General features: G+C 66.6%; 190 protein-coding genes, 3 tRNA genes, 1 pseudogene and 1 CRISPR repeat array (2 of these 195 only partly in view). Of the genes and pseudogenes, 94 read left to right on the top strand and 100 right to left on the bottom strand.

Translation table 11 applies throughout. The annotated features are described in order from the left end of the window. From DFW101_RS07445 to DFW101_RS07425, 5 genes are all read right to left on the bottom strand, one after another. Positions 1-154, bottom strand: the 5' portion of a protein-coding gene (locus DFW101_RS07445) for an RlpA-like double-psi beta-barrel domain-containing protein (protein ID WP_009180900.1). Its footprint begins 344 nt before the window's first position; only the first 154 of its 498 coding nucleotides appear in the window; its start codon is at positions 152-154; the stop codon falls past the left edge of the window. Between the two features lie 532 nt (positions 155-686). Beyond that, positions 687-1,532, bottom strand: a complete 846-nt coding sequence (gene tatC, locus DFW101_RS07440; RefSeq protein ID WP_419187161.1) for a twin-arginine translocase subunit TatC — start codon at positions 1,530-1,532, stop codon at positions 687-689. A gap of 449 nt (positions 1,533-1,981) precedes the next feature. Next, on the bottom strand, positions 1,982-3,877 hold the full coding sequence (locus DFW101_RS07435) for a potassium transporter Kup (RefSeq protein WP_009180898.1): 1,896 nt from the start codon (positions 3,875-3,877) through the stop codon (positions 1,982-1,984). Between the two features lie 231 nt (positions 3,878-4,108). Continuing rightward, entirely contained in the window at positions 4,109-4,843 is a 735-nt protein-coding gene (locus DFW101_RS07430) for an EI24 domain-containing protein (protein WP_009180897.1), read from the bottom strand. Between the two features lie 67 nt (positions 4,844-4,910). Continuing rightward, entirely contained in the window at positions 4,911-5,204 is a 294-nt protein-coding gene (locus DFW101_RS07425; RefSeq protein ID WP_009180896.1) for a hypothetical protein, read from the bottom strand. Positions 5,205-5,444: 240 nt separating this feature from the next. On the opposite strand from DFW101_RS07425, the gene DFW101_RS07420 reads away from it, so the two are divergent. Together DFW101_RS07420 and DFW101_RS07415 are read left to right on the top strand one after the other, a co-directional pair. Then, positions 5,445-5,990, top strand: coding sequence for a hypothetical protein (locus DFW101_RS07420; protein WP_009180895.1), 546 nt, complete (start codon positions 5,445-5,447; stop codon positions 5,988-5,990). Then, positions 5,987-7,357 (top strand): tetratricopeptide repeat-containing serine protease family protein, encoded by a 1,371-nt coding sequence (locus DFW101_RS07415; protein ID WP_009180894.1) that lies wholly within the window; start codon positions 5,987-5,989, stop codon positions 7,355-7,357. The genes DFW101_RS07420 and DFW101_RS07415 overlap by 4 nt, the downstream gene beginning before the upstream one ends. 319 nt (positions 7,358-7,676) lie before the next feature. On the opposite strand, the gene DFW101_RS07410 is transcribed toward DFW101_RS07415, so the two are convergent. From DFW101_RS07410 to DFW101_RS07365, 10 genes are all read right to left on the bottom strand, one after another. Next, positions 7,677-9,158, bottom strand: coding sequence for an outer membrane homotrimeric porin (locus DFW101_RS07410; RefSeq protein WP_009180893.1), 1,482 nt, complete (start codon positions 9,156-9,158; stop codon positions 7,677-7,679). A gap of 258 nt (positions 9,159-9,416) precedes the next feature. Then, positions 9,417-10,895 (bottom strand): outer membrane homotrimeric porin, encoded by a 1,479-nt coding sequence (locus DFW101_RS07405; RefSeq protein ID WP_009180892.1) that lies wholly within the window; start codon positions 10,893-10,895, stop codon positions 9,417-9,419. Between the two features lie 815 nt (positions 10,896-11,710). Continuing rightward, positions 11,711-13,408: a single-stranded-DNA-specific exonuclease RecJ gene (gene recJ, locus DFW101_RS07400; protein WP_009180891.1), complete on the bottom strand. Its 1,698-nt coding sequence runs from the start codon at positions 13,406-13,408 to the stop codon at positions 11,711-11,713. A 165-nt stretch (positions 13,409-13,573) separates the two neighbouring features. Then, a complete protein-coding gene (locus DFW101_RS07395; RefSeq protein ID WP_009180890.1) occupies positions 13,574-14,434 on the bottom strand; it encodes an HDOD domain-containing protein in 861 nt (286 codons plus the stop codon). Beyond that, entirely contained in the window at positions 14,431-15,348 is a 918-nt protein-coding gene (locus DFW101_RS07390) for a tetratricopeptide repeat protein (protein WP_009180889.1), read from the bottom strand. The genes DFW101_RS07395 and DFW101_RS07390 overlap by 4 nt, the downstream gene beginning before the upstream one ends. An 84-nt stretch (positions 15,349-15,432) precedes the next feature. Continuing rightward, positions 15,433-16,062, bottom strand: a complete 630-nt coding sequence (gene gmk / locus DFW101_RS07385; RefSeq protein WP_009180888.1) for a guanylate kinase — start codon at positions 16,060-16,062, stop codon at positions 15,433-15,435. Beyond that, positions 16,052-16,312, bottom strand: a complete 261-nt coding sequence (locus DFW101_RS07380; RefSeq protein ID WP_009180887.1) for a DUF370 domain-containing protein — start codon at positions 16,310-16,312, stop codon at positions 16,052-16,054. Before DFW101_RS07380 ends, gmk begins: the two co-directional genes overlap by 11 nt. Positions 16,313-16,426: 114 nt before the next feature. Further along, entirely contained in the window at positions 16,427-17,308 is an 882-nt protein-coding gene (locus DFW101_RS07375; RefSeq protein ID WP_009180886.1) for a YicC/YloC family endoribonuclease, read from the bottom strand. Continuing rightward, a complete protein-coding gene (locus DFW101_RS07370; RefSeq protein WP_009180885.1) occupies positions 17,293-17,880 on the bottom strand; it encodes a DUF4416 family protein in 588 nt (195 codons plus the stop codon). The genes DFW101_RS07375 and DFW101_RS07370 overlap by 16 nt, the downstream gene beginning before the upstream one ends. Beyond that, positions 17,877-19,223, bottom strand: coding sequence for a MiaB/RimO family radical SAM methylthiotransferase (locus DFW101_RS07365; RefSeq protein WP_009180884.1), 1,347 nt, complete (start codon positions 19,221-19,223; stop codon positions 17,877-17,879). The genes DFW101_RS07370 and DFW101_RS07365 overlap by 4 nt, the downstream gene beginning before the upstream one ends. A 77-nt stretch (positions 19,224-19,300) precedes the next feature. Here DFW101_RS07365 and DFW101_RS19765 point away from each other — a divergent pair, with 77 nt between their 5' ends. The 3 genes from DFW101_RS19765 (at position 19,301) to DFW101_RS07355 (ending at position 21,165) form a co-directional block, all read left to right on the top strand. Further along, positions 19,301-19,459, top strand: coding sequence for a hypothetical protein (locus DFW101_RS19765; protein ID WP_009180883.1), 159 nt, complete (start codon positions 19,301-19,303; stop codon positions 19,457-19,459). A gap of 162 nt (positions 19,460-19,621) precedes the next feature. After that, entirely contained in the window at positions 19,622-20,335 is a 714-nt protein-coding gene (locus DFW101_RS07360) for an EAL domain-containing protein (protein ID WP_009180882.1), read from the top strand. 425 nt (positions 20,336-20,760) lie between these two features. Next, complete coding sequence (locus tag DFW101_RS07355) at positions 20,761-21,165, top strand: Ros/MucR family transcriptional regulator (RefSeq protein WP_009180881.1); 405 nt, start codon at positions 20,761-20,763, stop codon at positions 21,163-21,165. Positions 21,166-21,387: 222 nt separating this feature from the next. Here the strand turns inward: DFW101_RS07355 and acs (DFW101_RS07350) are convergent, their stop codons facing one another. From acs (DFW101_RS07350) to DFW101_RS07290, 13 genes are all read right to left on the bottom strand, one after another. Continuing rightward, the gene (gene acs, locus DFW101_RS07350; RefSeq protein ID WP_009180880.1) at positions 21,388-23,370 is read right to left on the bottom strand and encodes an acetate--CoA ligase; all 1,983 of its coding nucleotides are present in this window, start codon (positions 23,368-23,370) and stop codon (positions 21,388-21,390) included. Between the two features lie 223 nt (positions 23,371-23,593). Continuing rightward, the gene (locus DFW101_RS07345) at positions 23,594-24,454 is read right to left on the bottom strand and encodes an NAD(P)-dependent oxidoreductase (RefSeq protein WP_009180879.1); all 861 of its coding nucleotides are present in this window, start codon (positions 24,452-24,454) and stop codon (positions 23,594-23,596) included. A 27-nt stretch (positions 24,455-24,481) separates the two neighbouring features. Then, on the bottom strand, positions 24,482-25,648 hold the full coding sequence (locus DFW101_RS07340; RefSeq protein WP_009180878.1) for an SGNH/GDSL hydrolase family protein: 1,167 nt from the start codon (positions 25,646-25,648) through the stop codon (positions 24,482-24,484). 161 nt (positions 25,649-25,809) lie between these two features. Further along, positions 25,810-26,466 (bottom strand): CBS and ACT domain-containing protein, encoded by a 657-nt coding sequence (locus tag DFW101_RS07335; protein ID WP_009180877.1) that lies wholly within the window; start codon positions 26,464-26,466, stop codon positions 25,810-25,812. 43 nt (positions 26,467-26,509) lie between these two features. After that, complete coding sequence (locus DFW101_RS07330; RefSeq protein ID WP_009180876.1) at positions 26,510-28,288, bottom strand: aldehyde ferredoxin oxidoreductase family protein; 1,779 nt, start codon at positions 28,286-28,288, stop codon at positions 26,510-26,512. Between the two features lie 69 nt (positions 28,289-28,357). Beyond that, a complete protein-coding gene (locus tag DFW101_RS07325) occupies positions 28,358-29,068 on the bottom strand; it encodes an ABC transporter ATP-binding protein (RefSeq protein ID WP_009180875.1) in 711 nt (236 codons plus the stop codon). After that, a complete protein-coding gene (locus DFW101_RS07320) occupies positions 29,055-29,783 on the bottom strand; it encodes an ABC transporter ATP-binding protein (protein ID WP_009180874.1) in 729 nt (242 codons plus the stop codon). The genes DFW101_RS07325 and DFW101_RS07320 overlap by 14 nt, the downstream gene beginning before the upstream one ends. Beyond that, positions 29,780-30,820 (bottom strand): branched-chain amino acid ABC transporter permease, encoded by a 1,041-nt coding sequence (locus DFW101_RS07315; RefSeq protein ID WP_009180873.1) that lies wholly within the window; start codon positions 30,818-30,820, stop codon positions 29,780-29,782. Before DFW101_RS07315 ends, DFW101_RS07320 begins: the two co-directional genes overlap by 4 nt. Positions 30,821-30,830: 10 nt before the next feature. Beyond that, entirely contained in the window at positions 30,831-31,715 is an 885-nt protein-coding gene (locus DFW101_RS07310) for a branched-chain amino acid ABC transporter permease (protein ID WP_009180872.1), read from the bottom strand. A gap of 65 nt (positions 31,716-31,780) precedes the next feature. Beyond that, positions 31,781-33,037, bottom strand: coding sequence for an ABC transporter substrate-binding protein (locus DFW101_RS07305; RefSeq protein WP_009180871.1), 1,257 nt, complete (start codon positions 33,035-33,037; stop codon positions 31,781-31,783). 42 nt (positions 33,038-33,079) lie between these two features. Further along, positions 33,080-34,405: a 4-aminobutyrate--2-oxoglutarate transaminase gene (gene gabT, locus DFW101_RS07300; protein WP_009180870.1), complete on the bottom strand. Its 1,326-nt coding sequence runs from the start codon at positions 34,403-34,405 to the stop codon at positions 33,080-33,082. Between the two features lie 430 nt (positions 34,406-34,835). Further along, positions 34,836-36,536, bottom strand: coding sequence for a sigma-54 interaction domain-containing protein (locus tag DFW101_RS07295; RefSeq protein ID WP_009180869.1), 1,701 nt, complete (start codon positions 36,534-36,536; stop codon positions 34,836-34,838). A 228-nt stretch (positions 36,537-36,764) separates the two neighbouring features. Further along, positions 36,765-37,505, bottom strand: a complete 741-nt coding sequence (locus tag DFW101_RS07290; protein ID WP_009180868.1) for a hypothetical protein — start codon at positions 37,503-37,505, stop codon at positions 36,765-36,767. A gap of 219 nt (positions 37,506-37,724) precedes the next feature. Between DFW101_RS07290 and DFW101_RS07285 the strand changes: the two genes are divergently transcribed. Beyond that, a complete protein-coding gene (locus tag DFW101_RS07285; RefSeq protein WP_009180867.1) occupies positions 37,725-38,723 on the top strand; it encodes a methyltransferase in 999 nt (332 codons plus the stop codon). A 100-nt stretch (positions 38,724-38,823) separates the two neighbouring features. On the opposite strand, the gene DFW101_RS07280 is transcribed toward DFW101_RS07285, so the two are convergent. Both DFW101_RS07280 and DFW101_RS07275 read right to left on the bottom strand, forming a co-directional pair. Beyond that, positions 38,824-40,116, bottom strand: coding sequence for a diguanylate cyclase (locus DFW101_RS07280; RefSeq protein ID WP_009180866.1), 1,293 nt, complete (start codon positions 40,114-40,116; stop codon positions 38,824-38,826). Between the two features lie 32 nt (positions 40,117-40,148). Continuing rightward, positions 40,149-43,433, bottom strand: a complete 3,285-nt coding sequence (locus DFW101_RS07275) for a PAS domain S-box protein (RefSeq protein ID WP_009180865.1) — start codon at positions 43,431-43,433, stop codon at positions 40,149-40,151. Positions 43,434-43,754: 321 nt separating this feature from the next. Between DFW101_RS07275 and DFW101_RS07270 the strand changes: the two genes are divergently transcribed. Then, positions 43,755-44,642 carry a tetratricopeptide repeat protein gene (locus DFW101_RS07270; RefSeq protein WP_009180864.1) on the top strand — a complete coding sequence of 296 codons (888 nt, stop codon included), beginning with the start codon at positions 43,755-43,757 and terminating at the stop codon, positions 44,640-44,642. A 91-nt stretch (positions 44,643-44,733) separates the two neighbouring features. On the opposite strand, the gene murI is transcribed toward DFW101_RS07270, so the two are convergent. Together murI and DFW101_RS18650 are read right to left on the bottom strand one after the other, a co-directional pair. Further along, on the bottom strand, positions 44,734-45,540 hold the full coding sequence (gene murI, locus DFW101_RS07265; RefSeq protein WP_009180863.1) for a glutamate racemase: 807 nt from the start codon (positions 45,538-45,540) through the stop codon (positions 44,734-44,736). 88 nt (positions 45,541-45,628) lie between these two features. Beyond that, on the bottom strand, positions 45,629-51,094 hold the full coding sequence (locus tag DFW101_RS18650) for a CheR family methyltransferase (protein WP_009180862.1): 5,466 nt from the start codon (positions 51,092-51,094) through the stop codon (positions 45,629-45,631). A 308-nt stretch (positions 51,095-51,402) separates the two neighbouring features. Between DFW101_RS18650 and DFW101_RS07255 the strand changes: the two genes are divergently transcribed. Continuing rightward, complete coding sequence (locus tag DFW101_RS07255) at positions 51,403-53,133, top strand: thiamine pyrophosphate-binding protein (RefSeq protein ID WP_009180861.1); 1,731 nt, start codon at positions 51,403-51,405, stop codon at positions 53,131-53,133. A 77-nt stretch (positions 53,134-53,210) separates the two neighbouring features. Here DFW101_RS07255 and acs (DFW101_RS07250) read toward each other — a convergent pair whose 3' ends face one another. The 5 genes from acs (DFW101_RS07250) to DFW101_RS07230 form a co-directional block, all read right to left on the bottom strand. Continuing rightward, entirely contained in the window at positions 53,211-55,139 is a 1,929-nt protein-coding gene (gene acs / locus DFW101_RS07250; RefSeq protein WP_009180860.1) for an acetate--CoA ligase, read from the bottom strand. Positions 55,140-55,436: 297 nt separating this feature from the next. Next, the gene (locus DFW101_RS07245) at positions 55,437-56,327 is read right to left on the bottom strand and encodes a LytR/AlgR family response regulator transcription factor (protein ID WP_009180859.1); all 891 of its coding nucleotides are present in this window, start codon (positions 56,325-56,327) and stop codon (positions 55,437-55,439) included. 8 nt (positions 56,328-56,335) lie between these two features. Continuing rightward, positions 56,336-57,076, bottom strand: coding sequence for a hypothetical protein (locus DFW101_RS07240; RefSeq protein ID WP_009180858.1), 741 nt, complete (start codon positions 57,074-57,076; stop codon positions 56,336-56,338). Then, positions 57,073-58,281, bottom strand: a complete 1,209-nt coding sequence (locus tag DFW101_RS07235) for a type IV pilus twitching motility protein PilT (RefSeq protein WP_009180857.1) — start codon at positions 58,279-58,281, stop codon at positions 57,073-57,075. The genes DFW101_RS07240 and DFW101_RS07235 overlap by 4 nt, the downstream gene beginning before the upstream one ends. A gap of 4 nt (positions 58,282-58,285) precedes the next feature. Next, a complete protein-coding gene (locus DFW101_RS07230) occupies positions 58,286-59,362 on the bottom strand; it encodes a type IV pilus twitching motility protein PilT (protein ID WP_009180856.1) in 1,077 nt (358 codons plus the stop codon). Positions 59,363-59,699: 337 nt separating this feature from the next. On the opposite strand from DFW101_RS07230, the gene DFW101_RS07225 reads away from it, so the two are divergent. From DFW101_RS07225 to DFW101_RS07120, 23 genes are all read left to right on the top strand, one after another. After that, entirely contained in the window at positions 59,700-59,885 is a 186-nt protein-coding gene (locus DFW101_RS07225; protein WP_009109720.1) for a helix-turn-helix domain-containing protein, read from the top strand. A 93-nt stretch (positions 59,886-59,978) separates the two neighbouring features. Next, positions 59,979-62,042 (top strand): type IV pilus biogenesis protein PilM, encoded by a 2,064-nt coding sequence (locus DFW101_RS07220; protein WP_009180855.1) that lies wholly within the window; start codon positions 59,979-59,981, stop codon positions 62,040-62,042. A 3-nt stretch (positions 62,043-62,045) separates the two neighbouring features. Further along, positions 62,046-62,579 carry an amidohydrolase family protein gene (locus tag DFW101_RS07215; protein ID WP_009180854.1) on the top strand — a complete coding sequence of 178 codons (534 nt, stop codon included), beginning with the start codon at positions 62,046-62,048 and terminating at the stop codon, positions 62,577-62,579. A 27-nt stretch (positions 62,580-62,606) separates the two neighbouring features. Further along, the gene (locus DFW101_RS07210; protein WP_009180853.1) at positions 62,607-63,080 is read left to right on the top strand and encodes a hypothetical protein; all 474 of its coding nucleotides are present in this window, start codon (positions 62,607-62,609) and stop codon (positions 63,078-63,080) included. A gap of 56 nt (positions 63,081-63,136) precedes the next feature. Next, positions 63,137-65,026: a secretin N-terminal domain-containing protein gene (locus DFW101_RS07205; protein WP_009180852.1), complete on the top strand. Its 1,890-nt coding sequence runs from the start codon at positions 63,137-63,139 to the stop codon at positions 65,024-65,026. An 18-nt stretch (positions 65,027-65,044) separates the two neighbouring features. Continuing rightward, positions 65,045-67,132 carry an ExeA family protein gene (locus tag DFW101_RS07200; protein WP_009180851.1) on the top strand — a complete coding sequence of 696 codons (2,088 nt, stop codon included), beginning with the start codon at positions 65,045-65,047 and terminating at the stop codon, positions 67,130-67,132. A 57-nt stretch (positions 67,133-67,189) separates the two neighbouring features. Continuing rightward, positions 67,190-68,899: a GspE/PulE family protein gene (locus tag DFW101_RS07195; protein WP_009180850.1), complete on the top strand. Its 1,710-nt coding sequence runs from the start codon at positions 67,190-67,192 to the stop codon at positions 68,897-68,899. A 31-nt stretch (positions 68,900-68,930) separates the two neighbouring features. After that, positions 68,931-70,157 carry a type II secretion system F family protein gene (locus DFW101_RS07190; protein ID WP_009180849.1) on the top strand — a complete coding sequence of 409 codons (1,227 nt, stop codon included), beginning with the start codon at positions 68,931-68,933 and terminating at the stop codon, positions 70,155-70,157. Positions 70,158-70,174: 17 nt separating this feature from the next. Beyond that, entirely contained in the window at positions 70,175-71,476 is a 1,302-nt protein-coding gene (locus DFW101_RS07185; RefSeq protein ID WP_009180848.1) for a sigma-54 interaction domain-containing protein, read from the top strand. A gap of 199 nt (positions 71,477-71,675) precedes the next feature. Then, a complete protein-coding gene (locus tag DFW101_RS07180) occupies positions 71,676-72,128 on the top strand; it encodes a prepilin-type N-terminal cleavage/methylation domain-containing protein (RefSeq protein WP_009180847.1) in 453 nt (150 codons plus the stop codon). Positions 72,129-72,248: 120 nt separating this feature from the next. Next, entirely contained in the window at positions 72,249-72,677 is a 429-nt protein-coding gene (locus DFW101_RS07175) for a type II secretion system protein (RefSeq protein WP_009180846.1), read from the top strand. Between the two features lie 100 nt (positions 72,678-72,777). Next, positions 72,778-74,892 (top strand): tetratricopeptide repeat protein, encoded by a 2,115-nt coding sequence (locus tag DFW101_RS07170; protein WP_009180845.1) that lies wholly within the window; start codon positions 72,778-72,780, stop codon positions 74,890-74,892. Between the two features lie 85 nt (positions 74,893-74,977). Then, positions 74,978-75,496, top strand: coding sequence for a GspH/FimT family pseudopilin (locus DFW101_RS07165; protein WP_009180844.1), 519 nt, complete (start codon positions 74,978-74,980; stop codon positions 75,494-75,496). Then, complete coding sequence (locus DFW101_RS07160) at positions 75,493-75,951, top strand: PulJ/GspJ family protein (RefSeq protein ID WP_009180843.1); 459 nt, start codon at positions 75,493-75,495, stop codon at positions 75,949-75,951. Before DFW101_RS07165 ends, DFW101_RS07160 begins: the two co-directional genes overlap by 4 nt. Further along, positions 75,929-76,492 carry a PulJ/GspJ family protein gene (locus DFW101_RS07155; protein ID WP_232286180.1) on the top strand — a complete coding sequence of 188 codons (564 nt, stop codon included), beginning with the start codon at positions 75,929-75,931 and terminating at the stop codon, positions 76,490-76,492. Before DFW101_RS07160 ends, DFW101_RS07155 begins: the two co-directional genes overlap by 23 nt. Before the next feature lie 9 nt (positions 76,493-76,501). After that, a complete protein-coding gene (locus DFW101_RS19465; protein ID WP_009180841.1) occupies positions 76,502-78,376 on the top strand; it encodes a protein of unknown function DUF583 in 1,875 nt (624 codons plus the stop codon). Between the two features lie 310 nt (positions 78,377-78,686). Then, positions 78,687-79,919, top strand: a complete 1,233-nt coding sequence (locus tag DFW101_RS07150) for an L-type lectin family protein (RefSeq protein WP_232286178.1) — start codon at positions 78,687-78,689, stop codon at positions 79,917-79,919. A 41-nt stretch (positions 79,920-79,960) separates the two neighbouring features. Further along, positions 79,961-80,518, top strand: a complete 558-nt coding sequence (locus DFW101_RS07145) for a lytic transglycosylase domain-containing protein (protein WP_009180839.1) — start codon at positions 79,961-79,963, stop codon at positions 80,516-80,518. A 110-nt stretch (positions 80,519-80,628) separates the two neighbouring features. Continuing rightward, positions 80,629-80,970 carry a carboxymuconolactone decarboxylase family protein gene (locus DFW101_RS07140; RefSeq protein WP_009180838.1) on the top strand — a complete coding sequence of 114 codons (342 nt, stop codon included), beginning with the start codon at positions 80,629-80,631 and terminating at the stop codon, positions 80,968-80,970. Positions 80,971-81,094: 124 nt separating this feature from the next. Continuing rightward, a complete protein-coding gene (locus tag DFW101_RS07135) occupies positions 81,095-81,571 on the top strand; it encodes a hypothetical protein (protein ID WP_009180837.1) in 477 nt (158 codons plus the stop codon). A gap of 20 nt (positions 81,572-81,591) precedes the next feature. Further along, positions 81,592-82,563 carry a hypothetical protein gene (locus tag DFW101_RS07130; protein WP_009180836.1) on the top strand — a complete coding sequence of 324 codons (972 nt, stop codon included), beginning with the start codon at positions 81,592-81,594 and terminating at the stop codon, positions 82,561-82,563. Positions 82,564-82,613: 50 nt separating this feature from the next. Next, positions 82,614-83,729: a lytic murein transglycosylase gene (locus tag DFW101_RS07125; RefSeq protein WP_232286176.1), complete on the top strand. Its 1,116-nt coding sequence runs from the start codon at positions 82,614-82,616 to the stop codon at positions 83,727-83,729. 75 nt (positions 83,730-83,804) lie between these two features. Beyond that, on the top strand, positions 83,805-84,635 hold the full coding sequence (locus DFW101_RS07120) for a polysaccharide deacetylase family protein (protein WP_009180834.1): 831 nt from the start codon (positions 83,805-83,807) through the stop codon (positions 84,633-84,635). Between the two features lie 290 nt (positions 84,636-84,925). Here DFW101_RS07120 and DFW101_RS07115 read toward each other — a convergent pair whose 3' ends face one another. After that, entirely contained in the window at positions 84,926-86,119 is a 1,194-nt protein-coding gene (locus tag DFW101_RS07115; protein WP_009180833.1) for a ParA family protein, read from the bottom strand. 21 nt (positions 86,120-86,140) lie between these two features. Continuing rightward, positions 86,141-86,689: a hypothetical protein gene (locus tag DFW101_RS07110; RefSeq protein WP_009180832.1), complete on the bottom strand. Its 549-nt coding sequence runs from the start codon at positions 86,687-86,689 to the stop codon at positions 86,141-86,143. A 151-nt stretch (positions 86,690-86,840) separates the two neighbouring features. On the opposite strand from DFW101_RS07110, the gene DFW101_RS07105 reads away from it, so the two are divergent. The 6 genes from DFW101_RS07105 (at position 86,841) to DFW101_RS07080 (ending at position 93,087) form a co-directional block, all read left to right on the top strand. Next, on the top strand, positions 86,841-88,223 hold the full coding sequence (locus DFW101_RS07105; RefSeq protein WP_009180831.1) for an MATE family efflux transporter: 1,383 nt from the start codon (positions 86,841-86,843) through the stop codon (positions 88,221-88,223). 13 nt (positions 88,224-88,236) lie between these two features. After that, positions 88,237-88,926, top strand: coding sequence for a ubiquinone/menaquinone biosynthesis methyltransferase (locus DFW101_RS07100; protein ID WP_009180830.1), 690 nt, complete (start codon positions 88,237-88,239; stop codon positions 88,924-88,926). A gap of 85 nt (positions 88,927-89,011) precedes the next feature. After that, entirely contained in the window at positions 89,012-89,617 is a 606-nt protein-coding gene (locus tag DFW101_RS07095) for a class I SAM-dependent methyltransferase (protein ID WP_009180829.1), read from the top strand. Between the two features lie 17 nt (positions 89,618-89,634). Further along, positions 89,635-91,023 carry a cytochrome ubiquinol oxidase subunit I gene (locus DFW101_RS07090; protein ID WP_009180828.1) on the top strand — a complete coding sequence of 463 codons (1,389 nt, stop codon included), beginning with the start codon at positions 89,635-89,637 and terminating at the stop codon, positions 91,021-91,023. 98 nt (positions 91,024-91,121) lie between these two features. After that, entirely contained in the window at positions 91,122-92,135 is a 1,014-nt protein-coding gene (locus tag DFW101_RS07085; protein ID WP_009180827.1) for a cytochrome d ubiquinol oxidase subunit II, read from the top strand. After that, the gene (locus DFW101_RS07080; protein WP_009180826.1) at positions 92,122-93,087 is read left to right on the top strand and encodes a UbiA family prenyltransferase; all 966 of its coding nucleotides are present in this window, start codon (positions 92,122-92,124) and stop codon (positions 93,085-93,087) included. Before DFW101_RS07085 ends, DFW101_RS07080 begins: the two co-directional genes overlap by 14 nt. Positions 93,088-93,663: 576 nt before the next feature. On the opposite strand, the gene DFW101_RS07075 is transcribed toward DFW101_RS07080, so the two are convergent. From DFW101_RS07075 to DFW101_RS07050, 7 genes are all read right to left on the bottom strand, one after another. Then, positions 93,664-94,401, bottom strand: coding sequence for a DUF2231 domain-containing protein (locus tag DFW101_RS07075; RefSeq protein ID WP_009180825.1), 738 nt, complete (start codon positions 94,399-94,401; stop codon positions 93,664-93,666). Further along, positions 94,398-94,832, bottom strand: coding sequence for a response regulator (locus DFW101_RS07070; protein WP_009180824.1), 435 nt, complete (start codon positions 94,830-94,832; stop codon positions 94,398-94,400). Before DFW101_RS07070 ends, DFW101_RS07075 begins: the two co-directional genes overlap by 4 nt. A 180-nt stretch (positions 94,833-95,012) precedes the next feature. Beyond that, a complete protein-coding gene (locus DFW101_RS19760) occupies positions 95,013-95,183 on the bottom strand; it encodes a hypothetical protein (RefSeq protein ID WP_009180823.1) in 171 nt (56 codons plus the stop codon). Next, positions 95,170-97,419, bottom strand: a complete 2,250-nt coding sequence (locus DFW101_RS07065) for a SpoIIE family protein phosphatase (protein WP_009180822.1) — start codon at positions 97,417-97,419, stop codon at positions 95,170-95,172. Before DFW101_RS07065 ends, DFW101_RS19760 begins: the two co-directional genes overlap by 14 nt. Before the next feature lie 41 nt (positions 97,420-97,460). Next, a complete protein-coding gene (locus tag DFW101_RS07060; RefSeq protein WP_009180821.1) occupies positions 97,461-98,777 on the bottom strand; it encodes a metallophosphoesterase in 1,317 nt (438 codons plus the stop codon). 141 nt (positions 98,778-98,918) lie between these two features. Then, a complete protein-coding gene (locus tag DFW101_RS07055) occupies positions 98,919-101,120 on the bottom strand; it encodes an ATP-dependent helicase (protein WP_009180820.1) in 2,202 nt (733 codons plus the stop codon). Further along, a complete protein-coding gene (locus tag DFW101_RS07050) occupies positions 101,099-102,424 on the bottom strand; it encodes an alkaline phosphatase family protein (RefSeq protein ID WP_009180819.1) in 1,326 nt (441 codons plus the stop codon). Before DFW101_RS07050 ends, DFW101_RS07055 begins: the two co-directional genes overlap by 22 nt. Before the next feature lie 87 nt (positions 102,425-102,511). On the opposite strand from DFW101_RS07050, the gene DFW101_RS07045 reads away from it, so the two are divergent. Beyond that, positions 102,512-102,598: transfer RNA gene (locus DFW101_RS07045), tRNA-Leu, on the top strand. Between the two features lie 581 nt (positions 102,599-103,179). Here DFW101_RS07045 and DFW101_RS07040 read toward each other — a convergent pair. The 6 genes from DFW101_RS07040 to DFW101_RS07020 form a co-directional block, all read right to left on the bottom strand. Next, positions 103,180-103,605 (bottom strand): hypothetical protein, encoded by a 426-nt coding sequence (locus DFW101_RS07040; RefSeq protein WP_009180818.1) that lies wholly within the window; start codon positions 103,603-103,605, stop codon positions 103,180-103,182. Between the two features lie 37 nt (positions 103,606-103,642). After that, on the bottom strand, positions 103,643-104,437 hold the full coding sequence (locus DFW101_RS18645; RefSeq protein WP_232286174.1) for a DNA cytosine methyltransferase: 795 nt from the start codon (positions 104,435-104,437) through the stop codon (positions 103,643-103,645). Continuing rightward, complete coding sequence (locus DFW101_RS18970; RefSeq protein WP_009180816.1) at positions 104,382-104,558, bottom strand: Com family DNA-binding transcriptional regulator; 177 nt, start codon at positions 104,556-104,558, stop codon at positions 104,382-104,384. The genes DFW101_RS18645 and DFW101_RS18970 overlap by 56 nt, the downstream gene beginning before the upstream one ends. Before the next feature lie 151 nt (positions 104,559-104,709). Continuing rightward, on the bottom strand, positions 104,710-105,645 hold the full coding sequence (locus DFW101_RS07030) for a CBASS cGAMP-activated phospholipase (RefSeq protein ID WP_009180815.1): 936 nt from the start codon (positions 105,643-105,645) through the stop codon (positions 104,710-104,712). Further along, entirely contained in the window at positions 105,642-106,205 is a 564-nt protein-coding gene (locus DFW101_RS07025) for a hypothetical protein (protein WP_009180814.1), read from the bottom strand. Before DFW101_RS07025 ends, DFW101_RS07030 begins: the two co-directional genes overlap by 4 nt. A gap of 10 nt (positions 106,206-106,215) precedes the next feature. After that, positions 106,216-106,506, bottom strand: coding sequence for a hypothetical protein (locus tag DFW101_RS07020; RefSeq protein WP_009180813.1), 291 nt, complete (start codon positions 106,504-106,506; stop codon positions 106,216-106,218). 474 nt (positions 106,507-106,980) lie between these two features. Between DFW101_RS07020 and DFW101_RS07015 the strand changes: the two genes are divergently transcribed. Next, entirely contained in the window at positions 106,981-108,216 is a 1,236-nt protein-coding gene (locus tag DFW101_RS07015) for an ISL3 family transposase (RefSeq protein ID WP_009179504.1), read from the top strand. Between the two features lie 33 nt (positions 108,217-108,249). On the opposite strand, the gene DFW101_RS07010 is transcribed toward DFW101_RS07015, so the two are convergent. Further along, on the bottom strand, positions 108,250-109,077 hold the full coding sequence (locus tag DFW101_RS07010) for an AraC family transcriptional regulator (protein ID WP_009180812.1): 828 nt from the start codon (positions 109,075-109,077) through the stop codon (positions 108,250-108,252). Between the two features lie 85 nt (positions 109,078-109,162). On the opposite strand from DFW101_RS07010, the gene DFW101_RS07005 reads away from it, so the two are divergent. Genes DFW101_RS07005 through DFW101_RS06995 form a run of 3 tightly spaced genes read left to right on the top strand, consistent with a single transcriptional unit; the run spans position 109,163 to position 112,451 of the window. After that, positions 109,163-111,280 (top strand): FUSC family protein, encoded by a 2,118-nt coding sequence (locus tag DFW101_RS07005; protein ID WP_043643246.1) that lies wholly within the window; start codon positions 109,163-109,165, stop codon positions 111,278-111,280. Continuing rightward, on the top strand, positions 111,277-111,492 hold the full coding sequence (locus DFW101_RS07000; protein ID WP_009180810.1) for a DUF1656 domain-containing protein: 216 nt from the start codon (positions 111,277-111,279) through the stop codon (positions 111,490-111,492). Before DFW101_RS07005 ends, DFW101_RS07000 begins: the two co-directional genes overlap by 4 nt. Then, entirely contained in the window at positions 111,492-112,451 is a 960-nt protein-coding gene (locus tag DFW101_RS06995) for an HlyD family secretion protein (protein WP_009180809.1), read from the top strand. Before DFW101_RS07000 ends, DFW101_RS06995 begins: the two co-directional genes overlap by 1 nt. A gap of 113 nt (positions 112,452-112,564) precedes the next feature. Here DFW101_RS06995 and DFW101_RS06990 read toward each other — a convergent pair whose 3' ends face one another. Beyond that, positions 112,565-112,987: a type II toxin-antitoxin system MqsA family antitoxin gene (locus DFW101_RS06990; RefSeq protein ID WP_009180808.1), complete on the bottom strand. Its 423-nt coding sequence runs from the start codon at positions 112,985-112,987 to the stop codon at positions 112,565-112,567. Position 112,988: 1 nt separating this feature from the next. Further along, a complete protein-coding gene (locus DFW101_RS18965; protein ID WP_232286172.1) occupies positions 112,989-113,120 on the bottom strand; it encodes a type II toxin-antitoxin system MqsR family toxin in 132 nt (43 codons plus the stop codon). A gap of 69 nt (positions 113,121-113,189) precedes the next feature. Between DFW101_RS18965 and DFW101_RS06985 the strand changes: the two genes are divergently transcribed. Beyond that, entirely contained in the window at positions 113,190-114,425 is a 1,236-nt protein-coding gene (locus DFW101_RS06985) for an ISL3 family transposase (protein ID WP_009179504.1), read from the top strand. Between the two features lie 548 nt (positions 114,426-114,973). Next, positions 114,974-116,431, top strand: coding sequence for a hypothetical protein (locus DFW101_RS19460; RefSeq protein WP_009180806.1), 1,458 nt, complete (start codon positions 114,974-114,976; stop codon positions 116,429-116,431). Here DFW101_RS19460 and DFW101_RS06980 read toward each other — a convergent pair. Next, positions 116,418-117,653, bottom strand: coding sequence for an ISL3 family transposase (locus DFW101_RS06980; protein ID WP_009179504.1), 1,236 nt, complete (start codon positions 117,651-117,653; stop codon positions 116,418-116,420). The two genes, DFW101_RS19460 and DFW101_RS06980, sit on opposite strands and share 14 nt — an antisense overlap. Before the next feature lie 618 nt (positions 117,654-118,271). Here DFW101_RS06980 and DFW101_RS06975 point away from each other — a divergent pair. Further along, the gene (locus tag DFW101_RS06975) at positions 118,272-119,018 is read left to right on the top strand and encodes a methyltransferase domain-containing protein (RefSeq protein ID WP_009180805.1); all 747 of its coding nucleotides are present in this window, start codon (positions 118,272-118,274) and stop codon (positions 119,016-119,018) included. A 111-nt stretch (positions 119,019-119,129) separates the two neighbouring features. Here the strand turns inward: DFW101_RS06975 and DFW101_RS06970 are convergent, their stop codons facing one another. The 5 genes from DFW101_RS06970 to DFW101_RS06950 all read right to left on the bottom strand — a co-directional run bounded on the left by DFW101_RS06970 (position 119,130) and on the right by DFW101_RS06950 (position 124,464). Continuing rightward, positions 119,130-119,441 carry a hypothetical protein gene (locus tag DFW101_RS06970; protein WP_009180804.1) on the bottom strand — a complete coding sequence of 104 codons (312 nt, stop codon included), beginning with the start codon at positions 119,439-119,441 and terminating at the stop codon, positions 119,130-119,132. A 1,782-nt stretch (positions 119,442-121,223) separates the two neighbouring features. Then, entirely contained in the window at positions 121,224-122,531 is a 1,308-nt protein-coding gene (locus tag DFW101_RS06965; RefSeq protein WP_009180802.1) for a membrane protein, read from the bottom strand. Between the two features lie 3 nt (positions 122,532-122,534). Continuing rightward, positions 122,535-123,467 (bottom strand): hydroxymethylbilane synthase, encoded by a 933-nt coding sequence (gene hemC / locus DFW101_RS06960; protein WP_009180801.1) that lies wholly within the window; start codon positions 123,465-123,467, stop codon positions 122,535-122,537. Positions 123,468-123,564: 97 nt separating this feature from the next. Further along, on the bottom strand, positions 123,565-123,801 hold the full coding sequence (locus DFW101_RS18955; RefSeq protein ID WP_009180800.1) for an FmdB family zinc ribbon protein: 237 nt from the start codon (positions 123,799-123,801) through the stop codon (positions 123,565-123,567). 48 nt (positions 123,802-123,849) lie between these two features. Then, entirely contained in the window at positions 123,850-124,464 is a 615-nt protein-coding gene (locus tag DFW101_RS06950) for a D-sedoheptulose 7-phosphate isomerase (protein WP_009180799.1), read from the bottom strand. 160 nt (positions 124,465-124,624) lie between these two features. On the opposite strand from DFW101_RS06950, the gene thrB reads away from it, so the two are divergent. The 7 genes from thrB (at position 124,625) to DFW101_RS06915 (ending at position 130,832) form a co-directional block, all read left to right on the top strand. Then, a complete protein-coding gene (gene thrB, locus DFW101_RS06945; protein WP_009180798.1) occupies positions 124,625-125,155 on the top strand; it encodes a homoserine kinase in 531 nt (176 codons plus the stop codon). Further along, positions 125,152-125,748 (top strand): hypothetical protein, encoded by a 597-nt coding sequence (locus DFW101_RS06940; protein ID WP_009180797.1) that lies wholly within the window; start codon positions 125,152-125,154, stop codon positions 125,746-125,748. The genes thrB and DFW101_RS06940 overlap by 4 nt, the downstream gene beginning before the upstream one ends. A gap of 28 nt (positions 125,749-125,776) precedes the next feature. Then, positions 125,777-126,313 carry a hypothetical protein gene (locus DFW101_RS06935; RefSeq protein ID WP_009180796.1) on the top strand — a complete coding sequence of 179 codons (537 nt, stop codon included), beginning with the start codon at positions 125,777-125,779 and terminating at the stop codon, positions 126,311-126,313. A 134-nt stretch (positions 126,314-126,447) separates the two neighbouring features. After that, entirely contained in the window at positions 126,448-127,737 is a 1,290-nt protein-coding gene (locus tag DFW101_RS06930; RefSeq protein ID WP_009180795.1) for an SGNH/GDSL hydrolase family protein, read from the top strand. 129 nt (positions 127,738-127,866) lie between these two features. Beyond that, entirely contained in the window at positions 127,867-128,997 is a 1,131-nt protein-coding gene (locus tag DFW101_RS06925) for an FtsX-like permease family protein (protein WP_009180794.1), read from the top strand. A gap of 3 nt (positions 128,998-129,000) precedes the next feature. Beyond that, positions 129,001-129,720, top strand: a complete 720-nt coding sequence (locus DFW101_RS06920; protein ID WP_009180793.1) for an ABC transporter ATP-binding protein — start codon at positions 129,001-129,003, stop codon at positions 129,718-129,720. Further along, entirely contained in the window at positions 129,717-130,832 is a 1,116-nt protein-coding gene (locus DFW101_RS06915) for an HlyD family secretion protein (RefSeq protein ID WP_009180792.1), read from the top strand. Before DFW101_RS06920 ends, DFW101_RS06915 begins: the two co-directional genes overlap by 4 nt. A 49-nt stretch (positions 130,833-130,881) precedes the next feature. On the opposite strand, the gene DFW101_RS06910 is transcribed toward DFW101_RS06915, so the two are convergent. The 4 genes from DFW101_RS06910 to DFW101_RS06895 all read right to left on the bottom strand — a co-directional run bounded on the left by DFW101_RS06910 (position 130,882) and on the right by DFW101_RS06895 (position 136,999). Continuing rightward, positions 130,882-132,033 (bottom strand): acylneuraminate cytidylyltransferase family protein, encoded by a 1,152-nt coding sequence (locus tag DFW101_RS06910; RefSeq protein WP_009180791.1) that lies wholly within the window; start codon positions 132,031-132,033, stop codon positions 130,882-130,884. After that, positions 132,030-134,657, bottom strand: coding sequence for a glycosyltransferase (locus DFW101_RS06905; protein WP_009180790.1), 2,628 nt, complete (start codon positions 134,655-134,657; stop codon positions 132,030-132,032). The genes DFW101_RS06910 and DFW101_RS06905 overlap by 4 nt, the downstream gene beginning before the upstream one ends. A 158-nt stretch (positions 134,658-134,815) precedes the next feature. Beyond that, the gene (locus DFW101_RS06900) at positions 134,816-136,486 is read right to left on the bottom strand and encodes a glycosyltransferase family protein (protein WP_009180789.1); all 1,671 of its coding nucleotides are present in this window, start codon (positions 136,484-136,486) and stop codon (positions 134,816-134,818) included. A gap of 204 nt (positions 136,487-136,690) precedes the next feature. Beyond that, entirely contained in the window at positions 136,691-136,999 is a 309-nt protein-coding gene (locus DFW101_RS06895; protein WP_009180788.1) for an isoamylase early set domain-containing protein, read from the bottom strand. Positions 137,000-137,505: 506 nt separating this feature from the next. Between DFW101_RS06895 and DFW101_RS06890 the strand changes: the two genes are divergently transcribed. From DFW101_RS06890 to uppS, 8 genes are all read left to right on the top strand, one after another. Then, complete coding sequence (locus DFW101_RS06890; protein ID WP_198285081.1) at positions 137,506-138,222, top strand: lysophospholipid acyltransferase family protein; 717 nt, start codon at positions 137,506-137,508, stop codon at positions 138,220-138,222. Then, positions 138,219-139,874: a ribonuclease J gene (locus DFW101_RS06885; RefSeq protein WP_009180786.1), complete on the top strand. Its 1,656-nt coding sequence runs from the start codon at positions 138,219-138,221 to the stop codon at positions 139,872-139,874. The genes DFW101_RS06890 and DFW101_RS06885 overlap by 4 nt, the downstream gene beginning before the upstream one ends. A gap of 144 nt (positions 139,875-140,018) precedes the next feature. Continuing rightward, entirely contained in the window at positions 140,019-140,792 is a 774-nt protein-coding gene (locus DFW101_RS06880) for a fumarylacetoacetate hydrolase family protein (protein ID WP_009180785.1), read from the top strand. 218 nt (positions 140,793-141,010) lie between these two features. Beyond that, positions 141,011-141,832, top strand: a complete 822-nt coding sequence (gene rpsB / locus DFW101_RS06875; protein ID WP_009180784.1) for a 30S ribosomal protein S2 — start codon at positions 141,011-141,013, stop codon at positions 141,830-141,832. Between the two features lie 12 nt (positions 141,833-141,844). Continuing rightward, entirely contained in the window at positions 141,845-142,447 is a 603-nt protein-coding gene (gene tsf, locus DFW101_RS06870; protein ID WP_009180783.1) for a translation elongation factor Ts, read from the top strand. A 113-nt stretch (positions 142,448-142,560) separates the two neighbouring features. Then, on the top strand, positions 142,561-143,283 hold the full coding sequence (pyrH, locus tag DFW101_RS06865; protein ID WP_009109628.1) for a UMP kinase: 723 nt from the start codon (positions 142,561-142,563) through the stop codon (positions 143,281-143,283). Position 143,284: 1 nt separating this feature from the next. Next, positions 143,285-143,839 (top strand): ribosome recycling factor, encoded by a 555-nt coding sequence (frr, locus tag DFW101_RS06860; RefSeq protein ID WP_009180782.1) that lies wholly within the window; start codon positions 143,285-143,287, stop codon positions 143,837-143,839. Positions 143,840-143,880: 41 nt separating this feature from the next. Continuing rightward, entirely contained in the window at positions 143,881-144,561 is a 681-nt protein-coding gene (uppS, locus tag DFW101_RS06855; RefSeq protein ID WP_232286229.1) for a polyprenyl diphosphate synthase, read from the top strand. 186 nt (positions 144,562-144,747) lie between these two features. On the opposite strand, the gene msrB is transcribed toward uppS, so the two are convergent. Together msrB and DFW101_RS20135 are read right to left on the bottom strand one after the other, a co-directional pair. Then, the gene (gene msrB / locus DFW101_RS06850) at positions 144,748-145,896 is read right to left on the bottom strand and encodes a peptide-methionine (R)-S-oxide reductase MsrB (protein ID WP_009180780.1); all 1,149 of its coding nucleotides are present in this window, start codon (positions 145,894-145,896) and stop codon (positions 144,748-144,750) included. A 276-nt stretch (positions 145,897-146,172) separates the two neighbouring features. Continuing rightward, a complete protein-coding gene (locus DFW101_RS20135; protein ID WP_009180779.1) occupies positions 146,173-146,619 on the bottom strand; it encodes a hypothetical protein in 447 nt (148 codons plus the stop codon). 315 nt (positions 146,620-146,934) lie between these two features. On the opposite strand from DFW101_RS20135, the gene DFW101_RS06840 reads away from it, so the two are divergent. Continuing rightward, positions 146,935-147,837: an N-acyl amino acid synthase FeeM domain-containing protein gene (locus DFW101_RS06840; RefSeq protein ID WP_043642743.1), complete on the top strand. Its 903-nt coding sequence runs from the start codon at positions 146,935-146,937 to the stop codon at positions 147,835-147,837. Here DFW101_RS06840 and DFW101_RS06835 read toward each other — a convergent pair. From DFW101_RS06835 to DFW101_RS06825, 3 genes are all read right to left on the bottom strand, one after another. Further along, entirely contained in the window at positions 147,777-149,384 is a 1,608-nt protein-coding gene (locus DFW101_RS06835) for an FAD-binding oxidoreductase (protein ID WP_009180777.1), read from the bottom strand. The two genes, DFW101_RS06840 and DFW101_RS06835, sit on opposite strands and share 61 nt — an antisense overlap. 108 nt (positions 149,385-149,492) lie before the next feature. Further along, on the bottom strand, positions 149,493-150,314 hold the full coding sequence (locus tag DFW101_RS06830) for a PEP-CTERM sorting domain-containing protein (protein WP_009180776.1): 822 nt from the start codon (positions 150,312-150,314) through the stop codon (positions 149,493-149,495). Positions 150,315-150,602: 288 nt separating this feature from the next. Further along, complete coding sequence (locus DFW101_RS06825) at positions 150,603-151,985, bottom strand: hypothetical protein (protein ID WP_009180775.1); 1,383 nt, start codon at positions 151,983-151,985, stop codon at positions 150,603-150,605. Between the two features lie 617 nt (positions 151,986-152,602). Between DFW101_RS06825 and DFW101_RS06820 the strand changes: the two genes are divergently transcribed. Then, entirely contained in the window at positions 152,603-153,823 is a 1,221-nt protein-coding gene (locus DFW101_RS06820) for a radical SAM protein (RefSeq protein WP_009180774.1), read from the top strand. Between the two features lie 891 nt (positions 153,824-154,714). Here the strand turns inward: DFW101_RS06820 and DFW101_RS06815 are convergent. Genes DFW101_RS06815 through DFW101_RS06805 form a run of 3 tightly spaced genes read right to left on the bottom strand, consistent with a single transcriptional unit; the run spans position 154,715 to position 158,936 of the window. After that, positions 154,715-156,088: a sensor histidine kinase gene (locus tag DFW101_RS06815; protein WP_009180773.1), complete on the bottom strand. Its 1,374-nt coding sequence runs from the start codon at positions 156,086-156,088 to the stop codon at positions 154,715-154,717. Further along, complete coding sequence (locus DFW101_RS06810) at positions 156,075-156,752, bottom strand: response regulator transcription factor (protein WP_009180772.1); 678 nt, start codon at positions 156,750-156,752, stop codon at positions 156,075-156,077. The genes DFW101_RS06815 and DFW101_RS06810 overlap by 14 nt, the downstream gene beginning before the upstream one ends. 51 nt (positions 156,753-156,803) lie before the next feature. Continuing rightward, complete coding sequence (locus DFW101_RS06805) at positions 156,804-158,936, bottom strand: hybrid sensor histidine kinase/response regulator (protein ID WP_009180771.1); 2,133 nt, start codon at positions 158,934-158,936, stop codon at positions 156,804-156,806. 205 nt (positions 158,937-159,141) lie between these two features. Here DFW101_RS06805 and DFW101_RS06800 point away from each other — a divergent pair, with 205 nt between their 5' ends. Continuing rightward, the gene (locus tag DFW101_RS06800) at positions 159,142-160,425 is read left to right on the top strand and encodes an ABC transporter substrate-binding protein (protein ID WP_009180770.1); all 1,284 of its coding nucleotides are present in this window, start codon (positions 159,142-159,144) and stop codon (positions 160,423-160,425) included. Positions 160,426-160,489: 64 nt separating this feature from the next. On the opposite strand, the gene DFW101_RS06795 is transcribed toward DFW101_RS06800, so the two are convergent. The 4 genes from DFW101_RS06795 to rnr are packed head-to-tail and all read right to left on the bottom strand — an operon-like array spanning position 160,490 to position 166,228. Then, the gene (locus DFW101_RS06795) at positions 160,490-162,700 is read right to left on the bottom strand and encodes an ATP-binding protein (RefSeq protein ID WP_009180769.1); all 2,211 of its coding nucleotides are present in this window, start codon (positions 162,698-162,700) and stop codon (positions 160,490-160,492) included. A gap of 4 nt (positions 162,701-162,704) precedes the next feature. Next, entirely contained in the window at positions 162,705-163,571 is an 867-nt protein-coding gene (locus tag DFW101_RS06790; RefSeq protein ID WP_009180768.1) for a substrate-binding domain-containing protein, read from the bottom strand. A gap of 27 nt (positions 163,572-163,598) precedes the next feature. After that, positions 163,599-164,012: a hypothetical protein gene (locus tag DFW101_RS06785; protein ID WP_009180767.1), complete on the bottom strand. Its 414-nt coding sequence runs from the start codon at positions 164,010-164,012 to the stop codon at positions 163,599-163,601. Then, positions 164,009-166,228 (bottom strand): ribonuclease R, encoded by a 2,220-nt coding sequence (gene rnr, locus DFW101_RS06780; RefSeq protein WP_009180766.1) that lies wholly within the window; start codon positions 166,226-166,228, stop codon positions 164,009-164,011. Before rnr ends, DFW101_RS06785 begins: the two co-directional genes overlap by 4 nt. A 126-nt stretch (positions 166,229-166,354) precedes the next feature. On the opposite strand from rnr, the gene DFW101_RS06775 reads away from it, so the two are divergent. After that, positions 166,355-166,705 carry a hypothetical protein gene (locus DFW101_RS06775; RefSeq protein WP_009180765.1) on the top strand — a complete coding sequence of 117 codons (351 nt, stop codon included), beginning with the start codon at positions 166,355-166,357 and terminating at the stop codon, positions 166,703-166,705. Here DFW101_RS06775 and DFW101_RS06770 read toward each other — a convergent pair. Continuing rightward, on the bottom strand, positions 166,686-167,483 hold the full coding sequence (locus DFW101_RS06770) for a M48 family metallopeptidase (protein WP_009180764.1): 798 nt from the start codon (positions 167,481-167,483) through the stop codon (positions 166,686-166,688). The genes DFW101_RS06775 and DFW101_RS06770 overlap by 20 nt on opposite strands. 130 nt (positions 167,484-167,613) lie before the next feature. Here DFW101_RS06770 and DFW101_RS06765 point away from each other — a divergent pair, with 130 nt between their 5' ends. The 7 genes from DFW101_RS06765 (at position 167,614) to DFW101_RS06735 (ending at position 174,132) form a co-directional block, all read left to right on the top strand. Then, positions 167,614-168,987, top strand: coding sequence for a C40 family peptidase (locus tag DFW101_RS06765; RefSeq protein WP_009180763.1), 1,374 nt, complete (start codon positions 167,614-167,616; stop codon positions 168,985-168,987). Between the two features lie 39 nt (positions 168,988-169,026). Continuing rightward, on the top strand, positions 169,027-169,464 hold the full coding sequence (locus DFW101_RS06760) for a hypothetical protein (protein WP_009180762.1): 438 nt from the start codon (positions 169,027-169,029) through the stop codon (positions 169,462-169,464). 23 nt (positions 169,465-169,487) lie between these two features. Further along, positions 169,488-169,685 (top strand): hypothetical protein, encoded by a 198-nt coding sequence (locus tag DFW101_RS06755; RefSeq protein WP_009180761.1) that lies wholly within the window; start codon positions 169,488-169,490, stop codon positions 169,683-169,685. Positions 169,686-169,709: 24 nt separating this feature from the next. Continuing rightward, a complete protein-coding gene (locus tag DFW101_RS06750) occupies positions 169,710-170,549 on the top strand; it encodes a prolipoprotein diacylglyceryl transferase (protein ID WP_009180760.1) in 840 nt (279 codons plus the stop codon). Positions 170,550-170,639: 90 nt separating this feature from the next. Beyond that, the gene (locus DFW101_RS06745) at positions 170,640-171,638 is read left to right on the top strand and encodes an ABC transporter substrate-binding protein (protein WP_009180759.1); all 999 of its coding nucleotides are present in this window, start codon (positions 170,640-170,642) and stop codon (positions 171,636-171,638) included. Beyond that, positions 171,622-173,574 carry a SpoIIE family protein phosphatase gene (locus DFW101_RS06740; protein ID WP_009180758.1) on the top strand — a complete coding sequence of 651 codons (1,953 nt, stop codon included), beginning with the start codon at positions 171,622-171,624 and terminating at the stop codon, positions 173,572-173,574. The genes DFW101_RS06745 and DFW101_RS06740 overlap by 17 nt, the downstream gene beginning before the upstream one ends. A gap of 144 nt (positions 173,575-173,718) precedes the next feature. Then, positions 173,719-174,132 carry a Ros/MucR family transcriptional regulator gene (locus DFW101_RS06735; protein ID WP_009180757.1) on the top strand — a complete coding sequence of 138 codons (414 nt, stop codon included), beginning with the start codon at positions 173,719-173,721 and terminating at the stop codon, positions 174,130-174,132. A gap of 204 nt (positions 174,133-174,336) precedes the next feature. Here DFW101_RS06735 and DFW101_RS06730 read toward each other — a convergent pair whose 3' ends face one another. After that, entirely contained in the window at positions 174,337-175,497 is a 1,161-nt protein-coding gene (locus DFW101_RS06730) for an HD domain-containing phosphohydrolase (RefSeq protein ID WP_232286170.1), read from the bottom strand. Between the two features lie 262 nt (positions 175,498-175,759). Between DFW101_RS06730 and DFW101_RS06725 the strand changes: the two genes are divergently transcribed. Beyond that, a complete protein-coding gene (locus DFW101_RS06725; RefSeq protein ID WP_009180755.1) occupies positions 175,760-177,169 on the top strand; it encodes an NAD(P)/FAD-dependent oxidoreductase in 1,410 nt (469 codons plus the stop codon). Between the two features lie 86 nt (positions 177,170-177,255). Here DFW101_RS06725 and DFW101_RS06720 read toward each other — a convergent pair whose 3' ends face one another. From DFW101_RS06720 to DFW101_RS06705, 3 genes are all read right to left on the bottom strand, one after another. Further along, on the bottom strand, positions 177,256-179,634 hold the full coding sequence (locus DFW101_RS06720; RefSeq protein ID WP_009180754.1) for a glycosyltransferase: 2,379 nt from the start codon (positions 179,632-179,634) through the stop codon (positions 177,256-177,258). 6 nt (positions 179,635-179,640) lie between these two features. Then, a complete protein-coding gene (locus DFW101_RS19455) occupies positions 179,641-181,857 on the bottom strand; it encodes an FkbM family methyltransferase (RefSeq protein WP_198285080.1) in 2,217 nt (738 codons plus the stop codon). 134 nt (positions 181,858-181,991) lie between these two features. Next, on the bottom strand, positions 181,992-182,558 hold the full coding sequence (locus tag DFW101_RS06705) for a hypothetical protein (RefSeq protein WP_009180752.1): 567 nt from the start codon (positions 182,556-182,558) through the stop codon (positions 181,992-181,994). 105 nt (positions 182,559-182,663) lie between these two features. On the opposite strand from DFW101_RS06705, the gene DFW101_RS06700 reads away from it, so the two are divergent. Continuing rightward, positions 182,664-183,767 (top strand): radical SAM protein, encoded by a 1,104-nt coding sequence (locus tag DFW101_RS06700; RefSeq protein ID WP_009180751.1) that lies wholly within the window; start codon positions 182,664-182,666, stop codon positions 183,765-183,767. Positions 183,768-183,923: 156 nt separating this feature from the next. On the opposite strand, the gene DFW101_RS06695 is transcribed toward DFW101_RS06700, so the two are convergent. The 3 genes from DFW101_RS06695 to DFW101_RS06685 form a co-directional block, all read right to left on the bottom strand. After that, positions 183,924-184,580 (bottom strand): FkbM family methyltransferase, encoded by a 657-nt coding sequence (locus tag DFW101_RS06695; protein ID WP_009180750.1) that lies wholly within the window; start codon positions 184,578-184,580, stop codon positions 183,924-183,926. Positions 184,581-185,244: 664 nt separating this feature from the next. Next, positions 185,245-185,739: a GNAT family N-acetyltransferase gene (locus DFW101_RS06690; RefSeq protein WP_009180749.1), complete on the bottom strand. Its 495-nt coding sequence runs from the start codon at positions 185,737-185,739 to the stop codon at positions 185,245-185,247. Beyond that, positions 185,736-187,262 (bottom strand): SDR family oxidoreductase, encoded by a 1,527-nt coding sequence (locus tag DFW101_RS06685; RefSeq protein WP_009180748.1) that lies wholly within the window; start codon positions 187,260-187,262, stop codon positions 185,736-185,738. The genes DFW101_RS06690 and DFW101_RS06685 overlap by 4 nt, the downstream gene beginning before the upstream one ends. Before the next feature lie 147 nt (positions 187,263-187,409). Here DFW101_RS06685 and DFW101_RS06680 point away from each other — a divergent pair. Beyond that, positions 187,410-187,486, top strand: a tRNA-Pro gene (locus tag DFW101_RS06680). Between the two features lie 152 nt (positions 187,487-187,638). Here the strand turns inward: DFW101_RS06680 and DFW101_RS06675 are convergent. Then, positions 187,639-188,121: a hypothetical protein gene (locus DFW101_RS06675; protein WP_009180747.1), complete on the bottom strand. Its 483-nt coding sequence runs from the start codon at positions 188,119-188,121 to the stop codon at positions 187,639-187,641. Between the two features lie 130 nt (positions 188,122-188,251). On the opposite strand from DFW101_RS06675, the gene DFW101_RS06670 reads away from it, so the two are divergent. The 4 genes from DFW101_RS06670 to DFW101_RS06655 all read left to right on the top strand — a co-directional run bounded on the left by DFW101_RS06670 (position 188,252) and on the right by DFW101_RS06655 (position 191,009). Beyond that, positions 188,252-188,509, top strand: coding sequence for an AbrB/MazE/SpoVT family DNA-binding domain-containing protein (locus DFW101_RS06670; protein WP_009180746.1), 258 nt, complete (start codon positions 188,252-188,254; stop codon positions 188,507-188,509). Further along, a complete protein-coding gene (locus tag DFW101_RS06665) occupies positions 188,509-188,841 on the top strand; it encodes a type II toxin-antitoxin system PemK/MazF family toxin (RefSeq protein WP_009180745.1) in 333 nt (110 codons plus the stop codon). Before DFW101_RS06670 ends, DFW101_RS06665 begins: the two co-directional genes overlap by 1 nt. A 152-nt stretch (positions 188,842-188,993) precedes the next feature. Beyond that, on the top strand, positions 188,994-190,007 hold the full coding sequence (locus DFW101_RS06660; protein ID WP_009180744.1) for a Fic family protein: 1,014 nt from the start codon (positions 188,994-188,996) through the stop codon (positions 190,005-190,007). A gap of 24 nt (positions 190,008-190,031) precedes the next feature. Continuing rightward, positions 190,032-191,009 carry an SH3 domain-containing protein gene (locus DFW101_RS06655; protein WP_009180743.1) on the top strand — a complete coding sequence of 326 codons (978 nt, stop codon included), beginning with the start codon at positions 190,032-190,034 and terminating at the stop codon, positions 191,007-191,009. Positions 191,010-191,056: 47 nt separating this feature from the next. Here DFW101_RS06655 and DFW101_RS06650 read toward each other — a convergent pair whose 3' ends face one another. Beyond that, complete coding sequence (locus tag DFW101_RS06650) at positions 191,057-193,675, bottom strand: cation-translocating P-type ATPase (protein ID WP_009180742.1); 2,619 nt, start codon at positions 193,673-193,675, stop codon at positions 191,057-191,059. A gap of 33 nt (positions 193,676-193,708) precedes the next feature. Further along, a complete protein-coding gene (locus tag DFW101_RS06645; protein ID WP_009180741.1) occupies positions 193,709-193,930 on the bottom strand; it encodes an alkylphosphonate utilization protein in 222 nt (73 codons plus the stop codon). Positions 193,931-194,412: 482 nt separating this feature from the next. Between DFW101_RS06645 and DFW101_RS06640 the strand changes: the two genes are divergently transcribed. After that, positions 194,413-194,832: a PaaI family thioesterase gene (locus tag DFW101_RS06640; RefSeq protein WP_009180740.1), complete on the top strand. Its 420-nt coding sequence runs from the start codon at positions 194,413-194,415 to the stop codon at positions 194,830-194,832. 17 nt (positions 194,833-194,849) lie between these two features. On the opposite strand, the gene DFW101_RS06635 is transcribed toward DFW101_RS06640, so the two are convergent. Beyond that, positions 194,850-195,533 carry a hypothetical protein gene (locus DFW101_RS06635; RefSeq protein WP_009180739.1) on the bottom strand — a complete coding sequence of 228 codons (684 nt, stop codon included), beginning with the start codon at positions 195,531-195,533 and terminating at the stop codon, positions 194,850-194,852. A 159-nt stretch (positions 195,534-195,692) separates the two neighbouring features. Here DFW101_RS06635 and DFW101_RS06630 point away from each other — a divergent pair, with 159 nt between their 5' ends. Then, positions 195,693-196,109: a PPC domain-containing protein gene (locus DFW101_RS06630; RefSeq protein WP_009180738.1), complete on the top strand. Its 417-nt coding sequence runs from the start codon at positions 195,693-195,695 to the stop codon at positions 196,107-196,109. 212 nt (positions 196,110-196,321) lie between these two features. On the opposite strand, the gene purT is transcribed toward DFW101_RS06630, so the two are convergent. Next, positions 196,322-197,503, bottom strand: a complete 1,182-nt coding sequence (purT, locus tag DFW101_RS06625; RefSeq protein ID WP_009180737.1) for a formate-dependent phosphoribosylglycinamide formyltransferase — start codon at positions 197,501-197,503, stop codon at positions 196,322-196,324. Positions 197,504-197,730: 227 nt separating this feature from the next. Between purT and DFW101_RS06620 the strand changes: the two genes are divergently transcribed. The 8 genes from DFW101_RS06620 (at position 197,731) to cas2 (ending at position 206,282) form a co-directional block, all read left to right on the top strand. Continuing rightward, positions 197,731-198,348, top strand: a complete 618-nt coding sequence (locus DFW101_RS06620) for a DUF2238 domain-containing protein (RefSeq protein WP_009180736.1) — start codon at positions 197,731-197,733, stop codon at positions 198,346-198,348. Positions 198,349-198,536: 188 nt separating this feature from the next. Continuing rightward, entirely contained in the window at positions 198,537-200,771 is a 2,235-nt protein-coding gene (locus DFW101_RS06615) for a CRISPR-associated endonuclease Cas3'' (RefSeq protein ID WP_009180735.1), read from the top strand. A 309-nt stretch (positions 200,772-201,080) separates the two neighbouring features. Beyond that, positions 201,081-201,737 carry a type I-C CRISPR-associated protein Cas5c gene (gene cas5c, locus DFW101_RS06610; RefSeq protein WP_009180734.1) on the top strand — a complete coding sequence of 219 codons (657 nt, stop codon included), beginning with the start codon at positions 201,081-201,083 and terminating at the stop codon, positions 201,735-201,737. Beyond that, positions 201,734-203,443 (top strand): type I-C CRISPR-associated protein Cas8c/Csd1, encoded by a 1,710-nt coding sequence (gene cas8c / locus DFW101_RS06605; protein WP_009180733.1) that lies wholly within the window; start codon positions 201,734-201,736, stop codon positions 203,441-203,443. Before cas5c ends, cas8c begins: the two co-directional genes overlap by 4 nt. Before the next feature lie 3 nt (positions 203,444-203,446). Beyond that, positions 203,447-204,316, top strand: coding sequence for a type I-C CRISPR-associated protein Cas7/Csd2 (gene cas7c, locus DFW101_RS06600; protein WP_009180732.1), 870 nt, complete (start codon positions 203,447-203,449; stop codon positions 204,314-204,316). An 11-nt stretch (positions 204,317-204,327) separates the two neighbouring features. Further along, the gene (cas4, locus tag DFW101_RS06595) at positions 204,328-204,960 is read left to right on the top strand and encodes a CRISPR-associated protein Cas4 (protein ID WP_009180731.1); all 633 of its coding nucleotides are present in this window, start codon (positions 204,328-204,330) and stop codon (positions 204,958-204,960) included. Further along, entirely contained in the window at positions 204,957-205,988 is a 1,032-nt protein-coding gene (gene cas1c / locus DFW101_RS06590) for a type I-C CRISPR-associated endonuclease Cas1c (RefSeq protein WP_009180730.1), read from the top strand. Before cas4 ends, cas1c begins: the two co-directional genes overlap by 4 nt. A gap of 3 nt (positions 205,989-205,991) precedes the next feature. Next, positions 205,992-206,282, top strand: coding sequence for a CRISPR-associated endonuclease Cas2 (gene cas2, locus DFW101_RS06585; protein WP_009109515.1), 291 nt, complete (start codon positions 205,992-205,994; stop codon positions 206,280-206,282). A gap of 4,940 nt (positions 206,283-211,222) precedes the next feature. Then, a CRISPR array of direct repeats spans positions 211,223-214,792; the repeat unit is 29 nt; unit sequence CGGATCATCCCCGCGCCTGCGGGGAACAC. A gap of 91 nt (positions 214,793-214,883) precedes the next feature. On the opposite strand, the gene cas2e is transcribed toward cas2, so the two are convergent. The 9 genes from cas2e to DFW101_RS06540 all read right to left on the bottom strand — a co-directional run bounded on the left by cas2e (position 214,884) and on the right by DFW101_RS06540 (position 224,510). Beyond that, on the bottom strand, positions 214,884-215,183 hold the full coding sequence (gene cas2e / locus DFW101_RS06580; protein WP_009180729.1) for a type I-E CRISPR-associated endoribonuclease Cas2e: 300 nt from the start codon (positions 215,181-215,183) through the stop codon (positions 214,884-214,886). After that, entirely contained in the window at positions 215,164-216,075 is a 912-nt protein-coding gene (cas1e, locus tag DFW101_RS06575; RefSeq protein ID WP_009180728.1) for a type I-E CRISPR-associated endonuclease Cas1e, read from the bottom strand. The genes cas2e and cas1e overlap by 20 nt, the downstream gene beginning before the upstream one ends. A 2-nt stretch (positions 216,076-216,077) precedes the next feature. Beyond that, a complete protein-coding gene (gene cas6e / locus DFW101_RS06570; protein WP_009180727.1) occupies positions 216,078-216,713 on the bottom strand; it encodes a type I-E CRISPR-associated protein Cas6/Cse3/CasE in 636 nt (211 codons plus the stop codon). After that, positions 216,700-217,500 (bottom strand): type I-E CRISPR-associated protein Cas5/CasD, encoded by an 801-nt coding sequence (gene cas5e / locus DFW101_RS06565; RefSeq protein WP_009180726.1) that lies wholly within the window; start codon positions 217,498-217,500, stop codon positions 216,700-216,702. Before cas5e ends, cas6e begins: the two co-directional genes overlap by 14 nt. A gap of 3 nt (positions 217,501-217,503) precedes the next feature. Further along, entirely contained in the window at positions 217,504-218,661 is a 1,158-nt protein-coding gene (gene cas7e / locus DFW101_RS06560) for a type I-E CRISPR-associated protein Cas7/Cse4/CasC (protein WP_009180725.1), read from the bottom strand. A 13-nt stretch (positions 218,662-218,674) separates the two neighbouring features. After that, a complete protein-coding gene (gene casB, locus DFW101_RS06555; RefSeq protein WP_009180724.1) occupies positions 218,675-219,196 on the bottom strand; it encodes a type I-E CRISPR-associated protein Cse2/CasB in 522 nt (173 codons plus the stop codon). Next, positions 219,196-220,860 (bottom strand): type I-E CRISPR-associated protein Cse1/CasA, encoded by a 1,665-nt coding sequence (casA, locus tag DFW101_RS06550; protein ID WP_009180723.1) that lies wholly within the window; start codon positions 220,858-220,860, stop codon positions 219,196-219,198. The genes casB and casA overlap by 1 nt, the downstream gene beginning before the upstream one ends. A 600-nt stretch (positions 220,861-221,460) precedes the next feature. Continuing rightward, entirely contained in the window at positions 221,461-224,139 is a 2,679-nt protein-coding gene (locus tag DFW101_RS06545) for a CRISPR-associated helicase/endonuclease Cas3 (protein WP_009180722.1), read from the bottom strand. Positions 224,140-224,433: 294 nt separating this feature from the next. Further along, positions 224,434-224,510, bottom strand: a tRNA-Met gene (locus tag DFW101_RS06540). Between the two features lie 445 nt (positions 224,511-224,955). Between DFW101_RS06540 and rpmH the strand changes: the two genes are divergently transcribed. The 6 genes and pseudogenes from rpmH to DFW101_RS06520 all read left to right on the top strand — a co-directional run bounded on the left by rpmH (position 224,956) and on the right by DFW101_RS06520 (position 229,641). Then, on the top strand, positions 224,956-225,093 hold the full coding sequence (gene rpmH, locus DFW101_RS19755) for a 50S ribosomal protein L34 (RefSeq protein WP_009107569.1): 138 nt from the start codon (positions 224,956-224,958) through the stop codon (positions 225,091-225,093). A gap of 14 nt (positions 225,094-225,107) precedes the next feature. Further along, positions 225,108-225,500: pseudogene (gene rnpA, locus DFW101_RS19750) on the top strand (ribonuclease P protein component); the annotation flags it as partial. Next, on the top strand, positions 225,473-225,859 hold the full coding sequence (gene yidD, locus DFW101_RS20250; RefSeq protein ID WP_009180721.1) for a membrane protein insertion efficiency factor YidD: 387 nt from the start codon (positions 225,473-225,475) through the stop codon (positions 225,857-225,859). The pseudogene rnpA and the gene yidD, both read left to right, overlap by 28 nt. Then, positions 225,765-227,357 carry a membrane protein insertase YidC gene (gene yidC, locus DFW101_RS06530; protein ID WP_009180720.1) on the top strand — a complete coding sequence of 531 codons (1,593 nt, stop codon included), beginning with the start codon at positions 225,765-225,767 and terminating at the stop codon, positions 227,355-227,357. Before yidD ends, yidC begins: the two co-directional genes overlap by 95 nt. Positions 227,358-227,421: 64 nt before the next feature. After that, positions 227,422-228,552, top strand: a complete 1,131-nt coding sequence (gene jag / locus DFW101_RS06525; protein WP_009180719.1) for an RNA-binding cell elongation regulator Jag/EloR — start codon at positions 227,422-227,424, stop codon at positions 228,550-228,552. 189 nt (positions 228,553-228,741) lie between these two features. After that, the gene (locus DFW101_RS06520) at positions 228,742-229,641 is read left to right on the top strand and encodes a DMT family transporter (protein WP_009180718.1); all 900 of its coding nucleotides are present in this window, start codon (positions 228,742-228,744) and stop codon (positions 229,639-229,641) included. A gap of 195 nt (positions 229,642-229,836) precedes the next feature. On the opposite strand, the gene DFW101_RS06515 is transcribed toward DFW101_RS06520, so the two are convergent. Beyond that, positions 229,837-230,686, bottom strand: partial view of a LysM peptidoglycan-binding domain-containing protein gene (locus tag DFW101_RS06515; protein WP_009180717.1) — the 3' portion only. The gene runs 494 nt beyond the window's last position; the window shows 850 of its 1,344 coding nt (coding positions 495-1,344); its start codon lies beyond the right edge, outside the window; the stop codon is at positions 229,837-229,839.

Genomic DNA, 230,686 nt, shown 5'->3' with positions numbered 1-230,686 from the left:
TGTCCGGATCGTCCAGGTGGCCGATGGCGGCCTGTTGCGGGTTTGAAGCGGAGCCGTCGGTCGTCTTGGCAGCCTTGGTCGCGGCGCAACCGGGGAGGGCGAGGGCCGTGACGAGCAGCGTCACGGTGGTGAAGAGGATACTGGCGTTTCGCATCGTCGCTCCATGGCGTGGCAACGCCGAGAAGGCCGGGTACGCCGGCGTCCCCCGGGCGGGGACGCATGGTTGCGGCGGTGGGGCCATAGCCCAAGGAGTCGGGCCGTTCTCGGTCGTCCGCAGGGTGGAGTGGCTCGCGTGGCGAGAGGATACCATCCCCGGTCGCCGACAGCCGGCGGCGGGGGGACGCGTCAGGGCGTCGGAAGATCGTCCGAATCTCCGGCGCGCACCCGGGCAGGGCGGCCGGACAGGACGCCGCAGTGCGTCAGTGGTCGTCAGGGTCAAGCGGTCGCGGACGGCGGGAACGCGGTCGTCCCGGGAAGCCGGCCTGTTTGCGGAAGGTTTCCAGGCGGCCCGGGCGATCCGGTCATGAAGCCTGCCGTGTGGCGGCGACCGTTGCCTGTATCCTACGTATGTCGTGAAAAGAGGGTCTTGTCAAGGTCGGGGCCGGACGGGCGTCCGGCCCCGGTGGACGGCGACGACGGCCGGGCCTCGCCGGAGGCCCGGAAGATTCCGCCATGTGCCGGCCGGCCTAGCCCGCCCGGGACTCCGTATCGGTCGGGCCGGCTTCGGCCCCGGGCGTTTCCTGCCCGGGCGCGGGCCCCGCGGCGGCGGTCGCGGCGGCTTCGGCCTCGGCCCGTTCCTTGGCCGCCTTTTCCTCCTTGCGCGACTTGTCCACGAACCAGGACACCCAGATGCCGAGTTCGTAGAGGGCGCACATGGGCCCGGCCATGAGGAGCTGGTTGATGGCGTCCGGGGTCGGGGTCAGCATGGCGGAGACGATGAAGCTCAGAAGGATGGCCCAGCGGCGGAACTTGCGCAGGGCCTTGGTGGTGACAAGCCCGAGGCTCGTCAGGAAAAAGATGAAGACCGGCAGCTCGAAGATGAGGCCGAAGGCGAAAAGGAGCGTCACCGCCAGCGAGAAATAGGCGCTGATGGTGGGCATGACGGTGATGTAGTCCGAGGCGTAGTCCACGAAGAACTTGAACCCGAAGGGGAAGACGACGAAATAGCCGAACAGCGCCCCGCCCACAAAGAAGACCGCCGTGGCGATGGCGATGGGCACGATGAGCTTGCGCTCTTCCTTGTAGAGGCCCGGGGCCACGAACCGCCAGAGCTGGTAGAAGATGTACGGGCTGACCACGAAGGCCCCGGCCACGAGCGCGAGCTTCATGACCGTGAAAAACGTCTCGGGCAGGCCGGTGGCGATGAGCTTGCTGCCGCTCGGCATGACGTCGATCAGGGGCTTCAGAAGTACGCCAAGGAGCCGCTCGGCAAAGGCGTAGCAGGCGCCGAAGCCCACGGCCACGGCGATCAGGCACCGCACCAGGCGCGTGCGCAGTTCGAGCAGATGCTCGAGGAGCGGCGCTTCCTTCATGTCCCCGGCCGAGCCGCCGGGCGGGGGCGGCGTCGGGGGCGCGGGGGGCAAGGCGTCGGCCGGCACGGACGGCACGGACGGCGCATCGGCCGGCGGGGCCTCCGGCGACGCGGCAAGGGCCGGCGTCCCGGCCGCGGCGTCGTCCGGGCCGGCGGCGGAGGGGGGCGGAAGGCCGGCGTCCCCGGAAGGAAGAACCGGCGGCAGGGCTTCTTTTTCAGGCGTATCGGTCATGCGCTCCTCGTTTTCGGACGGCGGTCATGGGGCGCGTCCGTAAAGCTTGGCAAAAGGGAGTGGGCGCAGCGGCGCCGGCGCGGCCAGCGGTCGCCCGCCGGCGCGCCGGCCCTTTCGCCGGCCGGGGAAACCAGGCCGGGAGCCGGCCGCGCCTTGCGGTTACGGCAGCGGGGGCGTCGGGTCAAGGGGCCGGCACGGTTTTGCCCGGCCGGGCCCGGTCACAGTTCGACCTGCACCCCAAGCTCCACCACCCGTCCCGGGGGCAGGCCGAAGTAGGCCGTGGCCGGACGGGCGTTTCGGGACATGAGGGCGAAAAGCGATTTGCGAAACCCGGCCATCTTGGCCTTGCCCGTGGTGAGCAGGCTTTCGCGGCCGAGGAAATAGGTGGTGTCGGCCGGCGGATCGATGGGGATGCCCGTGGCCCGGGCCCGTTTCATGACCTCGGGCACGTTCGGCGTTTCCATGAACCCGTAGCGGGCGATGATCCGGAAAAAGCCCCGGCCGAGATCCTGGACGTCGAGTTGGTCGGGCTCGGGCACGTAGGGCATGTCCGCCGAGGTGACGGTCAGGATGACCACGTTTTCGTGGAAGATCTTGTTGTGCTTGTAGTGGTGGAGAAGCGTCACCGGCGTGCCCTGGGGCGAGAGCGACATGAAGACCGCCGTGCCCGGCACCCGCAACGGGTTTTTCACGGCCACCTCGGCCAGGAAGGTGCGTAGCGGCACCGTGGAGGACAGGTAGATCTGGCGCAATGCCTTGCGGCCGTCCTCCCAGGTGGCCATGGCCATGACCACCAGGGCGGCGATTAAAAGCGTGAACCAGCCGCCGTCCGCGACCTTGAGCAGGTTGGCCGCGAAAAAGGACAGGTCAAAGGCCAGAAAGACCACCACCGGGGCCAGGGACCGCAAGAGCGAGTGCTTCCAGGTCCAGCGGGCCACGAAGAAATAGAGCAGCGAGGTGATGCCCATGGTGGCCGTGACCGCGATGCCGTAGGCCGCGGCCAGCCGGCTCGATTCCTTGAAGGCCAGGGTCAGGCCGATGCAGGCCCACATGAGGGCGAAGTTGACTTCCGGGATGTAGATCTGCCCTTCCATGGCGCTCGAGGTGTGCACGATCCGCAGCCGCGGGCAGCAGCCGAGCTGGATGGCCTGGCGGGTCAGGGAAAAGACGCCCGAAATGAGGGCCTGGGAGGCGATGACCGTGGCCGCCGTGGACAGGGCGGCCATGGGATAGATGAGCGCGCCCGGCACCAGGCTGTAAAAGGGGTTGGACGCGATGGCCGGGTCGAGGAGCAGGCCCGCGCCCTGGCCGAAATAGTTGAGCAAAAGGCACGGGAAGACGATCAGGAGCCAGGAATACTGGATGGGCTTGCGGCCGAAATGGCCCAGATCGGCATACAGGGCTTCGCCGCCGGTGATGCACAGGACCACCGCGCCAAGGACCACGATGCCGTGCACGTGGTTTCGGGCGAAAAAATCCACGGCATGGATTGGGTTGATGGCCCACAACACCTGTGGGGCGCTGAGTATTTCCTTGAGGCCAAGGGTGGCCAGCACCAGGAACCAGAGCATCATGATCGGCCCGAACACCTTGCCGATGCCGGCCGTGCCCCGGCGCTGGACCATGAAGAGCCCAAAGAGGATGACGCAGGTGATGGGCACGACCAAAGGCTCGGCCGCGTTGGTGGCCACGTTCAAGCCCTCCACGGCCGACAGCACGGAGATGGCCGGCGTGATGACCCCGTCGCCGTAGAGAAGGGCCGCGCCGCAAAGGGCCAGGAAGGCGAGTCCGGCCCGCAAATGGCGGTGGCCGGCGTCCCGGGGCAGAAGCTCGATCAGGGCGAAGATGCCGCCCTCGCCCCGGTTGTCGGCCGCGGTGATGAAAAGCACGTACTTGACCGTGATGACCATGGTCAGGGACCAGAAGATCAGGGACAGGACGCCGAGCACGTTTTCCGGGGTCACGGCAATGGCGTGCATGCCGTGGAAGCATTCCTTGATGGCGTAGAGCGGACTGGTGCCGATGTCGCCGTAGACCACGCCGAGGGCGCCCAGGGACAGGGCGGCGGTACGGGCCAGGGAAGGGGCTTTGGCGTCGGGAGCGTGGGAACTCATACGGCCGGACTCCGGCGAGTCCGCCGGCGGGAGGCGGGAAAGGTGTGTCGCATGAAGTCGGGAATCCTTCCGCCACATCGGCCGGGGCCGGTGGCGCGTGTTGCGAAACGGACCCCCTCCCTGTAGCGCCAAGTGCCCTTTGCGGCAAGGGGCGCTTGGCCCCATCCGGTGGGCCGATCCTGTCTTGGGCGTGAAATCAGGCCTGGCGGCCCGCCCGATCTTGCGAAAATGTCATTTGCGGGGCGCGGGGGACGGGAGCTGTCCGGCGGTGTCGCAGTAGAGCAGGGTGGCGCCGAAGATGGCGAAGGGAAAAAGGACGATGTTGACCACCGGAATGAGGAGCGGCAGCCCGAAGCCCAGAAGGAGCAGGGGCCGCCTGGCCAGGGCCCGCAGCCGGACGCCGAACCGCGGTTCGTCCCGGCAGAAGGCGAAATCCAGGAAATCGAAGGCGAGCAGGCAGGCCGCGGCCACCGGGGCGAGCAGCTGTCCGACGACGGGCACGAAAAAGAGCAGGACCGGCAGCACGGCCACGAACACGGCTTTCTTGATTTCCTCGGCCATGACCCGCCACCAGGGCAGGTCCCGGGCCGCCGCCTGGGCCTCGCCCCGCAGGCGGCGGACCATGCGGCCGGCGATGCCGTCGTAAAGCGGCGAGGCCACGATGTTGGCCGTGACCATGAAAAGGAAATACATGAGCACCACGGCCAGCAGATAGAGGAGGTAGCGGACCACGTGCAGGTACAGCCAGGCGAGGACCCCGGCGAGGCCGGTGGCGGCCGGGTCCGGGACCCAGAGGCGGCCGGTCAGCCAGTCGCCGCCCGGGCCCACAAGGCCGAGGCCCAGGGCGAAAAGGGCCAGGGTCAGGACAAAGGGCACCACGGCCACGGCCAGATAGCCCTTGTGGGCCAGGGCGAAGCGGATGCCCTTGGCGTGGGCGAAAAGGCCTTTGGGAAAGGCGGTCAGCACGGTTTGGCCTCCATGGATCGCAATGGTGGCGTTCCGAGGCTCCCGGGCGGTTCCGGGAGCCGGCTCATCAGGCCTGGGGCTCGTCCGGGACGGCCGCCGGTTCCTCGGCCGGGGACAGCCGTCGGGCCAGGGTGCCGTGGCAGCCTTCGGCCTCGTCGTCGGCCGCGCTCGTGATGCGCGTGACCTGAAAGGGCATGCCAAGGGCGTCCAGATCGACGTGCTTTTTGGCTTCCTTGACGGCGTGGGCCTCGTTATGGGCTGAGACAACAACGTATTCGGTTTCCGATACATCTTTTTTGCGGCGAAACCAGCTCGTTGTCACGTTGACCTTGGTGGCGAAATAGACACGGAATTTTTTCATGATGCGCGGCTCTCCAAAAAGCTCCCCCGGCGCGGCAGGCGTTCGCTTGCCTGGTTCAGGCGGCAGGGGTAAGGATAGTACGTCAAGGCCGGGGAGCCGGCAAGTCTTTACGACCGGCCCCGGGTTGTCGCGGCCGAAGCCGGCGGCAGGGCTCCTCGACCGCACGGTCGTCCCCGCCGCCGGTCCGGTCACAGGAAAAGATCGCAACGGCCGGGGACCCGAGCCGAGACGGAGGACGACATGAACCGTGTGCGCTGGTGGGCGGCCGGCCTGGCCGCCGCCGTGGCCCTGGCCGCCGCCCCATCCCTGGCCGCCGCAAAGTCCCCGCCCGCCCGGGAAGGCCATCCGGCGCAGGAACTCCAGGCGGCCAAACGGCTGGCCTGCGCCTACGTGCAGGGCATAAACGCCGGATTCACCCCGCAGGGGCGCGTCAACCTAAAGCCCCCCCTCGACCCCAACACGCCCGGACTCTCCATCAGCCTGGTCGATCCGGACCGGAAACGGGCCGTCCTCGAGGAAGACGCCCTGGAAACGCCGGGTGTCTACATGCTCTCGACAGAAGGGCTGACCGTTTTCGTCCGGTATCCGGGGGGCGGCGTGACCGTGGTCACGGTCTATCCCATGTATTCGGGCGCGTCGGACAGTTTCCTCATGGTCTCCTCGCACCACGGCGCCGCGACCATGCCGGCCATGTCCCAGCGGTACGGACTGTGCCGGCTGGCGTCGGAAACTCCCGCCGCGCCGGCTCCGGCCCCGCCGGCCGCTCCGGGGCAGAGGCACCCATGAGGCCGGCCTTTCTGGCTTTGGGTCGGGCGGTCCTGGTGACCGCCCTGGCCCTTGGCCCGTCCCTGGCCCGGGCGGACCTGGACGACGCCGAGCGGGCCTATGACCGGGGCGACGACGCGGCGGCCCTTCGGGAATTGCGGCCGCTGGTGGCCAAAGGCAGCCCGTCGGCCGCGTATCTTCTTGGCATCATGCGCGAACGCGGACGCGGCGGTCCGAGGGACCCGGCCGAGGCGGCCAAGTGGTTTCGCAAGGCGGCCGACGGCGGCAACGCCGGGGCCATGGTGGCCCTGGCGGTGCTCCACCTGCGCGGGGATGGCGTGGCCCAAAGCGACGCCTTGGCCGGGGACTGGCTCAAAAAGGCGGCGGCCAAAGGGTATGACAAGGGCATCTTCCTGCTCGGCATGATGCGGCTGGAGGGCCGGGGCGGTCCGGCCTCGGACGCGCCCGCCTATCTGCGGCGGGCGGTTCTGGCCGGCTCCGGCGACGCGGCCTTCGTCCTTGGCGACATGCTGCTCAACGGCCGGGGGGTGGGCCGCGACCCGGCGGCCGCCTACCGGCTGGCCCTGTCCGGGCTGGCCAATCCCAAGATCGAGGCGTTGACCCGCAACCGTCTGGCCACCCTGGCCGAGGCCGCCAAAAAGGAGCTCGATCCCACGGTGGCCCGGGCCATCGCCGGCAAGGAGGCGGCCCGGCTGCAGGCCGGCCCGGGGCAGGCGGCGCGCCGGCCGAGAACCGGCTCCGGCTTCATGGTCAGCCGGGTCGGCCATGTCTTGACCAACGCCCACGTGGCCGACGGGTGCGGCCGGATCATGGCCACGGTGGACGGGCATCAGGTCGCGGCCGCGCTCCTGCGGGTCGACCGGGCAAACGATCTGGCCCTCCTGAAGCTGGCCGTGGTCCCGAACCGGGCCTTGGCCTTTCGGGAAGGCGGCGACCTGCCGGCCGGTGCGGTGGTGTCCGCGGCCGGGTATCCCGGGGAATCGGCCGTCTTCGACCGCCTGCGCGTCACCACCGGCCGGACCCGGGAACTGGCCGCCGGAGCCGGTCCCCGGGGGGAGCAGGCGATGACCGCCGAAGTGCTGCCCGGCAACAGCGGCGGGCCCCTGCTCGACGCCGCCGGCCATGTGGCCGGCGTGGTCAAGGCCAAGCGCGACACCCGGGCCATCCAGGCCCAGGCCGGGGACGCGCCGGCGGAAATGGGATTCGCGGTGCCCCTGTCCGTCGTGAAAGGCTTCCTGGCCCAGGCCCAGGTGCCTGTGACCACGGCCCCGGCCGGCCGGGTGCTCGACGCTCCGGCCCTGGCCGCGGCGGCCTCCGGCACGGTCCTCCCGCTTTTCTGCCTGCCTGCCGGCCCGGCCGGCCGTTAGTGTGGCGCTCGCTGAAAAATATGCCACTATTTTTTAGAAAAACAAGTATTTAAGTATCTTATACTCGAAATGCGCATGCACGAATTTCGAGAACGCCGCACCTGACCACCCCTGCGACCATCCGACTCTCCCGCCTTCCCGTCCTGTGTGACGGCCAAACCTCCGGCGTCCTGCCGGACTCCTCCGGCCCTCCCTGCCCGGCCGGGATGGGCCGGAATTCCGGCCACGTCCATGGCCGGTTCTCCCGGTGGCGCGGGCGCAAAAAAGGCCGGAACCCGAAGGTCCCGGCCGGTGCGCCCTTGATTTCCGGACAGCCGCTTTAGAACTTGTAGGTCAGGCCGAAAGCGACCTTCCACGAGTCGCCGCTACGGGCCTTCTCAGCCAGGCGGTGTCCCCAGACGCTGGTCTGGAACTCGCCGTGGGCCCAGCCGGTCTCGAGGACGGCGGCCAGGTTCTCATAGATCATGTACTTGCTGTCGAAGTTCACGCCCATGGCGTACTCGTTCACGGTCAGGTCGCGACCCATCACGAAGTAGGGGTTGCTGCCCATCAGCGCGTTGATGTCGCGGATAGCCCGGGCCGAGTTGTTGCCACGGAGGTAGGTGTAGGTCAGGCGGTGGGTCAGCTTCTCGATGAAGGAGATGTTGTCCAGAGAAGCGCCGAGGCCCCAGGCGCCGACCGGGTTCATGCCCATGTTGGAGTTCTTGGCCAGTTCCTGCGAATCGTCGAACAGGAAGCTGTTGCCCGGACCCCAGTTGGGGCGGACCTGCGGCATACGCTCGGAACCGTTGCGGGTGGAGCCGTCTTCACCGGTGGACCACCAGCCGAAGACCTTGGGGGTCAGGACGTCCCAACCGGTGTACTCCACGCCGAGGTCGATGAACCAACCGCCGCGCTGGCTCTTCTTGCGATCGGCCTGGGCGCCGGCGCCGTAGATCACGTCGCCGTAGAACTTGATCGGATCCAGAACGGTCAGCTCCAGGGAAGTACCAGCCCACCAGTAGGCGTTCTGCGAGTTCTTCCACAGGGCCGGGGTGGCGAAGGTGCCGGCGGAGACCAGGTTTTCAGCGAAGTTCTGCGAGCTGAAGGTAGAACCGCTGGTGGTGAAGTACGTGGCGTTCTTGCCGGCAACGCCGATCATGCCCCAGGGGGTGGCCTTGAAGCCGTCCAGGGTGATGGGCAGGGCCAGGAAGTACACGTCGAACTCGTCGGCCACCTGGGTGGTGGTGGTGTCGAAGGTCCGGTTGGCGTCAACCAGACGGCCGAAACCAGCCAGCAGGCCCAGGGTGTTGTCGATCAGCGGGGCGTTGATGACCAGGGAGGCGATGCGGTCGCCACCGAAGACCGGGTTGCCGTAGAACATCTTGCTGATGGGCAGGTCGATGTCCTGGAGACCGGCGGTCACTTCGATGTCACAACCGGGCCACTTGAACTGCAGGAAGGCCTGGTAGACGGCGATGGCGACTTCCGGGTTGGCGGCGGTCAGCGTGCCGTGGCCCCAGGTGTCTTCCACCTTGATGCCCAGACGGAACTTCACGGCCTCGTTGGCCACGAAGTCGGAGCGCAGGCGAAACCGTTCCCAGATCTCGAAGCGGTCTTCGGTCTTGGTGCCGGCGCGGTTGTACGTCGGGGTGTTGGACGTCCAGGAGGCGTTGTTCCAACCGGTGAAGTTGTGCTCGGCGAAGAAGACGCCGTAGATGCGGGCGTCGCCGACCATCTTCACCTCGGTGGCCGCCTGGGCGCTGGCGAAGGCGCCCAGGGCGAACACCGCGACAAGGGCGATGGTGAGAATGCGTTTCATAATTCCTTCCTCCAAAAATGCGGTTGCAAACCGGAAACCGTAGGCGCTTGCGGGGCTGGAAGAGGGCGAATCCTCCAACCTTCACGGTTTCCTCTCTACCTCGGGATTGTGACCATTGCAAGGCAAAAGCGGTTCTTTTTTATACAGTGGTAAAAAAATTTTTACCTATTACAAAAAAGTAATGTTCAAGCCGCGGGCACAAAGAAAAAGGCCGGGGCGGCGAGCCCCGGCCTTTGCCATCGGAAGCCGTGCAGGAATCTAGAACTTGTAGGTCAGGCCGAAAGCGACCTTCCAGGCGTCGGCGCTGCGAGCCGCCGAAGCCAGGCGGTGGCCCCAGACGCTGCTCTGGAACTCGCCGTGGGCCCAGCCGGTCTCGACGACGGCGGCCAGATTCTCGTAGATCTGGTAGGTGCTGTCCAGGTTGACGCCCAGCACGTGTTCGTTGGTGGTCAGGTCACGCCCCATGGTGAAGTAGGGGTTGCTGCCCATGTAGGTGTTCAGGAAGCGGATGGCCTTGGGCGAGTTGTTGCCCTGGACGTAGACGAAGGTCAGGCGGCTGGTCAGCTTCTCGATAAACGAGATGTTGTTGAGCGAAGCGCCGATACCCATGGAACCGATGGGGTTCACGCCCATGTTGCCCTGCTTCAGGAGATCCTGGGAGCAGTCGAACAGGAAGCTGTTGCCCGGGCCCCAGTTGGACAGGACGGAGGGCATGCGCTCGGAACCGTTGCGGGCGGAGCTGTCTTCGCCCGTGGACCACCAGGCAAAGGCCTGCGGAGTCAGGACTTCCCAGCCGGTGTACTCGGCGCCGAGGTCGATGAACCAGCCCTGGCGCTTGTCCTTCTTGCGGTCGGCGGCGTTGCCCGATCCGTAGATCACGTCGGCGTAGAACTTGACGGGATCAAGGGCGGTCACCTCGAAGGTGCTGCCGGCCCACCAGTAGGCGTTCTGCGAATTGCGGAAGCCCGTGGGGGTCAGGAAGGTGCCGGCGGACAGCAGGCTGTCGGCGAAGGTGGAGTTGGGGCCGTAGGAACCGGCGGTGAAGTAGTTGGCACTGCTGCCGGCAACGCCGATGGCGCCCCAGGGCGTGGCCTTGAAGCCTTCGAGCGTGATGGGCAGGGCCAGGAAGTAGACGTCGAACTCGTCGGACACCTGGGTGGTGGTGGTGTCGTAGGTCCGGTTGGCATCCAGCATGCGGGCGAAACCGGCCGTGACGGACAGGGTGTTGTCGATCAGCGGCGAGGTCACGACCAGGGCGGCGGCGCGGTCGCCGCCGAAGACCACGGAGTCGGTGAAAAACGCGGTGGCCGGCAGGGACAGGTCCTGCAGACCGGCCGTCACTTCGATGTCGCAGTTCGGCAGCTTGAACTGCAGGAAGGCCTGGTAGACGGCGATCTGCACGGCCGGGTTGGCGGCGGTGAAGGTGCCATGGCCCCAGGTGTCTTCCACCTTGATGCCCAGACGGAACTTCACGGCCTCGTTGGCCACGAAGTCGGAACGCAGGCGGAACCGTTCCCAGATCTGGAAGCGGTCTTCGGTCTGGGTGCCGGCGCCGGTGTAGGCGCCGGAATTGTTGTCCCAGGAACCCGTGCTCCAGCCGGTGAAGTTCTGGTTGGCGTTAAACGAGCCGTACACGAAGGCGTCACCGACCATTTTCACTTCGGTGGCAGCCTGGGCGATCCCGGCCAGACCCAGCACCAGGGTGGCCAAGAGAGCCAATTTGGCGAAACGTTTCATAAAATCCTTCCTCCTTGGAATCGTAACAGTAGCAACCGGCTTCCGATCCGGCCGGCGGGTGGCGTCCCGCCGCGGTAGCTTTCAATAATGTTATCGATCACCAAATGGCAATACGAAAACGGGGTTTTTTTTGACGCCGGTCAAATTTTTTTTACGGGCAAGGTCGGCCGGCAGGCATGCCTGCGGCGCGGGCGCGCAAAAAAAGGCCGGGCTTGCCGCCCCGGCCTTGGGTCGTCCTTTGCAACGACGCGGATTCCCTGGGACGTATAGGGGGGGCCCCAGGCGATCTTGAGCGGATCGCCGTCGCGGGACTTCTCGGTCCGGGGGTGGCTCCAGAGGGTGGTCTGGAACGGGCCGTGGGCCCAACCGGTCTCCAGGAGGGCCGACAGGCTCTGGGAGATCTGGCCGGTGGCGTCCCGGCCGACGCGGATGATGCTCTCGTTCCCGGTCGGGTCGCGCCCATGGTGAAGGAGGGGTGCTGCCCGGGGAGGTGTGCAGGAAGCGGAGGGCCTTGGCCGGGGTGTTGCCGCCCAGGCAGACGGCGGCCGGGCGGCCGGTCAGCTTCTCCAGGCACGCGGTTGTGTTGCGCGACGCGCCACGGCGGCGGGAAGGGTGCCATGGCCCCAGGCGTCTTGCGCCGTGTCGCCCCGGCGGGGGACGCCACGGCCTCGTTGGCAGGAAGCCGGAGCGCGGTCGGGACCGTTCCCAGCTCCTGACGCGGTCTTCGGTTTGTTTGCCGGCGCCGGTGTAATTGCCGGAATTGTCATTCCAGGCGCCGATGTCCCAGCCCGTGCAATTGTGGTTGGCGAAGTCGTTTATTCCCCGATGTCGCGAAGTCGCAACTCGATTTCCGGCACCCCGGAGAAATAGGTGATCTTCGGGGTGAAGGCGACCCGGACCGTGGCCCCGGCCAGGCTTTCACGGATGTCGGACGCCATGCGCCAGGCCTTGCCGCGCAGGGTGACCCCGGCGGCCGGGTCGCGCAGGGACAGGGCCACGTGGTTGTCGCCAAAGCCGCGACGGGACAGGACCTTGACCGGCGGCGAGGCAAAGACCGGTTCCGGGTTGCCGCAGCCAAAGGGCTCCATGAGGCCTATTTCCCGCACCAGGGCGGCCGTGACCGCCCCAAAGGACAACTCGGCGTCGAGTTTGAGGGAAGGCAGCGGGGCCACCGGGCCGAGGGCTTTGGCCGCGGCCGCGTCGAAGCGCTCGGCCAGCAGGGACAGGTTGTCCGGCACGATGGAAAGGCCGGCCGCCATCTTATGGCCGCCAAAGGTGTTGAGGACCTCCCCGATCTCGGTCAACAGGCCATGGAGGTCGCATTCGGGGATGGACCGGCCGGAGCCCTTGAGGAGCCCCTTGGCCTCGTCGGCGGTCAGGATGAGCGTCGGCCGGTAGCGGCGCTCAGCCACCCGCGAGGCCACGATGCCGATGACGCCCTGGTGCCAGTGGGGCGCGAAAAGGGTCAGGCCGAAGCGGCCAGGCCTCTCGGCCGCCTGGTCCATGGCCTCGGCCAGGATGGCGTCCTCCTCGGCCCGGCGGCGGGTGTTTTCGGCGTCGAGCTCGGCGGCCAGGGGGCGGGCCGTGTCCAGGTCCGGGGCCAGGAGCAGGGCCAGGGCGGCGTCGGGGCGGCCCATCCGGCCGGCGGCGTTGATGCGCGGGGCCAGGCCGAAGGTGACCTGGGAGGCGCCAAGGGCCGCCTTGGGGTTGTGGCCGCTGGCTTCCTTGAGGGCATGGATGCCGGGCCGGCGGGCCTCGGCCAGGAGCAGCAGCCCGTTTTTGGCCAGGATGCGGTTGGGACCGCACAGGGGGACCACGTCGGCCAGGGTGCCGAGGGCCACGAGATCGAGCAGGCGGCGGACGTCGGTCGGCTCGCCGGGGAGCAGGCGGTTGACGGCCGCGGCCAGGAAAAAGGCCACCCCGACCCCGGCCAGGTCCGTTCCCGGCCCGGGGCCGAGCTTGGGATTGGCCACGGCGTTGGCCGGCGGCAGCTCGGGGCCCGGCAGATGGTGGTCCGTGACGATGACGTCAAGGCCGAGCTCCCGGGCCCGGGCCACCTCGGCGATGCCGCCGATGCCGCAGTCCACGGTGACCAGGAGGCTCGCTCCGTCCCGGGCCAGTTCCTCGATGCCGGCGATATTGAGGCCGTAGCCCTCGGCCGCCCGCTCGGGCAGGCGCCACAGCGGGGAAAAGCCGCGCTCGCGCAGGAAATCGACGAGCAGGGCCGTGCCGGTGATGCCGTCCACGTCGTAGTCGCCCCAGACGGCCACGGTCCGGCCGGCAACGAGGGCCTCGGCGAGCAGGGCGGCGGCCGCCTCCATGCCGGGGATCTCGTCTGGCCGCATGAGAAGGCGCAGTCCCGGGCACAGGTAGGCGTCCATGGCTTCGGCCGTGGTCAGGCCCCGGTGGTAGAGCAGGGCGGCAATGGCCGGGGAGAGGCCCAGGGCCTCGGCCAGGGCGTCGGCCGTGGCGGCGGACACCCCTTGGGACGGGAAAATCCATTTCTTGGACAACGGTCGCTCCAGGGAAAAAAGGGCACCTTGCCCCGGCCGGGCCGGCAACGCAAGGGTGGCCCGATGGTGCGCCCCTGAAAGAATGGTGGCCTGTCTTTTCAGGGAAACGTAATTATTCAGGCATGTTGATTTAGAACTCGCGGGCCGGGCGCCGGAACCCCGGCCCTAGGCCAGGGCGGCGGCCAAAAGGGCGGGATTGCGTGCGGCCAGGGCGGCGCCGGTCAGGTCCAGGGCGGCGGCCAGGGACAGGCCGATGCCGAGCGCCATGGCCTTGGTCGGCAGGGTGCCGGGCTCGGTCGTGCCCGAGAGCTCCCTGGCGCAGGCGTCGGCCAGGCAGAGGAGCCGGGCCGGTTCCGGACGGCCCGGGGCCGCCTGCGGGGCGTGGTGCCAGTTGACGGGCTCGGTCAGCGGCTCGGGCAGGTTCCAGGACCGCAGGGCCATGGCCCCGATCAGGCCGTGGTCAAGGCCCATGTGGAGGTCCTCGGCCTCGTGCCAGGGGAGGTTCTGGGCGGCGACCAGGGCCTGTTCGGCCAGCCAGTCGTCCGGCCGGTACAGGGCGGTCAGCAGCTTGCCGAGGTCGTGGAGCACGCCGGCGGTGAAGGCGTCGTCCGGGTCCATGGCCCCGGTTTCCCGGGCCAGGGCCATGGCCGCCACGGCCACGGCCAGCTGGTGTTCGAGGTGGACCGACAGGTCGAAGCCCGGGGGCAGGGCGCGCCTGGCAGCCAGTCCCCGGATGCCGAGGGCCAGGACCAGGGTCCGGACCTCGCGCAGGCCGAGCACGGCCACGGCCCGGCCCACGGACCGGATCTCGGACTGCAGGCCGTAGAAGGCGGAGTTGGCCAGGGCCAGAAGCCGGATGGACAGGCCCTGGTCCTCGGCGATGGCCGCGCCGATGGCCGTAAGCGGCGAGTCGGCCTGGTCGTCGGTCAGGCGGAAGAGGCGGGTCAGGAGGTCCGGCGAAAAGGGCAGATCGCTTTGGATGGCCGGGAGGTCTAGGAGGAAGCGCTGGCCGCGTTCCTGGCTCATGGGGCGGCCGGGTCCCCGCCGTCCGGAGCATCGGAGCCGCCCGGGAGGCTGGGGGCGGCCGGATCTTCCGGCGCGGCGGCCGGTTGGGGCGCTTTGGCCGGGGCCTGCGCCTTGGCCAGGCCTTTTTCCTCGAGAAAGGCGGCGAACCGGCGGGATTCCGCGTGCTCGGGATTGAGGACCAGGGCTTTTTGCAGGTATTCCATCGCCTTTCTATAATCCTTCTTGTCGAAGAAGGCCCGGGCGATGTTGAACATGAGGTTGTCGTCGCGAAGGGCCAGGTTCTCGGCCCGCTGGTAGTAGTCGAGGGCCTGGTCGAGCATCTTGTTTTTGCGCAGGTTCATGCCGAATTCGTTGAAAAGGTGCTTGTGCTCCTTGTCAAAGGCCGCATCCAGGCGGACCAGGCGCTGGAAGATGTCGTCGGCCTTGTTGGACTCGCCCCGGTCGAGGTAGGTGAGCCCCAGGCCGAAGTTGGCCCGGATGTTCTCCTCATCCACGGCCAGGGCCTGGCCGAACTCCAGCTCGGCGCTGAAGATCTCGCCTTTTTCCCGGTGCCGCTCGCCCTTCTGGATGACCATGTTGAGTTCGCGCAGCCTCGGATAGACGGTGGTGACGTAGAATTCCGGTTCCGGGGAGAACTTGTCGAGCAGCTCTTCGAGGCCCACGTGGCGCTTGGGGCCGGAAGGAACGTAATTTTTGTTGAGCGGCTGGAGTTCCAGCGTGCCGGACGGGTCTTCCTCCACGAACCAGTACATCTTCTGGATGGTGCGCCGGGTGGTGGTGCCCGTGCCCACCTTCTGGATGGCCTGGGTCGAGAAAATGCCCTTGATGCGGTCCCGGGGTTTGCCGGAACCGCCCGCGTGGTCCCCGGAGGCCGGCTTGGCCGGCGGGGCGGTGGGGTCTTGTTTCTGGGTCATTTTCTCTCGGAAAACCCTGTCGCTATTTCTCTGCGAATAACCGGAAAGCGGGAACAGGGTCAACGCCCAAGACGGGCCGGGACCTCAGATGGCCGCCTCCCACTGGACGAGCAGCTCGCGCAGGAGGTCCGGATGGTAGCGGGGGCGGCGGCGTTCGGCCATGTAGACGGCCCGAAGGTCCTCGTAGGCGGCTTCCAGGCCGTCGTTTTCCACCCAGTAGTCGAACAGCGGGGCCGCCTCGATCTCTCTGGGCGCGGCCGCCAGGCGCCTGGCCACCACCTCGGGCGAATCCGTGCCCCGGCCGGACAGCCGGCGGGACAGTTCGGACCGGGACGGGGGCAGGATGAAGACGTAGGCCCCGCTGCCAAGGCTCTGGCGCAGCTGGGCCGCGCCCTGGATGTCGATGTCGAAAAGCATGTCCCGGCCGGCGGCGAGCGCCTGCCGCACCGGCTCGAGGGGCGTGCCGTAGAAGTTGCCGTGGACCTCGGCCCATTCGGCCAGCCTGCCCGCCTCGCGCCAGTCGAGAAAGGTCTCGCGGGTGAGGAAATGGTAGTCCACGTCCGGGGTTTCGCCCGGGCGCGGGGCCCGGGTGGTGGCGGAAACGGAAAAGGACAGGGCGGGAAATTCGGCGCACAGGCGTTTTATGAGCGTGGACTTGCCCGTCCCGGACGGCGCGCAGACCACGAGGAGCAGGCCGAGGCGTCTAGCCGGCATGGTCGTCCTCCTCCACGGTGAACCGGGCGCCCAGGGTTTCGGCCTGGATGCCGGACAGGATCACGTGGTTGGAATCGGTTATGATGATGGAGCGGGTCTTTCTGCCCTGGGTCGCGTCGATCAGCCGCTTCTCGGCCCGGGCGTCCTCGCGCAGGCGGCGCATGGGCGAGGAGGCGGGGTTGACGATGGCCGTCACCCGGGCCGCGGCCACGTAGTTGCCGAAACCGATGTTGAGCAGTGCTTGGCGCATGGCGTCACCTTGGACGAAGCGGAAAAAGGGATCGGACAATACGGACAGGCGGCCGCGTCCGTTTTGTCGGACACGGCCAGCATACCGGAAACCGGAACAATGAAAAGAGGCGGCCTATTCGAGATTCTGGACCTGTTCGCGGCACTTTTCCAGTTCCGCCTTGAAGTCCACCACCAGCCGGCTGATATCCAGGTTCTGGGCCTTGTTGCCGCAGGTGTTGATCTCGCGGAAGGCCTCCTGGATGAGGAAATCCAGGCGTTTGCCGATCTCGCCTCCGCCCTTTATCAGGGACTCCAGACGGCCGAGGTGGCCGACCAAGCGGGTCATCTCCTCGGACACGTCGAGCTTGTCGGACAGGATGGCCGTTTCCTGGAGCAGGCGGTCCTGGGTCGGCTCGACCCCGACTTTCTCCAGGATGGCCGTGACCCGGGTCACGAGCTGCTCCATTTTTTCGGCCTTGACCGCCGGGGCGGCCGCCTCGATGGAAGCCTGCCAGTCCTTGAGGCGGGCCAGGCGGGTCAGGAGGTCGGAGGCCAGTCCCTGGCCTTCCCGGGCCCGGGCCTCGTTGAAATCGGAAAGCGCCAGGCGAAGGCCGCCGGCCAGGGTGTCAAAGAGGGTGGGATCCGGGTCCACGGCGTCCTCCTGCCACAGGTGGGACAGGGAGAAGAGGCGGTTTAAGTCCGGGGCGAAGGGCAGGTCGCGGGCGGCGGCCAGGGCGGCCACTTCGTCGATCATGGCCCCGGCCAGGCCCGCGTTCAGAGTGGCCTTCCACATGTCCGTGCGCTTGGGCGTGAATTCCAGGTGGACTTCGAGCCGGCCCCGGGCCACGGCCTCGCGCACCACCCGCTCAAGGGCGGCCTCGCTTGGCCGCAGAAACAGCGGCAGCCGCCATTTGAGGTCGAGAAAACGGCTGTTGACGCCGCGCACTTCCCAGACCTGGGTGAAGGCGTCGGACTCGAGGCGGCTTTTGCCATATCCGGTCATGCTCTTGGGCATGGCTGCTCCTTATGGGCTGTCTTGGGGGATGGGGGGGCCGCCTGCTCCCGGAGATCCCGGCGGTAGCGGCGGCGGATGTCGGTAAGCATGGCCGTCATGTCGGCGGCGGCGTAGTCGGGAAACGTCCAGGGCAGGGTTTGCCAGGAGCCGGCCTGAAAAACAAGGGTCAGGTCCCCGAAAATCCCGTCCCCGAGGTAGATGCGGTGGGTGAAATTCTTGCCCGTGGCCAGGACGAACCGTTCCTGGGTCAAAAGGCCCGGGTCGAGGTTGACGCGCCGGGAACCGTCCGGCCGGGCCAGCGCCTCTTCGAGGCCGTTGGTGAAAAGCTTGACCGAGCGGAGCCGGCCCTGGGAGAGGAGGCAGGAAAAGGCCAGGACCCGGCGGAAAAGCGGCCGGCCGAGTTCCTTTTCGTAATAGGCCGTATGCACGAAAGGCACGGCCGGGTAGGCGATCTCCACCGGGCCGAAACGGTCTTCCAGACCGGCGATCACGTCCGGCCAGACCGCGGGGAGGCCGGCGGCCAGGACCGAACAGACGAGTTTGGCGGTCAGCGGTTCGTGGGGGTTGCTCATGGCCGGTCTCCCGGGCCGAGAGGGGCGACGCGAAGGACCGGGCCGTCGACGCCAAGGGGGCGGGCCGCGACAAGGGACCCGAGAGGCGCGTCCGGTCCGGCCTCGAACCGGCAGTCCACATACTGGGCGCAGGTGCCGCTCGTCGGCCCGGTCCGCTCGACCGCCACCAGAAGCGACGCCTCCCGGCCCAGCCTTGCGGCAAAGGCCGCGCTCTTGGCCTCGGCCGCCTCGCGAAGGAGCCTGGCCCGCCCGGCCTTGACCGGACCGGGAAGCTGGCCGGGCAGGGCCGCCGCCCGGGTGCCCGGACGCCGGGAATAGGGGAAGACGTGGGCATAGGTGGCGGGCAGCCCGTCCAGGAAGGCGGCCGTGGCCGCGAAGGCGGCTTCGGATTCGCCGGGAAAGCCGGTCAGGAGATCGAGGCCGAGGCCCATGGCCGGCCATTCCCTACTGATGCTGTCCACAAAAAAGGACACGGCCTCGGCGTCGCCCGGCCGGCGGCCCATGGCGGTGAGGACCGCCGGGTCGGCGCTTTGGAGCGAGATGTGCAGGTGCGGGCAGACCAGCCGGCTGCCGGCCAGGACGGCAAGGCCGCGCCCGGTCAGCATGGCCGGGTCGAGGGACCCCAGGCGCAGCCGGGCCGTGCCGGCGTGCTCCGGGGCCAGGGCGGCGTCGAGGTCGGCCACGAGATCCCAGAAATCCATGGCCGGGGCCAGATCGCGGCCGTAGTGGCCGAGGTTGATGCCGGTAAGGCCGATCTCCCGGTGCCCGGCGGCCAGGAGCCGGCGGACCTCGGCCAGGACATCGGCCAAGGGCCGGGAGACCGAGGGCCCCCGGGCGGCCGGCACGATGCAGTAGGAGCAGCCGTGGGAGCAGCCGTCCTGGACCTTGACCAGGGCCCGGGCCCGGTCGTAGCCGGTGACGGCCAGGTCCGGGAACTCGCCCGGGGCCCGGGGAGCTGCCGTGTGGGGCCCGAAGGGGTCCCGGGCGAGCCGGGCCTTGTCCGGCACGGCCAGGGCCCCGAGGCCGGCAAACGCGTCCGGGCTGACCGTGGCGGCGCAGCCCGTCACCACCACCCGGGCCGCGTCCCGGGCGGCCCGCACCAGGTTTCGGGCCAGGCGGCGGCCTTCGGCCTCGGCCCGGGCCGTGACCGCGCACGAGCACAGGACGACCAGGTCGGCTGCGGCCGGATCGTCGGTCCGGACAAGCCCGGAGCCCAGCCAGGCCTCGGCCAGGGCCCGGCTCTCGTACTGGTTCACCTTGCAGCCAAGGGTCACAAGGCAAAAGCGTTTGGGGGATGCGTGCGGCATGGGTGGCGCATAGCAGAGGCCGGGGCCGAGGTCCATGCGGCCGAAGGGGTCGGGGGCGGAACGGGTGTTGCTAGAGCCCTCCCGAGGGAAAAAAATTCCCCGGGGAGGCGGATATGCGCAAATGGCTCGTGGTTTCCTTCGACCTCGCGGTGCTGGCCGGTTTCGGCGTCTACATGGCCATGACCGTGTGGCGGTTGCCGGAAGACCTGCGGCACCGGCTGTTGACGGCCTCCCTGGGGGCCCTGGCCCGGTTGACGGGCATGGCGGGGTAGGCGGTTTCGCTGGCGTCCTCAATAAAGGACAAAATCCCGGGCATCACAGGGCGTGTCCTGGAAAAAGGATGGACTTGGATCGGTATCTCACTAAAATAATAGATTTTACCAATTGGTTCGCTTCTTGAAGAAGGGTACGGGTGAAAGGATGGATGGACACCTATGGCTCGTACCTTTGCTGATCCCTTGGCCACTGCCCCCGATCCGGCCCGGCGGTGCGACGGTGTTGCCGGCACACGCGGATGCGGCGTTTTTTTCCGGGCCCTGGTGGACCTGGACACCGGCGGCGTGGCCGGCATCGAGGCCGCGCCCGGCCGGGCCGGCCGCCCGGCCCCCGGCCCCGGACCGGGTCCGGGCGGCCGACCCCAGACGGCCGCGTCGCTTGGCGCCTGGGGCCGGGAAGTCCGGGAGCCCGCCGCCTATCTGGTGCGCGGCGGCCTGGACACGAAGCCCGAAGCCATCGGGGCCTCCCATGGCGTCGCGGCCGGGCGCATCATCCTCATGTTCGACGTGGCCGTCCTTTTCGCGGCCCCGGTCCGTTCCCTGGACCTGCTGCTCGCCTGCAAGCGGGCCAAGGCGCGCATTCTCCTCGACAACTTCCCCCTTGACGATCCGCCGGCGCGATTTATGGAGATGCTGCCGGCCGACATCCTGCGCGTGGCGCCCTGGAACATGCCCTGGCACTGGGACGCCTCCCGGCGGGATGCGGCCCTGGCGTCGGTCCTGGCCTTTGCCGGCAACCTCCTCATGGATGTGGCCGTGGAAGGCGTGGACGGCGAGGAGCGCCGCAAGTTAAGGCGGCTTGGCGTGCGCTATGCCCAGGGCGGCTGGCGCCGGGACGACCTCGGCCTCGTTCCCGGTCCCGTCCGGCGGTAGGGGGCGTTCGCTCGAAAATATGCGGATATTTTAGGAAAATATAATTATTCCAGTGTATTGTTCTCGAAATTCGCATGAACCAATTTCGAGAACGCGATACGAGCCGGCCGCGCCGCGGTCCTGCCGCCTGGCAGGGGCCCGGCCAGGGCGGCAGGACCGCAGGCGCCCTGCGGCCCGGACCGTGACGGAGGCCAACGCCGGCCGGGCCGGACTGCGAAACCGTGGGCCTGTGCCGCACTCGCCTTGTGACCGGGCACTTTCCGGGCCGGCAGTGTCCGTGAGCGGCAACGCTCAGGCTTGGACGCGGCGTGCGGGGCCGCTCTCTTCTGGATTTTTTGCTTGCCGCAGGCAACGGCCTATTGTAACAACCGAAGACAATAGCGCGCTGCCGCTATTTTTTTGTATTGTGCAAGGAAGGAGTACCCATGGATGACTTTTTGAAAGAAGCGTTGGAGATCGTCAAGGCGCAGGCCAGTGTCCGCAATATGACCGAGGAGGAGATCACTTCCATGGTGCGGCGGCTGTCGGACGACATTCGCGGCCTGGTTGCGGCCGGCGCCGCGGCCGGCGCGCCCGAGGCGGAAGTCCAGACCCCGGCCGTGGACCCCAAGAAGGCGGTGCGCGAACGCAGCATCATCTGCCTGGAATCGGGGAAATCCTTCAAGATCCTCACCAAAAAGCACCTGAGCAAGTTCGGGCTGACGCCGGACACCTACCGCGAGAAGTGGGGATACCCCAAGAATATGCCGCTGGTCTGCAAGGAACTGCAGCGCGAGCGCCGCAAGAAGATGAAAGAAATGAAGCTCTGGGAAAAACGCATCAAGAAATAGCCTTTCCCGGGATTCCCTGCCTGAAAAGGCCGGGCCGGCATACGGCCCGCGGCCAGGGCAAACCCCCTTTTGCGACTGCACAAGGGGGTTTCTTTTTGGGCGTCCGCGTTTTTGCGCGCCGCGCTCCGGCCGGGGGAAAGAGGTTTGGCCGCCAAAAAGCCGGCCCGGAACGCGCGTTCCGGACCGGCTTTCCTGTCTGCTCGGGCGTGACGTCCGTGTCGGCTAGGCGAAAAGCTTCTTCTTGCCGTCGATCAGTTCCGTCACCACGCTCGGATCGGCCAGGGTCGAGGTGTCGCCGAGGCTGTCCACCTCGTTGGAGGCGATCTTGCGCAGGATGCGCCGCATGATCTTGCCGCTTCGGGTCTTGGGCAGCCCGGGCGCGAACTGGATGACTTCCGGGGCCGCGATGGGGCCGATTTCCTTGCGCACGTGCATCTTGAGGGCTTTCAGGAGGTCGTCGCTCTCCTCGTAGCCGGCCTTGAGCGTCACGTAGGCGTAGATGCTCTGGCCCTTGATGTCATGCGGCATGCCGACGACCGCCGCCTCGGCCACGGTCGGATGGGAGACCAGGGCGGATTCGATCTCGGCCGTGCCCATGCGGTGGCCGGAGACGTTGATCACGTCGTCCACCCGGCCCATGATCCAGAAATAGCCTTCCTCGTCGCGCCGGGCCCCGTCGCCGGACTCGTAGGCGCCCTTGAAGCCGGTGAAATACTGCTGCTTGAACCGCTCCGGCGCGTTCCAGATGCCGCGCAGCATGCCGGGCCAGGGCTTTTTGATGACCAGGAAGCCGCCCTGGTTGGGGCCGACTTCCTTGTTCTCGTTGTCCACGATGGCGGCGTCGATGCCGGGCAGCGGCAGGGAGGCCGACCCGGGCTTGAGCGGCGTGGCGTAGGGCAGGGGCGAAATCATGAGCCCGCCGGTCTCGGTCTGCCACCAGGTGTCGACGATGGGCAGTTTCCCGTGGCCGACATGCTCGTGGTACCACATCCAGGCCTCGGGGTTGATGGGCTCGCCGACCGAGCCGAGGATGCGCAGCGACGACAGGTCGTGCTTCTGGGTCCAGGCCGGGCCCGAGCGCATGAGCGACCGGATGACCGTCGGCGCGGTGTAGAAGATATTGACCTTGAACTTCTCGCAGATCTGCCAGAACCGGTCCGGCTCGGGGTAGGTCGGCACGCTCTCGAACATGAGCGAGGTGGCGCCAAGGGCCAGCGGGCCGTAGACGATGTAGGAATGGCCCGTGATCCAGCCGATGTCGGCCGTGCACCAGTGGATGTCGTCGTCGTGGAGGTCGAAGACGAGCTGGCTGGTGTGGGCGGCGTAGGTCAGATAGCCGCCGGTGGTGTGGTAGACGCCCTTGGGCTTGCCCGTGGAACCGGAGGTGTAGAGGATGAAAAGCACGTCCTCGGCATCCATGGGCTCGGGCTCGCAGGCGCCCTGCACGCCGTGGTCGCACATGACGTCGTGCCACCAGAGGTCGCGGCCGGCCTGCATGGCCACCTCGTTGCCGGCGTGGCGCACCACCACGCACTTCTCGACCGACGGGCACTCGGTGAGGGCCTGGTCGGCATTGGGCTTGAGCGGTATGGTCTTGCCCGAGCGGATGACCGCGTCGCTGCAGACGAGGATCTTCGATTCGCAGTCGTTGACCCGGTCGCGCAGGCTGTTGGCGGAAAAGCCGGCGAAAACGATGCTGTGGGGCGCGCCGATGCGGGCGCAGGCCAGCATGGCGATGGCCAGTTCCGGCACCATGGGCAGATAGAGGCTGACCCGGTCGCCCTTTTTGACGCCAAGCTTCTTGAGCACATTGGCGAACCGGCAGACCTCGTCGTGGAGCATCTGGTAGGTGTAGGTGCGAACGGCCCCGTCCGCCTCGCCCTGCCAGATGAGCGCCGCCTTGTTGCGCCGGCCGTCGGTCAGGTGCCGGTCCAGGCAGTTGTAGGCGGCGTTGAGCTGTCCGCCGGCGAACCATTTGATCTCGGGCTTGTCGAAATCGTATTCGAGCACCGTGTCCCAGGGTTTGGACCAGGTGAGGAGCTCCGTGGCCCGGTCGGCCCAGTAGCCGTCCGGGTCCTCGATGGAGCGCTTGTAGATGGCCTGGTACGCGTCGAGGCTTTTGACGTGGGCCGTGTCGCGGCCCGTGGCCGGCGGTTCGTAGCGGCGCTGTTCGTGCATGAGGCTTTCGATGTTGTCAGCTGTCATGAGCTCCCCCCGGGTTGGGATGATTGTGCGTCGATCACGGGCGGACCATGCCGCATATCGGGCCGGCCCGGCCAGGAATTTTCGATAAAAGGCGGCCCAAATCCCATAAACCGATCGGCTTCGATGGCAAAGGCCGTTTACCGACGGATAGGCGCCGTTCGCCGATTGGCCCATAAAGAGGCCGGCTCCGTGGTGGCGGGGCCGGCCTGGAAACGAAGCGGGCCTAGAGGGCCTTGATGACGGCCGCGAAATCCGCCTCGCCAAGGCCCCTGTCGAGGAGCCTGGCGTAGAGCGTATTGAGGACGGCCAGGGTCGGGGCGTTGGCCCCGGCCTGGGACGCGGCCTCGGCGGCGAAGCGCAGGTCCTTGGCCATGTGTTTGGCCGGGAACTGGGGCGGGTAGTCGTCGGCCCGGAACATCGGGTCTTTCAGGCGAAAGAGGTCGTTGGCCATGGGGCCGGCCATGATGACGTCCAAAAGCGCCTTGCGGTCGAGGCCGAGCGATTCGCCAAGGAGCACGGTCTCGGCCAGGCCCTCGGCCATGGCGCCCAAAAGCACGTTGACCGTGATCTTCATGGTCGAACCCATGCCGGCCTCGCCGCACCGGGCCACCTTTTTGCCCATGGCGAGCAGGACCGGTTCCACGGCGGCGATGGTCGCCTCGCGCCCGCCGGCCAGGATGACCAGCGTGCCGTCCTCGGCCGGCTTTTTGGAGCCCGAGACCGGGGCGTCCACATAGTCCGCGCCGGTGGCCCGGACCTTTTGGGCGGCCTCCCTGGCAAAGGCCGGAGGGATGGTGCTCATGTTGACCACGGTCTGGCCCGGGCCAAGGCTTCCTGCCGCGCCGTCCGGGCCGAAAAGGACCGCTTCGCAGGCCTCGGGCCCGGTCAGCATGACCACGACCACCTGGCCGAAAGCGGCGGCCTCGGCCGGCGTGGCCGCGACCCTGGCCCCTTCCCCGGCCAGGGCTTGGGCCGCTTTGGGCGAACGGTTCCAGACCATGACGTCGTGGCCGGCCTTGCGGCAGTTGCGGGCCATGGCCGTGCCCATGATGCCAAGCCCGAGAAATCCGATTCGAACGCTCATGACGCACCTCCAGGAGCAGGGTTTCGGCTATTTGGCGGGCGGCAGGCTCCCGGTGGCGGATAGCTTGTCAAGGACCTGCCGGCACAGGAGATCGTAGCCGGTCATGGTCATATGCACCCCGTCCTTGCCGCGCAGGGTGACGGTCTTGCCACCGATGTCCTTGGCCTGGACGTAGTTGCCCGAGCCGTCGGTAAAGAGATCCGAAGCCTCCATGTAGGCGCAGCCCGGGACTGCGGCGCAGGCGGCCTGGGCCGCGGCGTTCACGGCCATGACCTGCCGGTTGTAGGCCGGGTCGCGCATGGCCGGCAGCCCCACCCACAGGACCCTGACATGGGCGGCTTCGGCGATGCGAAGGAACCGCTCGGCCTTTTGGCGATAGGCCGCGTCCCACTCGGGCGTGCCCGCCGCCTTGCCGGCGATGGAGTTGGTGGCGTCGTTGCCGCCGAGCATCACCACCACGGCCGCGAGCTTCTCCCTGGCCACAAGCTCGGCCAGCCGCTTCTCCCAGTCGAAAAACTTCTTGGAAATAAGGCCGGTGGACACCTTGGCCAGGGGATGGCAGCCCACGCCCCCGTACTGGTCCATGCGCTCGGCCATGGTCATGCCGATGCCGACGGCGAGCGAGTCGCCGACCACGGCGATGTCTCCCCCCGGAGCCTTGGTCTCGGCGACCTTGCCGGAAACGGCCTTGTCCTGGACAGCTTGGCCGGGAAAGGCCTGGGCCGGTTCGGATGCGGTCGGTTCGGACGACGGTTTCGCCGCCGGCGCTGCGGCCGGTTTCGGTGAGGGGCCGGAACCGGGGGATGCCGCCGGGGCGGCCGCCGGGCCGGACATGGGTTCAGGCGACGGGTGCGCCGGCGTGGCCGGAGCGGCCGGTTCGCTGCGCGGCTGGGGCAGGGAGGCGGACGGAACGGGTTTGGGGTCCAGGGTCGCCTTGGTCTGCTCCTCGGGTGCGGCGGGCCGGGCCGGACCCACGGCTTCCGGCGCGGCCAGGGGCGGCATGGCCGGCGGGGCGGCGGCCGGGGGTTCCTTCTCCGGGACCGGCTTGACTTCGGCTTCGCCCTCGGTTGCGGCCGTGGCCGCCTTGCGGGGCGGATTGTCGGTCGTGTTGCCGGAATTCTGGGTGCAGCCGTGAAGGGATGGAAAGAGGGCCAGGAGCAGGGCCAGGGCCAGGGGGGCATAAGCGCGCATCATGGCCAAGGGTATGACCCAAGCCGGGGTTTCCGGTCAAATGGAGATGCGGGCCGGCAAGGCCCGGCCGGGGCCGGGGAAACGGCCGGGCCTTGCGGGAAGGAGACGGGCGTAGCGGGACGCGGGCCGCAAGGGGGCCGCCGCGTCCCGCTGCCCGATACGCCTCAGTCGCGGGTCCAATAGAGGATGTCGGCCGTATCGCCGAGCACGGCCCGCAGTTCGCGCTCCCGGAGTTCGGGCAGGCCCTGGATGCGGATGGACACGTCGCGCAGGGACGGGTCGGCCTGGTCGTAGGACGACAGGATGCTGATGATGCGGGCCTTGTGGTGGCGCAGGGCGTCGAGCACGGGTTTGAGGCTTCCCTCGTTGGTGCCAAGCCGCACGCCGATCTGGATGCCGCCCTGGTCGATGCCGGTGATGGAGACGAACAGGCGGAAGATGTCGGTGTCCGTGATGATGCCGACCACTTTCCCGGCCTCGTCGATGACGGGCAGGCTGCCGAACTTGCGGTCGCGCATGATCAGCGCCGCCCGCTCCACCGTGTCCGAACGGCGGATGGAGACCGGGTTTCTGGTCATGAGGCCTTTGATCTTCAGCTCCGACAGCAGGTAGGTCATCTCGTACATGTCAAGGGTCGTGGCCGAGGACGGGGAAGCGGCCTTGAGGTCGCGCTCGGAGACGATGCCCACGAGCCGGCCGTCCCTGTCCACCACGGGCAGGCGGCGGATCTTTTTCTCGCGCATGATCCGGCCGGCCTTGATCATGGAGACGTCCTCGGTCACCGTGGCGACGTCCGTTGACATCCAATCGCCGACAAGCATGGTCTGGGCTCCTTGGGATGAGGGTGAAGGGGCGCGGCCCGGCCTACGGCCCGGGGTTCCGGTTGGGGACGCCGGCGGCCGACCAGTCGCGCAGCCGGTAGTAGTCGTTAAGCATCACGTCCAGGTCCTCTTCCGGCAGGACGCGGCCGTCGGGCAGGGCCTCCCGGTGGAGGCGGGCCGGCAGGCGGTCGTCGGCCAGGGTCAGGCCTTCGCGCAGATTGAACGTCCGGGTCATGTCCGTGATGGCCGAAGCCCGGCGGCGCAGGGCCCCGGGCGAGGCGTCGAGGCCCGTGGCCAGGGAGACGACGGCGGCCAGTTCCTCCCAGGTGTAGAGGTCGCGGAAAAACCGGCACAGAATGAGCGTGTCGAAGATGGTCAGCCGGTCCTCGAAGTCGATCAGCAGGGCCGCCTTGCCCGCCACGGCGTCGGGCGCGATCATGCCGGAGAGCTCGGGCTTGTAAAACGTGGTGCGCAGGTGGCAGGCCCCCCGGTCCGAGGTGGCGTAGGCCAGGCCCATGCCCTTGAGGGCCCGGGGATCGTAGCCCGGCGGCTCCATGCCCTTGACGTGGATGGCCAGGTCCTCGAGGTCCCACGCCCTGGCCGCGGCCTTGATGCCCTGGCCAAGGAGCGCCCCGATGCCCCGGCCGGCGGCGATGTCCTCGATGAGCCGGGCCGCGCCGTCGGGATCGTTGTAGGCGATGGGATAGGCGACCCGGCCGCGCTTTACGGCCTCGACCGTGAAGGCGCACAGGTTGCCGGCGGTGATGGTGTCGAGGCCGAGCCGGTCGCACAGGTCGTTTAGGTAGACGATCTCGGCCATGTCCTCGATCATGCACAGGCCGCCGAAGGCGTAGATGGTCTCGTATTCCGGGCCCTCGAGGGTCAGCCCCCGGTGGCGGCCGGAGGACAGGGTGGCCATGCGGCCGCAGGACATGAAGCACTTGGCGCAGGCGTGGGCCTTGACCGCGTGCTCCGCATGGAAGGTCTCGCCGGAGATCTTTTTCCAGTGGTCGCAGGAGCCTTGACTCCAGTACTTGGCCGGAAAGGCTCCGGCCGTGTTCATGAGGGCCACCATCATGGTGGTGCCCATGGCCTTGTAGGCCTTGACGCCCTTGTTCTCCACCCCGCGCTTGGCAAAGGCGGCGGCGTAGGCGGCGAGCCCGGCCGGATCGGCGGCCACCCGCTGCCGGTCGCCCTGGAAGACGATGGCCTTGAGCCTCTTGCTGCCCATGACCGCGCCGACCCCGGCCCGGCCGGCGCACCGCCACCGTTCGTTGGCGATCATGGCTAGGCGCGACAGGTTTTCCCCGGCCGGGCCGATGACCACGGCCCCGACCCGCCTGGCGTCGGCCCGGGGCAGGGTGAAGGCGCTTCTGGCCATTTCGTCGGACTCGTAGACGTCCTTGCCCCAAAGCGGGGCGGCGTCGTGGAAGTCGCAGCCGTCGGGGTGGATGGTCAGGCCGACCGGGGTGTTGGCCGCGCCGGTGATGACGATGGCGTCGAACCCGGCGGCGTCCACGGCCTGGGGGGTGCGGCCGCCGGCATAGGACTCGGCGTAGAAGCCGGTCTGGGGGGACTTGGTGAAGACGCCGAACCGGCTGGCTCCCCAGGTGACGCCGCCGCAAAGGGGCCCGGTGGCGAAGATGAGCCGGTTGTCCGGGCCGAGCGGATCGACGCCGGCCGGGTTGCGGTCAAGGAGCAGCCGGGTGGCCAGGCCCTTGCCGCCGAGGTAGGCGGCCAGGAGGGCGTCGCCCACCGGTTCGATCACGGCCTCGCGCCGGCCGAGGTCGATGGAGAGGATGCGTCCGTAAAATCCGTGCATGATTGGTTCCTGAGGAAGATGCCTCCGGCGGCCGGGGGGATTTTCCAGCCCCCCGGACCCCTGGACTGTTTAGATGCCGAGATAGGCCGATTTGATGTGGGGATTTTCGAGCAGTTGCCCGGCCTGGCCGGAAAGGGCCACCCGGCCGTGTTCCAGCACGTAGCCACGGTCCGAGAGTTTGAGGGAATGGTTGACGTCCTGCTCGACGAGCAGGACCGTGGTGCCGGTGTCCGCGATTTTCCGCAGGGTGTCGAAGATGGACTTGACCAGGATCGGGGCCAGGCCAAGCGACGGCTCGTCGAGCATGAGGAGCCCCGGCAGGGCCATGAGGCCCCGGCCGATGGCCACCATCTGCTGCTCGCCGCCGGAAAGGGTCATGGCCGTCTGGGCCTGGCGTTCGAGGAGCCGCGGCAGAAGTTCGTAGACCTGGCGCAGGGTCTTGGCCCGCACCTTGTGGGCCCGGGGGGTGTAGGCCCCGATCTCCAGGTTCTCGGCCACGGTCATGAGCGAGAAAAGCCGCCGCCCCTCGGGCACGTGCACGATGCCCCGCTCCACGATCCGCTCCGGCGGCAGGGCCTGGATGGGCTCGCCCCGGAACCGGATGACGCCCGAGGTCGGGGGCAAAAGGCCGGAAATGGCTTTTAAAAGGCTCGATTTGCCGGCGCCGTTGCCGCCGATGATGCTGACGACCTCCCCTTCCTCCACGGTCAGGGACAGGTCGTTTATGACCTGGACGTCGCCGTAGGCCACGTCGATATGCTCCACGCTAAGCAGCGTCATAGTCCCCTCCCAGATAGGCCTTGATGACGTTCTCGTCATGGGTCACGTCCTCGGGCGTGCCCTCGGCGATCTTCTGGCCGAAGTGGATGACCGCCACCCGGTCGGACAGGGCCATGACGGCCCGCATGATGTGTTCGATGACGAAGACCGTGACCCCCCGGTCGCGAAGGCCCTTGATGATGCCGATCATGTCGTCGACCTCGGTCGGGCGCAGGCCGGCCATGACTTCGTCGAGGAGCAAGAGTTCCGGGTCGGTGGCCAGGGCCTTGCCGATCTCCAGGCGCTTTCGGTCGGCGATGGTCAGGTTGCCGGCCAGGCGGTCGCGCAGGTGGTCGAGGGCCAGGGTGGCCATGACCTCCTCGGCCTTCTCCCGGGCCTTGGCCGTGGAGTTGGTGTGGAGAAAGGCTCCGACCATGATGTTGTAGAGCACGGTCTTCCCGGCAAAGGGCTTGACGATCTGGAAGGTGCGGGCCAGCCCCAGCCGGCAGAGATCCCAGGGCTTTTGGCCGTGGATCGCCTTGCCCTTGAAGTGGATCACGCCTTCGGACGGGGCGTAGACGCCGGCCACGAGGTTGAAGACCGTGGACTTGCCCGCGCCGTTTGGGCCGATCAGGGCCAGGATCTCCCCCTGGGCGATATGGAGGTCCAGGGCGCTGACGGCGGTCAGGCCTCCGAAGTGCTTGGTCAGGCCGGTTATTTCAAGGATATTGCTCATTGCGCGGCTCCCTTGACGGCTTCCGTGGCGACTCCCGCGGCCTCGGGCTCCCGGGTGATCTTGCGGGCCAGGCGGTCGTAGACGGCGGCGAGCGGCGCGGTCAGGCCCTGGGGCTTGTAGAGCATGACCAGGATCAGGATCAGCCCGAAGATGACCAGGTGCAGGCCCGGCAGCATGTCGCTTAAGTAGATGCGGGTGAACTCGTTGACCGGCCGCAGGACCAGGGCCCCGATGACCGGGCCGGCAATGGTGCCGCGTCCGCCGATCAGCGCGATAAACGCGATCTCGAAGGACAGGTCGAGGCCCATCAGTCCCTTGGGATAGAAGTAGAGCATGAGCTGGGCGTAGAACGTGCCGGCCAGGGCCGTCAGGAAGCAGGACAGGGCCATGGAGAGAAGCTTGCAGTTGGCCACGTTGATGCCGAGGGCGGCGGCCGCCTCGGGCTCCTCGCCGCCGGCGGCCAGGTAGTAGCCGATCTTGGAGCGGGAGATGCACCAGGTAAGGGCCAGGACCAGGACGAGGAGCGTCAGGATGATGTAATAGTAGGGCTCCTTGGACATGAACTGGTAGTTCCAGAAGGAGGCGTCCTTGAGCGGTATGAGCAGTCCCCGGGGGCCGTTTATGTGCAGGGGCCCGAGATTGTCGATGTTTTCGACCATGACCCGGATGCCTTCGGCAAAGGCGATGGTGCACAGGCAAAAATAGGCCCCGCGCATCCGGAAGGTGGGCAGGCCGATGATGACGCCGAAAAGCGCGGCGAGCAGGCCCCCGGCCAGCATGCCGATCCAGGGCGAGATGCCGTACTGGAGGGTCAGGATGGTCGAGGTGTAGGCGCCGATGCCGACGAAAAGCGAATGGCCGAGCGGCAGGACGCCGGCAAAGCCGCCGACCAGATTCCAGGCCGTGGTCAGGTAGGCGTAAAAAAAGAGCAGGATGAGGATTTGGAGATAGGTTGGGCTTTTGACCACCAGGGGCAGGGCAAAGGCCGCCAGCCCCGCCAAGACGAGCAGTGTCCGGTCGAGTTGTTTTCGGCTCACGATGCGCCTCCTACCAGTCCTGTTTGTGGCCGAAAAAGCCCGAAGGTTTGACGAAAAGAATGACCAGGAAAATGGCGTAGATGATGGCTTCGGTCCAGGTCGAGGCCATGAACTGCGAGAAGACGGACTCGATGACCCCGATGACGAGTCCTCCGAGGAGGGCCCCGGGGATGCTGCCGAGGCCGCCCAGGACCACGATGATGAAGGCCCGGATGTCGAAGACCACGCCGAACGACGGGTAGACGTAGTAGAAGGGAATGAGCACGCAGCCGGCGATGCCGGCGATGGCCGTGCCGAGGCCGAAGGCGATGTTGTAGACCTTGTACTGGTCGATGCCCATGAGATTGGCGGCCTCGCGGTCGAGGCTCGTGGCCCGAAGGGCCATGCCGATCTTGGTCTTTCGCATGAAAAGGGCCAGGCCGACGGCTGTCAGCACGGCCACCACGAAGCCGGAAAATTTGGGTACGGAAATGATGTACTGTCCGAGGGCGAAGGATTTGTTGGAAATGGCGGTGCGCACGGTGCGGTACTCGGCGCCGAAAAGCATCAGCGCCAGGTTGTCGAGCACGTACCAGACGCCGGTGGTGACGATGATGACGGTGAGCGGCTCGCGGACCTGCCGCTCGGCCTTGAACACGGGTTTGATGACCACGTCCTGCAGGTAGTAGCCGAAGACGAAAAGGACGGGGGGAACGATGACAAGGGCCAGATACGGGTGGATGCCCGTGAGCTTGATCAACCAGTAGGCGCTGAACATGCCGACCATGAGCAGGGAACCGTGGGCGAAGTTGACGACCTTCATCACCCCGAAGATCAGGGTGAGTCCGAGGGCCGTCAGCCCGTACATGGCTCCCATCATGATGCCGCCAAGCGTCGCCTGAATCACCGCGGTCATGAGGCCTCTCCGGACGTTTGGTCCCGGACCGCCAGGGGCGGTCCGGGGCGTTTGGGGAACGTTCGCTATTTGTTGGCCGGGAAGACGGGGGTGTAGCCGGCGCGGCGGGCGGACTTGGGCCACACGGTGACGCGCTCGGGCTGGCCGTTCACGTCCGCCACCTGGACGATGACGATGCCGGCGTTCTTGTTCTGGCCGGTTTCGTCGAACTGCACGCCGTCGTAGGAGACGATCATGCCCGGTCCGGTGGTCAGGTTGGTGGTGGCCAGGGCGTCGCGGATCTTGGCCGGATCGGTGGAGGCGGCCCGCTCCAGGGCGTCGGCGATGACGTAGACGGCGGCGTAGGCGTCGACCGACTCGCCGGTCAGGTCGTAGCCGTACTTTTTCTTGAACTTGGCGTTGGTTTCCTTGGCGCCGGGCTTGTTGACGTCGGTGTTCCACTCGACTTCGTCAAAGAGGCCAAGGGCGTTGGTGCCGGTGTTTTCCAGGAACTTGGGATCGGCATGGCCGCCGCCGCTGGCCAGGACGACCTTGGGCCTCACCTGCATCTCGGTCATGTTGTTGGTCAAAAGGATGGCGTCGGCGGCGTTCGAGACCAAGAGGACGATGTCCGGGTTGGCGGACTTGAGCTTGGTCACGACCGGGGTGAGGTCCGTGGCCGTGCTCGGGTAGGGCTCGTCCAGGACGATCTGGTAGCCGTCCTTTTTGGCCAGCTCGCGCCACTTCTCGGCAAAGCCCGTGCCCCAGTCGCCGTTTTCGAAGACAAAGGCGATGGTTTTGAGCTTGACCCCGGTCTCTTCCTGCATGTCTTTCAGGAACCGGAACTGGTCGCGGACCCACCAGGAGTCCTTGGCCGCGATGCGAAAGACGTTTTTGAAGCCGCGCTCGGTGATGGTGTCGCGCACGGCCACAGGCACCACAAAGGGGATGCCGTAGCGCTCGGCCACCTGGGTCGCCGGGTAGGTGACGGCCGAGTTCCAACAGCCGGTCATGAGGTTGACCTTTTCGGTGTTGATCAACCGTTCGGTCTCGGTGACGCCGACGGTCGGGTCGGACTTGCTGTCGGCGTAGACCAGTTCGAGCTTGGCGCCGCCAAGCGATTTGATGCCGCCGGCGGCGTTGATCTCTTCCACGGCCATTTCCCGGGCCTGCTTGCCCTGGACGCCGACCGAGGCCGACGGGCCGGACAGCGGCTCGACGTTGCCGATCTTGATCGTCTTGTCCGCGGCCACGGCCGGCGAGACGGCCAGGACGGCCCCGAAAGTCCAGACGGCCGCGCCGACGAAGCCGGCCAGCAGCAATCCCTTGTACCCCGTTTTCATGCCATACCCCTTTGTTGACGGTTGGTGCCTGTCGGGCCTTGCCTATTTGCCGAGGTTCTTGGTCACCTCGCGAATGCCGTCTTCCATGATGTCCAGGCCGCGTTTCAGCTGGTCCGCCGTAATGACCAGCGGCATGAGGACGCGGATGCAGTTGCCGAAGTTGCCGCAGGACAGGACGAGCAGGCCGTTGTCCTGGCAGTATTTGGCCACGCCCTTGGCGGCTTCCGGGCAGGGGGTCTTCTCGGCCCGGTCGGAGACGAATTCGATGGCCCGCATGGCGCCGAGGCCCCGCTCGTCGCCGACGAGCGCGTAGGTTTTCTTGAAGGCGGCAAAGCGGCGCTTGACGGCGTTGCCCAGCCGCTCGGCCTTGACCAGCAGGTTGTCCTGGTCAAAGGCGTCAAAGACGGCCAGCCCGGCCCGGCAGGCGAGCGGGTTGCCGCCGTAGGTGCCGCCGATGCCGCCCGGGGCCACGGAATCCATGATCTCGGCCTTGCCGACCACGCCGGCCAGCGGCAGGCCGCCGCCCATGCTCTTGGCCACGGTCATGAGGTCCGGGGCGACGCCGTAATGCTCCATGGCGAACATCTTGGCCGTGCGGCCGAAGCCGGACTGGATCTCGTCGGCCACGAAAACGATGCCGAACTCGTCGCAGAGGGCGCGCAGCCTGGTGAAAAATTCCACCGGCGGGACCACGAAGCCGCCTTCGCCCTGGACCGGCTCGGCCACGATGCAGGCGATCTGCTCGGCCGCGGCCGTGCCGATGAAAAATTCCCGCAACTTCTCGGCGCAGGCCGCGCCGCACTTGGGATAGGTGAGGCCAAGGGGGCAGCGGTAGCAGTAGGGATAGTAGGGGAACTGGTAGACTTCCGAGGCCATGGGGCCGAAGCCGAACTTGTAGGGCTTGACCTTGCTGGTCATGGACATGGTCAAAAGCGTGCGGCCGTGGAAGGCGTTTTTCATGGCCACGACGCCGGCCCGGCCGGTGTGGCAGCGGGCGATCTTGACGGCGTTTTCCACGGCTTCGGAGCCGCTGTTGACGAAGAGGGCCTTTTTCTCGAAATCGCCCGGCGCGGCCTCGCTGACCCGCTTGGCCAGCTGGAGGTAGGGCTCGTACAGGGTGACCATGGAGCAGGTGTGGAGGTAGCGGCCGGCCTGGTCCTTGACCGCGGCCACGACCTTGGGATTGCAGTGGCCGACGTTCAGGACGCCGATGCCGCCGACGAAATCGATGAACTCGCGGCCGGTGACGTCGCGAAGCAAAGCGCCCTTGGCGGATTCGACGAAAAAGGGCGTGGCGTTGGGATGTCCCTTGGGGACATAACGGTCGCGCAGGGCTTGCAGTTCTTGCGCCTTTTCGGTGGTGTTCACGGATCATCCTCGGGGTTGTCGATTGGGGGGCGAGAGCGCCTCATACCATAATGAACGGGAACGGTAAAAATGGATTTGAGCAAGAAGCAGGCCAGGATTGTTTTTGTAAAATAGCTCTGATATTTTGTGCCGTTATAAGAATGACTCCGGATGACGGCCTGTGTTGTCGATTCGGCAATGAATCGGCAATTTTGTAAATATTCCATATAATCAATGCCTTTGATCTGATTCATTTTTAAATCAGGTTTTCGCGCTAGCCCAAGCCGGGCCCCCGGTCCGGTCCCGGACCGGGGACAAGACACGGACACCAGAAAGTGTCTGCACAAAGAATGAAATATTTGATATGGTTGTCGCGTAAGCCCGTTCGGGCGAACCGGCGCGAACGGCCGGTGGCGACGGCTACGGCCGTCCAGTCTGATTCATTCCTGAATCAATCGCGGTGGAGCGCATACCGCTTGAGCTTGCGCACCACCGTCGCCTGGCTGATGCCGAGGTAGGCCGCCATCTGCCGGGTGGTGCGGCAGGCGGCCATGGCCTCGCGCAGCCGGCGCAGGCTGGCCTGGTCCGTGGACTCGACCAGCCGGCGCGGACCCGGCCGGGCCGTGTCCGGCCCGCCGTCGCCGGAAAGCGCCTCGTCCAGGGCCTCGGTCAGGTCGTCGTCGTCGCTCATGACAAAGGCCTTCTGGATCAGGTTGACCAGTTCGCGCACGTTGCCCGGAAAATCGTAGGCCTCAAGGAGACGCATGGCCCGGGGCGAAAGCCGTTTGGCCTTGCCGTGGCGGGCGTTTTGCTGGGAGAGGTAGAATTCGGCCAGGCCGAAGATGTCGTCGCGGCGCTCCCGCAGGGGGGCGATGCGCACGATGAAGGTGTTCAACCGGTAATAGAGGTCCTTGCGGAACTGCCGCCGCTCGACCAGCCCCTCCATGTCGCAGTTGGTGGCCGCCACCACCCGGCATTCGACGATGCGCGACTCGCCGCCGCCAAGCCGGCGCAGTTCGTGGTCGTCCAGGTATTTGAGCAGCTTGGCCTGGGCGGACAGGGGGATGTCGCCCACCTCGTCGAGGAACAGCGTCCCCCCCTTGGCCAGCTCGATGAGCCCCGCCTTGCCGCCTTCCCTGGCCCCGGTGAAGGCTCCCCGTTCGTAGCCGAACAGTTCGGCCTCGAACAGGTTTTCCGGCACGGCCGGGCAGTTGATCTGAATAAACGGCTTCTCGGCCCGGGGGCTGACCTGATGCAGGAACTTGGCGAGCAGGCCCTTGCCCGTGCCGGACTCGCCAAGGAGCAGGATCCGGGTGGCGTCCATCTGGGCCAGCTTTAAAAGCGTGCGCAGCGTCCGCTGCATCTGCGGGCTCTGGGCCACGATGTCCTTCTGGGACAGCTCGAAAAGGGACAGTTCGGCCAGCTCGCTCTTGTAGCGCTCCTCCACGGTCCGGGCGTTTTGCAGACTCTGGCGCAGGTTTAGGAGTTCCGTCACGTCCCGCTCGTTGACCACCACCAGGGCGACGGCCCCGGCCGCGTCGAGGACCGGCGTGCCCGTGACCAGGAGCTGCTTGCCGGTGCGGGTGATGTGCTGGATCATGCTGGCCTGCCGGCCGGTGGCGATGACATCCAGGGTGGCCGACCGGTCGACCATGCGTTCGGCCACGATGCACTGGACGTTTTTCCCGACATAGTCCGCGGCCCGGATGGAATTGAGGCGCTGGGAGGCGGCGTTGATCTCCAGGATCGTGCCGTCGCCATCGCAGATCCAGATGCCGTCGGACACGGAATCGAGGATGGAGCGCAGGCGGCTGTCGAGGGCCGGCGTCTGGCCCGGGACCGGGGCGTCGGCCACCAGGGTCGCGCCGACCGTGCGGCCGTCGCGCACGATGGGCAGGACGCAAAGGCCAAGGGGGCCGGCGGCGGTCTCGATGCGGGCCCCGGCCGGGGCCGCTTCGGCCAGGCACCGGGCCACCGGCTGCCACAGGTCCGGCCGGGCCAGCGGCAGGGCCGCGCCGGGGCCGGCCGCCTCCGGGCCGAACAGGGCCAGGGCCGCCGGATTGGACGTGGCTACCCGGCCGTCGGCGTCCACGGCCACAAGCGGTCCGGAGAGCGACCGCAGGATGTCGGCATCGGTAAAAGGGGCTGCCATGGGGCCAGGCTCCGTCGCGAGAGGGTGGGCGGCCCGGGGCACCGGGCCGCAGCCCGAAAATGGCATGGATCAAAGGCCCGGGGCAACGGGAAAAGCGGCGCTTGCCGGACCTGGAAGGCGGCTTGCCGGAAAAGCGGGCGCAAAGGGCGGGAACCGGGATGGAGGCGTTGGCCTGGAAGGCGACGGGGGCCCGGGCGGCCCTGGAGCCGGCCGGACCCCCGTCACGCATCAGTGGCAGTTGTTCCGGATGACTTCGCAATTATTGAGGCACTGGGGCTTGGTGTGGGCCTGGCTGCGGGAAATGCCCTCGCAGGCGGCCCGGCACTGCTGGTACTGGCTGGCGCAGGATTGGCTCGGGGACGCCGGCGATAGGGACATGGGATAGGCGCCCGCCGGCACGGCTTCCCGGGAACCGGGCTGGGTGTAGTAGAGGCCGGGGCCGCTGCGCGGATCGACGCCGGTCGCGGCGGCCTGGGGATAGGCCTGCGGATACGGCGGGGCATACCCTTGGGGGTAGGCCTGGGGATAGGCCGCCTGCGGGTAGGCCTGCGGATAGACCACCACCGGGCCGGACGGCTGGATGGGCATCACGTCCTCGATGTAATAGGCGCCGCCGGCCGGGTCGCGGTAGTAGAGGCGCTGGCTGGCGTCCATGAAATAGGGACGGGTGTCGTTTTCAAGGTAGTAGACCGTGCCGCCGCCCACGGGCTGGGTCACTTCGCGCACGATGTGGTGCATCCGGCCCAGGCTGTCCACGTAAAACCGCTGCTGGGTCTCGGTGACCACGAAGCGCTGGGCCTCGGCCGGCTGTGTCGCGTAGCCCCGGGCCGAGGCCCGGGCCACGTCGGGCGCGGGCGTCGCGTAGGCCTCCGGCGCCGGCTGGCGGCGGGCACAGCCGGTCACGGCCAAAACGAGAAGCGAACCGATAAAAATTCTCTGCGCAAGCATTCCAAAACGTGTGGTGGCCATGGTGGTCCTCCTGGTCGAATGAAGAGCTCTCCTCTATTCTTGCAGCATTTGGCCTTGCGGCGTCAAGCATGGAACGCTGCCAAAGACCGCTGCAACGGCCCGGCGTGTTGCCGGGCAGGCCGTGTTGGCATAGGGAGGGAAGCCAGGGTCCCATGGAATACCGGGGCCGTCTTTCCGGCGGCCAGCCCCCAAAAAGAACCCCAAAACGCGAGGTTTGCCATGACGAGCCAGGCCACGCCCGCCGCACTGCTTGAAATCGCCGGCGGCTATTGGAAGACCTGCGCCCTGCACGCGGGTGTCGTGCTCGATGTGTTCACGCCCCTGGGCGACGGGCCCCTGACGGCCGGGGAACTGGCCGTTCGCCTGGGCTGCGACGCCCGGGCCCTCGGCATGCTCCTTAGGGCCCTGGCCGCCATGGAGCTTCTCGCGCGTTCGGGCGAGGGTTACGCCCTCGCCGGAGAGGCCCGGGAGTTTCTCGATGCCCGCTCCCCGCGCTACATCGGCTACGCCGTCCGCCACCACCACCGGCTCATGCCCGTCTGGACCCGGCTGCCGGAAGCCATCCGGTCCGGCCGGTCCCTGCGCGAACACATGGGTGGGGACGCGGACCCGGGAGACCGCGAGGATTTCCTCATGGGCATGTATAACATCGCCCTGTCCATCGCGCCAAGGCTGGCCCAATCCCTCGACCTGTCCGGCCGCCGGCGGCTTCTGGACCTCGGCGGCGGGCCCGGCACCTACGCCGTCCACTTCTGCCTGGCCCATCCGGAGATGACGGCCACGGTCTTCGACCTGGCCGGGTCCCGGGAGTTCGCGGCCTCGGTGAGCGAACGTTTCGGCGTGGCCGACCGCGTGGAATTCGTGGCCGGCGACTATCTCAAGGACCCGGTGCCGGGCGGGCACGACGTGGCCTGGCTGTCCCAGATCCTCCACGCCGAGGACCCGGCCGGCTGCCGGACCATCCTTGGCAAGGCGGCGGGGGCCCTTTCGCCGGGCGGGCTTCTTTTCGTCCACGAGTTCATGCTCGACGACGACGCGGCCGGGCCGGAATTCGCCGCGCTTTTCTCCCTCAACATGCTGCTCGGCACGGACCACGGCCAGTCCTACCCGGAAGGGCAGATCCGGGAGATGATGGAAGCGGCGGGCCTGCGGGATATCCGGCGCCTGGACTTCACCGGGCCAAACGGGTCGCGGGTGCTGTGCGGCACGGTGGGCTGACGGGCGATCCCGGATCAGGCGGCCCAGGCCGGGACGCCCGGGCCGCGAACGTCCTTCCGGCGGGGGGATGGCCGGCGGCCGGACAGGACCCGGGCCGGCCTCAGCCCAGGGCCACGCGGTTGCGCCCGGTCTGCTTGGCCTTGTAAAGGGCCTCGTCGGCCCGGGCCACCAGGGCCCGGGCGTTGGCGCCCGGGTGTCCCGTGGCCACGCCGAAGCTGCACGTCACCCGGCCGGCCGCCGGGAAGACGGTCTTCTCCACCGCGGCCCGGAGCCGTTCGGCCAGCTGCCGGCCCGCTTCGGGATCGGTCTGGGGGGCCACGATCAGAAACTCCTCTCCGCCGTAGCGCCCAAGCGTGTCGTGGTCGCGCACGTGGTCGGCCACGAGCCGGGCCAGGGCGACGAGGACCGCGTCCCCGGCCGGATGGCCGTAGGTGTCGTTGACGGCCTTGAAGTGGTCGATGTCGAACATGATGATGGTCAGGGGATCGGCGTGGCGGCCGGTGCGGTGGAGTTCGCGGCTTAAGAGTTCGTCGATGCCGGCCCGGTTGGCGATGCCGGTCAGGGCGTCGGTGGCGGCCCGGATGATGAGCTGGCGGCGCTCCTCGGCCAGGGGCGTGATGTCGGTGAAGGTCAGGATGCGCCGGTCGAGTTCCGGGAATTCGGCCGAGGAGACGAGAAAGGTCCGGTCCTGGCCGGTCTCGCCGGCCAAGCGGGAGAAGACGGCCTGGTGGGTGGCGTCGGGCCGGGGGGTGACCTGGGCGGTCCAGGAGAAGTCGGCCGCGTCGTGGCGGCGGCCGTCGATCTCGAGCGACCGGCCGGCATGGTGTCCGGCTTGCAGGGCGTCCAGGCTCGGGGCCCCGAGAAAATCGAGGAAGGTGCGGTTGACGTAGTCCACCGTGCCGCCGTCCAGGGTCAGGATGAAGTTGGGGTTGATGTCGAGGGTGAACTGGAACAGCCGGCCCCTGGCCTCGGCGGCCCGGGAGTCGAGGAGGCGCGAGGCCTGTCTGGCCAGAAGCGTCAGCAGGGACTCCGCCTCCACGGGCTTGACCACATAGCCGTCCACGCCGATCTCGATGGAGCGCAGGAAAAATTCCGTGTCGCTGTGGGCCGTGACCAGGATCACCGGCGTGCCCGGGTCCATGGCCTTGATGGCCGAGGCCATGTCCAGGCCGTTGACCCTTGGCATGTGGATGTCCGTGACCACGATGTCCGGACGCTCGAACTTGAAGGCCTCCAGGCCCTCGGCCCCGTCGGCGGCCGTGGTCAGCTTGCCGGCGAACCGGGAGAGGAGCAGGCCCAGCTGTTCCCTGGCGAAACGGTCGTCCTCGACCACCAGGATGTGCAGGCGGGCAAGGGAGCGGTATTTTTCCTTGGCGGCCTTGGATAGGGGCACGGGCTTCCTCCGGTGGTTGCGGGGCGGGCCGGTCAGGCCGGGCCGTTTAAGGGAATGCGGATGGTCAGGCGCGATCCGTCCCGGGTGTTGGTTGCGAGAAGCCGGCCGCCCAGGTGGTCTTCGATGATGGTCTTGGACATGTAAAGGCCGAGTCCGGTGCCGCCGTGGGCGGATTTGGTGGTGAAGTAGGGATCGAAGATCCGGTCGCGGATGTCGGGCCGGATGCCGCCGCCGTTGTCTGTTATGTGGATCACGGCCTGGCCGAGGCGGGCCATGACCCGGATGGTGATGCTGCCGCCACCCGGCCGGTTGGCCAGGATGGCGTCCTTGGCGTTGCTCAAAAGGTTGAGCACGACCTGGGAAAACTCCCCGCGAAAGCCCCGGACCCGGGGGTTGTGCCGGGCGATGAAGCGCACGGCCACGTCGTGCTGGGCCAGGCTCGCCTCGATCAGGAGCAGGGCGTCGCTTATGGCCTCGACCACCGTGAAGGGCTCGCGCTGCTTGTCGGGCCGGAAGAAGTTGCGGAAGTCGTCGATGGTCGTCGACATCTTGCGCAGGATCTCTCCGGCCTGGCGGTGGGAAGCCAGGAGCAGGTGGGTCTCGTCCCCGCACACGGATTCGTATTCGAAACGCAGGTTGGCCAGGAGAATCGACAGGGCGTTTAAGGGCTGCCGCCACTGGTGGGCGATGTTGCCGATCATCTCGCCCATGGCCGCAAGCCGGGTCTGGTTCAGAAGCAGGATGTCCTTTTGCCGGTTTTTTTCGGTCTCCTCGCGGACCCGTCGGGACAGGTCGCGGTTAAGCGCCGAGATCTCCTCCTGCCGGGCGGCCAGGGCGGCCAGGACGCGCTTGCGTTCGGTCACGTCGCGCACGTTGGCTAAAATCACCGGCCGGCCGGCCAGGACGATGCGGCGCAGGTAGACCTCGACGTAAAAAAGGCTGCCGTCGTGGGGACGGCGGGCCTTCCATTCGAAGAACCGGTCCTCGCCGTTCATGACGTCCCGCCAGTATTCGGAAAGCTTGCCGGGCGGATTGTCCGGGGCGGAATAGTCGCGTTCGATGGAAAACGATTCCGCCTCGTCCCGGCGCACGCCGTAGAGTTCGAGCATCTTGTCGTTGAGGTCGAGGATGCGGCCCGTGGTATCGTGGAGAAAGATGGCGTCGTAGGTGCTGTTGAAGACCCGGCGGAAACGGTCCTCCGAGGCCTTGACCGCCTCGTCGGCGGCGCGGCGCTCGGAAATGTCCCGGTAGAAGCCGAGGATGGCCGGCCGGCCGCCGTAGGTGATGGGCTGGGCCGAGATGTCGGCGTAGAAATGCCCGCCGCCCTTGCGCCGGCAGGGGATGTCCTCCAGCAGCCGCAGCCGGCCGGCCGCGATTTCCTGGAAAAGGGTGAGCGACCGCTCGCGCTCCTCGGTCGGGTGGAGGTCCCACGGGGACAGGGCGGTCAGCTGCCGGGGGGCGTAGCCGAACATGCGGCAGGCGGCGGCGTTGACCCGGACGATGGAGCGGTTGCCGACATCGGCGATAATGAGCCCGTCGGAGGTCTCGTTGTAGATGGCCTCCAGCTCCTCGTTGGTCTCCCGGAGCCGGGCCAGGGCCTCGCGGTAGGCGGTGATGTCGCGCGAGAGGATGACCAGGCCCTTGGGCTGGCCGCCCTCGTGGAAAAGCGGGGCCTTTATGACGTCGAAATGCCGGTCCTGGCCGGCCGGCGTGGTCAGGGTCATGCCGAAGACACTGACCTCCCGGGTGGCCCAGGTCCGTTCGTCCGTGGCCGCGGCCGCGGCAAAGGCCCCAGCGTCGCCGGCGGTATGGGCGGCCAGGGCCGCGTCGGTCTGGCCCTGCCAGTGGACGCCGGCGAGGCCGAAGGCCTCGATCTGGGCCTGGTTGGCGACGATCCACCGGCCCTTGGCGTCCTTGAAGCAGACGGGGTCGGGCATGGCGTCCAGCAGCGAGCGCAGGCGCTGCTCGCTTTCGGCCAGTTCCCGGGCGGCCCGGCGGCGTTCGGACGTCTCCAGGGCCAGGGAGAGCATGTCGGCCATGGACCCGGCAAAGGCCAGTTCGTCGTCGGACCACCGGCGCGGCGCCCCGGTGTGCTCCAGGCACAGGACCCCGGCCAGCCGTCCGGAAAAGCGGAAGGGCGCGTGGAGCAGGGAGACGATGCCGCGCTCGCGCAGGTAGGTTTCGGCAAAGCCGCTGGTCAATGGCGAGGTCAGGGCGTCGCCGGCCACGATGACCCGTTCGTGGGTGATGGCTTGGAAATAGATGGGAAATTCGGCCAGGGACAGTTCCTTGCCCTCGTCGCCGCTGCCAAGGCCCCCGCCAAGGAGGCAGCGGAGCCGGTCGTGGTCCGGGGACAGGACCCAGACCCCGGTCCGGGCCAGGCCGAGCACGGCCATGGACCGGCCGAGGAGGGTGGCGGCAAAGGCCTTGAACTCGCCGATCTCCAGGGCTTCGAGGCTTTTGAGATCGAAGATGGCCCGGGTCTGGGCATTGAGGCGCACCATGCGGCTGGTCAGGTCCTGCTCGCGCAGGCCGATTTCCCGGAAAAGGAGGTCGTAGGGCCGGCTTATGCCCGTGACCACGATGGCCTGGCAGCTCAGGCAATAGCCGAGGACCTTGGCCGCCTGGCCGGCGATGCGAAGCCAGGGGGGGACGGGGTCGAGGGCGATGATCGCGCCGGAGAGGGCCAGGGCGGCCAGGGATCCGAGCAGCAGCCGGACGATGCGCGGCGACAGGTGGCTGCGGTTGCGCCACAGGCCGAGGCCGGCCGCGGCAAAAAGCCCGATGGCCCCGATCCGGCCGGCCAGCAGCAGCGGGGCGGCCGCCGGTTGCTCCGGGGAAAGGACGCGGGAGGAGACGCCGAGGACCAGGGCCAGGGCGGCCCCGCCGACCCACAGATTGGCGGCGGCCGTCGAAATGACGCGGTTTTGCAGCAGCCAGGCCCCGGCGCACAGGGCCCCGGCCAGGAGGATGCGGCTGGCGGCCCGGAAAAGGGCCAGGGTGTCGGGGGGCATCCGGAACGGACCCAGGCCGGCGGCGGCGAGCAGGTGCAGGGCGTCGAAGCCGGCGGCATAGAGAAAGGACAGGCCGAGCACCAGGAAAAAACCGTGCTCCACAGAGGCCCGGGCGTTCCAGATCACCAGGAACATGGCCGCGCCCGTGACCACGCACACGAGTTCGGCCAGGACGTGAAAGAGCTGGTAGTCGTGGACGCCGACCAGGCCCAGGCAGAGGAGCCCCAGGACCACGGCCGCGACGCCGACGAAGGAAGCGCCGGTCCGGCGGTTTTGGAACGGGGAGGCGGGACGCGGCGGCAACGGATCACTTCCCTTGCCGGCGGGAAAAGAGAGGGTGGCCCCGGCCGCGCCGATGGCAGCGGACGGGAGACGTGGCCTTGGCGCGGTTCAAAACGCCTCCGTGGGGCAGGCCGGGCCGGACAGGTTGTCCGAAGCGGCCAGTTTCCTCTACGATGGGCGGCAGGTCCCGTCAAGGCCGCCTGCCCGGCCGGACAGGCGGAGCCTTCTCAATTGACAGGGTGTGTCGCCGGGGCTAATGCCTTTTGCCTGACGGTTCCTTGGAAGATGTTTCGACGCAAGGCTCGCGCAAGCGCGCCTTTTTTTACGGCAGGAGGCTGCCCTATGTCCCGATTTTCCCCGGTCCTGCCCGCTTTTTTGGCCCTGGGCGTCGCCTTGGCCGGCTGCCAGAAGCAGCCGCCCTCGCCGGCGGCCGTGGCCCCGGTCCCCCCCTCGGCGGCCGAACGCCTGGAGGCCGGCAAGCAGGCGGTGGCCGGCGGCGACTGCGGCCGGGCCCAGTCCGACCTGGCCGAGGCGGTCCGGCTGGCTCCGCAATCGGCCGAGGCCCATCTGTACCTGGGGTTGTGCGCGGCCCGGGCCCAGGAGCCGGAGCGGGCCGAGCGGGAGTTCGGGCTGGCCGCGGCCGCCGACGCCAGGGACCCGAGGCCGCTTGAGGCCCTGGGAATCTTCCGCTACGGCCGGGGCGACCGGGAAGGGGCGCGGCGCGCCCTGTCCGAGGCCGTGGACCGGGGGTCCAAGAGCGCCCAGGTCTTCTATTACCGGGGCAATCTGGCCATGTTCGCCCGGGATTGCCGGGAGGCCCTGGCCGACTACCGCCGGGCCATGGCCCTTTCCCCGTCCTTCGGGCCGGCCGCGGCCGAATACAAGGCCGCCCGCCTGGCCTGCGCCCGGGCAGAAACGCCGGCCCCGGCCCCGGCTCCGAAACCGCCGGCGCCCAAGCCGGCCGTGCCCAAACCCGCGCCCAAGCCGGCGGACGGGTCCGCCCCGGCCGGCCACGAGACCCCGCCGGGGACGACCGGGCCGGCCGCGCCCGCCGCGCCGGGCGGAACCGCCCCCGCGCCGGCGTCCAAACCCGGGTCCAAGCCGGCGTCCACGCCGGACGCCAAACCCTCGCCGGTTGCCAAGCCCGCGCCGGCGCCGGCGTCCGAGCCCGCGCCCGAGGCCAGGGCCGAGCCGGCCGCCACGGCCGCGCCGACGCCGGGACAACCCTGATCGCGCGGCCCCGGCCGCGCATCCCCGCTTTTTGCCGCAACGCCGCCCGGGCCGGCCGTTCCCAACCTTGGGGACGCCGGCCCGGCCGCGTCTACAGCTCTTCCAGCCGGACGTCGCCCATGGGACGGCCGAGAAACCGTTCGCCGATCTCCCGGAATTTAAGCGGCATGTCCGTGACGTGAAAGGCGTGGCCCGGCCTGCCGTCCGCCTGCCCGAGCCCCAGTTCGGCCAGGAGGGCGGCGGCGCGTTCGGCCACGGCCGAGGCCGAGTCCTGGAGCCGGATGCCCGGGCCGACCACCCGGGCCAGCAGCGGGGCCAGGAGGGGATAGTGGGTGCAGCCGAGAATCAGGGTGTCGAGGTCATAGGCGAGGAGCGGAGCCAGGTATTCCTCGGCCACGAGGCGGGTCGCCGGGTGGTCGAGCCAGCCTTCCTCGACCAGGGGGACGAAGAGCGGACAGGCCCGGGAGGCCGTGTGCACCCCGGGGCCGCCAAGGGTCGTAAGCGCCCGTTCGTAGGCGCGGCTGGCAATGGTCGAGGGCGTGGCGATGATGCCGATCCGTTTGGTGCGCGTGGCGGCCAGGGCGCTTCTGGCCCCGGCGTCGATGACCTCGATGACCGGGACCGGCGACAGGGCGGTGATGGCCGGCAGGGCCACGGCGGCCATGGTGTTGCAGGCCACGATCAGGAGCTTGACGTCCTTGGCCAAAAGGAAGCGCGTGATCTGGGCCGCGTAGCGGGCCACGGTGTCCGGGGACTTGACGCCGTAGGGAACGCGGGCGGTGTCGCCGAAATAGACGATGGATTCGTGGGGCAGCCGGTCCATGACGGCGCGGGCCACGGTCAGGCCGCCGACGCCGGAATCGAAGATGCCGATGGGGCAGGAAGCGTCGCAGTGCACGGGGGAACGCCTTGTTGCCGGGATTTGGCGTCCGGGAGCCGGGCGACGCCAGGGGCACGACCGCTTGAACCGCCGGCCGGCCCCGGCGTCAAGCCTTTTCTGCGTCCGGCCGGGCAAGCCGGACCGCGCGGCCGGCCATGGCCCGGCCGATGGCCTCCTCAAGCATGTGGAGCTCGACGGGCTTGGCGACATAGTCGTCAAGGCCGGCGGCCAGGAACTTTTCCCGGTCGCTCGTCATGGCGTAGGCGGTCAGGGCGATGATGGGAAGATCCGTCCGGCGGCCGGGCGCGCCGGCGTTTCGGATGGCCCGCGTCGCCTCCACCCCGTCCATGCGGGGCATCTGGATGTCCATGAAGATGAGGTCGAACTCCTGCCGGAGGAAACAGTCCACCGCCTCCCGGCCATCGTCCGCGGCCACCACCGCGTGGCCGAGCTTTTCGAGCATCCTTTTCCCGGTCATCTGGTTGACGGCGTCGTCCTCCACGAAAAGGATCCGCAATCGTTCCCGGGCCTGGGAACGCGGCCGGTTCCCGGCCTCGGCCGGCCGGGCGGGCGCGCCGCCCGTCCGGCGAAAGGGCAGGGACAGGTAGCAGGTCGTGCCTTGGCCGGGCGCGGTGTCGATCTCGAGGGAGCCGCCCATGAGGCCGACCAGCTTTTTGACGATGGAGAGCCCGAGCCCAGCCCCCTGGAACCGCCGGGTGTAGGTCCCTTCGGCCTGGACGAAGGGCTCGAAGATGTCCCGCAGCCGGTCGGGCGGGATGCCGATGCCGGTGTCCGTGACCGTGAAAAGGACCCGGGCCGGGACGGCATCCGTTGCGCCCAGGGGAACGGCCGCGACCGTCACCGAGCCCTTTTCCGTGAACTTCAGGGCATTGCCGACCAGGTTGAAAAGGATCTGGCGCAACCTGGCCTCGTCGCCGACCAGCCGGGGCGGCAGGGCCGGGTCGAGGGTGAAGTCGAGGGAAAGGCCCTTGTCCTTGGCCGCCACGAAGAAAAGCTCCAGCACCGAGGTCCGAAGCGGGGCCAGGGTGAATTCCCCTTCCTGGATGACCAGCCGGCCGGCCTCGATGCGGGACAGGTCGAGAATGTCCGAGAGCAGCCGGGTCAGCCTTTTGGAGGATTGGATCGCGGCCAGGACGTATTCCTTCTGCTCGGTGTCGAGGGGGGTGGTGGTCATGAGCTGGAGCATGCCGAGCACGCCGTTTAAGGGCGTGCGGATCTCGTGGCTCATGTTGGCCAGGAACTCCGATTTTGTCCGGCTGGCGTTTTCGGCCGTCTCCTTGGCCAGGAGCAGGGCTTCGGCGGCGTAGAGGCGCTCCAGTTCGCTGCCGGCCCGCCCGCCGACCATCTGCAGGATCGATTCGGCCAGCCGGGAGTCCTTGAGGGCATGGCGGCCGATGACGGCAATGAGCCCGCTTGGGCGTCCGGCTGCGTCCCACAGGGTGATGCCCACGTAGCTTTCGGCGGCCATGTCCGCGAGCACGGCGTCGTCGGGGAAAAGGCCGCGCACGTTTCGGGGATAGCAGCACACGGTTTTGCCGACGACTTCGCCGCAGGGCGTGTCGGCCAGGGCGTAGGAGAGGTTGTCCTCGAAATGGCCGTCGAAATAGACGGCCAGGGTGCGGGCGGTCAGGCCGTCCCCTTCCAGGCGGTCGATGCACACGAAGTCCATGCGCAGGATTTCGGCCAGGTACCGGGCCAGGGACTGGAAGAAATCCAGCCCGTCCCGGTGGTGGCCGCAGGTGGCGAGGAAGGTCAGGACCTGCTCCTGGAGCTTTCGTTCGGTGATGTCCTGGACCGTGCCCCGCAGGCCCGAAATCTTGCCGGCCATGTCCCGCACCACCTCGCAGCGGGTGGTGATCCAGATCGGCTCGCCATGGCAAAAGGCCTTCACGTCGAGCTCGTAGCCGACGCCGGTGGCGATGGACTGCCCGACGGCCGCGTTGATCCGCTCCCAGCCGGCCTCGGGATAGAGGGTGCCGCGCTGCTGGCGGAAATCCGGGAAGGGCTGGGCCGGGTCGAGCCCGTAGATGGCGTAGAGCTCCGGCGAAGCGGTCGTGGCGTCCGTGGCCGCGTCCCAGTGCCAGCTGCCGAGGTGGGCGATGCGCTGGGCTTCGCGCAGCTCGCCCTCCTTGAGCAGGAGTTCGTGTTCGGCCTTTTTGCGCTCCGTGATGTCGCGGCCAACCACCACCGAACCGACGATGGCCCCGTCCCCGTCCCGGATGGGGGCGAAGGCGTAGCTGCCGACCCAGGTTTCGCCGGTGTCCTTGCGCCGCAGGGTGTATTCGTCGTTGGTGGCCGTCTCGCCTCGAAGGGCCCGGGGGACCGCCCACTGGTCCACGGGCGCAAGCGTCCCGTCGGGCAGGAAGACGTCCAGGATGCCTGGGTATTGGGCAAACGTCCTGGCGCACTCCTCCTTGTTCCTGAACTTGTGGAAGGTGGCGAAGGCGTCGTTGACGTGGATGAACCGGCCCTCGGCGTCGGAAATGAAGACCGCGTCGGCCATGCTGGCCAGGGCGGCCTCGAGCTTCGCCTGACTCTGGCGAAGCGCGGCTTCGATCCGCTTCTGCTCGGTCACGTCCAGGAACACTCCGACCGCGCCGGTCACTTCCTCCCGGGCGTTTCGCAGGGGCACGGCGCTGCCGAAAATGGTCCGGCCGGAGCCGTCCGGGTAGACCAGGTCGATTTCCTCGTCCGTGACGCTCTCGCCCCGGGCGGCCCGGTACATGGCCCGTTGCTCAAAGGTCAGTTCGCGCCCCTCCTTGCTGGCCCGGCAGGTGGGCCCGTCGCCGGGCATGGCCATGGAAAAGGGGGGGGCCGGCTCCATCCGCAGCATCCGGTGGCCGGCCGGGTTGCCGATGACGGTGCGGGCCTCGGTGTCACGGGTGATCCAGATGGCGGCAGGGGTCTGGCGCATGACTGCCTCGAGCTCGGCGGCCCGGGCCTCCGACTCCTGGCGGGCCAGTTCCAGCTCCCGGGTGCGGATGGCGACCAGGGCCTCGAGTTCCTCGTTGCTGCGGAGCAGCACGCCTTCGGCGGCTTTGAGCGCGGTCACGTCGGCATAGGTGAGCACCGCGCCCTCCGCCTCGGCCTGGCCGTCGCGGAAGGGGAAAACCCGTTTGACGTAGCAGCGGCCCTCCGGGCCGGTCACCTCGCGCTCCACCACGTTTTGTCCCCCAAGGACCCGCTCGATGTCCCCGGCCAGGTGGGGATCCTCGACCCGGGCCTTGATGGCGTCAAGGGGCCGGCCGGCGTCCTCCACGGCCAGGTGGAAGATGTCGAGGGCCGCCGGCGTGGCCCGCATCACCCGCTGCCCGCGGTCCACGAAGATCGTGGCCAGATTGGTGCAGCGCAGGAGGTTTTCCACGAAGCCGTTGGCCTTGGACAATTCCTCCACCTTGGCGGACAGTTCCTCGTTTAAGGCTTGCAACTCCTCCCGGGAGGCCTCCATCTCCTCGCTTGCCGACTGGAGCTCCTCGTTCATGCTGAGGAGCTCCTCGTTGGAGGCCCGCAGTTCCTCGTGCAGGGCTTCGTCGTGCTCCATCACTTCGCGCAGCCGGTCGTGGGCCGCCTGCAGCTCGGCCTCGTAGCGCTGGATCGCCCCGCTTTCGGACAGGGCGGCCAGGGGCGGGCCGGCCCCCGCCGGGGAGGCGGCGGCCGGCTCGAAGACCACGAGCAGGCTTAATACCCGGCCGTCGTCGCCAAGGACCGGGTCCACGGCCAAGGTGACGGGACCGTCGGGAGCGGCGGCGGGGCGCAAGGCGGGGATGGCGGTCGGCGCGCCCTTGGCCAGGGCCCCTTGCAGGGCCAGGCGCAGGTGGTGGCGCAGTTCCGGGTCGGCGAGCTTCAGGATGTTGAGGCTCGGTTCGCCGTTTGGCATCCGCAGGTAGGGACTGGTGTCCCCGCACAGGTGCAGGACATGGAAATTCCGGTCCACCAGCACGGCCGGGTGGGCGTAGCGGCGGCGCAGGGCCTCGGCCAGGACGGCCGCCGGACCGGCGGCCGGCAGGGCCGGGTCCGCCGGCCGGCCGTCTTCCGGAAACCGGGGGGGGCGGGCGACGGGAAAGGGCGGCTGGCTTTGGCGCGGGGGCTTGCCGGCACTGCGAAAGATCTTCCACCGCTGGTCCACGCATTCAAGCCGGGTGCCGTGGGTGCTGACGGATTCGGCCGGCCCGAGGAAGAGGTGTCCGCCCGGGCCAAGGGCCTCGTGAAGCAGGGTGAGGGCCCGTTCCTGGAGGTCCGGGGTGAGATAGATGAGCAGATTGCGGCAGACCACCAGGTCCATGTGCAGGAAAGGGGGGTCCCCAAGCAGGTTGTGTCGCACCACCACCAGCCGCTCCCGCAGGCCCGGACGCACGGTATGGCCGTGGCCGTCGGTCTTGAAATACTTCCCCAGCCGTTCGGCGGAGAGGTTTGGCCGGTCCCCCCGGGCGTACCAGCCCCTGCGGGCGGCGGCCACGGCGGCCGGATCGATGTCCGTGGCGAAGACTTTGACGCCGCAGTGCGTCCTGGTCGACTCGATATACTCATTGACGAGCATGGCCACGGAATAGGCCTCTTCCCCGGTGGAACAGCCGATGACCCAGATCCGGACGCAGTCGCCGGGGCTGCGGTCGCGAAAGATGCGCGGCAGGGCCAGGGTCCGCAAGGCCTCGAAGGCTTCGGGATCGCGGAAAAAGGCGGTCACGCCGATGAAAAGGGTCCGCAGGAGCTCCCCGCATTCCGCCGGATCCCTGTCCAGTTTGGCGAGGTAAGCCTCGGTGGTGTCGCAGCCGGCCAGGATCATCCGTTTGCGGATGCGGCGCAGGATGGTGGCGCGGCGGTAGCCCGACAGGTCGCAGCCGGTCCGCTCCCGCAAAAGGGCCAGCACCGCCTCTTCGAAGGAGCCCTGTTCCGTGTCGTCCGGTTCGCCCGGGGCCGTGGCGGAAAGGAGGCGCACGAGCTGGCGGCCAAGGGCCGCGGCCGGCAGCACGGCCGCGGCCAGGCCGGCCTCGATCACGCTTTGGGGCATGCCGCCGTGCAGGGCTTCGGCCGGGTCCTGGACCAGGACCAGCCCGCCGGCCCGGGCGATCCGGGCCGCGCCGGAAAGCCCGTCCGAGCCTGCGCCGGACAGGATGACGCCGATGGCCCGGGGCCCGAACGTGTCGGCCAGATCGCCGAAAAACCGGTCGATGTTGCGGTGCGGGACCTCGGTCTCCTGGTCCACGGGCCGCAGCCGGCCGTTCTCGAGGGCCAGGTCGTGGCGGGGGGACGCGACGTAGACCGTGCCCCGGGCGGGCGGCGTGTCCCCGGACACCTCGGCCACGGCCAGTCCGGTGAAGGCGGCCAGCACTTCGCGAAGGTGGCTTGGCCGGTCCCGGGGCACATGGTTGAGGACGGCCAGGGCGGCCTCGAAGGTGGCCGGCAGTTCGGCCAGCAAGGCCTTGAGGGCCTCGATGCCGCCGGCCGAGGCCCCCAGGCCCACCACCGGCCAGGACGAGGCTGGGCGCGTTTCCGGGCGCGGGCCATCCTCAAGAGAAGGGTGTGTGTCGGCGGAATCCCGGGTGGCGCTCATCGGTTCCCCCTGTGGCCAAACATGGCGAGTCGTTTCCAGGCACGGGGGAAACGCACCGCGCGGGTAGGGGCCCTGGTCCGGGCGGCCTCTGTGGCCGCCGGCCAGGGGAAATGCAGACGGAAAGGAGCCCCCAGCCTAGCATCAAGGAGGTGTGATAGGCAATCGCCTCCGTTTTGCCGGGCCTGCCGGCGGCAACGGGGGCGGGGAAGGATTCCCCAAGACGTGGCCTCCGGCCGCGCCTTGACGTTGCCGCGCGGCCGGCGCATCATGCAGCATCCGGCGAAACCCGGAGGGATGGGGGAGCTTTCATGCGCGCCACACGCTATCTGCTGTCAAGCCTCGTTGCCGAGGGCGTGGACCATGTGTTCCTGGTGCCGGGCGGCCTGGTCGATCCCTTCCTGCCCGATCTGGCGGCCACCCCCGGCCTGACCCCGATCGTGGCCGCCCACGAGTCCGGCGCGGCCGCCATGGCCGACGGCTATGCCCGGGCCTCGGGGCGGTTCGGCGCCTGTCTGGCCATCGGCGGACCCGGGGCGACCAATCTCGCCACCGTGGCCGCCTCGGCCCGGGCCGACGCCTCGCCGGTCCTTTTCCTCACCGGCCAGGTGCCGACGGACTGGGAAGGGCGCGGCGGGTTCCAGGACTCTTCGGCCGCCACCTTCGACGACACGGCTCTTTTGTCCCATGTCACGGCCGCCTCCCTGTCCGTCGAAAACCCGCATCTCGTCCACCACCACCTGCGGGCCTGCCTGACCCGGATGCTGGCCGGCCCCAAGGCTCCGGTCCACATGAGCCTGCCGCTGGACATCCAGCGGGCCGACGTGGCCGCGCCGTGGGAGCCCCTCGACGAGTCGGTCTACCGACCCCGGTTCGCGGATAGGGCGGCGGTGGAGCGGTTGTGGCGCATCCTCGTGCCCGAGGGCGGCGGCGCGGCGCCGGTCCGGGTGGCCATCCTGGCCGGAGCCGGGGTGGAGAAGTCCGGGGCCACGGAGAGCCTGACCGCCTTTGCCGAGCAGTTCGAGATTCCGGTGGCCACCACCCTCCGGGCCAAGGGCGTTTTCCCGGAGGACCACCGGCTTTCGCTCGGCGTCTTCGGCTACGCCGGCCACCGACCGGCCATCGAGGCCCTGCTTTCGGGCCAGGTCGAGGTGCTGATCGTCCTCGGCAGCGGCCTGTCCCAGCGCGACACCCTCTTCTGGGACGCGAAGATGCTTCCCAGCCGGGCCCTGGTCCAGGTGGACGTGGACCCGACCGTCGTCGGCCGCACCTTCCACACCCACGTGCCCGTTGTCGGCGACTGCCGGGCGGCCCTGGCCCTCATGATGGAGCCCGGCTCGGCCCGGATCATGCGGTTTCGGTCCGGCAACGAATCACGGGCCGCCTGGCTGGGCGGCATCCGCCAGTCCGGCCGGACCTGCTACGACCCCGAGCAGATGACGAGCGAGGCCGTGCCGCTCCACCCTGCCCGGGTGGCGGCCGAACTGCGCCGGGCCTTGCCGCGCGAGGCGGCCGTGGTGGTCGACTCCGGGGCGCACCGAGCCTTTTTCGCCCATTATTTCCAGGCGTTCGGTCCGCGAACCTATTTCACGGCCGCCAACCTCGGCCCCATGGGCTGGGCCATCGGGGCGGCCATCGGCGTCCAGGCGGCCCGTCCCGGCCGGCCCGTCGCCTGCGTCACCGGCGACGGGTGCATGCTCATGCACGGCATGGAAGTGGCCACCGCCGCCCGCTACGGCTTTCCCATCCTCTACGTGGTGATCAACAACGGCGCCCTTGGCAACGTCTGGCTGCGGGCGGTAGAGGACGGGCCCGGGGCCGGGGCCCTGGCCGAGCTGCCGGGCCGCGACTTCGCGGCCTTCGGCCGGGCCATGGGCGCCCGGGGCCTCGCCGTCACCCGCCCGGAAGAGCTGGCCCCGGCCTTTGCCGAGGGACTGGCCGGCAACGGGCCGTGCGTGATCGACGTCCGCTGCGACCGCACGGCCAGGACGCCGGTGTCGCCCTTCGCGGCGGCGAAAAAGGCCTGGGTGGACGAGGAATAGGCGCGGCCGGAGGGAGGGCGGCCGCCTGACGGGGATCGGACCGGGCGTCGAGGATGGCCTGGGGGCGGGTTTCCTCCCTACTCCTCCTCGCCCGTCCCGCCTTCGAGGGCCTGCCCCAATTCTTCGGCCCGAAGCTTGCGGCGCAGGATCTTGCCGCTCCTTGTCCTTGGCAGCGTGTCGCGCAGTTCCACCGCCTTGATGACGACGATGGGGCCGAGTTCGCGGCGGACGTGGGCGCGCAGCTCCGAGGCGAAGGCGTCGGCGTCGGCAAAGGCGGCCCGCCACTCGGGCGCGGCCACGACAAAGGCCTTGGCCACCTCGCCCTTGATCTTGTCCGGCAGCCCGACGACCGCCGCTTCCGTGACCAGCCGGTGGGCGCAAAGCGCGGCCTCGACCTCGGCCGTGCCCACGCGGTGGCCGGCGATATTGAGCACATCGTCGGCCCGGCCCTGGATCCAGAAATAGCCGTCCTCGTCGCGCCGGGCCACGTCCCCGGCGAAGTAGCAGCCCGGAATCCTCTCCCAATAGTCCCTGGCGTAGCCGGCGTCGTCGCCTTCAAGCGTGGTCAGCATGGCCGGCCAGGGCTTTTTGACGACCAGGAACCCGCCCTGGCCCGGGGGCACGGCCTGGCCCTTGTCGTCCACCACGTCGGCCGCGATGCCGGGCAGGGCCTTGCCCACGGACCCGGGTTTGAGGACCGAGATCGGCATGGGGGAAATCATGGCCATGCCGGTCTCGGTCTGCCACCAGGTGTCGAGGACCGGGCAGTTGGACCGGCCGATGTGCTTGTAAAACCACATCCAGGCCTCGGGCCCGAGCGGCTCGCCCACGCTGCCAAGGAGGCGCAAGGTCGAGAGGTCGCGCTTTTTGGGATACTGGGGCCCGTAGCGCATGAGCATGCGGACAAGGGTCGGGGTGGCGTAGAAGATGGTGGCCCCGTAGCGTTCGATGATGGTCGGCAGGCGGTCGGCCTGGGGATAGAGCGGGTGGCCTTCGTAGAGGATGACCGTGGCGCCGGTCAGAAGGGGCCCGTAGACGCCGTAGGTGTGGCCGGTGATCCAGCCCGGGTCGGCGGTGCAGAAGTGGATGTCGGTGGGTTTGATGTCGAAGACCGTGCGGAAGGTGTGGCTGGCCCCGACCATGTAGCCGCCGTGGTTGTGGACCACGGCCTTGGGCCGGCCGGTGGTGCCGGAGGTGTGGAGCCAGAAAAGCGGGTCCCCGGCCTCCATGATTTCGGTCGCCGCCTCGGGCGACTCCTGGCGCAGGAGGTCGTGGTAATACAGATCGCGCGGCTCCTGCATGTCGATGTCGTCGCCGGTGCGGCGAACGACCACCACGGTCTCGGCCGTCTCGCCCCTGACCCCGGGCAACGCCTCGTCCACCACCGCCTTCAGGTTGATGCAGCGGCCGCCCCGGTAGAAGCCGTCGGCCGTGACGAGCACCCGGGCCTTGGAGTCGTTTAGGCGTTCGCGCAGGAATTTGGCCGAGTAGCCGGCAAAGACGAAGACGTGGACGGCCCCGATCTTGGCCGCGGCCAGCATGGCCACGACCGTTTCGGGAATGGGCGGCATGTAGAGGCAGACCCGGTCGCCGCGCGACACGCCAAGGGCGCGAAGTGCCCCGGCCAGGCGGTTCACTTCCCGGTAGAGCTCGAAATAGGTGAACTTGCGGCAATCCCCGGCCTCGCCCTCCCAGATCAGCGCCAGCTTGTTTTTCGTCCAGATGTGGACGTGCCGGTCCAGGGCGTTGTGCACGATGTTGGTGCGGGCCCCGGGAAACCAGCGGTAAAAGGGGGCCTTCCCGTCGTCCAGCACGGCGTCCCATTTGCGGTGCCACTCCAGTTCCAGGGCGGCCTTCTCCCAGTAGGCCAGATGGTCGGCCTCGGCCAGTCGGTAGGCCTCGGCCAGGTCGGCCGGCTTGACGTTGGCCTCGATGACCGTGGCCGGGGCCGGCCGAAACACCCGTTCCTCGACGAGCAGGGCATCCAGGGTTCCGGTCGGTGTCATCGTCTCCTCCTCGCGAAGGCGTTGCTAAAGTGGGCAGGACGGGCAGGGGGGAAGCCTCCGGCGGCCAAAGGGCTTTTGCCCTTTGGAATCCCAGGAGAATTGAGACTACAATAAGCTGGGATGCGTGTGTTATTCATAGATACTCCGCCGAAGGCCCTCTCATGACCACGCGCCATTGAAAAAGGCGCCGCGCATTGCGCCATGCCGTCAAATCCCCTTTCGGGGGGTCCGGGGGGGATGATCCCCCCCGGCCGCCGGAGGCTTCCTTCCGTCCACACTTTGCTCCACGCACCATCATCACAGCCCCAGAATCTGTTTCAGTTCGCCGATGCGGCGGCGGCCGATGGGGAGCTCGATGCGGGTCTTGCCGGCCGTGCGCAGCATGAAGTTGCCGCCCGGGAGCGTGGCGATTTCCGTCACCTGGTCGAGGTTGACCAGGTACTTGCGGTGAACCCGGAAGAAACGGTGGGGCCGCAGGCGCTCTTCCAGGTTCTTCAGGCGATACGAGGTGAGGAGTTTTTTGGCGGCCGTGTGCACAAAGGAATAGTCCTCGTAGGCCTCAATGAAAAGGATCTGGGTGTAAGGGAGGAGAATGGTGCGGCCGTCGAGGGTGATGGGCAGCTTTTCGATGTCCACCGGCCGCTCGTGGCGGATGTCCCAGGCCTGGCGCAGGGCGGTCAGGAACCGGTCCTCCTCGTCCTCTCCCAGGGGGAGTTGCACCGTCTCCTCGGTCTCGGCGTCGTCGCCGTCGTTGCCGGTCCGGTCGGACGGCTGGCCGGCGGCGCGCCACTCCGGGGCCGGGGCCTCGCGAAAGGCCGGCCGGTAGCGGGCCAGCCGGTCCAGGGTCTGGGCGAAACGCTCCCGGGTAAAGGGCCACAGCAGATAGTCGGCCGCGCCGAGCTCGAAGGCCCGGAAGGCCCGGGCCTCGTCCCCGGCGATAAAGACCAGCCCCGGCCGGCGCTTGGCGGCCAGGAGCGCCTCGGCCAGCTCGAAGCCGCCGACCTCGCCCGGCAGGTCCACGCCGCAAAAAAGCAGGCCGTAGGGAATGGCCCGCAACAGCTCCGACGCCTCGTAGGCGTCGGCGGCCTCGCCGAGGACCCGGATGAAATCCAGGCCCGAAAGCCCGTCCCGCAGGGCGGTGCGGACGGCGGGGTCGGGGTGGACGAGCAGGGCGGTGATGCGGTCCATGGCCGGCCTTAGTCCGCCTCGAAGAGGGACGGCAGGCTTTTCCGGTCGGCCAGGGCGGCGCGCAGGCGCCCGGCCATGGCTTTGGCGTCGGCCGCGTCGAGCACGGTGTCGGCGCTTCGGGCAAAGGCGGCCATGGCGTCGTTGTCCGTGAAATCCCCGACCAGGACCAGGGCCAGCCGCTCCCGGACCCGGCCGGGCAGGGCGGCCACGTCGGCCACAAGCGCCGCCGTCGCCGGCCCGTCCCCGGCCACGACCACGGCCGGAGCGTGGGCGAGGAGATCGGCCCGGGCCTTTCCCGGGTCGGTGGCGCACAGCACGTGCCAGTCCGGCCCGGGAAAGGCCTCGGCCACGGCCCCGGCCCAGGCCGGAGAGCGCGCGGGAACCGGCGGCAGGGCGGCCAGCACGACCACGGCTCCGGCCGGCACCGGGCTCGGGGGCAGGTCGGGCGCGGCGGGGCGCGGCGGCGGAGCCGGGATGGCGGCGGGCGCGGCGACCACGGAGACGGCGGCGGGGGCGGCCGGGTCGGGCGATGAGGCGGCGGGGGCGGCCGGGTCGGGCGATGGGGCGGGGGGGGGCGTCCGGTCCGGGGCCCCGTCAAAGACCGCGCCGCCCGGCGTGCGGACAAAGGTCCGGCGGGCGCCGCAGGCCGGGCAGGTGAAGGCCGCCCGGCCGCCCACCGGCAACTTGTCCGGAGAGAGGCTCACGGTGTGGCCGCCGCAGGGGCAGGCGATGGCCGTCATGCCGGTCATGGCCGCCCTCCCCGGGCCGGGCCCGCCGCCCCGGGTCCGTCCTCTTCGGGCGGCGGCAGGTCCAGGGTCAGGCCGGTGATGGACGAGACGGGCTGGCCCCGGCCGGCCTTGACCGTGTCCAGGGCCCGGGCCAGGGCGGCCCGGTCCGAGGCCCGGCTGATGGCCGTCTCCTCGGTGATGGTCCCGGCCGCGAAAAGGGCGGCCGTGGAGGCGTCGAAGGTGACCATGCCGTAGGGCTCGCCCTGCTCCAGGATGTCGGAAAAGCCTTCGCTCCCGTCTTTTCCCGCGAGGATGCGCTCGCGGGTACGCAGTGTCGCGGCCAGGACCTCCACCGACACGGCCCGGCCGCCGCCGACCCGGGGCAGCAGGCGCTGGGCCGCCACGAAACGCAGGCTGCCGGCCAGCCGCTGCCGGGCCAGCCGCTCCTCGCTCGGGCCGAAAAAGGCCAGCAGCCGTTCCACGGCCCCGGCGCAGTCGGCGGTGTGGAGGGTGGCCAGGACGAGGTGCCCGGTCTCGGCCGCGCCGAGGGCCGCGTCCACCGTCTCCCGGTCCCGGGCCTCGCCGACCAGGATGACGTGGGGGGCTTGGCGCAGGGCCGCCCGGATGCCGTCGGCAAAGGACGGGAAATCCGTGCCGAGCTCCCGCTGGCTGACCACGCCCCGGCCCGGGGGGAAAAGGCTCTCCACCGGATCCTCCAGGGTGACCACGTGGACCGGCCGGTCGGCCAGGATGGCCGTGGCCAGGGCGGAAAGCGTGGTGGATTTGCCGGAGCCGGTGGCCCCGACCACCAGGACCAGTCCCTCGGCCAGGGTTGCCATGCGGGTGAAAACCGGCGGCAGGCCGAGAGAGGCAAGGGGCGGCGGCGCGTCCGGCAGGCGGCGCAGCACCAGCCCCAGGCTGTCCCCGGCCCGGTAGGCGTTGGCCCGGAACCGGACGCCGGCCGGATGGGCGTAGGCCGCGTCGCAGCTGCCCCGGATCCGCAGGTCGGCCAGGAGCCGCGCGTCCCGGCCGAGGAGCCCCCGGGCCAGGGTTTCGGTCTGGCGGGGGGTGAGGGCCCCGGCCACGCCCGGCAGGGCCGGCAAGGGGACGAACGCGCCGTCGACGAGCGCCCCCGGCGGGGACCCGGACGCGAACAGGTAGTCCGAGGCGGCCGGGGCGGCGGCCAGGGCGGCCCCGGTGAGGGCGTGCAGGATCCGGCGGGGCACGGCCTTACGCCTCCCTGGCGGACAGGTTCGGGGCGAAATCCGCGAACCGGGATTTGTTGAAGGCGTTGCGCCAGGCGTCGGTGCCGTCAATGCGGCCCCCGGCCAGAAGCTCCAGCAGGGATTCGTCCAGAAGCCGCATGCCATGGGCCTTGCCCGTCTCCATGACTGACGGGATCTGGAAGGTCTTGTTCTCGCGGATGAGGTTTCGGACCGCCGTGTTGGCCAAAAGGAGCTCCAGGGCCAGGACCCGGCCCGGCGTGTCGGCCCGGCGCAAAAGCGTCTGGGAGATGACGGCCGAGAGCGACTCGGACAGGGCCGAGCGGATCTGCGCCTGCCGGTCGCCGGGAAAGACGTCGATGATCCGGTCGATGGTCTTGGCCGCCGAGACCGTGTGCAGGGTGGAAAGGACCAGATGCCCGGTTTCGGCCGCCTCCAGGGCCAGCTCGATGGTTTCGAGGTCGCGCATTTCCCCGACCAGGATGATGTCCGGGTCCTCGCGCAGGGCCCCGCGCAGGGCGGCGGCAAAGGACCGGGTGTCGCGGCCGACCTCGCGCTGGTTGACCAGGCAGGTGGCCGGGGCGTGGACGAACTCGATGGGGTCCTCGATGGTGATGATGTGGTCGCGCCGGTTCTCGTTGGCCTGGCGGACCATGGCGGCAAGCGTGGTGGACTTGCCCGAGCCCGTGGGGCCGGTGACGAGCACGAGCCCCTTGGGGCGCATGGAAAGCTCGGCCAGGACGGCCGGCAGGCCGAGTTCGGCCAGTGTCGGCACGGTCTCGGGGATGGCCCGGAAGGCGGCGGAAATGCCGCGCTCCTGGCGGAAGTAGTTGGCCCGCAGCCGGCCGATACCCGGCGCGGCGTAGGCGAAGTCCAGGTCGCCGGTCTCCTCGAAGGTCTTGACCAGCCGTTCGGGCGCGATCTCGTAGAGGAGCGCCTTTAATTCCTCGGCTTCGAGGACCTTGTATTTGATCCGCTCCAGCCGGCCGTTTAAGCGCAACAGCGGCTGGGAGCCGCTGGCCAGATGCAGGTCCGAAGCGCCGGTTTCCTTGAGCATTTTAAAAAAGGCGTCGATCTGGGCCATGGCACCGCCAGGTTTTGTCGTATGCGAATGGCGGACCCTAGCATGGATGCCCGGAGGATTGGAATCGCCCGGAAGCGGGGGATTCCGGCCGGGCACGGCTTTTGTAAGGCTCGGGGCACGGCCTCCTCTGTTGTTGGGAGAGAGTGCCGCAAACCCTGGGTTTTTCCAGCAGGGGGGCGATGGGAAGGATCGCCGGGAGTTTAACGGAATGAAACGGTCACAGGCCAGCAGTCACAAAGTGGAACGCCGGGGCGGACGCGACGCGGGGCCGTGGGCAATTTTTTTTGGCCGGAGCCGACCGTAAGTATCGCTACATAGCGATAAGGAGCGTCATGCGATGCAGGAGAAGCAAGGAGAGGTCAAGGAGACCTACACGGTCCAGGAAGTGGCCCGGCTGCTCAAGTGCAGCGACCAGACGGTGCGCAAGTTCATCCGGGGCCGGACCCTTCGCGGGGTCAAGGTCGGACGGGGCTGGCGCATCAGCCACGACGAAGTGGTGCGTTTGACACGCTTGCAAGGATAGGGACGCGTTTGGGGCGGACGCCCGGATGCCCGGGCGCTTCGCCGGGACAGGCGGCCGGGGCTGTAGCCGGCAACGGAAGGCGGGAGACGACACATGGCCAAGGAGAGCAAACCCACGCCGAACCAGCGGCTTTTGGAGCTGATCCGGCGTTCCGGCCCGGGAGCGGCCGCAGGGGAGCGTTCCGTTGGATCGCCTGCCGGCTCGCCGAACGGGACAGGGGAGGCCAACCCGTTCTGGGGCCGGTTCTCCCGGCCCAAGGTCGTCCATGTCGGCGTGGACATCTCCCAGGCCCAGCTGACGTGTGTCAAGATCCGGGGCCAGGACGCCGGCTTCGAAGTCCTCGGCACGGCCATCGCCCCCGTGCCCGAGGGGGTCGCGCCGGGAAGCCCGGAATTCGTGGCCCTCTTGCGGCGCACTCTGTCGGACCTGTGCGGTCCCGGCCCCCTGCCGCGCATCTGGGCCGCAGCCCAGAGCGCCCGGGCCAACCTCCAGTTCGTGACCATCCCCAAGGTGCCGTCCCGGCAGGTGGACAACGCCGTCTTCTGGACGGCCAAGAAGGACATGGCCTTTGACGAAGGCTCGGTCATCTTCGATTTCGAGCGCCGGGGCGAGGTGGCCGAGAAGGGAACGACCCGGATCGGGGCCATGGCCTACACCGCGCCGCGCGAGGCCGTGGCCGTGGTGCGCGCCGACTTCGCCCGGGCCGGGTTCCCCCTGGCCGGACTGACGCTCGAACCGTTCGCCCACCAGAATTTCTTTCGCCGCCGCATCGTGCCGGGAGCGGGCGGAGCCACGGCCAACCTCCACGTGGGGCAGAATTGGTCGCGCCTGGAGATTTTCAGCAACGGCAACCTGATGTTCATGCGCGTCATCAAGACGTCCATGTCCGGCATGGAGCAGGCCGTGCAGGAGGCCCTGGAGACGGCCCTGGCCGTCTCGCCGCCCCCGCCCTCGGACCGCGGCATGTCCCTGGCCCCGGGGCTGGACGGGGCGGCGGTCCTCGACCTTGACGCGTCCGGGACCGAGGATTCGGGGCTGGTGCTGGAACTCGATCCCGAGCCGGCTGCGGCCCAGTCCTCCGCTCCGCCCGGCCCGTTCGATCCGGCCGATACGCCCGGCCCGGCTCCGGCGGCCGGACCGGCCGTGACTCCGGCCCACGCCCGGGAGGTCTTCGAGAGCATCCTCTACGGCTGCGACCACCTCGACGACTGCCATCCCGGCCAGGGGCTCGGCCCGGAAGAGGTCATGGCCATGCTCGAACCCGTGGCCTCGCGGCTGGTGCGGCAGGTGGAGATGACGCTCAAGCACTACCGGGAATCGCTCGGCTACGAGGCGGTCTCGCACCTGACCGTGTCGGGCCTCCTCGGCGCCAGCCGGCTTTTCGTCGCCTACATCGGCGAGCAGGCCGGCCTGCCCTGCTCGCCGCTCGATCCCATGGCCGGGCGCGTCCTGGAGAGCCCGGCCATGGGCGGCCCGCCGATCCCCGGTTCCGTCTACACCCAGGCCCTGGGGCTGGCTTTTTCCGATCCGGACGTGACGCCGAACGCGCTGTTCACCTACCGGGAAAAGGCCACGGTCAACGCGTCGCGCCGTCTGGAGCAGTGGAGCCTGGTGAGCCTGGCCGTGGTGCTGGCGGCCATGGCGATTTTTTCCGTCAGCGCCGCGTCCACGCGCCGTACCCTGGCCCGGGAGCGGGACGGGCTGGCCGGCGAACTGGCCGCCCTCGGCGGCACCTCGGACATGGCCACCCTGACCCGGATGAGCGGCGAGCTGCAGGACCGGCGCAAGGCCCTGCACGCCTACGCCGCCCGCAACCGGGCCGTCGGCGTCTGGGGCGAGGCCCTGGCCCTGGCTCCCCAGGGTGTGGGCCTCGGCAACCTGACCGCCGAGTTCGGCCCGCCCGTCGAATCGGCCAGGCCGGCGGCCGGGGGCGCACAACCGGCCAAGGAGGCCAAGGCCTCGGCCCGGCTGGTGATCGAGGGCATGGTCACGGGCGATTCCAGGCTTTTCGACTCCATGCTGGCCAGCTACGTGGTGGCCCTCGAGAACTCGCCGCTCTTCGAGGACGTTTCCGTCAAAAAAAGCGAACTCGAAGCCCTTGACGGCGGCGCCACCGGGCTGCGGTTCGTCATCGGCCTTTCGGTGCCGGAGAGCTAGGCCATGACGCTTGCGGAACTCAAAAATCGCCTGCCTGCCCGCACCCTGGCCGTGCTCGTCGCCGGTGCGGTCATTGCCGTGGGGTTCGTGGCCGTCTTCATCATCCCCGACACCCGCGAGGCCGAGGCCCTGCGGCACCAGATCGGGCAGCTGCGGGCCAACCTGGAGCTGCGCCGCCAGCTTTTGCCCGTGGCCCAGTCGCTCAAGGATGCCCAGGCCGGGTTGCCGTCCGTCGGTCCGGTCGGCGGCGGCGAGCGGCTGCCCCTGGCCGAAGTGGGCCGGCTGGCCGGGATCATGGACGGTCTGGCCGCGCCGCTCGGGCTGCGGGTCAACCGGGTTTCGCCGGACCCGTCCTCGGTCACCCGCAACGGGCTGGTGGCGGTCAGGCTCGGCCTCGTCGGTCCGGCCGATGCCTTTCGGGAATTCTTGCTGGCCCTTGGCCGGTACGGCCCCCTGGTCAAGGTCGAATCCCTGACCACCGCGGTGGACCGGGATGGGCGCGAGTACACGGTGAAATGCTGGCTGGCCGTCCGATGACGGGCGGCAGGGCAGGGAGCGTGGGCAATGAGCCGGCGTGAAAAGATCCTTCTGGCGGCAACGGCCGTGGTGGCGGTCATCGGGCTCGTGACGCTCCTTGGAGACAAGACCCCGCCCGTGGCGCCGCCGCAGCGTCCGGCGGCGGGCGAGGCCGCCAAGGCCGCGACCATGCTCAAATCCATCCAGGACGCGGCCCTGGGCCCCCACGAGGTGGCGGTGCTGGCGGCCATCGACCGGAAATGGCGGGAGGCGGCCTTTTACGACCGGCCGCTGACCGGGCGCGAGGTGGCCAAACCCACGGTCCTGCCGCGCTACACCGGCTACGTCGAACTCGGCACGGGCCGGCTGGCCGTCCTCGACGGCATGGAGTACCAGGCCGGCGACCCGCTGGATGGCGGCATCTACAAAGTGTTTTCGATCACCCCGGACCAGGTGGTCCTGGAAAATCTGGGCAGCGGGCAGCAGGTCACGGTCCAGGCCGAGGGCCAGGACTCCCGGTAACGGCGGCCGGGATGTGCCGGCGCGGCACGAGGGAGAGTTCTATGCGAGGTCGGCTCATGGGTGCGAGAGGGTGGATGAAAAAGGGCGGGACGTGCCTTTTGGCCGTCAGTCTGGCGGCGGCGGGGTGCGTGAAAAAGCCCCAGAAGGATGCCTTCATCGAGCACTGGGATGTCCAGGCCCAGAAATCGGAAGGCTTCTCGCCCAATCCCCATCCGCGCAAGGTGGAATTTTCCAGGGCCGCCATCACCGCCAGGCCGGAGGAAAAGGCCGAGGCCAAGCCGGCCCGGGCCCTGCCCAAGCAGAAGGTGACGCTTCGGATGTACGACACCGACCTCGTGGCCGTGGTCCGGGCCATGGCCCGGGCCGCCAACCAGAACGTGGTCCTGTCCTCCTCCATCCCGGGATCGACCGGGGCCGGCCAGGAAAAGGGGCTCAAGGTCAACGTCAATGTGGTGGAAGCCCCCTGGGACGAGACGTTCACGAGCCTTTTGTCGTCAAACGGGCTGGCCTATTCCGTGGAAGGCGACATCATCCGGGTCCTGACCCTGGCCGACATGGAGCAGCAGCAAAAGCTCAAGGAAGCCAAGAACAGGATGGCGGCCGAATCGGTCCGGGCCAAGGAACTCGAACCCTATGCCACGGCCCGGGTCGAGATCAATTACGCGGAGCTCTCCAAGATCTACGCCACGCTGTCGAGCATGTGCGGGTCCGCGTCCACGGCCATGCCGGGCGGACAGGAGAACAAGCAGGGGGCCCAGCCCGGCCAGACGCTCCGGGACATCACGCCGACCAGCGCCACGGACGACACCATAAAGATCCACGGCGCGGGCGGGCCGCGCCGGCCAGGCCAGCTCAACTGCTCGGTGGTGCCGGACCAGCACAGCAATTCCATCATCATCCAGGCCCCCCAGGCCGACGCCGAAAAGCTGGTGGCCCTGATCGAGCAGCTCGACAAGCCGCGTCCCCAGGTCAAGCTCAAGGCCTTCATCGTCCAGACCGACCGGGACACGGCCCAGCAGCTCGGCGTGCAGTGGGGCGGGCTGCTGAAAAACTCCAATTTCCAGCTGTCGCCGGCCCAGGCCGGAACCATCGCCTCCACCACCACCTCGGGCTCGACCGGGGCCAACAACGGCAGCACGACCACCACCGGCGGCACGGCCGGCACCACCATGGCCTCGACGACCACGGCCGCCAACGGCGGCAACGCCAGCACGACCACCACCAACAACATGACGCCCATTTTCGGCGGCGGCACCTCGGGCCAGGGGTTCGCCATCAACAATCCGGCCAACCTGACCTCGGCCGCCACGGGCCTTGGCGCGGCCGGCACCGGACTCAATTTCCTTTTCGGCAAGATCGGCGAAAACGTGCTCGAAGCGCAGCTGACGGCCCTGGCCGAGGAGAACAAGATCAAGATCCTTTCGAGCCCGACCATCACCACCATGGAAAACCTGTCGGCCTTTGTGGAGAACGGCAAGGACATCCCCTACGTCTCCACCTCGCAAAACGGCACCAACGTCCAGTTCGCCCACGCCACCCTGAAGCTCGAAATGCTGCCCCACGTGGTGGACGGCAGCAACCTGCGCATGAAGATCGTGGTGAAAGACGACCAGGTCGATCCCAACCAGGGCAACTGGGTCCAGGGCAACCCGCCCATCTACAAGCGCGAGACCCAGTCCAACCTGGTGGTCGAGGACGGGGACACCATCGTCATCTCCGGACTCACCCGCGACACCGTGACCGACGCCAACTCCGGGGTGCCCTTCCTGCGCGACATCCCGGGGCTCGGCTGGGCGTTTAAGGCCAAAAGTTCCGACATCCACCGGGAAGAGATGCTCATCTTCATCACCCCGGTCATTTTGCAGGAAAAACCCGTCGCGCCCGTGCCGCCGGTGGCCGGCGTCATCGAGCCGCCCGTGGCCATGGCCGCTGCCTCGCGGCCGTAAGAAGCAAAGGAGTCCGCCATGAGCTATTATAAGGCCCTTGGACTGTTGCGGGAGCCGTTTTCCAATTCGCCGGACCCGGACCTTCTCTACCGGGCCAGGACCCACCTGGAGTGCCTGCAGCACATGGAGATCGCGGTGCGCCTGCGCCGCGGCCTCAATGTCGTCCTTGGCGAGGTGGGCACGGGCAAGACCACCCTTGGCCGCGAACTGGCCCGCCTGCTGGCCGAGGACGGGAGCGTCGAGGTCCATTTCCTGGACGATCCCTACCAGCCCACGCCGCTTGATTTCCTAAAGGCCCTGTCCCGACTTTTCGGGCTCGACGGCGGCGAGGCCGCGGACGACGCCGGTCTTTTGCGCGAGACGCTCAAGGCCGGGCTTTCGGCCCGGGGCGAGGGGGACCGCATCGTGGCCCTGATCGTGGACGAGGGGCAAAAGATGACGCCCGAGTGCCTGGAGCTTTTGCGCGAACTCTTAAACGTCGAGACCAACACCCACAAGCTCCTGCAGATCGTAATCTTCGCCCAGACCGAGTTCGAGGACGTGCTGGCCGCCCGGCCCAACCTCGACGACCGGGTGAACTTCCGCTACCGCCTCCTGCCGCTCGACCGCGGGGAGACCCGACGCATGATCGAGACCCGTCTGGCCCTTTGCACGCCAGACGGGCTCGTCCCACCCGTCTTCACCCCCCTGGCCCTGCGCCGCATCCACCGGCTGACCCGGGGCTACCCGCGAAAGATCGTGCGCCTTTGCCACCTGTCCATGCTGCTGGCCGTGGGTTTCGGCAAACCCCGCATCGGCTGGGGCCTGGTCGGCCGGGCGGCCCGGCAGTCGCGCGGCGGGGCCCGGGCCTGGCTGCGTCCGGCGGCCGTGGCCGGGACCCTGGGCGCGGCGGCCCTGGCCGGCCTGCTTTTCCACGGCCCCGGCCTGCCCGGGGCGCGACAGACGGCCCTTGGCCTTTTGCTCCGGGCCACGGCCGCCCTCGAAGGCGGTTCGGCCGCTTCCCTGGCGCCCAAGGCGTCGCTTCCGGTTGCGTCCTTCCTCCAGGAGCCGGCCGGGACTCCCCAGGCGCCCGAGGAAACCGCGCCAGGCATGGACGGGGTCTCCGTGGACGGCTCCTGGGAGGAGGCGGAGGTGGCCGAGCCCGCCGCGACGGGCCAGACGGCCGAGAGCGTTCCGGCGGCCCGGGCAGCCGAAGCGGACGTGGCGGCCCGGCCGGAGCCGGCGTCGGAAAGGGCCGAGGCCGCGCCGGCCACGCCCGGGCAGCGGTTCACGGCTTGGGCCCTGCGAGCCGAGACCGTGCCCCGTCCGGCGGCTGCGGCCTCCCGCCGGCCGGCTCCGGACGCCGCCGCCGCCGTCCCGGCCGAAACGGCCGGCCCGTCCCGGGCCACGGCCCCCTTGTCCCGGCAGGGGCTCGGCGCGGCCCTGGACCTGGCCACGGCCGCCTTCCCGCCCGACGCTCCCGAGCAGGTCATCGTCATCGCCGCCGAAGGGGCCGGCAACGCCGCAGCGGCCGACGCCCGGCCGGCCGAGGCAGCGCCCGAAACCCTCGGCACCTGCGTGGTGCGCCCCGGCTGGACCGTCAGCCGGCTGGCCAACAAACTCTACGGCAACGGCGGCCGGCAGGTGCTCGCCCAGCTGGCCAAGGCCAATCCCGGACTCGACTTCGAGCGGGTGCGGGCCGGCGACGCCGTCGTCTACCCGGCCCTGGCGGCCAAGGCCCCGCCGGCCGGCTCCTATCTGGTCAAGGTGGCCGGGGTCGCGGACCTGGAAGAGGGTTTCGCCTCCATCGCCAAATGGAAGGAAAAGTTCGGGCTGGCCCTTTCCCTCTACTGCACCGGCCACCCTGGCGCCGGCCTTCGCGTCGAGGTGGTGCTGCCGGCCCTTTTCCCGAACCGGGACGCGGCCGGGGAGGCCCTGGCCGCGCTGCCGGCCGAACTGGCCGGCCAGGCCGCCCTCGTCGGGGGCTACCCGGCCGGCACGACCTTTTACACGGACCTCGGCGAGGGCAAGGTCAGGCGGACGGGCAAGGCCCCGGTCCCGGCCCGGCAGGTGGCGGAACGGCGGCCCACGCCGTTTGTGGCCCCGTTCCAGCCCCAGGTGCCCTGACCCGGGCCCGGCCCGGGAAACGCCCCGCCACACCGCCAAACGGTTGAAGGATCACGGATGGAGCCCAGAAAACGCCTCCGCCTCGGCGAAATGCTCGTCGCCGCCGGACTCGTGACCGAGGACAAGCTGCGCCAGGCCCTGGCCGCGGGCAAGCGCGGGGGGCTTCGGCTCGGCCAGCAGCTCGTGCGCGACGGCACGGTCAAGGAATCGGACATCGTGGACCTGATCAGCCGGCAGATGGGGCTGGCCAAGTACACGCCCGAGCGGTTTCCCGTGGACGGCAACCTGGCCCTGCTCATTCCGGCCGAAATGGCCCTGCGTTCCAAGCTTGTGCCCCTGTCCAAAAGCGGCAACCTGATCCGGGTGGCCATGTCCGATCCCCTGGACATCAGCGCCATCGAAGACATCGAGATCTACAAGAACTGCGAGGTGGAGCCGGTCATCTGCACCGAGCGCGAGCTTGGCCATCTGACCAGCGCCATCTACGGCATGGGCCTTGGCCTCGAAGGCGTGCTCGACAGCATCGAGTCCATGCGCGACGGCGAGGAGCAGCCGGCCTCCCGGACCAACGAGGACATGCAGGTCAGTTCCCTGGAGGACATGGCCGGCGAGGCCCCGGTGGTCCGGTTCGTCAATTCGCTTCTTTCCCAGGCCGTGCGCGAGGGGGCAAGCGACGTGCACATCAGCCCCGAGCGCGACCAGGTCCAGATCCGCATGCGCATCGACGGCAAGCTCAAGGCCGTGCCCTCGCCGCCCAAACCCATGATCCTGCCTATTGTCTCGCGCATAAAAATCCTCGGCAACCTCGACATCTCGATCAGCCGCGTGCCCCAGGACGGCCGGTTTTCCGTGGCCATCGACAAGCGCGAGATCAACATCCGCGTCTCGACCCTGCCGACCATCCACGGCGAGAACCTGGTGTTGCGCCTGCTCGACATGAGCGCCGGGGGCCTGCTCCTGACCGACCTCGGCCTTGCTCCCGACGACCTGGCCAAGCTGCGGCTGGTGGTCGAGCGACCCTACGGCATGTTCCTGGCCACGGGCCCGACGGGCTCCGGCAAGTCGACCACGCTTTTCGCGCTTCTTCGCGAGATCAGCCGGCCGGACATCAACGTGGTGACGCTCGAGGACCCGGTCGAATACCGCATGGAAGGGGTCCGGCAGGTGCAGCTCAACCGCAAGGCCGGCATGACCTTTGCCAGCGCCCTGCGTTCGACCCTGCGCCAGGACCCGGATGTGGTCCTGGTCGGCGAGATCCGCGACGCCGAGACCGCGGCCATCGCCACCCAGGCGGCGCTTACCGGCCACAAGGTCCTCTCCACGGTCCACACCAACGACGCGGCCGGCGCGGTCATGCGCCTCATGGACATGGGCATCGAGCCCTTCCTGGTCTCCTCGGTCCTGGTCGCCTCCATCGCCCAGCGCCTCGTGCGCCGCATCTGCCCCAACTGCGCCGAGCCCTACACGCCAAAGCCGGAGGTCCTGCGCTTCTGGAACCTCGAGGGGGCGACCGGGGCCACCTTCCTGCGCGGGCGGGGCTGCTACCTGTGCGGCGATTCCGGGTTCAAGGGCCGGGTCGGGCTCTACGAGATCCTGGTCATCGACGAGGACATCCAGGACATGGTGGCCAGGCGGGCCACCTCCCGCGAGATCAGCCGGTTCGCGGCCGATTCGGGGCGCCTCAAACTCCTGCAGGACGACGCGCGGCTCAAGATCCTCGAAGGCAAGACCACCTTCGAGGAAGCCTCCTCCGCGGTCATGCTCTAACGACCGCCAACCGGGATAAGGAGCGCCAGCCGTGCCGCAATTCACCTACGAGGCCATCAACGAGGCCGGCAACACCGTCAAGGGGGCCCTCGAGGCCGAGAGCCCCGAGGCGGTCAAAAACCGCCTGAGCGCCATGGGCTATATCCCGGTCGCGGTCCAGCGTGGGTCCGGCGGAGCGGAAGGCGGCTTCATTGAGGGCCTGGAGGCCGCGCTTTCCGGGGTCAAGGCCCAGGAACTCATCCTTTTCACCAAGCAGTTCAAGACCATGCTCGGCGCCGGCCTGTCCATGCTCGAGATCCTGCGGGTCCTGGAGCAGCAGTCGGAAAACCCGCGGTTGCGCAAGGTTTGCGCCCGCATGTCCGACGACGTGAAAAAGGGGGCCTCCATCTCCGACGCCCTGGCCGTCCACAAGCGGGTCTTTTCCGAACTCTACGTCAGCATGGTCCGGGCCGGCGAGGCGGCCGGGGCCCTGCCGCAAGTCCTCGACCGCCTCATCTACATCATCTCCCACGAGCATCAGGTCCGCTCGGACATCAAATCGGCCCTGCAATACCCCATCACCGTGGTCATCGCCCTGGTCGGGGCGTTTTTCTTCCTGCTCAAATTCGTGGTGCCGGTCTTTGCCCAGATCTTCGCCAACGCCAAGGTGGAGCTGCCCTGGCCCACGCGGGTGGCCCTGACGCTGAACCTCTTCGTGGACAAGTACTGGTACGTCACCTTCGGCGGGCTGGCGGCCGTGGTGGCGGGCCTGTATTTCTGGTTTCGGACCGAGCAGGGCAAGGTGGCCCGGGACGGGTTTTTCCTGCATCTGCCCGTCATCGGCCTCCTTTTCCGCAAGGCGGCCATGTCCCGGTTCGCCTCGATCTTCTCCATTCTGCAGGCCAGCGGCGTGCCGGTCCTGACCACCATCGACATTCTGGTCGGCACCATCGGCAATGCGGCCATTGCCAAGGAATTCCGGCGGATCCAGGACATGATCCGCACCGGCCAGGGCCTGGCCGGCCCGCTTTCCCGGGCCAGGTACTTCACGCCCATGGTCGTGACCATGGTGGCCGTCGGCGAGGAGTCGGGCAACCTCGACGAGATGCTCGCGGCCATAAGCGAGCACTACGACGCCGAAGTCAGCTATTCGGTCAAGCGCCTGTCCGACGCCCTGGGGCCGATTCTCATTGTCGGCCTGGCCGGCGTGGTGGGTTTTTTCGCCTTGGCCATCTTCCTGCCCATGTGGGACATGTCGCAGGTCGCGTTCAAGCGCTGAGCCGGGAGCGGAAATCCATGCGGCGACATTTCAACGTGAGTCTGGCGGTCCTTGTGCCGCTCATCCTGGGCGGAGTGGCCGCGTTGGCCGTCCTTTGCGCCGGTTTCCTGCCGCAGTTTTTTCCCGGTCTCCGGAAGGCCGGAGACGCCATGGTGCCGGCCCTGGCCGCCGGCCTGTCGGTGGCGGCCGTGTCGGCCACCTTCGTGCTCCTGGCCCTGCGCCCCATCCGGCGCCTGCTCGCCACGGCGCCGCCGGGCCTGCGCCAGGCTTCGGCGCCGGACGGCCCGCCGCTTGGCGAGTTCGACCGCCTGGAGCTGGTGGCCGGGCAGATGGCCGAGGTCCTCGGCAAGCTCGACGCCCGGGCCCTGTTCCCGGAGATGGTCGGGGAGAGCCGGATCATGCGCGGCTTTTTCTCCCAGCTCCTCAAGGTCGCCGCCACCGACGCCACAGTGCTCCTCCTCGGCGAATCGGGCACGGGCAAGGAGCTGGCCGCCCAAAGCATCCACGCCAAAAGCGGCCGGGCGGCCGGGCCGTTCGTGGCCGTCAACTGCGCCGCCATTCCGGACGGGCTCCTTGAAAGCGAGCTTTTCGGCCACGAGAAGGGGGCCTTCACCGGGGCCGTGGCCCGGAAGATCGGCCGGTTCGAGCAGGCGGCCGGGGGCACGCTCTTTCTGGACGAGATCGGCGACATGCCGCTCGACACCCAGGCCAAGATCCTGCGGGTCCTGGAAACGCGCCGGTGCGAACGGGTCGGCGGCAGCAGATCGGTGGCCCTTGACGCCCGGATCGTGGCCGCCACCCACCGGGACCTGCCGTCCATGATCCGTCAGGGCGAGTTCCGCGAGGACCTCTTCCACCGGCTGAACGTCTTTCCGCTCCGGGTGCCGTCTTTGCGGGAACGCCGCGAGGACATCCCGCTTCTGGCCGAACGGTTTTTGGAAGTCCTGCGGCCCGGGGCGACGCTTTCGGTCGAGGCCTTGCAACGCCTGGTCGCCTCGCCGTGGCCGGGCAACGTGCGCGAGCTCAAAAACGCCATCGAGCGGGCCGTGGTCTTGGCCGGCAACGGCGACGACGTCTCGCGCCACCTATGCGGGGGTGTCGGGGGCGGGCCGGACCGGGCCGGCGCCGCCGGCGAGCCGGGTTCGCTCGACGACCGGCTGGCCTTTTACGAAAAGACCTTGATCGAGGCGGCCCTGGCCCGCACGGGCGGGGTCCAGTCCCGGGCGGCGGTGCTCCTTGGCATCAAGGAACGCAGCCTGTGGCACCGGGTGAAAAAGCTGGCCATCGATCCGGCTGTGTTCAAGGATTCCGGAGAGTGATGGTCGTTCCTCCATTTCTTGGTGGACGGGTCATCAAATTTTGGAGGACTGGGCCGCCGGCTCCCGGACCGGCAAGAGGCCAGATAGGCCAAGTTCTCTTCATTCCAAGATTTTTCTGTGGCAACGGTGTTGGCATGGACCATGCTTAGAGAAAAACGCCGCCCCGGCGGCATCAACCACCTATCGGAGGAAAGAAGAAATGGTTAAGACCCGCGACCATCGCAAAGGCGAGCAGGGCTTCACCCTGATCGAAATCATCGCCGTCCTGGTCATCCTCGGCATCCTGGCCGTGGTGGCCGTGCCCAAGTACCTCGACCTGCAGACCGAGGCCCGCAACAGCGCCGCCAAAGGCTTGATCGCCGCCGCCCAGTCCCAGCTGTCCATGGGCTATGCGGCCATGAAGCTTAATAGTGGCTTGGCGCTGAAGCCATCGACCGAGTGTGCAAAGGTAGCGATCAGTAACGGTACAAACAGCGGCAACGTCTCATGTACCGGGACAGCCGTCACTGATTGGAATGCAAACGTTACCATTAACGCGAATGTCAATGGCATGACGACCGATATTCAGGGTGTCTGGACCAGTCCTGAGGCCACAACTGGTACTGGTACTGGTACTGGTACTGGAACCGGTGGAACTGGAACGGATGGATAACTCATAAGAAAAAAGGTAACAATTCGTTCGAAAATTATTCTTCAGGCAATTATCTGCGTGCGCCCATCGCGAAGCTCTGTGCATCGCGGTGGGCGTATCGCAAGATAAGTTGATTAAAATATGACGTTTTTTTGTAAATATAAAGAGTTAGGCCAAAAAATCCGACGGCGATATAATTATGATCGCCTGCAAGGCGGTTTTACGTTAATTGAACTTGTCGCCGTCTTTGTTCTCCTGAGCCTCCTTTCCATTGTAGCAGTGCAATCCTATTTTTCTTTGTTGGACGATTCCAAAATACACGGAGCACAGACGCTGATCGCTTCGGCCCAGACGCAGCTCAGCCTCGAATTCGCCCGTCGGGCCACGGCCGGACTGGCCCTCGATACCGATTCCCAGCCCGTTTGCCAGTGGGTGGTCATCGACGGGGCCGGCGCGGCCGCCTCGATCCTTTGCGCCGGCAACCTGGACGCGGACGTTGCCATCACGGCGACGATTGACGGAAAAGATGTCGTCGGGGCCTGGGTCAGCCCTGTGTCGAGCGGTTCATGAGCCCGTCGCGGCCCGCAACGCGGACCTTGCGGCCAACCCTCTTGCCCGATCCGGCCGGGGCGAACGCTTCCGTCCCGCCGCATCCCCTGCGTGTGGCACCATGATGCAGCGCTTTGCCGGCTGGCGGTCCTGGCGGCCCTGGGCGGTCGCCCTTTTTTTCCTCGGCCTGGCCATACTCTGGGGCCGATGGCCCATCGTGGCCCTTGATTTCGACCTCTGGTACCACCTGACCGGCGGCGCCTATATCGTCCAGCACCTGCGCCTGCCGGACAGCCCTTTTTTCTCCTATCTTTCCAGCGACAGCTGGGTAGACTACTACTGGCTGTTCCAGGTGCTGGTCCACGGTCTGTATCAGGTCGGCGGCTACGTGGCCCTCGCGCTCCTGCGAGGGGCCGTCTTTCTGGCCACGGTCTGGATGGTCTACCGCTACTTGCGAACGGCCCAGGAGCAGGAGGGCCACGGCGCCTTCGTCCTCACGCTGGGGCTGACCTGCGCCTACGCCCTGGCCCTGGAGCCGCGCGACCTGCTCTTGCGGCCCCATGCCTTCACCTACCTCTATATCGTCTTCCTCCACTACGTGCTCAACCACCGCCAGCGGTGGGCCTGGTGGCTGCCACTCTTGACGGTGGTCTGGGCTAATCTGCACGGGGTGGAATATCCCGTCATCCTGCTCCTTTTGGGGGCCTATCTGGCGGAATACTTCGCGGCCCGGCTGCTTGGCCGGCCGGACGCCGGCCGGCTGCGGGCCGTGCGCTGGCCGGTGATCCTGTCGCTTTATGCGATACTCGCCACGCCGGCCGGTTTTTCCCTGCTGTCGAAGCCCTTTGGCAGCCCGCCCTTCCATGAGCTGACGGTCATCGAACTGGGGGCCCAGCCGCTCCAGAAGTTCCTGGGCTTTTTCCTGTATCCCGACGGCCGGCTGGTGGAAACCGCCACCAATCTGCTGGTTTTGGCCGCAGTCGGCGGGGCAGTCTGGCTGGCTGCGGCCCGGCGGCTGCGGCTGGGGCGGATCGTGCTTTTGGCCGGCGGATTGGTGCTCCTGCCCATGATGCGGCGGTTCACCTTTGAATTCATGCTGCTGACCCTGCCGATCCTCGGCGACGCGGCCGTTTTGCTGGTGGAGAAAGCGCGCCGGCCGGTCGGGGCGCGGGTGGCCGGGGCCGTGGCTTGCGGCCTGGTCGCGGTGACGCTTTGGACGACCATGCAATATCTCGGCAACCGGCCGGCCTATCCGGTGGACATGGCCCGCCTGCCGGTCGGGGTGTGCGATTTCCTGTTGCGCGAGGGGCCGGGCGGGCGCATTTTAAACGTACCGAATCCCGGCGGCTATCTGCAGTGGCGGCTGTACCCGAAGTATCAAATCGGCATGGACATGGAGACGATGCTTTTCTCCACCGCCAACCTCTATGCCAGCACGGCCGGCTTTGGCGACGCAACCGTCCTTGGCCGGATGCTCGATCGCCATGACCCCGCCTTCCTGCTGGTCAACGCCGACGACCGGAATTTCAAGAAGGTGGTGGCGGCCTTTCCCCGGTTCGTGCCGGTCTTTTTCGATGACATGCTCATGCTGTACGCGGATGCCGAGAAGAATCCGGAACTGGCCCGGCGGTATCGCCTGCACGACCTGGACCCCGCCAATTGGCAGACCGAGGACTTCGAGGCCATGGACGCCGCACGGCGCGGGAAGATCCAGGCGGAGTGCCGCCGCCTCCTCGACATCTACCCGCAGGGCCTGGCCGCCAACACCGTCATGGCCAAGATCCTGCTCGCCACGGGCGACACGGGGCAGGCCGCGGGCATCGCGGACATGCTGATCCGCCGCTACCCGGACCGCTATCTCGGCTATGCCATCAAAGGGCTGGCCGCGTTCAAGGAGGAGCGGTACGAGGAGGCGCTCGCCCTCTACAAGCAAGCCCTGACCCGGACCATGCCCCTCGAAGCGCCGGTGGTTTTGCGAAATATCTACGCGACCCATGTCCGGCTCAAGGATTTCGGCCGGGCCTACGCCACGCTGCTCTCGGTGGCGAGCCCCATGCGGCCCGAGACGTCGGCCAAAGACCTCTACGATCTGGCCCTGGCGGCCGTGGCCTCGGGCCATACGCGCGAAGGCGGGGCCCTCTTGGAGCTGGCCCGCCTGAAGACGCCGGAATCGGATGCCGCCCGACAGCGGGAGATCGCGGAAATGGAGGCCCTGGTGGCTGCGGACGGGAAATAGGTTTTCCGCTTTGGTCCGGCAGAGCGGATTGCGCTTTCCCGGACCGGCGACTTGGGCTAGGGGTGGAATCAAGGCAGGATACCGTATGCTGGCCAGACAAGGTACAAGACGCGGCGGACGGCGCGAAATGGCGGCCGTTTCCGCAGGTTTCACCTTTATCGAGGTGACCGTGGTGCTGGTGCTGCTCGGCTTGCTGGGCCTGGCCGCCTTCGGCCGGCTGGAGAGCGGCAACGTGCGCGCCCTGGCCCAGGCGGACGGCCTGCGGGCGGCCATCCGCTACGCCCAGTCCCGGGCCATGGCCGACATCTACACCTGGGGCATCACGGCTTCGGGCAACCAGTACCGATTGTATTCCAACAACCCGGACGCCACCAACGCGCCGTTGCCGGGGCAAGGCTCCAATACCTATGCCATGCCGGACGGCGTGGAGTTCGAGAGTCCGGCCACCGTCACCTTTGACTGGCGCGGCCAGCCCGTCACCGGCAACATCACCAAGGACACCCCCACGGCCGAGGCCCGGAGTACACCGCTTACCATCAACCTCACCGAGTCCTCGCAGGTCGTCACGGTCACGGTCACGCCGTACACGGGGTTTGTGCCATGAAACGAACACGCGCCGTCGGGGGATTCACCCTCATCGAGATCCTGCTGACCTTTGTGCTGTTCGGCCTCGTCGCGCTCATGGCGGTTTCCTATTTCGGCGTCGGCATGACCCGGACCGACATCGCCAAGAATCAGCTTCAGACGGACGCCAATCTGCAACTGGTCATGGAGAACATGATCGCCGATCAAACCAACAGATTCAATTCCAATCTGGTCGGATTCAATACCGCGCTTGGCAGTGTCGACGTCCCGCAAAGTACCTATGGAAGCGGATCAAGCTATCTTATCACCGAGAAAATCTTTGTCTGCCCCAGCGGCTCGACGTTTGTCGCCAATGCCGATTCCAACCAGTTTCTCCTGGTGACCATCAAGCCGGACGCCAATTCCGGCGTCAGCCTGACCTATCTTTTCAGTTCCAATCTGGGAAACTGCAATGTCGCGGGCGGCGGGAGCTGAAATGGTCAGACGGCGTTTCAAGAAATCATCATCCGCAGCCGGCTTTACGCTGATCGAGATGCTGTGCGCCATGATCCTTCTGGCGCTGGTCGGGCTGCTGAGCACCAGTCTTCTCGAAACCTTCGTCCGGGGCTACAATGTGGCCAAGAATTCCGACGCCACGGTCCAGAAGGCCCAGAATGCGCTGCAGCGGCTGACCCTGGAATTCACTTACCTCAACATGACGGGTACCACGGGGACAGCGAACAGCATCGCCTATAATTCGTCGCTTGATGATGGGGTGGCGGTGAATATTTTTCAGGAAGGCAACACCATCGTCTACAAAAGAGGCGACAAAAAATATATTTTGACGGATGGCGTAGGTACCGATTCTTTGTCTTTTCAGTATTTCAAAACTTACGATGGCACTGCGCTGGTTGTAGTTGACAAGGATCCTGAGATAAAGATGATCGGTTTTCAATACAATATGGTCGGCAGCGATCCATCTCTCGGCTTTTCGCAGACGTATGGAACCCGGGTAACCGTCAACAAGGTTCAATAGGGGGTTGGCATGCAACCATATACGAAGGGCCTTGTTGTGCAAAAGCTGCTGCGGGAATTGAAACGTTCGTCTGCCGGCGCTTCGCTGCTGTGGGCCATTGCCGCACTGGTCGTCGTCGGCGGCCTGGGGGCGGCGGTGGCGGTCATGAGCCCGTCGACGGTCCAGTCGAAGCTCGAACAGGAAGCGGCGATGCGGGCGTACTATAACGCCAATTCCGGGTTGAATTTCATTTATTCCATCGAGCGCACCAGTGAAGCCGGAGGCGTACCCTATGCCAATTTCTTGAATGCCGTGAACAGCGGGAACGTCGTCACCTATCCTCTTGCGGATGGCGGAGAGTTTTCGTTTCAGATCAATTCGCTTAATACGGATGGGAATAATGGGAATTACGCCATCGACAGTCTTGTGGGGACAGTGGATGATTCTAGCGGAGGGAAGCGATATTCGTATGTGATTTATGGAGGCGGGAAGGGGAGCAGCACGAACAAGCCGTATGTGCCTGTCAAGACCCAGAGTGGTGCCTCGAAGTATGTTCTTTTTTCACAGAATCAGGATGTTTCAGTCGCTGGTGCAGCGACTATTACAGGAAGTATTTATTCTAAGAGCTTTACTATAGAACAAACGACGTTAGATGGTGACATTGTGTCTCAGGGTGATGTGAAGTTGAATTATAATAGTAAAATTAAAGGGAATACGTGCGCCAAGAAAAGCGTCTACTTGGCTCAAAGTTCTGTGGTAAAAGGTGATGTTAATGCTCAAGACAGTGTATATATGGATACGGGGTGTTCAGTTGAAGGGTCTGTCAATGCGATCAATAATATAATTCTTGGTACGCCAGTAGATATTGATGGTTCAAAGAGAAGTGGATGTTGTTATGTCATTGGCAAAGATTTGAATGCTGGGGGATATATCGTTACTGCTGATCAAACTGTTATAGGAAAGGTTTCTGAGAAAACTAGTGATGGAAAAGTTATTGATATTTATTACCCTAGTTCGGTGCGAGCAGACGGGCGCATCCGGATTTGGGAGCACACAAAATTGGGTTCGGAAACAATGCCGGGAACGGTGTATTCATCTGGGCAGTTGGATATTGGTCAACAGTGCAACATTTTTGGAAACGTTTATTCCAATGCCGCTGCTAATGTGGAGCAGGATACAACGGTGTACGGTGATTTATATTTGGGTGGAAAATTATTTATAAAGAGTTGTCCATTTAAGGTTTCTGGCGTTGTTTCATCGCTTGGCATAGACGCTACCAGTTGCAGAAATAGTAGCGGTAACTCTTTTGGAAGGATATCTGGCGTGACCTCTTTCTCCTTACTTGCTCCTAACCTTCCATCTCCTTGTGTAAATGAAGAGGGCATTAAGATCACATCTTTTAGCGCTGGTTCAGCTAGTCCTAATATTAATAAAAAACCAATTCTACCCGACAAATATGGAGCATTAAAGCCAAATCAGAATTCATCTCTCTATTTTACGCACGGGAATTATTATTTTACTTCTATTGAGTATGCGTATGCTGTTAAATGGTATTTTGATGTTTCACAAGGTGATATTAATATATTTGTTGTCAATGATGCTTCAATAAATGATAGGATAGATGGGGGAGGGGGTGTATTCGTATCAACGGATGGTAGTTCATATAATCCTATGTTGAGTGTTGATAAAAAATTTGCTGCGAATATCTATTTAGAGGCGCATGGAAATATTGATTTACAATGGGGATCTAATTGGTTCGGAACCTTGATGACTACAAAGTCTTTCAGTGCTGGAGGAAAGAACACTATTATTGGTCAATATGCAACGACAGGAAATGGAGCCGCGATTAGTTGGTCAGCAAATATTGATTATGTGCCTTCGCACTACGCAATGAATAATTGGTAGCTTTAAATTATATTTCTATATTTGTGAGCATATATTATGCAATATCAGTTATAAACCCTTGTCAATGGAGTGAAAGAAGATAATATAAAAATGAGTTCACGGCAGGAACCAGAAAGACTGTTTCTCGTGGGCTAATTCTGCGGCTTCCGAGTTGTGCCGTATGAGCGATGATCATCTTACTGCCGGTGTTGTGCGCTATCGTGCGTGTGATCACACGCCCTCCGGCTTCTCCCTCCTCTATACCATTTTCTCCATAGTCGTCCTTTCATCCCTGGCGGCGGCCATTGCCTCGTTGGCGCCGAATACCGCCATGACCAATTTGACCGGCGAAAGCGAGAAGCGCGCCTATTATCTTGCCCTGTCCGGGCTCAATTTCTGGTCGAAGGGCAAAAGCGGCCTCTACCGGCTGGGCGAGGACGCCTTCTCCCTGGACCAAGCCGGGCCTGACGCGGCTGGCGACTACACCGTCACCAGCGTCGGCACCGTGGCGGCCGGGACCGGGCGCGAGACCAACGTCCGGCTGACCGTCAAGCGTCCGAGCGCGGCGATCATCACCTTTGAGGCCGACCTGGCCAGCTTTACGCAGCCGGTGCTTGGTCGGACCGAGAACAACGCCAACGCCGTTGTGGTTTTCAGCATCGACAGTCCGGAAGCGCCGGCCTCGTTCACCCTGGCCGACTGGACGGCCCTGTGGTCCGCGAACGTCTACCGCTATGCCAGCGGCTGGATCCGTCTGGGCGGCGGCGCCGCCCAGACCACCGGCGCGATCTGGTACGAGGGGAACAAGGGCTCCTGCGACAGCGGCCGGTGCGCCTTTGGCAAGGGGCTGCGGACCTATTTCCAGTTCGTGTTTTCCGGCTACGACATGAGCCTTGAATCCTCAGAGTTCGGCGACGGCTTCACGTTCACCGTCATGACCGCGGACAACGACCCGCGCTACGCGGCCGGCGGCACGGCCGACGGCCTGCGCGGCGAATACCTCGGCTATGCCGGCCCCGGGCCGAGCGGCCGGGGCATCGTCCCGCCCAAGATGGCCGTGGAAGTCGATGTCTATCCCAACTGCTACGACGGGGACCCGATGGAAAATAATTCGCGTCGGGACAGGAGCACCGCCAACCACCTGGCCGTCGTCTACTGGGGCGAGCCGGACACGTCCTATGACGACAATGTCCACGGCGTCGGCGCCGGCCCGGCCAATCCGACGGGAGGCGGGGAGGGCTATTGCGAGCGGGCCTCGCCCCTGGCTGGTCCGGCCTGGCTCGAAGACGGCCAGGAACACGCCATGCGCGTGGAAATAAGCCGCGAAACCGACGACACCCAGGGCGTCTATACCGTCCGGGCCTGGGTGGATCCGGCCTATCCCGGCATGGACGACGTGTCCGAGGACTATACGGCCGAAGCGCCGCTCGTGCGCCACACGGTCCGGCTGGCGGCCGCCGATCACGCCAGGCTCGACACCATTTGTTTCGGCTGGACCGAGGCCACGGGCGGCCACGGCCAGTCGGTGGCCATCCACGATTTCGCCCTGGCCTTTCGCCGCTGACCCGGGTTGCAAAATCCGCCCCGGCCGCGCACACTCCCTCCATGCGACTCCTTTTTCCCGCCGCGCCGTGGTGCCTTGCCGCGCTGCTCCTGGCCGGCCCGGCCCGGGGAGAGACCATCTACCAGTTCCGCGACGCCAAAGGCGGCATACACCTGAGCAACCGCAAGCTGGACGCCCACTACCAGCCCATGGGCTCCATGCGCCTGCCGGACGGCACCGACCAGGGCAAGGTCGTGCCCTTTATCCGCTACTACTGCCGCCGCTACGGCGTGGACCCGAACCTGGTCCGGGCCATGGTGGAGGTGGAATCCGGGTTCGCCGTGGCCGCCGTCTCGCCCAAGGGCGCGGCCGGACTCATGCAGATCATGCCCGGCACCGGCCGCGACCTGGGCCTGGCCGACGCCTTTGACGGCGCGAACAACCTGGAGGCCGGCATCCGCTACATGCGCTCGCTCCTGGATGCCTACGGCGACGCCCGGCTGGCGCTGGCCGCCTACAACGCCGGTCCCGGCCGCGTGCGCAGGGGCGGGGAGGTCCCCGACATCCCGGAAACCCGGGCCTACGTGGAGAAGGTGCTGGCCAGAAGCGGCCTGCGCTAGGCGCCCCCCTTGACCCTGCCCCGTATTTGCGACAGCACGGACATTCCGGGAGCGGTGGGGTCCGTGTTCCCGGCCACCGCCGCCAAGGCGGCACAGACAAGGAGGACGGCATGACCACGGATTGGAAAGGACTGCTCGGCGATGCCATGAAGGATTTCGGGGCCCTGGCCAAGGGCAATCCCAAGATCATGGAAGGCATCCAGGTCTTTGACGCGGCAGGCGCGGTCCACGGGGCCCTGGACGCCAAGACCCGGGAACTGATCGCCCTGGCCGTGGCCTCGACCACCCGCTGCGACACCTGCATCGCGGTCCACGCCAAAGGGGCCATCGAGGCCGGGGCCAGCCGCGAGGAACTGCTCGAAGCCCTGGGCGTGGCCATCGGGCTCAACGCCGGCGCGGCCTTTGTCTATTCTTCGCACATCCTCTCGGCCTTCGACTCCCTGGCCAAGTAATCGCGAAAAAAGCGGCGGGGTTGGCAGTGCCCGCCCCGCCGCCATGGACAAACGGGCTGGAAAATGGTTTCTTCGCGCCCGGACCGGGCCATGGCCCGGCCTGACGGTTCATCGGGAGGCGGAGATGACGGCAAAAACGGCGACAGCGTTCCTTCTCCTGACGCTTTTTCTCGGCGGCTGCGCCTCGCTCGAGACGACCGCGCCCAAGGCGGCGGCCGACCCGGCGGCCATGCCGCTCTCGGCCGAGAACGTGGGGCAGGTCCGGGCCGCCGTGGCCAAGGCCAAGGCCGCCGCGCCCAAGCCCGAGACCCCCGACGGCTACGCCCGGTTCGCCCGGCAGGTCTACGTCGCCCCCTTTCCCGCGGGCTACTCGCCCGCCGCCACCACCGACGCCGCCCTGGCCGCGGCCAAGGCCGGCAACGACGCCGCCCGGCAATACCTGACCGTCATGGTCTACGACATCCAGCTCCACTCGGCCATGGAAGGCACCAGCCTCTCGGCCGACGACTGGCGGGCCGTGTACGTCGGCTCGGGCCTGATGACCGACCGGGCCTACGCAAGTTATGTGGCCCTGGCCCGGGGCGGCAAGGTGCTGCCCTAAACCGGCCGGACTTTTTTCCCATGCAAGCATCCCTTTCCGTCCTGCCGCGCGTGGCCGCGTCCGCTGCCGCCGTGGGCGCCGTGGCCCGCGACGCGGCGCGCATCTGCCTGGATCTGTTCAAAGTCATGATCCCGATCCTGATCGGGGTGAAGATCCTCAAGGAACTGGGGCTGATCGTCTATCTGGCCAAGCCCCTGGCCCCGCTCATGGGCCTTGTCGGCCTGCCGCCCGAGTGCGGGTTGACCTGGGCCACGGCCATAGCCAACAACCTCTACGCCGCCCTGGCCGTGCACGCGGCCCTGGTGCCGTCCATGGAGCCCCTGACCGTGGCCCAGGCCACGGTGCTGGCCACCCTCATGCTCATCGCCCACAACCTCTTCGTGGAAGGGGCCATTGCCAAGAAATGCGGCGTGGGCTTCTGGGGCCAGACCGCCCTGCGGCTGGCCGGTGGGTTCGGCTGCGGCTTGGTGCTCCATGCCGTCTTTTCGGGGTTCGGCCTTTTCACCGAACCGGCCCCGCTCCTTTTCGCCCCCACCCCGGGCGATACCGGCCTTGGGGGCTGGGCTCTCGGGGAGCTCAAGAATCTCGGCCTCATCTATCTGGTCATCGCGAGCCTGGTCGGGCTCATGCGGTTTTTGAGCAGGCTTGGGGTGACGAAGCTCTTCGAAACGGCCCTGCTGCCTTTCCTGCGCCTCATGGGCATCGGCGGCGCGGCGGCCACCATCACGGTCATCGGGCTGGTCATGGGCCTGGCCTACGGATCCGGGCTGATCCTGCTGGACGTGCAGCAGGGCAGGGTGGAGAAGCGCGACGTCTTTTCGGCCATAAGCCTCATGAGCCTGTCGCACGCCCTGATCGAGGACACGCTTTTAATGTACTTGATCGGCGCGACCCTGTGGGGCACATTTGTCGGGCGGCTGGTCTTTTCCCTGATCGTGGTCGCGGTCCTGGCCCGGATCGCGCCTCGTTTCGCCCGGCCGGAGGCGGCCTGAGGCCGACGGTGGTTTTGACGATGCGAAAGAACTGGTGGCGCGCGGGCGCCATGCGTTGGATTGGCTGCGCCGTGGCGGTGGCGGCGTTGGCCGTCGGCATCGGGGCGGCCGTCCTGGCCGCGTCCACGGTGGATCCGGCTTTTGAGCCGGTGGTGCGGCGGCTGGTGGCGGACGGGTTTTCCGAAGCCAAGCTGCGGCGGCTTTTTTCCCGGGCCGAGATGGTCTTTTCCTCCAGGGCCATGGCCGACAAGCTGACGGCCCTTTACATGCGCAAATACGGCCTGAAGCTGGTGGCCGACACCCAGGCCCGGCTGGCCGGGCTCGGCTGGTATCCGGGCCCCGTCGACGGCCGCCTGGACCGGATGACCAAGTGGTCGATCAAGGCCTACCAGACGGCGGTCGGGCTTGCGCCCCGGCCCGAGGCCAGCCAGGCGCTGCTCGACGAACTGGCGCGCAACCCCAAGCCCGCCCCGGCCGACCTCGTTTTTCCGGAATTCAGGACCGAGGAAGTCCACGACGTGGTGCTCTCCCCGGAGCGCCTGGCCGAGGCCCGGGACTTTTACGCGGTCAACCGCAAGGCCCTGGCCCGGGTGCGGGAACGCTACGGCGTGCCCGAGGAGTATCTGGTGGCCCTGCTCGCGGTGGAGACCCGCGTGGGGCGCTACCTCGGGGACGAGGTGGCGGTGATCAACCTGTCGAGCCTGGTCGCGGCCGAGGATCCGGCCCGAGTGGCCTCGGCCTTCGCCTACGAGGGACCGGCTCCGGACCGGCAGGCCTGGCTCGACCGCAAGGCGTTGGAAAAGGGCGAGTGGGCGTATGGCGAGCTCAAGGCCCTGCTCAAGTACGCCGACGCCCAGAACATGGACCCGCTGTCCATTCCGGGCTCGGTCTACGGGGCCATCGGCATCTGCCAGTTCATGCCGTCGAACGCGGTCAAGTACGCGGTGGACGGCAACGGCGACGGCAAGGCCGACCTGTTTGAGACCGAGGACGCCCTGGCGAGCCTTGGAAACATCCTCAGGGTCATGGGCTGGAAGCCGCCCATGACCGAAGAGGCCATGCGCAAGGTGTTTTACGGCTACAATCACAGCCAGGTCTACGTGAATACGATCATGGGTGCGGCGGCCCGTTTGCGTGACGATGCCGCCTCTGGTACGATCAAATAAATATGACGCCGGGCCGTTGTCCGGCGTATGGCCGGCGGCGAGCACCTTGGACACTCGTCGCTTGGGAGGGTGCCCATGCGCGCCGCAAGGCTTTTCGCCGCCACCATCACGGCGGTCCTGTGCCTTCTCATGCCGGCCCTGGCGACCTTCGCCTCTGCCGCCACCATTCTCGTCTACCACACCTTTGGCGCGTCTTCCTCCATGTCCATCTCCATGGCGGCCTTCGAGGCCCAGCTCGACTACCTGGAGCAGACCGGCCACAAGGTCATTTCCATCGACGAACTGGCCCGGTGCGTGGACGAAAAGAAGAACCCGCCGGACGGAGCCGTGGTCATCGCCATCGACGACGGCTGGACTTCGGTCATGAAGGCCTACGAGGTCCTCAAGCGCCGCAACCTGCCGTTCACGCTCTTTTTGCCCATGGCCTACGTGGCCAATCCCGGCAGCAAATCCACCCTGTCCCAGGCCGACATCGACACGCTGAAGACTTATCCCAAGGTCACCTTTGCCAACCATTCCTTCAGCCATTCCCCGCGCCTGACCCGGGACGAGGCCTTTGCCCGGGAGGACGTCAGAAAGAGCGTGGAGCGGTTTCGGCAGGTGGTCGGGCGCGACACCACCTATTTCGCCTACCCGTACGGCTCCTGCAGCGAGGCCTATACGCGCATGCTGCGCGAGGCCGGGTTCACCCATCTGTTTGTGACCGGCTATCCCCCGGTTTCGGCCGCGACCAACCCGCTGACCATTCCGAGGGTCGCGGCCCACCGGCTGTCGCTGCCGGTTCTGGCTTCGGTCCTTCGCGACCACGCGGCGCTCCTGGCCAAGGTCAAATCCCCGGCTCCGGCGACGGGTCCGCTGCTCTCGGCCACGCCTCCGGCCGAGACGATTCCACGCAACGTGGAGTAGTTTTTTTCCCCTTCTCCCAATCGACCGTCGTCCTTTACGAAACGGTTCGACGAAAAAGCGCTCCACCGGCCTTGTTTCCAGGTCCGGTGGAGCGCTTTCAATCCGCCGTGCTCTTTTTTCGAAATCAATCGTTCTTTTTTGCGTTATCGCCCCCTTGTCGCGTCCTGCTGATCCCCTTTCCCCCCTTTCAGGGGGTCCGGGGGGGATGATCCCCCCCGGCGGGTCCAGGGCGGCGCCCTGGCGGGGTCCGGGGCGGCGCCCCGGCCGCCGGAGGCATTCTTCCCTCTTCCTCACCCTGCCACGCGGCGGGCGAGGTCGCGGTAGTCCTTGGCGCCGGGGGAGCGGGGGGCGTATTCGAAGATGGTCTTGCCGGCGGCCGGGGCTTCGGAGAGCTTCACGTTGTAGCGCACGGCCGGGCAGATGCGGTCGGGGTAGAGGGCGGCCAGCTCCTCGGCGAGGGCGGCCGGACCGCGCACGCGTTTGTCCAGGAACGTCGGCACGATGTAGGACAGGGACAACTCGGGCCGGAACCGGGAGACGGCGGCGAAGCTGCGCAGGAATTCGGAAAATCCCTGGAGCGACATGGCCTCCAGGGCCACCGGGGCCAGGACCTCGCGGACGTAGAAGAGGACGTTGACGGTGAGCGCGTCCCAGCCCGGGGCGCAGTCGACCACCACCACGTCGAACAGAGGGTCCAGCGGGGAAAGCGCGTCGTCCAGGGTCCGCTCGCCGCCGAAATCCTTGCGGGTAATGAGCCGTTTGAGCCCGGCCAAGCCCTTGCCGCCGGAGAGGAGGGTCAGATTCTCGCGGGCCGGGAAGAGGGCCGCCTCGGGGGTGGCCGAACCGTCGACCAGTTCCGGCAGGCCGACGGCGGGCGAGACGCCGAGGGCATAGGCGGCCTGGCCCTGGGTGTCGGCGTCGATCAGGAGCACCCGCCGGCCGTCCATGGCCAGGGCGGCGGCCAGGTTGACGGCGGTGGTGGTCTTGCCGACCCCGCCTTTGCTGAGCATGACGCCGATGCGCCGGGCCGCCTGGACGGGCGCGGCCGCCGGGGCCGGGGCCGGGGCCCTGGCCGGGGCGGCCGCGATCTGGCGGCGGATGGCCGACAGGGCGGCGGCCGCCGCCCGGTCCTCGGCGGCGTCGGGCTCGGCCAGGAGGGGCGGACCGAGGTCGTCGTCGGCCGGCACGGGCACGGACGCGGCGGCCACGGCGGCGGCCAGGGCCGGCTCCCGGGCGGATGGGACGGCCTGTGGGGCCGGCGCGGCCTGTGCGGCCTGAGGGTCGGGCGGCCGGGCCATGGTCGGCCGGTCGAAGACGCCGTGGGGCCGTTCGATGCGCAGATAGGCCGGACCGGCCTCGGCCATGGCCGGCTCCGGCCGTCTGGCCGCGAAGCGGCGATGGCAGCTCTGGCAGGTCGTGGCCGCAGTCGGGGCGGCGTCCGCAATCTCCTGTCTGGCGCGGCAAAAAGGGCAGATGGCGAGCATGGCGGGCCCTCCGGGAAAGGACTATTTCGGGGATGCGGCTGTGGCGGCCGGGGCGAGGTGCCGGGCCAGGGGACTGGCCCGGCCCGTGGCCTCGAAGCCGTCCAGGGCCAGGGCCAGGGCCGCTTCGACCAGGCCCGCCTTGGTGACCCGGGGTTTTTTCCCGGGTCCCGGAGCGGCCGACCGGGCCGCGGCCTCCAGGGCGTCCCTGGCCCGGTCCAGGCGATGGCAGGTCGTTTCCGTGATGGCGTGGGTGACCTTGCGCCGGGCCGGCCGAGTCGCAGCCAGGGTGGCGACGGCGGGCGGCGCGGACACGGCCCCGAGCGGGACGGCGGGGGCTTCGCCGGGGGAGGGGGCTGGCGCTGCGAAGGGCGCGGCCTGGGGCCGGGGGGCTGGCGTGGCGGCCTTCCTGGGGGGAGGTGGGCTGGCCGCCCGGCGGATCAGCCGCTCCAGGGAGTGAAGGCCCGGAAAGGCCTCGCCCGGGTCGGAGGCGCTGCCGGCGGCCGGGGCGGCCGGGCCGGAAAGCAGGGCGTCCAGGATGTCGACGGACGCGGCCGGGGTGTCGGATCGCATGGGCGCCTCCTCGGGTTTCAGCCGGTCGGGACAGGCCGGCCGCCTTGACGCGTAGCAAAAACTTTGCCATGAGCTCCATCCTTCCCCACAGCCTCCCGCGTCCGGCGGGAGGTCAAACCCGGTCCCCCGTACGGACCATCGAGGTCGCCTCATGCAACGCTGGCACGGCCCGGGCGGCTACGCCCAGGTGCTGCGGGTCGGCCTGCCGCTTTTGGCCGGCATGGGCTCCATTACGGCCATGCACCTGACAGACAGGCTCTTTCTCGGCTGGTATTCGGAAAACGCGCTGGCCGCGGCCATGCCGGCCGGAGCCGCATTTTTCCTTTTCACCTCCTTTTTCCTCGGCACGGTCGGCTATGTGGCCGTCCTGATCGCCCAGAACGTGGGGGCCGGCCGACCCGAGGCCATCGGCCCGGTCCTGTGGCAGGGCATCTACCTGGCGCTGGCCTCCTTTGCCGTGCTCGGCGGCCTGTCCCTGGCCTCGGACGCCATCTTCGAGGCCATGGGCCACCCGCCGGAGGTGCGCAAACTGGAGGCGACCTATTTCCGCGTTCTCATGTCCGGGGCCGGGTTCATGGTGCTCGAAGCGTCCCTGGCCGCCTTTTTCAGCGGCCGGGGCCTGACCCGGGCGGTCATGCTGGTCAATTTCGGCGGGACGATCCTCAACATTCCGCTCAACTACGTGCTCATCTTCGGCCGGTTCGGCCTGCCGCCGCTCGGCACGGCCGGCTCGGCCCTGGCTACCGTCGCGGCCTGGGCGGCCATGGCCGCGACCTACGGGGTCCTCATCTTCACCCGGGCCAATGACCGCCGTTTCGGCGTGCGCCGGTCCTTCCGGCCGGATGCCGCGATCTTTTCCAGGCTCGTGCGCCTCGGGGCCCCGGGCGGAGCGCAAATCTTCCTCGACGTGTTCGCGGTCACGGTCTTCATCCTCCTGGCCGGCCGGCTCGGCACCACCGAGCTTGCGGCCACGAGCCTGGTCCTTTCGGCCAATTCCCCGGCCTTCATGCCGCTCATGGGCCTCTCTTCCGGCCTGGCCGTGGTGGTCGGCCAGGCCATGGGCGCGGGCCGGCCGGCCGACGCCCGGCGGGCCGCCGGCAGCGCCATGCGGCTCATGGCTCTCTACATGGCCGTCATGGCCGCGATTTTTCTCTGCCTGCCAAACCAGCTGGCCGAGCTTTTCCGGCCCCGGGAGGCGGACGCGGATTTCGGCGCCGTGGTGGCCCTGTGCCGGCCGCTTTTCGCCTGGGCCGTGGTGGTCGGGGCCTGCGACGTGGTGCTCCACACGGCTTTTGGCGTCCTTCGCGGGGCCGGGGACACGCGCTTTCTCATGCTCTCGGCCGGGGTGGTCTCGCTTTTCGGACTCATTGTGCCGACGCTTCTGGCCGTGACCTTTTTTGCCGTCACCGTCACCGGACTGTGGGGATTTTTCGCCCTGTACGCCTTCATCCTGGCCGTGGTCCTGTGGTTGCGCTACAGGGCCGGAACATGGCAGAACTTGCGACTGGCCGAACCGGCCCCACATGCCGACTGAGGCGGAGGACTCCATGAAAGACACCAAGGTGCGGCGGATGTTCGAGGACATCGCCTTTTCCTACGACTTCCAAAATAGCGCCCTGTCGCTTGGCATCGACATCTACTGGCGCAAGCGGTTCGTGGACCGGATCAGGCCCGGCTACGGGCTGGTCCTCGACGCGGCCACGGGCACGGGCGAGGTGGGGCTGGCCATCCGCCGCCGCCGGCCGGGACTCAAGGTCCTTGGCGTCGATTTCTCGCCGGCCATGCTGGCGGTCGCCCGGGAGAAGATCCGCAAGCGCAAGGTCGCGGGCTACGACCTGGCCGTGGCCGACTGCCGGGACCTGCCGGTTGCGGCCAACACCGTCTCGGCCGTGACCATGGCGTTTGGCATCCGCAACATCGCCGAGCGGGTGGCCGTCATGCGGGAGTTTCACCGGGCCCTGGTCCCGGGCGGGGAGATGCACGTGATGGAGTTCGGCCTGCCCCGAAACGGGCTCGGGGCCGCGCTCTACCGCTTCTATTTCGACCGCATCCTGCCGCCGGTCGGCAACTTCCTGTCGCGCACCGACTACGCCTACAGCTATCTGGTCGAGTCCGTGGACGCCTTCCCGAAAGACGCCGATTTCCTGGCCCAGATGGCCGAGGCCGGGTTCGCCGGCTGCACGGTGACGGACCTGACCTTCGGGCTGGCCCGGATTTTTACCGGCCGCAAGCCGTAGCCGGAAAAGAGATTATCCTTGACAGGGCCCCCGCCTGTCTGGTGCAACATGGCAGACTGATCAACCGAACGGCACAGAGGAATCCATGCAGGTCAACTGGCCCGAACGCTTTTATTGTCGCAGTCTGGTCCGCAAAATCGCCCAGTGGCGCGAAGTCTGTTATTTCCGGGCCACCCGGCCCCTGCCGCCCGGGGCAAAGGTCCTCGAGATCGGCTGCGGCGACGGCGGCGGGGCGGGCATCTTTTCCCGGGCCTTCGCCCCGGGCCTGTACCACGGCCTGGACGTGGACCCGGCCATGGTCAAGGTGGCGGCCCGGCGGCGCAAGGGGGCACTTCGCGACCAAAACGCCCTTTTCCTCCAGGCCGACGCCGAACGCCTGCCGTACCGCGACAACGCCTTTGACGCGGCGGTCAACTTCGGCATCATCCACCACCTGCCCGACTGGCGCCGGGGCGTGGCCGAGGTGGCCCGGGTCCTGCGCCCCGGCGGCACCTTTTATTTCGAGGAAATCTACCCGCCGCTCTATGCCAATCCCGTGTTCAAGGTCATGCTGGCCCATCCCCGGGAGGACCGGTTCCACGGGCCGGAGTTCCGGGAGGCGCTGGTCCGGGAGGGCCTGACCCTTTTGCCGGGATTTCACGAGTCCAACCTGTTCATTCTCGGCGTGGCCGTCAAAACCGCCCGTCCCTGACGGGTACGGGAGCCGCCATGGAATATTTGACCGACCCGGTGTTCCTGTCCCGGCTGCAATTCGCGCTGACCACGGCCTTTCACATCACCTTCCCCACGCTCAGCATCGGTCTTGGCCTCTACCTCGTCATCGTGGAGTGGCTGTGGCTGCGCACCGGGGATCTCGACTACTACCGGCAGTTCCGGTTCTGGTCCGGGCCCTTTGCCATCAACTTCGCCGTCGGCATCGTCACCGGCATTCCGCTGGAATTCCAGTTCGGCACCAACTGGGGCCCCTTTTCCGCCACCATCGGCAATTTCTTCGGCCACGTCCTCGGTTTCGAAGGGTCCATGGCCTTCATGCTGGAGGCGGCCTTTTTCTACATCATGCTTTTCGGCTGGAAGCGGGTCGGCCCGAAAATGCATTTCTTCTCCACCATCATGGTGGCCTTTGCCGCCTCGCTGTCCGCCTTCTGGATTCTGGCCGCCAATTCCTGGATGCAGACCCCGACCGGCGGGCACATCGAAAACGGCGTCTTCATCGTGGACGACTACCTGGCCGCCATCTTCTCGCCGGATTTGCCCTTCGCCTTCCTGCACATGCACCTGGCCTGCCTGGAGGTGAGCCTCTTCGTGGTCGGTGCGGTCTCGGGCCTGTGGATCGTGTGGGGCAAGAACGTCGCTTTCTTCCTCAAGTCGTTTCGGATCGCAGCCATCGCCGCCCTGGTCTGCGCACCGCTCCAGGCCCTGGTCGGCGACCAGAACGGCCTGGAGATCGCCCGCCTCCAACCGGCCAAGGTGGCCGGCATCGAGGCCCACTGGGAGACCAACCCCCCCGGCACCGGGGCCTTCTGGAATCTGGTCGCCTGGCCCGACACGGAAAACGAGCGCAACAGCTTTTCGATTCGCATTCCCTACATGCTGAGCCTGCTCGTCACCCACAGTCCGACCGGCACCGTGCCCGGGCTCAAGGAATTTCCCAAGGAGGACCGGCCGCCCATCATCATTCCCTTCTATTCCTTCCGGTTCATGGTCGGCATCGGTTTCGCCATGGTCGGCGTGGCCCTGTGGACGGTCTGGGAATGGCGCAAGGGCGGGCTTAGGCCCGAAAACGCCCCCGGCCGCGTCTGGCTGTTCCGGGCCTGGGGCGCCATGGCCCTCGGCGGCTATCTGGCCGTCATCCTCGGCTGGATCACCCGGGAAGTGGGACGGCAGCCCTGGATGCTCTACGGCCTCATCCGCACGGCCGACGGCCATTCGAACCTGACCGTCGGCCAGCTGTGGACCTCCCTGGCCGGCTTTGTCGTGGCCTACACGATCCTCGGCTGCGTCTTTGTCATCTTCATGGCCAAGCTCTTCAAGAAGGGACCGGACATGGAGGAACTGCCGCCGCCGGGCCACGCGCGTGGCAGGGTGACGGCGGCATAACGCCCGCGTCTCCGCCCGGGCGGGCGGCTTTCCGGCCGCGAGCCCACGGGACGGCGGCCGGCAACGGGTCAACGGGTACGACGAAAAAGGCGGCTGACATGGACGGACAGATAAGCCTCGCCGACGCCTGGTTCGGCATTCTCGCCCTGCTCCTGTGGCTCTACGTTTTCACCGACGGCTACGACCTCGGCGCCGGCATCCTGTGCCTGCACGAAGCCGATCCCGTGCATCGGGAAATCATGGCCGAGTCCATCGACGGGGTCTGGCACGCCAACCAGACCTGGCTGGTTCTCCTCGGCGGTGTCCTCTTCGGCGCCTTTCCCCTGGTTTACGGCACGGTCCTGGCCGCGCTCTACCTGCCGGCCGGCTTTCTCCTCTTCGCCATCATGGCCCGGGGCATCGGCCTCGAATACCGGATGAAGGCCGACAACAAGCTCCCCTGGTCCCGGCTCTTCGGCTGGGGCAGCGTGGCCGTGACGCTGGCCCACGGCTTTCTGCTCGGCGGGGTCCTGCAAGGCATGGACTTCGACGGCCTGCACCACGCCGGCGGCGCCTTCGACTGGTTTTCGCCGTTCACCATCCTGGTCGCGGCCACGTTCCTGTGCCTCTACGCCTTCCTCGGCGCGGCCTGGCTGGTCTGGAAGACCGAAGGCCCGCTCCAGCACCAGTCCCGGATCTGGAGCGTGCGCTACGGCGCGGCCACCGTCGGCATGCTGGTGCTTCTCGCCGGCTACATCGCCCTGGACGGCCGGCTCGGCTTCCTGGTCGGCCGGCCCGGGCAGGGCGGGCTTGGCGCGTTTTTCATCCTCTCGCTCGTGGTGGCCGTGTTCTGCGCGGCTTTCTCCATCCGGTCCATCGGCAAGGGCGGCGAGGTCCTGCCGCTGGTCTGGTGCGCGCTTATGCTGGTGGCCGTGTTCGTGGCCTTTGGCGGCAGTCTCTATCCGCTCATCGTGCCGCCGCGCCTGACCATCGAACAGGCCGCCGCGCCGCCGCTCATGCTCAAGATCATGCTCTGGACCGTCGGCAGCATGCTGCCCGTCATCTTTCTCTACAACGCCTACCACTTCCGGCTCGTTCGCGGCAAAGTCAGGCTGGAAGATGAGACCCACTGATTTGGCAACACACGGCTCCCCGCACCAGCCGGCCACGCCCGGCCGCTTCGCCCTGACCGTCTATCTGGCCCTGTCGCGCACGCCCCACGGCCTGCTCGATCTGGCCACGCCGTTTTGCGCGGCCCTCCTTTGCGGCGGCGGCCTGCCCTCGGCCGGCATCATCGCCCTCGGCTGCGTCACCGTGTTTGCCGGCTACACCGCCGTCTATGCCCTAAACGACATCGTGGACTACCGCTCCGACAAGAAGCAGATGGAGAACTCCGGCGAAGACGCCCGCTGCAACTACCTCGACGCGGCCTTTATCCGCCATCCCCTGGCCCACGGCTGCCTGACCCTGCCCGAAGCCGTTCTCTGGTTCGTCTTCTGGGCCATCGCCGCCTTTGTCGGGGCCTATTCCCTGAATCCCGTCTGCGCCTGGATTCTCATCGCTGGCTGCGTCCTCGAAACCGCCTACTGCCTGCTCTTGACCGTCACCCATCTGCGCGCCGCCATTAACGGCGTGGTCAAGGCCCTCGGCCCTCTGGCCGCCAGCTTCGCCGTCAACCCCCATCCCTCGCCCTGGTTCCTGGCCGGCCTTTTCGCCTGGGTCTTCGCCTGGGAAATCGGCGGCCAGAACATCCCCGCCGACTGGCACGACGCCTCCCGCGACGCCGCTTTCGGCGCCCGCACCATGCCCGTGGTCCTCGGCTACGCCAAGGCCAGCCGTCTGGCCGTCGCCTGTCTCATTGCCAGCCTCCTCCTCTCCATGCCGCTTCTCGCCCTTTCGCCGCTTGCCGTCTCCGCTCCCCTGTGGCTCGCCGCCGCCGTCCTCGGCGCCATCCTGGTCCTGCCCCCGGCCGCCAAGCTCGTGCGCAGCCAGAGCGACGCCGATGCCGCCGCCCTCTTCAACCGCGCCAGCTGCTACCCGGCCCTGGTGTTGGTCGTGCTCGTGGTGCATCTGCTGGTGCGCTGAGCCGTGGGGGGGAGGGAGAGGGAGCAGGGGGAGTGAGGGAGGGAGGAAGATGCCTTCGGCGGCCGGGGGGCGTCACGCCCCCCGGACCCCCCGAACGGGATGGGCGGGGGAATGGGAAGCGGGTGGGGGTGTGGTCGTTGGCGGGTGTGCGACGTGTTGCCGGAATCGGTCCGGCGATACACGCCGCAAAGCCGGCGAGCTCGCCGGACCGATTCCGGCAACACAGGCCCGTCGCCCGGAGGAACCGGGCGAGTTTAATGGAATTTGACGTACAGGATTTTTATGAAAAGTGGCGTGCTTCTGACGAAACGCCAAGAATTACCCTGTGCCACTCGATCTTCAGGCTACATGGAAGCTCTTCAGCGAACCCTGCGGCGATAGCCGCTGGCGCACCTTGTTGGCGGATTTCGGTTCGCGTGCTGGCTGGCTTTGCAGCCAGTGTCGCGGATCGAAATCCGCCAACAAACGTCGATGCCCCGCCGCCCGTCCCCTCCCGACCGCACTTCCGCACGCCCCGTTCGGGGGGTCCGGGGGGGATGATCCCCCCCGGCCGCCGGAGGCCTCTTCGCCTTTCGCTTACTCGTCGTGCGGCGGAAAGGTCAGGGCCGCGCCGAACCAGCCGATGAGGGAGATGAGCGGCAGGAGGGCCAGCACGACGAGGATGAAGCCGAGGTGGTCGCCGGGGTGGGCGAGGAGGTCGGGGGTCTTGAGCCGGGCGATGAAGGCCCACAAAACGGCCAGAAAAAGAACCGGGGTGGCGGCCAGTTTGATGAGCACGGGTTTGATGCGGGCGGCGGCGTAGTTGAGCCACCAGGTGAAAAGGCCGGTGGCGATGGCGACGGGGGTGAAGAGGACGGCCGCGCCGAGGATGACGAGCAGGGCGGCGTCGAAGCCGGTCCAGCCGGTGACGAGGGCCAGGATGAGGACCAGCGGGGCCAGGACGCAGAAGGCGATGGGGAAGTGGACGGTCATGGGATGCGGGTGACGCTTGAGCATGGGGAAGCGCTTCATGTACCGCGAGATCCAGGCCGGCACGCGGTCGGCCACGGGGTCGGGGGCGAGGGCCGGGGCATCGAGGACGCCGACGCGGGGGAAGCGTTCGAGCACGTCCGGGGCGTGGGGGGCCTGGGTCAGTTCGAGGCCCATGTCGCCGCCGGCGCGGTGGCGGTTCATGTGTTTGCCGGCTTTCCAGAGCTTGCTGCCGGTGACGTCATAGACCACGCCTTTGTGGGCCAGATAGACGGGCTTGCCGTCGGTGCCGTCGAAGGCGGCGAGTTCCTGGGGGGTGAAATGTTTGTCGGGTGTCTGGCTCATGGGTCGCTCCTTGGAGGCGGTTCTTGTGCGGAGTCGATGAGATCGAATTTGCGAAGTTCCTGGAGCACGGTTTCACTGGAAAAGGGTTTGGAGAGAAACGACATGGCCTGCCCCTGGAAAAACGCCCGGTACATGGTGCGGGCGTCGTCGAGGGCGGAGATCATGATGACCTTGGCGGCATCGGAGGAGGGCACGCCCTGGACGTGTTCGAGGTGCCGCATGCCTTCGAGGGCGCGGTGTCCGTCCATCCCGGGCATCATGACGTCGAGCAGGATGAGGTCGTAGGCCGGCCCCACGGTCAGGGCGCGGCGAAAGGCCTCGAGCCCGGCGTGGCCGTTGGCGGCGGTGTCGCAAATGGCATAGGGTGTGAGGATTTCCACCAGAAAACGGGTATTGATCGGGTCGTCGTCGACGATGAGTGCTCGTAGCATACGGTTCTCGGCTCCACGGGCAAAGACGGAAGGCCCTGGACGCAGGCGGACCCTACCACAACAACCCGTTGCGTCAACAGATTCCACTGCAATGGCCGGCATGGCGTCGGCCGGGGCCGGGGGAGGGCCGGGGAGGGAAAGCAGGGCGGGCCGTCCCCCGGCCTGTTCGGGGGCGGGGCCCTATTGCGCCGCCTCCGGTTCCGGTCGTCCGGCCAGGCCGCAGTAGCCGGTGCCCGGCCCGTCGGCCCGCCACATCATGCACATGGAGCCCTGGCAGAATTTGAGCTTGTCGTCGTGGGTCGTGAGCAGCGGACAGTATTTGAATTTGGCTTCGCTTTCACGCAGCGGCATGGGTCCTCCGGGGTTGGGGTGGGGCGGTTACGGCGATGACCACCAGGGTGACGTCGTCGTCCAGGGGGCGGGGCCCCCGGAAGGCGTCGAGGGCCGCGAACAGGGCGTCGAGCACGGCCTGTGCGCCCTTGGGCGCGGCCTGGGCCAGGATGGCCCGGGTGCGGTCCTTGCCGAACATTTCGCCGGCCTCGTTTTCCGCTTCCCACAGGCCGTCGGAGCCGATCAGGACCACCTGGCCCGGGGTCAGGCCGGCAACGGTGCCGGTTTCGTAGCGGGCTCCCTCGGCCACGCCAAGGGCCATGCCCTTGGCCGTCAGCTCGGTGACGCGGCCGGTTGCGGGATCGAAGAGAAAGGCCGGGTCGTGGCCGGCCCGGGCATAGACGGCGGTGCCGGCGGCCCGGTCGATCTCCAGGTAGAAAAGCGTCATGAACCGGCCGGTGCCGTAAGTGTCCCGGGTCAGTTCCCGGTTGACGTCGGCCATGATGGCGGCCGGGGAGCCCGGCGCGGCGGCCCGGGGGCGCAGGAGGGCCCGGGCCGTGGTCATGAGGAGCGCCGCTTCGAGGCCGTGTCCGGACACGTCGCCCAGGGCCACGCCGAGAAGGCCGGCCTTTGGGCCGTCAAAGGGCAGGAAATCGAAGTAGTCGCCGCCGGTCTCGTCGCAGTAGCGGCTCGTGCCGGCGAGCGCCAGGCCGGGGACGTCCGGCGGCTCGGCCGGCAGCAGGCTGCGCTGGATTTCGCTGGCCAGCGAAACCGTCTCGCAAAGGCGCATGTGGGCGTCGAGGCGCGGGGCGAGTTCGTTGAACACCCGGCCGAGTTCCCCGATCTCGTCCTGGCTCGGCTGGGAAACCCGGACGGAGAAATCGCCGTCCGCCAGCCGCCTGGCCGCCCGCGTCAGGGCCAGGATGGGCCGGGTGACGGCCCGGGAGGCGGAGAAGGAAAGAAAGGCCAGGGCGATCATGACCGCGACGGCGATCAGGGAGCCGAAGACGTAGAGCCGCTTGATGCTGGCCTCCACGTCGGCGGCCACGGCCCGGGCCTCGGCCAGGACTTCGGCCACGGGCGCGATCTGGAGCAGGGCCTCGTTGTCCGCGGTCCGGGCGTAGGCGGCCAGACAGTCCTGGCCTTCGTAGGTCAGGCGGCGCACGCCGGGGGCGCCGCCGGCCACGTCGTCGGCCACGGCGCGAAGGACGTCGGCGTCGGGCGAGCCGAGCGGGGAGGGCGTGACGTAGGCGCGCCAGCCATGGCCGTGCCCGTGGCTGCGCCGGACCTCGCCGGCTTCGACCAAAAGCGCCGGCCGGCCCGCACCGTCCGGTTCCGTGACCACGAGGTAGGTGCGTACGTCGCCGGCGATGTGCCCGGGCATGGTGACCGAGGCGAGCAGGTCGTCGAGCGGCGTGAAGATGGCCGTGGCCCCGGCCGCCGTGTTGTCCGGGCCGATCACGCGGCTTGAAACCGCAACCGACACGCGGCCGGTGCCGGGTTCGGGCTGGGGCGAGGTCCAGACCGGGCCGGGAAGGGCCAGGGCGGCCAGATACCAGGGCGCCTGCCGAGGGTCGAACGCGTCGGAGGCAAGGGCCTTGGCCGGATAGAGCGCGCCCAGGCCGTCGGCCAGGAGCGTGGCCTGGATGTGGGCGAGCGGTCCCATGTCCCGGGCGATGCGGCGGCAGGGACCAAGGAGCGTGGCCAGGGCGTCCAGGCGGGGCCCTGCCTTTTGACGGTCCAGGCGGACGGGCAGGTGCAGGGTGAGGCGGTTTTTGTCGATGGGCAGCGGCAGGGCCGTGCCGTCCGGGGCGACGCGGAAATAGCCGGGCGTGTCCACGAGCCCTTCGCCGTCCGGGCCGGGCCGGCCGTCTTCCCCGTCCAGGCCGCTCTCCGGGCCCCCGCCCATCATGCCCCGGCCCCGGCCCATGCCCGTGCCCGGGCCGGCGGGCAGGAGGATGACCCGGGCCGGGTCCAGGGGCGGGGGGGACGGATTGCGCAAGGCCTCTTCCACGGCCATGGCCTGCATGGACACGGCGAGGCCCAGGGCCTGCCGGCGGCTCTGGAGCAGCCGGGCGTGGTCCTCGACCAGCCGGCCCATGCGGATGCGGGCCTCTTCCACCAGATGCGCGCCCACGCGGGCGGAAAGCTTGTCCGACAGGCGGCTCAGCGCAAACTGGCTGTTGATCCGCAAAAGGAGAAGCGGAACCAGCGAAAGGGCGGCCAGGAGCCAGAAGAGTTTCCAGCGGATGCGCACGGCGTTTTCCGGTCCTTGCTTTACTTGGGGAGGCGGCGGCCCTAGCCCGCCAATGCCGCCACGGCGGCGTTGTAGGTGGCGGGCAGGACAAAGCCCGGCGTGGCCAGATAGGCAGGCAGGTTGGCTGCCGTGACCGGGAATTGGGTGGCGGCGCCCTGGCCCAGGTGATCGATGTAGGCGGCCTGGGTGGCCGGGTTGGTCAGGATGGCGCCGTACACGGCCTGCCATTCCTGGGGCGTGGCCAGGGTCTGGCCGTAGGTTTCGGCGTAGGCGTATTCCTTGCTCCAGGCGGGCGAACTCGATTGGAGGTCGAGGGTGTAGGTCGTCTCGTCCAGCAGGGAAGAGGTCCGGGTGTCGAAACTGTAGACCTGGTAGCCGGGGTTGTTGTCGAAAACCGGCGAGATCGAGGGGGCGATGCGCAGCAGGTTGGCCGCGCCCGAACCGTCGGTTACGAGCCGGAAGTCGTCGTTGTGGGTGTGGCCGGTGAAGGTGGCCTTGATGGTCGCGTCGTAGGCCAGCTCCAGGCCGACGAAAGCGGCGTTGAAGCCGTCGTCCAGGTTGCCCGAGTAGGCGATCCGGCCGGTCTGGTCGTAGGAAGCGACCACGGACGAGGCGTTGGCGCCGACCGGGATGTGGCCGACCACCCAGACTTTCTGGAAATTCTGGGCCGACTCGGCCAGTTCCGAGGCGAACCAGGACAGTTCCACCGCTCCGGCGGCGGGATCGTCGTACTCGGTGATCCAGAGATTGTCGTTTAAGACGATGTACTTGAGGCCCGTGGGGCCGTCGGGTTCCACGGCGTAATAGCCGCCCACGGCGTAGGTCGAGGCAAAGGCCGTGCGGTCCGTGTCGTTGTTGAAAAAGGCCTGGGCGAGGAGGGGGGCCGTGTCCGACAGATAGGGGTCGCCGGGCCGGGCCCCGATGCTGCCGCTCATGTTGTCGGTGTCGCAGTTGCCGTCGGCCACGAGGACCATGGCGTCCGGAAAGCGGCTGTCCACCTCCTGGACGAAAAAAGCCACGGTCTTCTGGGCGAAGGCGTCAAGGCCGGCCTGGCTCGTGTCGCCGGTCAGGGCGGCGTAGTCCTGGGGAAAATCGTGGGCCAGGATGTCGCCGGGGTAGAGGATGGTCGAGACGTCGGCGGCCCGGGCGGCCATGTCGTCCAGGGCCGATTCGAAGAGGGGATAATTGCTGTCGCTGCCGTAGGCGGCGTAGGCGGTCTGGCTCGACGAGGAGAGAAGGCCCGTCCAGGCGGACACGTCCGAGGCGGCCAGGGCCGGGACCAGGGACGGGTCGGCGAAGGGATCGAAGTGGACGTCGGAAAAAAGCAGAAACGTGCCTGGATTGCCTGTGTCGGCCATGACGGCTCTCTCTGGGGTTGCGCCCCGCTCGCCGCATCGAGTGCCGGCTTTTCTCGGCGGGAGCCTGTATTTTCCAGGGGCAAAACGCCCAAACGTCGTCCGGTCGAGGCCCGGCGGCGGCAGGCCGCACGGAGCAAGCGCCTAGGAAGCATCCTCCAATTCCAGGTAATCGGCAAGAATGACCTTGGGGCCGAAGTCCGGGAAATTGACGCGGTACTTGCCGCCGTCCAGGGTGGCGATGATCTTGCCCCGGCCGAAGATCTTGTGGCGGCAGTAGCCGAGGGCCCGGGCGGAACCATTGGCCGGCCCGGCGCCATTTCCCGGCGCCCCGGCCGGAGCCGGGCGCGGTCCGGCCCCGGGCCGGGGCGAGCCGGACATGGAAGCCGATCCGGCCGCGGCCCGGGGGGGCGCGCAGCCGGCGGCAAAGGTGCCGGAGCTCGACCCGCCGAGCCGCTCCCGGCGTTCCTTCAGCGGTCCCGGGGGAAGCTCGCGCAAAAAGATGCTCGGCAGGGCCGGCGAGCAGCCGCCCGTCGTCCGCTGGTACACGGTCTCGGGGGCGAAAAGGGCTAGGTACTCCCGGGCCCGGGTGCAGGCCACGTAGAGGAGCCGGCGCTCCTCTTCCAGGTCCTCGGGCCGGGACAAGGCATGGCGCGACGGGAAGCGCTCGTCCACGAGGTCGATGAGCAGCACGGCCGACCATTCGAGGCCCTTCGACGAGTGGACCGTGGACAGGACCACATGGTCCTCGCGGGTCTTTTTGCGGTCCTCGCCCGGGTTTTCGATGACCAGATCGGCCAGGAAGGCGTCGAGGTCGTGGTAGGCGGCCGCGATCTGCTGGAGTTGGTCCAGGCCGGCCTGGCGGCGGGGGTAGTCGTCCGGGAACTTCTCGGCCAGAAGCGGGGCATAGGCCTCGACCACCCGTTCGAGGAGGGCGGCAGGCACCGGCGGCAGGCCGCGCAGGGTGTCGAGGAACTCGATCAGCGTCTTGAATTCCGCGGTCCGGGCGGCCATCTTGCCAAGCACCCCCCGGTCCCCGGCCTGGATGGCCTCGAAGATTTTCGTCGCGGTCTTGGGGCCGATGCCCGGCACAAAGGCCAGGACCCGGGACCAGGCCGGGAAGTCGGCCGTGTTGCGCACCAGCCGCAGGTAGGACAGCACGTCTTTGACGTGGGCCGCGTCGGAAAACTTGAGCCCGCCGAACTTCTGGAACGGGATGCCGGTTTTGCCGAGCTCCACTTCCAGGGCGTAGGACTGGTAGCCGGCCCGAAAGAGCACCGCGATCTCGTGGAGCGGGTAGGTGCGGGACAGCTCCCGGACCTTGGCCGCCACCATGGCCGCCTGGGTCAGGTCGGAAAAGGGCCGCATGAGTTCCGGCACCGGGCCGTCCTCGCGGGTGGTAAAAAGGTGCTTTTCGAACTTGCGGCCGGCGTTGGCCAAAATGGCGTTGGTCAAGGTCAGGATCGGCTGGGTGGACCGGTAGTTCTGCTCGAGCTTGACGACCGTGGTGCCGGGATAGAGGTCCGGAAAATCCAGGATGTTGTCCACGGTGGCCCCGCGAAAGGCGTAGATGGACTGGGCGTCGTCGCCGACAGCCATGACGTTGCCCGAGGCCGGGGCGAGCAGGCGCGTCAGCCTCGCCTGGACCCGGTTGGTGTCCTGGTACTCGTCCACCATGATGTAGCGGTGGCGCACGCGCAGATAATCGGCCAGATCCGGGTTGCCAAGGAGCGTTTGCTCCAGGCGAAAGAGCAGGTCGTCGTAGTCGAGCAGATTGTGGTCGGTTTTAAAGGCCGTGTAGGCCTCGCCGAGCTGGCCGATGGCGTCGGCGTAGGGGAGCAAATGGAAGGCCTCGCGGGAGAGGACGTCGGCCACGGCCATCTCCTTGTTGCGGGCCTTGGACAGGAGCCCCAGGATGGCGCTGCGCCGGGGAAAGGACCGGTCGCCCTTGCCGATGCCGAGCTTGTCCTTGGCCTGGCCGAGGACGTCCTCGGAGTCGGCCTGGTCGAGCACGGTGAACCCGTCCGGGTAGCCGGCGGCCGCGTGGTAGCGGCGAAGCGTGGCAAAGGCGAAGGCGTGAAAGGTGCCGCCGGAAACGCCGGACACGCCGTCCGGGCCCATGGCCAACAGGAGCCCGGCCCGGGACAGCATCTCCTGGGCGGCCTTGCGGGTGAAGGTCAAAAGAAGGATGGAGGCCGGGTCCACGCCGCCGGCCACGAGCCGGGCCAGCCTGTAGACAATGGTCCGGGTCTTGCCGGAGCCGGCGCCGGCGATGACCAGGACCGGCCCCTCGGTGGTCAGGACCGCCTGCCGCTGGGCAGGGTTCAGATCGCGTTCGAGATCCATGCCGGCTCTTTGGGTTCGGGGAGGTTCAGGAAGCGGGCGACGAGCTGGCCGGCCTCGGTGGTCGTGGCCGGAGTTTCGCCGGCCGTGTCGCAAAAGATCGCGCCGTGGGCGGTGTGGCAGCCGGTGCGGCCGAAGCGGCCGAAAATCCCGGTGCGGTCGAATTTTGCCGTCAGCGAAAAGCCCGGCCGGCCGAGGCAGACGAGGTTCGGGGCCCGGCGAAGGAGCGGCCCTTCGTAGATCTCCTCGGCCAGATAGACGGCCTCCATGACCGGCTCGCCTTCATAGGCGAGGGTCAAAAGCTCGTCTCGCAACTCCCGGGCCAGCTTCTCGGCCACGTGCTCGTGGAAAACGCCCCGGGCGAACCGTTCCTTGATGTTGATGTAGATCCGGCCCGGGTCCAGGGCGAAGGCCGCGCTCTGGTGGGGCATGATGCGGGCGTCCCACTCGTTTTGGGCGCCCGGGGCGAGCTGGAGGAGCCCCTTTTGCATGAGCCAGACGTTGAGATCGACTTCGGTCACCAGTTCGGTGAACCCGTGGTCGGCCAGGGCGATCAGGCGCTTTTCTCCGGGCAGGGCCTCGTAGCGGTCAAGGACGAGCCCGATGGCCCGGTCCCAGTCGGCCAAGAGATCCAGGGCCGGGCCGTGCAGGGCATGCCCGGCATGGGCCACGGCCGGAAAGAAAAAGTGGAAGAGCCGGTCGGTCTCGGTCAAAACCAGCATGAAAAGGTCGAAGTCGCCGCCGGCCCAGAGCATTTCCAGGGCCGCCTTGCGCGAGGCCAGCGTGGCCCGAAGCCCCCGGGCCAGACCGTCGAAATCCGACGCTCCCTTGCTGGTGTCGGCCTCGATGCGATAGCCGGCCAGCTTCAGGTTCTGGGCGAACTGGGGCGGATAGGCGGCCCGGGCCAGGTCCGTTTCCGGGAATCCGGCCACAATGGCCCCGTTGAGGGGGCTGACCGGCGCGGCGCAGGGCAGGTTCACGATTTTGGCGGCAAGGCCGGCGGCGGTCATCCGGTCCATGAGCGTCGGCACGCGGATGGCCGAGGCGTCAATGGGTCCGAGCCTGTAGGCGGCCGGGTCGATGCCGACGAAGCCGAACACGCCGTGGCGGCCGGGATTCGTTGCGGTGATAAACGAGGTCCAGTTGACCGGGGACAGCTCCGGCAGCTCGGCCTCGATTTCCGTGGCCCCCATGGCCAGGAGCCGGGCGAGGTTCGGGAACCTGTCTGTGGCGGCCAGATCGCGGGCGAGGCCAAGCGGCAGGCCGTCGAGCCCGAGGACGACAAGTCGTTTGCGGTCGTTTGGCATGGGCGGGGGTGTAGCAGAATCATAGGGCGAAGGCTACGGCGCGAATTGACGCCAGGGGGGCAGATGAGGCAAGAGAACGTGTTCGGTGCCCGAGTGGCGGAACTGGTAGACGCCAGGGACTTAAAATCCCTTGTTCTTCGGGACGTGCCGGTTCGATTCCGGCCTCGGGCACCAATGATTTTAATGGGTTACTGGCGATGCCAGTAACCCATTTTCCGTTGTCTTGATTTTTTGCTCCAATTTTGCTCCACTCGCTCCAGAAAATGGCTCAGAAACTTCCTGTAAGCGCTCAACCAAAATGAGAAATCGTTTCAGGCAAAATGAGAAGGACCAGGCAGCGGTGTGCCCCCCCTGGCCCTTCTCTTTGATCTGCCTTTTTACCCGCAGTTTTCAGCCGCCGTTATCCGCCCGAGCACCCACCGCATGAGAGGAGGCGTGATGCCGTTGCCGAGGCACGGGGTCTGTCCATCCAATGGGCACCCCCATCATCCACTCGACAAACGACGGGGCCACGATAAGCCGATACGGCGGCCTGGGCTCGCGGTCCGTCAAGCCGTAGACCATTCCAAAGATCCGGGCCGTATGGTTGCCTGTAGATGGATTTCCAACTGACTTGCCCTCTGAGAGGACGAACGGATATGGGCGGTGCCGCTCATTTGGTTTCTTCGGGAGGGCAAATATTGCTGTAGCGCGACGCGTAGATTTGTACACAACGACATTTAGTTTTGAAGGTGGCCCGCCCCCCTGGCGGGGAATTAATCGAGGGGCGTGAGCCGCCATTTACTCGCCTGTTTTTCGTCGACGATCCCATACTCCCCATTCTCGGTTTGGATGAGGAATTCTTTCGGCCCGACGCGGCGCAGGCGACCGATGCTGACGTAGTCCGAGGCACGCGGCGGCTTGTCCGCTGCCTCGATTTGCTGGGTATCCAGGGACTCCCATACCTCGGCCAGGGACTCATATGTGGGGGCGTCCAACCACTCGCGCTCCCAGAACTCCTCCAAGGTGCATTTGGGCAGGGACCGAAGCCCCTGCCATGCGGCCTTGAGGTCTGCATAAAACCCCGATGATCCGTCGGAGAAATGGACGAACGGTCCGACTGCGGCGGGGGACACCCCGTCACCATCCACGCCGAGCAGCCCCAACCGGGACAGCTTGCCTGCGATCTGATCAATGCTCATGGGTGTCCCCCTCCTGTTTATTAGCCTATCAATGACATCATGGGCGGGACCGATCAAGCTCAGCCGCCATTATCCGCCCGAGCACCCACCGCATGAGAGGAGGCGTGATGCCGTTGCCGAGGCAGCGGAGTCTGTCCATCCAATGGGCACCCCCATCATCCACTCGACAAACGACGGGGCCACGATAAGCCGATATGGCGGCCGGGGCTCGCGGTCCGTCAAGCCGTAGACCATTCCAATGAGCCGGGCCGTCAGATTGCCCGTGGTTTTCCAGGTCTCCTCCCGGCGCAAGTATTGGCGCACGGGCTGCCCCTCGATCGCCGCCGGGGTAGGCAACAAGGATAACCCTCTCACGCAGGTGCGGGGCGCCAAAGGCTGCCGCGGGAAACACGTCCCACTCCGCATCGTACCCGATCTCGGCCAAGTCCCCAAGAACGCGGTCAATGCCCCGTCCGAGGAGGGCCTTGACGTTTTCCACGACCGCGAATTGGGGTCGTAGCTCGCCAAGGATTCTTGCGTATTCCGACCACAGGCCGGACCTTTTGCCGGTGATGCCGGCCCCTGCCCCGGCGCAGCTGATGTCCTGGCAGGGGAAGCCTCCAATGACGATATCAACCCGTTTGGCGTTTTGCGCATGGATGTCCCTCACATCGTGGAAAACGGGGACACCCGGCCAGCGCCTTTCCAGGATGGAACGGGCAAACGGGTCGCACTCGCAAAACCAGGCATGAGAAAGACCGATCGCTTCGGCGGCGATGTCGCCCAGGCCAGCCCCGCTAAAAAGACTTCCGACATACAATTTGATCTCCTGATGGGGCCTCTTTGGGCTCATATCCGGGGCTCGTGGCCCTCAGGAGATTCATGGTCCCGCATCGCGGGCATTTGATGGAGAGGTTTACAGCCTCTCCCTTAGCCAACAACCTGTTACACGCTCCGCATCGTATCTCCCTCATTCCCTTCTCTTTACAGGTTGCGCTCCCGCTGTTACGCCCCCCGTACCCCTGGTCGCCAGATCATGGGCAGGGAGCAGCCGGCGAAAGCTGGTGGGCCGGCGTTAGCGCGCCGGGCCAGTGGGACGGCTCCACCCGTCCCGCCTGCTCCACTTTAGGCCGCTGCCGCCTTCGGCAGCGCCATCTCGCAAATCTTATCCAGCAGCGCATCCTGGTCCGCGATCAGTCCCCGGGCGATGGCCTCCAGGGTGGCCAGGGCCGACTCGCCGGCATCGTCCATGGCCAGATCCCGGGGCAGGGCCGGCTGGAGCCGGATGGCCCGGTCTCCCAGGAGCGCCTGGCACTGGTGGGCGGCCGTGTCCGACTGGCCGTCGAACATGCAATCGAGTAGCGGCCGCACCCAGGCCGCCAGTCCCCAACCTTGGGCCGCCTCATATAAATAGGGCCGCGTCAGCTGGCCTGTGCCGAGCGACACCATGGCCACGTCGCCGATGCTGCCGGCCTTGGCCGCCTGGGCCAGGGCGCAGGCGGCCGGGTTGTTGGCGTAGATACCACCGTCCACCAATGTGGCCTCCTCGCCGGCCAAGCTGTTGATGCGGGCCGGCGGAAAATAGGTCGGCGCGGCCGACGTGGCCCGGCAGACGTCGCGGAGGTAGTAGTCCCGGCGGCTGTCGCTGGCCTTTGCGCTCTTAAACAAGACCGAGCACCGAGCCTCAATATCGTAGGCCGGGATGAGCAGATCCAGGGCGCAGTCCGAAAGTTTGCGGTCGCCGAAGACATCGTCCAGGGCTGCCTCGATGCCCTCGGCCCCGTACCGTGGCCCAAGCAGACCGAAGCCCGAAGCCAGCCGGTGCCTCCAGGAGCGCGAGAAGATGTCTTTGCCGCGCTGCCGGTAGAGGTCGACCACACGGCCGGCCGGGATGCCGGCGGCCACGGCGCAGGCGATGATGCCGCCGGTCGAGGTCCCGGCGACCAGGTCAAACAGCGATCCGGCCAGCCGTCCGGCCCGGGCCTCGATCTCGGCCAGGACGAGCGCGGGGATCAGGCCCAGGATGCCGCCGCCGTCGATGCACAGGATGCGGCGGGTCATGCGGCACCTCCGAAATCGATCGTGATGTCGGCCACGGCCTCGGGCGTGTCGGCCGCGACCACGGCGTCTTCCAAGGCTTGCCGCTTGCCTATGATGGGCCCGGCGATGGTCGACCACGCGGCGGCGTTGGCCAGGATGCGCCGGGCCAGCTCGGCCACCCGCTCCGCATCGGAGTCCCCCAGGCTGGGCCGCTGGGCAGCCATGGAGGACAGCAGCGGCACGGCCGCCGTCGCGTCGGCCGCGTAGGCGGTCGCCTCGGCGATCTGCTGCGGCCAGGACTGCACCTCCCGTTCGGGATAGGCCGCCGCCAGCGGGGCCAGGGCCATGTCGCAGGCGGCGCGGATTTCGGCCAGCTTGACGGTCTTGGCCTGGGCCAACGCCGCCGCCACCTCCTCCTCCGTCGGCTCCACGGCCGGGACCTCGCCCACGCGCCAGCCGCCGTCCAGCCAGGTCACGGGCTGGTCCGATGTCGGTGGGGCGATGGTGGTATGGGTCGTGGGCACGGGGGCCTTGTTCGGCCACTCCTGAGCTGCTTTTGTGAGCTTGTCGTATATGATCATGGGGGTATCCTTACGCGGCCTTGAGGTAGCAGTTGACGCCGGGTTTGGTGCTTTTAATGTTGGGCAGCTGAATCTGGGTCTGGGGGTCGTAATCAGACACGGTAAATACCGACATCGTGCCCACGCCGTCGAACATGAAAAGTTTGCCATCGGTATACGATATAGGGATTGCCACCGCGTTATTGTCCGATGCTGGCTTTTTAAAAGCGATGGGCATCCAGTTGTAACCATCGGCAGAAAATAAAGAACCAGATTGACCGATGATAAAATATCCCGCAGTGCACTGGTTTAATTCGGCCATGGCTCCTGGAGCTGGGCCTGCTGAGGTCATATCACTGAGTCCCCACTCACCAGGACGATAAAGAAGAGACGTGGTGGCATAAATCGCTGTACCATTAACGATTGTCGAGAGCACAGCCATAGTCTGGGACAAATTTGTTATGGCCCCTGTGGATCTGTTAGTTGTGCCAAGCCCCGAGAAAAGACTTGGGGTACTCCCATTCAATTGATATGGGCCGGCGGAACAAATTCCATCCGCAATGGACAGCCTAGGGTCGCTGCCATAATTGGACCCTGCGGCTATCTGCGTATTCGTTACTGTATCTGCGCAATAAAAGTCCATTGAGCTCGCGCCAAAACACTTCCCAAGAACATACCTTCCAGGAGCCGGCGTCTTGATCCCCATCAAATATCCCGCGGTGGTGTCTCCGCACTGGGTCCTTCCGACTTTTCCGTGGGTAGGTGACCGGATATGGTCCGCCCCGGGAGGGTGACCATGAAGGACACGGACCTGTATTCTCGGATTCTGGGGCTGAGTGACCCGTGGTTTGTTGCCGACGTCGAGTTGGACACGGCGGGAGGCCGGGTGGACGTCCATGTTGATCATGTTGCCGGTGTCCGCTGGCGCTGTCCGACCTGTGGTCGCGAACTGGCTTGTCGGGATCATGCCGAGCCTCGGGTATGGCGTCACCTCGACACCTGCCAGTTCAAGACCTTCCTTCATGCCCGGATTCCGCGCGTCGAGTGCCCCGAGCACGGCGTGCTTCAGGTGAGAGTGCCTTGGGCCGAGGCTAAAGGGCGTTTTACCTTGCTCATGGAGCGCTTGATCATCGATGTGTTGCGCGAGTGCGCCACCGTGTCCGGCACCTGCCGGCTCATGCGGATCAGCTGGGATGAGGCCTGGAACGTCATGGATCGAGCCGTCCGGCGAGGGCAAACCAGGAAGAAGACCACCCCCGCACGCTATCTTGGTATCGATGAGAAGGCCTTCCGCAAAGGTCACGACTACATGACCGTGGTCTGCGACCTGCTTGGCGGAACAGTGGAGTTTGTGGCCCAGGATCGCAAGACCGAGAGCCTCGAGGACTATTACCGGCAGTTCACGGCGCAGCAACTCGAGCGCATCCGGGCCGTGGCCATGGACATGTGGGAACCGTACTTCAAGGCCACGATCAAGCACGTGCCCGATGCGGCGCACAAGATCGTCCATGACCGCTTTCACATCATGCAGCACGTGGGCCAGGCCGTGGACAAGGTCCGCCGGCAGGAACATCGCGAACTGCTCCGCCAGGAAGACGAACGCCTCAAGGGCACCAAGTACATCTGGCTTTACCGGGAAGAGAATCTGCCGGACAAGCACCGACCGACCTTGGAAGCCCTGAAGGCCACGAACCTGAAGGTGGCCAAGGCCTGGGCGATGAAAGAAAGCCTGGCCGGATTGTGGAACTACCTCAGCGTCGGCTGGGCAAAGCGGTTCATGAAACGCTGGCTGACCTGGGTGAGGAAGTCAGACTTGCCCCCGATGCGCAAGGTCGGGGAGATGCTCTCTCGGCATCTGGACAACATCCTGACCTTTTGCCGGCATCGGATCACCAACGGCGCGGCCGAGGGACTCAACAGCAAGATCATGGCCATCAAGCGCAGGGCGTGCGGGTACCGCAATCGGGAGCACTTCAAGACCGCTATCTACTTCTTCTGCGGCGGCCTGGACCTCTATCCTAGACAGGCCTGAACCCGGGTACCCACGGAAAATCCGGAAGGACCATTATTCTATGGCTCCATCCTCTTTGGGAAACATGTGCGGCATCGACCGGCGTTGCGAAAAATATTGTGCCGGCGTGCTCCCAAGAGCATTCTTAAACATTGTGATGAAGGCATTGACCGACTCGTAGCCCAACTCGGCCGCCACATTCTGCACCGACGCGCCGCTGGCCAGTTCCCGAAGCGCGACAACAAGGCGTAACTGCTGCCGCCAGCGTCCGAACGTCAAGCCCGTCTCCCGGATCATCAAGCGGGCGAGCGACCTTTCGCTCATGGCGACACGCTTCGCCCAATCTCCCAATGTCCCCCTATCAAACGGTTTGGCCGCCAGGGCGTCGGCTATCGCTCGGATTTTCGGATCGTTCGAGATGGGGAGGTTAAATCTTTCACGTGGCATCTCGACCAACTCGTCGAGGACCACCCTTGCCAATCGGGCGGCGTGGCTGTCCGGCGGGTAGTCCGCCCCTTCCCGGGCCAATCGGTCGACGATTTCTTGAATCATCGGGGAGACGGACAGCGTGCAACACTCCTCAGGCAGGGTTGCCGCCCCTGGCTCCACGAAAAGATAGTTGAGCCGAGCGTTTTCGGTCGCCCGGGCGCTATGCGGCACTCCGCCCGGTATCCAGACTCCACAGTTGGGGGGGACGATCCAGATTTCGTTGTCCGCAGTGCAGGTGACCGCTCCGCGCAGTGCGAGGATCAACTGCCCCTTGCGATGCGCGTGCCTCGGCACCTCCGCCCCGTGATCCGCAAAGTCGAGTTGTCGGGCGACCGCCGGCCGATCCGTCAGATCGGGGTCGAAGGCAGAGACAGCCGAGAGTGAGACGGACATTGAGGACCTCGTTTGGCATTTTTTAAGTATTTATTGGCAAAATATCGAGTTCCTTTGAAGATGAAAAGCGGAAATGATGCCTCGCGTGAACATCATACTTTCTTCCAAGAGAGCGTTGACGAGAACCTGGGCCACCATCGCGCACACGGGGACTCGCCTCTTCCAGAGCCCTGCCTTGCAAGCGGACGCGGACGCGTTGTTCTTCTCGGTGAAAAGTTTCGCCGCAGCGATGTTGGCCTACTACCTTTCGCTACGCATCGGGCTTCCCAAGCCTTATTGGGCCATCCTCACCGTCTATCTCGTCTCGCAGCCCTCTGCCGGCGCGTCGCTCGGTCGCGGCGTCTATCGTCTTGCCGGGACGATGGCCGGCGCTGTGGCAACAGTGGCGATCGTCCCGAATTTTGTGAACAACCCGATCATATGCAGTGTGGCCATCGCGGGCTGGATCGGTCTGTGCCTCTACTTCGCCCTGCTCGACCGCACACCGCGAGCCTATGCCTTCGTTCTCGCCGGCTACACCGCGAGCCTGATCGGCTTTCCCAGCGTATTCAACCCTCATGCGGTCTTTGAGACGGCGTCGGTGCGGGTCCAGGAAATCTCGCTCGGAATCCTTTGCACCATCCTCATGCATCGTTTCGTCCTGCCAAAGCGCATGGCGGGCCAGTTCCTCGGTAAACTGTCGGCGACCTTAAGGGATGCGCGACGGCTGGCAGGCGAGGCGCTTCTCGGAGGATCGGGACAACAGGTCCGTCACGCATGCAAGAAGCTCGCAGTGGACCTGCTCGGCCTTCAGGGGTTCGCGACACATCTGCCGTACGATCTGGCCCCTGTGAAGCCGCGCACCAAGGATCGGCGGTTGCTCCATGCCCGGCTTGCGCGACTGCTTCTGCTCGCTCCGGGGATCGAGGACCGGGGCAGGGCCCTCCAAAGTGGAGACCACGCCGTGCCCGACGAACTGGCCGCATTGCTGTGTGAGATTGAGCGGTGGATCGGGGACGGCGACACGATCGAAAAAGACGGTGTTGCCATACAACTGATCGACCGCGCACGATCGCTCCGGACACGTATCGCCGCGAACGCCGCAACGCCTGACGAGAGGCTCGCCGCCAACCTTGTTCGCCACCTCGCCGAGATGCTCGGCCTGCTTCACGACTGCGATCGGCTCGAACGAAACCTCACGCGTGGCGGTCGATCACGCGGTGCTGCTGCGTACCAATGGCTGAGCCGCGCCAGCGGCTATGTCTATCACCGCGACCACTGGAAGGCCGCCCGGGCTGCGCTGGGCGCCACGGTCGGCATCGTGGTCGGCTGTCTCGTCTGGATATGGTCGGCCTGGCCGGACGGCGCAATGGCCGTGTCGGTCCTCGGCGTGTGCTGCTCCTTGTACGGGACAGCCGACGAACCGGCACCACACGTCCTCCAATATACGGTCGGCACAGTCTACGGCGTGGCGATGAGCCTTGCCTACAGTTTCCTTATTCTGCCCCGCGTGACGGACTTTCCCGTTTTGGTCGCGGTGCTCGCGCCGGCATTCCTGTTCGCGGGTTCCCTCCAGGCGCGCGGCCGGACGATGCAGATGGGGTTTGGCATCACTCTCACGATTCCGATCCTCGCAGGGCTTGGGACCACCTATGCCGGCGACTTCGCCGGGTCTCTCAACACCATCATCGCACTGTTCGCCTCACTTATATTCGCCTTGGTGAGCATGACCATGCTGCAAACCGTGCCGGTCGACGCGGCGATCAATCGATTGCTTCGGCCAAGCCGGATGGATGTCAGGCGGCACGCCCTCGGCAAGGGAAATGCTGCAGCGCACTGGACAAACCTCATGGTCGATCGGATGGCACTGCTGCTCCCAAAGATGCGGTTGTCCAAGAATTCTTATTCGGACGCGCTCGATGATCCGTTGCACCATCTTCGCGTCGGCCACGCCGTTGGTCAACTCCGCCATGCGATCCGTCACGTCGGCGGCGACATCGGCGAGACAGCGCGCGAGCTTTTTTCGGCGATCGCCGCACACTTCGACACCAAGGGTCGGACGAAACCTGTCGCGCCCATTGAATTGACCCAGCGCATTGGAAAGCTAATGGCGCTCATCGCCGACAGTTCCATCCAGGACCGCTCGCAGTTGCTCGACCTGCTCATCGATCTTCAGTTCGCCCTCGCTCCGAGTGGCATCTCAAAGGAGACAGGCAGTTTATGATTGTCGATCTCAACATCGGAGGTGTCTTCATCCCCGGTCTGCTGGTGCTCGCGATCATCGCGCTTGTCGCCACTGTCGTGGTGATTGGCCTCCTCTACTTCTCAGGCCTCTGCCGCGTATTCACATACCGGCCGATCGTCGAACTCGCCACATTTATCATCATCTATGCTCTTCTCTTGCAGCATATACCATCAACGAGAGGATCATTTTAATGAAGTATACTTTATCACTGCTCGGCCGCTACGCCCTGACGCTTTGCCTTGTCGTAATCGCCTCTCTCGTTGCTCTGCAGGCATGGGAGCGATACGATATAAAGCCCTGGACCCGCGACGGTCGAGTAAGCGCACATGTCGTACAGGTCGGGCCGGAAGTTTCCGGTACAGTCAGCACCGTGCCCGTTGTCGACAATCAGTATGTCCATCGGGGTGACATTCTCTATGTGATCGACCCTGAACGGTTCCGGCTCGCCGTGGCGTCCGCAAAGGCCGATGTCGACGCCAAGCGTCAAGATATGATTGTCCTAGAAGCGGCCGCGCGGCGTCGCAGTCAGATTCCGGGGGTCATAACCCCGGAACAGATCCAGCAAGCGACTGGAGCGGCAGCTGTGGCCGCCGCCACCTATCAGGGTGCGTTGGCGGCTCTCGATCTCGCCAAGCTCAATCTCACCCGCGCCACCATCCGCTCGCCGGTCGATGGCTATGTCACCAATCTGAATCTGCGTCCCGGCGACTACGCGACAGCCGGCGTGACGAAAATCGCTGTTCTCGACGCGGCCAGCTTTTGGATCACCGGGTACTTCGAAGAGACGAAGGTCCGGCAAATCCACATTGGCCGCACGGTGCAGATCATGCTGATGGGTTTTGATCAACCTGTAACAGGTCATGTCGAAAGCATTGGACGCGGCATCGAAAATAGCAATGAGACGCCCGGCCATCTTGGTCTACCAAACGTGGAAGCAACATTTAGTTGGGTGCGACTTGCTCAGCGTATCCCGATCCATATCCATATCGACCAGGTGCCGCCAGGAATCGAACTGGCGGCAGGGATGACGGCGGCCGTCGAAATCAATCACGCCAGTGCAGCGTCCGAGCAAAAGACGGAAACGATGGTGGCCCGATTAACCAGTTTTTGGACTGATTTCATTCGTTCGCCCATGGTGCAACATCATTAATCCGCTCCGGCGTTGCTCCATATTGGCGTCCGCCGCCAAAACGGATGAGGTCTTGCTCGAGAAGTCTCCGAGGCGTCCGCCGGGCACTCTGGTGGCCCAGGGCACCAAAAGATTCAGCAGGAAGGACGGTCCTGATTTTCCCGAAGGATGGTCAGCGCGTCAGGCAATGCATCAAGCACCTTCAAAAGGTTGGTCACGGCCCGACTGGTCAGGGCGTCCCCCTTCTCGTACTTGGTGAACGCCTTCGGGCCGCCGCCGATGAGGTCGCCGGCCGCCGCCTGGGTCAGCCCGAGCTTTTTGCGGATGCGCTTGATCTGCGGGCCGTCCAACAGCCCCTCGCACCTCGCCTTCATGGCGTTTAGTGCCCGGTCGGAGACCTTCATGTCCGCACGGGTATAGAGACCTTCCCCGCATTTCGGGCAATACCATCCGGGCATGGCGACAGTCATCGTCTGTCCCTTGTAGGAAAATTCCACCGGCCTCACGTCACGAACCATTTCGGTTCCGTCTTCGTGGCACATGGGATGTGTTTCCATGCTATTTCTCCTTGAAAGAGAGCAGATCAAAGGCCGAAATCCTTCCAGCCATAAATTTCACGTACAAAATCCCAGCGGATGTCGGCACATGATACACATCCTGCCAAGCCGCGTTGTCCGCGTAGGCGGTCATGGATTTATAGGTCCTTCCGACTTTTCCGTGGGTAGGTGACCGGATATGGTCCGCCCCGGGAGGGTGACCATGAAGGACACGGACCTGTATTCTCGGATTCTGGGGCTGAGTGACCCGTGGTTTGTTGCCGACGTCGAGTTGGACACGGCGGGAGGCCGGGTGGACGTCCATGTTGATCATGTTGCCGGTGTCCGCTGGCGCTGTCCGACCTGTGGTCGCGAACTGGCTTGTCGGGATCATGCCGAGCCTCGGGTATGGCGTCACCTCGACACCTGCCAGTTCAAGACCTTCCTTCATGCCCGGATTCCGCGCGTCGAGTGCCCCGAGCACGGCGTGCTTCAGGTGAGAGTGCCTTGGGCCGAGGCTAAAGGGCGTTTTACCTTGCTCATGGAGCGCTTGATCATCGATGTGTTGCGCGAGTGCGCCACCGTGTCCGGCACCTGCCGGCTCATGCGGATCAGCTGGGATGAGGCCTGGAACGTCATGGATCGAGCCGTCCGGCGAGGGCAAACCAGGAAGAAGACCACCCCCGCACGCTATCTTGGTATCGATGAGAAGGCCTTCCGCAAAGGTCACGACTACATGACCGTGGTCTGCGACCTGCTTGGCGGAACAGTGGAGTTTGTGGCCCAGGATCGCAAGACCGAGAGCCTCGAGGACTATTACCGGCAGTTCACGGCGCAGCAACTCGAGCGCATCCGGGCCGTGGCCATGGACATGTGGGAACCGTACTTCAAGGCCACGATCAAGCACGTGCCCGATGCGGCGCACAAGATCGTCCATGACCGCTTTCACATCATGCAGCACGTGGGCCAGGCCGTGGACAAGGTCCGCCGGCAGGAACATCGCGAACTGCTCCGCCAGGAAGACGAACGCCTCAAGGGCACCAAGTACATCTGGCTTTACCGGGAAGAGAATCTGCCGGACAAGCACCGACCGACCTTGGAAGCCCTGAAGGCCACGAACCTGAAGGTGGCCAAGGCCTGGGCGATGAAAGAAAGCCTGGCCGGATTGTGGAACTACCTCAGCGTCGGCTGGGCAAAGCGGTTCATGAAACGCTGGCTGACCTGGGTGAGGAAGTCAGACTTGCCCCCGATGCGCAAGGTCGGGGAGATGCTCTCTCGGCATCTGGACAACATCCTGACCTTTTGCCGGCATCGGATCACCAACGGCGCGGCCGAGGGACTCAACAGCAAGATCATGGCCATCAAGCGCAGGGCGTGCGGGTACCGCAATCGGGAGCACTTCAAGACCGCTATCTACTTCTTCTGCGGCGGCCTGGACCTCTATCCTAGACAGGCCTGAACCCGGGTACCCACGGAAAATCCGGAAGGACCATAAAGTTGGGTCGCCGCCTAGCCTGGCAGGTGGAGTCCGTCGACGCTTGGATCGACGACAAAGCCGCCCAGGCCGATATCAAGGCTAAGAATAGCCTCGGTCATGCTCTGCCTCCTGCCAGGCGACGCGGCAGACCAACAAAGGCGGAACAGAGCGACAGAGGTGGCAAATGAGCGGCAGGCCCTCAGTCTCCTCGCTACCCTGTGCGCATCAAGAGGTCCCTCCGGATGATCCCATTGGCCTCAACCTCAAGGAGTGGCCCCAATTCTCGTTTGACGCCTGCCCGGGCATCCTGGGTGAATTTGTGCGGCTGGCGACGCGCAACAGCGAAGCCGACCCGGCGGCGGTCTGCATCACCGCGTTGGTGCGCTTCGGGGCGGAAGTTTACGGCTACGCGCCCAACCGAGGCCCGCACACCTTTGTGGACGAAACCATCCATCTACGCCTACGCCTCCTCCGACAGCGTCAGCATTAACGTCAACGGCGTCCGCGCCGCCGCATAGGAGGAAATTCGCATGGGCCGCAACAACTCCGACATCCAAAACCTCGGCGGTTCCTTGGGCGCAGCCATGTCGCTGCCCATTGGCTCCATTGTGGAATTGGCATCCTCCAGTCCCCTGGTCGAGGACACCTACCTGCTTTGCGCCGGCGGCGTCGTGAACAAGGCCGATTGGCCGGAACTTGAGAATTATGTTCCGCCGTTTACCAGCGTATCTTCCCTTTCTCCGACTGACCCCCAAAAGATTTTTCCTTTTTTATATCCCATAGGATTGGAGTTTTTTAATAACTTCTATTGGATGCTCAATCCTTATGCCCTTTCAAAGAGTGCTGATGGGGTTAACTGGCAAGTTGTGCTAAGGCCGTCTTCGGGCAAAAGCTTCACTAAATTCAAAATATCTGGCGACAACACAAAGTTGATTGTTGTTTGCACTGATTATTTTCAATATTCATCCGATGGCAATTCGTGGCAAACATGTGCAACAACTTTGACAGATGTTGACTTTAACGGCTCTCGTTGGGTCAAAGTATCTGGAACAGGCGATTACTATTCGGATGATCTTGCCAATTTGACAGCTTCTACGGCATTTTCATATACAAAAACAGCGATCATATACTTTTCCCTCTCTTCAAGGTGGATTATTTCAACAAATATAGGTTCAACGCAAACCGGGTGCTTTTTATACGGGACAGATGGGATAACATTTTCTGAATCTACCGCAATAAACTCAACATATGGATCATCTTTTTACAAAATGCGGCGAGTCAAAGATTATGTATTCTGCTCGTCAGACAACCAAGACGGTACGTATTACTTTTCTGTTTTTTCAGCTGACGGTGTATCATGGTCTCAGCTGCCAACATATCGATATATTGATGCTGTTTATGATAACGGGCTATACTACGTCGCCCAAAAGACGACTGATTCAGTCTCTATTCTAATCAAGAGTGGCACATCCATTCAAGCCGCCTCGACTCTTGTTGCATCTTTAAGCAGGCAAGGCTCTTATGTAAATTCTGAACACTACACCACTTTTGGCAGATTAGCGGCGAACCCAACGACAGGAGATCTTCTTTTTTCTGACAAGCATTGTCTTATGAAAAGAATCGGCGGAACAATTTCCAATATGGAAATAAGTCCTGTCGCTGTCAGTGAAGATTTTACACCCGAGGGAAAGCATAGTTTTTCCTCGGGCAGAATTAACGGTATTCTTGGATTACACTTCATTGATTTTTCTCAAGGACTTTTTACCTTAAATGTAGGCATATTTACATCAAATTGTTACAATATGGCTTTTGACAAAGTCTTTGCAGGCAATTCCCCTCATTTCTGGTGTGGTGGTATGGATGCAAGTAAATATTATGCTTATGCTATGAAAATAACTGTTCAAAACAACAACTGCATCCTCACTCCCGGCAATCAGTGCGGGGTCCTTCCGGATTTTCCGTGGGTACCCGGGTTCAGGCCTGTCTAGGATAGAGGTCCAGGCCGCCGCAGAAGAAGTAGATAGCGGTCTTGAAGTGCTCCCGATTGCGGTACCCGCACGCCCTGCGCTTGATGGCCATGATCTTGCTGTTGAGTCCCTCGGCCGCGCCGTTGGTGATCCGATGCCGGCAAAAGGTCAGGATGTTGTCCAGATGCCGAGAGAGCATCTCCCCGACCTTGCGCATCGGGGGCAAGTCTGACTTCCTCACCCAGGTCAGCCAGCGTTTCATGAACCGCTTTGCCCAGCCGACGCTGAGGTAGTTCCACAATCCGGCCAGGCTTTCTTTCATCGCCCAGGCCTTGGCCACCTTCAGGTTCGTGGCCTTCAGGGCTTCCAAGGTCGGTCGGTGCTTGTCCGGCAGATTCTCTTCCCGGTAAAGCCAGATGTACTTGGTGCCCTTGAGGCGTTCGTCTTCCTGGCGGAGCAGTTCGCGATGTTCCTGCCGGCGGACCTTGTCCACGGCCTGGCCCACGTGCTGCATGATGTGAAAGCGGTCATGGACGATCTTGTGCGCCGCATCGGGCACGTGCTTGATCGTGGCCTTGAAGTACGGTTCCCACATGTCCATGGCCACGGCCCGGATGCGCTCGAGTTGCTGCGCCGTGAACTGCCGGTAATAGTCCTCGAGGCTCTCGGTCTTGCGATCCTGGGCCACAAACTCCACTGTTCCGCCAAGCAGGTCGCAGACCACGGTCATGTAGTCGTGACCTTTGCGGAAGGCCTTCTCATCGATACCAAGATAGCGTGCGGGGGTGGTCTTCTTCCTGGTTTGCCCTCGCCGGACGGCTCGATCCATGACGTTCCAGGCCTCATCCCAGCTGATCCGCATGAGCCGGCAGGTGCCGGACACGGTGGCGCACTCGCGCAACACATCGATGATCAAGCGCTCCATGAGCAAGGTAAAACGCCCTTTAGCCTCGGCCCAAGGCACTCTCACCTGAAGCACGCCGTGCTCGGGGCACTCGACGCGCGGAATCCGGGCATGAAGGAAGGTCTTGAACTGGCAGGTGTCGAGGTGACGCCATACCCGAGGCTCGGCATGATCCCGACAAGCCAGTTCGCGACCACAGGTCGGACAGCGCCAGCGGACACCGGCAACATGATCAACATGGACGTCCACCCGGCCTCCCGCCGTGTCCAACTCGACGTCGGCAACAAACCACGGGTCACTCAGCCCCAGAATCCGAGAATACAGGTCCGTGTCCTTCATGGTCACCCTCCCGGGGCGGACCATATCCGGTCACCTACCCACGGAAAAGTCGGAAGGACCAGAATAATTATGACCGAGGACTTTGACACGACCAGAGATTTGTTTAAGGCTGGCGGAAGCGTGGAGAGGGAAATTTTTGCTCCAATTTTGCTCCACTCGGTCTGGGAAATCGTGCATTTTTATGAAAATTCTTGAGTGCTCATCTATCTGATATTATTTGAATATTTGTGGTAACATGTGGTTAGAGTTGAGCGATTTTTGAGACTTAAAATCCCTTGTTCTTCGGGACGTGCCGGTTCGATTCCGGCCTCGGGCACCAAGAAAATCAGCTAGTTCTAGCTGCTCAAGGGGGCAGGCAGAACTAGCTGATTTTCTTTTTGCTCCACTTCTGCCCCGGTATAGCTCCGGTTTATTTTTCCTGTCTTCCTCCCTTTTCACTGGTTCCACCAATTTAGGTCCACCACTTCGGGAAAATCAGGACCGTCCTCCCTGCGGATGCTTTTTGTACCGGTGTGCTGTAGTGGAGCCGAGAGCTCTAACGCATCGGCGCCTTGAGGCCCATGGTTGCCACTCTGGCGCGTTTCGAATCTCTTCACGCCCATAAGGAGATTTTCCACAGTGGACATTCCACGGATATTCACCATCACGGAAAGCGCGCACCGTATCCACAACCCGTTCACCCCAGAAAAGCTTGCCACTCTTGGCGCGGCGCTGCGTCTGGAATCGGGGGACCGGGTGCTCGACCTCGGCAGCGGTTCGGGGGAGATGCTGTGCACCTGGGCACGCGATTACGGCGTCATCGGCACCGGTATCGACATGAGCCGGTTGTTCACCGAGCAGGCGAAGCGCCGTGCTGTGGAACTCGGCGTCGCCGATCAAGTCCAGTTCATCCATGGCGATGCTGCCGGCTATGTCTCTGACGAGAAGGCCGGTGTGGCAGCCTGTGTCGGCGCCACGTGGATCGGCGGGGGAGTTGCCGGCACTACCGCGCTTCTGGCGCGGAGCCTGCGCACCGGAGGGAGCATCCTCATCGGCGAACCCTATTGGCGGCAGTTGCCGCCGACGGAAGAGGTCGCCAAGGGATGTCTTGCCGGCGCAAGCTCCGACTTTTTCCTGCTTCCGGAACTTCTCGCGTCTTTCGGCCGCCTTGGCTACGACGTCGTGGAAATGGTTCTGGCTGACCAGGACGGCTGGGACAGATACGAGGCGGCCAAATGGCTCACCATGCGCCGATGGCTTGAAGCCAATCCCGACGACGAGTTGGCGAAAGAGGTTCGAGCCAAGCTGGCCTCGGAGCCCGAGCGCTACGCCACGTACACGCGTGAATACCTGGGCTGGGGTGTGTTCGCGCTGATGCCGCGGTGATCGGTCGTTGCCGGGCGCCGAACTCCCGGCCGGCGCGGTCGCTTGGCGGCGGCAACCGCCTCCGGCCCCAGGGTGCGATGGGGGCCATGGCCGCGCCGCGAGGCGCGCTGGTCAAGGCTCCGGCGGGCCGGCAGGCGTCTGAAGGGCGGTGGGTTGCGCCTGGACCAACTCGAAACCGATGAACCCTTCGCGAGGGCGCAGTTCCGCGATGGTTGTCAGGGCGGAAAGGATATCGGCCGGCGTGCATGACTTCAGGCGCAGCGCGTGCCCAAAGCCGCCCTTGACCCGATCAAGCAGACGCGTGCAGGTGGAAACGGCAATTTCTCCCCCGGTCAACACGGCGTTGGCAAAGGCGTTCCAGTCCTCACCGTGGTGCGTGATGGTGCAAACCCCGATATCGGTGGTCACTTTGAAAATGTACATGGGGCCTCCCTGTGCCCAACGGCACTTGCAAACCATGGGCAATTTTTTGATACCACGCCTCGTTTGCGACGTCATGAACTGCGTGGGCTTCGGGGCCAGCCGTCGCCGCCACGGGGATCGCCTCGTGCGGCGGCCACGGCCGCAGGTCAGTCCGGCTCCCCCTCTCGCCATTTGTCCTCACGGCCGGCTCCGGGATGGTGACCGTGCCGGGCCCGGTCGACTCGGCTATGGCCGGGTACAAATCCTTGTCCCCGTTTGCGCCCCTTCCTTTGCCAGTAAAGAATTCTGTACGGCAGCAAGCGCCTCCTTCCCGGTGGAACAGGGAGGTGTTGATGTCTAACATCCTGTCATAGCATCTAAAAAAATATATATAACGGCCGAAGTCCCTTTGGCACGACTCCTGCTTTATAGAAAATATCCTTCCTCTGAATCGAACATTTTCGAAAAAGGCTTTTTGGGTGGCTCCCAGAAAGCCTTTTTCATTTGGTGCTTGCCAACGCCGGTGCCGGGCGGCTGTTTCCGCCCTTTTCCGGAGCGTGTCGCCGGCGCTGCTGCTCCCGGACGGCGGCCATGCTTTTTCCCCTGGCCCGTCCCGCTCTTCCTGGTCCGGTATAAAATCCTGTACAGGCCTGGCAGGCAGGCCCCCCCGGCCGAGCCTTGCCCCGCAATCCAGGCCTTTCCGCTACAGCCCCGGCATGGAATATTTGTCTCCTCGAGCTTTACAAGGAGGCAGGAGGCCTTAACTGTAGAGTGGAAGGTGACCTCGAAGGAGGGAGCCGACGCCGCAACTCCAGATGGAGGGTTGAAGCCGATGTGCAACGAAACTCCATATCAGGCGAAATGAGTCGCCCAGCAGGAAGGCCTGTACGGTGGACGCACCAAGGCCGAAAAGCGATACGGCTTTCCCTGTCGCTGACCATGCGGGAAGAACCGGCGAACTGTCGGAACGAACCGACGCAGACACTGTAGAGAGTAGCTGGAACAGACTGCGGAAACGCTGGAAAATGACAGAATAACGACCTCGCTTGGCTGTAAAAAGGCCCGGCGAGGTCTTTCTTTGTGCACTTGATGGAGAACGGAGCGGACATCGTCCCGGCCGCCCTGCCGGCCCGCCTCTTGAAGCCCGGGGGAGAGCGAAGCGATTTCTGCCAGACGCAAGAAACGGCCCCCGAATCGAGGGCCGTTTCAAAAGGAAGCTGTTCCCTACCACCGCGGCGGTGGCGGCGGATAATAATACCCGGGAGGCGGTGGCGGATAATAATATGCGGGCGGCGGCGGGTAGTACGCCGGCGGCGGTGCCACGTAAACCGGCGGCGGGGGAGCGTAATACGGAGCGGCCAGCAGGCCGCCGACCACTCCGCCCACGATGCCGGCACCGAGGGCCACGCCGACACCGGGACCCGGGCCGTAAGGCCTTGGCCCCCAGCGCGGTTGGGCAAAAGCCGCGCTGGCCGACAGCAGCAGGCTGCACAGACACAAAGCTAAAATTTTCTTCTGCATAGAGCGGTCCTCGAACCGTATCCGATCAGGTTGGATGGTGGCCCTCCTGTGAAGGCCCAGTGTTTTGATATAAGCATTTTTTCCAGAATAGCCATGATGACGATGCCTGTCCGCAAAAAAATGAAGGGGCGCAACGCGGTCCCTGTGCCTCAGGACCAGGGCCGCCCATGCACCGGTGCGGCAAGGCCGCGACGGGTTTGCCGTTCGCTTGGGAAGGGTTGCCTGGTGTCCCCTCGGGGCTGCCCGCAGGTCCCCGGCCGTACCGGTCCGGGGGCATGCCAGCTATTTCGGGATGTTTGTGAGGCCGACGAAGACGAAGGAATAAAACGACAACACGAGCATGCCCACGGCCAGGGGAAGGATGAAGGGCAGGCTGCGGTTGGCTCCCTTGGAGAACCGGGCCAGCACCATGCCGGCCATGGCCCCGATGGGGAAGAGGTAGCGGCCCTGGGCCTGGAAGTCGTTGACCCAGGAGTGCCAGGTGGACTGGAAGACGGTCAGCCCGGCGAACAGGAGAAAGGCCAGCACCGCGGACAGGCCGCCCGGACCGCCCTGGAGGACCAGGGACACGGCCAGGGCCCCCATGACCGTCCACAGCAGGTAGCCGATGTAACGGTAGTAGACGAAGGGCGCGTAGATTTTCAGGTAGTCGTAGACGCCAAAGGAGGTGCGAAAGCTCCAGATGTGCCAGGTCCAGAGGCTGAAAAGCTGGGGATAGGTGAGGCCTTGCTCGCGCATCCGAAGGCCCCAGAACTGGGTGCCGGCCTCCTGGGCCGAGGGTTTGTAGTCTTCCTGGGCGTATTTTTCGGCGTTTTGCGTCGGCACTTCGGGCCTGACCGTTCGGTTGACGTAGACGTTGTAGCTCCAGCGGCCGGCAAAAAGGACCCCGGCCAGGAGGAAGACCACGGCCGCGTTTTTGGCCGCGGCCCGCAGGTCGTGGGCGGCCCGGCCGCAGACCCAGAAAAAGGCCAGCAAAAAGCCCGCAAACACGTAGTAGTTCTGCTTGGAAATGCAGACCAGCCCAAGGAGGACGCCGAGCCAAAGCAGGCGGCGCATGTCGCGGTTGTGCAGGGACAAGGGCAGTGGGCAGACCGGTGGATCAAGGCGGGCGACGCAGTAGACCATGCAGAAGGTGAGGAAGAAGGGGAAGGCGTCGCCGTTGAAATAGCTGAAGACGTACCAGACCTGGGGCGTGATGAAAAGCGGCAGAAAGGCGATTTTTTTCTCGTCCGGCAGACGCAGGAAGAGGACCATCAGGATGGCGAAGAGAAAGACGTTGAAAAAGCGCAGGGCCAGGTAGTCCTGTCCGGCCAGGGGCAGGACGAGCCGGGCGAATTTGCCGGCAAAGAAATAGACCACATCGAGCTGTTGCAGGTAGGTGACGCCGTAGTTGCTGAAGGTATGGGCCAGCCGCGGGTCGTCCATGGCCGGAAAATCCCAGTACCGCATGAAGTACCGGCCGGCGTTGATGTGGTCGAGTTCGTCCGGGTGGACGTTTAGGCGGCTCGTTACGGCCATGGCGCTCATGGCCGCCAGGATGGCGGCGGCCACGAGGCCGAGCACGAGATTTTTGAGCGCGGTTTTGGACATGCGTCAGGAAACGGTTTTGTACACGGCCTCGAGCACGGCCTTGGCTCCCATGGCCAGGACGGACTCGGCCAGGCCCTGTCCCAGGGCCCGGGCCTCGGACCGCTTGCCGGTGACGTTGCCGCGAAAGGTCTGGCCGGTTTCCGGGTCGGCCACCAGTCCGTCGAGGGCGAGGGCGTCGCCGTCTATGGTGGCGTGGGCGGCGATGGGCACCTGGCAGCCGCCTTCCAGCCGGGCCAGGAACCCGCGTTCGGCGGCCACGGCGTCGCGGCTTTCCGGGTGGTCGAAAAAGGCCAGCATGGCGGCGGTTTCCGGGTCATCGGTCCGGTATTCGAGGCCAAGGGCCCCCTGGGCGGCGGCGGGCAGGAATTCCGGCGGCCCCAGGCGCACGGCCTGGGGGGCGGTCAGCCCAAGGCGGTTGAGCCCGGCCGTGGCCACGACGATGGCGTCGAAGAGGCCGTCCAGGAGCTTGCCGACCCGGGTGTCCAGGTTGCCGCGCAGGTCGATGATGGAAAGATCGGGCCTAAGGGCCATGAGCTGGGCCTTGCGGCGCAGGCTGCTGGTGCCGACCCTGGCCCCGGCCGGCAGGGCGGCGAAGCCCGCGTAGGCCACGGACAGGAGCGTGTCGCACGGGTCCTCGCGCTCGGGCACGATGCCGACCACAAGCCCCTGCGGCTGCTCGGCCGGCACGTCCTTCATGGAGTGGACGGCCAGGTCGGCCCGGCCGTCGAGGAGGGCTTCCTCGATCTCCTTGACGAACAGGCCCTTGCCGCCGACCTTGGCCAGGGGCACGTCCAGGATCTTGTCGCCCTTGGTTTTGATCGGCAAGAGATCGACCACAAGGCCGGGATAGGTTTCCCGCAGCCTGGCCGAGACGTGGTTGGCCTGCCACAGGGCCAGCTTGCTGCTTCGGGTGGCGATGACGAGCTTTTCGCGCATGAAATATCCGGGGCCCAAGGGGCTTTGGTTGGCCCCGGCCCGGTGGTCGGCCTTGGGCCGACGGCCGGGCCGGTTGGCGTTGGAACGGGAGAATGCCTCAGTGGCAGGAGGCGCAGTTGCCGCCGGCGCAGCCGGAACAGCCGCCGCCCGAGGACGACGCGGCCGTACGGGCCCCGGTCTGGCCGGGCCCGGTGCGGGTGCGGCAGGCGGACATCAGCTTCCTGGTGTCCGGCGAGGCGCATTTGGGGCAGGGCGGCGTGGTGGTCGCGGTGCTCGAAACGATCTCTTCAAAGCATTCCCCGCACTGCTGGCAGGTGTATTCGTACATGGGCATGGGTGAAGACTCCTAGCTGGAATAAGGGACGGACGCCGACCGGGGTCCTTACCGTTCTTCGAGGTCCGGGCCAAGCTCCATCACGGCTTCGAACAGGTAGTGGTCGGTCAGCTTGCACAGCAGATGGCCGATGGCGATGTGCACTTCCTGGATGAAGGCGGTGCGGTCGTGGGGCACGAGAAGGGCCATGTCGCAAAGGGGCACGATGGCGCCGTTTCTGCCGGCAAGGCCGACCGTGGCGCAGCCTTTTTCCCGGGCCGCGGCCAGGGCGGCCAGGACGTTGGGGCTGTTGCCCGAGGTCGAAAGCCCGACCACCACGTCGCCCGGCTGGCCAAGGGCCTGGACCTGTTTGGCGAAGATCAGGTCGAATCCGTAGTCGTTGCCGATAGCGGTAAGGATGGAAGAGTCGGTGGTCAAGGCCAGGGCGGGGAGCGGCGGCCGTTCGAGTTCGAAGCGGTTGACGAATTCGGCGGCCAGGTGCTGGGCGTCGGCGGCCGAGCCGCCGTTGCCGCAAAAAAGGATCTTGCCGCCCCGGGCCAGGGCCACGGCCATGGTCCGGGCCACCGTGTCGACCAGGGCCGCGTTTTCCGTGAAAAACCGGGAACGCAGGGCGCAGGCTTCCTCGGTGTAGGCGGCAATGAGCCGCATGGTGCTTTCCGACATGATCCCCCCGTCCGGTGGTTCGTTGGCGCGGCCTTGCGATCGCGTGTCTTCCCTCTTCTAGCCAAAGGCCGGCCCGCTGACAACGCGTAAGGCCGGGTTTGAATTCCGGGCGAAAAAGGCTAGGGTGCGCCTCACCGCCACGGCGGCAAGGCGCGGGCACATGCAACCATCCTTACTTGGCCGGACTTCCGACGAACGCTGCGTCAGCCTGATCGGCATGGCCGGAGCCGGGAAATCGACCCTGGCCGCCCTGCTCGCCCGGCGGCTCGGCTGGGCCTGCCTGGACACCGACCGGCTGATCGAAGCCACCTGCGGGGCGCGGCTGGCCGATCTGCTGGCCCGGCTCGGGCTGGAGGCGTTTTTGCGCCTGGAAGAGGACGTGGTGGCCGGGCTCTCCGTCAGGCGTTGCGTGGTGGCGACCGGCGGGTCGGTCATCTACGGGCCCCGGGCCGTGGCCAGGCTCAAGGCCAGCGGGCCGGTGGTCCACTTGGACATCGACCTGCCGACGTTCCTGGCCCGGGTGGGCGACCCCGGGGAGCGGGCCTTCGTGGTGCCAAAGGGGCTCACGCTGGCCGGCGTCTACGCCGAACGGCAGCCGCTCTACGCCGCCGCCGCCGACCTGACGGTGGTCAGCTGCGGCGTGCCGCCGGACGCCTGCGTCGAACAAATACTGCAAGGAATCAAGCCGTGACCCTATCGTTTCCGGCCTCGCGCCTGCGGGCGACCCTCAAGAAGCTGGCCGCGCTCTATGCGGACATGGACAAGGCCTACACGGCCGCGGCCTCGGCCGCCGGGCTCGACTGCGCGGGCTGCGCCGAGAACTGCTGCCTGAGTTTTTTCCAGCACCACACCCTGGTCGAGTGGCTCTACCTGCAAAAGGGCCTGGCCGCCCTGCCCGAAGACCGCCGGACCGGGTACGAGCGGCGGGCCAGGGAGTATGTGGACGCCGCCCGGGAGGCCGCCTCGCGCGGCGAGACGCCGCGGCTCATGTGCCCGGTCAACGACGACGGCCTGTGCGGCCTGTACGAACACCGGCTCATGATCTGCCGGCTCCACGGCGTGCCAAACGTGCTCCTCGGCTCCATGGGCGTCCGCGAATTCCCGGGCTGCGGGCCGTGCCAACGGCTGGCCGACGGCCGGGAGCTCAAGGCCATGGACCGCACGCCGCTCTTGCGGCGGCTGGCGGGCCTGGAGATGGAACTGTGGGGCAGCAAGCCCGGCCGGCCGCCCAAGGTCGACCTGACCCTGGCGGAAATGATCGTGGCCGGGCCTCCGGGCAAATGACGCCCCGGGGCCGCCGGAAGGAGGGGGTATGACCGTGACGCGCGCTGTGGCGATCCGTCTGGGGGCCGTGTCGGTGGCCGTTTTCGCGCTGGCCCTGGCCGCGGGCTGCGCCAGCATGACCGTCGCCCACCTCGAATCGCGGCCGATCCACACCGGCCCGCCGACCACGCTGGCCATGCAGTTCTGGCGCTTCGAATTTTCGGGCGTCCGCTCCGGCGGCGCCTACCGCATCCGGGGCCGGGCCACGCCCGTGACCGACGACCTGCCGCCCTGGGTCGATCGCCTGGAATCCCTGACCCTGACCGCCTATTTGCGCGATCCGGCCGGCCATGTCCTGGCCTCGTCGGAAAAGACCTACAAGGGCATGCCACTCACGCCGGGCGCGGCCATTCCCTTTGAATGCAACCTGTCCCCGGCCGGCCAGGCCGCCGGCGACTACGGGATCTCGTTCGGCTACAAGGCCGTCTACGGCTCGTCCAAGGTCCGGGCCGCCCTGGACGCCAAGGGGCCGCCTCCGGCCGGCGCGGTCTTTTTCGCCGGCGAGGGCGCGGTGCTCAAGCACTGAGGCCGCCCGGTCATGCGCCGTGAACCGGCCGGGGCGCGGGTGCAATCCCAAGCCCGCGCTCCGGCCCGCCACTCCTCCAATCCTCTTGCAGCGACGCCCCGTGTCACCGGCTGCGGGAAACCTTCGACACCACCATGATGAAACGCCTGCTACGCCTTTTCGGCATTGTCCTCCTCGTGGCTGTCCAGATCGTGGCCGTCTGCTACCTCGTGGACTTCTTCTTTCGCCGCTACGAGAAAAACCACGTCTATTCCTACGCCACCCGGGGCGCGCCGTCCTTTTCCCTGGAGGCCATGCTCCTCAACGACGTCCACGGCCAGGTGGCCGCCCAAAAGCCGGGAAAAGAGTACCGCATCCTGGTCTTCGGCGATTCCTTCACCTATGCCGTGACCAGGCCCGAGTACGGCTTTTGCGCCGTGTTGGAGCAGCGCCTGAACGCCCTTGGCCTCGACCGGCCGGTGCGGGTGGTCAACCTGGGCTTTCCCTCCATCTCCTTTCCCGAGTACCTGGAGCGGTTCTATTTCTGGAACCAGGCCCTGGACTACGACGCCGTCATTTTCAACGTCTACGCCGGCAACGACTTCAACGACGTGCGCAAGACGCCCTACGACCCGAAGGCCCTGGCCGAAACCCTGGCCCGCGTCTGTTCGCACGGCCTGGCCTTTGGCCCCTACACCCTGCTGCCCCACCAGTATCCGTTCCGGTTCCTGGACTTCGTCAAGGCGCAGGCCCTTTTCAGGCTCCAAAGCGACAAGTCCCTGCGAAAGCTGCTCGGCCTGCCGGACCTCGACAGCCTCGGCGTCCTGCCGGACAAGGCGGACCAGCGCTACCGCTCGCTTTTGCCGCTCTCCCCCGACCAGATGGCTTCCGAGATGCGCTCGCACCTGAAGCCCTATTTCAAGGACACCATGTTCGCCTACGAAAACGCCCTGCCCTGGTACCAGCTCTTCCTGGCCACGGCCGCCCGGGTGGCGCAATCTGGCAAGCCGGTCCTGGTCATGGTCTCCCCGCCCCTTTGCGCCGTCTCCCCGGCCGTGGGGGCCGAAGCGGCCAAGGCCCTCGGCCAGGACCCGGCAAAGCTGGACAAGGGCCTGCCCGGCCGGGTCACCCGGGAACTGGCCGCGTCCGTGGGACTCCCGGACGACGACATCCTGGACCTCACCCCGTGCCTGGCCGAGACGACCCCGGACGGCCACGGGACCTATTCCGGCCGGGACACCCACTGGAGCCCGGAAGGCAACGCCTGGGTGGCCGACATCCTGGCCGGCCAGCTTGCGGCCCGGTGGTTCGGCCGGCCCGGGGACGCCGCTTGCCAGGCTGTCCAGACGCCGGCCCGGGAGCCGGTCCCGGCCGGCCGGCTCCTGCCGGTGGCCGCCGCCAAGGCCATGGCCGACGCCGTCGTGGCCGGCTGCCCGGCCCAGTGATCCCCGGCCGGCTCCCGGCCCCGGCCGCGGCGCCCGGGACCGGGAGCCGGCACCTTCCCCCTTTACCGACGCCGCCGGATGAGGTAGCGGCCGTAGGGCCGGGAGCCTTGGGCCAGCCGGCGTGCCCGCATGATCATCCGCATCGCCCTGCGAAACCTCCTGCACGACCGCGTGCGACTGGCCGTCACCCTGACCGGCGTGGTCTTTGCCGTGGTGTTGATCGCCGTCCAGAGCGGTCTTTTCGTCGGCTTCACCCAGGCCACCTCCTGCGTCATCGAAAACACCGAGGCCGAGGTCTGGGTCGGTTCGCGCGGGGTCCGGAACTTTGACGTCACCTATCCGCTGCCGGCCCGGAAATTCCACCAGATCCTCGGCGTTCCGGGCGTCGCCCGGGCCGAGCGGTTCATCGTCCGGTTCGCCAACTGGAAAAAACCGGCCGGCGGCCAGGAATCCGTGGAAATGGTCGGCTTTGACATCGGCTCGGGCCTCGGGCGGCCATGGGGCCTGGTGGCCGGGAGCCTTGCCGCCCTGCGCCTGCCCGATACCGTGGCCGTGGACGAGCTCTACCTTTCCAAGCTCGGCGTCGCCGGCCTGGGCCAGTCCGTCGAAATCGGCGACCGTCGGGCCCGGATCGTGGCGCTCACTTCCGGCATCCGGTCCTTCACCACCTCGCCCTACGTCTTCGCCTCCTTCGAGAACGCGCTCAAATACACCAATCTTCTGGACGGCGAGGGGGCCTATATCCTGGTGCGGCCCGTGCCCGGCCTTGCCGCCGAGGCCCTTCGCGACGCCATCCGGGCCCGGGTGCCGGATGTCGATGTGTTCACCCGGGAGGAGTTCGCGGGCAAGACCCAGTATTATTGGATGTTCACCACCGGGGCCGGCATGGCCTTGCTCATCGCCGCCTGTCTGGGGCTGGTGGTCGGCGGCGTGGTGGTGGCCCAGACCCTTTACGCCACCACCATGGACCACCTGCCGGAATTCGGCACGCTTCGGGCCATGGGCGCGCCGGGCAGCTACATCCATCGCATCATCGTCACCCAGGCCGTGGCCGCGGCCCTGGTCGGCTATGGCTGCGGCATCGTCATCAGCTATTTCCTGGTCGATCTGGCCGCGCGCGGCGGGGCGTCCATCGTCCTGACGACGCCCATGGCCGTGGGCCTTTTTTTCCTGACCGTGGTCATGTGCGTGGCCGCCGGCCTTGTCTCCATCCGCAAGGTCACGACCATCGATCCGGCCATGGTCTTCCGGGGAGCGTAACCTGTGGCCGCACCCGACATCCTGCTCCACGCCGAGGGCATCACCAAGACCTTCACCCTGGGCAAGGTCGCGGTGCCGGCCCTGCGCGGCGTGGACGTGGCCGTGGCCGCCGGCGAGGTGGCGCTTCTCATGGGCCCCTCCGGCAGCGGCAAGACCACGCTCCTTTCCATCCTCGGCTGCATCCTGGCCCCGTCCGGCGGCACGGTCACGGTCATGGGCCGCCAGACGGCCGGACTGCCCGAGCGCGAACTGGCCGGGGTGCGGCTGGCCCATATCGGGTTTATTTTCCAGGGCTACAACCTTTTTCCCACGCTTTATGCCGAGGAGAACATCCGGGTGGCCCTGGACCTGCGCGGCATAACCGGCCACGAGGCCAGGGACCGGTCCCGGGCCGCCCTGGACGCCGTGGGGTTGTCCGACAAATACCGTGTCCTGCCCCGGGACCTGTCCGGCGGCCAGAAGCAGCGCGTGGCCATTGCCCGGGCCCTGGTCGCCGAACCGGAAATCCTTCTTGCCGACGAACCGACGGCCGCCCTTGATTCCGAAACCGGCCGGTCCGTCATCGGGCTTTTGCGCGATCTGGCCGTGACCCACGGCCGGTGCGTGGTCATCGTCACCCACGACGCCCGCATTGCCGCCTTCGCGGACCGGGTCATCCGCATCGAAGACGGCCACATCGTTCCCAATGGGGGAAATGGGGCCAACGGAGAGAAAAAGACATGATGCTGCGCCTGGGCGTCTTGGCCGTGGCCCTGGTCATGGTCCTTGGCGGCATATTCATGCTGCTTCGTAGCGGCACCAAGGGCCATGACCCGGCCCCATCGACACGATCGGCCCCGTCTGCCGTGACCCGGCCCGCGGCCCCGCCCCCGCCCGTCCCACCCGCCGGTCCGGACTGGATCGCCGCGCCCGGCCGGGTCGAACCCGTGTCCGAGGAGATGCGCCTTGGCTTCGACATCGCCGGCAAGATCCGCGAAGTCACGGTCGAGGAGGGCGACGCCGTGCGCCAGGGACAGGTCCTGGCCCGGCTTTCCGCCGACGAACTGACCGCCCGGGTCGACGCCGCCGAACAGACGCTGGCCGCCCGCCAGGCCGCCCTGGCCAAGGTCCTGGCCGGAGCCCGCGACATGGAGCGCAAGGAGGCGCAAGCCGCCGTGGAAGAGGCCCGAGCCGTCCTCGACGTGGCCAAGGTGGAACACGAACGCCGCCGCCAACTCCTTTCCAAGGAGGTCCTGTCCAAGGAAGAAGCCGACCGGGCCGAACGCGAATACAAGGTGGCCACCGAACGCCTCGACGCCTCGCGCCAACACTTCCGCCTGGTCGACGATCCGGCCCGCGAGGAAGACATCAAGCGGGCCATGGCCGAGGAAGCCGAAGCCCGGGCAAGGCTGGCCGAAGCCCAGGCCCTGGCCGAAAAAGCCTCCATCCGCTCGCCCATCGACGGCGTGGTCCTGCGCAAGCACCGCCGGGCCGGCGAAATGGTGTCCGTCTCCTTCGACACCCCGGTCGTCACCGTCGGCGACATCAGCCGGCTGCGCATCCGCGCCGACGTCGACGAACGCGACATCGGCCGCGTGGCCGTGGGCCAGAAGGTCCGCCTCATGGCCGAAGCCTACGGCGATCGCACGTTTACCGGCACCGTCAGCCGCATCGCCAAGATCCTTGGCCGCAAGAACATCCGCACCGACGATCCGGCCGAGAAAAACGACACCCGCATCCTCGAAACCCTGATCGACATCGATCCGCCCGCCGAGCTGCCCGTGGGGCTGCGCATGGACGTGTTCATCCTGCTCGGCGAAGACAGCGAAGCGACATTGCCGGCGTATCGGCCGTAGGAGCGAGTGGGAGTTTTTTAAGATGCCTCCGGCAGCCGGGGGCCTCGTTTTACCCTGCGACCGTGTACGCTCCCTGGTAGAACGGCAGCCCGGCCATGTCCTCGACGAACCGGACCCGGCCTGCCGGGACGAGGCGTTCCTCGGCCGCGATGGGCTGGCCGAGGCCGGCGCGGCTGACGGGGCAGGGCGGGGCCAGAAGTGGCGTATCCCGGGCGACGAGCCGCCAGATCGGGCTTTGCTGGTACACGGGCAGGCAGTGGGCGGTATTGGCCGTGGTCACGTAGCGGGGCGACCAGGTGTGGTCCTGGGCGGTGGGGTTCAAGAAATGGAGCTCGGCCAGATCGATGGCCAGGCGGGCGGTGAAGAGCGGCGGTTCGGGTTTTTGGAGGAGGAGCAGGGGGGCGGTCGGATCGGCCAGGAGGTCGGGGCCGAGCCAGTCGAGGAAAGCGGCGACATCGGCGTCGGTGGCCGTGGCCGGGGCCTGGACGAACCAGGGGCCGTGGGTCCGGGTGGCGACGGGCGTCTGGGTGAGGCGGGCCCCGGCGGCCAAGCGGAGAGCCAGGTCGAGGTCGGCCGGGGTATCGATGTCCACGGTCTCCTCTAGGTCGATACGGAGGCGGTGCTCGCGTTCGCTCAGGCGGTAGCCCAGGCGCATGGCCGTGCACTGGGGCGTCTCGCGCCGCCAGAGCATGTAGCTGGTGGAGGAGAAGCGAAGGAGGGTGGGAAAGCCGGCGAAGACCGGGGCGAAGCCGCCCCCGTGGGGGAAAAAGTAGTCCTGGTCCCAATGCTGTTCCGGGCGCACGGCCTGGACGCGCAGGGGATAGCCGGTGTGGATGGCGGCGGCGGCTTCGACCAGGCGGCCGGCCCGGCGGAAGGGGAAGGTCGGCATGAAAAGGCCGCCCCAGTGGAGCCGGGGCCGGGCTTCCATGTAGTGGTCCGCGACCCGGGCCAGCGGCGCGTCGTCGCCGGCGAGGCTGTCTGGCCGGATGAGGACGGCAACGTCGCCGGCCGGGTAGTGCTCGCGGACGACGGCGGCCACCTCCTCGCTTTCGGTGGAGACCGTGACGTCGCAAAAGACGTTGCTATCAAGCAGCACGTCCAGGGTGCGGCACAGGAGCGGCCGGCCGTGAAAGGGCAGGATGTTCTTGCGCGGCAGCCGCCGGGACCCCAGCCGGGCCGGCACCAGGGCGCCGATGTTCATGGGTGTTTCTTCCTTGCGTCAAAAAAGGGTTGGTGCCGGTCGAGGCTGGCCCGGACCTCGGCCAGATACCGGTCGCGGCCCAGAACGGCCCGGTTGCTTCCGTGGCGCCGGTAGCCGCCGAGGAGCCGGTCCACGGTGCGAAGGCGCGCCAGCTTGAAAAACCGCAGCCACAGGTCGAAGTCGCCGGCGAGCCGGAAGTCGTTGCAAAATCCGGCCCCGGCCGCTTCCCACAGCTCGCGCCTGAAAAAGGTGGACTCCTGCTGGATGAAGGCCCGGAAATCGCCCTTGTAAAAGACGTCCGGGGACCAGTCCGGCAGGTCGGGCCGGACCCAGGTGACCCGGCCTGAGGCGTCAAAGGCCGTGGGCCGGCCGGTGATCCACTGGCTGCCCGGGTCTGCGAGAAAGGTGTCGGCGACCTTCATGAGGGCCAGGGGGTGGAGCAGGTCGTCGGCATTGAGCCAGCCGAGGATGGGCGCGCCGGTCCCGGCAAAACCTGCGGCCACGGCCGGGTAGTGGCCGCCGTCCGGACCGGACCGCCAAGAGTGCAGATGCCGGGAGGCCCGGCGGACGATGGCGGCCGAGCCGTCGGTGCTGCCGCCGTCGTGGACCACGTATTCGAGCGCCGGGTAGCCTTGGGACAGCACGCTGTCCAGGGCGGCCGGCAGGAAGGCGGCCTGGTCGAGAGACGGCGTGACCAGCCGGATGGCGGGAAGCTTTTTCCGTACCAGGATGATCGGCAGGGCCAGGGAGGCGGCGGCGTCCGCGCCGAGAAGCGTGACCGTGGCGTGGGCCGCGTCCTCGCAAGGGGGCGGCAGCTCTTCGGCCGTGAAAAAGAGGTTCCAGGAAAAGGCCCGGCCAAAGGCGTCAAAGGGCTGGCCGGTCACGGGCCGCCAGTTGCGGTCGTAGGCGGCCTTTCCCAGGAAATGCCAGTCCGGGTCGCCCTCCAGGCCGGCAAAGGGGGTCAGCTCGTCGCGGCGGCCGAGCAGCGACAGAAGATAGGGCAGGAAGCCGCTGGTCCAGGGACCGTCCGGCCGGGCCACCACGTCGAAAAGGTGCAGGTGGAAGGAGCCCGGCCGGCCGAGACGGGACAGGTCGTCGGCCAGCCCGCGCCAGACGGCCGGGTCTTCGGGCACATGCTCCAGGGCCGAGACGGAAACGACCGCGTCAAAGGACCGGTCGGCCAACTGCGGGGAAAAGTCGCCGAGCGCCGCCCGGACCAGCCGGCCCGGCGGCGCGGCCGCCGGGCCGGTCGGGCCATTGCCGGCCCCGGCCAGGGGATCGAGGTTGGTGTAGTCGAACCGCTTGGCCAGCACCCGGCCAAGGGGCGAGTCCCCGCCGCCGATTTCAAGAACCCGGGCGCCCTCGGGCAGGCTGGCGGAGAGGACATGCCAGGCGAGCAGGTGCTGGTAATATTTGAGGTCGGCCAGGCCGGCGTCGCGAAAGGCCAGCTCCGGCGGCGGGGTGAAGGCGGCGAAGTGGCTCTTGCGGGAGATGCGCCAGGGGAAAAAGTTCCGGCCCGAGGCATAGGGCGGCGGCAGGAGGGCGGCCCGGAGGGCGGCCGTCTTTCGGGCCTCGTGCATGGCCTCGGGCAGGGCAACGGCGAAAAATCGCCGGCCCGGCCCGTCCAGGGAGAATTCCGGCTGCCGGGAAACAAGCGCCGGGTCGCGCAGGAGCCGTTCATAGGCGTCCACATAATACGCCACCCGGCTGGCGGCGCTCCAGTGTTCGACCAGCCACTCCCGGCCCAGGGCCCCGATGTCCGTCGCGGCAAGAGGATCGGCGTGCAGGGCCAGGAGGGCCGGGCCGGCGTCCTCCAGCCGGACGTTGACGAACGGGCACTTGGCCGTGCCGGCAAAGGCGGCCAAAAGCTCCAGGCACCGGCCGTCGAGGTAAGACAGGACCGGCTTGGCCATGGACAGGCCTTCCAGGCCCGTCAGGTGGTAGCTGCCGGAAACCAGGTCGTCGACTACGAGCCTGGCCCGGCGTTTGCGGCCAAGGGCCTCGGCCAGGGGCACGCCGGTCGCGATGTCGGCCGTGACCCCCTGGCGCCGGTGGAGGTCGGCGAGCAGGGCCGTCACCTCGGGCGCGGCCTTGGTGTTCCACCGGTCCTCGAAGGCCCCGACCGTCTTGGTGTGGCTGAAAAAGACGTCCACATCCGGCGGCCCGGCGGCCGGCCGGTAGGCGTCCTCGTCCTCGGGCACGAAATTGGGCACCACCATGGCCCGGGGGTACAGCCGCTCCGGGTACTGGGCAATGACCAGGGACGGCAAGGGATCGGCGAGCAGTGCGGCCGTGGGGATGCCCATGGTCCCGGCCACCAGCTCCGGCGTGCTGTGGAACTGGCGGAGGACCGCCGCGCCGCGCCGGGCCAGGGCGGCGAAGTCGATGGGCGCAAACGCGGTCGAGGCCAGCCCCAGGTAGTTGTGCAGGCAGATGACGTCCGCCGCCTCGGCCAGGGCCACGGCCAGGTCGGGGGTCTCGTCAAAGACCACGTCCTGGCCGAAAAGCCCGAACCGGGTGGCGTCCACGAGCCGGGCGTCCAGGCCCCCGTGCCGCCGCAGGGCCGCCGCCAGCCGGACCGGCATCCCGGCCAGGGGGGTCAGGGAAAAGTGGACGATGCGCATGGGGAACATGCCTCCGGCGGCCGGGGGGGATTTTCCACCCCCCCCGGACCCCCCGGGCGTGGTGGGGATGGGACACGTTTTCTGTTCATGGGACCGATCGCACTTTTGCCGCCTTGGGAGAGGGGGACGTTTGTAAACCGTGGAGGGGCCCGGGGGAATCATTCCCCTGGCGGGGTCCGGGGTGGAGTCCCGGTTTCCTGGGCGAAGGCCTTGCGTATTCTGCCTGCCGGGTCGGCCAGGGCCAGGCGGCGGGCGAAGCGGGCGTCCTGGCCCTGGCGCGCGGCCGTGGCCCCGGCCAGACGGATTTCCTCCAGGCCCGCCTCCAGCCGGAAAGCCTGCAAATTGGCCAGCCCCAGTTCCAGGCCGAGCGACCAGTCGTCGGGCTTGTGGAGCGTCAAACGGGAGAGAAGCCCCACCCGCGTAACGGACGTGCCGGGCAGGCGGCGCAGGAGCGCTTCCAGGCGCCGTTCGATCTCGAGATCCCCGGGACAGAGGTCCCGGGCCGCGAACAGGCACTGGGCCGCATTGTCCGGCAGGTGGATTTTCGGGTCAAAGACCATGCCTGGCGCGGCCAGGAAGCCGGCGGCGGCCAGGGTGTCGGCGAAAAAGAGCAGGTAGTCGCGTTCGCCGGCCAGCCGGGGGGCATCGCGCCGGCCCGTGGCCCCGATCACGGCCACATAGGCCCGCTTGGCTACCTCGACTTCGCCCAGGCGGCAGGCGGCCAGGGCGCAGGCCGCGCCCACGACCGGGTCCCGGGCCAGCTCCGGCCGGGACAGGCACAGCCCGGCCAGCCGCAGCACGGCCTCGCGGTCGCCGCCGGTGAGTCCCATCTGGATGCGGGCGGCCATGATCTCCGGCGTGTCCGGCGCGGCTGACAGCCGCCGCCAGACCATGTCCCGGGGCAGGGCCAGGTGGCCGGCCCGGCGCAGGTGGTAGAGGGTCAGGGCTTCGGCCGCCCGGGCCTCGGGGCCGCGCGCCCCCGTGGTGGCGGTTTCGGCCAGGGCCCAGAGGCTCTCCGCCCGGTGTTCGGGCAGGTGGCGGGCGTTTATGGCGGCATGGGCGGCCCGGCCCATTTTTTCGGTCAGCCCGGGGTGGGCCAGGGCGAAGCGGAGGCGGTCGTCGAGTTCCAGCACATCGTCGTAGTAGAGGGCCTCCCGGTCCGGGACGAAGAGTTCGGCCACGGCCTCGGGCTGGCGTTCGGACACGGGCAGGCAGCCGCTGGAGGCCGCCTCGAAGAGCCGCAGGTTGATCTCGCCGGCGATGGATTCGTTGGGCCCCAGGCGGGCGGCGTCGTAGACCGCGGCCAGGGCTTCGCCAAAGGCGTCCTGGCGCACCGTCAGGCCGAAGCGGGCCAGGTGGTCGGCAAACCAGCGCCGGCGCGGGCGCTGTCGGCTGAGCCGGCCGACGAAGGCCAGGGGAGTGGTCCGGCCGGAAAAGGGGGCCAGGGGCCGGGCCCGGCCATGCCAGGGCACCCAGGCGGTCCGGCCCGGGCAGGCCTGGGCAAAGGCTTCGGCCAGGTGGGGTTGGGTGGTGGCCACGGCGGAAAAAAGCCGGGCATACGGGCGTTGCCAGAAGAAATTGAGGTGCGGGTCCAGGGCCCAGAACAGGGTGGGGCAGGGCGCGGCGTCGAGATCGGTCAGGACCAGCCGGCAGCCCAGGTTTTCCTGGTGGAGGACCAGGTCCGGCGGTTCGGGGAGCGTGGCCAGGAGTTCGGGCAGGCTGGCCGCGCCCTGGGGCGGGGAGAGGTGCATGACCCGGGCGCCGAGGCGCTCGAAGGCCGGCCCGAGGCCGGAGTGGATGCAGCAGACGGTGGGTATCCGGGGGGCCATGCGCGGGTCCGGGGAAGGGCCGCGAGGCCAAGGCTCCGCGTCGGCGGAAACCGCCGCAAACGCCCCCGAAATCCGCTGACGCGGCCGTCCGCGAGGGTCGGCCGGCCGTGCGCCCGGGAAGATTCCCTCCTCTTGCCGTGCGCGGGCACGCGAAGGGACTTCTCGCTTGCCGCGAAAAACGGGCGTTTTTCGCGAAGGCGCGGTTCAGACCGTGATCACGGAATTCTCGCAGTCGCCAAACGGGCTGAAGGCGTACTTGTCCGCCTCGGGGTCGCTGATCCAGATCTCCCCATCGATCAGGTACCGAAACTGGTATTCGCGGCCGGTCGGCAGGTCAAGGGTGGCGGTGAAGGAGCCGTCTTTCTGCTTGCGCATGGCCGCGACGCCCACTTCCCAGCCGTTGAACTCGCCGACCAGATGGACGTTGCTCGCGTCCCTGGCCTGTTCCTTGGACAGGACGAAGGTCACTTTGCAGATGGGCTTGCTTTTCAGAAGCTTTTTTTTCAGCGACATGAAAACCCTCCTTTGGGAATGGCCTCGCGCCTTTGGGGCGCGTGGCGCAACAGGGGACCATAGCCCAGGGGTATCCGCTCTTTGTGGCGTTGTAAAATCCTTTTTGAAAAAAAAGGAGGAGAAACCGTGTCAGATCAACCCCAAGGGCCAGGTCAAAGGAAGGTCCCGCGTCCAGGGCTGTCCGGAAACGCTCCAACCCGTCGTGGCCGTTGTCCTCCCAGGCGCATGCTCCGTAACGCGACCGGGTGGCGACAGGGTGACGCGTGCACGAGGATCGTCGTCGACGAGGCCTCTTTTCATGGCACGCCCTTTTGCGTCCGGCCGCGAAGCCGGGCCGCCGAAACGGGTGTTGCCAAAAAAGAAAAACCGATGCAAGGCTGGCGGCAGGGCCGGAAAGATCGCCAGGCCCGCCGCGAGGCTGGATTTTTTCAGCCGCCGCCACTACTATGCGAAGCCGCCCGGCCTTTTCCCCCGGCCGGAGCATGGAAGACACGGAAGAAGACAGCATGATCCGATCCCTTCTTTTTACGCTCTGCGTGGTGCCCCTGACCTTTTTTTTCAGCGCCCTGTGCTGGCTTTTCGCCCGCGTGGGCTCGGACGGCCGTTTGTCCCACTGGTGCGAGTGCCAGTGGGCCAGGGCGCTTCTGTGGTGCGCCGGGGTGCGCGTCGAGGCCGATCTTGCGGCCCTGGACCCGGAGGGCGTGTATATTTTCATGGCCAACCATCAGAGCCACATGGATATTCCGATTCTCTTTGCCGCCCTTTCCCGGTACAACTTCCGGTTCCTGGCCAAGGAAAGCCTTTTCGCCATCCCCGTCTTCGGCCCGGCCATGCGCCGCATGGGGCACGTGGCTATTGACCGGCAAAACCGGCGCAAGGCCATGGAGTCGATCCAGGAGGCCGCGGATTTGGTCTCCCGGGGCATCGGGCTGCTGGTTTTTCCCGAAGGCACGCGGTCCCTCGATTATGCCCGCCTGGGCGAGTTCAAGACCGGTGGCATGATCGTGGCCCTCAAGTGCCGGGCCAAGGTCGCCCCGGTCATCGTCACCGGGTCCGGAGCGCTTTTGTCCAAGCACGGCCGCCGGGTCCGGCCGGGTGTCGTGACCGTGCGGGCCCTGCCCCCCTTCGATCCTCACGCCTCGTACACGCTCAAGGAGCGTGAAGCTTTTAAAAACGACCTTTGGGCCCGCATGGATGGGGCCTACCAGGAGATGCGCCCATGAATCAAACGTCCGCCGTGACCCTCTATCCCCTCGGCGGCCTCGGAGAGATCGGTCTCAACTGCATGGCCCTGGTGTCCGGCGATTCCATGATCGTCGTGGACTGCGGCCTGATGTTTCCGGACGATTCCCTGTTCGGCATCGATGTGGTCATTCCGCGCTTCGACTTCATCCTGGCCAACAAGGACAAGCTCAAGGGCATCATCCTGACCCACGGCCACGAGGACCACATCGGGGCCCTGCCGTGGCTCATGCGGTCCTGCGACGCGCCGCTTTACGGCTCGAAGTTCACGCTGGCCCTGGCCGCCAAGAAGCTCGACGAGCACAGCCTCAAGGAATTCACCCGGTTCGAGCCGGTCTCCGGCGGGCAGACCCTCACGCTTGGCGATTTCAGGATCACCTTCTTTCCGGTCTGCCACTCCATCGTCCACGGGTATGCCCTGGGCATCGAGACGCCGGCCGGCCGGATCGTCCACACCGGGGACTTCAAGATCGACCGCAATCCCATGGACGGCCACGCCACCGACCTGCCGGCCATAAAGGCCTTTGCCGAGCCCGGCGTCCTGCTCCTCATGTCCGACTCGACCAATGCCGAGCGCGACGGGTTCGCGCTGACCGAACGCGAGATCAAATCCGCCCTGGCCGACATCTTCACCGACGCCCCCGGGCGGATCGTGGTCACGCTGTTTTCCAGCCACATCCAGCGGATGCAGGAGGTCTACGACCTGGCCCACGCCACGGGCCGCAAGGTCGCGGTCTCGGGCAAGAGCCTTTTTTCCAATATCGAGATCGCCCGCGACCTGGGGCACCTGCGCGTGCCCGAAGGGACCGAGGCCAGCCTCGACGACCTGCCGGGCCTGCCCGACCACCAGGTGGTCCTGCTCGTGACCGGCTCCCAGGGCGAGCCGCTTTCGGCCCTCTCCCGCCTGGCCTACGGCGAGCACCGCCAGATCAAGGTCCACAAGGGCGACACGGTCATCCTGTCCTCGCGATTCATCCCGGGCAACGTCCGGGCCATAACCAGGCTCATCAACCGCCTCTACAAGCTCGGGGCCGAGGTCCTCTACGAGCGGGTCCAGGCCATCCACGCCTCGGGCCACGCCCACGGCGCGGAACTGCGGCTCATGCTCGAAACCGTGGCCCCCAAGTTCTTCATCCCGGTCCACGGCGAATACCGCCACCTGGTCAAGCACTCCCGCATCGCCGTGGACTGCGGCGTGGCCCCGGAGCGGGCCCTGGTCATCGAGGACGGCCAGCCCGTCACCTTCAAAAACGGGCTCATCCGGCTCGAAGACCCGATCCCGGTCGAGCACATCTACGTGGACGGCAAGGGTGTCGGCGACGTCGGGGTGACGGTGCTCAAGGAACGCCAGCTCCTGGCCGGCGAGGGGCTCGTCATCGTGGTCATGGTCGTGGACGAGAAGTCCGGGGAACTGACCTTTGGCCCCAACATCCTGTCCAAGGGCTTCGTCTTCGAGCAGCACTACAGCCACGTGTTGGAAGACGCCAAGTGCATCGTGCTCGACATCTACGAAAACGTGCCTCCGGGCCAGTCCGACCTGCTCAAGGAACGCATCCGCTCGGCCCTGCGCCGCTTTTTCCGCAAGGTCCTGGAACGCGATCCCGTGGTCGTGCCCCTGGTCATCACCCTGTAGCGTCCTCGAAAATGCGCCGGGTTTTGGGAGAATAGGTGTTGTTCTTGCCCGGGTTCGCGAAAACATGTCTGCGCGAACGCTGGGAACACGAAGCTCGAGCGGTTCGCGGGCGGCCCGGAGGCCGCCGCAAGGAGGCCCTGGACCATGAAAGTGCTGCGTGTGCGCCGGGGCGGGGCGACGTTTTACGGACAACTCCTGTTGGAGGAGGCCGCGGTGCGCTGCCTGGACCGGTCGCTCGGCCTGCCGGACCCCATTCCCCTGGCCGAACTCCAGGTCCTGCCGCCGGTGTCGCCGTCCAAGGTGGTCTGCGCGGCGGGCAATTTCCGCAGCCGGTTGCGGGAACTCGGCCGCGACCCGTCCGACGCGCCCATGCTTTTTTTGAAGCCGCCCTCGGCCGTCATCGGCAGCGGCCAGGGCATCGTGCTGCCCCGGGCGGCCGGCCGGGTCGAGGCCTTTGCCGAGCTGGCCATCGTCATCGGCCGGACCTGTCGTAACGTGGCCCCGGAAAACGTGTTGCGCTGCCTTTTCGGCTACAGCTGCGCCAACGACGTCACGGCCGGGGACCTGCGCGGCCTGGACGAGCCCCTTGGCCGGGCCAAGGGGTTTGACACCTTTGCCCCCATCGGCCCCTGGATCGAGACCACCGTGGCCGACCCGTCTGACCTCGGCCTGCGCCTTCGCATCAACGACCGTCTGGTCCAGGAGGAGGGCACCGGCGACATGGTGGTCGGTCCCCTGGCCCTGGTGAGCTTCGTCTCCTCCATCATGACGCTTTTGCCCGGCGACGTGGTCCTCTCCGGTTCCCCGGCCGGCGGCGGGGCCCTCTCCCCGGGCGACGAGGTCCGGGTGGAAATCGACGAGGTGGGCGTGCTCATCAACGCCGTCCTGGCCGAGGCCGAGGCCGCACCCCTGCAATAGCGGGCCGCCTCCCGGCCGTTTCCTCCCGACGCCGCCCGCCTTGCCGGCTGCCGCCCGGTGCCGGGCGGGTGGATTTTTCCGAGGTTCGGGGCTTGCCTTTTTCCCTGAACCGGACTACAAGCCGCTGTTCGTCAAACACACACGCTTCGCCCCTGACTTGGGTGCCGGACGGTCCGGTGGCTCGCCGGCGAAGCGGAGGGAAAACCCAAGGAGTCCCCATGCCTTACGTGACCATGAAACAGCTTCTGGAGACCGGCGTCCACTTCGGGCACCAGACCCGCCGTTGGAACCCCAAGATGCGCCCGTTCATTTTCGGCGCCAGAAACGGCATCCATATCATCGACCTCCAGCAGACCGTCAAACTCTACCAGAAGGCCCACGACTACGTGGCCGACATCGTGGCCGGCGGCGGCCGCGTGATCTTCGTCGGCACCAAGCGCCAAGCCCAGGAGTCGGTGAAAAAGGAAGCCGAGCGCGCCGGACAGTTTTTCGTCACCAACCGTTGGATGGGCGGCATGCTCACCAACTTTCAGACCATCAAGAAGAGCATCGACCGCCTGAAAAACCTCGAGCGCATGTTCGAGGACGGCTCCATCAAGAAGTTCCCCAAAAAGGAAATCGTCATGATGGGCCGCGAGGTGGAGAAGCTCAACGCCACGCTTGGCGGCATCAAGAACATGGACCGCCTGCCCCAGGCCGCGTTCATCATCGACCCCAAGCGCGAGGAGATCGCGGTCCAGGAATGCCGCAAGCTCGGCATCCCCATCGTGGCCGTGGTCGACACCAACTGCGATCCGGACGTCATCGACCACGTCATCCCGGGCAACGACGACGCCATCCGGGCCATCAAGCTTTTCGCCACCAGCATCGCCGAGGCCTGCCTCGAGGGTGCTGCCCAGAACAAGGATGCGGAGCCGGATTTCGACAAGGACCAGCTGCCCGAGTCCGAGCCTGAGGCCGCGACCGCCGCTGAAGCCCCTGCCGCGCCCGCCCCTGCGCCGGCCGCTCCTGAAACCGCTTCCGAAACCACCGAAGACTAGGAGGACCTCCCCATGGCCGATATTACCGCCAGTTCCGTGAAAGCCCTGCGCGACAAGACCGGCGCGGGCATGATGGATTGCAAGAAGGCCCTGGCCGAGTGCGGCTGCGACGAGGAAAAAGCCGTCGCCTGGCTGCGCGAGAAGGGCCTGTCCAAGGCCCAGAAGCGGGCCGGCCGCGCCACGAGCGAGGGCGTCATTGGCTCCTATATCCACTCCACCGGCAAGATCGGGGTGATGGTCGAGATCAAGTGCGAGACCGACTTCGTGGCCCGGTCCGAGCGGTTCCAGGAGTTCGCGAAAAACGTGGCCATGCAGATCGCGGCCGCCAATCCCGTCTGCCTCGGCCCGGAAGAAGTCCCGGCCGACATGCTGGCCAAGGAAAAAGAGATCTTCAAGCACCAGGCCATGGAAGAGGGCAAGCCCGAAGCCATTGCCGAGAAGATCGTCGATGGCCGCGTCAAAAAGTTCTACAAGGAAATCTGCCTGCTCGACCAGCCGTTCATCAAGGACGACAAGGTCTCGATCAGGGATCTGTTAAACGAGCTCGTGGGCGTTCTCGGCGAGAACGTCCAGATCGGGCGCTTTACGCGCATGGCCCTGGGCGAGGACGCCTAGGCCGTCGCGCACCGACCGGAAAACGGGCCGAAAGGCCCGTTTTTTTTGGGGTACGGTGTCGGCCCGCCGGCGTTCCCCCTGGTTTCCGTCCACTCCTTCTCACGAGGTGCTCCATGTCGAATTTGCGGTTTTCCCAGGTTTTGCTTAAGATAAGCGGCGAGGCGTTGGCCGGGGGGCGTCCTTTCGGGATCGACAACCAGACCATCACCAATTTCGCCCGGGAGATCGCCCAGGCGGCCGCGGCCGGGGCCAGGATCTCCCTGGTCATCGGCGGCGGCAACATCTTCCGGGGCGTCTCGGACCAGGCCGCCGGCATGGACCGGGCCTCGGCCGACTACATGGGCATGCTGGCCACGGTCCTAAACGCCCTGGCCGTGCAGGAGGCCCTGGAGAAGCAGGGCATGTCCACCCGGGTCATGTCGGCCATCACCATGCAGGAGGTCTGCGAGCCCTACATCCGCCGCCGGGCATTGCGGCACCTGGAAAAGGGACGGGTGGTCATCTGCGCCGCCGGCACCGGCAATCCGTACTTCACCACGGACACGGCCGCGGCGCTTCGGGCCATGGAACTCAAAACCGAGGCCATCCTCAAGGGAACCAAGGTCGACGGCGTCTACGACAAGGACCCGGTCAAGCACGCCGATGCCGTCAAATTCGACGAACTGACCTACATGGACGTCCTCGGGAAGCGGCTTCGGGTCATGGACGCCACGGCCATCACCCTGGCCATGGACAACAACCTGCCCATCGTGGTCTTTAACATGTTCACCCCGGGCAACCTTACCCGGGTGCTGGCCGGCGAACCGGTCGGCACCGTGGTCAAAGGAGGCGAATGACATGCGTGAAGTACTTACCGAAGCCGAGGACCGGATGAAAAAGGCCTTGTCGGTCCTCGACAAGGAATTCGCGCGCCTGCGCACCGGCCGGGCCACCACCAGCCTGCTCGACGGCGTGCGCGTGGAATATTACGGCTCGGTCACCCCGCTCGAGCAGATCGCGTCGGTCTCGACCCCGGACAGCCGGACCATCACCATCCAGCCCTGGGACCGCAAGGCCTTCAACGACGTGGAGCGGGCCATCCTCAAGTCCGACCTCGGCCTCACCCCGGTCAACGACGGCAAGATCATCCGCATCTCGATTCCGCCGCTGACCGAGGACCGCCGCAAGGACCTGGCCAAGGTGGCCAAGAAGTACGCCGAAGAGGCCAAGGTCGCCATCAGAAACGTCCGCCGCGACGCCAACGAGGCCCTCAAGAAAAAGAAGAACGACAAGGCGATCAGCGAGGACGACCAGCACAAGGGCCAGGAAGACGTGCAGAAGCTGACCGATGGCTACATCGCCAAGACCGATGAGGCCTTTTCGAAAAAAGAAAAGGAAATCATGGAGATCTAGTGGCAGACAGCCAGACGCTTCCCCGCCACGTGGCCATCATCATGGATGGCAACGGGAGGTGGGCCACCATGCGCGGGCTGCCCCGCAGCGAAGGGCACCGGGCCGGCACCGAGGCCGCGCGCGGCGTGGTCACCCGCTGCCGGGAACTCGGCATCCGGCACCTGACCCTGTACACCTTCTCCAAGGAGAACTGGGGCCGGCCGGCCGACGAGGTCAAGTTCCTCTTCGACCTGCTCGTGCGGTTTCTGACCCGGGAACTGGACACGCTCCTGACCCAATCCATCCGGTTCCAGGTCCTTGGCGAAATGGCCGACCTGCCGCTGGCCACCCGCAAGGTGCTGGCCCACGTCATCGCCAAGACGGCCCACTGCACCGAGATGACCCTCAATCTCGCGCTCAACTATTCCGGCCGCGAGGAGATCCTGCGGGCCTGCCGCAACCTCGTGGCCCAGGGCGTGGCCCCGGGCGACGTGACCGAGGAGCGGCTTGCGGCCGCCCTCTACACCGCCGGCCAGCCCGATCCCGACCTCATCATCCGCACCAGCGGCGAAATGCGCCTGTCCGGCTACCTGCTGTGGCAGTCGGCCTACAGCGAATTCGCCTTTCCCGACACCCTCTGGCCCGACTTCACGCCCGCGGAACTCGACGCCGTGCTGGCCGACTACCAGACCCGCTCCCGCCGCTTCGGCCTCACCGGCGACCAAGTCGCCGCCGGCCGCTAGGGGGAGGAAGACTGGGGCGCTGCCCCAGACCCCGTCGGGGGGGATCATCCCCCCCGAACCCCCTGTCCTGGAAACGCGAACGGCCGGTCCTAACAAGGACCGGCCGTTCGCGTTTCCAAGTCGGGGGGGCCTGGGGGGAATCATTCCCCCCAGCGGGGTTCGGGGCAGCGCCCCGATTCTTCTCCCCTACTGGAACAGCTTGGCGTACTGGCCGTAGCCTTCCTTTTCCAGGTCCGCCTTGGGCACGAAGCGCAGGGCGGCGGAGTTCATGCAGTAGCGCATGCCGGTCGGCGGGGGGCCGTCCGGGAAGACGTGGCCCAGGTGGGAATCGGCGTACCGGCTTCGGATTTCGGTCCGCTGGGAAAAGAGGTGGCGGTCCTCGCGCTCGACGATGTTGCCCGGCTCAAGGGGCCTGGTGAAGCTCGGCCAGCCCGTGCCCGAGTCGTACTTGTCCTTGGAGCTGAAGAGCGGCTCTCCGGACACGATGTCCACGTAGATGCCGTCGGCCTTGTTGTCCCAGTAGGCGTTCTTGTAGGGCGGCTCGGTCCCTTCGCGCTGGGTGACCTCGAACTGCATGGGGGTCAGCCGTTTTTTGAGTTCGGCCGGGCCCGGCTTGGCAAAGGTTCTGGGCGGGGGCACGGGGGACGGCCCGGCCGGCGTGGGCGTGGCCGGGTCGGACTTGGCGGCCGCGGCGGCCGGGCTGTCGCCCCAGGTCTTTTTCAGGAACTGGTCCCGGCCCGAACCCCAGCGGTAATAGCGGTAGCGTACCGGATTTTTGGCGGCATAGTCCTGGTGGTAGTCCTCGGCCGGATAGAAGCTCTCGTAGGGCCGGATCTCGGTGACGATGGGCTTGGCGCCAAAGACGCCGGAGGCGGCCAGCCGCTTTTTGGAGGCTTCGGCGATGCGGCACTGCTCGTCGCCGTGGCAGAAGATGACCGAGCGGTACTGCCTGCCCCGGTCCACGAACTGCCCGCCGGCGTCGGTCGGGTCGATGTGCCGCCAGAAATATTCGACCAGGTCGGCGTAGCTGACCTTTTTGGGGTCGAAAAAGACCTGTACCGCCTCCTGGTGGCCGGTCTTGCCCGCGGAATTTTCCTCATAGGTCGGGTTGACCTCCTTGCCGCCGGAAAAGCCCGAAATGGCCCGGATGACGCCCGGGACCTTCTCGAAATCGGCCTCCGTGCACCAGAAGCAGCCGCCGGCAAAGGTGGCGACCTCTTCCCCCTGTCTGGGTTTCAGGTCTTCGGCCGTGACGGCAAAGGCCCTGGCCGCAACGAGCCAGGCGCAACCGCCGGTCAGGAGCAAAAGCAGCCAGTAGGCCAGGGTGCTGCGCATGGACGTTCCTCCTTGTTGAGGGGCCCGGCCGCAGGGCCGGACCCCCGGCTGGAGTTGGGCAGGGTGATGGAACTCCTGTCTCGGGGGCCATGCTCCATTCCTGCACCAGAGTGCGGTCCATTTCCATCCTTTTTTTGCCTGTGCCGCTTCCTCTCCATGTCCGAGCCGGACCTGTGCGTCCGAGTCCCGTGGCCCTGGCGGGCCGAAGTGGCCTGTTGCCAGGGCCATGGCATGGGCGTGGGGCCGCGTTTCCACACGCGGTGGCGCTGGCCGGTTCTAGGAGCCGGCGCCGCCCGAGCTGCCGCCGGAGCCGGAGGTGGTGCCGCCCCCGCCGCCGCCGACGCTGCCGCCGATGTTGCCGTCGCCGGTCACAGGCTGCCCGGAACCGCCGCCGGCGTTACCCGTGCCGGTGACCGTGCCGGAGCCGCCGCCGCTGTCGCCCTGGGTGCGGTTGGGGTTGGACTTGCCGTCCATGTTGCGCATGTCGCCGGGCACGCCGGACGTGCCGGGCTGCTGGCGGGAAGCGCCGTAGCCGGAGCCGCTGCCGGTGGTGTCTTGCGTGCCGCTGCCCGAGGTGCTCCAGGAGCCGCCGGGCTGGTTGTCGCTGTTCAAGGACGGACGGTTGGCATTGTCGCCACTACCGCTTATCGCGGCTGTGGGAAGGGCCAGGATGAGGCCAAGCGCTGCTGCCGCCAGTGCGCAAGAAATGGGGTAGGTGCGCATAGTCAGTTCTCCTTTTGTAAAACAACAATGAAAAGAAGGGTTAAAGGGTTGAATAAGAATCTGACGATTGCATAGTGCCAGAGTTTGTGGAAAAGGCAAGAGTCAATTCTCTGGAATTTACAGTGGAAATTATTTTTTCTTTTTTTGGTATAGAAGGACAGGAGGCATGACTGTTTGAATGAAACGAAACCGGAAAACCGTCAGACGCGCCCGGAAGCCTGGAATGATTATTGCTTCACGAATACTCCGTCAAAGAACGCGGAGCCGGCCCGAGCGGCCCGGCCGGTGGACGGACGGCAACGGATGTGGGAATCTATGGTAGCAAGACCTCGCGACGGCATTGAACTGCGGCAGACCATCCGCATCCGGCGGTCGACCCTGCTCGACGCCAAGCTCGACAAGCTCGACCGGCCGAGCCTCAAGATAGCCGAAACGACCGACGAGTACGTCCAGGCCTTCACCCTGCTCCACAACGTCTACCTCAAATCCGGCTATCTGGACCGGGAAGACCCGTCGCGGCTCCATTTCGGCATCCACAACCTGCTGCCGAAGACCTGCGTCTTCATTTTCAAATCCTACGTGAAGGTCCTGGCCTCCATGACGTTCATTCCGGATTCGCCGGAGTTCGGCCTGCCCATGGACGAACTCTACGGGACCGAGCTGCGGGCTTTGCGGAAAAAAGGGCGCAGGATAGCGGAGATCGGGTCCCTGGTCACCCGTCTGGACCGGCGGGGACAAAACATCGTCATGTTCCTGGCCAAGGCCATCTTCCAGTATGCGGTCCTGGCCGACATCGATGACCTGTGCATCACGGTCAATCCCAAGCACGTCAACTTCTACCGCTCCATCTTCCTTTTCGATTCCCTGGGGGAGGAGCGGTTCTACGAGAAGGTCGGGGCACCGGCCGTGGCCCTGCAGGTCGACATGCGGCGCATCGGTACGGCCTTGCAGGAAATCTACGGGGCCTCCGATTTCGACACCAACCTGCACGCCTTTTTCACCCGGGGAAACCTCCATTCCCAGGCCACGGGCCTCCACCGCCTGCGCGCCCAAAAGACCGCCGCCCTTCCCGACGAGCTTCTCCAAAAGCTTCTGGAGGCCCGGCCGGACCTGTTGCGCGGCCTTTCCCGGGCCCAGTACGCCGTACTGCGCTACGCCTACCCCGGATTGGACCTGCCCACCCGCTCGTCCGCCGCCCCGGGCAGGCCGATGCCGTAGCGGCCCCGGGCCAGGATGTCGCACGGGTCGAGAACGGACTTGAGCCGGGACAGGGTCCGGCCCATGGCCGGATCGGGGTGGCGCAGGCCTTCCATGCCGAGGATCGAGGATCGGTAGGTGGGGATGGAGCTGGCGGCAAAAGCGGCGCGAAGGGCCTGGTAGAGGGCGTGGGCCCGGGCCTTTTCGGCCTCGTCGCGCCTGTTGAAGACGATATTGAGGATGCCGACCAGCCGCTCGGCCGTCACCAGCGTCAGGGTGAGCGGCATCTCGAAGCCGTGGGCCGCGAAAAGGGGTCCGGCCAGGGCCGCCAGGCGCCCGGCCGCGCCGTTTGTGGCCGGAACCGTCGGCGCGAACCAGAGGAGCCCCAGGTCCTCGGGCCGGGCCACCCGCCACAGGATGTTGCGGTAGGCCTCGTCCGAGGGCACGCCCTGCATGAGGGCGTGGATGTGCCGAAAGGACTCCAGGGACTCGCGGATTTTTTCCGCCCCGGACAGGCCCAGTGCGCCAAGGCCGGCCATGGCCCGATCGAGGAGCGCCAGGCGGGCGTCGCTGAAACGCCTGACCGTGGCCACGCCCCGGAAGGCTTCCTTCAGGCGCTTGCCGTGGGCCGCGACCACTTTTTTGAGGCCATAGAGGCCGCCGGCCGCGTTCCAGTAGCCGACGGGCAGGAGCCGTGAGGACATGATCCGCATGGCGTCAAGATCTCCGACGACCCGGTCCCGGAACTCCGGCGGGCAAAGCCGCGACGACATGAGGTAGCGGACCGGGTTGGCCACGTGCACGCAGCTTCGAACCACACCCTCCTGGCGCAGACGGCGCAGGATCTCGATCATGGGCCCGAGGCCGTCCGGGGCGTCGCAGCGCAGGACAAAGGATTCGAACCGCTCGGGCTTGGGCAAAAGCGGGATGCGCACGGCCGTCACCACGCCGAAGTTCGACTGCACGAAAAGCCCCTTGAGGTCGGGGCCGAACCCCGGGAACAGGCCGGTGCGGATGCGGTCGCCGTTGCCGAGGACCACCTCGGCGTCGGTGAATTCCTCGCGGTGGTTGCCAAGGGGCGTGTGGCCGAATCCGCCCTCCAGGGCGTTGCCGACGATGCTGGCCTCGCGCCCGGCCCCGGTGGCGTCCATCCAGTAGGGCGCGTGCTCCCGCACCAGAAAATCGTAAAGATCCTGCTGGGAGACGCCGGCCTCCACCACCACGGTCCCAAGCCTCGGGTCGTAGTCGCGGATGGCGCGCATCCGCGACAGCTCGAGGAGGACCTGGCCGGGGAGAACCGGACTTCTGTCGCCGTAGCCGACATTGCGGCCCCGGCTGACGGGATAGAGCGGCGTGCCGGTCGCGCAGGCCAGCCGGACGAGGGCCATCACCTCCTCGGCCGTGGCCGGGAAGACGGCCGCGGCCAGGGGACGGTGCAGGCCGAGGGTGTTTTCCGCAAGCGGCCCGAGCGCGGCCGCGTCGTCGAGGACGTGCCCGGGGCCGACGATGCCCGGGGCTTCCCGGAAAAAGGCGGCCAGGTCCGGTGGTGAGGAAACCGTTTCGCGCATGGCTTCTCCTTTTGCGAAAGCGGCGGCCTGGTGGAGCGGGGGAGGCGGCGCGCCGCAATAAAAAAGGGGCTGCGCGAGGCAGCCCCGGTCAAAGGATGTCGGCCGGAACTAGCAGCTGCGGGCACGGTTGCGCCGGCGCATGACGGCGGCACCCAGGGTGCCAAGGCCCATGAGCAGCATGGTACCGGGTTCCGGGGTGGCGGCGATGCTGAATTCCCCGCCGTTGGTGAAGTTCGCATTGATGATGGGATTGTTCGGGTCACTGCCGTTGATCGAGGAACTGGTCAGGTTGATATGCCCGGCCAGCTCCGCCCGCACGATATAGCCGTCGGTCAGGTAGGAGGCAAGGTCGGTTCCGTCAGCGGACTTGAAGATGCCGGAGGTCAGGGTGTTTATGTCCGCGAAAAGATGGAATGTGCCGGTGTTGAACACGCCGTTGATCGAGTCGCTGTTGAGGCCGCCGCTCGGGGCGATCAGGGTGGCAGTGCCGATCTGGGTGCCGAGCGGGATAGAGGGGTTGGAGTAGATGATCTCAATGCCGGAAGCCGGGACGTTGTAGAGATAGTAGAAGGAACCGGGGGTCCCGCCGCTCGCGGTCAGGACACCCGTCAGAACGGGAGCCTTGATGGTGAGCAGTTGCCCGCCGCCGAGGGTGACGGTGAATATGTTGGTCAGGGCGTCGGTATAGCCCGTCGAATAGTCGGACAGGGCGGCCTGGGTGAACGGATCTCCCACGGACAGGACGCCGTCGGCGCCGAGACTTTGCGAAATCGTCGAGGATGTCGCAAAGGAGACGCTGCTGAGCGGGTCGGCACTGTTGACAACCGATCCTCCCGTGAACTGGCTGAAGTCCAGAATAAAGCTCGCCTGGGCCTGGGCCGCCATGGCAAGGACCATCACCGCTACCAGAAACTTGAAAATGTACCGCATGATCCACCTCCTGCGTGTTGATGCTCTCTTGGCCCCTAGCAACTAGTGTGCCGAGATTATTGGTTTGTTTTTATTGACTTTATTTGAAAATAAAAATTTCGGCCGCCTTTCTTGTAAGGCCGCTCGACGGCTGGTTGCCTTCCTTTACACTCTTGAAGCCTTCCTGGGGGCTCGGCCCCGGCCACAGCGGGGAAAGACCCGCAGGGCGAGGCGGTCGGCGGGGGTGGGAGGGCTGGGAAGCGGGGAGTTCCCCGCAGGGGGGATGGGGGCAGGGCCCCGCCGGGACCCTTACCGGCTCGCGGCCACGGCGGCGGTCGGGAAGGATGGGGACGAGGACAGGGCCGGGGGCTGACCGGCCAGGGAGACGAGGTGGCCGGCGAGGAGCAGCCGTTCCCGGTCGTTGCCGGCGGCAAACGGCAGCCAGGGGGCCACTTCCGGGGCGCGCCCGGCGATGGCCGCGATGTCGGCCCGGGAGCGGCCGGCCAGGCCGGCGCGGAGGTCGTCCGGGCCGCCGACGGCGTGGCAGGGGCCGCAGGCCCGTTCGAAAATCGCTTCGGCCTCGGTGGGCCGGCGGTCCGGGACCGGCCGGACCGCCGGCCAGAAAAGGTGCCGGCCCCCGGCCGCGGTCTCCCATGCCGCCGGGCGCGTATCGGCCGGTTGGGCGGCGTAGACGGCGTGCGCCCGGCGGCCGGGCGCGGCCAGGAATTCCCGGGCGCGCTCGAATCCGGCGGTCAGGGCGAAGGCCGCGATGAGTGCCGGAACGACCACGGCCCTGGCCAGGGCCCGGTCGCCGGCGAGATTGGCCAGGGCCAGGAGAAGGATGAGGCCAAGCCCGGTGGCGACCGTGGCCCAGAAGACCCGGGCATAGGCAGGGTGGAAGGCGAGGGCGGCGAAGAAGGCGTCGGCCCGGGCCTGGGCAGGGAGACTGCCGCAATAGGCGCGTACCGCCAGGGCCGCGGCCACAGTGGAAAGGAGGAGCCCCAGGCCGTGGAGACGCAGGGCATCCGTCCGGAAGTCCCGGCCCGCGTCCGAAGCCCGCCCCCTGTTCCAGAGAAGGAGCCCGGAGACGAGGCCGGCCCCGAGGGCCAGACCGCCGAAAAGACGGACAAGGATCCGGGGCCACAGGCCGGGGTCGAGAAGGGCCTGGCCGAGATCCTGGCCGCGAGGCCACCGGCCCGGCTCCGTCGGCGGCCCAAGCGGGCCGGCAAGCAGCCAGGCCAGGACCAGGCCGGCCGCCGGAACGGCCAGGAGGGCAAAGGCGGCAGGGAGGACCCGGCGTTTCGTGTGGCGCACGGCCCGCCACGCGAGGCAGCCGGCCAGGAGCAGGGCCGCCTCGGCCACGAAGGCGATCCAGTTAAGGAGCCAGGGCCAGAAATAAAGACGCAGCATGGCGGCCGGTGGCCGGGGCGGGGCGGCTCCGCTGGCGAGCCAGATGCCGGCTCCGGCCACCACGCCGCACCCGCCGAGGCCAAGGGCGGTGGCCAAGGCGGCGTCGGCCGCGAAGCGTTCCCACCGTGGGTCGCCCCGCAGGGAACCCGCCAGTCCGGTCAGGACGAGGCAGAAGAAGACCCCCGTGGCGATGCCGTGGCCGAGAAAGGCGTGGATGGCCGCATCGAGCCCGGCGAACAGGCCGTGGGCCGTCAGGAAGGCCTGCCATTGCGGAAAGTCCATGAAGCGTTCCTCCTCATCCGGCGGCGGGCCGGTCCGCATCCGCGTCGGCCTATGCCGTCCCTCCTCCGGCAACGAGGGAAGGGACTCGTATCGTGCATACACCGGCCGGCGAAAGAGGCAATGCGTTTTTTTCGGATAGCCGGTCCAGGAAAAGGCAATGGGGAACGAGAAACCGCAATTTTTCCAAATGGGGCTTGAGCGGCCCTGTTTTCTATTCTATAGAGGAAGAAGGGTGCGTGCTCCGGCTGTCCTGTCCGTACGCTGCATTTTCACGTCCCGGGAAGGAGGCGATGCAGTGCCGTGTCGCCGGCCCAGGTGGATTTCCGAGAGGGAGGCTCAAGAAACCCGCCTCTCCCGCTACCGTTTTTCGTCAGGCTGCCAGAGGCCAAAGGCCGGTGCCTTGGACAGGGAGGCCTTTGGCCGGGCATTTGCATGGAGCGGCACCGAGGCGGGAACCATCGGCCGCAGAACCGGTGGGGAAAAAAGGGCGCCGGCCGGGAGGCGCGCAAAGGGCTCGGATCTATGACGGCGGCATTTTGTTGTTCTCAGTGGGGCGGAAGGAAGGTGTGAAACAATTGGCCACGTAGCGCAGGCGAGAGCCGCAAGGGAGATGGTCCATGAATACCGGCGGGAAGGGCTTTACATCGGAACAGATAAAAGCGCTCCAGACACTCAACAGCAAGGAGCTGGTGCCCTGTACCTACCCCTGGATCAGGCTGACCGAAAAGGACGTCACCGGCGAGTACACGTTCTGCGCCTGGCTCGACAAGGACATCGGCACGGTGGACAAGGAAAACACCAGCCGACTGCTTGACGTCTGGAACTCGCCCAAGGCGCTGCAGATCAGGCAGGACCTGCTGGAGGGAAACCGCTCCAGCTGCCATCGGGACTGCAAGGTCGCCCACTTCCCCCTGGACACCTTTCTCGGCTATGAGGACTGGGAATACGAGGCGTTCGAAGCCCCGTTCCTGGACAATCTCCAGCAGGCCGTGGCGGACCTCGCCAACCGCAGGGCCGAAAGCACGGCCAAGCCGCTGAGCCTCGCCCTTTTTCCGACCAATGTCTGCAATATCCGTTGCCGGATGTGCAAGATGGAGAAGCGCTACGACGGCGAGGTCGATCCCTGTTATTTCGAGGGAATAAAGCCCCTGCTCCCGTTTCTCCACGAGCTGTTCGTGGCCGGCGGGGAACCGTTTTTCTGCAAATCGAGCCGCAACATCATTTTCAGCGATGCGGTCAAAAGCCAGCGCCACCTCTACCTCTCGACCATCAGCAACGGCACGGTCCTGACCGAGGCGGTGCTGGAAAAGCTGGCGGACCTGCGGCTTGGCCGGGTCATCTTCTCCCTCGACGGCGTGACCCCGGAGGTCTACAACGCCGTCCGCCGGGGGGCCGATTTCGAGAAGGTGCTCGTCAACATCAAGCGGTTCGTGGCCCACCGCGACGCGGGACGCCTCAAGGTGAAGATCACGGGCTCGAATTTCGTCATCCAGGCCCTCAATTACCGCCAGATCGAAGGCTACGTGGAACTGTGCCATTCGCTTGGCATCCGGGCCTCCTGCAACCTGGTTTTCGGCACCTCGGAACTCGCTCCCCACATGGACGACGTCCAGCAAAACGTGGCCAAGGCCCTCGAGCGGGCCGTCGCGTTGGACATGGACTACACGGCCACGAGCCTGCAGACCGTGCTGGAAAAACTGCCCGCCTACCGGAACAGGGTCCGCAAGCTCGCCCGGATGCAGCAGGTCTTCGGCGAAAGAAACACGGCCCGGATCCGGGGAGTGTTCGACCGGCACGAGACCATCAAGAGCGTGGTGAAAAAGTTCATTTCCGCCTAGGGCCACGACCATTGAAAATAAGCATCTTCGCTGGTTATTCCTGAAAAGGAGGTGCTTTCCCCTGGTCGCGACGCGAGCCGGCCGGCGGGTCGGGCTGGCCTGCCGCCCTTGGACGGAGGCCAAAAAAGTGGCCCCCGCCGGGGAAGCGGGGGCCGATCAAGGAGGGAGGAGAGAGTTTTGTGGGCCGTTCTGGCGTGGTGCGCGCCAAACCGGCTCAGGGTGGCGGCAGGGAGCTCGAGGGGAAGCCCCGTTTGCCGTTGGATAACAGATAGGGCGGGATCATGGAGTGGGCATGGCCGGTGCATGAATTCTGGTTAGGAATGCCCGATTCCCCTTTTTCCCCTGGCCAAATGAGAGCCCCCGCCGAGGCGGGGGCTCTGTCCGAGGAGGGGTGACCACAGCGTGGGCGGGAGGAGGACCGCCAGGCCATGGGTATCGGCAAAGGGGCGGGTGACGGCCCGGCCGGAGGGGGAAACAGCCGTTTCGCCGTCGGAAGGGAAGATAGCCCCCTCCCATGAAGCCGGGATGGCCGCTCCATGAATTCTGGTTAGGGAAAGACGCCGGGTCGGAAAACAAAAGCCCCCGCCGGGGAGCGGGGGCTCTGTTCAAGGAGGGGGAGAGCGACCTTTCAACCGTTTCGGACGGGAGGGACCATCCGGGCGGCAAAACGAAAAAGAGGGAGCTGACCGGCTGATGGCGTCGCGGCGGGCCGTTTCGCTTCAACCGATGGATACGTGATAGAAAACGATCATGGAGTCGGCCTTGCCGGAATATGAACGAAAATTTAACTTGCGCCGGTTGCCGCGCCGTCCTTCGACGGGCCGGACAGGGGACGGGCCGATGGTCGAGAAAGGCCGCGATCCCGGGCAGTTGGGAGGTTGGGGCGCGGACTCAGGCCGGAGCCGGCGGGAAGGCCAGGGTGATGCGAAGGCCCGGGTGGTTGTCTTCCAGGCGCAGCTCGGCCTGGTGCAGGCCCGCGGCCGCGGCCACCAGGGACAGGCCCAGGCCGCTGCCCGGCGTGTTGCGGCTCGATTCCAGGCGGGCAAACCGTTCGAGGACCACGTGGCGGTGTTCGGCCGGAATGCCGGGCCCGGTGTCGGCCACGGCCAGTTCCGGGCCGGTCGAGGGCGCGCCGAGGGTCACGGTGATGGCGCCGCCGGCGGGCGTGTACTTGACGGCGTTGTCGAGCAGGTTGGCCAGGGCCTGGGACAGGAGGTGGCGGTTCCCCGGCACGGTCACGCCCGGGGCCAGGGCCACGTGGAAGGCGAGGTCCTTTTCCTCGGCCAGGGGCTCGTAGAGTTCGGCCACGTCCCCGGCCAGGCCGGTCAGGTCGACGTCCGTGAAGTCCTGCCGCCTGGCCCCGGATTCGGCCTGGGCGATGGTCAAAAGCGCGTTGAAGGTCATGAGCAGCCCGTCGATCTCGGCGATGGTCTGCTCGAGCACGGCCCTATATTCCTCCTCGGTCCGGATGCGGGCGAGCGACATCTCGAGGCCGGAGCGGATGCGGTTTAAGGGGCCGCGCAGGTCGTGGGCGATGTTGTTGGAGACCTGCCTGACGCCGTCCATGAGCCTGACGATCTGGTCGAGCATGGCGTTTAGGTTCTCGGCCAGGCGGTCGAACTCGTCGCCGGCCCCCCGGGTCGGGATGCGCCGGGTCAGTTCGCCGTGCATGATCTCGCGGCTGGCCTTGTTGATGACGTCGATGCGCTTGAGCATCCAGCGGCTGGTCAGGAGGCCGCCCACGCCGCCAAGGACCACGGTCAGAGCCAGGCCCCAGACGAGGGCGTCCATGATCAGCCGCTCGACCTTGACCCGCTCGGACACGTCGCGCCCGACCACCATGTGGTAGTTGCCGGGCAGCAGGAAATAGCGCATCCGCACGCGCCTGGGCTCGAAATTTTCCGTGTCCTCCAGGGTGGCGTCGAACCAGCCCGAGCCCGTGTCCTTGAATTTGGGCCATTCGCCGAGGTTGCCGGCCAGGGGATTGAACTTCCAGTCCGTCAGCAGATAGACGCTCGATCCGGCCTTGTCCTTGGCCACGCGCGACTTGATGACCCGGATGAGGCCTGTCAGGCCAAGCTGGCTGTACTGTTCGGCCAGGCCCTGGATCTCGGCGTTGATGGTCTCGTCGGTCTGGCGTTCCATGAACCCGGCCGTGGAGGTGTAGATGAACCCGAGCAAGACCAGCACCGACAGGCCGAAGGCGGCCATGTGCAGGATCGACAGGCGAAGGGTCGAGGACCGCAGGAGCTTAGTTGGAATCACGCAGGCTGTATCCGGCGCCGCGGATGGTGGAGAGCAGCGGCTTGTCCTGACCTTTGTCGATCTTCTGGCGCAGGCGGCTGATGTGGACGTCGATGACGTTGGTCTGGGGATCGAAGGAGTAGTCCCAGACGTTTTCGAGAAGCATGGTTCGGGTGACCACGTGGCCGGCGTGGCGCATGAGGTATTCGAGCAGGGCGAATTCCTTGGGCTTGAGCTCGATGGGCTTGCCGCCGCGCCGGACCGTGCGCCCGACCAGATCCATCTCCAGGTCCGCGAGTTTAAGCGTGGTGTCCGGGGCGTCGGCCCGGCCCCGGCGCAAGAGCGCCTCCAGCCGGGCCAGGAGCTCGGCAAAGGCGTAGGGCTTGACCAGATAGTCGTCGCCGCCGGCCTTGAGCCCCTTGACCCGGTCGTCCACGTCGCCAAGGGCCGAGAGGATCAGCACCGGCGCCAGGTTCCCGGCCGAGCGCATGGTGCGGACAATGGTCAGCCCGTCGACGCCGGGCAGCATCCGGTCCACCACCACGGCGTCGTAGGCCTCGGCCGCCACCCGGTACAGGGCCTCGCGGCCGTCGGCCACATGGTCCACCACATAGCCCGATTCCTTGAGCCCCTTGACCATGTAGGCCGCGGCCTCCAGGTCGTCTTCCACAATCAGCACGCGCATGGCTGCCTCCGGTTGCGTCCCGTCCGGCCGGGCCGGGTCCCGGCCGCGAAATCAGGCATGGCCGCCGCCGGGATGTCTGGCCTCGGCCCGGGCGATGGCCTGGCCGAGGGCCGCGTCGAGGCGGCGCATGTCGATGGGTTTTGAAACGTAGCCGTCAAAGCCGGCCGCAAGCATCTGTTCCCGGTAGCCTTTGACCGCGTGGGCGGTCAGGGCCACCACGGCCGTGGCCGCGGCCTCGCCGAACTCCCCGGCGTCGCGCAGCCGGGCCAGGGTTTCGAGGCCGCTTATGCCCGGCATCTCCACGTCCATGAGCACGCAGTGAAACGGCTGGGTCCGCAGGAGGTCCAGGGCGGCAAAGCCCGAATCCACGGCCGTGACCACGTGGCCGCGCCGTTCGAGGAGCCGCTTGGCCACGAGCTGGTTGATGAGGTTGTCCTCGACGAGCAGGATGGCCATGGGAGGCGGCGGGGCCCCGGCCTGGCCGTCCTCGCCGGCCCGGGATTCGGGCCGGACGGGCCCGGGACCGGGCTGCTCGAAGGTGGCGGTGAAAAAAAACGTGCTGCCCCGATTGGGCTCGGATTCGACCCAGATCCGGCCGCCCATGAGCGCCACCAGGTTCCTGCTGATGGACAGGCCAAGGCCCGTGCCGCCGGCCTCGCGGCTGAGGCCGGCGTCGAGCTGGGTGAAGTAGTCGAAGATGTGGTCGTGCTTGTCGCGGGGAATGCCGATGCCGGTGTCGGAGACCGAGAAAAGAAAGGTGGCGGCGTGGCCGCGTTCCGGGCCAAGCGGGCAGTGCAGGGGGGGGGCCGTGTCCACGGTCACGCGCACGGAGCCGTCCCTGGTGAATTTGAGCCCGTTTGACACCAGGTTGGCGATGACCTGGGACAGGCGCCCGGCGTCGCCGACAAGCCCGTCGGGCGCTTCCTGGGCCACGGCCAGACGCAGGTCGTTGCCCTGGCGCGCGGCCAGATTGTCGAAAAGCCGCAGGCACGAACCGAGGGTCCGGCGCAGGGAAAAGGGAGCGCGGGCCAGTTCCATCCGGCCGGCCTCGATGCGGGAGAAATCGAGGATGTCGTTTATGATGTCGAGGAGCGACAGGGCCGACTGGCGGGCCAGATCCAGGTACTCGCGCTGCTCCGGGGTGAGATCGGTCTGGAGGGCCAGTTCGGTCATGCCCATGACGCCGTTCATGGGCGTGCGGATCTCGTGGCTCATGGTGGCCAGAAACTGCGTTTTGGCCCGGTTGGCGGCCTCGGCCGCCTCCATGGCCCGGGTCAGGTTGCGCCGGGTCCGCATGAGCTCGGTGACGTCGACCATGGCCTCGATGATGTAGGGCGCGTCCGGGAGCTTGTGGGCGGTCTTGTACATGATCCGTTCGCCGAACCGGGTCTTGACCGCGCATTCCCGGTCGCGCACCACGCCGGATTCCGCGGCCAGGGCCGGACAGACTTCCTTGTTGCACAAAAAGCCCTTGCAGGACCGCTCCAGGGCCTCGTCGCCGAAAAGCCGCGCGGCGGCCGGGTTCTGGTAGACCAGGACCCGGTCCCCGTCCCCGGTCACCCGGACCTTGACGATGGGAATGGGAGCACTGTCAAGGACGGTCGCCAGGTCCTGGCGGGCCAGCACGCCCTCGGTCATGTCCGTGGCCACCATGCGCAGGGAGGCGGCCCCCAGGGGGTCGAACGGCGGCTTTGGTTCGGCCGAGAGTTCGGCCCACACCCGGGCGCCGTCCGGGCGCAGGAGCCGTATTTGCAGGGTGCCGGCCCGGCCGGTTTCCCGGATGCGGGCGAGGTAGGCGGCAAAGGCCGCCCGGTCGGACGGGAGGATGTGGTCGGAAAAGGGATTGCCCGGCAGGGCGTCGCGCTCCCGGCCGAGCATGGCCGCGCCTTTCAAGTTGGCTTCGAGGACCGTGCCCCGGGCATCCAGGGTGAAGTAGCCGGCCGGGGCGAAATCGTAGAGGTCGGCGTAGCGATCGCGGGTATGGGCCAGTTCGGCCTGGGTCCGGCGCAGCTCCTCGTTTTGCAGTTCGAGTTCCACCTGGCTGACCCGCAACTCATGGATCAGCCGGGCCATTTCCTCGCGGGACAGAAGGCAGGGATCCCCGGCCGCGGTGCCCGCCAGCAGGGACTCGGCCCGGCGGCGCAAGGGGAGGGTCTCGTCGCCCGCGACGGAGGCGTTTTTCATGGCCGGTCCTTTCGGGCGCGGAAAAAAGAAAACAGCCGGCTGTCCCGCATCCCAAGGCGAAAGCATACGGTATTGCTCGGCCATTGGGAAGGGGAGCCCCGAAGGAGGGGGCTGGCCGGTTTTCTTTTGCCCGCTTTGGGAGTAGGTACGGAAAAGCGCGCGTTGCGCATTTTTCCCGGGCCAGGCCCGGGGCCAAGGAGCGGACATGAAGGGGCATGGGAACGGCTGGCAGTGGCGAAGTGGCATCCGGAGCGGACGCGTGGCGGCGGCCTTGTGCCTGATGATCGGGCTGGCGGCGCTGGCCGGCCCGGCCATGGCCCAGAAGGGGACGAGCCTGGCCTTCGGGGCGCTTTTGCCCCTGACCGGGCCCCTGGCCGAGCGGGGCAAGACGGCCAAGGCCGCCCTGGACATGGCCCAGGCCGACATCAACGCCTATCTGGCCGCAAGCGGCGGCGGCCAGGCGGCCTTTGCCGTGGAAAACACGGCCGGCAATCCGGCCCAGGCCGTGGAAAAGCTGAAGGCCCTGGCCGGTCGCGGCATCCGGGTGGTCATCGGCCCGGCCTCGGACGACGAGGCCGAAGCCTGTCTGGAATTTGCCGACAAAAACAACATCGTGCTCGTCAGCCCGTCGAGCGCGGGGCCGTTTTTGTCCAAAAAGGGCGACAACCTGTTTCGCCTGTCCCCGTCCAACACCTACCAGGCCGAGGCCGTCACAAGCCTCATGCGCCAGGAGGGGGTGACGGTCATCCTGCCGCTGTGGAACGGCGACCGCTACGGCGACGACCTGACCGTGCACGTCAAGGCCCGGTTCAAGCAGCTGGGCGGCGAATCCCTGCCCGGGGCCCGCTTCTCGCCCGACCGCAAGGACTTCAACGCCATCCTCGACGACATGGCCAAGCAGGTGGGGCAGATCCGCCGCGACCGCAAAAACGCCAAGGTGGCCATCTATTTCGCCGGCGGCGACGAGATCGTGCCCATCCTCAAAGGGGCCTCCAAGCGGCCGGAACTGGCGGCCGTGCCCTGGTACGGCTGCGACGGCACGGCCATGTTCGACCCCATCGCCAAGGACCCGGAAAGCGCGGCCTTCGCCATGAAGGTCCGGCTGGCCAGCCCCCGCTACGGCGAGGGCGGGGCCAACGTCTACGCCCTGATCGAGAAGCGCATCCAGGAGAAGGCCGACACCTTTCCCGACACCCAGAGCGTGGCGGCCTACGACGCGGCCTGGGCGGTCTTTTTCACGGCCCAGGCCGCGGGCGGGGCCGGGGATTTCGCCCGGTTCAAGCAGATGCTGCCCCAGATCTGCGAGCGGATGTACGGCGTGACCGGCTGGCTGGCCTTAAACGAGCACGGCGACCGCCGGGAGGACTGGGATTTCGATTTCTGGGTGCTCAAGCACGACGACGGCAAGTATTTCTGGGAAAAGGCGGCCCGCTACCAGTTCGAGCCGGGCACGGCCAAGGAGCTTTTCATCAGTTCCGGCAAGAAATGACGGCCCTTGCGGCTTTTGCGCCAAACGGCCCGTTGCGAGGAACTCGCAACGGGCCGTTTGCCTTTCAGGACGTGGCGTCCCCGTCCGCGTCCTCGTCCACCGGCAGGCTGACATAGACGTCCGTGCCCTGGCCCGGCCGGCTGTCCATGCAGATCGTGCCCCCCATGAGGCCAACCAGCCGCCTGGCGATGGCGAGCCCCAGGCCAAGGCCCCCGAAGCGCCGGGTGGACCGGGCGTCCTCCTGGGTGAAGGGCTCGAACACGTATTCGAGCTTGGCGTCGGTCACGCCGGGGCCCGTGTCCGTGACCACGGCGAGCAGGCGCCTTGGCCCGCCGGGGACCCGGGCGGCCGGCACCAGGGACAGGAACAGGGCCGCCTGGCCCTGTTCCGTGAAGCGCACGGCATTGGCCAGCAGGTTGCCGAGGGCCTGGGCCAGGCGGGCGGGATCGCCGGCCAGCCGGGTCGGCATGTCCGGGGCCACGTGGGCGGCCAGGCCCACGCCCTTGGCCTTGGCCTGGGCCGCGAAACGGCCGGCCAGGTCCATGGCCAGCTGGCGCGGGGAAAAGGACTCCCGCCGCAGGATCACCCGGCCGGCCTCGAGGCTGGCGTAGTCGAGCATGGCCACGATGACGTCGTGGAGGGCCGTGCCCGCGGCCAGGGCCTGGACGAGGCCGGCCCGGGTGTCCGGCGGCAGCGCCATCCCTTCCAGGTGGTCGAGGATGCCGAGGATGATGTTGAGCGGGGTGCGCATCTCGTGGGAAAGGACGGCCAGAAATTCCGTCTTGGCCCGGCTGGCGGCCTCGGCGGCCTTGCGGGCCCGGGCCAGGTCGTCGGCCCGTTTGTGTTCGGTGATGTCCATGGCCAGGCAGACCACCCCCTCGACCCGGGCCCCCGGGCCGCGAAGAAGGGCCACGGACACGAGCACCGGCACCGTGCGGCCCTCCTTGCCGAGGAGCGTCTTTTCCAGGCCCGTCATGCCGCCGCTGGCGAGCAGGTCCTGGACCGGGGCGCTGTCGAGGAAGGCGCACAGCGGGTCGCCCGGCGGGAAGAAAGAGGCGGCCGGCCGGCCGGCCGCCTCGCCCGGGGCATAGCCGAGCATGGCGCAGCCGGCCCGGTTCAGCATGGTCACCCGGCCTTGCCGGTCCACGGCCAGGATGGCCTCGTTCATGGTGGCCAGGATGTTCTCGAGGGACCGCTTGGCCTGGGTCAGCTCGTCGCGCGAGGCGGCCAGGCCCTCGGTCATGGCGTTAAACGCCAGGGCCAGGTCGCGGGCCTCGGCCGGGCCGGCGGCCCTGGCCCGTACGCCCAGGTCGCCGCCGGAAACGGCCCGGGCCGCATCGGCCAGCCGGGCCAGGGGCCGGGCGATGCCGCCGGTCCACCACAGGGCGGCCAGGGTGGAGAGGAAGGCCGCGGCGGCCGCGATGGCGGCCACAAGCTGGCGCAGCCGGCCGATTTCGGCATCCACGGCCAGCCGGCGGGGCAGGGCCACCAGGGTCGAGAGGCCGTATTGGCCGACCGGGGCCACGGCGAGGAGCGAAGCCTCGCCGGCAAAGGGTTCGAGCAGCACGGTTTCCTTCTGGTCGGCCAGGGCCCTGGCCAGGGACGTGCCCTGGCCGGCCCGGTCCGGCAGGCCGCGCAGGCTCTCGGCGAAAAGCAGGGTGCCGGCCGCGTCGGCCAGGACCGCGATGCCGCCCTCTTCCAAATGCAGGGTGAGCAGGCCCGGGGCAATGGCCCGCAGCGGCAGGGCGGCGAGCAGGATGCCCATGTCTTGGCCAAAGGGCGTGCGCCGGGCCTGGGCCATGGCCAGAAGCGGCGTCCCGTCCCGGGGGGAGTTGCGCAGCCCCCAGACCGTGCGGCCGGGCGCGGCCAGGGCTTCGGCCACGATCCGGTCGCGGGACAGGTCGAGGCCCCGGTCGGTGTAGCCGGGGCCCGAGGCGGCATATTCGCGCACGCCCTTGGGGTTGACATAGGCCAGGGAGGTGAAGGCCGCCCGGTAGCGGTCGAACAGGGACTGGAGCAGGTGGGGATTATGGCTCTGGCAGAACTGTTCGAACTGCGGGCTCGAGGTCAGAAGGGTCAGGGTGGCTTCGCCGTGGCTGGCGACGAGGGCGGCCTCCCGGGCCAGCCCGGCCGCGAGCAGCCGGATTTTCTCCCGCGCCTTGGTCTCCAGGATGTTGGCGGCCACGTGGAACACGCCGCCGCCGAGGGCCACCGTCAGCAGGACCACCAGCGCGAGCTGGCCCATGAACATCTGGGTCTTGATCGAGCGGTACATCACATCAGGGGGCGGCCGGTCTGCCGTCGCCGGGCAGGCAGCCGAATTGCGCCAGGAGGGCGCGGGCGTCGGCCTGGCCAAGGGCGGCCAGGAACCGGGCCGCCGCCGGTCCGAGCGGCGGTTTGTAGGCCAGGGCAAAGGGCACGGACAGGGGATAGGCCCCGCGGCCGAGGTTGTCGGGGGTGGGGGCCACGCCCTCGAAGGCCAGGAGCCGAAGCGGCGTCCCGGCCATGGCGGGCAGGGTGAAATAACCGATGGCGCCGGGGTAGGTAGCCACGAGGCGCACGGCCTCGGGCGTGGAGTAGGCCACGGCCTGGTCCCGGCAGTCCAGGTCCGCGAAGCCCGGGATGGCGGCGTCGAGCTTGTCGCGGCTGGTTTCGGGCGTCTTGCGGCAGACCGGATAGATCGGGCCGGGCGCGCCGCCGAGTTCGGACCAGTCCCTGACCCGGCCGGAGAAGACGGCCAGGGCCTGATCGGCGGTCAGGCTGTCCAGGCCCGTGACCGAGAGGTTGACCGCGAAGACGATCGGGGCCATGGCGAAGACCGTCTCCGCCAGCCCGGCCGCCTTTTCCTCGTCGCGCAGGGGCCGGGCCGTGCGGGCCAGTTCGGCCTGGCCCGCGAGCACGGCCTTGAGGCCGCCCATGGTGCCGACGGAGTCGGGCACCTCGATGGCCGTCTGCGCCGCGTCCGGGTGTCGCCGCAAAAAAAGCGCCGCCATGTGGCGCAGGAGGGCCTCGCTGTCGCCGGTGCCCGTGACCACCAGCGGTCGGCCCTGGCCGTCGGCCGCGCGGACCGGGCCGACCGCCAGGATCAGGCAGGCCAACACCGCCCACGGCAGCCACGTCCCCCGCCGGCCTTTGGACCTGCCCATGCCTTCCCCCCGCCTCGCTTCGTCTGTTCAGCCGGGCCGGGTCTCCCGGCCAAGCAGGTTGCGGACCGTCCGCAGCAGCCACCAGACCGCGGCCGTGGACAGGACGGCGAAGGCCACGATGCCGACGCGTTCCCGGGCCAGGCCGGCCAGGGCCGCGTCATGGAGCCTGGCGACGGGCGTGATGTCGAAGCGGTCCCCGAACCGGGCCTGGTAGTCGGCCACCAGCTCCCGGTACTGGGCGTCCGGGTCGCCCCCGACCGGCGTGTCGTAGGGCCGAAAGTCCTTGTCCACGGCATTGGCCCACAAAAAGGCCAGCTGGAGCCGCTCGGCCGCGATCCTGGCCGGGGTCGGCCAGTCCGCCGCGGCCGCGCCCGCGGCCACGGCGAGCCAGGCCAGGGCCAGGAGGCCGAAGAGCCGGTCGCGCGGGAGGCGCGGCGTCATTTCCGGCGGCGTCTCGATCCCTTGCGCCGGGGAGCCGGCGCGGCAGCCGGCGATTCACCGCCCTCGAGAAGGCCGAGGTCCACGGACAGCCGGCCCATGTCCACGTTGGTGAGCTCCACTTCCACGGGCTGGCCCAGGCGGAACCGCCGGCCGGTCCGTTCGCCGACCAGTTCGTGGCGTTCCGGGAAGTAGGTGTAGTAGTCGTCGGAGAGCGAGGACAGGCGGACCATGCCTTCGGCCATGACCTCCTTGAGTTCCACCCAGAAGCCGAAGTCCGCGATGGAGCCGATGACGCCGGTGAACTGCCGGCCCACCTTGTCGGACAGGAAGTGGACGGTCACGCGTTTGAGGATCTCGCGCTCGGCCTCCATGGCCACCCGTTCGCGGCGGCTGATGTGCTCGGCCACCTTGGCCAGCCGGGCCAGGCCCTTTTCCGAGGGGGCCTTGCCGGCGAAGACGCTTTTGAGCGACCGGTGGACCACCAGGTCGGCATAGCGCCTGATCGGCGAGGTGAAGTGGCAGTAGCAGGTCGAGGCCAGGCCGAAGTGGGGGTCGAGCTTGGGCGAGTAGGAGGCCTGCATCATGGTGCGGATGGCCAGCCGGCTGACCAGGAAGTCGAGGTCCGAGCCCGAGGCGTCGCGAAGGACCCCGGCCAGGTCGGAGGCGCCGGGGGTCGGCGGCAGTTTGAGGGCCAGGTCGGTGGTGGCCAGGAGCTTGAAAAGCGCCTCGAGCTTGGCCGGATCGGGTTCGGGGTGGACGCGGTAGAGCACGGGCGCGTTTTTCTCGGTCAGAAACCGGGCCACGGCCTCGTTGGCCGCGATCATGAATTCCTCCACGATCTGGTGGCCGAAGTGCCGGACCTTGCGCCGGATGTCCTGGGTCTCGCCCTGGAAGTTGAAAAGGATTTCCGGCTCGGGCAGGTCGAAGTCCAGATTGCCCCGGGCCGTGCGCACCTCGTTTATGGCCCGGGCCAGCTTCTCGGCCGTCTCCAGCATGGGCAGGACCTTGGCCATGCCGGCGCGCTCGGCCTCGTCGCCGAGCATGAGGGCCCTGTTGACCTGGGAATAGGTCAGCCGGGCCTTGCTTTCGATCACGGCCGCATAGAAGTCCGTGCGCCCGGGCAGGCCCTTGGGCGTGAAATCGATTTCCGCCACCATGGCCAGCCGGGGGACATCGGGGTTTAAGCTGCAAAGCCCGTTGGAGATCCGTTCCGGCAGCATCGGCTCGACGGACTGGGGGAAATAGTAGGAGTTGCCGCGCTCGAGGGCCTCCTCATCCAGGGCACCGCCTTCGGGCACGTAGTGGGAGACGTCGGCGATGGCCACCCACAGGGTGTAGCCCCGGCCGCGTTTTTTGACATACACGGCATCGTCGAAGTCCCGGGCCTTGGCCCCGTCGATGGTGACGAAGTCGAGCTTCCTGAGGTCCTTGCGGCCGGCGAAATCGGCTTCGCCCGGCACGTCGGGCAGGGTCTCGGCCTCGCGCAGGGCGGTTGGCGGAAAGGGGCCGGGAATGGAGTGGTTGAGCTTGACCAGCCGTTCCTGGACCGACACGTCGCCCTGGGCCCCGAGCAGTTCCAGGCCCTTGCCGGAATAGACCTTGTAGTCGAGCTTTTCCCCGATGCCGACGTTCATGATGTCGTCGTTGTTCGGCTCGGGGTCGTTCGGCGTCGGGGGCAGGTAGTCGACCATGAAGCTCATGCCGTGGCGGGAATCGGTCGGCTGGCACAGGAACAGGTCCTTGGCCATGCGCTTGATGATCCGGCAGGGCAGGGTCTTTACGCCGCGTTCGATGATGCGGGCCACCCGGCCTTCATGGTTTTTGTCCTTGCGCTCCCGGGTCACGGCGGCCACGACCTTGTCGCCGTGCCAAGCGTCGCCGATATCCTTGGGATGGATGAAAATATCCTTGCGCCGCTTGTCCTCGGGCAGGACATAGCCGACGCCCGAGCGGCTTATTTCCAAAATGCCCGTCACCAGGCGCATGCTTTCGACCAGGCCGTAGCCGCTCTGGACCCGGATGAGCTTGCCGGCCTCCTGCAGATTGTCGAGCAGGCGGTGGACGGCCTGAACATTGGCCTGCGCTCCAAGTTCGCGCAGTATTTCTTTTTCGGACAGGGGCTTGCCGCTGTCTCGGAAGATCCGCAGCACGGCGGCCGCATCGAGCCCGGCGCCCTGTCCTTTGGGGGATTTTCCCCGTCTTCTTCTTGCTGCCATGTATCCTCCCGGTGTCACGCTCCTCCCTCTCTATCCCCCGGGGCGGCGCGGCACAAGCCCGTGGTTGCGTTGCGGGGGGCCTTTGGGCCATGCTACCACCCTTTTACGAGATCCTTCGGAGGCGGTATGCACCAGTCGCCGTGTCGCCTGCTTGGCGAAATACGCTATCCTGACGAATATTCTTACGAACGCGTGGGCGAGATCGAAAGCGAGGCCGGCGAGGCCTTGGCCGGGGCCGTGGCCGGCCTGGACGTGGCCCACCTGGAGGTGACGCCCGGGCCCGAGGCGTTGTGTTTCGAGGTCTGGTGCGAGGCCTGTCCGCCCGAGGAGGGGGCGGCGGTCTGCGAAGGGCTGCTCGCCATCATGGAGGACGGGCCGCTCGGGCGGCTGGTGGTCGTACGCGGGGCGGACGCGCCGATCACGGTCTTTTATTTCAGCGGCGAGAGCCTTGACGAGGTCACGGTGGATCGGCCGTAGCCGCCGTGCCGGCCAGCCACAGGGGCAGGTAGTGCCGGGCGGCATTGAGCCGCGCGTCCAGTTCCCGGCAGCCCGGGATGTGGCGTTCGAGCACCGCCCAGAAGCGGGGGGAGTGGTTGAGTTCGACGGTGTGGCACAGCTCGTGGATAAGGACCAGCCGGCACAGCTCCCACGGCAAAAAGGCGATGGTGTAGTTGAGGCTGACCCGGCCCCGGGCCGTGCAGCTGCCCCAGCGGGTGCGCTGGGCCCGGATGGTGACGGCCGTGTAGGCGAGCCCCGTCTCCCGGCTGGCCGCGGCCAGGGCCGGCCGCAAAAGCTCCCCGGCCTTGTCCCGGCAAAATCCCGCCAGCGCGGCCGCGACCGCCGCGGGATCGCCGACCGCCCCGGAAACCACCAGCTCCCCCGGGCCGCGTGGGGCAAGCGCGCACCCGGGCCGGTCCTTTAGCAGGTAGGAAAGCCGCCACTGCCGGCCAAAGGCCGTCAGCACCAGGCGCTCGGGACGCGGCAGGGCCGGCGCCTCCCCGGGCACGCCGCCCTCGGCGGCCAGGCGCTCGAACATCCGCGCGATCCAGCCCCGCCGGGCCTCCACGGCCTGGGCCAGGAACTGGACCGGCACCCCGGCCGGAGTCACCACCTCGAGGCCCTGGCCCGGCAACATGCGCAGCACGATGCCCTTGGCCCGGGGGCTCACGCGCACCGAGACCGGCAGGGCCGGCGGCAGCCGCTCGCCGAGAATCCGGGCCGTCTCCGCGGTGTCGAGAACCGTCTTTCGCTGCATTGCCGCTCCCTTTCAGTCGCAACCGGCCGTGTCCGGACTTGTATTCGGCCGCGCGAGCGTCTACCCTCCCCGGGACCGGATAGTCGGTGGCCGCGCCGGCCGTCAAGCCGGCCCAAGGAGCTTTCCCCTCATGAATCGGATTCCCCTGCGTCTGCGAATACTTCCTTTTGTCCTGGTCCTCTTCGTGGCCTTCGGCTGCGCCAAGCCGCCGCCGTCCGTCCCCCTGGCCCCGACGGCCAAGCCCGTGGGCAAGGGCGAGGTCGAGGACCTGCGCGTCCTGCCCCAGGACCTTGCCGCCTACCTGCGGCCGGACACGGCCGACCGGCCGCTCATTCCCAAGGAGCAGGTCGGCATCCGCATGGAAGGCTTCCTGGCCGAGTGGACCAAGCCCTGGAAGATGACCAGGCCCGGCTACGGCCGCAAGGCCGTCGAAGACATCTTCCGGCGCTTTGAGAAATCCCCGGGGTATGGGGCCGGCAACCGGCCCAACAGTCCGGGATTCGCGGCAACCCTCCACGCCGGCGCCAATCTGGGCACCTATCCGAACATGGTGCGCCAAGCCGTGACCGTCAAAAACACCAATCTTCGCGGCATGCCGACCCAAAGCCCCCGGTTCTCCGACCCGAGCCTGCCCGGCGAAGGCTATCCCTTCGACTACCTGCAGCACACGGCCCTGCCGCCGGCCACCCCCATTCTGGTCACCCACGCCAGCCGCGACGGCTCCTGGCTCCTGGCCGAATCGGCGCTCACCTTCGGCTGGCTGCCGGCCTCGGACGTGGCCTTTGTCGACGGGTCCGTGACCCGGGAATTCATGGCCGGCAAGCTGGCCGCCGTGGTCAAGGACCAGACCCCCGTCCCCGAAGCGGGCCTGGCCGCGGATGTCGGCGCGGTCTTCCCCCTGGCCGGGCCGGCGGACGGCTCGGGCGTCGCCGTGCTCGTGCCCGTGCGCGGGGCCTCGGGCCTGGCCGAACTGCGGCGGGTGCGCCTCCCGGCCGGGTCGGCCGCGCCCATGCCCATGGCCATGACCCCGCGAAACGTGGCCGCCGTCGGCAACCAGTTCATGGGCAAGACCTACGGTTGGGGGGGCCTTGACGGCAAACGCGACTGCTCGGCCCTGACCCACGACCTCTTCGTGCCCTTCGGCCTCTACCTGCCGCGCAATTCCGCCAGCCAGGCCGCCTACGGCGGCTCCATCCCCCTTGGCGACATGGCCGGCGAGCAGAAGGAAGCCACCATCATCGAACAGGGCGTGCCCTTTGCCACCCTCGTCTGGATGCAGGGCCACATCCTGGTCTACGTCGGCCAGTACAAGGGGCGGCCCGTGGTCTACCACGACATCTGGGGGCTGCGGACCTTCGGGGAGAACGGCCGCGACGGCCGGTTGGTGCTCGGCCGGGCCGTGGTGACCACGCTTAGGGCCGGCGAGGAAGTGCCGGCGGTCGGGCCGAGCCACATACTCCTGAACCGCGTGCGGACCATGTCGATCCTCACCAGGCCCTACTAAGCGCCGTCCCGGCGGCGTCGCAGCGAAAGGAGGGGAAGGATGCGCAACTTTTTCGGGTGGACGAGCGTCTGCTTTGCCGGCGGCCTGTTCGGCGGCCTGGTCAACAGCCTTTTCCTCTGGATGGCCGGGGCCTACGGCTGGACCGCCGCCATGGGCGTGGCCATCGCCCCGGCCTGGACCCTGCCCTGGCTCTACCCGAGGCTCGTCTGGGGCGGCATCTGGGGACTGCTCTTCCTGCCGCGCTTCATGCCGGATTCGCTTTTCTGGCGCGGGCTCATCCTCAGCCTCGGCCCGACCCTGGTCCAGCTGCTCATCGTCTTCCCCACCCAGCTCGACAAGGGCCTGTGGGGGCAGGACCTCGGGGCCATGACCCCGGTGCTGGTCCTCGTGGCCAACGCCGTCTGGGGCTGGGCCGCCGCCCTGTGGGTGCTTTTGGCCGCCGACGAAGGCAACGGCTCCGCCCGCCGGCTGCGTTAGACCGTTTCTCCGGAGGATTTTTCATGAAACTCGCCCTGGCCATCGCCTGCGCCCTGTGCCTGACCCTGACCGGCACGCTGTTCGCCTTTTCCCGGAGCGCTTCCGGCGATGCCTACGCCGCCTTTGCCGACGCCGCCGGGAACGCCACGTCCTGCGAGATGGCCACCTGCGGCTGCATGGGCATGCGGTGTTCCTGCGCCGAGTGCGGCGGCGGCAAATAGCCGGGCCGCCTCCTTTCCCGTAGCATGGGCGGCTTCCTCGCCTTTCTCCTGTCCCGGGCCACCGGGATGGACGCCTTTGCCCTCCTGCAGGCAGGCTACCTCTTGCTGGGCCTCACCGGCTTGGCCGTGGTCCTGGGGTTCACCCGGCGGGAACTGGCCGGCAACCCCGACCGGGGCCGCTATCTGCTCGTCTTTCTGGCCAGCCTGCCTTTCGGCCTGGCCGGGGCGAGGCTCATCCCCATCGTCCAGGACGCCGTGGCCGCCGGCCGGCTGACGCCCGGCATCGTCCTCACCGGCGGTCTGGTCTTTTACGGCGGGGCCTTGGCCATCCTGTTGGCCATGCGCCTTTGCTGCCGGCTCCTTGGCCTGTCTCCCTGGCCGCTTCTGGACGCGGTCTGCCTGTATGCGCCGCTCGGCCACGCCTTTGGCCGGCTGGGCTGCTTTTTCGGCGGCTGTTGCTTCGGGAGCGAGACGCAATGTCCCCTTGGCGTGCGCTTCCCGGCCGGCTCGCCGGTCTTTTTGCAGGAGCGGCTGGCCGGGCTTTTGCCGGAAGGCGCCGTGGCCTCCCTGCCGGTGCACCCGTCGCAACTCTACGAGGCCGTTGGCAACGTGGCCCTCTTCGGCATCCTGTCCCTGTTCTCCAGGCGGTCCGGCGGCCTGCCGCCCGGGCGCCTGGCCACGGCCTATCTCCTCGGCTACGCCGTCTTGCGCTTCTGTCTGGAATTCTGGCGCGGCGACGCACTGCGCGGCGTCTACTGCGGCATTTCCGCGTCCCAGTATGTGGCATTGGCCGTAGCGTGCGGCGCGGCCACGGTCCTGTGGCGGGCCAGGCGTCCGGCGCCTGGCCCGCTTCATTCGGCCTGAACGGCCGATCCTTTCGCATTTAAGGGAAATTTCGTCACAAAGCGGCTTCGCCCCTAGGCAGGGTCGTGGGAATCCTGTATTTGACGGGGCATGTCCCATGTCGTGGCGCGTGTGCTCCATTCTTCGGCCCTTGCCGTGACCGGCTTGGCTTGCGGCCTCGCTGTCGCGTTGCTGTGCGGCCTGGCCCTGGCCGCGCCGCTTAAAGAGGCGGCGCTCATCCCGCAATGGGAGCCGCAGGCCCAGTTCGCCGGCTACTACGTCGCCCTGGCCAAGGGGTTCTATGCCGCCGAAGGCGTGGACATGCGGATCCTGCGCGGCGGGCCGGGCTCGCCGCCGTCGGTGCTGCTGCGGGAGGGACGGGCCCAGTTCGGCACGTTTTTCCTGCCGACCGCCATCCGGGATCGGGCGGCCGGCCTGCCGCTCGTCCATCTGGCCCAGTTCGTGTCCCATTCCAATCAGCTGCTTATTGCCCGCAAAGCCGACGGCATCGCCTCTCCGGCCGATCTGGACGGCCGGCGGGTCAGCCTGTGGGGCCCGGAATTCCGGATCGCGCCCGAGGCTTTTTTCAAGAAATACGGGGCACGGGTGACGGAAGTGCCCCAGGGCTACACCGTGGACCTGTTCCTGCGCGGCGGAGTCGCGGCCTGCTCGGCCATGCGCTACAACGAATACCACGCCATCGTGAATTCCGGCCTCGACCCGCAGGAGCTCGCCGTCTTCGCCATGGCCGACCACGGCCTGGATCTGCCCGAGGACGGGCTCTACACCCTGGAGGCGACCTGGAAAGCCGACCCGGACCTGTGCCGGGCCGTGGTCCGGGCCACTATCCGGGGCTGGCAATACGCCTTCGACCACCCGGACGAGGCCCTGTCCATCGTCATGAGCCACGTGTCCGCCGCCCACCTGCCGACCAACCGCATGCACCAGAAGTGGATGCTCGAACACCTGCGCCAGGCCATGGCCGCAGGCGGCGGGGAGCTCGGCGCCTTTGCCCGGGACCGCTACGAAGCCGCGGCCGGCCTGCTCATCGCGGCGGGGCTGATCGGGGCCGCGCCCGCCTACGAGGCCTTCCATGCCGAAAGCCGCTAAGCCGACACCCGGCCGTGGCCTGGCCTTCCGGCTGGCGGCCTGCATCCTGACCGGCGCGACGCTTGTTTTCGGGGCCGCCTTTGCCGACTACTACGTCTCCTCCAAGGACATGCTCCTGCGGGCGGTGCGGGAAAACGCCATCCATCTGATCCGGGGAGCGGCGGCCCGTCTCGATGTCCAACTGGCCGGCGTGGAGCGCGTTCCCCGGTTCCTGGCCGCCGCCTACGGCCGGACAACCCCGGCCCGGGCCGACCTGGAGCGGGATCTGGCCGGGTTCCTGGCCACCAACCCGGACGTCTACGGCGCGGCCGCGGCCTACGAGCCCGGGGCCTTCGCGCCCGGGCTGGCGCATTTCGCGCCCTATTTCTGCCGCAAGGACGGCTGGATCGCCCAGGTCTCCCTCGGCTACGAGGAGCGCTACGAGCTGGAGAACTGGTACCTCGTGCCCCGGGAGCTCGGCCGGCCGGTCTGGAGCGAGCCCTATTTCGACGAATCCGGCGGCGACATCGTCATGACGACCTACAGCGTGCCGATCTTTCGGACCGAGGGGGCGCGGCGCGCCTTTCTCGGCGTGGTCACAGCCGACGTGTCCCTGGACTGGCTGCGCGGGCAGGTGGGCCGGATCTCCATGTTCCGGTCGGGCTACGCCTTTGTGATCAGCCGCGTCGGCGTGTACGTGTCCCACCCCGACAGCCGGCTGGTCATGCGCGAAAGCGTCTTCAGCCTGGCCGAGGAGAAGGGAGGGCCGGAGCTTCGGGCCATCGGCCGGGACATGGTCAAGGGCCGCGAGGGGTTCGCCCGGCTGCCGGATTTCGTGCTCGGCAAGCCGGCCTGGCTGGCCTACGCGCCGCTTGCCGCCACGGGCTGGTCCATGGGGGTGATCGTGCCGGAAGACGAGCTTTTCGCCGACCTGCACCGGCTCGGCCGCGAGGTGGCGACGCTCGGGGCCGGCGGCTTCGCCGTGCTGCTCCTGGTCATCGCCGCCATCGCCACCTCGGTCACCCGTCCGCTCTCCCGCCTGGCCGCGACCGCCGCCGAGATCGCCACCGGCAACCTCGACGCCCCGGTCCCCCAGGGCGGCTCGCGGGACGAAGTCGGGGCCCTGGCCCGGTCCTTCGAGCAGATGCGGCTGGCCCTCAAGGACTACATCGCCGACCTGACCGCCACCACCAAGGCCAAGGAACGGCTGGAGTCGGAACTCAAGATCGCGCGCAGCATCCAGATGAGTTTTCTGCCCAAGCATTTCCCGCCCTTTCCGGAGCTGACGGCCTTCGAGCTCCACGCCAGCCTGGAGCCGGCCTGGGAAGTCGGCGGCGACCTGTACGACTTCTTCCTGCTCGGGCCGGACAAGCTGCTGTTCCTGGTCGGCGACGTCTCGGGCAAGGGCGTGCCCGCGGCCCTGTTCATGGCCGTGACCAAGACGCTGGTCAAAGGCATCGCCGAGCAGGAAACCGACCCGGCCGAGATTCTCACCAAGGTCAACCGCGAGCTGTGCGTGGACAACGAGTCCATGCTCTTTGTCACCATGTTCCTGGCCATCCTCGATTGTTCCACGGGCGAGCTGGCCTTTTCCAACGCCGGCCACAACCCGCCGGCCCTCATTGCCCCGGACGGCGCGGTGTCCTGGATGACGCTGCCGCGCGGGGTTTTTCTCGGCATCATGGAAGAGGCGGTCTACAAGACCACCCGGATGCGCCTGACGGCGGGAACGCGGCTTTTCGCCTTCACCGACGGCGTCAACGAGGCCATGAACACGGGGCAGGAACTCTTCGGCACCCGCCGGTTGGTCGAGGCCCTGGCCGCCGGAGCGTCCCTGGCGCCGGAAGAGCTCGACCAGGCCGTGATGGACGCTGTACGGGCCTTTGCCGGCGAGGCCGACCAGGCCGACGACATCACGGTGCTGACCATGCTTTACCGTGGTTCCGAGGCAGGGTGAAGGCACGGCCGGGGCCGGACACGTCCGGCTGTCGCAACCCGTAACTAGTGGCTGTATGAAAGGCTTTCCGTTTGTTTTTGAATTCAGTTGCAATTATGCGCTGGCTTACTTATACGTAGTAAAAGTCGTCATCAGGAGAGACCAATGGAAGAATATTTGAAAGCAGCCTTGGAAATCGTCAAGGCCCAGGCGTCGGTCCGGACCATGACCGATGAAGAAATCACCTCCATGCTGCGCAACGTGGCCGCCGGCATTCAGGCGGCCGCCGAAGCGGAGTCCGTTCCGGCCGAAGCGGCCGCCCCGGCCATGGATCCGAGCAAGGCGGTGAAGGAAAGCAGCGTGGTCTGCCTGGAATGCGGCAAGGCGTTCAAGGTCCTTACCAAGAAACATCTTGGGGCCCATGGCCTCACGCCCGAGGAATACCGGGCCAAATACGGCTACAAAAAGGGCGCGCCCCTGGCCGCCAAATCCCTGCAACGGGAACGCCGCAAGAAGATGAAGGACATGCGTCTTTGGGAACGCCGCCGCAAGCCCGTTGCCGCTGCCGCCACCGAGTAGCCGGCGCCGCCTGACCGATATTCCGGCCGCGCGCCGCCCCGTCCGGGGCCCCCGCGCGGCTTCGGTTTTCCGACAGCCCCGGCGCGGCGGCCCCGGACGCGCCCTCGATGCGTCCGGCCGATCGCGCCGGGACGGACGTCGCCGGCCCGGCGCCGCCGCCCCTTTCCGGGGACGGCCGCAAAGCCCCGGCCCCCGCCGCCGGCTTCAGTCGCCGCTCGGCACGATGACCTTGACCGGGTCCGTGACCGGATCGTAGCGGGCCAGCTTGGCGATGTGGGCCAGGGAGACGCTCGAAAGCGCGTAGCCCTTGGGCAGGACCTTCAGTTGCTGGCCGCCGCGCGTGACGAACATGTCCTCGGCCAGGATCATGTTGTCGCGAAGGCTTTTCACCGCCACCGGCACGATGACGTATTTGCCTTCCTCGCCGAGCACCTCGCCAAACGCCACCACCACGTCCGGATCGTAGAGTCCCGCGCCCTGCTTGATGGTCTTGTAGGCCTCGGCCTTGGCCGCGCCGGCCGACACCAGCCGGTCGAAGTCGAGCAGGACCCGCAGGATGCGCGCCCCGACCGGCAGCTCCTTGCCCCGCACCGCGTCCTGCGGAAAGCCGGTGCCGTCGAAATTCTTTTCCTGGTAGGCGATGGCCTTGGCCACCCCGCCCATGCGCGGGATGTTGGCCACGAGCTTGGCCGCCACCTCGGCGTGCTGTCGGTAGGTGGCCGCGTCTTCGGCCGAAAGGGTCCGGCCGCGCTCCACCCGGGAGATGACCGCGTCGGGCAGGATGATAAATCCCATCTGGCACAGCATGGCCGCCGCCTCGGTCTGCCAGGGGCTCGGATCGCCGCACAGGCGGGAGAGCGGCCGCACATAGGGCGCGATCCGCGAGATGCGGCCGTAGATCTCGGGCCGCAAGAGCGACAGGACTTCGGACAGCATCCTGAGGCTGCCTCGAAGCGTCCCTTCAAGGAGCTCCCGCTCGGCCATGACCAGCCGGTACTGTTCCACGGCCGCGGTCAAGGCGCCGACCAGATAGCTCGTCTCGCACGGCTTGGTCAGGAATCGGAAGATGTTGCCCTCGTTGACCGCGCCGATGGCGGCCTCGAGGTCGGCGAATCCGGTCAGCATCACCCGCACCGTCTCGGGCCGCATCTCGCGGACCTTGGACAGGACCGCGACGCCGTCCATGCCGGGCATGCGCAGGTCCGAGACCACGACGGCGTAGGCCGGACTTTCCCTGACCTTGGCCAGCCCGGCCTCGGGCCCGACGGCCGTGTCCACCTCGAAGGAGCCGTGGAGGTTGCGCCGGAATCCGGCCAGGATCCGCTCGTCGTCGTCGATGAAAAGCACCCGGTTGTTCACGGGCATCTCCTTCCGGCAGGTTCCGGGGACCATGCGGCCAGACAACCCCGGCCACGGCACGGGGGCCTTGGCCGGGAAAGACACGGGAACGCCTTTTCGGACATGGTAGCCTATCCCGGGAGAAAGAAAAAGAACCGGGCCGGGCCGGGCGGATAGCCGCCTCCCGGCCCGGCCGCGACCGGCCGCCGCGCTCCTTGCCAGAAGTCCGACGGGCGCGGTATCCGGGAAGCATCGCCGCCTGGCGCGGCACTCCCGCAAAGGATGACCCGTGGAAAACGAAGCCGGAAAAGATTTCGACGTCATCGTGGTCGGCGGCGGGCCGGCCGGACTTTTCGCCGCCCATTACCTCTCCCTGCACTCGGACCTGTCGGTCCTGCTGCTGGAGAAGGGCAAGGCCGCCGGCAAACGCCGCTGCCCCATGCAGGGCCGCAAGGACTGCCTCAAGTGCAAGCCCTGCAACATCCTGGCCGGCATCGGCGGGGCCGGGCTTTTTTCCGATGGCAAGCTCAACTTCATCCCCAAGCTCGGCAAGACCGACCTGACCCAGTTCATGTCCCTGTCTGCGGCCACGGCGCTCATCGACGAAACCGAGGCCCTTTTCACCGAACTCGGCATGGACGGCCCGGTCTATCCCACGGACCAGGAAAAAGCGCGAAACATCCGCAAGGAAGCCCGAAAGCTCGGCATCGAGCTTTTGCTCATCCGCCAGAAGCACCTCGGCAGCGACCATCTGCCCGACCACATCGCGGCCATGTCCGCCGGCCTGGCCGGCCGGGGCGTGGTCATCCGCACCGGCGAGGAGGTCAGGGACGTGGTGGTCGCAGCCGGCCGCGTGGCCGGCGTCACCACGGCCAAGGGGACCTACGGGGCCCCGGCCGTGATCCTGGCCCCGGGCCGGGTCGGGGCGGAGTGGATGGGGGGGCTGGCCCGCCGCCATGGCCTGCCCTACAGCCAGCGCGGCATCGAGGTCGGAGTGCGGGTCGAGGTCCACAACGAAATCCTGGCCGATCTGACCGACGTCATCTACGACCCGACCTTTTTCGTGCGCACCCGCAAATACGACGACCAGACCCGGACCTTTTGCACCAACCAGGGCGGGTACGTGGCCCTCGAAAACTACCAGGACTTCGTGTGCGTCAACGGCCACGCCTACATGGACGCCAAGTCCGACAGCTCCAACTTCGCCTTTCTGTCCAAGGTGGTGCTGACCGACCCGGTCTCGGACAACCAGGCCTACGGCGAGGCCATCGGCCGGCTGGCCACCATGATCGGCGGCGGCAGCCCCATCCTCCAGCGTTTCGGCGACCTGAAGCGCGGCCGGCGCAGCACCTGGAGCCGCATCCGGCGCGGTTCGGTCGAGCCGACGCTGACTTCCGTCACCTGCGGCGACATCGCCATGGCCCTGCCCGAGCGCATCGTGGCCAACCTGGTCGACGGCCTGGAGCAGCTAAACGCCGTGGTGCCGGGCGTGGCCAACGACGAGACCCTGCTCTACGCCCCGGAGATCAAGTTCTTCGCCACCCAGATCGACACCACCCCGGACTTGCAAACCGCCGTGGCCGGCATGTACGTGGCCGGCGACGGCCCGGGCGTGGCCGGCAACATCGTCTCCGCCGCCGCCACCGGCCTCATCCCGGCCAAGGCCATTTTGCGGGAACGGGGCAAGGGGGAGGGGTAGGGGCAAGAGGTAAGGGGAGAAGGGCAAGGGGATGCCTCCGGCGGCCGGGCGGGATCATCCCCGGACCCCCTGGAAAGTGGGCGCGGTCAGGCGGGCAGGCTGCGGGCGGCCTGGTTCAGGGCGGTCGCGCCCACGGTGTTGCCCACGGCGGCCAGCCGGGCGGCCAGGGTGGCAAGCGCCGGGCCTTGGCGGCGGGCGAGGTCCCGGCGCGCGGCCGGGGACCTGGCGGCGCGCTCGGCCATGACGTGTTGGTAGAGGTCCCGGTAGCGGGCGACCATGGCCGGCAGGCCGTAGGAATCCCGGGCGGACGGGGCGTTGGCCGCCAGCGTTTGGCGCAGGTCGCGGTCGGTGATGAGCCGGGACAGGGCCCGGGTAAAGGCTTCCGTGTCGCCCGTGAGCGTCACCAGCCCGTTTTCGCCGTCGCGGACGATCTCCGGCAGGGCCCCGGCGTCGAACGAAACCACCGGCAGGCCGCAGCAGAGCGCCTCCAGGGCGACCAGGCCGAAGGTGTCGGCCAGGCTCGGGTAGGCGAACACGTCCGAGGCGGCGTAGGCCGTGGCCAGCCTGGCCGCGTCGAGGGAAAACGGCAGGTTGACGATGGGCAGGCCGGCGTCCTCGTAGGTGCCGCCGATGTTTAAAAGGACCACCTCCGGGTGGCGCTCGACCAGGGCGGCCAGGGCCGCGACCAGGTGCGCGCCGCCCTTCCAGGAATTGGCCAGGCCGCCGTGGGCGCAAAAGGACAGGATGGTCGCCCCGGGCGGCAGCCCCAGTTCCCGGCGCGCGGCCTGCCGGTCGCGCGGGGCGAAGGTGTCGGTGTCGATGCCGTTGGGGATGACATGGACGGGCAGGTGGGCCAGAAAGCTTTCTTCCACCTGGCGCTTAAGCCATTCGGACGGCACCGCGATGTGGGCGTCCAGGGCCTGTCCGGCCGTGGCCTTGTCGCGCCACAGTTCGGCTGTGGTGTCGGTGGCGAGGCCCGGATAGACGCGCAAGTCCGGGCAGTCGCCGCAGCCCGTGCGCCAGCCCGGGCAGGCGAAGGCGTGGGCGCAGTTGCCGGTCAGCCCCTGCATGTCGTGGAGCGTCCAGACCAGGGGCTTTCCCACGCTCCAGCCGGCGGCGCTCATGGGATTGCAGTAGCCGGTGTGCAGGTTGTGGCAGTGGACAACCTGCGCCTCCTGAAATGCCCGCCGCTCGGCCAATAAGAAGGTGCTGGCCACGTTGTAGTCGGGAAGGCCCATTGCCTCGGCCGCCGCCTTGGCCGGCCGGTTCTTGTCCTCCTGGCCGATGGTCTCGATCCAGTAGTCGGGCAGTTTCTTTTTCCAGACGAAATACGTGAAGTCGTCGGGCCCGGCATTGAGGCTCCGGCCGAGGTCAAGCGCGATGCGGGCCGCGCCGCCGTAGGCGTCGAGTTGGTTGACGAGCACGCCCCGGATGCCCGGCACCCGGCCGAGGACCCGCTTTTGGAAAAAGGGGTCGCCAAGCCGCATGTTGCGCGCGGCCGGGTCGGGCCGGCCGAGGAGCTCCCCCTTGAGAAGGCCGATCCGCCGGCGGTAGCCGGGATCACGGGCCAGGGCGGCCAGCCCGTCGGCCGGGTAGGGCTCAACCGCCAGCCGGCCGGCCGCGATGTCGCCGAGCATGGCCGCCACCTGCTCCGGGTGGTCGCCGGTGTACGACTCGATCCAGCCGGGCTGGTCGCGCACGGTGAAGAGGTTGAAGGGGTCGGCCCGGCCGAGGAACTGCTCCTCGCACCACCGGGGCAGGTCCCGGCAGTGGGGAACCTCGGTCCAGGCGGCGTAGTAGGCGGTCTTGTCCCGGACCTGCTTGGGAAAGAGCAGGGAATAGTGGAAAAGCCGCACGTCCATGGCCTCCAAGGCCTCGGCCGAAAGGGGCCGCAGGCTCAGGACGTCGAGGCCCCGGTCGTCGAGGATCGTCGGCGGCCGGTGGCCGGCATAGCGGTATCCGGGACCCCAGCGGAAAAGCCGCCGGAACGCGTCGCCCCCGGCCAGCAGGTACGAGCTGCCGTTGACGATGCCGGGCGAGCCGAAAAAGCTCCACTGCCGGAAGACCGCGCCCGTGATCGACGGGTCCCCGGCCAGGAGCGAGCAGACCAGCTCCATATCCCGGGTCCGGTAGAACTCGTCGATGTCCACCTGCCACAGCCAGTCCCCGGTGGCCCGGGCGGCAAAGGCCGCGGACATGGCGTCCTTCTCCTCCCACGGCCCGTCCTGGGTGACGACGACAAGCTTGCCGTCCGGGTCCTCGTTGGCCTTGAAATCGTAGAGCGTCTCCAGGGTGCCGTCCCGGGAATGCCCGTCCGGCCGGGCCTGGCCCATGGCCCGTCCAACCGCGCCCTCGACCACCACGATCTGGTGGGCAAAGGGGTAGAGCGCCCGCAGGCAGTAGCGGGTGAAAGGCTCGCCGTTTAGGACGATGACGCCGAAGGTGATGCGGGGCAGGGCGGCCATGGGAGATTACGGGGCGCCGTGGCTTTCGACCGTTTCGTCGCGGAATAAGACCTCCGCGTCGAAGGGATCGAAGGGGATGAGTTTTCCAAGCCCCAGCCGGGGGCGCATGAAGACGGTCGCCCGGTCGTTTTGCATGGCGGCGGCAAAGGAAAAGGAGCTGTTGGAGATGGCCAGCCCGTCGGCCCGGGTCAGGACGTGGAAGTCGGGATAGCAGGGGCACACGGCGTCGATCGTGCCGAGGTCCCCGAGGTCGGCCCGGGAGGCCGAAGCGTAGTCCGCGAAGTCCGGGAGGACCTTCTCCGGCTCGTCGCTGGCGATGTAGAGGAGCGGGTCGGGGAGGTGTGGCCAGACCGCTGCCAGCCAGTCGCGGTACCAGGCGGAGGGGGCCACGAAAAAGTGGCCGTAGCCGTAGTCCCCGCGCCGCAGGTGCAGGGCGACCAGTGTGCGCCGGCCGGCCAGCAGGCGGTCGAGGGCCGCGTCGAGGGGGGCCTTGATTTCGGGCACGGGCGCAAAGAGGCTTCGGAAAAAGGCCTTGTCCGCAGCGTAAAAGCTGGAATGAAATTGGAAATAGCCGGACAGGTCCACGTTTCTGACCGGCGGATCGGCCCCGGCCACGGCGTCCGTGGCCGGGACCGGGGAGGTCTGGCGCACCAGCGGCAGGGCCCGGGGCGGCGGCGGATCGGCCGCGCCGAAAAGGAAGTTCCCCACCCAGGCCGGGACCTGGGCCGTGAGACGATGGCGGGCGGCGTGGCGCCTTAAAAAGGCGTACTGGAACAGCTGGTTGGCGAAGCGGCCGTTTTGCCCCAGGTCGGCCATGCTGAGGATCGATCGTCGGACGTAGAGGGCGTCGCCCCAGCTCGGATCGTAGGGACACACGGCCGCCTCGCGCACGAAGCCGAAGCCGGCGAGGAAGGCGTCGAGCTGGTGGGACAGGACGCAGCCCTGGTAGAGCTCCCGGTAGTTGATCTCCGCATTAATGGCCTCGATGCGGGGGAGCGTGGCCGCCGCGCCCCGAAGGGCGACAAGCTCCGCGCCCTGGATGTCGATGTTGATCAGGTTGAAAGCGGCCGGGTCGAGACCCAGCCGGTCGAGCAGGGCGTCCAGGGACACGGCCGGCACCGTGATCGCGTCGGTCTCCACGATGCCGGGGTAGAGGGCGAGGTGCTCGCCGAGCGGCAAAAGCGAGCTGCTCTGGTCCATGCTCGTGACGTGGAGCGTGGCGGTTTCGGCCGCGCCGTCGGTGGCGGCGCAGACGGCCACGAAGACGTCCGGCTCCCCGGCCACGTTTCGTTCAAGCCGGGCGGCCACGGCCGGGTTGGCCTCGATGAAAAGGACGGGCGACGCGCCCATGGCCCGGTAGGCGGCCAGTTCCCGGCCCTCGTGGGCCCCGATGTGGATGACGCCCCGGGGCCGGATGCCCCGGCTCCGAAGTTCGGCCCCCAGGTCCAGCATGGCCGGCGGCCGGCCGAGAAACCAGCCGGCAAGGCGGCGGTGGACGGCCAGGTAGTTGGCGTAGGCGTAGTCCTCGAGCCGGTCGGACCACGTTTCCACAGGCGTGAAATCTCCGTCCGCCTCGGTAAAAAGCACGTAGTCCCGCAAGGCCAGGAAGTCGAAGGCGGAACGCAACGTGGCCCGGGCGTCGGCAAAGGTGCCGCCGTACTCGAACTGCAGGGCGTCCACGGCCCCGGCCGCCAGCAGCCCGGCCGCGCCCCGAAGGACGGCCGGCTCCGCGCCTTCCACGTCGATCTTGAGAAAATCGATGTGGAAGATCCCCTCCGTCCGGCAATAGGCGTCCAGGGTGTCGCAGGCCACGGTCAGGACCTCGGGCGCGCCGACGCTCCCCCTGGCCTCCTCGCCGCGGCGCCGGAAAAAGCCGCTCCAGGTGGGGCTTTCGCGGTAGTGGTGGAACCGCAGCCGGCCGGCCATGTCGGCCAGGGCCAGGTTGCGGAGGCGCGCCTCCGGAAAATGCCGGAGGATCGTGGCCCCAAGGGCGGCAAAGGCCCCGGGCAGGGGCTCGAACAGATGGAGGGCGACAGACGGGACGCCCTCGGCCACGGCCAGGCTCCAGGCCCCCCGGTGGGCGCCCACGTCGAAGACCACCGCGCCCGGGCGCACGAACCGTTTGGCCGCCCGGTATTCCGGCCCCTGCCGGATGCGGGCCGCGGCCTCGCCCAGGCGCGCGGCGGCCTCCGCGTCGGGGCTCGGCCGGCCGGCCTCGGGCATCGGCCGCAGGGAGGAATTCGGGCCGGCCGTCCGGGAAGAGGTCGTCCCACAGGCCGGCCCCGGGGCGCGGGATGGCGGGGAGGATGCCGTCGCGGAGGGCCGCGTCTCCGGGGTGACGCTTCCCATGGAGCTTCCTATTTGAACTTCAGTTGCAGGTGGATGGTGACCGGGCCGTCGTCAAAGCTGATGTTTTTGAACATGGTTTCCCGGTCGATGGAGTAGGTGTCCGGCGAGTGGATGTCCACGCGCAGCACGTCCTTGCGGCCAAGGGGCAGGGCGACTTTCTTCCCGCCCACCTTGAAGATGATCTGTTCGCCGTTTTGGTACCAGAAAAAATAGGTCCGGCTTTCGGTGAAGAAGTAGGGCTGGTCGGTGGACCAGGTGTCCCGGGCCAGCGGTTTTTCGAGGCTGACGTCCAGGCGGTAGATCTCCGGCGCCACCCGGGACACGTTGATCGAGGTCATGGCGTAGCGGCCCGAGCTTTCGGGATCGCCGGTGCGAAGCATGGCGTAGCCGGCCATGACCTGGAAATCGATGGGCTGGCCCGGCAGTTCGCGGGTCTTGCTCTGGAAAAACCGGGACAGGGCGGCGGTGGAATCGTCGGTGGCCCGGCTGGCCGCCTGCGCCGGCCAGGCCGTGGACATGCCCGCCGCCAGGGCGCAGAGGAGGGCGAGCAGCGCGCCGCATGAAATCCGTGACATGACCGGCCTCCGACGGTCCGCCGCCCTGGCGGACGGCGGGGAAAAGGGGTACAGGGCTTCCCACCCCATAATGTTCGGACCGTCAAATGCTACCCCGGCAACGCCATGAATGCAATGACACCCCCCCCGGGCGATGATATCGCCGCCATCCTGGACAAGGCCCGCTCCCGCCAGCGCCTGACCCCCGACGAGGCCCTCATCCTGGCCGTGGCCGCGCCGCTGCACGACCTGTGCGCCGCCGCCATGGACGACAGGCTGGCCCGGCACGGCAGGAACGCCTACTACGTGCACAACGTGCACGTGAATTTCACCAACGTCTGCGTCAACGCCTGCCGGTTTTGCGCCTTCAGCAAGACCAAGGGCGCGCCCGGGGCCCGGACGCTTTCCGCCGCCGACATCGTGGCCGATCTCGACGCGCGCGGCGACGCGCCCATCCGGGAGATCCACGTGGTCGGCGGGCTCAATCCCGAGCTGCCGCTGGAATACTACCTGGACATGCTCCGGGCCATCGCCAAGGCCCGGCCCGACGCCGGCATCAAGGCCTTTACCGCCGTGGAGGTGGCCCATCTGGCCGACACCCGGGGCGTCTCCGAGTTCGAGATCCTCTCGGCCCTGCGCGAGGCCGGGCTCATGATGCTGCCGGGCGGCGGGGCCGAGGTCTTTTCCCCGGCCCTTCGCGCGCGGCTGTGTCCGGAGAAGATCACGGGCGAGCGGTGGCTGCAGATCCACGCCACGGCCCACGGCATGGGCCTGCCCACCAACGCCACCATGCTGTTTGGCCACATCGAGAGCTGGGCCGACCGGGTGGCCCACCTGTCCGCGCTTCGCGACCTGCAGGACCTGACCGGAGGGTTCACCTGCTTCATTCCGCTGGCCTACCAGCCGGCCAACAACACGCTCGGAGCCAAGGGGCCCGACGGCGTCACGGTCCTGCGCCTGATGGCCCTGTCCCGGCTTTTCCTGGACAACATCCCGCATCTGAAGGCCTACTGGGCCATGCTCGGCATCAAGGCGGCCCAGATGGCCCTTTGGGCCGGGGCCGACGACTTCGACGGCACCATCGTCGAGGAGCGCATCGGCCACGCCGCCGGGGCGGACAGCCCCAAGGGCCTGACGCTCTCCGAACTGCGCCACGCCATCGAGGCGGCCGGCATGGTGCCGGTGGAACGGACGCCGGATTTCAAGCCGCTCGGCTCGTCGCGTCCATGAAAAAAGGACATACTTCTTTCATGAGTAATTACCTGCGATGATTGTTTTTTTTTTTTTCTTAAAGAAGACTGGCGTATCCTTTAAGGATCGCAACACGGGGCGGCGATTTCGCCGGATCGGGCTGGCTGCAAGTGCGCCACGGGAAACGGGCACCTGTCAGCCCCGCATCGCGTAAACGTCGCCCCAAAGGCCGCCATCCCGCCTCCCGAGATCCCCTGCCAAGGTCTTGACCTCCTCCCCGGACAGCCATTCGGGCAAGGCCAACGCGTCGTGTTCGGCAAGACCGAGATTGAACTTGGTCATGCCGATGGACTCCAGATGTTCCAGGCAACGCCCCATGTTCTCGATGAATTCAATGGTGAATTCAAAGCTCAAGAGCCCGATCGGGCGTGACAAACCTGAAAGAACTTGCCGTTCGAAGCCCTCCACATCAATCTTCATGAAGCGGGGAGTGCCAAAAAAATCCATGGCCATGTCCAGGGTAACGGAGGGCACTTGAACCTTCTCGTCCCAGAGGTATTGCTTGAAGCGTCCCGTGAACCACTGCGGGTTGCAGGTGGAGAGGACAGGGGATTGCGTGCAGATGTTGAGCGTGACGATTCCTGGCCTGTCGGCAACGGCTTTGTTCTCGATGAAGGCCTGGGGAGTGGCGGCAAAACGGCGGCACAGCGTGGCGGCCAGCCGGGGATTTGCTTCAAAAGCCACCACGCGCGCGCCAAGATCCAGATAGTGTTGCGTGCTCTTCCCGATGTTCGCCCCGACATCGAAAACCAGGTCCCCAGGCTGGAGGAAGTCCTTGAGAGCGTGCGCCATGATGTTTCCTGCGACGGGTGGGTTTCAATTACGATGGAGACTGCCGTTGCCAAGACAAGGTCCGTGCCCTGCGGCCGGCGTCGCCGGTGCGGTGTAGTGCGGGCGGCAGCCGGCCGGCAACCTTTTTGCGAGCCTCGGAAGCCGCCTGGGGCGGTGGATTCCCGACCGGCAGGCCCAGGGACTGGACCTCCCGGAAAAGCCCGGGCCGCCTTTTCCATCGGGAATGGCGGCCTTTTTCGTGTCCCCGGGCGCGGACGGGCAGCGGCGGAAAACAGGCGAGGGCCGCTTCCTCCGGGGGGAAGGAAGTGGCCCTCGCGTTATAGGCGGGAAGTGTTTCCGGGGGAGGCGTGCCCGTCGCGGGGCGTATCCGCCCCGCGACGAGGGCCCGCGCTGCTCCGAATCCCCCTTCGCCGTTTGGCGACCTCTGGCGGGGTCCCGGCCGTGCCGGCACCGTCGCGGAAGGGAAAGCAATCCCCGTGCCGCTTTCGCCCCCGGTCCGGCCCGGTCGGAGGGCAAGTCGTCAACATGCCGGAATTCCAAAAGAAAAGGATGAGAGTACGGCAAATGGCCTTGCCCGCGGTTCCGGGCCGGGACCACCAATCGTGGACAATGGCCGGATTCCCGGTGGATCGTTCGAGGAGCCGTGGGAGGGAGGACGGTGGGATCAGGGGGCCAGCGTCTTGGCCATGAGGCAGACCGGCAGGGACACGCCGCCGGGCAGGGGCCGGTTGGCCAGGCGAAGGACGGCGTAGCCCTGGGCGAGGTAGAAGGCCAGGGCGTTTCGGGAAGCATTGAGGGTCAGCCCCTCCAGCCCGATCTCCCGGGCCAGGGACTCGACGGCGCGAAGGAGCCGGGCTCCGGTACCGGGCGCGGCCAGGGGAGCGGTGTAAAGAAGGCTCACCTCGCAGCCGCGCAGCCCGGCCAGTCCCGTGAGGCCGGTCGGCCCGGGTCCCGCCTCGGCCACGAAGAGGTTGTGGTCCGGGTCCTCGACCATGGCCGCCAAGCGGTCGGCCGATCCCCGGGCGATCCAGGCCGCCCGTTCGCGCGGCCCGTAGCTGCAGGCGGCCTTGCCCTCGATGGCGGCCGCGAAAACCCGGGCCATGGCCGGGGCGTCGTCGGGCAGGGCCGGGCGGATGCGGTCACGGGCCGGGACGGTCATGCCGCGCCCCTCGTGCCGGAGGCCGGCTGCGGCGCGAGTCGCCGGGGCGGGGAGGCGAAGGCCGCGCCCACGGCCCGGGCCACGCCGCGCAGCATGCCGGCAAAAAGCAGGTGGTGCGGCACGAGGAGCGCGTACCAGTAGACGAGCCCGGCCAGCCCCCGGGGCAGAAACCGCGATTGGATGGTGATCTCCGTGGCCTCGGCCCCGGCCGGAGCCAGGCGGAATTCCAGAAGCGCCGCGCCCGGGGTCCGCATCTCGGCCAAAAGGACCAGCCGGCGGTTTTCCTTGATCGCCAGCACCCGCCAGAAATCCAGCGGGTCCCCGACCCGAAGCGCCTCCCGCCGGATGGTCACCCGCCGCAGGCCCACGCCGCCGACCAGCTGGTCGCAAAAGCCCCTGATCCGCCACAACACGTTGCCGTAATACCAGCCCGTGTCCCCGCCGATGGCGGCAATGGCCCGCCAGACCGCCTCGGGCCTGGCCCTGACCACGGCCCGGTAGGCGCACTCGTAGGCCGCGCCGCCGGCATAGGGCGCATCGCCGCAGGCCGTCCATTCGGCCGGGGCCACATACCCGGCGTCGGCGCAGGTGGATTCCACGGCGTTCTGGCGGATCTTGCCCAGGGCCCGGGCGATGGCCTCCCGGCAGGTCAGGCGCTCGCGCGGCAGGATGTCCAGGATGCGGCTGTCGCGGCAGACGACCTCGTTTCGGAGGCCCTCGACCAGCGGCACGATGAGCGAGCGGGGCAGTGGTGTGATGAGCTGCATCCAATAGGTGGACAGCCGGGGGCTCAAAAGCGGCACCGGAATGATGATCCGGCGGGGGAGGCCGGCCACCCGGGCGTAGAGGGCGAAAATTTCCGCGTAGGTCAGGACATCCGGCCCGCCGATATCAAAAGTTTGGCCCACGGTGCGGGGCTCGGCCAGGCAGTCCGCCAGATAGCCGAGCACGTCGGTGACGGCGATGGGCTGGCAGCGGTTGCGCACCCAGCGGGGAGCCACCATGGCCGGCAGCCGGTCCACGAGGTAGCGCATGATCTCGAAGGAGGCGCTGCCCGAACCGAGGATCATGGCGGCGCGCAGGTGGGTGACGGGCACCCGGCCGTAGCCGAGGATCTTGCCCACTTCGTGGCGCGAGCGCAGATGCGGGCTCAGGTTGTCGGAGTCAAGGCCGAGGCCCCCGAGATAGATGATGCGGGAAATCCCGGCGTCGTCCGCGGCCCGGGCCATGACCATGGCCGCCTCGCGGTCCTCGGCGGCGAAATCACGGTTGCCCGGATGCATGGAGTGGACGAGGTAATAGGCCGGGCCGCAGCCGGCTGCGGCCCGGCGCATGGCCGGCAGGTCGCGCATGTCGGCCTCGGCCAGCTCGACCCGGGGATGGGCGGCAAAAGGACGCGCGGCCAGCTTGTCCAGGGAGCGGCCCACGGCCCGGACACGGTATCCGGCGGCCAGGAGCCTGGGGACAAGCCGGCTGCCGACGTAGCCGGTGGCACCGGTGACAAGGACAGGCGAATCGGGCATGGCGCGGTCCTTTGTTGCGGGATCATTCCGGATAGCAGGCCGTGCCCGGACTGGCAACCGGACGGATTTTTTGCGGCGGATCGAAAAATCCGCAAAATTTCGATTGACAAAATCCGGTCCCAAATCTAGGTTTCGGCTCCTTCGCGTCGGGATGTAGCGCAGTCTGGGAGCGCACCTGAATGGGGTTCAGGGGGTCGGAGGTTCAAATCCTCTCATCCCGACCAAAATTTCCCTAGAATTAGGGCCGGTTAACAGAAAGTTAGCTGGCCCTTTTTCTTTGGCTGTCAACCTCCTGGTGAACCTTGTGTAGCGCGACGCGTAGTTTTGTACACAACGACATTTAGTTTTGAAGATGGCCCGCCCCCCTGGCGGGGAATTAATCGAGGGGCGTGAGCCGCCATTTACTCGCCTGTTTTTCGTCGACCACGCCGTACTCCCCATTCTCGGTTTGGATGAGGTATTCTTTCGGCCCGACGCGGCGCGGGCGACCGATGCTGACGTAGTCCGAGGCACGTGGCGGCTTGTCTGCTGCCTCGATTTGCTGGGTGTCCAGGGACTCCCATACCTCGGCCAGGGACTCATATGTGGGGGCGTCCAACCACTCGCGCTCCCAGAACTCCTCCAAGGTGCATTTGGGCAGGGACCTAAGCCACTGCCAAGCGGCCTTGAGGTCTGCATAAAACCCCGATGACCCGTCGGAGAAATGGACGAACGGTCCGACTGCGGCGGGGGACACCCCGTCACCATCCACGCCGAGCAGCCCCAACCGGGACCCCGAGTGGTGGGGGCAGATCGACGGCATCCAGGCGACGTTCTGGATTTTGGAGGCTTCCATGGTCAAGGCCGCGAAGCCATTCAAATCGCGGTAGTCCTGAAACCAAGTAGAGGCGGGGAAAAATGCCTTCCAGGGATCGCGGGAGCGGCGTTCACCCCTTGCTATCTTCGTCTGTCGGCGTTATATTAAAATATAACTTTCTTGGAGGCGTCCTATGCACACCACCAACCTGCGAAAAGTCGGCGGCTCAGTAATGCTGGCCGTTCCACCCGCCATCCTCGACCTTCTCCATTTGCAGGTAGGGGCAACTGTCGGCTTGGCCGTGGACAACGGTCGTTTGATCGTCGAACCGGCACAGCGCCATCGCTACACCCTGGAAGAATTGCTCACCCAATGCGACCCCGCCGCCTCAACCAGCGAGGAAGACCAGGCATGGCTCGATGACAGGCCGGTCGGAAACGAGTTGCTGTAATGGAGCGGGGCGATATCTATCTGGTCTGCCTGGACCCGACCTCAGGCCACGAACAGCAGGGGACACGTCCCGTGTTGGTAGTATCTCCCTCGGCCTTCAATCGGCTGACGCGTACGCCCATTGTGGTACCGATCACAACCGGCGGGAACTTCGCCCGCACCGCTGGCTTTGCCGTGTCCCTGGACGGGGCTGGAACAAAGACGACAGGTGTTGTGCGTTGCGACCAGCCACGCGCCCTCGACTTGGCCTCGCGCCACGGACGCAAGTTGGAGAGTGTCCCGCCAGCGATCATCGATGATGTTCTGGCCAAGGTCGCAGTTCTGTTCGAGTAATGGAGGCTTCTTGTCCGACTTCGTCAGGGATAAGGGAGAGTTGACCAATTATACTGTTGCGATACGGTTCAGATCCGAGTGGCTTGTCCCCTTGAATTCAGATAGGATAGCATTGTTCTGATTCACAGGCATACACGCCGAAGGGGTACTTCATGAGCCAGCAGTACCAGCCGCCCTTTTCCATCACCCCGGCCATCGTCAACCTTGTCGGCCAGATCAGCGAAGCAGTGGGACGGTTGACCATTCTCACCGAGCGGGCCAAGTCGCTTCGGTTCCGGCGTATCAACCGCATCCGCACCATCAGAGGGTCGCTGGCTATCGAAGGGAACACGCTGAGTGAAGCGCAGATCACCGCTATCCTCGACGGGCAACGGGTCATCGCTTCTCCTCGGGAAGTCCAGGAGGTTCGCAACGCTCTCGCTGCCTATGACCGCTTCGATACCTGGAATCCTGGAGAGGAAAAGGACCTGCTGGAGGCCCATTGTATCCTGATGTCCGGTCTGATCGATGCGGCCGGAAGCTACCGGACTGGGGGCGTGGGTGTGATGGACGGTTCTCGTGTCATCCATATGGCTCCTCCGGCGGATCGAGTCCCTATGCTTATGGGCGACCTGCTCCGCTGGTTGAGTACCAGTGAAAACCATCCGCTGATCGCCAGTTCGGTCTTCCACTACGAATTTGAGTTCATCCATCCTTGCGCTGATGGGAACGGTCGCATGGGGCGGCTATGGCAGAGCCTGATTCTGGCCCGCTGGAGCCCCTTGTTTCCCGACATCCCCGTGGAAAGCTTGGTTTATGAGCATCAAGCCGAGTACTATCAGGCTTTGCAGGAAAGCACGCGGCAATCGGACTGTGCCCCTTTTATAGCGTTTATGCTCACGATGCTTCTCGAGACCATCGTCACCTCCACCCCCCAAGTCGCCCCCTCAGTCACCCCCCAAGTCGACCAACTGCTCCTGGCCATGGCGGGTGAAGTCTCCCGTGAGGAGTTGCAGGATATCCTCCGGTTGCAAGACCGGAAGTCTTTTCGGGAGCGATATCTTAGACCGGCCCTGGCGGATGGACTCATCGAGATGACCATTCGTGACAAGCCCAATAGCCGCCTGCAACGGTATCGTCTCACGCACAAGGGACGGCAGTGGCTGCAATTGCGTGGTGTCCGATAAAGTTACGTCCAGCGAGGAGGTTCCATGGCCCGTATGGCGTGTTTCGCTGCATCCCGCGCCCAGTCGCGCCGTTTGCTTCTGGTGGCGGGCAGTTGCGTTGCCGCGCTTTTGCTGACGACCTTCGCCTGGGGGCAGCCCCTGCGGCCGGGGCAGGTGGCGGTGAGCGTCGATAACGGGAACAATCTGCGCACGGCAGGTGGCCGGGACCATAAGACGGCCAGGATTCTCGGCACGCTTGACGCCGGCGATTGGGTGCGCGTTCTCGGCTTGGAAAACGCCTGGGCCGAGGTGGAGCGTTACGACGGCAAACGGGGTTTCGTGCATGTGAAATGCCTGGTTCCGGTCGAACAATATATCGCCGCGCAAAAAGATCCGGGAGAATTCCGTTGTTCCAGGGAGATGCCGCGTCGTTTCGAGGCGGACCTCGGGGGCGGGGCTGGTCGTGGCGTTGTCGCCCTGGAGGATGTTCCCGACCTCTTTGGCGGCGGGGCAAGAATTCGGGTGCTGTCCGCCTCGGGCGACACTCTCTGGCTGGGGCCTGTAGGCGACGTGTACGACGTGCGCGGGCCTGCGAACCCCCTGTATTTCTATTGCCACCACAGCGGCGTGTCCTGGCCGGAACTGGTCGGCAACCTCGACGGCGGCGCGCAGGTGGAAATACTGGCCCCCATCGGCCAGTCGGATGTCTCCGTCAGCGCGTTTAACCGCCTCCGCTGGAACGGGAAGGCCTTCGAACCGGTGTTTGCAGGCCGGTCCCTTGTGGAATCCCCCAAAGGCTCCGGGCGCTTCGTCTTTGAACGGTACGAGGGGAATAGCCTCGGGGTCCGCTGGGTCATGGCGTTCGTCAAGTGGCGCGGCCCGGGGGAAGCGGAGGCGGCGATAGACGAATATGTTCAAAAGGGGGACGGTACGGAATTGCTGGTCGGCAAGGCCGTCCTGCGCTTCACGCCTGAAGGGGCACGGCTTGTGAACTGGATCGAACCCCTGCGCGCCGCCCCATGACAGGGGCGTGGCGATGCCGGGCCTTCTCTCACACGGTTGTGGGGCTTTCAGGAGCCCTTCTTCAGGAAGGGACGGGGGAGATGCCTATTTCCGCGCAGGAGTTTGTACGCTTCGAACCACCCGACGCTCGCCACGCCGGCCAGCAGGCAAAGGCCGAGGTCCAGGGGCCGCAGGGAATGCAGGTGAAGCAGGCTGCGAAGCAGGGGAACATGGAGCACCAGGCCCAGCATCGCCGTTGCCCCGCCGAGTATCCACCACAGCACCGCGTTCGGTTCCTTGAACATGGCGACGATGGTGCGGCTCCAGGATCGGTTGGTCATGATCAGCGCCAGATTTGCGAGGACCAGTGTGGCAAAGACAAAGGAGCGCCGGGAGTTCTCCTGGGGCTGGCCGAGCACATCCGCCATCCGGAACATGAGCAAGACCGCGGCCAGCACGAAGCCTCCCTGCAGCAAACTGATGCCCAACACCCGCGTGTTGAAGAGCCCCTCGTCCGGCCGGCGCGGCGGGCGACGCATGATGTCCTTTTCGGCGCCCTCGGCCTCGAAGAGGAGCGAACAGGCCGGGTCGATGATGAGCTCAAGAAACACGATGTGCACCGGCAGCAGCATGAGCGGCAGATCTGCAAAGAATACCGGGACAATGGAAAGCCCGGCGATGGGCACGTGGATGGCCAGGGTGTAGCCTGCGGCCTTCTTGATGTTGTCATAGATGCGGCGGCCCAGGCGGATGGCGTTCACGATGGAGGAGAAGTCGTCATCGAGCAGGATCAGGGCCGAGGCCTCCCGGGCCACGTCCGTGCCGCGTCCGCCCATGGCAATGCCGATGTGCGCGGCTTTGAGGGCCGGGGCATCGTTCACGCCGTCTCCTGTCATGGCCACAATCTCGCCGTTGGCCTTGAGGGCGTTCACGAGGCGCAGCTTCTGCTCTGGCACCACCCGGGCGAACACGTCGACATCCGGTATGCGCCGCGCAAGCTCCTCGTCGTTCATGGCCTCCAGCTCCGGTCCGGTGAGGACCCCGGTGTCCTCCCCCTGGGGGGCGCGCAGCCCGATCTGTCCGGCAATGCTCCGGGCGGTCGCCGGGTGATCGCCGGTGATCATGATCACCCGGATGCCCGCCGTGTGGCATTCCTGAATCGTTGCCGGAACGGTGGGACGAATGGGATCCTCCAGGCCGACGAGCCCGAGGAATTCGAAGGCGAAATCCTGCTGCCGGCCGGGCAAAGGGGCGGGGGAAAGCGTTCCCTGGGGCCAGAGGGCCCGCGCAACGCCGAGCACGCGCAACCCTTCCCCTGCCATCGCGTCGACCTGGGCGGTCATGGCGGCGGTCCGCCTGGCATCGAGGTGGCACAGCTTGGCGATGGCTTCCGGGGCACCCTTGGTGGCAACCACGAGACCCTCTTTCCCTGTCGCGCGCCAGACATGGGACAAGGCCAGCAACTCCGGAGACACGGGGTAGTCGCGCACCATTTCCCACTGCTCGTGCCAATGCTCGGTCTGGCGCAAGTGGTCGTCGCCCAGTTGGCGCAACGCACGCTCCATGGGGTCGAAGATCTCCTTCTTGCTGGCCAGCACCCCGTATTCCAGGAGCGCGTGGAAAACCTCCGGCAGCGTTGCGCCTTCCCGGGCAACAAAGGTCTGGTCTCCTGCCTGAAGCTGGCGGACGGCCATCCGGTTGCGGGTGAGGGTGCCCGTCTTGTCCGTGCACAGCACGGTCGCCGAACCCAGCGTTTCTATGGCAGGCATGCGCCGGGTGAGCACACGGCTGCGGGAGATTCGCCAAGCCCCCAGGGCCATGAAGATGGTCAGGATGACCGCGAACTCCTCCGGGAGCACGGACATGGCCATGGCGATGCCCGCCAGCACGGCCTGGCCCCAGCTCTGCGGCGTGTTGCCGCGTGTCAGGCCGTAGGCCGCGATGACCACGGCGCAAAGGGCCAGTCCCAGGGCTGTCAGCCGCCTGACCACGCGGCCCGTCTCGCTCTGCAGCGGCGTCTTCGCCGGCTCGATGGACTGGAGCGCCTTGCCGATCTTGCCAAGCTCCGTACGCGCGCCTGTGGCCACCACCTCGGCCAGACCCTGCCCCCCGGTGACGAGCGAACCCGAAAAGACTTCCGGCCGGTCCCCCCCGCCGGGCTGGCCGGCCTCCGTGACCGTCCGGGAGCTTGATTTCCTCACAGGCAGGGACTCGCCCGTGAGCAGGGATTCGTCGGCAAACAGATTGAGGGCGTGGCGCAGCACCGCATCCGCCGGCACACGGTCGCCTTCCCCGAGCAGGACCAGATCGCCCCGGACCACCTCGCGTCCGGCGATGCGCCGTTGCTGGCCGTCGCGAATGACCAGGGCGCGGGGACTGGAGAGGTCGCGTAGCGCCTCCAGGGCTCGTTCCGTACGGCGTTCCTGGATGACGGTGATGCCCATGACCACAAAGACGAAACCCAAAAGCAGGAGCGCGTCCGACAGTTCGCCCATGAGCAGGTACAGACTGCCGCAACCGACCAGGAGCAGGAACATCGGCTCGCGCATCACCTCCAGGGTGATGGAGGTCACACCACGCCTGGCGCCCTGGGGCATCTCGTTGAAGCCCTCGATCCGCTGCCGGTGGACGGCCTCGGCTTCGCTCAGGCCCGTGGCCCTGGCGGGATCAAATGGGGTGGGCTCCATGGGGGGGCTGTCCGGTGGAATCCCGGCCGGAAGCTAGGCTTTTTTCAAGAAGCAGGTTTTGAGCACCAGCCCCTTGACCTTGTCGGCGTTGCACTCGATTTCCGCCGGGTTGTCGGTGAGGCGGATGTTTTTGATCAGCGTCCCGCGTTTCAGGGTCACGGAAGAGCCCTTGACCTTCAAATCCTTGGTGAGCGTGACGTTGTCGCCGTCCTTCAGAATGGTGCCGTTGCTGTCCTTTGCGATCACGTCGTCCATAGGATGACTTCTCCGGTTGCTGTTTGAAAGAAATGTCGGGGCCCGAAGCCCGACTCGTACAGGCTCGCCCGCTTCGGGGCAAGTCGCCTCGCCCTTGTCCGTGGGCAGCGGCGAGGGCGGCAGGTCAACCCCCGGTAGCCAGGCGATCCTCGAGGGCCTGGGCGGCCACGAACGCCCGGACCTTTTCAGGAAGCCATTCGCTCCGCCGGGGACTGCGAACGGCAGCTTGGCGGGGGAGGGGGGGCTTTTGATCGGGGGATGGCCAGGCCGGCTGGACCGGCAAGAGATGGCATAACGGACTCCTCGGGGGCTCTCGGGGTTGGCGCTGTAATGCGCTAATATATATTGATGTTTTATTCTTTGCCAGGCAGGCCATGGCGGGGGTCTGTTGTCAGACCAGCAAAAATAAATAATGATTGCGGCAGATAGATTTGGGACCTGCCCGAGGGGCGGGGGGCTGATTCGAATATCGAGGTGGTATCGTGGACTTTCAGGTGCTGGCCGATCTGATCGAGAATGGGCTGCCGTTTCAGAAGCTGCTCGGCATCCGCGTGGCCGGGATCGAGGAGGGCCGGGTCAGGCTTTTCATCCCCTTCCGCGAGGACCTCATCGGCGATGCCCGCCGACCGGCCATTCATGGCGGCGTCATTTCCACGCTGGCCGACGTCTGTGCCGGGTTTGCCGTCTGGACCCGTTGCCGCCTCGACGACCGCATCGCCACCATCGACCTGCGAGTCGATTATTTGCGGCCGGCCACGGCCCAGGACCTCTATGCCGAGGCCACGGTGCGCCTGCTCGGCAACCGGGTGGGCAACGCCCAGGTGGTGCTGTGGTCGGACGGAAGCCCGCAGGAGCATGTGGCCGAGGGGCGCGGGGTGTACAATATCCGGCGCAGCCAGTGACCAGGGCGAATGGACCTTCATCCGGCTGGAATCTTCTGGCGCAGGGAGGCCAGGATGGCCGTGAAATCGGCGTACCACGCGTTGGCAGACGGCCCAAGACGACCGGCCTTGGCCGCCTCGTGAAAGCGTTTGAACAGGTCCGGCCCGGGATGTTTCCAGACCGCGGCCGCTCCGCAATTGGCCTTGTCGTGACCGAAAAAGACGGGATTTTCCCTGACGATGGCCGCAGGGGGGAGGCTCAGGCGGAGGGTGATCCGCCGATCGGCCGTGAAAAAAACGGCAACCATGGCGAAACGCAGGTCGCAGACCTCAAACTCGCTGTACTCGGGATAGATGACGGCGGAGCCGCCGGTTGGGAGGGGCACGACCTCGGCCAGCCCGGCTTCGCCACCCCCTCCGTCGGCCACCTGGGCCTGGCCTGCGGCCAGGGCCGCTCGCTGGGCCAGGACCTCGGCCCTGGTGACGACGCCGTTTCGGGGGAAGGCTTGCAGGGCTTCCACGGTCACAGACAGCGTCGCATCGCCGGGATGGGCGGGCTTTCCCGGAAAGACAGCGATGTCCGGGGCCACGCGAAGGGTGAGACCCGTGCCCGGGATGGAAACGTCCCGCGTCTCCCCGCCGCCCGCCCCTTGGGCTGGAACAGTCGCCAGCAGACAGCATAAGGCCGCCACAGGAAGCCAGCAGGATGGGCTACGGAACATGACGACCTCCTCGCCAGATTGATCGGGCAAGGACCATGATAGGGGGGAAATGCTCCACAAATCCAGACAAATATTCCCCGTGTCTCAATGGCCCGTCGCCATCGGCACCGATACGGCGGCGTGTACCATGGCAGTGCATCTTTTACGGAAGGAACCCTCATGAACCTTGCTCGCTCGATTTGCGCAATGACTTTTGCCGTTGTTGCGCTCTGCCCGGCCGGCCTCCTTTCCCCCAATGCCCTTCAAGCCAAGGACATGAAACCGATCGCCTTCGCCACCGGAGCCAACAGCGCCAGCTTCAAGGGCGATATTGAGGGGATGGATCGGGACATCTACCCCGTTACCGCCAAGGCCGGGCAGACCATGAAGGTCACCGTCACCAACAAGCTGAAGCTCGTGCTTTTCCACCTCCAGTTGCCTGGCAAGGCAGGGAAGTACCTGCCCGGAGCCGGTGAGGACGATGACGCGACCACGTGGCAAGGAACCTTGCCGGAAAGTGGAACGTACAAGATCATTGTCGGGGCGATGCGCGGAAAAGACACCACCTACACCCTGGACGTGGCGATTACGAACTGACCGGCGCCGAGCGTTGCCGGGCGATCTGCCGGGGGTGGCGAAAACGCCCTGTCCACCGGACAGGCAGGCCCCCGGGAGGCGCCTCCAGGGAGCCAAGACCTCTGGCGCGTTGCGCAAATCCGCCGCGGCCGGGAGGAGGGGGCGCGAGGCCCGTGGACCGTGGGCCGGGCCAAACGGCGGGTCCTCCCCGGCCGCCGGGCCCGGCGAGGCCTCTACAGGGTGACCCGGACTTTCGAGGCCGTGGCAATGGCCTTGCGCCTGGCGTCCTCCACGTCGTTGCCAAGGGCGAGCGCCACGCCCATGCGGCGAAGGCCGTGCACCTGGGGCTTGCCGAAAAGCCGAATGGCCGTGTCGGGCTCGGCCAGGGCTTCCGGGGCGATGTCGTAGCCCGGGGCCGTGGAGTCGCCTTCGGCCAGGATGACGCGGGAGGCGGCCGGCCCGTACTGGCGGATGGCCGGGATGGGCAGGCCCAGGATGGCCCGGACGTGCAGGGCGAATTCGGACAGGTCCTGGGAAATGAGCGTGACCATGCCCGTGTCGTGGGGCCGGGGCGACACTTCCGAGAAGAGCACCGTCTCGCCTTTGACAAAGAGCTCCACGCCGAAAAGCCCCCGTCCGCCAAGGGCCGCGGTGACGGCCTGGGCCATGCGCCGGGCCTCGGCCAGGGCGGCTTCGCCCATGGGATGGGGCTGCCAGGATTCGCGGTAATCCCCTTTCTCCTGCCGGTGGCCGATGGGCGCGCAAAAGCTGGTGCCCCCGGCGTGCCGGACGGTCAGGAGCGTGATCTCGTAATCGAAGTCCACAAACCCTTCCACGATGACCCGGCCCGCCCCGGCCCGTCCGGCCGTCTGGGCGTACTCCCAGGATTTTTCGGCCTCGGCCTCGTTTCGGGCCACGCTTTGCCCCTTGCCGGAAGAGGACATGACCGGCTTTATGACGCAGGGGAAGCCGACCGTCCGGCAGGCGGCCAGGAATTCCTCTTTCGTGCCGGCGAAACGGTAGGGCGAGGTCGCAAGGCCCAATTCCTCGGCGGCGAGCCGGCGGATGCCTTCGCGGTCCATGGTCAGCCGGGCGGCCCGGGCCGTCGGCACCACGGTTGTGCCTTCGGCTTCGAGGGCGAGCAGTTCCTCGGTGGCGATGGCCTCGATTTCCGGCACCACGAAGTCCGGCTTTTCGGTTTCGATGATCCGGCGCAGGGCGGCGGCGTCGAGCATGCTGACGACGTGGGCGCGGTGCGCGACCTGCATGGCCGGGGCATTGGGGTAACGGTCCACGGCGATGACCTCGACGCCCAGTCGCTGGGCCTCGATGGCCACTTCCTTGCCGAGTTCGCCGGAGCCGAGCAGCAGGAGCCGGGTCGCGGACCCGGTGAGCGGCGTGCCGATGTTCGCCATGAAAACCTCCTTGGCAGGCGGATAACGGGAGGGGCGAAGGTACAGGGGAGGAGCCGCCAGGACAAGCCTTTCAGGAAGGACCGGCGGCCTTTGCCTCGCCTGTGCCGGGGCGTCCCGTCCGGAATCCGGTCCCTTGGGCGCGGATGACCGGGGGCGATGCGCCCCAAGGGGCGGTACGGGAGCCACTCCTGGCGCTTCCATGAAAAAGGGGATATCGTCGAGCCAATATGAACGCCCGATTCCCGCAAATTCTCGGACTCCTGTTTGCAGGCTTCTTCACGGTCCTGGCGATAGCGCCTGTCTCCAGGGAGGTCTGGTGGGCGGAGAATATTCCGGTCATGGGGATGTTTTTGCTCCTGGCCTTCACCTACCGGAAATTTCGCTATTCCAATCTGGCCTATGCGATGATGGCCGTCTGGCTGTTTTTGCACACCATCGGCGGGCATTATACGTTCGCCAACGTCCCGTTCAGCTGGGTCACCAACCTTTTCGGCTTCGAACGCAACCATTTTGACCGGGTCGCCCACTTTGCTGTCGGATTTTACGCTTTTCCTCTCGCCGAGTTGCTGTGGCGAAAACGTCTCGCCCATCCGGCGGTCCTTCTCCTTTTCGGCCTGACGGCCATCATGGCCGTGGCCTGCGCCTACGAAATCATCGAATGGGGCTATGCGGTCCTGGAAGGGGGCGAGGCGGGCGTGGAGTTTCTGGGCAGCCAGGGAGACCCCTGGGATGCGCAGAAGGATATGCTGGCCGACACCCTGGGCGCCGTTTTCGCCATGATGGTTTTTACCATCAAGCAGGGTTGGCACCGGAAAAAGGTTTCTTGGACTGGATTCCCCCGCTGATTCCCCCCTGCTAATCGGAAGGCCTTTCCGTATGGGGCGGCCCTGTACCGCCCGACTCCCGGTGTCTGCCTGGCTCTGGCCGGCGACGGAAGGGATCGATTATCCTTGCCATAAAATGAGTCATACTATATTAAATAGGAAAACTTGTTTTGGCGTTGGCCCTGATCGGGCGGCGCGCGGGAGGCGGGATGGGAAAGAAAGCAGCATCGGACGGGCCGTGGTTCGCCCACAGCCGGGAAGGGCAGCCCCAGTCGGCGTGGCAGGGGTTGGCGGCGCATTTGCACGGCGTGGGCGCTCTGGCCCGGGACTTTGCCGATCGGTTCGGCGCGGGGGAGTGGGGCGCGTTGGCCGGACTCTTCCACGACGCCGGCAAGTACACCGAGGCCTTCCAGCGGCGGCTGGCCGGGGACGGCCAGCGGGTCGACCATTCCTCGGCCGGGGCCCGGCTGGCCGTGGACCGCTTCAAGGGGCCGGGCAAGCTCCTCGCCTACTGCATCGCCGGCCACCATGCCGGGCTGCCTGACGGGCGGGACAACGACCTCGCCTGTCTGGCGGCGCGGCTCAAGGCCGCCCTCGTGCCCGAGCCGGCCCGAACCCTGGCCGACAGCAGGCAGGCGCCCGAAGCCTTTCCCTTCACCCCGGCCCTCGGCCGCACCGGTTTTCAATGCGCCTTTTTCATCCGCATGCTCTATTCCTGCTTGGTCGATGCGGATTTTCTCGATACCGAAGCCTTTCTGGACCGGGAGAAACACGCCCATCGCGGCGGCTATCCGACGCTGGAAACCATGCGGGAGCGTCTGACCGCCCATCTGGCCCAATTTGCCGCCAAGGCCGAGCCTTCGCCCGTCGATCCCTGGCGGGCCAAGGTGCTCGGCTGGTGTCTGGGGGCGGCCGGGGACGCGCCGGGCCTTTTTTCGCTCACCGTGCCGACCGGCGGCGGCAAAACCCTGTCGTCGCTGGCCTTTGCCCTCAACCACGCCATTACCCATGACCGTAAACAGGTCATCTACGTCATTCCCTATACCAGCATCATCGAGCAGAACGCCGACGTGTTCCGGTCGGCCGTCGGGCCGGAAGCGGTGGTGGAGCATCACAGCAATTACGATCCCAAGCGTCGGACAGATAAGGACGCGGCCGAACCCGCCGGCGACGAGGGCCTTGGCCGGCGTCACGAACTGGCCGCCGAGAACTGGGACGCGCCCCTTGTCGTCACCACCAGCGTGCAGTTTTTCGAATCGCTTTTCGCCCACCGCTCCTCACGCTGCCGCAAGCTCCACAACATCGCCAAGAGCGTGGTCATCCTGGACGAGGCGCAGATGCTGCCGCCGACCTTGCTGCGGCCGTGCCTCGAGGCCCTTCGCGAGCTTTCCGAGAGCTATGGCACGACGGTGGTTCTATGCACGGCCACCCAGCCGGCGCTCACCCGGCGCGAGGGATTTGCCTTCGGCCTGGAGCCGCCCCGCGAGATCGTGGCCGACGTGCCCGGGCTTTTCGCGGCCTTGAAACGGACCCGCGTCGCCCATCTGGGCAAGCTCACCGACGACGAACTCGTCAAGCGGCTGCGGGAGCACGAGCAGGTCCTGTGCGTGGTCAACACCCGGGCCCATGCCCGGCGGCTCCACGGCCTGCTTGGGCCGGGGGCGGGGGTCTTTCATCTGAGCGCCAGCATGTGTCCGGCCCATCGCTCCGAGAAGCTGGCGGCCATCCGGGCGGCGCTCAAGGCGGGGCAGCCGTGCCGGGTGGTCAGCACCCAGCTCATCGAGTGCGGCGTGGATGTGAGTTTTCCGGCAGTCTATCGGGCCGAGGCCGGGGTGGACAGCGTGGCCCAGGCGGCCGGGCGCTGCAACCGCGAAGGGGAGCTGGCCGAGGGCGTGGTCTATGTTTTCGAGGCCGAAGCCGCGCCGCCGGCCGGAGAGCTGCGCCGGGCGGCCGAGGAGGGGCATGTGGTGCTGCGGGCCTTTGCCGATCCGTTGTCGCCGGAGGCGGTTGCGGCCTATTTCGAGGCGCTTTACTGGCGCGTCGGCCCGGACGGCCTGGACAAGAAAAACGACCGGATCGCGGGAATCTTCGCCGCCCTGCACGCCGGGGCCAATACCCTCGATTTTCCGTTTCGCCAGGTGGCTCACGAGTTCCAGATGATCGAGAGCGCGTGCGAACCGGTCATCATCCCCTGGGGCCAGGCGGGGGAGGCCATTGTCCGGGGGCTCGAACACGCCGAGCATACCGGCGGTCTGGCCCGCAGCGCCCAGCGCTACACGGTGCAGGTACCGGCCCGGGTGCGGGCGGCGCTGGTGGCGGCCGGCGACGTGGAATGCGTGCAAGAGCGATTTTATGTGCTGCGCCGGATGTCGCGCTACGACGACGAAGAGGGCTTGTCCGGCGACGCGGCCGGCGTTTTTCGGGGCGAGGACTGGATAGCGTGACAACGCGGTCCCCTCTGCCGCTTCGGCCGGCGGGGGGGCTTAGTGTCTCATATCGTTTGTCTGTTTTATTTATGCAAATGTTTATTTTCTTGTTGATTTAAAATTCAGTTAATGTTAAATAAAGAACGACTTTCAGGTGAGTCTCGTCGCAAAAAGCGGCGAGAGCTGCCGGAAAGCGGATTGAAACAGTTATTGTTAGATAATTGCAAATAATCCTGTCCGCCAGGGCAGGGGAAAGGAGGTCTGCCAACTCAGAGAATAACACGCGGCAGTGGCCACGCTCCATCGCACACCAGCAAGGAGGTTGGCATGTCCTTTGGCGTCAGGCTCAAGGTCTGGGGCGATTTCGCCTGCTTCACGAGACCTGAAATGAAGTCCGAACGCGTCTCCTACGACGTCATTACGCCGTCGGCCGCGCGCGGCATCCTGGAAGCCGTCTATTGGAAGCCCGGCATCACCTGGGTCATCGACCGCATCCACGTTTTGCATCCCATCCGTTTCACTGCCATCCGCCGCAACGAACTCGGCGGCAAGATTCCCTACGGCAACATCAAGTCCGCCATGAAGGGCGGGACGCCGCCGCCGCTTTTCACCGAAGACGACCGGCAGCAGCGTGCCTCGCTCGTGCTGCGTGACGTGGCTTATGTCATCGAAGCCCATTTCGAACTGACGGGCCAGGACGACAACGCCGCCAAACACACGGAAATGTTCAAGCGCCGGGCGCGCAAGGGCCAGTGCTTCAACCAGCCCTATCTGGGCTGCCGTGAGTTCCCGGCCTTCTTCGAACTGCTCGACGGCCCGGCCCCGGCCTCGGCGCTGGCCGACCAGGACCGCGACAAGGACCTGGGGTTCATGCTCCACGACATCGACTTCGCCCACGACATGACGCCAAAGTTCTTCCGGGCCCGGCTGGCCGGCGGCGTCATCGACGTCCCCCGGTTCGAAGCGGCGGAGGTGCGGGCATGATCCTCTCCTCCCTGGCTGCCTATTACGACCGCCTGAGCCGGGAGCCGGAACCGGTGGTGCCGCTCTCCGGGTTCTCGCGCCAGAAAATCCACTTCGCCCTGCACATCGACGCCGACGGCCGGCTGGCCGAGCCGCCGGTCTTCGATCTGCGCCAGACGGACGGAAAGAAGGCCACGCCCCAGGAACTGGTGGTGCCCGAGGCCGTCAAACGGTCGGTGGGCGTTGCCGCCAACTTCCTGTGGGACAACACCGGCTACGTGCTCGGGGCCGACGACAAGGGCAAACCCGAGCGCACGGCCAAGACCTTTGCCGCCTTCAAGGCCCGCTGCCACGCCATCGGCGACGGCCTGGACGACGCCGGCATGGCCGCCGTGTTGGCTTTTCTCGACGCCTGGGACCCGGCCGACGCGCCGGACCTGCCCCGCTGGGAGGAGATGGTCAAAGGCTGCAATCTCGTTTTCCGGCTGGCCGGCGGCGGCCTGGGCTACGTCCACGAACGCCCGGCCGTGCGCCAGGCCTGGCTGGATCATCTGGCCGGCGCTTCCAAGGAACGGCGCGGCATGTGCCTCGTCACCGGGCAGGACGCGCCCATCGCCAAGTTGCATCCGAAAATTCAAGGGGTGCGTGATGCCCAGTCGGTCGGTGCATTGTTGGTTTCCTACAACCAGCATTCTTTTGAATCTTACGGCAAGGAACAGAGCTACAACGGTCCGGTAGGGGAGCCGGCTGCATTCGCCTATACCACGGCGCTCAACCACCTGCTGCGCAAAGGCAGCCGCCAGCGGGTCCAGATCGGCGACGCCACCACGGTCTTCTGGACAGAACGCACGTCCGAGGTCGAAGGCTTGCTCGGCTTCCTGTTCGATCCCACGGCCGACGACGGCAGCCAGGCCGAGGTCCGACTGTTCCTGGAAGCCGTCCGGGACGGCAAACATCCCGCCTTCGATGCCGAGATCCTACAAAGCGGTTTTTTTATCCTGGGGCTGGCCCCTAACGCCGCCCGCCTGTCCGTGCGCTTCTGGCACCAGGACACCGTGGACGGCGTGTGCCAGACCGTGGGCCGCCATTTCGCGGCCCTGAACCTGGAGCGGACCTGGGACACCGAGCCCGAGTTCCCGGGCTTGTGGCAGCTCCTGCGGGAAACCGCCCCGCAAAACGACCTCAAAAACGTCAATCCGGCCCTGGCCGGGGCCCTCATGCGTTCCATACTGACCGACGCACCCTATCCGGCCAGCCTGCCGGCAGCGGTCATCGCCCGGATACGGGCCGATCAGACCGTCAACTACCTGCGCGCGGCCATGCTCAAGGCGTATCTCGTGCGCAACACCCCAAAGGAGGTGTCCGTGAGTCTCGATCAGACGTCCGCCGATATCGGCTACCGGCTGGGGCGATTGTTCGCCGTCCTGGAAAAAGCCCAGCAGGAAGCCATACCCGGCGCCAACACCACCATCCGCGACCGTTACTACGGCTCGGCCTCGGCCACCCCGGCGGCGGTTTTTCCGCAACTCATGCGGCTGGCCCAGCACCACATCGAAAAGGCCGAATACGGCGGCGTCTCCGACCGGCGCATCGAGGAAATCCTGGGCGCCGTCCAGACGTTTCCCAAGCACCTGTCCCTGGACGAGCAGGGCATGTTCGCCATCGGCTACTACCACCAGCGCCGCGAGAACTACAAAAAGACCGCCAAGACCAAGGGGGAGGACTAGACCATGCGCCAGATAATCGCCAACCGCTACGAGTTCGTGTTCCTCTTTGACGTGGAAAACGGCAACCCCAACGGCGACCCCGATGCCGGCAACATGCCGCGCCTGGACCCGGAAACGAGCCACGGACTGGTCACGGACGTGTGCCTCAAGCGCAAGATCCGCAATTTCGTGGAGCTGGCCAAGGGCAACGCCAGCCCCTACGAGATCTATATCCGCGAAAAGGCCGTCCTCGGCACGGTGCAGGGCCGGGCCTATGCCGCCGTGGCCAAGGACGGCGGCAAGAAAGCCGATGCCATCAAGGAGGCCCGGGACTGGATGTGCGCCAACTTCTTCGACGTGCGCACCTTTGGCGCGGTGATGTCCCTTAAGGAAAACAACTGCGGTCAGGTGCGCGGCCCGGTGCAGCTCAACTTCGCCCGCAGCCTCGAACCCATCGTGCCGCTCGAAGTGAGCATCACCCGCATGGCCGTGGCCACGGAAAAAGAAGCCGAAAGCCAGTCCGGCGACAACCGCACCATGGGCCGCAAGCACATCGTGCCCTACGGCCTGTATCGGGCCGAAGGCTTCATCTCGGCCCATCTGGCCGCCCAGACCGGGTTTTCCGCGGACGACCTGGAGCTGTTGTGGCAGGCGCTCATGGTCATGTTCGACCACGACCATTCGGCCGCGCGGGGCAAGATGAGCGCTCGAAAGCTCGTCGTCTTCAAGCACGAGTCGATGCTCGGCAACGCCCCGGCCCAGAAGCTCTTTGATCTGGTCGGCGTGTCGCGGGCCACGGACAGGAGTTCGCCGGCCCGGGCCTATGCCGATTACGCCGTGGCCGTGGACGCCGCCAACCTGCCGGCCGGGGTGGAGCTGATCGAAAAACTCTAGCGGAGACCGCCATGTTCACCGAGGACGAGCTGCTCCCGATCTCGGCCCTGCAACACCTGCTCTTTTGCCGGCGGCAATGCGCGCTGATTCATATCGAGCGGGCCTGGGCCGAAAACGTGTTCACGGTCCAGGGCGGCATCCTCCACGAACGTGCCCACGAGCAGGGGTACGAATCCCACGACGGCGTGCGTATCGCCCGGGCCGTACCCCTGCGCTCCCTGGAACTGGGCCTGACGGGCGTGGCCGATGTGGTGGAGTTTCACCCGGCCGCCGGCGGCGGGGAGATTGCCTTTCCCGTGGAATACAAACGCGGCAAACCCAAGCCCGATGTCTGCGACACGGTGCAACTGTGCGCCCAGGCCTTGTGTCTGGAGGAGATGCTGGGCCGGCCGGTACCGGCCGGGGCGCTTTTTTACGGCCGCACCCGCCGACGCCTGGCCGTGGCCATTGATGCGGCGCTGCGCCAGACGACGCGCGACGCCTGCCTCGATCTCCACGCCTTTCTCCGGGCCGGCCGCACGCCCGAGGCCGTGCACGACTCCCGCTGCGCCTCCTGCTCCATGGAAGGGGCCTGCCTGCCGCGGGCCTGCACCGGCAAACGCTCGGTCCGGGCCTATTTGCAACACGCGCTGGAGACGCCATGAAGCGACATCTCAATACCCTCTACGTGACCACCCAGGGCGCGTATCTGTTCAAGGACGGCGAAACGCTGGCCATAAAAGTCGAGGAGACGGTGCGCCTTCGCCTGCCCATCCACACCCTGGCCGGGGTGGTCTGTTTCGGGCAGGTGTCGGTCAGTCCCTTTTTATTGGGGCACTGCGCTGAAAACAATGTGGCCGTGAGCTTTTTGACCGTGAACGGCCGTTTCCTGGCCAAGGTGCAGGGAAACGTTTCGGGCAATGTCCTTTTGCGGCGGCAGCAATATCGCATGGCGGACGATCCTGCCGCCAGTACGGCGGCGGCGCGTTATTTCCTTGTCGGCAAGCTGGCCAATGCCCGTACCGTGCTGTTGCGGGCCATCCGGGACCACGGGGAGAAGATCGATGTCCCGGCCGTGCGTCTGGCCGCCGACCGGCTGGCCCAGCACGGGACGGGCCTTGGGACGCTAAACGACCTGGACGCCCTGCGCGGCCTGGAAGGCGACGCGGCCCATGCCTATTACGGCGTGTTCGACCAACTCATCGTCTCGGGCAAGGAGGCCTTCCGGTTTGACGGCCGCAATCGCCGTCCGCCGCTTGACCCGGTCAATTGTCTCCTTTCGTTTCTGTATACGCTGCTGGCCCATGACGTGCGTTCAGCCCTGGAGACGACGGGGCTCGATCCGGCGGTGGGGTTCCTGCACCGCGACCGGCCGGGCCGGCCCGGACTGGCCCTGGATATGATGGAAGAGTTCCGGCCTTTTTTCGCCGACCGGCTGGCCTTGACCCTGATCAATCTGGGGCGGGTGCGGCCCAAAGGTTTCACCCGGGCCGAGACCGGTGCTGTGCTCATGGACGAGGCCACGCGCAAGGAGGTGCTCATTGCCTATCAGGAACGCAAGCAGGATGTGGTCGAACATCCGTTTCTGCGGGAAAAGATGCCGCTTGGATTGCTGTTTCACATGCAGGCGACGCTCTTGGCCCGCTATGTGCGGGGCGATCTGGACGGCTATCCGCCGCTGTTGTGGAAGTAGGCCATGCTGGTGCTGGTGAGCTATGACGTCGCGACGTCCGATGCCGGCGGTCCCGGCCGCCTGCGACGAGTGGCCAAGGCGTGCAAGGATTATGGACAGCGCGTGCAGTTTTCGGTGTTCGAGTGCGTGGTGGACCCGGGCCAGTGGGAGCGCCTGAAACATCGTTTGCTCGGTCTGATCGATGCGGACAAGGACAGCCTGCGATTTTATTACCTCGGTTCCAACTGGCGGGGGAGGGTGGAGCATGTCGGCGCCAAACCGGGCGTGGACCAGGAAGGCCCGCTCATCGTCTGATGCGCGAACCGGCAGCGCCCGCCAAAACCCCGGGGGCATCGCGCTTTAAAAAAGTTCAATGATAATAAGTAAATGATTTCGCTATGCTCTTTGACAAGAGAGTACGTGTTGTGAAAAGAAAGGAGGTCCGCGGCCAGGAGTCCCTGAAGCCGCATACATGCTCGGTCGCGAAAGCGACAGTCGCCCCCTGCACGGGGGCGCGGATTGAAACCCCCGGGAGGGGCGGGAGTCCGGCGGCATCGTCGGTCGCCCCCTGCACGGGGGCGCGGATTGAAACCTGGACGAGGTGGACCTGTACCGCCAGATCGCCGGTCGCCCCCTGCACGGGGGCGCGGATTGAAACTTAAGTCCGTCAGGTCGAGGTGCCAATTGACAAATTCGCGTCGCCCCCTGCACGGGGGCGCGGATTGAAACTTAAGGGTCTCGATCCTGGCGGAATTGATCTCCCGTCGCCCCCTGCACGGGGGCGCGGATTGAAACTCACGTCCGCGTTGAATCTCATGGCGACGACGACCGTCGCCCCCTGCACGGGGGCGCGGATTGAAACGACTCGCAGCCGGTCGCCTGCGTGGTGCTGCTTCGGTCGCCCCCTGCACGGGGGCGCGGATTGAAACTCCGCGCCTTCGTCTGGCAGTCGCAGGGCCTGCCGGTCGCCCCCTGCACGGGGGCGCGGATTGAAACAGGTGCAGGTTTCGGAAACTGGCCTCGGCCGAGGGTCGCCCCCTGCACGGGGGCGCGGATTGAAACCCCTCCTGGATTACTGGTTTGCCGTGATGGTAGAGTCGCCCCCTGCACGGGGGCGCGGATTGAAACTTTGCACCTGCGCTCCCGGGGTGGTTACCGCTGGTCGCCCCCTGCACGGGGGCGCGGATTGAAACAACCATCGGGTGGTCGCGGCCGAAAAGGTCCACCTGTCGCCCCCTGCACGGGGGCGCGGATTGAAACTCTGGAGGAGAAATTCCGAACGCCGGGCCTGGGCCGTGTCGCCCCCTGCACGGGGGCGCGGATTGAAACTCCACGGACTCCATGCCGGTGAAGGTCACGTTGAGTCGCCCCCTGCACGGGGGCGCGGATTGAAACGACCAACCCGGCCATGGCCGGATTGTTGGCCCAGAGTCGCCCCCTGCACGGGGGCGCGGATTGAAACCGGATCTGGCGCATCACGCGGGCCGGTACACCTTGTCGCCCCCTGCACGGGGGCGCGGATTGAAACATGGACATGGGGACCGGCAAGTCGCGGACCCTGCTGGTCGCCCCCTGCACGGGGGCGCGGATTGAAACGTAATGATCGCGACCATTTGTGTGGTTGAATGCGGTCGCCCCCTGCACGGGGGCGCGGATTGAAACCTCTGTTGGGGAGCCGCCGCCGTGTAGGGGGAGGTCGCCCCCTGCACGGGGGCGCGGATTGAAACGTTGCCATGAAACACGTCACCCTGGGCCACGGGTGTCGCCCCCTGCACGGGGGCGCGGATTGAAACAGCCGTTCGTCCACCATGTCCTTGAAGTGGCCGGGTCGCCCCCTGCACGGGGGCGCGGATTGAAACGGTCGGACAATCTCAAGCAGCGGCCCCTTGGCCACAGTCGCCCCCTGCACGGGGGCGCGGATTGAAACCCTTGCCGTTTCGCGACCGGCCCCAGAACACGAAGTCGCCCCCTGCACGGGGGCGCGGATTGAAACCAGGGGATGTCCAAGGACGAGGTCGAGGCCAAATAGTCGCCCCCTGCACGGGGGCGCGGATTGAAACACGTCTGTCCATGGGGATGAATTATCTTATTGGAGTCGCCCCCTGCACGGGGGCGCGGATTGAAACATCCGCCAGTTCTGCGACCCGATCTGGACCATGGGTCGCCCCCTGCACGGGGGCGCGGATTGAAACTCGTCCTTGTTGACGAAGGGGATGAGCACCTTCTGTCGCCCCCTGCACGGGGGCGCGGATTGAAACTCAAACCCCTCGGCCGGGTTTGATATCGAGACCTGTCGCCCCCTGCACGGGGGCGCGGATTGAAACAGCCAGGCCCTGGGTTTTCTGGGGGGCAGTGATGCCGTCGCCCCCTGCACGGGGGCGCGGATTGAAACACGCGTTGGTAGAACCGCTTCGTTTCGTGGTCGTAGTCGCCCCCTGCACGGGGGCGCGGATTGAAACACCGCATTGGCCGCCGTGATGACCGTGGCCAATGTCGCCCCCTGCACGGGGGCGCGGATTGAAACGTCTATTCCGTGCTGGCCCATGCCGTGCGGCCGGGTCGCCCCCTGCACGGGGGCGCGGATTGAAACGACTCAGCACCTGGGACAGCATTGATCCAGGGAGGTCGCCCCCTGCACGGGGGCGCGGATTGAAACATAGCATTTTCCCTTCAACGCGGGGATCGCCCGCAGTCGCCCCCTGCACGGGGGCGCGGATTGAAACGTCTGCAACCAACTTTCGGCGGCATCAGGACCTCAGTCGCCCCCTGCACGGGGGCGCGGATTGAAACCACCGCTACCGGGTCATGCAGACCTGCCTAGACATGTCGCCCCCTGCACGGGGGCGCGGATTGAAACCGCGAAGAGTTCCCCAGCCCGGACCTTGGCGCCGGTCGCCCCCTGCACGGGGGCGCGGATTGAAACCGACATGGAAGCGGCTGTGCGTCTGCATCCTGAAGTCGCCCCCTGCACGGGGGCGCGGATTGAAACACGATGCCGAACTATGACATTTCCACTTCTCAGGGTCGCCCCCTGCACGGGGGCGCGGATTGAAACCACAGCACGCTGCACAGGGCCTCGTGATACACAAGGTCGCCCCCTGCACGGGGGCGCGGATTGAAACTGTTCCGCCTTCATGAGCTGGAAAGAACCGCACAAGTCGCCCCCTGCACGGGGGCGCGGATTGAAACCTCCTGGCTGCTCGGTCTGACGTTCGAGCCAGCGGTCGCCCCCTGCACGGGGGCGCGGATTGAAACTTTTTTGTTTCTCTCGCGTACCCGTTATAAAGGTCGGTCGCCCCCTGCACGGGGGCGCGGATTGAAACCGGTAGTGTTTTGATCGGCGCTTTTCTCCCCGGCCAGTCGCCCCCTGCACGGGGGCGCGGATTGAAACCTTCGCAACGACACGAAACTTCGGGTCGGATGTTGTCGCCCCCTGCACGGGGGCGCGGATTGAAACTGCCGCCGCTATCAGGGCCGTTGTGCGGGTGGCGTCGCCCCCTGCACGGGGGCGCGGATTGAAACCCCCTATACTGTGTAACAATAACATCTCCTCCGGGTCGCCCCCTGCACGGGGGCGCGGATTGAAACCTGATCGTTCATGTCGCAACCGGCCAAGACGGAAAGTCGCCCCCTGCACGGGGGCGCGGATTGAAACACCTTGTCGTGGAGCTTGACCTTGCGGCTCCCCCGTCGCCCCCTGCACGGGGGCGCGGATTGAAACTCGGACATCCGCAAAGCGGCCACGTTCGGGGCTAGGGTCGCCCCCTGCACGGGGGCGCGGATTGAAACCACCCGTACCACTCGCCGAAGCGGTACAGCCGGGTCGCCCCCTGCACGGGGGCGCGGATTGAAACTGAATCGCTTCGGAAACTGACGTTTTTTGAAGGAGGGTCGCCCCCTGCACGGGGGCGCGGATTGAAACCCCGATGAACCGCACCGCGCAAAGCAGCTTTCCGGTCGCCCCCTGCACGGGGGCGCGGATTGAAACCCCGATCCGATCTAATGCTTCGGCATGAGCACCGGTCGCCCCCTGCACGGGGGCGCGGATTGAAACTTCGGCACTGCCGATCATGAAGAAAGCCCTGAAGGTCGCCCCCTGCACGGGGGCGCGGATTGAAACCGATGATACCCCCCGCAATGGCGCCCGCCACCTGGTCGCCCCCTGCACGGGGGCGCGGATTGAAACATGGACTGGAACGCGGACCGGAACCGCCCGTATGAGTCGCCCCCTGCACGGGGGCGCGGATTGAAACTGCATCCAGTCGAACATGCGGTTGATGCAGTCGAGTCGCCCCCTGCACGGGGGCGCGGATTGAAACCTTTTCGCCGCGACCTTCGGCCTGCCCCTCCGCCGTCGCCCCCTGCACGGGGGCGCGGATTGAAACCCCCGGGCGCGAGACAACAGCCTGCACCGGGATAGGTCGCCCCCTGCACGGGGGCGCGGATTGAAACTGCCGCCAAGTCGGCATAGGTCGCTCCGGCCGAAGTCGCCCCCTGCACGGGGGCGCGGATTGAAACCGTCTCCTTCGTTGCGCGGGTGCTGGTGTCACAGGTCGCCCCCTGCACGGGGGCGCGGATTGAAACAGTGCTTTCCATTTTGGAAACAACTGGCGCGGGGGTCGCCCCCGCACGGGGGCGCGGATTGAAACCCGAACTCGCCGAAAAAGATCCCCGGGGGCCTAAAGTCGCCCCCTGCACGGGGGCGCGGATTGAAACCGGTCTTGCTGACGTGGACCCCTGGGACAAGGTGCGTCGCCCCCTGCACGGGGGCGCGGATTGAAACAAGGACAAGCTGGCCGCCGCCGACAAGGCCGGGACGTCGCCCCCTGCACGGGGGCGCGGATTGAAACACCTCCCAAAAGCCGCCCGCTTCATCGTTGGGCGTCGCCCCCTGCACGGGGGAGCGGATTGAAACACCATCCGACTATGATCCCAAAACACAAATACAACGTCGCCCCCTGCACGGGGGCGCGGATTGAAACGGTCGCAGCATGGTGTCGCTCCTTACATGTCGGTTTGTCGCCCCCTGCACGGGGGCGCGGATTGAAACCAAGAGGCCGAGGCGCAGGCCAAGCGTGAGGCGGGTCGCCCCCTGCGCGGGGGCGCGGATTGAAACTTCATGATCAACGGCGCGGACGTGGCCCCGGACGCCATGTACGAAGAGGTGAAAGGGCAGCGAGGGGCGGCGGCATAAAAAGGCCTAAGGATGCCATTGAAGGGAAGATCGCTATTATGAGGAATGGGGTCGATGGTGCTGGATCATCCCCGCGCCTGCGGGGAACACGCCGACAAGAGCGGCTTCACCCTCGGCAAGCTCGGATCATCCCCGCGCCTGCGGGGAACACACACCCTCTCCCCGGCGGCCGCACGGATGTGCCGGATCATCCCCGCGCCTGCGGGGAACACTCCTCCATCTGCGCGAGGATGAGGGCCTGGACCCGGATCATCCCCGCGCCTGCGGGGAACACCAGGGCGTGCTTGTTCACCGGATGCTCGTTCTCGGATCATCCCCGCGCCTGCGGGGAACACTCTGTCTCCGCTTCGAACCTGGAAACCATGTCCGGATCATCCCCGCGCCTGCGGGGAACACGAGGTCAAGGACGCTCCGGACCTGGGACGGGTCGGATCATCCCCGCGCCTGCGGGGAACACCTGCATCAAAACGGCCGCCTGTGGTGTCATGACGGATCATCCCAGCGCCTGCGGGGAACACACGCTGCAATGGCGAGCAACTATGGCATTGACCGGATCATCCCCGCGCCTGCGGGGAACACGGAGGGTTTTCGGCTCAGGCATTTTTGGCCGCCGGATCATCCCCGCGCCTGCGGGGAACACTTTATGTGCGCGGCCGTCGTGAACTGGGAAAACGGATCATCCCCGCGCCTGCGGGGAACACGCCCCCGCTGAAGTTGGTTCGGCGGGGGTTAAAGGATCATCCCCGCGCCTGCGGGGAACACGACGCGGTCAACCATCCGAGCCACTACACGGCCGGATCATCCCCGCGCCTGCGGGGAACACGGAGACGGCGAGGAGGACGGGGGAGCCCATGGCGGATCATCCCCGCGCCTGCGGGGAACACATCAAATCCACCTCCCCGGCCGCGACGTCGGCCGGATCATCCCCGCGCCTGCGGGGAACACCACGGTTTAATGGGTACTACTGGGCATTGGGTCGGATCATCCCCGCGCCTGCGGGGAACACTCATCTGGTCCGACGCAACGCAGCGTCGAATTCGGATCATCCCCGCGCCTGCGGGGAACACTGGCCCACGGAAAAGAACGTGGTAAGCTGCGACGGATCATCCCCGCGCCTGCGGGGAACACTTATAAAATAAACAATATCCCGTTAAATGATTCGGATCATCCCCGCGCCTGCGGGGAACACACAGTCACCCTGCCGGCCACGGCCACAGCGGGCGGATCATCCCCGCGCCTGCGGGGAACACGAGCAGTTCCCCCGCGAAAATGATCGGGTAGCCGGATCATCCCCGCGCCTGCGGGGAACACAGGCGTTCCAACTGGTCGCATTCGGCTTCCGCCGGATCATCCCCGCGCCTGCGGGGAACACATGTGGGGTCGGGAAAACGGCGCAACAATTGACGGATCATCCCCGCGCCTGCGGGGAACACCGGGCCAAGTCCCGGGAGATCTCCCCATCCACCGGATCATCCCCGCGCCTGCGGGGAACACGCCGGGGACAGCGCGGCCGTTGTCGTCGCCGTCGGATCATCCCCGCGCCTGCGGGGAACACGCACACCGGCTTCGGCAGAAGACCTGGTCCACCGGATCATCCCCGCGCCTGCGGGGAACACAGAGCCGTCCCGCTTGATGGCGACAACGATCACGGATCATCCCCGCGCCTGCGGGGAACACGAACTTCTTCCCGTCGTCGAGGACATCCAGGATGGATCATCCCCGCGCCTGCGGGGAACACGCAAATCGCGGACAAAGAAGTCCTGGGCTCGCCGGATCATCCCCGCGCCTGCGGGGAACACTCGGTCTACGCCGACGAGGGCACGGCGGCGCACGGATCATCCCCGCGCCTGCGGGGAACACCACACGCAGGCAAAGCCGGGGTCAACGTTGCACGGATCATCCCCGCGCCTGCGGGGAACACTGCTCGGTCTGCTCGGTCACGGCCTGCTGACGCGGATCATCCCCGCGCCTGCGGGGAACACGTCAACGGCTGGCCGATGCCCTGGCCGTAATACGGATCATCCCCGCGCCTGCGGGGAACACCTGGTCGGCCGGCTCTCCTTCGACCCTCTGGCCGGATCATCCCCGCGCCTGCGGGGAACACGGGGCCGCATGGGACTTGCGCAAACCACCCGCCGGATCATCCCCGCGCCTGCGGGGAACACGACCCTAGATTTTGCCGTGACTCGCCCGTTGCCGGATCATCCCCGCGCCTGCGGGGAACACTTTGCGGCCTCACTCAACACGGAAGGAGCCGACGGATCATCTCCGCGCCTGCGGGGAACACTAGGGCTGCGGCCGACCCGGGCCGTGCGTCGCCGGATCATCCCCGCGCCTGCGGGGAACACCACCGAAACAGAATACCACAAGTTCCAGGTCGCGGATCATCCCCGCGCCTGCGGGGAACACTGTTTCAAATAGCCACGCGATATCATCCCTACCGGATCATCCCCGCGCCTGCGGGGAACACTGGACGCCCACCGCTTACGTGCGGGGAGATGACGGATCATCCCCGCGCCTGCGGGGAACACCTCCCGTCCAGCCGGCGTTCCAGCCGAGCCAGCGGATCATCCCCGCGCCTGCGGGGAACACCCCTCCGCCACCTCCCAAATCGTGTCCGCGATCGGATCATCCCCGCGCCTGCGGGGAACACTCAGGTCGATGCACGCAAATTCCATTATCCGCCGGATCATCCCCGCGCCTGCGGGGAACACCAAAATCATCCTTGCTTCGCCTGGCGAGAGGACGGATCATCCCCGCGCCTGCGGGGAACACCAGTGACGACGACGGGCTCGGGACATTCGGCCCGGATCATCCCCGCGCCTGCGGGGAACACATGGAACCGACCATCATAGAAGGCGACATGATCGGATCATCCCCGCGCCTGCGGGGAACACGCGTTCCCCGTGGCGCTGTTGGGGTTTTGTGACGGATCATCCCCGCGCCTGCGGGGAACACATAATCGGGATTTCCAGCTCCACGGAAATGATCGGATCATCCCCGCGCCTGCGGGGAACACGTCTGTACCTCGGTCGTCGTCGCCAGTTCGACCGGATCATCCCCGCGCCTGCGGGGAACACGGCCGAGATCTTGATGAGGCGGAAAGGCTGGTCGGATCATCCCCGCGCCTGCGGGGAACACTGGCCAAGCCTACCTCGACGAGGTACGGCAGGCGGATCATCCCCGCGCCTGCGGGGAACACATCAGAGAAATCAGATAACCACGGGGTTTCAGCTCGGATCATCCCCGCGCCTGCGGGGAACACCCGGCCGGCTTGGGGCTATCTCGCCACATGCCCGGATCATCCCCGCGCCTGCGGGGAACACGCATAGTAGTTGACATCATCCCCGGTGATGCTCGGATCATCCCCGCGCCTGCGGGGAACACGACATGCCAACGTAGTCTGCCGCTGCGGCAAACGGATCATCCCCGCGCCTGCGGGGAACACGGCCTGGATGGCCTCAAGAGAGATAGATAGATCGGATCATCCCCGCGCCTGCGGGGAACACCGGATGCTTTGGAATGATTTGCGATATGCAGACGGATCATCCCCGCGCCTGCGGGGAACACGGGCAGCCCCGGAAGACGTGCCGGACCGAAATCGGATCATCCCCGCGCCTGCGGGGAACACTGGTATGGCAGTATGCTGATTTTACCGGCATTTTTCAATGCCCTGAAATCCACCAGAATACACTTTCTGAATTGTCAATGAAAAAAGTGGGTTAGGAATTGCTTTCAACCGACTCCAGAGGGAGAAAGGAAACCAAGCTCAACCCGTCAAAATCAATAGGCATTCGCCGATTGGCCCCGAGCGTGCGAAACTCGAACCCCGATTCGCTGCGCGCGCTCCACGCCATCACCGCGTTGCCGTCCTCGAGACCGTTTTCCACGGTGTTCCAAATCCTCTCCCGAACCTTCACCGAATAATCCCCGACATACACCCCGGCCCGGATCTCCAGCAGCCACACGGCCAGACGGCCACGTAGACGGGGCGGCGCATTCTCAAGAACGATGACCATCATCGCCAAGTCCCTCCTCGTCGGCAAAGGCCGGACCAATCGCATCCGCCGGGGCCTGCGGCATGGGAATGCCGCCAGCGGACAAGACTTCCTCAATGTCCGGGATGATGCGCTTTAAAAGCTTCGATTCACGAAACCGATCCCGGCAGGCCAGACGCACGGCACGTTCCGGTTCGGCAGCATTCTGTCCCGCTACACGAAAAGCTTCCGGTACGACCATGTCAAATTTGTACAGATCGGCAATGTCGTACACGAAACTGCGCGGCTTGCCCGTATGCAAGAAGCCAATGGCCGGCGCGTACCCGGCCGCCAGGATCGCCGCCTCGCACAATCCGTGCAGACAGGCTGTGGCCGCGCTCAGGCAACGGTTGGGCAAATCGCCGCTGCCCCATTCCCGGTGATCGTATTTCCGGCCCGACCAGGGGACGCGGTATTGCTTGGCGAGAAGCTTGTACATCTCGCGCACCCGCGTCCCCTCGATGCCACGGAGTTGGTCCACACTGCGCCGCGACGGCGGCTCCTCGCCAAAGCGGACGGCAAACATCTTGCGCACCACCCTGGCCCTGGCCTCCTCGTCAAGGGCCAGGGCCGCTTGGTACAGCAGCTTGTCGCTTCGCGCCCCGCCGGGTTGGCCGGAGGCGTACAGACGCACCCCGGCCTCCCCGACCCAGGTCAAAAGCGTGCCCGCCCGCGACGCCAGTGTCACCGCCGCGTGCGTCACCCGTATGCCCGGTTCCAGCATGATGCAGGCCACCCCGCCAACGGGGATGTGCGTGCGCACGCCGGTTGCGTCCACCAGCACGAAGGAACCGTCGAGCACGTCCAGATTGCCTTTTTCCAAAAAGACCATGGACGCCCGTTCCTTGAGCGCCAAAGGCGTCAGACGGGGCAGCACGCCTACGCCCTCCGGGCGAGCACAAGCCCGCAGCCGAATCCCTTGGCAGGACCGATGCCGTTTCGCAGGGCATCGAGCGCCTTGTCCGCATCACAAACCTCGGCGAACCCGGCGAAATCCAGGGTGCCGAATTTGACTTCGTGGCCGTCGCGCCAATACCGGCGCAGCGCATAGCTTTCGACCACAAGACTCGAATCCTCGAAACAAAGTCCCAGGTCATCCTGGCGCTTGAGCAGCCAACGCGTCCCGTATTCCTGAGCGAGCCAGGCACGCGGCGGCGGCTCCTCGCCGCGTTCCTTATAGGGTTTGCGTGCGTCCTGGACCACGTCGAAACGGTCTTGCTTGCCGTCGGCCCCCTTGCGCTTGACCACGGCATTGGCCCGCAGCGAGACATAGAGCCTGTCGCCTGCGGCCAGTTTTGGTGCATACGGTTTGACGGCCATGCGCCACACGCCCTTGTGGTCAACAGGTTCCCGGGCCGAGAGGGCCAGATAGTTCTCGGCGTCGATTTCCCGGAACAGGAAATCGCGCTTGCGATCCGGCCTGTCGGCGAAAAGCTCCCACAGGGCCTGATGCGCGTCGTAGACGTTTTTGAAAATGGCCTCTTTGGAACGCAGTTTGAGCTTAGTGAGGAACATGGCCGGCCTCCTTGTCCCTGCCCCGGGGCGCGACAACGCCGGGCGCGGTCACGCCGCAAACGCCCCGGCGTTCTTCAAAGAGCCGGCGGCCGTGCTGCACGGTGCGGTCCCGCACAAGAGGCCGGCTGGTCACCGTGGCGGGGGTGATTGCTTCGTCCTCGTCAGCAAAGACGACGGCCGGATCGTGGGGTTTGAGCCCGGCCGGGAAAGCCAGTTTCTCCAGCGGATAATCGGCCAGCGCCGCTTCCAGGCTGTCGTATTCCCCGAGGCGCGGATGGAAGGGGAGGGACGGCGGACAGCTTTTGCGGCCGAGGTAGGGGGTCAAGACCGGCCGGCGCAGCGCCTCGGCCAGTGCTTCCAGCGTATGCGGCGGGGTCGCGTCGGTCGGGGGCGCGGCGGCCGGGGTCAGACAGGCCGTGAAGTGGGCGTCGCAGAGATAGCCCCGCCGGGACAGGACGGTATAGGGCGGTTCGTCGATGCCGAGCAGCCCGCCCAGTTCGTCGGCGCGGGTGCGGTAGATGCGTTTGCTTTTCTCCGGCGGCGTCTGGATGGTGTGGTAATCGAGCAGCGACGTGCCGGGCGCGTCCACCCGCACGGCCAGGGCATAACCGCCGGACAGGGCGGCCAGCCGCGCCTCCTCGTGGCGGCGAATGCCCAGGCAGGCGGCCAGCAACCCGAAGACAGCCGAACGCGTGGGGTGGCCGGCGCTTAAACGCACTTCACCCACGGCCACGAGTCCGTAGGCCGCCAGCATCCCGTAGAGTTGGAAGATGAGGTATCGGGCCATGGGCTACTCCGCCACGAAGGCAGCCAGTTCGGCCAAGGTGCCTTTTCCGTCGAAGACGTTGAAGGAGGTATCCGCAAGGGTCTGGCCGTAGACCTTGTCCATTTTAGCTTTGGTTTTGAGTAATTCGGCGATGGCTGTTTTGCCGAGATGGCCGTCGCGTTCTTCTTCTCTCTCGCCCACGGGCTTGAGGAAGGCCAGGGAGAGGTTTCGCGGCGTGTCGTCGCCTTTTTCGGCCAGGGCGAAGCAGGCATAGGCCCGAGAAGCGTAGCTGGCCTGTTTGCCGGTGGGGGCGACGGTGCAGGCGGCGGTGGTGAGCGCCGTCAGGGCCTTTTGGACCAGCGCCTCGTCGCCCCCGAGATTTTCGGCCAACAGCGCCCGGTCGATGCACAGATAGAGGTAATAAACGCCGGCCCCGAATTCCGAGACGCCCATATGGCCGGCTCCGGCGTCGTCGCGGTTGAGGTCGTCGACGGCGGTAAAAAAGTCGTCCTCGGCCACGGCCCGGTGCACGGTGACGGCGTGGGCCACCTGGACGGCGGCCTCGACGTTAAAGCGTGCGCTGGCGGCCAGCATGCGGCCGAACATGGCGATGTCGGCGGCCTTGGCGTCGCTGCGAAGCAGATTCAGCGCGTTGGCGTCCGGGGCTTTGCCCGCATCGCGGCAGGCCTCGGTCAGTGCGGCCACGGCGCGGCGTTCTTCCTGGCTGACATGGGCCAGCTGTTCGATCTCCAGGGAGTCGAGCAGCTCCTTGCGTTTTTTGACCGGGTCAGCGTCCTTTTCAGCTTTGGCGTCGGCTTCCTTTTTGATTTTGCCGAAAACCCCGGCAATGGTCCGGGCGATTTCCGCCGCTGTCTTTTCTTTGAGCGCGGCCAGGGTGCCGGTGGCGTCGGGAGCATCCCACACGGCGTCGAGGCTGGCCCCCTGGGTCAGGGCGCAAAAGACCTTGCGGCCGAGTTCCTTGGTGCGCACCCCGAGGTGGTCCGCGCCAAGCGTCGCCTTGAAGACATCCGAGGTGCGCCAGGCGCGTTTGAGGCTCTGGGAGGAAACGCGCAGGCGATTGGCCTCGCCAAAGCGCATGGATTTGGGCGCGCCCAGGTCGTCGCGGTTGAGATTGGCGGCCGGGTAGCTGGTCAGGATATGGAGCTGGATGAATCGGGACATGGCGATTTCTCCCTTATTTTTTGGCAGAGCGGTTGACGTAGTATTGGATGGCCCAGGCGCGGCGGGTCTTGTCGGTCCAGTCGGACGCTCCGGTCACGAGACTGCGCAACTCGGCCGTGCCGCCGAGATAGGCGACCAGTCGGCGCAGCATGAGGAACAGGTCGTCCGGGTCGGTGGTGGCAAGGAGCTTTTTAAAGCGCGGGTCGCGCACGGATTCCTGGCCCGGGTCGGCCGGGGCAAGCTGGCGGGCGAAGTGCCCTTCGGGCAGCAGCGTGCGTACATGGGCGAGCACGCCCACGGCCCGGGCAAATTTGGCGGCGTCTTGCGGCGTCAGCTCGATGCCGGCAGTTTTAAGGAGCGGCAGCAGGCTGCGCTGGTAATCCGGCGAGACAAACACCTCGTCCGGGGTCTTGGCCCGGCGCAGTCTGGCCCTGGCTCCCCGGTTGGCGTCGAGGCTCTCCCACCATTTACGCAGCACGGCCCAAAAGGCGGCGCTTGGCGGCTCGGTGCCGTAGAGCAGGGATTTGAGCGTCATCACGATTTCGCCTCCTTTTGGGTTGCGATGCCAAGGATCTTCGAGCAACTGCCAAAGGTGTAGCCCCGCATCCGGTTGAGCGCCGCATAGATTTGCCGGGTCTTTCGCGGCGTCGTGCCACCGTCCTCGGCCACGGCGGCGAAGATGGCCCCCACGGCGTCAAGGAGCGTGCGGCGCCAGCCGAGCGCGATTCCCAAGCGCGCCTCCTCGTCGTCGTCGGATGCCTCCAGAATCGAGCGCACAGAGGTGTAAAACGCAGTCTCCGTCTCGGCCCAGAACCGGGTTTCGACCAGGGCCAGCAAGGTTGCATCGGGTTTGGGCTTTGGGCCTTTTTCCGAAAAGAGCGCCTCATGGACGGCTTTGCGCAGATTGTTGCATGCTTCTTCCGCCGCCTTGACCAGCGGCGCGACCTCGCCAATGAAACGCTTGGCCTCGCGTCCCTTGAGGTCGAGGATGGGATACTCGCCTTCACACCAATTGCGGGCCTTCATGTTGTCCATGTCCCAGCCGAACGTGCGCAGCCGGGCGGGTGTTTCCTGCCCGGGCGGCGAACCTGTCCGGTAGTGGGTCACGACCCGGGCCGGGATGACGGGCTTCTTGTCGTCCGTGGCTCCGTAGACGAAGCCGAGCCATTGGTTGTAGGCCCGCCCCTCGCTTTCGCCTTTGATGGTAAGCGCTTCCTTGCCCGGCCCCTGGTCGCGGTAGGGGGTGAGAGGATGCTGCCAGCCTTTGCCGTAGTTGTTCCCGTAGTTTTTGGTCCGGTATTGGCGCACGAAGACATTGCCTGGCTGGCCGCACACCGGGCAGGCCGACGGTGTTTCGTCGGTTTCGGCATCGAGCACGATGCGTCGGGGCATGGCCCAGTAGTGGTGCAGGAAGTGCATCCCTTCGCGGTGGACCTCGCTGCCCTTGGCTGTGCTGTCGCGGGTGACGGCCAGCCAGGGGAAGACCGCACCCGGGAGGGCGGCGGGATTGGCCGGCAGGGCTTCGACATTGGCCGCATCGAGTGGCAGCACATTGGCCCAGACAGTTTTCCAGAGCGAGTCGTCAAGCATGACGAGGGTCGTGAGCGGTCCCCCGCCGCGCAGGGAGACGCGGTGGCCGGCTCCGCCGCTTGGCGCATAGGTTTGCAGGGCATGGAGTGCGGCTGCGGCGCAGGCCGGGCACAGGCGGTCGGGCGGCTGGTCGCGTTTGATGAAGAAATCGCTGTTGAACTTGGTGGCGTTTTCCCCGGGCGAATCCATGAGCAGCGCCGCGATGGGAGAGGGCTCCTTGGCCTCGGCTTCGGTCAGCGTCAGGTCTTGCAGGAAGCGCGGCCGGTCGCCGAAGAGGTTGAAGAAGGGGGTGAGCGGCGCAAATGCGGTCTTGAGGGCGGCGGGTGCGTAGTCCGGTGGGGCGAGATGTGGTTCGTTGGTCGTGTTGGCGCTCAAGCCGAGTCGCCATTTTCGGTTATCCGTGGGCGGCAGGGCGGTCTGGACGAAGCCGATGAGCAGTTCGAGCAACGCCCCTTTGAAGTCGGGGCGCGGCGTGTCGATGTCGGCGATGGCCTGCCCGGGCGACCCGTCCCCGGGATCGGTGATGCGCCAGGGCGGAATGCGCAGGCGCGTCCCATCGACCCGGCGAACCGGAATCCAGTCTTGCGTCAGAAGATTGAACGATGGCATGGGTGTTTCGCTCCATGAGTTTTGTTTTTCTATAAGAGTACATGAGAATCAAGACGGATGCCAGCCCGAACGGCAAAACGAGCGTGCCCGTCCGGGCTGGCGGCGGTTAGAGCGCTTATGAAATGAGGATCAGGATCAGACTGAAGTCGTCAGAAATGAGAATCACAATGAAAAGATCTCGTGCTCTCCGGTATGCGGTCATGTTTTTCTCCCATGACGTTTAGCGCAGCCAAATTGACTTCGCCCGGAGATGGCAATATGAGGAAGTTACCACACTATCCTCGGATTAGCTCCGAGCGGAGACGCCTTCCACCGAGCGCTTTTTGGTGGAAGGCGTTTTTCGTATAAGGCTATTTTCTGGGAACACGCAAGATATTTTTATTGTTTAAGTAACCCTAGCTACCTTTGAATCTCTAATCCCCAATTTCTTGGGGAACTTAAAATAATCCTTTGTCTTCGACGCCCTTGCTACCGGGCCATCCCCACGCTTGTGGGGAACGCATTTCCCGAGATCGGCGGTGAGAGTTCACCTTGTTCCTGTTGATCTATAATAATTTAGTCATATAGGGGGTAGTTGTCAACTATTTGTATTCATTTGTATTAGCCATAGTTTAACCCTCCCTCCCGACTATACACCGCCGTCGTCCCCGGCAGCGCGCAGTGCCAGACGCCGGCCGTCTCCGTTTCCACAAAGGGCACCAACCGCACCCAACGCCCCTTGTCCGGCAGGGTCGCGGCAAAGGCGTCCAGCCGCTCCTGCCACGCGTCCGTGGCCGCCAGGGCATCACCCCGGTGCTTGGGCACCGACACTTCCGAGCGGGCGCAGGTCGCTGCGTCGAGCCCTTCCCCGGCCCACAAGGCCAAGCCGTCGTCCACCACCCGCACCAGCCGCAGCGTCACCCGCTCCTCGCCAAGGCGCGTCGGCGTCTCGCGGTCGTCGTGCCAATGCCCGGCCGCCGCGTCGGTCCCATAGCCTTGGGAAAATTCCAGACCATTAAACAGGGCTAAACTTTTTTCGGCGCTGGCCTTGCCCGTCTGCTTGTCCTCGGCCGACTGAAGGGCTGCCGGCGTGGGTAAAGCGTCGGCATCGTACGCGCCCTCCACCAACTCCCGGGCGTCCCGGGGCAGCTCGACACGCTCCCACCGCGCCAAAAGCTGCGCCGTGCGCCAGAGCACGTCATGGCCGGGATAGACGAACAATCCCTTGCCAAGCTCGGCCTCGCCCCAGCCCGGCCCCGGCTCGTCCACGGCCGGCGGGGAAAGAACCAGCACGGCCGGCCCGACAAATCCCGCCGGCCGCCATTTGCGGTTATGGCGCTGGCACCGGCCGGCCCGCTGGAGGACAAGCTCCATGGGGGCCAGTTCAGTGACCAGAAAATCTGCGTCAACATCAAGTGATTGTTCAATAACTTGTGTGGCAACCAGAATTTTCCCGCGCCGTATTTCTGTCGTGGAGCCCTTGCCGAAGATGGCCAGCACGCGCTCCTCAATGGCCAGACGATCGCACAAGGCAAAGCGGGCGTGAAAGAGCAGCACATCGGCCGGGGGCAGGCGCTCGGCCAGCAGGTTTCGCGCTGCCATCGCCCGGTCCACGGTGTTGCACAGCAGGATGGCGCAGCCACCGGCAGTATGGACGGCGACCAGCCGGTCCAACGCCTCGGCCGGATCGTGGCACAAGGTCACGGCCACGGACAGGGTGCGCGTTTGGGCAAGCGGCGTTTCCGTAAAAACGCCGTTGGCCAGCCGCGTGGCCAGGGGCAGCGGATCGGCCGAAACCGCGGGCACCGGATAGCCGGCCCCCCGGCAAAAGGCTGCGGCCAGTCCTTGCTTGATGCGCCGGGGCAGGGTGGCCGAAAGGAGGATGGCGCAGCCGCCAAGGCCGGCCTGAAAGGTGAGCAACGTTTCCAGCAGGCGCGTGGTATAGGGATCGTAGGCGTGCACCTCGTCGGCAATAAGGACGTTGCGGCCAAGGCCGAGCAGGCGCAGACATTGGTGCTTGGCCGGCAAAACGGCCAGCAGGGCCTGATCCAACGTCCCTACGCCGCACGGGGCAAGCAGGGATTTTTTGCGGTTATCCGCCAGCCAGGCGGCGCAAAAGGCACCGCTATCCGGCTGCTCCCCGTCCGCCGCATCACTTTCGCCGTCCCGGCCGCGCTCCAGACCGATACTGTGCAAGAACGCGTCCTGAATGCCACGCGCCCCATGGGCCAGCATGAGCGACGGTACCACCGTGTCGGCGTCCATGAAAAGCGCCCGGTACGATGCGGCCATTCTGGCATACATGCCGTTGGCCGTGGCCATGGTGGGCAGACCGATATAAAAACCGTGGGCCTCGCCGCCGGCCATGACGGCATGGGCGGCGAGCAAGGCCGCTTCGGTCTTGCCGGCCCCGGTCACGTCCTCGAAAATGAAAAGACGCGGCCCGCTGTCCCGCCCGGCGACCTCCAAGGCATACGCCTGCAAGGGCGTGGGGCCATATTTTTGCTCGATATGCGGCAGCAACTCGTGAAACCCGCCGCCCTGGCGCGGCAGCGGAGACACCATGCCGCAATCGGCCACAGTGGCCCGGGCCTGGGGCAGGGCGCGCTCGTTCCAGTAGACGGCCAGATCCATAGGCGTTTCGCAGTAGGCAAAGCCTTGGCCCGAGGCGAGCCAGTCAGCCACCACGAGCAGCCCGGCAAAGAACCAGGACACCGGCCGAAACGCCTGGTTCGCAGCATCGCCGCCCGGCAGCGTCAGTGGGCCGGGCAGAAACCGGCTGCAGACCTCGCCCATGAACTGTCGGATGGCCGCCGCAGTGGAGGGAGGGAGACGGAGGTTGCTGTCCGAGAGGTCTTGCGGCGGCTTGCCATGATGCCCAAAAGCGGCGTCGGTGAGCGGCGCAAGGATGTCCTTATGCGGCCACCCGTCGCGGCAGAGCAAGGAGGGCTGCCAAGCCACCACAATATCCTCGTCGAAAAAGATGGCTTTGCCCAGATGGCTGTGATGGGCGTTGCAGATGCGCTTTGCGGGCGGCCCGTCGAGCTTGTCCACGATGTCTTGCCGTTGTTGCTGGAAGGCTGGGGCGAATTTGCCGAGATCGTGGAGCACGGCGAAATACAGGAGCAGGGCGTCGAGGTCCGCCGGGGCCACGGCCGGGGCCAGGGCATGCAGACGCTGGTGCAGGCGCTTGTCGGCGTCGAGAAGGGCGCGCAACGTCGCGGCGACGTCAAGACAGTGGTAGACGAGCAGGTGATGGGCCGTACTGCCTTTGGCGGCTTTGCCCCAATAATGGTACATGGCACCTCCCGGGGGGCGGTTGAGCGGCGGCAACTCCCGTTCATGCCAGCGCGGCGCAGCCTGCGGCTCAGGCTTTCCCGTCGACCGTGTTGCGGTTTTTGAGTGGACATTGGCCCTGTCCCCTGGAGCGATGCCCTTTCCCTATATCATAAGACAGATTGGCCTGAAAGGGCGCGGGACTCGGCGTTGAAAATCGCCAAGGCGGTCCGGAGGTATTCTCGCTGTCGGTGAGGAATGGGGTATCAAAAAGAAAAAGGGCCTACGGTGTTTCTACCGTAAGCCCTTGGACTTCCTTGGTTGCGGGGGTGGGATTTGAACCCACGATCTTCGGGTTATGAGCCCGATGAGCTACCGGTCTGCTCCACCCCGCGTCACTGGAGAAACGGTTCTAGGCGCATGCCCCCTTCCCGTCAAGCGAAAAATATGAAAATATCGGATTTGTTCCTGCGGTTTTTTAAAAACAAAATAATATTAGTAGGTTGTCCAATTGGATGCGCGAATATTTCTGGCGGGCGCGGGTTTCCTGCTGTTGGCCGCTTCCCTGGTGGCCGGAAAAAGGGCAGGGTGGGCCGCTGTGGCCGGCGGGGCCGCGTTGGTGGGCCTGGCGGCCTGGGAGTCCGACCCTCTTCTGGTTCTGGGCGCGTTCGCCTTGGTGGCGGTCCGGTTCGTCCGGCCGCCGCAAAAGGACTCTCCCGGGCAATCGACGCCGGGGATGGAGCGCCTCGCGGCGCCCGCGGCATCCTCGGGAAAACGGCCTTGACGTGACCGCGTTTCGTGGGTATTGAAGGAAATTCATCACAATTTTGGAGATCATGCATGAGCAAGAAGACATACCAGCCCAGCAAAATTCGCAGAAAACGCACCCACGGCTTCCTGGTCCGCTCCAGGACCAAGAACGGACAGGCCATCCTGCGCCGTCGGCGCGCCAAGGGACGCAAACGTCTGGCCGTCTAGGCTTTCAGCCGGCGCACAGGATCCTGACGCAACGGGAATTCGCGGCCTGCTTCGAGGCGGGCCGCCGCTATCACGGCAAGATCTTCCTCGTCTTCGTCCTGCCGCGCCGGGACCGGGACGCCCCCTGGCGGCTCGGCATGGCCATCAGCAAAAAAGTCGGCAACGCCGTGGCCCGCAATCGCGTCAAGCGCGTGTTGCGGGAGTGCTTCCGACTTGCCGCCCCCGGAGCTGTCGGTGCGCTCGACATCGTGGTCGTTGCCAAGAAAAGCCTGGACCCGGGTCTTTTGACGTTCGACCAGGCCTGTCGTGACTTGCTGCCGCTTTTTGGGCGCATGGCCAAGGACTTCGAACGCCCGGTCCTGCCGGGAAGCGTGACTCCATGCGAAGCGCCGTCATCTGGGCCATAACGTTCTATCGGCTTGCCCTTTCGCCTTTGAAGCCGCCCTGTTGCCGCTTCCTGCCCACCTGCTCCGAGTACGCTCTGGAGGCGGTGGCCCGTTTCGGCGTTCTTCGGGGCGGTCTTTTGGCGTTGTGGCGGCTTGTGCGCTGCCATCCTTTCGCCCGGGGCGGTTTCGACCCCGTTCCACTCGCATTCTGGCCGCGCCTCAGGGCGCCTCGCAACGCGTCCTCTTGCCGACGCACCCACACCTATCGATGGGATTTGAAGGACAATGGAAAACAAACGCGTAATCCTGGCCGTGGTACTCTCGCTTGCCGTTCTGGTCGGCTGGAATTTCCTGTTTCCGGCCAAACCCCAGGCCCCTAAGACCGACACCCCAACGCAGACAGAGGCTCCCACCGCCCAGGCACCGGCTCCGGCAGCCCAAAGAGCCGAGACCCTCCCGGCCTTCGCCCCGACGCCCGGCCGCAAGGTGACGGTGAACACACCGCTTTACACCGCGGTTTTCAATTCCGCCGGCGGCGTGCTGGAACAGTTTTCCCTCAAAGGGTACCGCCAGACCATTGCCCCCGATTCCCCCCTGGTCGATCTCGTCAACGCCAAGGCCCAGCTCAAGGCTCCCCTCGGGCTGATCGTCAACGGCACCCCCACCTGGCAGAACGTCGAGTGGTCCGTCGAGGGCGGTGATCTCAAGCTCGATGCCGCCGGCGCGGGCAGCCTGTCCTTCACCGGCCGCCTGGGCGACACCCTGATCCGCCGCACCCTGACCTTTTCCGGCGCAAGCTATCTGATCGACGAAAAGCTTTCCCTGTCCAACACCGGCGCCGCCCCGGTCAAGGACCGCCTGTCCCTGACCGTGGCCGTGGACCGCCTCTCGGCCGCCGACGACAGCTACAATCCCACCCAGGCCGCCTTTTACGACACCGGCCTGGAACTGTTCTCCAACGAAAAAAAGCTCGCCGAGGGCATGACCGACGAAAAGCCCGTGCAGTGGGGCGCGGTCATGAGCAACTACTTCCTGGTCGGCATCATCCCCGAGGCCGAGGGCCTGCGCGGCAAGGCCAAGTTCGAGGACGAGATCTTCCGTGTGGCCCTGGACAAGGACGGCATCGAGATCCCGGCCGGCGGCCGCACCGACCTGGACGTGCGCTACTACCTCGGACCCAAGGACCCCAAATTTCTGGCCCAGGCCCCGCACAACCTGGCCGCGGCCATCGACTACGGCTGGTTCGATTTCATCGCCAAGCCGCTGCTCAAGCTCCTGCATTTCTTCTATGACTATGTCGGCAACTACGGCGTGGCCATCATTCTCCTGACCGTCCTCATCAAGGGCCTGTTCTGGCCCCTGTCCCACAAAAGCTACAAGTCCATGGAGCAGATGAAGCGGCTCCAGCCGCTGCTCACCCAGCTGCGGGAGAAGCACAAGGACGATCGCCAGAAGATGAACGAAGAAATGATGCAGCTCTATAAGACCTACAAGGTCAACCCGGCCGGCGGGTGTCTGCCCATGATCGTGCAGATCCCGGTCTTTTTCGGGCTCTACCAGGCATTGCTCCATTCCATCGAATTGCGTCACGCCCCCTTTATCGCGCATCTGCCGTTCACCAACATGATCTGGCTGGCCGACCTGTCGGCCAAGGACCCGTACTATATCACCCCCCTGGTCATGGGGGCGACCATGTTTCTGCAGCAAAAAATGACGCCGGCCCCGGGCGATCCGACCCAGGCCAAGGTCATGCTGCTGATGCCTGTCATCTTCACCTTCATGTTCCTGAATTTCCCCTCGGGACTGGTCGTCTACTGGCTGGTCAACAACGTCATTTCCATTGCCCAGCAATACTGGATGCTCAACAAGAAGTCCTGACGCCCATCGTCAGAGAGCATCCCTTGCCCCGGGCCTGCGAAGGAAGTGCAATCAAGGAGCGAGTATGAGCGAATTTAGGACCTTTAGCGGCAAGACCGTCGACGAAGCCATGGAGGAGGCCTGCCGGTATTTCGGCGCGCCACGCGAAAAACTGGAAGTCGAAATCCTTTCGGGCGGCTCGTCCGGCATCTTCGGACTGGTCGGCAAGAAAAAGGCCGAAGTGCGGGCCCGGATACGCGAGGAAATAAACCTTCTCCAGCAGGACAGGAACGGCCAGGGAAGGCGTGAAAACGGCTCCCGCAACGACAAGCCGCGCGCCCCCAGGCCGCCTCGGCAGTCCGCTCCGGCGGAAGCGCCGACGGAGGCTCCGGCGGCCGAGGCCCCGGCTCCGGCCGCCGTATCCGAAGCCCAGGCCGCGCCTGCGGAGCCTGCCGGCATCGAGGCTGCTGCGGCCGACACGGTCGAGACGCCGCCCCCGTCGCGCCCGGAACCGGCCGCCCGGCCCAGGCCGGCCCCGGTCGCCCCGGTCGCCAAGGACGAATCCCTGGCCGAGGAAGACGACTTCGACGAGGACTTCGACGAGGACCAGGCCGAAACGTCCGCTGCCGGGCGGCGGGGCTCCCGCCGCGAGCCCCGGGCCCCTCGCGAGGAGCGTCGCCCGGCCGCCCCGGAAACGCCGCCCCAGCCCATGACGCCGGAACTCGAAGCCCTGGTGCGCGAAGTCATGGTGCAGATGCTCGACGGCATCCTCGGCCAGTCCCCGGAATTCGAAATCACGGGCCACAGCGAACGGGTGTCTGTCCTCATATTCGACGAGGAAAACTCGGGCCTTCTCATCGGCCGCGAGGGCCAGACCCTTTCCTCCATCCAGTATCTCGTCAACCGCATCGTCATCCGCCGCCACGGCAGCCCGGTCAAAGTCCAGATCAACACCGGCGAATACCGCGAGCGGCAGGACGACAACCTGCGCAAGATGGCCATTTTCCTGGCCGACAAGGCCAAGACCCTCGGCCGGCCCCAGTCCACCAAGCCCCTGTCCTCCTACCACCGCCGGGTCGTGCACCTGGCCCTGCAGGAGGACGAATCCATCTCCACCCGATCCAAGGGCGAAGGGCCGCTCAAGCGCGTGCTCATCGTCCCGCGCGGCGGACGCGGCGGCGAAACGCAGCAAAGTAACAACCAGCGTTCGCAGTAGCGGACAGGAAAACGTGAAGAGCCTCCGGCGGCCGGGAGGGGGCATCCCCTCCCGGACCCACCCGAAAGGGGCTTTTCCGCTCTCCGCCGGCCTGCCGTCCTCGTTTTTCCCTTCCAGGGGGTCCGGGGGGGATGATCCCCCCGGCCGCCGGAGGCTTCTTCCCTCCTCCCTTCCACGGAGTACCCACACATGCGCGACGCATCACTCCGGGCCGACGGCCTGTGCCTGGTGACGGCCCTTATCTGGGGACTGGCGTTCGTGGCCCAGCGGATGGGCATGGACCATGTCGGGCCCATGGCCTTCAACGGCATCCGGTTCGCGCTGGGAGCGGCGGTGCTGGCCCCGTTGGCGGTGCGGTCCATGCGATACCCGCCGCCGGCGCCGTTTCTGGCCGGCAGCCGGGACGGATTCCCGTGGCTCGGCGGCCTGCTGGCCGGCGGGGTGCTCTTTGCCGGGGCCACGCTCCAGCAGGTGGGGCTCCAGTACACCACGGCCGGCAAGGCGGGGTTCATTACGGGCCTGTACGTGGTGCTGGTGCCGCTTCTGGGGCTTTTTTTCAAGCAGCGGCCGGCCCGGGGCGACGTGGTCGGGGCCGTGGCCGCCGCCATCGGCCTGTATTTCCTGTCCGTGACCGAGGACTTCACCCTGGCCCCGGGCGACGGGCTGGAACTGGTGGGTGCGGTCTTCTGGGCCTGCCATGTGCTGGTCATCGGCTGGTTGTCGCCGCGCACCCGGGCCTTGCCCCTGGCCATGGCCCAGTATGTGGTCTGTTCGGTCCTGAGCCTGGCCTGCGCCCTGGCCTTCGAGGACCTGACCTGGACGGGCGTGCGCGGGGCGGCCTGGCCGATCTTCTACGGAGGCCTTTTGTCCGTGGGCCTGGCCTACACGCTCCAGGTGGTGGCCCAACGCGACGCCAAGCCGACCCATGCCGCCATCCTCTTGAGCTTCGAGACGGTCTTCGCGGCCATCGGCGGGGCCGTGCTGCTGGATGAAAGCCTGGGGAGCAGGGGGCTTTTCGGCTGCGCCCTGATGTTTGGCGGCATGCTGGCCTCCCAGCTGTGGCCCAGGCGGAAGGCGGGGCACGGCTGATTCCGCCGGGAATCGACCCGGCAGGGGAAGACGGCCGGCCTGCGGCGGATGGCTTGTTCCCCGGAAAATCGGTTTGCGCGGGTTCCCGGAAGACGGGACTCCGCCGACCGGGATGCCGCCGAAACCGGTGTCCCGACGAACAATGAAAAAAGCCCGGCCGAAGCCGGGCTTTTTTTAGGCCCTGTGCCGCCAGGGCTACTGGCAGAGCTTTTCCTTTTTGGCGCTTTCCATGAGTTCGCAGTCGCCGAGCGAACAGGCCTTCTGGTAGTCCTGGCACATGGGGCCGTACTGCTTGAGGTGCAGGTAGGTGAACCCGCGGCCCTTGTAGTAGTCGGCCTCGCCGGGACCGAAGCTGATGGCCTTGTTGAAGTCGTCGATGGCCTGGGGATAGCGGCCGGAGCGGGTGTAGCTGAGGCCGCGCATGGAATAGGCCAGGGCGAAGTTGGGATTTTTCTCGATGGCCTTGGTGTAGTCGTCGATGGCCTTGGGGTACTGCTTCATGTAGTAGTTGGCGTGGCCCCGGCTGGCGAAGTAGTCGGCCCGGTTGGGGTTGAGCTTGATGGCCTTGTCGAAGCTCTCCACGGCCTTTTGGAACTTGTTCTGCTTGCCGAGCTCGATGCCCTTTTCAAAGGAAGACTCGGCGTCGGCCATTTCGCGGCTTTCGGGCATGGCCGGCGGGGCTTCCGGTTCGCTGGCCCGGGCGGTCTTGGACGGACGGGTGGGAGCGGCTTCGGGTTCGGCCACGGGTGCGGCCACGGGCGCGGGCCGTTCCTCGGGCTCCTCGGCTGCCTTGGACGCGCCGAGCGGCACGATCAGTTTTTCGCCGGAATGGAGTTTTTTGCCCATATCCGGATTGAGCCGGGCCAGTTCCTTGGGCGTGGTGTGGAAGCGGCGGGCCACGGAGCTCACGGTATCGCGCCGGTGGGCGGTGTAGGTGGAGGTCTGCTCCTGGGGTTCGTGGGATTTTTCCGCCTTGTGGGACGGCTTCTCCGTCGGTTCGGCCTTGGCGGCCGGGGCGTTCCCGGGCAGGACCAGCTCCTGGCCG

Source organism: Solidesulfovibrio carbinoliphilus subsp. oakridgensis (assembly GCF_000177215.2).
In the GTDB taxonomy this organism is placed as follows: domain Bacteria; phylum Desulfobacterota; class Desulfovibrionia; order Desulfovibrionales; family Desulfovibrionaceae; genus Solidesulfovibrio; species Solidesulfovibrio carbinoliphilus.
The sequence above is the reverse complement of the archived record's forward strand: the minus strand, read 5'-3'. Positions and strand labels throughout refer to the sequence as shown.

Bases quoted from the DNA above. Each gene is read 5' to 3' on its own strand.
- DFW101_RS07215 (WP_009180854.1), top strand. From the start codon at position 62,046: ATGACGCTTGCGGAACTCAAAAATCGCCTGCCTGCCCGCACCCTGGCC.
- DFW101_RS07310 (WP_009180872.1), bottom strand. From the start codon at position 31,715: ATGACCGCGGTGATTCAGGCGACGCTTGGCGGCATCATGATGGGAGCC.
- DFW101_RS06990 (WP_009180808.1), bottom strand. From the start codon at position 112,987: ATGGAAACACATCCCATGTGCCACGAAGACGGAACCGAAATGGTTCGT.
- DFW101_RS07395 (WP_009180890.1), bottom strand. From the start codon at position 14,434: ATGAGCCAGGAACGCGGCCAGCGCTTCCTCCTAGACCTCCCGGCCATC.
- DFW101_RS07090 (WP_009180828.1), top strand. From the start codon at position 89,635: ATGGAATATTTGACCGACCCGGTGTTCCTGTCCCGGCTGCAATTCGCG.
- DFW101_RS07420 (WP_009180895.1), top strand. From the start codon at position 5,445: ATGAACCGTGTGCGCTGGTGGGCGGCCGGCCTGGCCGCCGCCGTGGCC.
- DFW101_RS06635 (WP_009180739.1), bottom strand. From the start codon at position 195,533: ATGTTCCGTAGCCCATCCTGCTGGCTTCCTGTGGCGGCCTTATGCTGT.
- DFW101_RS06800 (WP_009180770.1), top strand. From the start codon at position 159,142: ATGAAGGGGCATGGGAACGGCTGGCAGTGGCGAAGTGGCATCCGGAGC.
- DFW101_RS06690 (WP_009180749.1), bottom strand. From the start codon at position 185,739: ATGACCGTCCCGGCCCGTGACCGCATCCGCCCGGCCCTGCCCGACGAC.
- DFW101_RS06805 (WP_009180771.1), bottom strand. From the start codon at position 158,936: ATGAAAAACGCCTCCGTCGCGGGCGACGAGACCCTCCCCTTGCGCCGC.
- DFW101_RS06620 (WP_009180736.1), top strand. From the start codon at position 197,731: ATGAACGCCCGATTCCCGCAAATTCTCGGACTCCTGTTTGCAGGCTTC.
- DFW101_RS07155 (WP_232286180.1), top strand. From the start codon at position 75,929: ATGTCGCGGGCGGCGGGAGCTGAAATGGTCAGACGGCGTTTCAAGAAA.
- rpmH (WP_009107569.1), top strand. From the start codon at position 224,956: ATGAGCAAGAAGACATACCAGCCCAGCAAAATTCGCAGAAAACGCACC.
- DFW101_RS06770 (WP_009180764.1), bottom strand. From the start codon at position 167,483: ATGCAGCGAAAGACGGTTCTCGACACCGCGGAGACGGCCCGGATTCTC.
- DFW101_RS19765 (WP_009180883.1), top strand. From the start codon at position 19,301: ATGCGCAAATGGCTCGTGGTTTCCTTCGACCTCGCGGTGCTGGCCGGT.
- DFW101_RS06995 (WP_009180809.1), top strand. From the start codon at position 111,492: ATGAAGTATACTTTATCACTGCTCGGCCGCTACGCCCTGACGCTTTGC.
- DFW101_RS07160 (WP_009180843.1), top strand. From the start codon at position 75,493: ATGAAACGAACACGCGCCGTCGGGGGATTCACCCTCATCGAGATCCTG.
- DFW101_RS19465 (WP_009180841.1), top strand. From the start codon at position 76,502: ATGCAACCATATACGAAGGGCCTTGTTGTGCAAAAGCTGCTGCGGGAA.
- DFW101_RS06720 (WP_009180754.1), bottom strand. From the start codon at position 179,634: ATGGCCGCCCTGCCCCGCATCACCTTCGGCGTCATCGTCCTAAACGGC.
- DFW101_RS07245 (WP_009180859.1), bottom strand. From the start codon at position 56,327: ATGGACCGCATCACCGCCCTGCTCGTCCACCCCGACCCCGCCGTCCGC.
- DFW101_RS07270 (WP_009180864.1), top strand. From the start codon at position 43,755: ATGTCCCGATTTTCCCCGGTCCTGCCCGCTTTTTTGGCCCTGGGCGTC.
- DFW101_RS07130 (WP_009180836.1), top strand. From the start codon at position 81,592: ATGCAAGCATCCCTTTCCGTCCTGCCGCGCGTGGCCGCGTCCGCTGCC.
- DFW101_RS06785 (WP_009180767.1), bottom strand. From the start codon at position 164,012: ATGACGCCGCGCCTCCCGCGCGACCGGCTCTTCGGCCTCCTGGCCCTG.
- rpsB (WP_009180784.1), top strand. From the start codon at position 141,011: ATGCCTTACGTGACCATGAAACAGCTTCTGGAGACCGGCGTCCACTTC.
- DFW101_RS07295 (WP_009180869.1), bottom strand. From the start codon at position 36,536: ATGGCAGCCCCTTTTACCGATGCCGACATCCTGCGGTCGCTCTCCGGA.
- DFW101_RS07075 (WP_009180825.1), bottom strand. From the start codon at position 94,401: ATGAGCCAGACACCCGACAAACATTTCACCCCCCAGGAACTCGCCGCC.
- acs (WP_009180880.1), bottom strand. From the start codon at position 23,370: ATGACAGCTGACAACATCGAAAGCCTCATGCACGAACAGCGCCGCTAC.
- yidC (WP_009180720.1), top strand. From the start codon at position 225,765: ATGGAAAACAAACGCGTAATCCTGGCCGTGGTACTCTCGCTTGCCGTT.
- DFW101_RS06615 (WP_009180735.1), top strand. From the start codon at position 198,537: ATGGGAAAGAAAGCAGCATCGGACGGGCCGTGGTTCGCCCACAGCCGG.
- msrB (WP_009180780.1), bottom strand. From the start codon at position 145,896: ATGCGCAGCACCCTGGCCTACTGGCTGCTTTTGCTCCTGACCGGCGGT.
- DFW101_RS07285 (WP_009180867.1), top strand. From the start codon at position 37,725: ATGACGAGCCAGGCCACGCCCGCCGCACTGCTTGAAATCGCCGGCGGC.
- DFW101_RS07050 (WP_009180819.1), bottom strand. From the start codon at position 102,424: ATGCCAAACGACCGCAAACGACTTGTCGTCCTCGGGCTCGACGGCCTG.
- DFW101_RS07165 (WP_009180844.1), top strand. From the start codon at position 74,978: ATGCTGGCCAGACAAGGTACAAGACGCGGCGGACGGCGCGAAATGGCG.
- cas4 (WP_009180731.1), top strand. From the start codon at position 204,328: ATGTTCACCGAGGACGAGCTGCTCCCGATCTCGGCCCTGCAACACCTG.
- DFW101_RS06735 (WP_009180757.1), top strand. From the start codon at position 173,719: ATGGAAGAATATTTGAAAGCAGCCTTGGAAATCGTCAAGGCCCAGGCG.
- DFW101_RS07410 (WP_009180893.1), bottom strand. From the start codon at position 9,158: ATGAAACGCATTCTCACCATCGCCCTTGTCGCGGTGTTCGCCCTGGGC.
- DFW101_RS07290 (WP_009180868.1), bottom strand. From the start codon at position 37,505: ATGGCCACCACACGTTTTGGAATGCTTGCGCAGAGAATTTTTATCGGT.
- DFW101_RS18955 (WP_009180800.1), bottom strand. From the start codon at position 123,801: ATGCCCATGTACGAATACACCTGCCAGCAGTGCGGGGAATGCTTTGAA.
- DFW101_RS18970 (WP_009180816.1), bottom strand. From the start codon at position 104,558: ATGAGGGAGATACGATGCGGAGCGTGTAACAGGTTGTTGGCTAAGGGA.
- DFW101_RS07340 (WP_009180878.1), bottom strand. From the start codon at position 25,648: ATGATGCGCGCTTATGCCCCCCTGGCCCTGGCCCTGCTCCTGGCCCTC.
- yidD (WP_009180721.1), top strand. From the start codon at position 225,473: ATGCGAAGCGCCGTCATCTGGGCCATAACGTTCTATCGGCTTGCCCTT.
- DFW101_RS07370 (WP_009180885.1), bottom strand. From the start codon at position 17,880: ATGAGCAACCCCCACGAACCGCTGACCGCCAAACTCGTCTGTTCGGTC.
- acs (WP_009180860.1), bottom strand. From the start codon at position 55,139: ATGACACCGACCGGAACCCTGGATGCCCTGCTCGTCGAGGAACGGGTG.
- DFW101_RS06885 (WP_009180786.1), top strand. From the start codon at position 138,219: ATGAATCAAACGTCCGCCGTGACCCTCTATCCCCTCGGCGGCCTCGGA.
- DFW101_RS07330 (WP_009180876.1), bottom strand. From the start codon at position 28,288: ATGCACGGATTTTACGGACGCATCCTCTCCATCGACCTCGGCCGGCGC.
- DFW101_RS07360 (WP_009180882.1), top strand. From the start codon at position 19,622: ATGGCTCGTACCTTTGCTGATCCCTTGGCCACTGCCCCCGATCCGGCC.
- DFW101_RS07425 (WP_009180896.1), bottom strand. From the start codon at position 5,204: ATGAAAAAATTCCGTGTCTATTTCGCCACCAAGGTCAACGTGACAACG.
- DFW101_RS06645 (WP_009180741.1), bottom strand. From the start codon at position 193,930: ATGGACGACGTGATCGCAAAGGACAGCAACGGCACCATTCTGAAGGAC.
- casB (WP_009180724.1), bottom strand. From the start codon at position 219,196: ATGACGCTCAAATCCCTGCTCTACGGCACCGAGCCGCCAAGCGCCGCC.
- cas5e (WP_009180726.1), bottom strand. From the start codon at position 217,500: ATGGCCCGATACCTCATCTTCCAACTCTACGGGATGCTGGCGGCCTAC.
- DFW101_RS07120 (WP_009180834.1), top strand. From the start codon at position 83,805: ATGCGCGCCGCAAGGCTTTTCGCCGCCACCATCACGGCGGTCCTGTGC.
- DFW101_RS06775 (WP_009180765.1), top strand. From the start codon at position 166,355: ATGCACCAGTCGCCGTGTCGCCTGCTTGGCGAAATACGCTATCCTGAC.
- DFW101_RS07320 (WP_009180874.1), bottom strand. From the start codon at position 29,783: ATGAGCAATATCCTTGAAATAACCGGCCTGACCAAGCACTTCGGAGGC.
- DFW101_RS06820 (WP_009180774.1), top strand. From the start codon at position 152,603: ATGAATACCGGCGGGAAGGGCTTTACATCGGAACAGATAAAAGCGCTC.
- DFW101_RS06795 (WP_009180769.1), bottom strand. From the start codon at position 162,700: ATGTACCGCTCGATCAAGACCCAGATGTTCATGGGCCAGCTCGCGCTG.
- DFW101_RS07230 (WP_009180856.1), bottom strand. From the start codon at position 59,362: ATGGCCCAGATCGACGCCTTTTTTAAAATGCTCAAGGAAACCGGCGCT.
- DFW101_RS06950 (WP_009180799.1), bottom strand. From the start codon at position 124,464: ATGTCGGAAAGCACCATGCGGCTCATTGCCGCCTACACCGAGGAAGCC.
- DFW101_RS07060 (WP_009180821.1), bottom strand. From the start codon at position 98,777: ATGGCCGACACAGGCAATCCAGGCACGTTTCTGCTTTTTTCCGACGTC.
- DFW101_RS07435 (WP_009180898.1), bottom strand. From the start codon at position 3,877: ATGAGTTCCCACGCTCCCGACGCCAAAGCCCCTTCCCTGGCCCGTACC.
- DFW101_RS06835 (WP_009180777.1), bottom strand. From the start codon at position 149,384: ATGCGCGAAACGGTTTCCTCACCACCGGACCTGGCCGCCTTTTTCCGG.
- DFW101_RS07125 (WP_232286176.1), top strand. From the start codon at position 82,614: ATGCGTTGGATTGGCTGCGCCGTGGCGGTGGCGGCGTTGGCCGTCGGC.
- DFW101_RS06665 (WP_009180745.1), top strand. From the start codon at position 188,509: ATGGAGCGGGGCGATATCTATCTGGTCTGCCTGGACCCGACCTCAGGC.
- DFW101_RS07140 (WP_009180838.1), top strand. From the start codon at position 80,629: ATGACCACGGATTGGAAAGGACTGCTCGGCGATGCCATGAAGGATTTC.
- DFW101_RS06810 (WP_009180772.1), bottom strand. From the start codon at position 156,752: ATGCGCGTGCTGATTGTGGAAGACGACCTGGAGGCCGCGGCCTACATG.
- DFW101_RS07095 (WP_009180829.1), top strand. From the start codon at position 89,012: ATGCAGGTCAACTGGCCCGAACGCTTTTATTGTCGCAGTCTGGTCCGC.
- DFW101_RS07375 (WP_009180886.1), bottom strand. From the start codon at position 17,308: ATGCCCAAGAGCATGACCGGATATGGCAAAAGCCGCCTCGAGTCCGAC.
- DFW101_RS07100 (WP_009180830.1), top strand. From the start codon at position 88,237: ATGAAAGACACCAAGGTGCGGCGGATGTTCGAGGACATCGCCTTTTCC.
- DFW101_RS06965 (WP_009180802.1), bottom strand. From the start codon at position 122,531: ATGTCCAAAACCGCGCTCAAAAATCTCGTGCTCGGCCTCGTGGCCGCC.
- DFW101_RS07015 (WP_009179504.1), top strand. From the start codon at position 106,981: ATGAAGGACACGGACCTGTATTCTCGGATTCTGGGGCTGAGTGACCCG.
- DFW101_RS07180 (WP_009180847.1), top strand. From the start codon at position 71,676: ATGGTTAAGACCCGCGACCATCGCAAAGGCGAGCAGGGCTTCACCCTG.
- DFW101_RS07025 (WP_009180814.1), bottom strand. From the start codon at position 106,205: ATGATCATATACGACAAGCTCACAAAAGCAGCTCAGGAGTGGCCGAAC.
- DFW101_RS06705 (WP_009180752.1), bottom strand. From the start codon at position 182,558: ATGTCACGGATTTCATGCGGCGCGCTGCTCGCCCTCCTCTGCGCCCTG.
- DFW101_RS07205 (WP_009180852.1), top strand. From the start codon at position 63,137: ATGGGTGCGAGAGGGTGGATGAAAAAGGGCGGGACGTGCCTTTTGGCC.
- DFW101_RS07390 (WP_009180889.1), bottom strand. From the start codon at position 15,348: ATGACCCAGAAACAAGACCCCACCGCCCCGCCGGCCAAGCCGGCCTCC.
- DFW101_RS07135 (WP_009180837.1), top strand. From the start codon at position 81,095: ATGACGGCAAAAACGGCGACAGCGTTCCTTCTCCTGACGCTTTTTCTC.
- casA (WP_009180723.1), bottom strand. From the start codon at position 220,860: ATGCCATCGTTCAATCTTCTGACGCAAGACTGGATTCCGGTTCGCCGG.
- DFW101_RS07105 (WP_009180831.1), top strand. From the start codon at position 86,841: ATGCAACGCTGGCACGGCCCGGGCGGCTACGCCCAGGTGCTGCGGGTC.
- DFW101_RS06750 (WP_009180760.1), top strand. From the start codon at position 169,710: ATGGGCGGCTTCCTCGCCTTTCTCCTGTCCCGGGCCACCGGGATGGAC.
- cas7c (WP_009180732.1), top strand. From the start codon at position 203,447: ATGCGCCAGATAATCGCCAACCGCTACGAGTTCGTGTTCCTCTTTGAC.
- DFW101_RS07115 (WP_009180833.1), bottom strand. From the start codon at position 86,119: ATGCTCGCCATCTGCCCTTTTTGCCGCGCCAGACAGGAGATTGCGGAC.
- DFW101_RS06745 (WP_009180759.1), top strand. From the start codon at position 170,640: ATGTCCCATGTCGTGGCGCGTGTGCTCCATTCTTCGGCCCTTGCCGTG.
- DFW101_RS07150 (WP_232286178.1), top strand. From the start codon at position 78,687: ATGACCAATTTGACCGGCGAAAGCGAGAAGCGCGCCTATTATCTTGCC.
- DFW101_RS18645 (WP_232286174.1), bottom strand. From the start codon at position 104,437: ATGAGCCCAAAGAGGCCCCATCAGGAGATCAAATTGTATGTCGGAAGT.
- frr (WP_009180782.1), top strand. From the start codon at position 143,285: ATGCGTGAAGTACTTACCGAAGCCGAGGACCGGATGAAAAAGGCCTTG.
- DFW101_RS06740 (WP_009180758.1), top strand. From the start codon at position 171,622: ATGCCGAAAGCCGCTAAGCCGACACCCGGCCGTGGCCTGGCCTTCCGG.
- DFW101_RS18650 (WP_009180862.1), bottom strand. From the start codon at position 51,094: ATGAGCGCCACCCGGGATTCCGCCGACACACACCCTTCTCTTGAGGAT.
- DFW101_RS19460 (WP_009180806.1), top strand. From the start codon at position 114,974: ATGGGCCGCAACAACTCCGACATCCAAAACCTCGGCGGTTCCTTGGGC.
- DFW101_RS07085 (WP_009180827.1), top strand. From the start codon at position 91,122: ATGGACGGACAGATAAGCCTCGCCGACGCCTGGTTCGGCATTCTCGCC.
- DFW101_RS07055 (WP_009180820.1), bottom strand. From the start codon at position 101,120: ATGGATCTCGAACGCGATCTGAACCCTGCCCAGCGGCAGGCGGTCCTG.
- DFW101_RS07030 (WP_009180815.1), bottom strand. From the start codon at position 105,645: ATGACCCGCCGCATCCTGTGCATCGACGGCGGCGGCATCCTGGGCCTG.
- hemC (WP_009180801.1), bottom strand. From the start codon at position 123,467: ATGCGCGAAAAGCTCGTCATCGCCACCCGAAGCAGCAAGCTGGCCCTG.
- DFW101_RS06970 (WP_009180804.1), bottom strand. From the start codon at position 119,441: ATGTACATTTTCAAAGTGACCACCGATATCGGGGTTTGCACCATCACG.
- DFW101_RS07220 (WP_009180855.1), top strand. From the start codon at position 59,979: ATGGCCAAGGAGAGCAAACCCACGCCGAACCAGCGGCTTTTGGAGCTG.
- DFW101_RS07195 (WP_009180850.1), top strand. From the start codon at position 67,190: ATGGAGCCCAGAAAACGCCTCCGCCTCGGCGAAATGCTCGTCGCCGCC.
- tatC (WP_419187161.1), bottom strand. From the start codon at position 1,532: ATGAAGGAAGCGCCGCTCCTCGAGCATCTGCTCGAACTGCGCACGCGC.
- cas5c (WP_009180734.1), top strand. From the start codon at position 201,081: ATGTCCTTTGGCGTCAGGCTCAAGGTCTGGGGCGATTTCGCCTGCTTC.
- DFW101_RS06660 (WP_009180744.1), top strand. From the start codon at position 188,994: ATGAGCCAGCAGTACCAGCCGCCCTTTTCCATCACCCCGGCCATCGTC.
- DFW101_RS07145 (WP_009180839.1), top strand. From the start codon at position 79,961: ATGCGACTCCTTTTTCCCGCCGCGCCGTGGTGCCTTGCCGCGCTGCTC.
- DFW101_RS06520 (WP_009180718.1), top strand. From the start codon at position 228,742: ATGCGCGACGCATCACTCCGGGCCGACGGCCTGTGCCTGGTGACGGCC.
- DFW101_RS07380 (WP_009180887.1), bottom strand. From the start codon at position 16,312: ATGCGCCAAGCACTGCTCAACATCGGTTTCGGCAACTACGTGGCCGCG.
- DFW101_RS07175 (WP_009180846.1), top strand. From the start codon at position 72,249: ATGACGTTTTTTTGTAAATATAAAGAGTTAGGCCAAAAAATCCGACGG.
- DFW101_RS06880 (WP_009180785.1), top strand. From the start codon at position 140,019: ATGAAAGTGCTGCGTGTGCGCCGGGGCGGGGCGACGTTTTACGGACAA.
- DFW101_RS07325 (WP_009180875.1), bottom strand. From the start codon at position 29,068: ATGACGCTGCTTAGCGTGGAGCATATCGACGTGGCCTACGGCGACGTC.
- DFW101_RS07110 (WP_009180832.1), bottom strand. From the start codon at position 86,689: ATGCGATCCGACACCCCGGCCGCGTCCGTCGACATCCTGGACGCCCTG.
- DFW101_RS06670 (WP_009180746.1), top strand. From the start codon at position 188,252: ATGCACACCACCAACCTGCGAAAAGTCGGCGGCTCAGTAATGCTGGCC.
- DFW101_RS18965 (WP_232286172.1), bottom strand. From the start codon at position 113,120: ATGACCGCCTACGCGGACAACGCGGCTTGGCAGGATGTGTATCATGTG.
- DFW101_RS06760 (WP_009180762.1), top strand. From the start codon at position 169,027: ATGCGCAACTTTTTCGGGTGGACGAGCGTCTGCTTTGCCGGCGGCCTG.
- thrB (WP_009180798.1), top strand. From the start codon at position 124,625: ATGCAACCATCCTTACTTGGCCGGACTTCCGACGAACGCTGCGTCAGC.
- DFW101_RS06755 (WP_009180761.1), top strand. From the start codon at position 169,488: ATGAAACTCGCCCTGGCCATCGCCTGCGCCCTGTGCCTGACCCTGACC.
- DFW101_RS06685 (WP_009180748.1), bottom strand. From the start codon at position 187,262: ATGCCCGATTCGCCTGTCCTTGTCACCGGTGCCACCGGCTACGTCGGC.
- DFW101_RS07170 (WP_009180845.1), top strand. From the start codon at position 72,778: ATGATGCAGCGCTTTGCCGGCTGGCGGTCCTGGCGGCCCTGGGCGGTC.
- uppS (WP_232286229.1), top strand. From the start codon at position 143,881: ATGGATGGCAACGGGAGGTGGGCCACCATGCGCGGGCTGCCCCGCAGC.
- DFW101_RS07345 (WP_009180879.1), bottom strand. From the start codon at position 24,454: ATGAGCGTTCGAATCGGATTTCTCGGGCTTGGCATCATGGGCACGGCC.
- DFW101_RS06650 (WP_009180742.1), bottom strand. From the start codon at position 193,675: ATGGAGCCCACCCCATTTGATCCCGCCAGGGCCACGGGCCTGAGCGAA.
- DFW101_RS06910 (WP_009180791.1), bottom strand. From the start codon at position 132,033: ATGAACATCGGCGCCCTGGTGCCGGCCCGGCTGGGGTCCCGGCGGCTG.
- DFW101_RS07070 (WP_009180824.1), bottom strand. From the start codon at position 94,832: ATGCTACGAGCACTCATCGTCGACGACGACCCGATCAATACCCGTTTT.
- cas8c (WP_009180733.1), top strand. From the start codon at position 201,734: ATGATCCTCTCCTCCCTGGCTGCCTATTACGACCGCCTGAGCCGGGAG.
- DFW101_RS07305 (WP_009180871.1), bottom strand. From the start codon at position 33,037: ATGAAAACGGGGTACAAGGGATTGCTGCTGGCCGGCTTCGTCGGCGCG.
- DFW101_RS06630 (WP_009180738.1), top strand. From the start codon at position 195,693: ATGAACCTTGCTCGCTCGATTTGCGCAATGACTTTTGCCGTTGTTGCG.
- DFW101_RS07185 (WP_009180848.1), top strand. From the start codon at position 70,175: ATGCGGCGACATTTCAACGTGAGTCTGGCGGTCCTTGTGCCGCTCATC.
- DFW101_RS06830 (WP_009180776.1), bottom strand. From the start codon at position 150,314: ATGCGGTACATTTTCAAGTTTCTGGTAGCGGTGATGGTCCTTGCCATG.
- DFW101_RS06700 (WP_009180751.1), top strand. From the start codon at position 182,664: ATGAATGCAATGACACCCCCCCCGGGCGATGATATCGCCGCCATCCTG.
- DFW101_RS06930 (WP_009180795.1), top strand. From the start codon at position 126,448: ATGATGAAACGCCTGCTACGCCTTTTCGGCATTGTCCTCCTCGTGGCT.
- DFW101_RS07080 (WP_009180826.1), top strand. From the start codon at position 92,122: ATGAGACCCACTGATTTGGCAACACACGGCTCCCCGCACCAGCCGGCC.
- DFW101_RS07200 (WP_009180851.1), top strand. From the start codon at position 65,045: ATGAGCTATTATAAGGCCCTTGGACTGTTGCGGGAGCCGTTTTCCAAT.
- DFW101_RS06730 (WP_232286170.1), bottom strand. From the start codon at position 175,497: ATGCCCGTGAACAACCGGGTGCTTTTCATCGACGACGACGAGCGGATC.
- jag (WP_009180719.1), top strand. From the start codon at position 227,422: ATGAGCGAATTTAGGACCTTTAGCGGCAAGACCGTCGACGAAGCCATG.
- DFW101_RS07020 (WP_009180813.1), bottom strand. From the start codon at position 106,506: ATGGCCGAATTAAACCAGTGCACTGCGGGATATTTTATCATCGGTCAA.
- DFW101_RS06840 (WP_043642743.1), top strand. From the start codon at position 146,935: ATGGTAGCAAGACCTCGCGACGGCATTGAACTGCGGCAGACCATCCGC.
- cas7e (WP_009180725.1), bottom strand. From the start codon at position 218,661: ATGTCCCGATTCATCCAGCTCCATATCCTGACCAGCTACCCGGCCGCC.
- DFW101_RS06980 (WP_009179504.1), bottom strand. From the start codon at position 117,653: ATGAAGGACACGGACCTGTATTCTCGGATTCTGGGGCTGAGTGACCCG.
- cas6e (WP_009180727.1), bottom strand. From the start codon at position 216,713: ATGTTCCTCACTAAGCTCAAACTGCGTTCCAAAGAGGCCATTTTCAAA.
- DFW101_RS06925 (WP_009180794.1), top strand. From the start codon at position 127,867: ATGATCATCCGCATCGCCCTGCGAAACCTCCTGCACGACCGCGTGCGA.
- DFW101_RS19760 (WP_009180823.1), bottom strand. From the start codon at position 95,183: ATGCCGCTGCGTGAAAGCGAAGCCAAATTCAAATACTGTCCGCTGCTC.
- DFW101_RS07365 (WP_009180884.1), bottom strand. From the start codon at position 19,223: ATGGACCTCGGCCCCGGCCTCTGCTATGCGCCACCCATGCCGCACGCA.
- DFW101_RS07255 (WP_009180861.1), top strand. From the start codon at position 51,403: ATGCGCGCCACACGCTATCTGCTGTCAAGCCTCGTTGCCGAGGGCGTG.
- DFW101_RS07000 (WP_009180810.1), top strand. From the start codon at position 111,277: ATGATTGTCGATCTCAACATCGGAGGTGTCTTCATCCCCGGTCTGCTG.
- DFW101_RS07210 (WP_009180853.1), top strand. From the start codon at position 62,607: ATGAGCCGGCGTGAAAAGATCCTTCTGGCGGCAACGGCCGTGGTGGCG.
- DFW101_RS06905 (WP_009180790.1), bottom strand. From the start codon at position 134,657: ATGCGCATCGTCCACTTTTCCCTGACCCCCCTGGCCGGGATGCCGGTC.
- DFW101_RS06655 (WP_009180743.1), top strand. From the start codon at position 190,032: ATGGCCCGTATGGCGTGTTTCGCTGCATCCCGCGCCCAGTCGCGCCGT.
- DFW101_RS07415 (WP_009180894.1), top strand. From the start codon at position 5,987: ATGAGGCCGGCCTTTCTGGCTTTGGGTCGGGCGGTCCTGGTGACCGCC.
- DFW101_RS06695 (WP_009180750.1), bottom strand. From the start codon at position 184,580: ATGGCGCACGCTCTCAAGGACTTCCTCCAGCCTGGGGACCTGGTTTTC.
- purT (WP_009180737.1), bottom strand. From the start codon at position 197,503: ATGGCGAACATCGGCACGCCGCTCACCGGGTCCGCGACCCGGCTCCTG.
- DFW101_RS06935 (WP_009180796.1), top strand. From the start codon at position 125,777: ATGACCGTGACGCGCGCTGTGGCGATCCGTCTGGGGGCCGTGTCGGTG.
- DFW101_RS06825 (WP_009180775.1), bottom strand. From the start codon at position 151,985: ATGGACTTTCCGCAATGGCAGGCCTTCCTGACGGCCCACGGCCTGTTC.
- DFW101_RS06765 (WP_009180763.1), top strand. From the start codon at position 167,614: ATGAATCGGATTCCCCTGCGTCTGCGAATACTTCCTTTTGTCCTGGTC.
- DFW101_RS07335 (WP_009180877.1), bottom strand. From the start codon at position 26,466: ATGCTTGTCGGCGATTGGATGTCAACGGACGTCGCCACGGTGACCGAG.
- DFW101_RS07405 (WP_009180892.1), bottom strand. From the start codon at position 10,895: ATGAAACGTTTCGCCAAATTGGCTCTCTTGGCCACCCTGGTGCTGGGT.
- DFW101_RS07225 (WP_009109720.1), top strand. From the start codon at position 59,700: ATGCAGGAGAAGCAAGGAGAGGTCAAGGAGACCTACACGGTCCAGGAA.
- DFW101_RS07240 (WP_009180858.1), bottom strand. From the start codon at position 57,076: ATGACCGGCATGACGGCCATCGCCTGCCCCTGCGGCGGCCACACCGTG.
- DFW101_RS06790 (WP_009180768.1), bottom strand. From the start codon at position 163,571: ATGGGCAGGTCCAAAGGCCGGCGGGGGACGTGGCTGCCGTGGGCGGTG.
- DFW101_RS06890 (WP_198285081.1), top strand. From the start codon at position 137,506: ATGATCCGATCCCTTCTTTTTACGCTCTGCGTGGTGCCCCTGACCTTT.
- cas1c (WP_009180730.1), top strand. From the start codon at position 204,957: ATGAAGCGACATCTCAATACCCTCTACGTGACCACCCAGGGCGCGTAT.
- tsf (WP_009180783.1), top strand. From the start codon at position 141,845: ATGGCCGATATTACCGCCAGTTCCGTGAAAGCCCTGCGCGACAAGACC.
- cas2e (WP_009180729.1), bottom strand. From the start codon at position 215,183: ATGATGGTCATCGTTCTTGAGAATGCGCCGCCCCGTCTACGTGGCCGT.
- DFW101_RS06895 (WP_009180788.1), bottom strand. From the start codon at position 136,999: ATGTCGCTGAAAAAAAAGCTTCTGAAAAGCAAGCCCATCTGCAAAGTG.
- DFW101_RS20135 (WP_009180779.1), bottom strand. From the start codon at position 146,619: ATGCGCACCTACCCCATTTCTTGCGCACTGGCGGCAGCAGCGCTTGGC.
- pyrH (WP_009109628.1), top strand. From the start codon at position 142,561: ATGTCGAATTTGCGGTTTTCCCAGGTTTTGCTTAAGATAAGCGGCGAG.
- DFW101_RS06900 (WP_009180789.1), bottom strand. From the start codon at position 136,486: ATGGCCCCCCGGATACCCACCGTCTGCTGCATCCACTCCGGCCTCGGG.
- DFW101_RS19455 (WP_198285080.1), bottom strand. From the start codon at position 181,857: ATGCCCGAGGCCGGCCGGCCGAGCCCCGACGCGGAGGCCGCCGCGCGC.
- cas2 (WP_009109515.1), top strand. From the start codon at position 205,992: ATGCTGGTGCTGGTGAGCTATGACGTCGCGACGTCCGATGCCGGCGGT.
- DFW101_RS07355 (WP_009180881.1), top strand. From the start codon at position 20,761: ATGGATGACTTTTTGAAAGAAGCGTTGGAGATCGTCAAGGCGCAGGCC.
- gmk (WP_009180888.1), bottom strand. From the start codon at position 16,062: ATGCCGGCTAGACGCCTCGGCCTGCTCCTCGTGGTCTGCGCGCCGTCC.
- DFW101_RS06915 (WP_009180792.1), top strand. From the start codon at position 129,717: ATGATGCTGCGCCTGGGCGTCTTGGCCGTGGCCCTGGTCATGGTCCTT.
- DFW101_RS07040 (WP_009180818.1), bottom strand. From the start codon at position 103,605: ATGAGCATTGATCAGATCGCAGGCAAGCTGTCCCGGTTGGGGCTGCTC.
- DFW101_RS07010 (WP_009180812.1), bottom strand. From the start codon at position 109,077: ATGTCCGTCTCACTCTCGGCTGTCTCTGCCTTCGACCCCGATCTGACG.
- rnr (WP_009180766.1), bottom strand. From the start codon at position 166,228: ATGGCAGCAAGAAGAAGACGGGGAAAATCCCCCAAAGGACAGGGCGCC.
- DFW101_RS06545 (WP_009180722.1), bottom strand. From the start codon at position 224,139: ATGTACCATTATTGGGGCAAAGCCGCCAAAGGCAGTACGGCCCATCAC.
- DFW101_RS06985 (WP_009179504.1), top strand. From the start codon at position 113,190: ATGAAGGACACGGACCTGTATTCTCGGATTCTGGGGCTGAGTGACCCG.